The organism is Streptomyces sp. NPDC091289 (assembly GCF_044757365.1).
GTDB lineage: Bacteria > Actinomycetota > Actinomycetes > Streptomycetales > Streptomycetaceae > Streptomyces.
This window is the reverse complement of the sequence record NZ_JBIVUT010000003.1, coordinates 56053-283121: the sequence shown is the minus strand read 5'-3', so window position 1 is coordinate 283121 and position 227069 is coordinate 56053. Positions and strand designations below refer to the sequence as shown.

Annotated in this window: 196 protein-coding genes, 3 pseudogenes and 1 riboswitch (1 of these 200 running past the window's edge); of the genes and pseudogenes, 105 read left to right on the top strand and 94 right to left on the bottom strand. The window is 72.2% G+C overall.

The window, feature by feature from the left end; genetic code table 11:
- From ACIQPT_RS05415 to ACIQPT_RS05395, 5 genes and pseudogenes are all read right to left on the bottom strand, one after another.
- Positions 1-590 carry the 5' portion of an ABC transporter ATP-binding protein gene (locus tag ACIQPT_RS05415; RefSeq protein WP_401152931.1) on the bottom strand. The gene continues 226 nt to the left of window position 1, outside the view, so 590 of the gene's 816 nt are visible here — the first part of the coding sequence; the start codon lies at positions 588-590; its stop codon lies off the left edge, out of view.
- A gap of 85 nt (positions 591-675) precedes the next feature.
- Complete coding sequence (locus ACIQPT_RS05410; RefSeq protein ID WP_401152929.1) at positions 676-1476, bottom strand: zf-HC2 domain-containing protein; 801 nt, start codon at positions 1474-1476, stop codon at positions 676-678.
- On the bottom strand, positions 1473-2033 hold the full coding sequence (locus tag ACIQPT_RS05405) for an RNA polymerase sigma factor (RefSeq protein WP_401152928.1): 561 nt from the start codon (positions 2031-2033) through the stop codon (positions 1473-1475). Before ACIQPT_RS05405 ends, ACIQPT_RS05410 begins: the two co-directional genes overlap by 4 nt.
- Positions 2034-2117: 84 nt before the next feature.
- Positions 2118-3044 (bottom strand): AEC family transporter, encoded by a 927-nt coding sequence (locus ACIQPT_RS05400; protein WP_401152927.1) that lies wholly within the window; start codon positions 3042-3044, stop codon positions 2118-2120.
- A 142-nt stretch (positions 3045-3186) separates the two neighbouring features.
- Positions 3187-3791: pseudogene (locus tag ACIQPT_RS05395) on the bottom strand (N-acetylmannosamine-6-phosphate 2-epimerase).
- Between the two features lie 50 nt (positions 3792-3841).
- On the opposite strand from ACIQPT_RS05395, the pseudogene ACIQPT_RS05390 reads away from it, so the two are divergent.
- Positions 3842-4129, top strand: a pseudogene (locus ACIQPT_RS05390) (dihydrodipicolinate synthase family protein); the annotation flags it as partial.
- A 28-nt stretch (positions 4130-4157) separates the two neighbouring features.
- Here ACIQPT_RS05390 and ACIQPT_RS05385 read toward each other — a convergent pair.
- From ACIQPT_RS05385 to ACIQPT_RS05350, 8 genes are all read right to left on the bottom strand, one after another.
- A complete protein-coding gene (locus ACIQPT_RS05385) occupies positions 4158-4838 on the bottom strand; it encodes a ThuA domain-containing protein (RefSeq protein ID WP_401152925.1) in 681 nt (226 codons plus the stop codon).
- Between the two features lie 25 nt (positions 4839-4863).
- Positions 4864-5835: a hydroxyacid dehydrogenase gene (locus ACIQPT_RS05380; protein WP_401153062.1), complete on the bottom strand. Its 972-nt coding sequence runs from the start codon at positions 5833-5835 to the stop codon at positions 4864-4866.
- Between the two features lie 60 nt (positions 5836-5895).
- The gene (locus ACIQPT_RS05375) at positions 5896-6861 is read right to left on the bottom strand and encodes a carbohydrate ABC transporter permease (protein WP_401152923.1); all 966 of its coding nucleotides are present in this window, start codon (positions 6859-6861) and stop codon (positions 5896-5898) included.
- Positions 6858-7754, bottom strand: a complete 897-nt coding sequence (locus ACIQPT_RS05370) for a carbohydrate ABC transporter permease (RefSeq protein WP_401152921.1) — start codon at positions 7752-7754, stop codon at positions 6858-6860. The genes ACIQPT_RS05375 and ACIQPT_RS05370 overlap by 4 nt, the downstream gene beginning before the upstream one ends.
- Positions 7755-7911: 157 nt before the next feature.
- On the bottom strand, positions 7912-9216 hold the full coding sequence (locus ACIQPT_RS05365; RefSeq protein WP_401152919.1) for an ABC transporter substrate-binding protein: 1305 nt from the start codon (positions 9214-9216) through the stop codon (positions 7912-7914).
- 113 nt (positions 9217-9329) lie between these two features.
- Entirely contained in the window at positions 9330-10418 is a 1089-nt protein-coding gene (locus ACIQPT_RS05360; protein ID WP_401152918.1) for a substrate-binding domain-containing protein, read from the bottom strand.
- 113 nt (positions 10419-10531) lie between these two features.
- Positions 10532-12568 (bottom strand): PQQ-binding-like beta-propeller repeat protein, encoded by a 2037-nt coding sequence (locus ACIQPT_RS05355; RefSeq protein WP_401152916.1) that lies wholly within the window; start codon positions 12566-12568, stop codon positions 10532-10534.
- Positions 12569-12629: 61 nt separating this feature from the next.
- The gene (locus tag ACIQPT_RS05350) at positions 12630-13445 is read right to left on the bottom strand and encodes a heparin lyase I family protein (RefSeq protein ID WP_401152915.1); all 816 of its coding nucleotides are present in this window, start codon (positions 13443-13445) and stop codon (positions 12630-12632) included.
- Between the two features lie 300 nt (positions 13446-13745).
- Here ACIQPT_RS05350 and ACIQPT_RS05345 point away from each other — a divergent pair, with 300 nt between their 5' ends.
- The 3 genes from ACIQPT_RS05345 to ACIQPT_RS05335 are packed head-to-tail and all read left to right on the top strand — an operon-like array spanning position 13746 to position 16722.
- Positions 13746-14591, top strand: coding sequence for an MIP/aquaporin family protein (locus ACIQPT_RS05345; RefSeq protein WP_401152914.1), 846 nt, complete (start codon positions 13746-13748; stop codon positions 14589-14591).
- A gap of 27 nt (positions 14592-14618) precedes the next feature.
- Positions 14619-16136: a glycerol kinase GlpK gene (glpK, locus tag ACIQPT_RS05340; RefSeq protein WP_401152912.1), complete on the top strand. Its 1518-nt coding sequence runs from the start codon at positions 14619-14621 to the stop codon at positions 16134-16136.
- 55 nt (positions 16137-16191) lie between these two features.
- On the top strand, positions 16192-16722 hold the full coding sequence (locus tag ACIQPT_RS05335; protein ID WP_401152910.1) for a GNAT family N-acetyltransferase: 531 nt from the start codon (positions 16192-16194) through the stop codon (positions 16720-16722).
- A gap of 33 nt (positions 16723-16755) precedes the next feature.
- Here the strand turns inward: ACIQPT_RS05335 and ACIQPT_RS05330 are convergent, their stop codons facing one another.
- The 3 genes from ACIQPT_RS05330 to ACIQPT_RS05320 all read right to left on the bottom strand — a co-directional run bounded on the left by ACIQPT_RS05330 (position 16756) and on the right by ACIQPT_RS05320 (position 19681).
- Entirely contained in the window at positions 16756-17790 is a 1035-nt protein-coding gene (locus ACIQPT_RS05330; protein WP_401152909.1) for a FecCD family ABC transporter permease, read from the bottom strand.
- Positions 17787-18845: an iron chelate uptake ABC transporter family permease subunit gene (locus ACIQPT_RS05325; RefSeq protein ID WP_401152907.1), complete on the bottom strand. Its 1059-nt coding sequence runs from the start codon at positions 18843-18845 to the stop codon at positions 17787-17789. The genes ACIQPT_RS05330 and ACIQPT_RS05325 overlap by 4 nt, the downstream gene beginning before the upstream one ends.
- A gap of 89 nt (positions 18846-18934) precedes the next feature.
- Complete coding sequence (locus ACIQPT_RS05320) at positions 18935-19681, bottom strand: helix-turn-helix domain-containing protein (protein WP_401152905.1); 747 nt, start codon at positions 19679-19681, stop codon at positions 18935-18937.
- Positions 19682-19820: 139 nt separating this feature from the next.
- Here ACIQPT_RS05320 and ACIQPT_RS05315 point away from each other — a divergent pair, with 139 nt between their 5' ends.
- On the top strand, positions 19821-20807 hold the full coding sequence (locus tag ACIQPT_RS05315; RefSeq protein WP_401152903.1) for an ABC transporter substrate-binding protein: 987 nt from the start codon (positions 19821-19823) through the stop codon (positions 20805-20807).
- Positions 20807-22576 (top strand): siderophore-interacting protein, encoded by a 1770-nt coding sequence (locus tag ACIQPT_RS05310; protein ID WP_401152901.1) that lies wholly within the window; start codon positions 20807-20809, stop codon positions 22574-22576. The genes ACIQPT_RS05315 and ACIQPT_RS05310 overlap by 1 nt, the downstream gene beginning before the upstream one ends.
- Before the next feature lie 43 nt (positions 22577-22619).
- Here ACIQPT_RS05310 and ACIQPT_RS05305 read toward each other — a convergent pair whose 3' ends face one another.
- Together ACIQPT_RS05305 and ACIQPT_RS05300 are read right to left on the bottom strand one after the other, a co-directional pair.
- Positions 22620-24908: a PQQ-binding-like beta-propeller repeat protein gene (locus ACIQPT_RS05305; RefSeq protein ID WP_401152899.1), complete on the bottom strand. Its 2289-nt coding sequence runs from the start codon at positions 24906-24908 to the stop codon at positions 22620-22622.
- A gap of 120 nt (positions 24909-25028) precedes the next feature.
- Positions 25029-25991 carry an oxygenase MpaB family protein gene (locus ACIQPT_RS05300; protein ID WP_401152898.1) on the bottom strand — a complete coding sequence of 321 codons (963 nt, stop codon included), beginning with the start codon at positions 25989-25991 and terminating at the stop codon, positions 25029-25031.
- 143 nt (positions 25992-26134) lie between these two features.
- Here ACIQPT_RS05300 and ACIQPT_RS05295 point away from each other — a divergent pair, with 143 nt between their 5' ends.
- The 3 genes from ACIQPT_RS05295 to ACIQPT_RS05285 all read left to right on the top strand — a co-directional run bounded on the left by ACIQPT_RS05295 (position 26135) and on the right by ACIQPT_RS05285 (position 28309).
- The gene (locus tag ACIQPT_RS05295) at positions 26135-26731 is read left to right on the top strand and encodes a TetR/AcrR family transcriptional regulator (protein ID WP_401152896.1); all 597 of its coding nucleotides are present in this window, start codon (positions 26135-26137) and stop codon (positions 26729-26731) included.
- 110 nt (positions 26732-26841) lie between these two features.
- The gene (locus tag ACIQPT_RS05290; RefSeq protein WP_401152894.1) at positions 26842-28188 is read left to right on the top strand and encodes an OFA family MFS transporter; all 1347 of its coding nucleotides are present in this window, start codon (positions 26842-26844) and stop codon (positions 28186-28188) included.
- Entirely contained in the window at positions 28157-28309 is a 153-nt protein-coding gene (locus ACIQPT_RS05285) for a hypothetical protein (RefSeq protein WP_401152893.1), read from the top strand. Before ACIQPT_RS05290 ends, ACIQPT_RS05285 begins: the two co-directional genes overlap by 32 nt.
- A 68-nt stretch (positions 28310-28377) precedes the next feature.
- Here the strand turns inward: ACIQPT_RS05285 and ACIQPT_RS05280 are convergent, their stop codons facing one another.
- Positions 28378-30339: an acyl-CoA dehydrogenase family protein gene (locus tag ACIQPT_RS05280; protein WP_401152892.1), complete on the bottom strand. Its 1962-nt coding sequence runs from the start codon at positions 30337-30339 to the stop codon at positions 28378-28380.
- A 300-nt stretch (positions 30340-30639) separates the two neighbouring features.
- On the opposite strand from ACIQPT_RS05280, the gene ACIQPT_RS05275 reads away from it, so the two are divergent.
- Genes ACIQPT_RS05275 through ACIQPT_RS05260 form a run of 4 tightly spaced genes read left to right on the top strand, consistent with a single transcriptional unit; the run spans position 30640 to position 34849 of the window.
- Positions 30640-31392, top strand: a complete 753-nt coding sequence (locus tag ACIQPT_RS05275; RefSeq protein WP_401152890.1) for a (5-formylfuran-3-yl)methyl phosphate synthase — start codon at positions 30640-30642, stop codon at positions 31390-31392.
- An 8-nt stretch (positions 31393-31400) separates the two neighbouring features.
- On the top strand, positions 31401-32810 hold the full coding sequence (locus ACIQPT_RS05270; protein ID WP_401152888.1) for an aldehyde dehydrogenase family protein: 1410 nt from the start codon (positions 31401-31403) through the stop codon (positions 32808-32810).
- Positions 32807-33895: an NAD(P)-dependent alcohol dehydrogenase gene (locus ACIQPT_RS05265; protein WP_401152886.1), complete on the top strand. Its 1089-nt coding sequence runs from the start codon at positions 32807-32809 to the stop codon at positions 33893-33895. Before ACIQPT_RS05270 ends, ACIQPT_RS05265 begins: the two co-directional genes overlap by 4 nt.
- 45 nt (positions 33896-33940) lie before the next feature.
- Positions 33941-34849 carry a class I SAM-dependent methyltransferase gene (locus ACIQPT_RS05260; RefSeq protein ID WP_401152884.1) on the top strand — a complete coding sequence of 303 codons (909 nt, stop codon included), beginning with the start codon at positions 33941-33943 and terminating at the stop codon, positions 34847-34849.
- A gap of 33 nt (positions 34850-34882) precedes the next feature.
- On the opposite strand, the gene ACIQPT_RS05255 is transcribed toward ACIQPT_RS05260, so the two are convergent.
- The 6 genes from ACIQPT_RS05255 to ACIQPT_RS05230 form a co-directional block, all read right to left on the bottom strand.
- Positions 34883-35587: a HEAT repeat domain-containing protein gene (locus ACIQPT_RS05255; protein ID WP_401152882.1), complete on the bottom strand. Its 705-nt coding sequence runs from the start codon at positions 35585-35587 to the stop codon at positions 34883-34885.
- 79 nt (positions 35588-35666) lie between these two features.
- Complete coding sequence (locus ACIQPT_RS05250) at positions 35667-36293, bottom strand: TetR/AcrR family transcriptional regulator (RefSeq protein ID WP_401152880.1); 627 nt, start codon at positions 36291-36293, stop codon at positions 35667-35669.
- A 173-nt stretch (positions 36294-36466) separates the two neighbouring features.
- Positions 36467-36988, bottom strand: a complete 522-nt coding sequence (locus tag ACIQPT_RS05245; protein WP_401152879.1) for a hypothetical protein — start codon at positions 36986-36988, stop codon at positions 36467-36469.
- A gap of 58 nt (positions 36989-37046) precedes the next feature.
- Entirely contained in the window at positions 37047-37856 is an 810-nt protein-coding gene (locus ACIQPT_RS05240; RefSeq protein ID WP_401152877.1) for an ABC transporter permease, read from the bottom strand.
- Positions 37853-38470 (bottom strand): ABC transporter ATP-binding protein, encoded by a 618-nt coding sequence (locus tag ACIQPT_RS05235; RefSeq protein WP_401152876.1) that lies wholly within the window; start codon positions 38468-38470, stop codon positions 37853-37855. Before ACIQPT_RS05235 ends, ACIQPT_RS05240 begins: the two co-directional genes overlap by 4 nt.
- A gap of 81 nt (positions 38471-38551) precedes the next feature.
- The gene (locus tag ACIQPT_RS05230) at positions 38552-39931 is read right to left on the bottom strand and encodes a hypothetical protein (RefSeq protein WP_401152874.1); all 1380 of its coding nucleotides are present in this window, start codon (positions 39929-39931) and stop codon (positions 38552-38554) included.
- Between the two features lie 843 nt (positions 39932-40774).
- Here ACIQPT_RS05230 and ACIQPT_RS05225 point away from each other — a divergent pair.
- The 8 genes from ACIQPT_RS05225 (at position 40775) to ACIQPT_RS05190 (ending at position 63206) form a co-directional block, all read left to right on the top strand.
- Entirely contained in the window at positions 40775-41935 is a 1161-nt protein-coding gene (locus tag ACIQPT_RS05225; protein WP_401152872.1) for an SDR family oxidoreductase, read from the top strand.
- A 40-nt stretch (positions 41936-41975) separates the two neighbouring features.
- On the top strand, positions 41976-43559 hold the full coding sequence (locus ACIQPT_RS05220; RefSeq protein WP_401152870.1) for a PfaD family polyunsaturated fatty acid/polyketide biosynthesis protein: 1584 nt from the start codon (positions 41976-41978) through the stop codon (positions 43557-43559).
- Between the two features lie 59 nt (positions 43560-43618).
- A complete protein-coding gene (locus tag ACIQPT_RS05215) occupies positions 43619-49714 on the top strand; it encodes an SDR family NAD(P)-dependent oxidoreductase (protein ID WP_401152868.1) in 6096 nt (2031 codons plus the stop codon).
- A gap of 72 nt (positions 49715-49786) precedes the next feature.
- Positions 49787-56452 carry a beta-ketoacyl synthase N-terminal-like domain-containing protein gene (locus tag ACIQPT_RS05210; RefSeq protein ID WP_401152867.1) on the top strand — a complete coding sequence of 2222 codons (6666 nt, stop codon included), beginning with the start codon at positions 49787-49789 and terminating at the stop codon, positions 56450-56452.
- Positions 56453-56773: 321 nt separating this feature from the next.
- Positions 56774-58450, top strand: coding sequence for a hypothetical protein (locus ACIQPT_RS05205; protein WP_401152865.1), 1677 nt, complete (start codon positions 56774-56776; stop codon positions 58448-58450).
- A 12-nt stretch (positions 58451-58462) separates the two neighbouring features.
- Positions 58463-61468 carry a DEAD/DEAH box helicase gene (locus tag ACIQPT_RS05200; RefSeq protein WP_401152863.1) on the top strand — a complete coding sequence of 1002 codons (3006 nt, stop codon included), beginning with the start codon at positions 58463-58465 and terminating at the stop codon, positions 61466-61468.
- Positions 61465-62682, top strand: coding sequence for a hypothetical protein (locus ACIQPT_RS05195; protein WP_401152861.1), 1218 nt, complete (start codon positions 61465-61467; stop codon positions 62680-62682). The genes ACIQPT_RS05200 and ACIQPT_RS05195 overlap by 4 nt, the downstream gene beginning before the upstream one ends.
- A complete protein-coding gene (locus tag ACIQPT_RS05190; protein WP_401152859.1) occupies positions 62679-63206 on the top strand; it encodes a hypothetical protein in 528 nt (175 codons plus the stop codon). The genes ACIQPT_RS05195 and ACIQPT_RS05190 overlap by 4 nt, the downstream gene beginning before the upstream one ends.
- Positions 63207-63219: 13 nt before the next feature.
- On the opposite strand, the gene ACIQPT_RS05185 is transcribed toward ACIQPT_RS05190, so the two are convergent.
- Positions 63220-64497, bottom strand: a complete 1278-nt coding sequence (locus ACIQPT_RS05185) for a tetratricopeptide repeat protein (protein ID WP_401152858.1) — start codon at positions 64495-64497, stop codon at positions 63220-63222.
- 48 nt (positions 64498-64545) lie between these two features.
- On the bottom strand, positions 64546-64956 hold the full coding sequence (locus ACIQPT_RS05180; protein WP_401152857.1) for a Fur family transcriptional regulator: 411 nt from the start codon (positions 64954-64956) through the stop codon (positions 64546-64548).
- Positions 64957-65336: 380 nt separating this feature from the next.
- Between ACIQPT_RS05180 and katG the strand changes: the two genes are divergently transcribed.
- Entirely contained in the window at positions 65337-67592 is a 2256-nt protein-coding gene (gene katG / locus ACIQPT_RS05175) for a catalase/peroxidase HPI (RefSeq protein WP_401152855.1), read from the top strand.
- 114 nt (positions 67593-67706) lie between these two features.
- On the opposite strand, the gene ACIQPT_RS05170 is transcribed toward katG, so the two are convergent.
- Positions 67707-68720 (bottom strand): LuxR family transcriptional regulator, encoded by a 1014-nt coding sequence (locus tag ACIQPT_RS05170; RefSeq protein ID WP_401152854.1) that lies wholly within the window; start codon positions 68718-68720, stop codon positions 67707-67709.
- 232 nt (positions 68721-68952) lie between these two features.
- On the opposite strand from ACIQPT_RS05170, the gene ACIQPT_RS05165 reads away from it, so the two are divergent.
- On the top strand, positions 68953-71757 hold the full coding sequence (locus ACIQPT_RS05165; protein ID WP_401152853.1) for a M4 family metallopeptidase: 2805 nt from the start codon (positions 68953-68955) through the stop codon (positions 71755-71757).
- Positions 71758-71870: 113 nt separating this feature from the next.
- Here ACIQPT_RS05165 and ACIQPT_RS05160 read toward each other — a convergent pair whose 3' ends face one another.
- A complete protein-coding gene (locus ACIQPT_RS05160; RefSeq protein WP_401152852.1) occupies positions 71871-72704 on the bottom strand; it encodes a PIG-L family deacetylase in 834 nt (277 codons plus the stop codon).
- Positions 72705-72961: 257 nt separating this feature from the next.
- Here ACIQPT_RS05160 and ACIQPT_RS05155 point away from each other — a divergent pair, with 257 nt between their 5' ends.
- On the top strand, positions 72962-73399 hold the full coding sequence (locus tag ACIQPT_RS05155) for a hypothetical protein (protein ID WP_401152850.1): 438 nt from the start codon (positions 72962-72964) through the stop codon (positions 73397-73399).
- Here ACIQPT_RS05155 and ACIQPT_RS05150 read toward each other — a convergent pair.
- The 4 genes from ACIQPT_RS05150 to ACIQPT_RS05135 all read right to left on the bottom strand — a co-directional run bounded on the left by ACIQPT_RS05150 (position 73383) and on the right by ACIQPT_RS05135 (position 75959).
- Positions 73383-74006, bottom strand: coding sequence for a hypothetical protein (locus ACIQPT_RS05150; protein WP_401152849.1), 624 nt, complete (start codon positions 74004-74006; stop codon positions 73383-73385). The two genes, ACIQPT_RS05155 and ACIQPT_RS05150, sit on opposite strands and share 17 nt — an antisense overlap.
- A 479-nt stretch (positions 74007-74485) precedes the next feature.
- Positions 74486-74689: a hypothetical protein gene (locus ACIQPT_RS05145; RefSeq protein ID WP_401152848.1), complete on the bottom strand. Its 204-nt coding sequence runs from the start codon at positions 74687-74689 to the stop codon at positions 74486-74488.
- Between the two features lie 320 nt (positions 74690-75009).
- Entirely contained in the window at positions 75010-75375 is a 366-nt protein-coding gene (locus ACIQPT_RS05140) for a hypothetical protein (RefSeq protein ID WP_401152846.1), read from the bottom strand.
- A gap of 179 nt (positions 75376-75554) precedes the next feature.
- Positions 75555-75959 (bottom strand): FKBP-type peptidyl-prolyl cis-trans isomerase, encoded by a 405-nt coding sequence (locus tag ACIQPT_RS05135; protein ID WP_401152845.1) that lies wholly within the window; start codon positions 75957-75959, stop codon positions 75555-75557.
- 416 nt (positions 75960-76375) lie between these two features.
- On the opposite strand from ACIQPT_RS05135, the gene recA reads away from it, so the two are divergent.
- Entirely contained in the window at positions 76376-77452 is a 1077-nt protein-coding gene (gene recA / locus ACIQPT_RS05130) for a recombinase RecA (protein ID WP_401152843.1), read from the top strand.
- A gap of 138 nt (positions 77453-77590) precedes the next feature.
- Here the strand turns inward: recA and ACIQPT_RS05125 are convergent, their stop codons facing one another.
- From ACIQPT_RS05125 to ACIQPT_RS05115, 3 genes are read right to left on the bottom strand one after another with little or no spacing between them, the layout of a single operon-like run.
- Positions 77591-78271: a GAP family protein gene (locus ACIQPT_RS05125; RefSeq protein ID WP_401152841.1), complete on the bottom strand. Its 681-nt coding sequence runs from the start codon at positions 78269-78271 to the stop codon at positions 77591-77593.
- A 7-nt stretch (positions 78272-78278) separates the two neighbouring features.
- Entirely contained in the window at positions 78279-79646 is a 1368-nt protein-coding gene (locus ACIQPT_RS05120; protein ID WP_401152839.1) for a DUF1254 domain-containing protein, read from the bottom strand.
- 13 nt (positions 79647-79659) lie between these two features.
- Positions 79660-80973: a DUF1254 domain-containing protein gene (locus ACIQPT_RS05115; RefSeq protein WP_401152837.1), complete on the bottom strand. Its 1314-nt coding sequence runs from the start codon at positions 80971-80973 to the stop codon at positions 79660-79662.
- A gap of 139 nt (positions 80974-81112) precedes the next feature.
- On the opposite strand from ACIQPT_RS05115, the gene ACIQPT_RS05110 reads away from it, so the two are divergent.
- Positions 81113-82795, top strand: a complete 1683-nt coding sequence (locus ACIQPT_RS05110; RefSeq protein ID WP_401152836.1) for a SulP family inorganic anion transporter — start codon at positions 81113-81115, stop codon at positions 82793-82795.
- Positions 82796-82816: 21 nt separating this feature from the next.
- Here ACIQPT_RS05110 and ACIQPT_RS05105 read toward each other — a convergent pair whose 3' ends face one another.
- Both ACIQPT_RS05105 and ACIQPT_RS05100 read right to left on the bottom strand, forming a co-directional pair.
- On the bottom strand, positions 82817-82984 hold the full coding sequence (locus tag ACIQPT_RS05105) for a hypothetical protein (protein ID WP_401152834.1): 168 nt from the start codon (positions 82982-82984) through the stop codon (positions 82817-82819).
- A gap of 13 nt (positions 82985-82997) precedes the next feature.
- A complete protein-coding gene (locus ACIQPT_RS05100) occupies positions 82998-83420 on the bottom strand; it encodes a secondary thiamine-phosphate synthase enzyme YjbQ (RefSeq protein ID WP_401152833.1) in 423 nt (140 codons plus the stop codon).
- Between the two features lie 74 nt (positions 83421-83494).
- On the opposite strand from ACIQPT_RS05100, the gene ACIQPT_RS05095 reads away from it, so the two are divergent.
- The 6 genes from ACIQPT_RS05095 to ACIQPT_RS05070 all read left to right on the top strand — a co-directional run bounded on the left by ACIQPT_RS05095 (position 83495) and on the right by ACIQPT_RS05070 (position 89178).
- Positions 83495-83596 carry a putative leader peptide gene (locus ACIQPT_RS05095; protein WP_316944177.1) on the top strand — a complete coding sequence of 34 codons (102 nt, stop codon included), beginning with the start codon at positions 83495-83497 and terminating at the stop codon, positions 83594-83596.
- Positions 83597-83927: 331 nt separating this feature from the next.
- Complete coding sequence (locus ACIQPT_RS05090; RefSeq protein WP_401152831.1) at positions 83928-84818, top strand: ABC transporter permease; 891 nt, start codon at positions 83928-83930, stop codon at positions 84816-84818.
- Positions 84791-85714 (top strand): ABC transporter ATP-binding protein, encoded by a 924-nt coding sequence (locus ACIQPT_RS05085; RefSeq protein ID WP_401152829.1) that lies wholly within the window; start codon positions 84791-84793, stop codon positions 85712-85714. The genes ACIQPT_RS05090 and ACIQPT_RS05085 overlap by 28 nt, the downstream gene beginning before the upstream one ends.
- Positions 85711-86739 carry an ABC transporter substrate-binding protein gene (locus tag ACIQPT_RS05080; protein WP_401152827.1) on the top strand — a complete coding sequence of 343 codons (1029 nt, stop codon included), beginning with the start codon at positions 85711-85713 and terminating at the stop codon, positions 86737-86739. The genes ACIQPT_RS05085 and ACIQPT_RS05080 overlap by 4 nt, the downstream gene beginning before the upstream one ends.
- The gene (locus ACIQPT_RS05075; protein ID WP_401152826.1) at positions 86736-87947 is read left to right on the top strand and encodes an LLM class flavin-dependent oxidoreductase; all 1212 of its coding nucleotides are present in this window, start codon (positions 86736-86738) and stop codon (positions 87945-87947) included. The genes ACIQPT_RS05080 and ACIQPT_RS05075 overlap by 4 nt, the downstream gene beginning before the upstream one ends.
- A 100-nt stretch (positions 87948-88047) precedes the next feature.
- On the top strand, positions 88048-89178 hold the full coding sequence (locus ACIQPT_RS05070) for an NAD(P)-binding domain-containing protein (RefSeq protein ID WP_401152825.1): 1131 nt from the start codon (positions 88048-88050) through the stop codon (positions 89176-89178).
- Between the two features lie 42 nt (positions 89179-89220).
- Here ACIQPT_RS05070 and mltG read toward each other — a convergent pair whose 3' ends face one another.
- The 3 genes from mltG to ACIQPT_RS05055 form a co-directional block, all read right to left on the bottom strand.
- Entirely contained in the window at positions 89221-90084 is an 864-nt protein-coding gene (mltG, locus tag ACIQPT_RS05065) for an endolytic transglycosylase MltG (RefSeq protein WP_401152823.1), read from the bottom strand.
- 367 nt (positions 90085-90451) lie between these two features.
- The gene (locus ACIQPT_RS05060; RefSeq protein WP_401152822.1) at positions 90452-91042 is read right to left on the bottom strand and encodes a hypothetical protein; all 591 of its coding nucleotides are present in this window, start codon (positions 91040-91042) and stop codon (positions 90452-90454) included.
- Positions 91043-91081: 39 nt separating this feature from the next.
- The gene (locus tag ACIQPT_RS05055; protein ID WP_401152820.1) at positions 91082-92899 is read right to left on the bottom strand and encodes an ABC transporter ATP-binding protein; all 1818 of its coding nucleotides are present in this window, start codon (positions 92897-92899) and stop codon (positions 91082-91084) included.
- A 113-nt stretch (positions 92900-93012) separates the two neighbouring features.
- Between ACIQPT_RS05055 and ACIQPT_RS05050 the strand changes: the two genes are divergently transcribed.
- From ACIQPT_RS05050 to ACIQPT_RS05030, 5 genes are all read left to right on the top strand, one after another.
- Complete coding sequence (locus ACIQPT_RS05050; RefSeq protein ID WP_401152818.1) at positions 93013-93519, top strand: MarR family winged helix-turn-helix transcriptional regulator; 507 nt, start codon at positions 93013-93015, stop codon at positions 93517-93519.
- 49 nt (positions 93520-93568) lie between these two features.
- Complete coding sequence (locus ACIQPT_RS05045) at positions 93569-96514, top strand: FAD-binding and (Fe-S)-binding domain-containing protein (RefSeq protein WP_401152816.1); 2946 nt, start codon at positions 93569-93571, stop codon at positions 96512-96514.
- Positions 96515-96776: 262 nt separating this feature from the next.
- The gene (locus ACIQPT_RS05040; RefSeq protein WP_401152814.1) at positions 96777-98261 is read left to right on the top strand and encodes a Gfo/Idh/MocA family protein; all 1485 of its coding nucleotides are present in this window, start codon (positions 96777-96779) and stop codon (positions 98259-98261) included.
- 159 nt (positions 98262-98420) lie between these two features.
- Complete coding sequence (locus ACIQPT_RS05035; protein WP_401152812.1) at positions 98421-100256, top strand: ABC transporter transmembrane domain-containing protein; 1836 nt, start codon at positions 98421-98423, stop codon at positions 100254-100256.
- Entirely contained in the window at positions 100253-102034 is a 1782-nt protein-coding gene (locus ACIQPT_RS05030) for an ABC transporter ATP-binding protein (RefSeq protein WP_401152811.1), read from the top strand. The genes ACIQPT_RS05035 and ACIQPT_RS05030 overlap by 4 nt, the downstream gene beginning before the upstream one ends.
- 30 nt (positions 102035-102064) lie before the next feature.
- Here ACIQPT_RS05030 and ACIQPT_RS05025 read toward each other — a convergent pair whose 3' ends face one another.
- Complete coding sequence (locus ACIQPT_RS05025) at positions 102065-103630, bottom strand: fused MFS/spermidine synthase (protein ID WP_401152810.1); 1566 nt, start codon at positions 103628-103630, stop codon at positions 102065-102067.
- Positions 103631-103900: 270 nt separating this feature from the next.
- On the opposite strand from ACIQPT_RS05025, the gene ACIQPT_RS05020 reads away from it, so the two are divergent.
- Positions 103901-105262, top strand: a complete 1362-nt coding sequence (locus tag ACIQPT_RS05020) for an NAD(P)/FAD-dependent oxidoreductase (protein WP_401152809.1) — start codon at positions 103901-103903, stop codon at positions 105260-105262.
- A 48-nt stretch (positions 105263-105310) separates the two neighbouring features.
- Here ACIQPT_RS05020 and ACIQPT_RS05015 read toward each other — a convergent pair whose 3' ends face one another.
- Together ACIQPT_RS05015 and ACIQPT_RS05010 are read right to left on the bottom strand one after the other, a co-directional pair.
- The gene (locus ACIQPT_RS05015) at positions 105311-106846 is read right to left on the bottom strand and encodes an ATP-dependent DNA ligase (protein ID WP_401152808.1); all 1536 of its coding nucleotides are present in this window, start codon (positions 106844-106846) and stop codon (positions 105311-105313) included.
- Positions 106847-106902: 56 nt separating this feature from the next.
- Complete coding sequence (locus tag ACIQPT_RS05010) at positions 106903-107694, bottom strand: metal-dependent hydrolase (RefSeq protein WP_401152806.1); 792 nt, start codon at positions 107692-107694, stop codon at positions 106903-106905.
- A gap of 138 nt (positions 107695-107832) precedes the next feature.
- Between ACIQPT_RS05010 and ACIQPT_RS05005 the strand changes: the two genes are divergently transcribed.
- Together ACIQPT_RS05005 and ACIQPT_RS05000 are read left to right on the top strand one after the other, a co-directional pair.
- The gene (locus ACIQPT_RS05005) at positions 107833-110346 is read left to right on the top strand and encodes a DEAD/DEAH box helicase (protein WP_401152804.1); all 2514 of its coding nucleotides are present in this window, start codon (positions 107833-107835) and stop codon (positions 110344-110346) included.
- Positions 110347-110380: 34 nt separating this feature from the next.
- Positions 110381-111256 carry an acyl-CoA thioesterase gene (locus ACIQPT_RS05000; protein ID WP_401152802.1) on the top strand — a complete coding sequence of 292 codons (876 nt, stop codon included), beginning with the start codon at positions 110381-110383 and terminating at the stop codon, positions 111254-111256.
- Between the two features lie 6 nt (positions 111257-111262).
- Here the strand turns inward: ACIQPT_RS05000 and ACIQPT_RS04995 are convergent, their stop codons facing one another.
- Both ACIQPT_RS04995 and ACIQPT_RS04990 read right to left on the bottom strand, forming a co-directional pair.
- On the bottom strand, positions 111263-111520 hold the full coding sequence (locus ACIQPT_RS04995; protein WP_401152801.1) for a DUF6011 domain-containing protein: 258 nt from the start codon (positions 111518-111520) through the stop codon (positions 111263-111265).
- Positions 111521-111563: 43 nt separating this feature from the next.
- The gene (locus ACIQPT_RS04990; protein WP_401152800.1) at positions 111564-113399 is read right to left on the bottom strand and encodes a glycoside hydrolase family 15 protein; all 1836 of its coding nucleotides are present in this window, start codon (positions 113397-113399) and stop codon (positions 111564-111566) included.
- A gap of 218 nt (positions 113400-113617) precedes the next feature.
- Here ACIQPT_RS04990 and ACIQPT_RS04985 point away from each other — a divergent pair, with 218 nt between their 5' ends.
- The 4 genes from ACIQPT_RS04985 (at position 113618) to ACIQPT_RS04970 (ending at position 117320) form a co-directional block, all read left to right on the top strand.
- The gene (locus tag ACIQPT_RS04985; RefSeq protein WP_401152798.1) at positions 113618-114583 is read left to right on the top strand and encodes a DUF389 domain-containing protein; all 966 of its coding nucleotides are present in this window, start codon (positions 113618-113620) and stop codon (positions 114581-114583) included.
- A 22-nt stretch (positions 114584-114605) separates the two neighbouring features.
- Complete coding sequence (locus tag ACIQPT_RS04980; protein WP_401152797.1) at positions 114606-116078, top strand: DUF2252 domain-containing protein; 1473 nt, start codon at positions 114606-114608, stop codon at positions 116076-116078.
- Between the two features lie 178 nt (positions 116079-116256).
- Positions 116257-116781 carry a GNAT family N-acetyltransferase gene (locus ACIQPT_RS04975; RefSeq protein WP_401152795.1) on the top strand — a complete coding sequence of 175 codons (525 nt, stop codon included), beginning with the start codon at positions 116257-116259 and terminating at the stop codon, positions 116779-116781.
- Positions 116782-116831: 50 nt separating this feature from the next.
- Entirely contained in the window at positions 116832-117320 is a 489-nt protein-coding gene (locus ACIQPT_RS04970) for a glutathione peroxidase (RefSeq protein ID WP_401152794.1), read from the top strand.
- A 71-nt stretch (positions 117321-117391) separates the two neighbouring features.
- Here the strand turns inward: ACIQPT_RS04970 and ACIQPT_RS04965 are convergent, their stop codons facing one another.
- Positions 117392-118618 (bottom strand): acyl-CoA dehydrogenase family protein, encoded by a 1227-nt coding sequence (locus tag ACIQPT_RS04965; protein ID WP_401152793.1) that lies wholly within the window; start codon positions 118616-118618, stop codon positions 117392-117394.
- A 196-nt stretch (positions 118619-118814) separates the two neighbouring features.
- On the opposite strand from ACIQPT_RS04965, the gene ACIQPT_RS04960 reads away from it, so the two are divergent.
- A complete protein-coding gene (locus ACIQPT_RS04960) occupies positions 118815-119477 on the top strand; it encodes a TetR family transcriptional regulator (RefSeq protein WP_401152791.1) in 663 nt (220 codons plus the stop codon).
- A 35-nt stretch (positions 119478-119512) separates the two neighbouring features.
- Here the strand turns inward: ACIQPT_RS04960 and def are convergent, their stop codons facing one another.
- Positions 119513-120058: a peptide deformylase gene (gene def / locus ACIQPT_RS04955; protein WP_401152789.1), complete on the bottom strand. Its 546-nt coding sequence runs from the start codon at positions 120056-120058 to the stop codon at positions 119513-119515.
- Positions 120059-120172: 114 nt separating this feature from the next.
- Here def and ACIQPT_RS04950 point away from each other — a divergent pair, with 114 nt between their 5' ends.
- The 7 genes from ACIQPT_RS04950 (at position 120173) to ACIQPT_RS04920 (ending at position 126698) form a co-directional block, all read left to right on the top strand.
- Entirely contained in the window at positions 120173-121411 is a 1239-nt protein-coding gene (locus ACIQPT_RS04950; protein ID WP_401152788.1) for a MurT ligase domain-containing protein, read from the top strand.
- Positions 121412-121445: 34 nt separating this feature from the next.
- Positions 121446-122174 carry a type 1 glutamine amidotransferase gene (locus tag ACIQPT_RS04945; protein WP_164613497.1) on the top strand — a complete coding sequence of 243 codons (729 nt, stop codon included), beginning with the start codon at positions 121446-121448 and terminating at the stop codon, positions 122172-122174.
- 208 nt (positions 122175-122382) lie between these two features.
- Positions 122383-123408: a 6-phosphofructokinase gene (locus tag ACIQPT_RS04940; protein WP_401152787.1), complete on the top strand. Its 1026-nt coding sequence runs from the start codon at positions 122383-122385 to the stop codon at positions 123406-123408.
- Positions 123409-123530: 122 nt separating this feature from the next.
- On the top strand, positions 123531-124481 hold the full coding sequence (locus ACIQPT_RS04935; protein WP_401152786.1) for a cytochrome c oxidase assembly protein: 951 nt from the start codon (positions 123531-123533) through the stop codon (positions 124479-124481).
- A gap of 66 nt (positions 124482-124547) precedes the next feature.
- Complete coding sequence (locus ACIQPT_RS04930; protein WP_032785887.1) at positions 124548-124706, top strand: hypothetical protein; 159 nt, start codon at positions 124548-124550, stop codon at positions 124704-124706.
- Positions 124707-124864: 158 nt separating this feature from the next.
- Positions 124865-125581 (top strand): lysophospholipid acyltransferase family protein, encoded by a 717-nt coding sequence (locus ACIQPT_RS04925; protein ID WP_401152784.1) that lies wholly within the window; start codon positions 124865-124867, stop codon positions 125579-125581.
- Positions 125582-125645: 64 nt separating this feature from the next.
- Positions 125646-126698, top strand: a complete 1053-nt coding sequence (locus ACIQPT_RS04920; RefSeq protein ID WP_401152783.1) for an NAD-dependent epimerase/dehydratase family protein — start codon at positions 125646-125648, stop codon at positions 126696-126698.
- Positions 126699-126732: 34 nt separating this feature from the next.
- Here the strand turns inward: ACIQPT_RS04920 and ACIQPT_RS04915 are convergent, their stop codons facing one another.
- The 8 genes from ACIQPT_RS04915 to ACIQPT_RS04880 all read right to left on the bottom strand — a co-directional run bounded on the left by ACIQPT_RS04915 (position 126733) and on the right by ACIQPT_RS04880 (position 133761).
- Positions 126733-128316 (bottom strand): alpha/beta hydrolase, encoded by a 1584-nt coding sequence (locus ACIQPT_RS04915; protein WP_401152781.1) that lies wholly within the window; start codon positions 128314-128316, stop codon positions 126733-126735.
- Positions 128317-128467: 151 nt separating this feature from the next.
- On the bottom strand, positions 128468-129253 hold the full coding sequence (locus ACIQPT_RS04910; RefSeq protein WP_401152779.1) for an urease accessory protein UreD: 786 nt from the start codon (positions 129251-129253) through the stop codon (positions 128468-128470).
- Complete coding sequence (gene ureG / locus ACIQPT_RS04905) at positions 129250-129927, bottom strand: urease accessory protein UreG (RefSeq protein WP_401152777.1); 678 nt, start codon at positions 129925-129927, stop codon at positions 129250-129252. Before ureG ends, ACIQPT_RS04910 begins: the two co-directional genes overlap by 4 nt.
- Before the next feature lie 60 nt (positions 129928-129987).
- Positions 129988-130650, bottom strand: coding sequence for an urease accessory protein UreF (locus tag ACIQPT_RS04900; RefSeq protein ID WP_401152775.1), 663 nt, complete (start codon positions 130648-130650; stop codon positions 129988-129990).
- An 11-nt stretch (positions 130651-130661) separates the two neighbouring features.
- On the bottom strand, positions 130662-132383 hold the full coding sequence (locus ACIQPT_RS04895) for an urease subunit alpha (protein WP_401152773.1): 1722 nt from the start codon (positions 132381-132383) through the stop codon (positions 130662-130664).
- Positions 132376-132687 (bottom strand): urease subunit beta, encoded by a 312-nt coding sequence (locus ACIQPT_RS04890; RefSeq protein ID WP_044369300.1) that lies wholly within the window; start codon positions 132685-132687, stop codon positions 132376-132378. Before ACIQPT_RS04890 ends, ACIQPT_RS04895 begins: the two co-directional genes overlap by 8 nt.
- Positions 132688-132700: 13 nt before the next feature.
- Positions 132701-133003, bottom strand: a complete 303-nt coding sequence (locus ACIQPT_RS04885) for an urease subunit gamma (protein WP_084744714.1) — start codon at positions 133001-133003, stop codon at positions 132701-132703.
- Positions 133004-133140: 137 nt separating this feature from the next.
- On the bottom strand, positions 133141-133761 hold the full coding sequence (locus ACIQPT_RS04880; RefSeq protein ID WP_401152771.1) for a TetR/AcrR family transcriptional regulator: 621 nt from the start codon (positions 133759-133761) through the stop codon (positions 133141-133143).
- 127 nt (positions 133762-133888) lie between these two features.
- On the opposite strand from ACIQPT_RS04880, the gene ACIQPT_RS04875 reads away from it, so the two are divergent.
- Positions 133889-134884, top strand: a complete 996-nt coding sequence (locus ACIQPT_RS04875; protein WP_401152769.1) for an ABC transporter permease — start codon at positions 133889-133891, stop codon at positions 134882-134884.
- Between the two features lie 85 nt (positions 134885-134969).
- Here the strand turns inward: ACIQPT_RS04875 and ACIQPT_RS04870 are convergent, their stop codons facing one another.
- Complete coding sequence (locus ACIQPT_RS04870; RefSeq protein WP_401152767.1) at positions 134970-135254, bottom strand: type II toxin-antitoxin system Phd/YefM family antitoxin; 285 nt, start codon at positions 135252-135254, stop codon at positions 134970-134972.
- A gap of 96 nt (positions 135255-135350) precedes the next feature.
- Between ACIQPT_RS04870 and ACIQPT_RS04865 the strand changes: the two genes are divergently transcribed.
- The 3 genes from ACIQPT_RS04865 to ACIQPT_RS04855 all read left to right on the top strand — a co-directional run bounded on the left by ACIQPT_RS04865 (position 135351) and on the right by ACIQPT_RS04855 (position 137313).
- Positions 135351-135956: an ATP-dependent Clp protease proteolytic subunit gene (locus ACIQPT_RS04865; RefSeq protein ID WP_401152766.1), complete on the top strand. Its 606-nt coding sequence runs from the start codon at positions 135351-135353 to the stop codon at positions 135954-135956.
- Positions 135957-135995: 39 nt separating this feature from the next.
- Positions 135996-136301, top strand: coding sequence for a hypothetical protein (locus ACIQPT_RS04860; RefSeq protein WP_401152764.1), 306 nt, complete (start codon positions 135996-135998; stop codon positions 136299-136301).
- Positions 136302-136654: 353 nt separating this feature from the next.
- Positions 136655-136839, top strand: a riboswitch (cyclic di-AMP (ydaO/yuaA leader).
- Between the two features lie 3 nt (positions 136840-136842).
- Positions 136843-137313 (top strand): C40 family peptidase, encoded by a 471-nt coding sequence (locus ACIQPT_RS04855; protein WP_401152763.1) that lies wholly within the window; start codon positions 136843-136845, stop codon positions 137311-137313.
- Positions 137314-137373: 60 nt separating this feature from the next.
- On the opposite strand, the gene ACIQPT_RS04850 is transcribed toward ACIQPT_RS04855, so the two are convergent.
- Positions 137374-138021: a LysE family translocator gene (locus ACIQPT_RS04850; RefSeq protein ID WP_401152761.1), complete on the bottom strand. Its 648-nt coding sequence runs from the start codon at positions 138019-138021 to the stop codon at positions 137374-137376.
- Positions 138022-138095: 74 nt separating this feature from the next.
- Between ACIQPT_RS04850 and ACIQPT_RS04845 the strand changes: the two genes are divergently transcribed.
- Positions 138096-139037 carry a LysR family transcriptional regulator gene (locus tag ACIQPT_RS04845; RefSeq protein WP_401152760.1) on the top strand — a complete coding sequence of 314 codons (942 nt, stop codon included), beginning with the start codon at positions 138096-138098 and terminating at the stop codon, positions 139035-139037.
- Positions 139038-139091: 54 nt separating this feature from the next.
- On the opposite strand, the gene ACIQPT_RS04840 is transcribed toward ACIQPT_RS04845, so the two are convergent.
- Positions 139092-139523 carry an ATP-binding protein gene (locus ACIQPT_RS04840; protein WP_401152758.1) on the bottom strand — a complete coding sequence of 144 codons (432 nt, stop codon included), beginning with the start codon at positions 139521-139523 and terminating at the stop codon, positions 139092-139094.
- Between the two features lie 246 nt (positions 139524-139769).
- Between ACIQPT_RS04840 and ACIQPT_RS04835 the strand changes: the two genes are divergently transcribed.
- Together ACIQPT_RS04835 and ACIQPT_RS04830 are read left to right on the top strand one after the other, a co-directional pair.
- A complete protein-coding gene (locus ACIQPT_RS04835) occupies positions 139770-140624 on the top strand; it encodes a helix-turn-helix domain-containing protein (RefSeq protein ID WP_401152757.1) in 855 nt (284 codons plus the stop codon).
- A 9-nt stretch (positions 140625-140633) separates the two neighbouring features.
- Complete coding sequence (locus ACIQPT_RS04830) at positions 140634-140912, top strand: DUF397 domain-containing protein (RefSeq protein ID WP_401152755.1); 279 nt, start codon at positions 140634-140636, stop codon at positions 140910-140912.
- An 8-nt stretch (positions 140913-140920) separates the two neighbouring features.
- Here the strand turns inward: ACIQPT_RS04830 and ACIQPT_RS04825 are convergent, their stop codons facing one another.
- Positions 140921-142081: an 8-amino-7-oxononanoate synthase gene (locus ACIQPT_RS04825; protein WP_401152753.1), complete on the bottom strand. Its 1161-nt coding sequence runs from the start codon at positions 142079-142081 to the stop codon at positions 140921-140923.
- Positions 142082-142283: 202 nt separating this feature from the next.
- Between ACIQPT_RS04825 and bioB the strand changes: the two genes are divergently transcribed.
- The 4 genes from bioB to ACIQPT_RS04805 all read left to right on the top strand — a co-directional run bounded on the left by bioB (position 142284) and on the right by ACIQPT_RS04805 (position 146432).
- Complete coding sequence (gene bioB / locus ACIQPT_RS04820) at positions 142284-143615, top strand: biotin synthase BioB (RefSeq protein WP_401152752.1); 1332 nt, start codon at positions 142284-142286, stop codon at positions 143613-143615.
- Positions 143608-144951, top strand: a complete 1344-nt coding sequence (locus ACIQPT_RS04815) for an adenosylmethionine--8-amino-7-oxononanoate transaminase (protein WP_401152750.1) — start codon at positions 143608-143610, stop codon at positions 144949-144951. The genes bioB and ACIQPT_RS04815 overlap by 8 nt, the downstream gene beginning before the upstream one ends.
- Before the next feature lie 6 nt (positions 144952-144957).
- A complete protein-coding gene (gene bioD / locus ACIQPT_RS04810; RefSeq protein WP_401152748.1) occupies positions 144958-145650 on the top strand; it encodes a dethiobiotin synthase in 693 nt (230 codons plus the stop codon).
- A 104-nt stretch (positions 145651-145754) separates the two neighbouring features.
- Positions 145755-146432 carry a class I SAM-dependent methyltransferase gene (locus ACIQPT_RS04805; protein ID WP_401152746.1) on the top strand — a complete coding sequence of 226 codons (678 nt, stop codon included), beginning with the start codon at positions 145755-145757 and terminating at the stop codon, positions 146430-146432.
- 35 nt (positions 146433-146467) lie between these two features.
- Here ACIQPT_RS04805 and ACIQPT_RS04800 read toward each other — a convergent pair whose 3' ends face one another.
- Positions 146468-146839: a fic family toxin-antitoxin system, toxin component gene (locus ACIQPT_RS04800; RefSeq protein ID WP_398361448.1), complete on the bottom strand. Its 372-nt coding sequence runs from the start codon at positions 146837-146839 to the stop codon at positions 146468-146470.
- Positions 146836-147063, bottom strand: coding sequence for a hypothetical protein (locus ACIQPT_RS04795; protein ID WP_030582192.1), 228 nt, complete (start codon positions 147061-147063; stop codon positions 146836-146838). Before ACIQPT_RS04795 ends, ACIQPT_RS04800 begins: the two co-directional genes overlap by 4 nt.
- Before the next feature lie 20 nt (positions 147064-147083).
- On the opposite strand from ACIQPT_RS04795, the gene ACIQPT_RS04790 reads away from it, so the two are divergent.
- From ACIQPT_RS04790 to mug, 6 genes are all read left to right on the top strand, one after another.
- Entirely contained in the window at positions 147084-147593 is a 510-nt protein-coding gene (locus ACIQPT_RS04790; protein WP_401152745.1) for a GNAT family N-acetyltransferase, read from the top strand.
- A 117-nt stretch (positions 147594-147710) separates the two neighbouring features.
- Positions 147711-149051: a hemolysin family protein gene (locus ACIQPT_RS04785; RefSeq protein ID WP_401152743.1), complete on the top strand. Its 1341-nt coding sequence runs from the start codon at positions 147711-147713 to the stop codon at positions 149049-149051.
- On the top strand, positions 149048-150067 hold the full coding sequence (locus ACIQPT_RS04780; protein WP_401152741.1) for a hemolysin family protein: 1020 nt from the start codon (positions 149048-149050) through the stop codon (positions 150065-150067). Before ACIQPT_RS04785 ends, ACIQPT_RS04780 begins: the two co-directional genes overlap by 4 nt.
- A gap of 75 nt (positions 150068-150142) precedes the next feature.
- Complete coding sequence (locus tag ACIQPT_RS04775) at positions 150143-151012, top strand: SGNH/GDSL hydrolase family protein (RefSeq protein WP_401152739.1); 870 nt, start codon at positions 150143-150145, stop codon at positions 151010-151012.
- A gap of 89 nt (positions 151013-151101) precedes the next feature.
- On the top strand, positions 151102-152544 hold the full coding sequence (gene purB, locus ACIQPT_RS04770; protein ID WP_401152737.1) for an adenylosuccinate lyase: 1443 nt from the start codon (positions 151102-151104) through the stop codon (positions 152542-152544).
- Between the two features lie 19 nt (positions 152545-152563).
- Positions 152564-153148 carry a G/U mismatch-specific DNA glycosylase gene (gene mug / locus ACIQPT_RS04765; RefSeq protein ID WP_401152736.1) on the top strand — a complete coding sequence of 195 codons (585 nt, stop codon included), beginning with the start codon at positions 152564-152566 and terminating at the stop codon, positions 153146-153148.
- Between the two features lie 18 nt (positions 153149-153166).
- Here the strand turns inward: mug and ACIQPT_RS04760 are convergent, their stop codons facing one another.
- Complete coding sequence (locus ACIQPT_RS04760) at positions 153167-153904, bottom strand: ABC transporter permease (protein ID WP_401152734.1); 738 nt, start codon at positions 153902-153904, stop codon at positions 153167-153169.
- 2 nt (positions 153905-153906) lie between these two features.
- Complete coding sequence (locus ACIQPT_RS04755; protein ID WP_401152733.1) at positions 153907-154839, bottom strand: ABC transporter ATP-binding protein; 933 nt, start codon at positions 154837-154839, stop codon at positions 153907-153909.
- 108 nt (positions 154840-154947) lie between these two features.
- On the opposite strand from ACIQPT_RS04755, the gene ACIQPT_RS04750 reads away from it, so the two are divergent.
- The 3 genes from ACIQPT_RS04750 to ACIQPT_RS04740 all read left to right on the top strand — a co-directional run bounded on the left by ACIQPT_RS04750 (position 154948) and on the right by ACIQPT_RS04740 (position 158021).
- The gene (locus tag ACIQPT_RS04750; protein ID WP_401152731.1) at positions 154948-156141 is read left to right on the top strand and encodes a sensor histidine kinase; all 1194 of its coding nucleotides are present in this window, start codon (positions 154948-154950) and stop codon (positions 156139-156141) included.
- Positions 156113-156763, top strand: coding sequence for a response regulator transcription factor (locus ACIQPT_RS04745; RefSeq protein ID WP_103513136.1), 651 nt, complete (start codon positions 156113-156115; stop codon positions 156761-156763). The genes ACIQPT_RS04750 and ACIQPT_RS04745 overlap by 29 nt, the downstream gene beginning before the upstream one ends.
- 100 nt (positions 156764-156863) lie before the next feature.
- On the top strand, positions 156864-158021 hold the full coding sequence (locus ACIQPT_RS04740; RefSeq protein WP_401152729.1) for an ROK family transcriptional regulator: 1158 nt from the start codon (positions 156864-156866) through the stop codon (positions 158019-158021).
- A gap of 133 nt (positions 158022-158154) precedes the next feature.
- Here ACIQPT_RS04740 and ACIQPT_RS04735 read toward each other — a convergent pair whose 3' ends face one another.
- Together ACIQPT_RS04735 and sigJ are read right to left on the bottom strand one after the other, a co-directional pair.
- A complete protein-coding gene (locus tag ACIQPT_RS04735; protein WP_401152728.1) occupies positions 158155-158925 on the bottom strand; it encodes a GntR family transcriptional regulator in 771 nt (256 codons plus the stop codon).
- A 289-nt stretch (positions 158926-159214) separates the two neighbouring features.
- Entirely contained in the window at positions 159215-160099 is an 885-nt protein-coding gene (sigJ, locus tag ACIQPT_RS04730; protein WP_401152727.1) for an RNA polymerase sigma factor SigJ, read from the bottom strand.
- 122 nt (positions 160100-160221) lie between these two features.
- On the opposite strand from sigJ, the gene ACIQPT_RS04725 reads away from it, so the two are divergent.
- The gene (locus ACIQPT_RS04725) at positions 160222-161052 is read left to right on the top strand and encodes an alpha/beta fold hydrolase (RefSeq protein WP_401152726.1); all 831 of its coding nucleotides are present in this window, start codon (positions 160222-160224) and stop codon (positions 161050-161052) included.
- 93 nt (positions 161053-161145) lie between these two features.
- On the opposite strand, the pseudogene ACIQPT_RS04720 reads toward ACIQPT_RS04725, so the two are convergent.
- Positions 161146-161988: pseudogene (locus ACIQPT_RS04720) on the bottom strand (DMT family transporter); the annotation flags it as partial.
- A gap of 47 nt (positions 161989-162035) precedes the next feature.
- Here ACIQPT_RS04720 and ACIQPT_RS04715 point away from each other — a divergent pair.
- The 5 genes from ACIQPT_RS04715 to ACIQPT_RS04695 all read left to right on the top strand — a co-directional run bounded on the left by ACIQPT_RS04715 (position 162036) and on the right by ACIQPT_RS04695 (position 171068).
- Entirely contained in the window at positions 162036-163493 is a 1458-nt protein-coding gene (locus tag ACIQPT_RS04715; protein WP_401152724.1) for a PLP-dependent aminotransferase family protein, read from the top strand.
- Positions 163494-163637: 144 nt separating this feature from the next.
- Positions 163638-165230, top strand: coding sequence for an alkaline phosphatase D family protein (locus ACIQPT_RS04710; protein ID WP_401152723.1), 1593 nt, complete (start codon positions 163638-163640; stop codon positions 165228-165230).
- Positions 165231-165321: 91 nt separating this feature from the next.
- Positions 165322-166701 (top strand): SWIM zinc finger family protein, encoded by a 1380-nt coding sequence (locus ACIQPT_RS04705; protein WP_401152721.1) that lies wholly within the window; start codon positions 165322-165324, stop codon positions 166699-166701.
- Positions 166698-169484 (top strand): DUF6493 family protein, encoded by a 2787-nt coding sequence (locus ACIQPT_RS04700; protein WP_401152720.1) that lies wholly within the window; start codon positions 166698-166700, stop codon positions 169482-169484. The genes ACIQPT_RS04705 and ACIQPT_RS04700 overlap by 4 nt, the downstream gene beginning before the upstream one ends.
- 102 nt (positions 169485-169586) lie before the next feature.
- Positions 169587-171068, top strand: a complete 1482-nt coding sequence (locus ACIQPT_RS04695) for a GNAT family N-acetyltransferase (protein WP_401153060.1) — start codon at positions 169587-169589, stop codon at positions 171066-171068.
- Here ACIQPT_RS04695 and ACIQPT_RS04690 read toward each other — a convergent pair.
- On the bottom strand, positions 171004-172215 hold the full coding sequence (locus tag ACIQPT_RS04690) for a trans-sulfuration enzyme family protein (RefSeq protein ID WP_401152718.1): 1212 nt from the start codon (positions 172213-172215) through the stop codon (positions 171004-171006). The two genes, ACIQPT_RS04695 and ACIQPT_RS04690, sit on opposite strands and share 65 nt — an antisense overlap.
- Before the next feature lie 59 nt (positions 172216-172274).
- Here ACIQPT_RS04690 and ACIQPT_RS04685 point away from each other — a divergent pair, with 59 nt between their 5' ends.
- The 3 genes from ACIQPT_RS04685 (at position 172275) to ACIQPT_RS04675 (ending at position 175508) form a co-directional block, all read left to right on the top strand.
- The gene (locus ACIQPT_RS04685; protein WP_401152716.1) at positions 172275-172754 is read left to right on the top strand and encodes an Lrp/AsnC family transcriptional regulator; all 480 of its coding nucleotides are present in this window, start codon (positions 172275-172277) and stop codon (positions 172752-172754) included.
- A 104-nt stretch (positions 172755-172858) separates the two neighbouring features.
- On the top strand, positions 172859-174547 hold the full coding sequence (locus ACIQPT_RS04680; RefSeq protein WP_401152714.1) for a DUF885 domain-containing protein: 1689 nt from the start codon (positions 172859-172861) through the stop codon (positions 174545-174547).
- A gap of 79 nt (positions 174548-174626) precedes the next feature.
- Positions 174627-175508 carry an ATP-grasp domain-containing protein gene (locus ACIQPT_RS04675; protein WP_401152712.1) on the top strand — a complete coding sequence of 294 codons (882 nt, stop codon included), beginning with the start codon at positions 174627-174629 and terminating at the stop codon, positions 175506-175508.
- 57 nt (positions 175509-175565) lie between these two features.
- Here the strand turns inward: ACIQPT_RS04675 and ACIQPT_RS04670 are convergent, their stop codons facing one another.
- Positions 175566-176054, bottom strand: a complete 489-nt coding sequence (locus ACIQPT_RS04670; protein WP_401152710.1) for a rhodanese-like domain-containing protein — start codon at positions 176052-176054, stop codon at positions 175566-175568.
- A 94-nt stretch (positions 176055-176148) separates the two neighbouring features.
- On the opposite strand from ACIQPT_RS04670, the gene ACIQPT_RS04665 reads away from it, so the two are divergent.
- Entirely contained in the window at positions 176149-176595 is a 447-nt protein-coding gene (locus tag ACIQPT_RS04665) for an Lrp/AsnC family transcriptional regulator (protein WP_190007419.1), read from the top strand.
- Positions 176596-176627: 32 nt separating this feature from the next.
- On the opposite strand, the gene ACIQPT_RS04660 is transcribed toward ACIQPT_RS04665, so the two are convergent.
- The 3 genes from ACIQPT_RS04660 to ACIQPT_RS04650 all read right to left on the bottom strand — a co-directional run bounded on the left by ACIQPT_RS04660 (position 176628) and on the right by ACIQPT_RS04650 (position 181708).
- Entirely contained in the window at positions 176628-179738 is a 3111-nt protein-coding gene (locus ACIQPT_RS04660) for an AAA family ATPase (RefSeq protein ID WP_401152708.1), read from the bottom strand.
- Positions 179735-180904 (bottom strand): exonuclease SbcCD subunit D, encoded by a 1170-nt coding sequence (locus ACIQPT_RS04655; protein ID WP_401152706.1) that lies wholly within the window; start codon positions 180902-180904, stop codon positions 179735-179737. Before ACIQPT_RS04655 ends, ACIQPT_RS04660 begins: the two co-directional genes overlap by 4 nt.
- A gap of 177 nt (positions 180905-181081) precedes the next feature.
- Positions 181082-181708: a YigZ family protein gene (locus ACIQPT_RS04650; RefSeq protein ID WP_401152705.1), complete on the bottom strand. Its 627-nt coding sequence runs from the start codon at positions 181706-181708 to the stop codon at positions 181082-181084.
- Positions 181709-181783: 75 nt separating this feature from the next.
- On the opposite strand from ACIQPT_RS04650, the gene ACIQPT_RS04645 reads away from it, so the two are divergent.
- Positions 181784-182266, top strand: coding sequence for a CoA-binding protein (locus tag ACIQPT_RS04645; RefSeq protein WP_401152703.1), 483 nt, complete (start codon positions 181784-181786; stop codon positions 182264-182266).
- Positions 182267-182356: 90 nt separating this feature from the next.
- Positions 182357-183196 (top strand): aminoglycoside N(3)-acetyltransferase, encoded by an 840-nt coding sequence (locus ACIQPT_RS04640; RefSeq protein WP_401153058.1) that lies wholly within the window; start codon positions 182357-182359, stop codon positions 183194-183196.
- Between the two features lie 354 nt (positions 183197-183550).
- Here ACIQPT_RS04640 and ACIQPT_RS04635 read toward each other — a convergent pair whose 3' ends face one another.
- The 3 genes from ACIQPT_RS04635 to ACIQPT_RS04625 form a co-directional block, all read right to left on the bottom strand.
- Positions 183551-184105: a YbaK/EbsC family protein gene (locus tag ACIQPT_RS04635; protein ID WP_401152702.1), complete on the bottom strand. Its 555-nt coding sequence runs from the start codon at positions 184103-184105 to the stop codon at positions 183551-183553.
- 44 nt (positions 184106-184149) lie between these two features.
- Entirely contained in the window at positions 184150-184722 is a 573-nt protein-coding gene (locus tag ACIQPT_RS04630; protein WP_401152701.1) for a helix-turn-helix domain-containing protein, read from the bottom strand.
- Positions 184723-184897: 175 nt separating this feature from the next.
- Entirely contained in the window at positions 184898-185647 is a 750-nt protein-coding gene (locus ACIQPT_RS04625) for an acyltransferase (protein ID WP_401152700.1), read from the bottom strand.
- Between the two features lie 133 nt (positions 185648-185780).
- Between ACIQPT_RS04625 and ACIQPT_RS04620 the strand changes: the two genes are divergently transcribed.
- The gene (locus tag ACIQPT_RS04620; RefSeq protein ID WP_401152698.1) at positions 185781-186311 is read left to right on the top strand and encodes a gamma carbonic anhydrase family protein; all 531 of its coding nucleotides are present in this window, start codon (positions 185781-185783) and stop codon (positions 186309-186311) included.
- Between the two features lie 92 nt (positions 186312-186403).
- On the opposite strand, the gene ACIQPT_RS04615 is transcribed toward ACIQPT_RS04620, so the two are convergent.
- Entirely contained in the window at positions 186404-186841 is a 438-nt protein-coding gene (locus ACIQPT_RS04615; protein WP_392945343.1) for a DUF4442 domain-containing protein, read from the bottom strand.
- Positions 186842-186963: 122 nt separating this feature from the next.
- On the opposite strand from ACIQPT_RS04615, the gene ACIQPT_RS04610 reads away from it, so the two are divergent.
- Positions 186964-188085, top strand: a complete 1122-nt coding sequence (locus tag ACIQPT_RS04610; RefSeq protein WP_401152697.1) for a hypothetical protein — start codon at positions 186964-186966, stop codon at positions 188083-188085.
- A gap of 63 nt (positions 188086-188148) precedes the next feature.
- Here the strand turns inward: ACIQPT_RS04610 and ACIQPT_RS04605 are convergent, their stop codons facing one another.
- The 4 genes from ACIQPT_RS04605 to ACIQPT_RS04590 all read right to left on the bottom strand — a co-directional run bounded on the left by ACIQPT_RS04605 (position 188149) and on the right by ACIQPT_RS04590 (position 191282).
- Positions 188149-188994, bottom strand: a complete 846-nt coding sequence (locus ACIQPT_RS04605; protein ID WP_401152696.1) for a spermidine synthase — start codon at positions 188992-188994, stop codon at positions 188149-188151.
- Between the two features lie 71 nt (positions 188995-189065).
- Complete coding sequence (tuf, locus tag ACIQPT_RS04600; protein ID WP_401152694.1) at positions 189066-190241, bottom strand: elongation factor Tu; 1176 nt, start codon at positions 190239-190241, stop codon at positions 189066-189068.
- Between the two features lie 97 nt (positions 190242-190338).
- On the bottom strand, positions 190339-190500 hold the full coding sequence (locus ACIQPT_RS04595; RefSeq protein ID WP_401152693.1) for a hypothetical protein: 162 nt from the start codon (positions 190498-190500) through the stop codon (positions 190339-190341).
- 68 nt (positions 190501-190568) lie between these two features.
- The gene (locus ACIQPT_RS04590; RefSeq protein ID WP_401152691.1) at positions 190569-191282 is read right to left on the bottom strand and encodes a DNA alkylation repair protein; all 714 of its coding nucleotides are present in this window, start codon (positions 191280-191282) and stop codon (positions 190569-190571) included.
- A gap of 49 nt (positions 191283-191331) precedes the next feature.
- On the opposite strand from ACIQPT_RS04590, the gene ACIQPT_RS04585 reads away from it, so the two are divergent.
- A complete protein-coding gene (locus ACIQPT_RS04585; RefSeq protein ID WP_401152690.1) occupies positions 191332-192054 on the top strand; it encodes a TVP38/TMEM64 family protein in 723 nt (240 codons plus the stop codon).
- 211 nt (positions 192055-192265) lie between these two features.
- Positions 192266-193138, top strand: a complete 873-nt coding sequence (locus ACIQPT_RS04580) for an undecaprenyl-diphosphate phosphatase (protein WP_401152688.1) — start codon at positions 192266-192268, stop codon at positions 193136-193138.
- A 120-nt stretch (positions 193139-193258) separates the two neighbouring features.
- Here ACIQPT_RS04580 and ACIQPT_RS04575 read toward each other — a convergent pair whose 3' ends face one another.
- Together ACIQPT_RS04575 and ACIQPT_RS04570 are read right to left on the bottom strand one after the other, a co-directional pair.
- A complete protein-coding gene (locus ACIQPT_RS04575; protein WP_401152687.1) occupies positions 193259-193825 on the bottom strand; it encodes an AAA family ATPase in 567 nt (188 codons plus the stop codon).
- A 16-nt stretch (positions 193826-193841) separates the two neighbouring features.
- Positions 193842-198095, bottom strand: coding sequence for a molybdopterin-dependent oxidoreductase (locus ACIQPT_RS04570; protein ID WP_401152685.1), 4254 nt, complete (start codon positions 198093-198095; stop codon positions 193842-193844).
- A 343-nt stretch (positions 198096-198438) separates the two neighbouring features.
- On the opposite strand from ACIQPT_RS04570, the gene ACIQPT_RS04565 reads away from it, so the two are divergent.
- Genes ACIQPT_RS04565 through ACIQPT_RS04550 form a run of 4 tightly spaced genes read left to right on the top strand, consistent with a single transcriptional unit; the run spans position 198439 to position 202835 of the window.
- Positions 198439-199179, top strand: coding sequence for a class I SAM-dependent methyltransferase (locus ACIQPT_RS04565; RefSeq protein ID WP_401152683.1), 741 nt, complete (start codon positions 198439-198441; stop codon positions 199177-199179).
- On the top strand, positions 199176-200351 hold the full coding sequence (locus tag ACIQPT_RS04560) for a pyridoxal-phosphate dependent enzyme (protein WP_401152682.1): 1176 nt from the start codon (positions 199176-199178) through the stop codon (positions 200349-200351). The genes ACIQPT_RS04565 and ACIQPT_RS04560 overlap by 4 nt, the downstream gene beginning before the upstream one ends.
- Complete coding sequence (locus ACIQPT_RS04555; protein ID WP_401152680.1) at positions 200348-201574, top strand: ATP-grasp domain-containing protein; 1227 nt, start codon at positions 200348-200350, stop codon at positions 201572-201574. The genes ACIQPT_RS04560 and ACIQPT_RS04555 overlap by 4 nt, the downstream gene beginning before the upstream one ends.
- Before the next feature lie 10 nt (positions 201575-201584).
- Positions 201585-202835, top strand: a complete 1251-nt coding sequence (locus ACIQPT_RS04550; RefSeq protein WP_401152678.1) for an MFS transporter — start codon at positions 201585-201587, stop codon at positions 202833-202835.
- On the opposite strand, the gene ACIQPT_RS04545 is transcribed toward ACIQPT_RS04550, so the two are convergent.
- The gene (locus tag ACIQPT_RS04545) at positions 202832-203443 is read right to left on the bottom strand and encodes a sigma-70 family RNA polymerase sigma factor (RefSeq protein ID WP_401152676.1); all 612 of its coding nucleotides are present in this window, start codon (positions 203441-203443) and stop codon (positions 202832-202834) included. The genes ACIQPT_RS04550 and ACIQPT_RS04545 overlap by 4 nt on opposite strands.
- A 309-nt stretch (positions 203444-203752) precedes the next feature.
- Positions 203753-204427: a hypothetical protein gene (locus ACIQPT_RS04540; RefSeq protein WP_401152675.1), complete on the bottom strand. Its 675-nt coding sequence runs from the start codon at positions 204425-204427 to the stop codon at positions 203753-203755.
- Positions 204428-204664: 237 nt separating this feature from the next.
- Between ACIQPT_RS04540 and ACIQPT_RS04535 the strand changes: the two genes are divergently transcribed.
- The 4 genes from ACIQPT_RS04535 to lnt all read left to right on the top strand — a co-directional run bounded on the left by ACIQPT_RS04535 (position 204665) and on the right by lnt (position 209040).
- On the top strand, positions 204665-205687 hold the full coding sequence (locus tag ACIQPT_RS04535) for a ferric reductase-like transmembrane domain-containing protein (protein WP_401152673.1): 1023 nt from the start codon (positions 204665-204667) through the stop codon (positions 205685-205687).
- 56 nt (positions 205688-205743) lie between these two features.
- Entirely contained in the window at positions 205744-206613 is an 870-nt protein-coding gene (locus tag ACIQPT_RS04530) for a universal stress protein (RefSeq protein WP_401152672.1), read from the top strand.
- Positions 206614-206707: 94 nt separating this feature from the next.
- Complete coding sequence (locus ACIQPT_RS04525; protein WP_401152670.1) at positions 206708-207220, top strand: nuclear transport factor 2 family protein; 513 nt, start codon at positions 206708-206710, stop codon at positions 207218-207220.
- A 170-nt stretch (positions 207221-207390) separates the two neighbouring features.
- Positions 207391-209040, top strand: a complete 1650-nt coding sequence (gene lnt / locus ACIQPT_RS04520) for an apolipoprotein N-acyltransferase (protein ID WP_401152668.1) — start codon at positions 207391-207393, stop codon at positions 209038-209040.
- Here the strand turns inward: lnt and ACIQPT_RS04515 are convergent.
- A complete protein-coding gene (locus ACIQPT_RS04515; protein WP_401152666.1) occupies positions 209012-209917 on the bottom strand; it encodes a Gfo/Idh/MocA family protein in 906 nt (301 codons plus the stop codon). The two genes, lnt and ACIQPT_RS04515, sit on opposite strands and share 29 nt — an antisense overlap.
- A gap of 156 nt (positions 209918-210073) precedes the next feature.
- Between ACIQPT_RS04515 and ACIQPT_RS04510 the strand changes: the two genes are divergently transcribed.
- Positions 210074-210595: a DinB family protein gene (locus ACIQPT_RS04510; protein ID WP_401152664.1), complete on the top strand. Its 522-nt coding sequence runs from the start codon at positions 210074-210076 to the stop codon at positions 210593-210595.
- Between the two features lie 129 nt (positions 210596-210724).
- Positions 210725-211198: a hypothetical protein gene (locus ACIQPT_RS04505; protein WP_401152662.1), complete on the top strand. Its 474-nt coding sequence runs from the start codon at positions 210725-210727 to the stop codon at positions 211196-211198.
- Between the two features lie 35 nt (positions 211199-211233).
- Here ACIQPT_RS04505 and ACIQPT_RS04500 read toward each other — a convergent pair whose 3' ends face one another.
- From ACIQPT_RS04500 to ACIQPT_RS04470, 7 genes are all read right to left on the bottom strand, one after another.
- Positions 211234-211797, bottom strand: a complete 564-nt coding sequence (locus ACIQPT_RS04500; protein ID WP_401152660.1) for a hypothetical protein — start codon at positions 211795-211797, stop codon at positions 211234-211236.
- Between the two features lie 124 nt (positions 211798-211921).
- The gene (locus ACIQPT_RS04495) at positions 211922-212605 is read right to left on the bottom strand and encodes a uracil-DNA glycosylase (RefSeq protein WP_401152659.1); all 684 of its coding nucleotides are present in this window, start codon (positions 212603-212605) and stop codon (positions 211922-211924) included.
- A 93-nt stretch (positions 212606-212698) separates the two neighbouring features.
- Positions 212699-214279 carry an ABC transporter substrate-binding protein gene (locus ACIQPT_RS04490; RefSeq protein ID WP_401152657.1) on the bottom strand — a complete coding sequence of 527 codons (1581 nt, stop codon included), beginning with the start codon at positions 214277-214279 and terminating at the stop codon, positions 212699-212701.
- A gap of 118 nt (positions 214280-214397) precedes the next feature.
- The gene (locus ACIQPT_RS04485; protein ID WP_401152656.1) at positions 214398-215153 is read right to left on the bottom strand and encodes an SDR family oxidoreductase; all 756 of its coding nucleotides are present in this window, start codon (positions 215151-215153) and stop codon (positions 214398-214400) included.
- Between the two features lie 20 nt (positions 215154-215173).
- On the bottom strand, positions 215174-215935 hold the full coding sequence (gene fabG, locus ACIQPT_RS04480; RefSeq protein WP_030582031.1) for a 3-oxoacyl-ACP reductase FabG: 762 nt from the start codon (positions 215933-215935) through the stop codon (positions 215174-215176).
- A gap of 218 nt (positions 215936-216153) precedes the next feature.
- Positions 216154-216537 (bottom strand): DUF3037 domain-containing protein, encoded by a 384-nt coding sequence (locus ACIQPT_RS04475; RefSeq protein ID WP_401152654.1) that lies wholly within the window; start codon positions 216535-216537, stop codon positions 216154-216156.
- Positions 216534-217412, bottom strand: a complete 879-nt coding sequence (locus ACIQPT_RS04470; RefSeq protein WP_401152653.1) for a HipA family kinase — start codon at positions 217410-217412, stop codon at positions 216534-216536. The genes ACIQPT_RS04475 and ACIQPT_RS04470 overlap by 4 nt, the downstream gene beginning before the upstream one ends.
- Positions 217413-217947: 535 nt before the next feature.
- Between ACIQPT_RS04470 and ACIQPT_RS04465 the strand changes: the two genes are divergently transcribed.
- The 7 genes from ACIQPT_RS04465 to ACIQPT_RS04435 all read left to right on the top strand — a co-directional run bounded on the left by ACIQPT_RS04465 (position 217948) and on the right by ACIQPT_RS04435 (position 224098).
- Complete coding sequence (locus ACIQPT_RS04465; protein WP_401152651.1) at positions 217948-218295, top strand: WD40 repeat domain-containing protein; 348 nt, start codon at positions 217948-217950, stop codon at positions 218293-218295.
- Positions 218296-218520: 225 nt separating this feature from the next.
- Entirely contained in the window at positions 218521-220032 is a 1512-nt protein-coding gene (locus ACIQPT_RS04460) for an ATP-binding protein (protein WP_401152650.1), read from the top strand.
- On the top strand, positions 220029-220472 hold the full coding sequence (locus ACIQPT_RS04455; protein WP_401152648.1) for a roadblock/LC7 domain-containing protein: 444 nt from the start codon (positions 220029-220031) through the stop codon (positions 220470-220472). Before ACIQPT_RS04460 ends, ACIQPT_RS04455 begins: the two co-directional genes overlap by 4 nt.
- Entirely contained in the window at positions 220472-220831 is a 360-nt protein-coding gene (locus ACIQPT_RS04450; RefSeq protein ID WP_401152647.1) for a DUF742 domain-containing protein, read from the top strand. Before ACIQPT_RS04455 ends, ACIQPT_RS04450 begins: the two co-directional genes overlap by 1 nt.
- A 61-nt stretch (positions 220832-220892) precedes the next feature.
- Positions 220893-221444 (top strand): GTP-binding protein, encoded by a 552-nt coding sequence (locus tag ACIQPT_RS04445; RefSeq protein WP_401153056.1) that lies wholly within the window; start codon positions 220893-220895, stop codon positions 221442-221444.
- Complete coding sequence (locus tag ACIQPT_RS04440; RefSeq protein ID WP_401152645.1) at positions 221441-222790, top strand: cytochrome P450; 1350 nt, start codon at positions 221441-221443, stop codon at positions 222788-222790. Before ACIQPT_RS04445 ends, ACIQPT_RS04440 begins: the two co-directional genes overlap by 4 nt.
- A 60-nt stretch (positions 222791-222850) precedes the next feature.
- Positions 222851-224098: a cytochrome P450 gene (locus tag ACIQPT_RS04435; protein ID WP_401152643.1), complete on the top strand. Its 1248-nt coding sequence runs from the start codon at positions 222851-222853 to the stop codon at positions 224096-224098.
- A 45-nt stretch (positions 224099-224143) separates the two neighbouring features.
- Here ACIQPT_RS04435 and ACIQPT_RS04430 read toward each other — a convergent pair whose 3' ends face one another.
- Positions 224144-225838 (bottom strand): SpoIIE family protein phosphatase, encoded by a 1695-nt coding sequence (locus ACIQPT_RS04430; RefSeq protein ID WP_401153055.1) that lies wholly within the window; start codon positions 225836-225838, stop codon positions 224144-224146.
- A gap of 263 nt (positions 225839-226101) precedes the next feature.
- Positions 226102-226953: a LysR family transcriptional regulator gene (locus tag ACIQPT_RS04425; RefSeq protein WP_401152641.1), complete on the bottom strand. Its 852-nt coding sequence runs from the start codon at positions 226951-226953 to the stop codon at positions 226102-226104.
- Positions 226954-227069 lie beyond the last annotated feature (116 nt).

Genomic DNA, 227069 nt, shown 5'->3' with positions numbered 1-227069 from the left:
AGTTCCTGGAGGAGTGCACGGAACTGGAGGCGTTGTGCCGGGTCGAGGCCGACGGTCGGTTCGTCGAGGAGCAGCACCGAGGGGTCGTTGACGATGGCCTGGGCGATGCCGACGCGGCGCACCATTCCTCCGGAGAGCGCCTTCATCCGGCTCTCGGCCCGGTCCGCGAGGCCGACCCGTTCCACGGCGCGCTGCACGGCGCCGGGGATGTCCCGGGCGGGCATCTCCTTCAGCCAGGCCATGTAGGTGATGAACTCGCGGACGGTGAACCGCTTGTAGTAGCCGAACTCCTGCGGCAGATAGCCGATGCGGCGGCGCAGCTCGCGGTGGTGGCCGCGGTCGCGGACGGAGTGGCCGAAGAGTTCGAGGTCTCCCCCGGTGGGCCGCAGGACGGTGGCGAGGGTGCGGATCAGGGTGGTCTTGCCGGCGCCGTTGGGGCCGAGCAGGCCGTGGGTTCCGGTGCCCAGGGAGAGGTCGAGGCCGTCGACGGCGAGATGGTCCCGGCCGACCCTGACGGTGAGACCGGTGGTGTGGATCTCGTGGACGTAGGTGCGTGGCGCGGTGTCGAGCGCGCCGGTCGGGACGGTCATCGGTTGCTCCTTGCGGGGCTTGTCGCAGGCTTCGGGGAGGTCATCGCGGGCTAAAGGGGTGTCATCGCAGGCTCAAGGGGTGTCATCACAGGCTTCCGGGGGTGGTGTAGGCGCGGCGGCGGGCCAGGACGACGCCGACGGCGGCGGCGAGCGTCAGGGCCCAGAGCGGCAGGTGTTCGGGCCGCAGGAGGAAGAGGCGGCCCAGGGCCGCGGCCGGGACGAGGACCGCCACGGTCCACAGCGCGCCCAGGGCGGCGGTCGCACGGCCGACGCCGATGACGCTGCCGAGCGCCAGCGCCGTCGCGGTGAGGGCGAGGGAGGGCAGCAGCCACTGTGCGAGCGCGACGCCCGTCAGGAGCCCGGCGACCAGGTGCACCGGAAGGACCACGGCGAGCACGGTCAGGGTGCGCCGCAGGAGCAGGGAGAGTCCGGCGCGCGGGGTGACGGCGGTCAGTTCGAACGCCGGGTCCAGGGCGCGCGACCAGGCCGCGGCGACTCCGGCGAGCGGAAGGACCGGCGCCAGCAGCAGGACGGGCGGCGCCCCTCGGGTCCAGCCGGCGGCGCGGTCCAGCAGCACCGCGACGACGGTCACCCCGATGACCATGGCCAGCCAGGGGCCCATCACCGGGGTGGCCCAGGACATCGGGCGGCGACGGCGGGGCGGGGCGGGCGTCGCACGGTCCAGGGCCGGTTCCAGGCCGCTGCGGACGGCGGTCAGCAGGTCGGTGACGGCGGGTACGCCGGCCGCTGCCCCGGCCAGCCGGTCACGGCAGTGGGCGCACTGTTCCATATGGGCCTCCACGGCCCACAGTTCGTCGGCGGGCAGGTCGGTGTCGCCGCGCGCGTAGCTGCTGACCAGTCGGCCGGACGGATGCTCGACGCTCATGCCAGTGCCCTTCTCATGGCGATACGGGCCCGGCGGGCCCGGGTCTTGACGGTGCCTTCGGGGAGGTCGAGCAGGACGGAGGCCTCCCGGACCGAGAGTCCGTCGAGCACCAGGGCCTGAAGGACCTGCCGCAGCTCCGGGGCGAGGGTCCGCAGGGCGTCCCCGACCTCCCCGCCGACGGCGGCGGCCAGCACCTCGTCCTCGGCGGCCGGGGCGACGGCATGTCCGGCGGCGGCAGCGGGTGGTTCGGCGTGGTGGGCGCGGCGGCGGAAGGCGTCGACCAGGCGGCGGGCCGCGATCGTCCAGAGCCACCCGGCGGCGCTCCCGCCGATGGCGCTGCCGGCGAACGCACCGGCGGCACGCCACACGGCGAGATAGGTCTCCTGCATGACCTCGGCGACGATCTGCTCGTCGGCGCACCGGCGGCGCAGCCGTACCGCCAGCCAGGGCGCGGTCCGTCGGTACAGCTCGTCGAACGCGGTGCGGTCTCCCTCGGCGATCAGGCGGAGGAGATGTTCCTCGGCCGGCTCCGGGGGCCGCTTCTTACGTAGTCTCACACCGGCCAGACGCGGGACCGGGCCCGCAGGTTCTCACCCGGGAGTGGTCTGCGTCACATCTCCGCCGGGCGGTCCGGCCCGTGGCTACCGGCCGAGCAGCGCGGCGACGGCGATCAGCACCGGGACCGAGAGCAGCGTGGACAGCAGGATGGACTCCCTGGCGAACCGCTCGGCGACCCGGTAGTGCGAGGCGTACGTGAAGAGGTTCTGGGCGGCCGGGAGAGCCGCGATCACGACGACGTCCAGCAGCGCCTCGCCCCGCAGTCCGAACAGCCCCGCGCCGACGGCCCAGGCGACGACGGGCTGGGCGACCGTCTTCAGCACGGCGGACAGGTACAGCGCGCCCCGGTCCTCACCGCGGCCCGGCCGTTCGCCGCCGTGCAGGGATATCCCGAAGGCGAGGAGGACCGCGGGGACCGACATGTTGCCGATGAGGACGAGTGGTTCGAGCAGGGGTCCGGGCAGGGGGAGGCCGGACGCGGCCACGGCGACACCGGCCAGCGATCCGATCGCCATGGGGTTGCGCAGCGGGGTGGTCAGCCGCCGGAGGACCGACACCGGTTCCCCCGGGCGGCTGAGGTCGAGGACGGTCAGGGCCAGCGGGGTCACCAGGATCTGCTGGAGCAGCAGGACGGGGGCGACGAGCGAGGCGTCGCCCAGGACGTACACGGCGATGGGGATGCCCAGATTCCCGGCGTTGACGTAACTGGAGCACAGGGCACCGATCGTGACCCGTCCGGCGTCCCAGCGCAGGAACAGCCCGGCCACCACGACGAAGACTCCGGCCGTGGCGGCCACGGCCATCGCGGTGACCAGCAGGCGTGTCGACAGGACGACGGACAGATCCGCGCCCGCGAGCATCGTGAACAGCAGGGCCGGGGTCGCGACGTTGAAGGCCAGCCGGGTGAGCACGGCACGACCGTCCTGGCCCAGGTAGCCGCGGCGCCCTATGACGTACCCGACGGCGATCACGGTGGCGATCACCGTGAATCCGGTGAGGACTCCCTGCATGGCTTCCTTGCGGGTGGATCAGGTGCGATGGCCGGTCCGGCCGGGTCGGAACGCCTGGTCGGACGCCGGCACAGCGTCTCAGACCGGTGGCCGCGCCCCCGAGGCGGGGTGGAGCGCACCCGGCGAACCGCCCGCTGCCGGTTCAGCCCCGGCCCGGTCCGTCCGGTCCGGCCGGTCCGTCCACGCCGTTGTCCGCTCCCCGCGCCAGCGCGCCGACGAAGCGTGAGGTCAGGGCGGTCGGTGCGGTGATGGCCGTGCCGACCACGACGCTGTGCGCACCACGGGCGAGCGCCTCGGCGGCCTCCTCGGGGGTGTTGATACGGCCTTCGGCGACGGCGATCCCCTCGGCGAGGGTGGCGACGTCGGCCATGACGAGGGCGCCCGCCGCGTGCACGGCGGTGACGAGCCCGGCGAAGGTCGAGCCGTCCGGGCGGGGCCGGTCGGTGGCGTCGGCGGCGATGACGGCCGCACCCGCCTCGGCGACGGCCAGGGCATGCCGGACGGTGGGCGTGATGTACACCCCGGTGTCGCCGTCCTTCCACAGGCCGACGACCGGCAGGTCCACCGCGGCCACGATCGCGGCGACGACCTCCGGTTCGTTGGCGCGGATCGCGGCCCCGCCACCGGCGGCGCCCGAGCGCGCGAGGCGCACGAGGGTGGCCGTGTCCCGCATCGGGTCGCCGGGGGCGCCTGGCAGGAGACGATCAGCCGGCCCCGGAGTGCGGCGGCCAGGTCCTGTGCGTTCATCGGTGAGCTCCCGGGCGGTGGAGGGGAAGGGTGGCGGTCAGGGCCGCGGCGCCCAGCACGGCTATGTGCGGCTCCACAAGGCGGCGGTGAAGGGCGACTGGGCCACCGCCAGGGCCGAACAGGACCGGCTCGTCGGCCTGTTCGACATCGTCCGCGCGGCCCGCCCCGGCACGGCCTCGGCGACGGCCGCGGGTCTGGGCGCGTTCAAGACGGCCCTGATGCTGCGCGGCATCATCGCCACCCATGTGATGAGCCCGCCGATGCGCCGCCTGGACGCGATGCAGACGGCGGCGGTCGCGGCCTGCCTGGAGTCGGCGGGGCTCCTCCCGGCCCGGTAGCCATGGGGGCGACGGTCCGTGCTGTGCGTCAGGCGGCCGCGCCCGCCGTCCAACGCAGACCGCCCAGGAGGTGGCGACGGAAGGCCGGGGCGCTGTAGGCCTCTTCCGCGTGGCCCAGCGACGTATAGAAGGAGCGGCCCGCGCCGGACTCCTTGCACCACACCAGGGGGTGGTCCGGGCCCATGCCGCCTCCCTCGTATCCCGTCTCGTCGATGGAGGCGAGGACCTGGACGCCCGGGCGGCGCGGGGTGTCCCGGAAGTCGTACCACTCGTCGTTCCACTCCCAGCGCGCCGGCAGATGGGCCGTCGCCGGATGGCTCCGGTCCTCGACCAGCACGGTGCCGGGCTGGAACGCGGGGTGGCCCGCGAAGCGTGCGCCGAGCAGTTCGCCGTAGTACGGCCAGTCGTATTCGGTGCACGCGGCGGAGTGGACGCCCATGAAGCCGCCGCCGCCCGCGATCCAGCGCCGCAGCGCCGCCCGCCCGTCCGGGGTGAGCACCTCACCGCTCGTGGACAGGAAGACCACCGCGCTCCGCCCCGCCAGGGAGGCGTCGGTGAAGACCCCGGGGTCCTCGGAGGTTTCCACCGTGAAGCCCTCCTCCTCGCCCAGTTCGCGCAGAGCGGTGCGCGCCGCGGGGATCGAGTCGTGGCGGTAGGCCGTCGTACGGGTGTGGACGAGGACGTCCGACAGGTGGCCGGTCGGGGACATGGCGGTACTCCGTTCTCCGGCGGGATCAGGCCGAGGTGGTCAGGGCCGCGCGGCTCACGGCATGGGCGAACTCTTCCCCGGCGCAGTAGCGTTCCACCTCGTCCAGGGCGCTGCGGGTGATGCGCTGGAGCTCGCCGCCGAGCGAGCCGGCGATGTGCGGGGTCAGCAGGACGTTCGGCAGGGAGTACAGGGGCGAGGCGGCGGGCAGCACCTCGGGTTCGGTGACGTCCAGGACCGCGTGGATACGGCCCGACGACGCCTCGGCGGTGAGGGCGGCGGTGTCGATGAGCGAGCCCCGGCCGGTGTTGACGAGGGTGGCGCCGTCGGGCAGGAGCGCCAGCCTGCGGGCGTCGAGCAGGTGGTGGGTCTCGGGCAGGGCGGGGGCGTGGAGCGAGACGACGTCGCTGGCGGCGAGCAACGCGTCGAGTTCGACGAGCCGGGCGCCCATCGACCGGGCCTCGGCGGGGTCGACGTGGGGGTCGGCCAGCAGGACGTCGAAGTCGTGGGGGCGGAGTAGCTCCAGCACCCTGCGGCCGACCAGGGACGCGCCCACCAGGCCGATCGTCCTGCGGTAGTTGCCGAAGCCGGGGTGGAGCGCCGCCCAGTCCAGGTGGTCCCGGTGTTCGCGGTAGAGACCGCCGATCTCCAGTACGCGCTTGTTGGCGAAGAGGATGGCGGCGAGCGTGTACTCGGCGACGGGTACGGCGTTGGCGGCGGCCGCGGTGGAGACACGGAGGCCCCGGTCCCAGCAGGCGTCCGTCACATGGTGTTTGACGCTGCCCGCCGCGTGCACGACCGCCTTGAGGGCGGGCATCCGGGCGAGCACGGTGCCGTCGAGCGGCGGGCAGCCCCAGGACGTGATCAGGAGCTCGACGGCCGCCAGGTCCAAAGCCCCGTCGAAGGTCTCGGCGACGGACTCCGGGTCGATGTCGACGTGGCGGGTCAGCCGGTCGACGGCGGCCGGCGGGAAGAGGGCGTCGCGGTGGCGGCGGCCCATGGCGAACAGGGCACGCGGGCGGGGCGGAGTGGATGGCATGGAAATCCTCATGACGATGGCCTACTTGACGGCGCCGGCGGTCATGCCGGACTTCCAGAACCGCTGAAGCATCAGGAAGAGCACGACCAGGGGGACCACGGACACCAGCGATCCGACGATCGCCAGGAGGTAGTCCTGCGGGTGCCCCTGGGAGAGGGCGGAGGAATACCACACGTACAGACCGAGGTTGACCGGGAAGAGGTCCTCGTCGGACAGCATCACCAGGGGCAGGAAGAAGCTGTTCCAGATCTGGGTGAACTGGAAGAGGAAGATGGTCACGAAGCCGGGCGCGATCATGGGCAGGGCGATCCGGCAGAAGGTCCTGAACTCGCCGGCCCCGTCCATCCGGGCCGCTTCGAGGACCTCGCCGGGGACGTAGGACGCGCTGAAGACCCGGGCCAGATAGACCCCGAACGGGAACACCAGGCCGGGGATGAACACCCCCCAGAAGCTGTTCACCAGGCCGACCTTGGCCGCGATCAGGTACAGCGGGATCGCCATCGCGGTGCCGGGCACCATCACGCCGAGCAGGACGAGGGAGAAGATCCGCTCCTTGCCGGGGAAGCTCAGCTTGTCGAACGCGTACCCGGCGGCCACGCTGAACACGGTGGCCAGCAGCGCGCCGACCCCGGCGTACAGGATCGTGTTGAGCAGCCAGCGCAGGAAGATGCCGTCGTCGGCCTCGAACAGGTACCGGAGGTTGTCGAGGAGCGCGAAGTCGTCGCCCGGTGCGAAGCCGTTCGTGGCGAAGAGGTCCTGACGGCTCTTGGTGGAGGACAGGACCAGCCAGAGCATCGGCAGGAGGGTGTAGAGGGCGGCGAGACCCAGCATCGCGGTCACGCCGGCCTTGGACAGCAGGACCGAGGGGCGCTTCCCGGGGCCGCGCCGGGCCGGACCGCGCCCGCTCTTCTGCTCCGGGGCGGAGCCCGGGGCAAGGGCCGGGGCGGGGTCGGACGCCGGGGCGATGCGTGTCGTGGGCTGGGTCACGGCTTGCTCCTGCTGCGCGAAAAACGGGTGACGAGGAAGGACAGCACCGCGGCGAACACCGCGATGAGCAGCGAGGCGGCCGCGGCCAGACCGAAGTTGTTGTGGGTGAAGGCGGCGGTCTGGACGAACATGTTGGGTGTCCAGCTGCTGCCGATCGAGCTGGAGGCGCTGTAGATGACCTTCGGCTCCGTGAAGAGCTGGACCGAGCCGATCACGGTGAACAGCACGGCCAGGGCGATGGCCGGGCGGATCATCGGCACCTTGATGGACAGGGCGGTGCGGATGCCGCCGGCGCCGTCGATCCTCGCCGCATCGAGGGTCTCGCCGGGCACCGCCTGGAGTGCGGCGTAGAAGATGACCATGTTGTAGCCGATCCACTCCCAGACGGCGATGTTCGCCGCGGAGAACACCGCGTTGTCCGCCGACAGGAAGTCGATGTCGAGGCCGCCGGCGGCGAGGAAGTCGATCACCGGGCTCAGGCCCGGCGTGTACAGGTAGACCCAGATGAGCGCCGCGATGAGACCGGGTACCGCGTGCGGGAGGAACAGGGCCAGCTGGAAGAAGGCCCGTGCCTTGACCAGGGCCGTGTCCAGCAGCAGGGCGAGCACGAGGGCGCCGCCGATCATCACCGGGAGGTAGATCGCGACGTACGCGGCGATGGTGACGAATCCGCTGCGGAACGCGGGGTCGCCCAAGGCCTGTACGTAGTTGTCCAGTCCGGCGAAGACCTCTTCCGCGCCGCCGAAGCCGAGGCCGGAGGTGCGGGTGGTGAACAGGCTCATCCAGCCCGCGTAGACCAGCGGGGCGATGGTGACGGCGGCGAAGAGAGCGAAGAACGGTGCCAGAAGCAGCGCGGCGGTACGGCGCTGGGCGCGGGCTGACGGGCTTGTCATACCGGGCCTTTCTCGATGAGAGCTCGATGGGAGCGGGAAGGTGCGGGGAGGGAGCCGACGCCGGCCCTGTCGGGTGGGGCGGGCATCGGCTCACCTGCGGTTCGCGTCCATGACGCGCCGGGCGTCGTGGACCCGGCCCTGATCCGAACGACAGCCCTTACGGCGCGACCTTCATCCCGCGGCGTTCCATGTCCTTGACGGTGGCCCGCTGGGCGCCGGTGAGGACGTCGATGAGCTTCGTCCGGCCGTCGGCGACCTTGGGGAGCTGGTCGACGACGGCGGTGTTGGTGGTTCCCATGACGGGGCCCCACGTCCAGCCCGGCACGATGGCCTCGTAGGACGTGCCACCCACGGCGTAGATGTCCTGGCCGCCGAAGTAGTCGGTGGGAAAGGCCGCCTTGGTGACCGGCACGAGCGAGGGGTCGGCGGGGAACATGCTGCTGGTGCCGGTGGAGACCCACGCCTTCATGCCCGCGGGGTCGGTAGTGATCCACTTGATGAACTCGGCGGCGGCCGCGCTGTTCCTGGCGCCCTTGGGGATGACGAAGGAGGAGCCGCCGTACATGGCGGACGCCGGCTTGCCGTCCCAGCTGGGGACCGGGGCGACGGACCACTTGCCCTTCTGGTCGGCGACGGTGGCCTGCTGGGCTCCGGCACACCAGCTCGCGCAGATGTAGGCGACGGTCCGGTTCTGCTGGACGCTCGTCCAGAACGGGTCGAGCGAGCTGAGCGAGTGGACGAGGTCCTGGGCGGCGAGGTCGCCCCAGTAGTCGGCGACCTTCCGGGAGGGGGCGTCGGTCAGCGAGACCTTCCAGGCGTCCTTCTCGGTGTCGAACCACTGCGATCCGGCCTGCTGGGCGAGGGCGGTCAGCAGTCCCGGGTTGTCCGTGTAGAGGACTCCGCCGCGGGCCTTCGGATCGGCCTTCTTCACCTGACCGGCCATGGTCCGGTACTCGGCCCAGGTCGTGGGGACGTCGATCCCGTGGGACGTGAAGAAGTCGTTCCGGTAGAACATCATCAGCGGCGCGGCGTCGCGGGGCACGCCCCAGGTCTCGCCGCCCAGCTCCACCAACTCCCGTGTCGGCTCCGGGAACCGGTCCTTGACCAGCGGTCCGAGCTTCTCCCCCAGGCCTTCCAGTTTGCCCTGCGTGGCGAACTCGGGCAGTTGGGCGAACTCGGCCACCGCGACATCCGGTACGGTCCCGGCCTTCACGGCGTTCGTGAGCTTGGAGTAGTACTCCTGGCCCGAGGGCACCGCCTCGAAGGTCACCTCGATGTCCGGGTGGGACCGGTTGAAGGCCTCGGCCACCTTGTCGGAGCCCTTGACGAAGGACCAGAAGGTGACCTTTCCCGTGGCCTTGTCCGCCGCGGGTTTCCCGCTGTCCGCGTCTCCGCATCCCGTGGCGAGGAGGCCGAGTGCTGCGACGGAGCAGACCAGCGCCGTCAGCCGTCTACGAAACATGATGTGCCACCGATCGTTTGCTGGGGTGTCACCTCAATCATTCGTTACGTACGACAGCCAGTCAATGCATTCGCTTTCGTTTTTTGAGAAACGAAAGCGAATGCATCATATGATCAGGCGCTCGCCCGCCGCTGGGCGCCACAGGAAGCCCGCACCCGCAGTTCGGGGCGGAGCAGGATCTCCGCCTGGGGCGTGGCGGGTTCGGACAGCCGGCGTACCGCCAGGTCCAGTGCCCACGACCCCACGGCCTGCTTGGGGGGAGCCACCGCGGTGAGGGGCGTCTCGCTCAGCTCGGCGACCTCGTCGTCGTAGGTGACCAGGGCCAGATCCTCCGGCACCCGCAGCCCCCGCGCGCGCAGGATGCCGACGAGCGCGATGGCATCGATGTCGTTGTGCACCAGCGCGGCCCGGACCTCACCGGCCTCCACGGCCCGGACCACCTCGTCGAAGCGCCCGTCGGCCGCGGTCGCGTCGCCGGTGGTGACGATGGGGTACTCCGGCCCCGGCCGCAGCCCCATGGACGCCACGGCCTCGGCGTAACCGGCGCTGAGATGAGCCGTGTTGGGGCTCTCGACGCGGGCGACCAGGGCGACCCTGTCGTGGCCGAGCCCGGCGAGGTGACGGACCGCCAGCGCCGCGCCGTAGGCGTGGTCCGAGGCGACCTGCTCCAGCCTGCCCGCCTTGATCCCCGCCCTGCGCTCCACCAGGACGGCCGGCACCTCCAGGCCGCTCAGCCACTGTTCGGCCTCGTCCACCGGACGCAGCCCCGGGTGCAGCATCAACAGCAGGCCGTCGATGCCTCCGGCGATCAGTTGGCGGACCTGCTCCTGGTTCTCCGCCAGCGACTCCCCGGAGACGGCCAGCACGACCCGGACGCCGAGCGGGCGGGCCGCGTCCTGCACCCCGCGGATGACCTCCGCGTAGTAGTAGCCGCCTGGGGGGACGACCAACCCGACGGCGTACCGCTCCGTCGCGGACGGCGCGGCGGCGACGGGCGCCTCGGCCGGGGCGGGGTCCGCCGGTGCCAGGGCCCTGGCACCGCCGTGCACCCGGGTCAGCAGCCCTCGGCCGGCCAGCTCCCGTACGTCCTGGCGCAGGGTGACGGCGGAGACGCCCATCTCCTCCGCCAGCACCTTCACGGTGATCGACCCCTGGCGCTCCACAGCGCGCAGAACCGCTTCCCGCCGCTCGTCAGCCAACACCTTCAGTCCCCTCTCGGTAGCGAGTGCGTCACAGACCTTCACTCGATAACCGAAAGATATCAATCAAAGGTCAACAACGGCCGGGAACGGCGGAGCGCCTGGACGCCTGCGGTTCAGTGCGACGGCTTGTCGTCGACCGCGACGAGGTTGTGCCCGCGGAGCGTGTAGAGCAGACCGTCGTACACGTGGAGATGCGGGCCGCTGTACCAGACGCCGTCGATCCCGGCGACGACCGTCCCGACGGCGAACGTCTTCGGGTGGAAGCGGAAGAGCGTGGTGTCCGAGACGCCGTAGACCGCGCCACGATGGGTGACCATGGCGGCGAACCCCTTGCTGACCGCACTGACGTCGGCGGTGTGCACCACCTTCCGGGTCCGCACGTCGACGACGAACAGGGCACCCTTCGTCGTGAGCCCGTAGAGGTTGCGGCCCTGCACCGCCAGCGCCGCAACCCCCGCCGTCTGCTGGGTGTCGAGGCGCCACCGCTCCTCGCCCGTGACCGGATCGACGGCGACGACGGTGGCGCGGGGGCCCTCTGCCGAGGTGTTGTCACCGCCCAGGTAGGCGATGCCGTCCCGGTTGGCGACCGCCCGGACGAGCTGGACGTCGTCGATCGGATTGACGTAGGAGGCCTTCTTTCCCGTCCTGGGGCAGTACGTCCACAGGGCGCCGCCGCCCTCGGTGTCGGACTGGACCCCGACGAGAAGCAGCTCGTTCTCCGGGTCCCACGAGGTGTCGAGCGGCCGGTTCTGCTCGCTGGGGAAGCTCGCGGCCTGCTCCGGGTTCCGCCGCCGGGAAGGGTCGTAGCGCCAGATGCCCTGCGCGTTGTACTGGCCGGTGTACAGGACGCCCTCGATCACCTCGGCGTCCTTCGCCTCACCGGGCGCCGGCAGGTTGACGACCTCGCCGGTCCTCAGATCGCGCCGGGAGATGGCTCCGTTGCCGCCGAGATAGACGTATCCGCGGCCTGCGGCGATCCCCATGCCCGCCTGCGGGCCGGCCTTCGCGCCCGCTTCGTGCAGATCGGTGACGACCGACGTACGGGCCCGCACGTCGATCTCGGCGACGAATCCGTACGCCGAGACGACCACCAGCTTCCCGTCGGCGTGGTCCACACCCCATATCTCGCCCAGGTCCGGCCCGTCGAACTGCACGGGGGAGATCGTCCGGTCCGCCTTCGCGTAGGCGTGGAGACCCGTCTCGGAGGCGAAGTAGATATGGTCCGCGTCGGCGGTGAGCGTCTTGACGACCGTGCCGCGCGTGGGCGCCACGGTGTACGAGGAGAAGTCGCCCAGGTCCATCACGGCGAGCTTCGCGGGGTCGACGCCGGCCGAGGTGCCGATGACCAAGTGGTCGTCCACGACGGCGAGTTCCCGCAGGCTGGGGTCCTTCTCCATCTCCTTGGGCACGATCGAGGTGAAGGTACGGGTGCCCCGGTCGAAGGCGTACAGCGACGCCTTGCTCGCGCCGCCGCCGCCGGCGAGGACGCTGCCCGCGCCGAAGAAGACGGTGGTGTCCGAGGCGGCGACCGCCCTGGCCAGGGTCGCCTTGGGGTCGGGTACACCCCGGTCGGTGACCGCGCCGGTGGCCGGGTCGTACTCCCACAGGCACGGCGCCTTCCCCGGGACGCCGCCCACGGCGTAGACCGTGCCGTCGGGGGCCACCGCCAGATCACGGATGTCGCGGTCCTCGGTCCTGCCGATGGCCACGGCGGGCGTTTCGGGCGTCTTCAGGTCCCACCGGTAGAGGTTCGGGCCGCCCTGGTCGGCCTTGACCAGGACGCCGATGTAGAGGTAGCGGCCGGTGGGGTCCGCCGCGAGCGCCTGGACGGAGGGCTCGGGCCCCGCGTCGAGGGTGGTCGCGGACACCACCGTGCGGCTCGGCAGATGGAACCCGATCACGCTGGAGGGCCGCATGTTGCGCGACCCGATGTACACGGTGTCGCCGACCAGCAGCCCGCTCATCAGCGAGAACTGGACCAGACCCGGCCCCAGGTCGGTCACCGCCGTCGTGGCCGGCGCGGCCGGCGCCGCCCCGGCCCGGGGGGCGAGGAGGGATCCGGCGGCCGTCGCCAGCCCGAGCGCGCCACCGGCCTGGAGCAGTCGGCGCCTGCTCGGGGAAGAGAAGTCCGGGGAAGAGAAGTGGGTCATCTGAACTCCATGGGGGGATTGAGTGTGTCGGGTACGCGGGCCCGGCTCGGCTCGACTCGGCTCAGGGCAGGTCGAGGACGCGGATGTCGTCGTGCTGGACGATCCGGGTGGGCACGTCACCGTTCCCGGTCGATTGCGAGGGGCGGTAGAGCCCCCACTTGAGGTAGCCGTGATCGGCCGGATTCTCCGGCTGGTAGGTGCGCACGTTCTCGTACGCGACGACCTGTCGGTAGTCGTCCTGGCCGGGAAGCCGTACGGCGACCCGGAGGTAGCCCGTCCCGTCGGTGGTCCAGCGCGCGTCCACTCGGAAGCGCATCCACCGGTTCACCTGCGGGCGGAGGTCTTCCACGACCGTCGTCTGGCGGTTCAGGTGCGGCGACCGGAACGCGATCTCGTTGCGCTTCGCCATGAGGTAGAACGCCGGGACGTTGCCTCCCGCGTACTTGCCCTGGAAGACGATGTCACCGGACGTACTGTCTCCCGGGCCGTACGGTTCCCAGTCCTTGAGCAGCACGCTGAACTCGTAACGCTGCTCGTCGCCCACGGCGAAGCGCCCGGCGGGGAGCAGATCCGTCGCGCTCTCGCTGCGCGGCGCGTCGTTGGACTCGTAGCCCGGATCGTCGAGCGTCACCTTGTGCTGGACCGCGTACGTCCCCTGGTGGGCCGGCCGTACGACACCGGAGGCATCCCGCGCCGTCGCCTTCGTGGTGGTCAGACCCGCCACTCCGGAGTCGAGCGTTCCGCTTTCGTAGTCCACCTGAAGGCGGTCCTCGGCGGCGGCGGCGCCCACCGCCGCCGCCGTGGGATCGGACAACAGGACGGGGACGAGCAGCACCCCCGCACAGAGGGAGACCGACATCTTGCACAGCTTGATCATTGAACTCCTCGACATCTGCGGGACACCGACCCGCAAGGAAGTCACACCGGGTCGGTCATATGACATCACTTGCATGCTGGCACGCCTACGAACGAAACTGGAAGACCAAAGACACCGCTTAGTTCTCTTCAAGGTTCACCATTCGATGAGAGGTGACGGCAAGTGATGCATTCGAATGGCGGGGGGCTTGCGCCCCTGCGCGCAGATCATCCCGATATGCCCGATCCCGTGAAACGTCTTAGCCTGCTGACACTGCTCGGATAGTCGACAGCCGGCGCCGTCGGCGGAGGGCGAGCTTCCATGGCTGAACTACGTAAGAAGTCCGGACTGGTCGGCGAGTTGTCCGCCGAGTTCGCGGGCACGATGATCCTCATCCTCTTCGGATGCGGTGTCGTGGCCCAGGTGGCGGCAGGCGGAGCCCTGACGGATCCACCCGGCGGACTCGGGGACCACGACAGCATCGCCTGGGCATGGGGACTGGGCGTCACGATGGGCGTCTATGTGGCGGCGCGGCTGAGCGGGGCGCATCTCAACCCCGCGGTGACCGTCGCACTGGCCGCGTTCAAGGGATTCCCGTGGCGCAAGGTGGCTCCCTACGCGCTGGCGCAGACGGCCGGTGCGTTCGTGGCCGCACTCCTCGTCCGCTGGAACTACAGCGAGGCGCTGGCGAAGGCCGACCCCGGGCACACCATCAAGACGCAGGGCGTGTTCTCCACCCTGCCGGCCAACGGCAACCCGGCCCTGCCGGTCCACGAGTGGGGCGCGTTCCGCGACCAGATCATCGGCACCGCCATCCTGCTGCTGCTGATCATGGCCATCACGGACATGCTGAACACCCCGCCCGGCTCGAACCTGGGCCCGTTCGTCATCGGCCTCGTCGTGGTCGGGATCGGCATGGCCTGGGGCACCAACGCGGGGTACGCGATCAACCCGGCCCGTGACTTCGGCCCCCGGCTGGCGAGCTTCCTCACCGGTTACGGCGGGGCGTGGCGGGACCAGTACGGGAATCTCTACTTCTGGGTGCCCATCCTCGGCCCCCTGATCGGCGGCCTGCTGGGCGCGGGCTTCTACAAGGCCTTCGTCGGGCGCTTCCTGCCGTCGGCCGTACCCGAACCGCCGGGACGCGTCCCGGCGTCCAAGGACTGATCCCACCGGCCGGAGAGGCGACACATCATGGCGGACTTCATCGGCGCGGTGGACCAGGGGACCACCAGCACCCGATTCATGATCTTCGATCACGGCGGCAACGAGGTCGCCAAGCACCAGCTGGAGCACGAGCAGATCCTGCCCCGCTCCGGCTGGGTGGAGCACGATCCCGTGGAGATCTGGGAACGCACCAACTCGGTCATGCAGAACGCCCTGCGGCACGGCGGTCTCTCGCCGACCGACCTGGTGGCCATCGGGATCACCAACCAGCGCGAGACCACGGTGGTCTGGGACCCGCGCAACGGGCGGCCCTACTACAACGCCATCGTGTGGCAGGACACCCGTACCGACTCCATCGCGGCGAACCTCGAACGCTCGGGGCAGGGCGAGGTGATCCGCCGCAAGGCCGGGCTGCCGCCGGCGACGTACTTCTCCGGCGGCAAGATCCAGTGGATCCTGGAGAACGTCGACGGCGTACGGAAGGCGGCGGAGGCCGGTCACGCGATCTTCGGCAACACGGACGCCTGGGTCCTGTGGAACCTGACCGGCGGCCCGAACGGCGGTATCCACGCCACCGATGTCACCAACGCGAGCCGCACCATGCTGATGAACCTGGAGACCCTCGACTGGGACGAGGAACTCCTGGGCTTCTTCGGCATCCCCCGGGCGATGCTGCCGAAGATCAACCCCTCGTCGGACGCGGAGGCCTACGGGTCCACCCGTACCTCCCGGCCGCTGAGCGCCGCCATTCCCATCGGAGGCGTCCTCGGCGACCAGCAGGCGGCCACCGTCGGCCAGGTCTGCTTCGAGCCCGGGGAGGCCAAGAACACCTACGGGACCGGCAACTTCCTGGTGCTCAACACCGGCACCGAACTGGTCCGCTCGCAGAACGGCCTCCTCACCACGGTGGCCTACCAGTTCGGCGACAGCCCGGTGGTCTACGCGCTGGAGGGGTCCATCGCCGTCACCGGGTCCGCAGTGCAGTGGCTGCGCGACCAGATGAAGATCATCAAGTCGGCGCCGGAGAGCGAGGAGCTGGCCCGGAGCGTCGAGGACAACGGCGGCATGTACTTCGTGCCCGCGTTCTCCGGCCTGTTCGCGCCGTACTGGCGTTCCGACGCCCGCGGCGCGATCGTCGGCCTGGCCCGGTACAACGACAACGCCCATCTGGCGCGGGCCACGCTGGAAGCCATCTGCTACCAGAGCCGCGATGTGGTCGAGGCCATGGAGCAGGACTCCGGAGTCCATCTCGACGTGCTCAAGGTCGACGGCGGTGTCACCGCCAACGACCTCTGCATGCAGATCCAGTCCGACATCCTCGGCGTCGAGGTCAGCCGTCCCGTGGTCGCCGAGACGACCGCGCTCGGCGCCGCCTACGCGGCGGGGCTCGCCACCGGCTTCTGGCAGAACACCGACGAACTGCGCACCCAGTGGCACGAGTCGAAGCGCTGGTCGCCCCAGTGGTCCGAGAAGCAGCGCGCGGACGGCTACGCGGGCTGGAAGCGGGCGGTGGAGCGCACCCTCGACTGGGTGAAGGTCCCCTGACGCCCTCGCATAGGTTGGGCCGGTCCCATCCGACATCCCCGACGAGGACCGGCCCATGCCCAGCACCACCACCACGATCCGCCTGATCGAGCCCGCCGACGCCGCCCCGATCGCCGCGCACCGGGTGCAGGACGCCGAGGCCTTCCGGCCGTGGGAACCGGCCCAGCCGGCCGACTACTTCACCCCGGAGGGCCAGGCGGAGCGCATCGAGGGCCTGCTGGCCGGCCACCGGGCCGGCACGGTCTGGCCGGGTGTGGTGCTCGCCGACGGCCGGGTGATCGGGCAGGTCACCATCGGCGGGATCCTGCCGCAGCCGCACCTGCGCCGCGGCTCCGTCGGCTACTGGATCGCCTCCGTCGCCCAGAATCGAGGGCACGCCGGGAACGCGGTCGGGCTCGCGCTCCGGGTGATGACGGACGAACTCGGCCTGCACCGCGCCGAGGCCTCCACCAACCTGGAGAACCTGCCCTCCCAACGGGTGCTGCGCCGCAACGGGTTCACCCCGTACGGCGTCGCGCACTCCGCCATTTTCCTCGACGGCGGCTGGCGGGACGGGCTGCTGTGGGAGCGGATCCTCGGTGACTGAGCCGGTCCCGGGGGCCCGCCTTCGACGAGGGCTCTAGAACCCCCGGCGGGACTCCCGCACCAGCAGCACCAGCAGATACGCCCCGCCCACGCACACGGTGACCGCGCCGGTCGGCAGTACCACGCCCGGAATCGCGTGCTGCGCCGCGATGTCGGCGGCGAGCAGCAGGAGCGCGCCGACGAGCGCCGAACCGGCGAGGTCGACGGAGGTTCCGCGCCCGGTGAGACGGCGGGCGATCTGCGGCGCCGCCAGGGCGACGAAGACGATGGGGCCCGCCGCGGCGGTCACCGCGGCGGTCGCGGCCACACCGAGAACGACCAGCAGCAGCTTCGTGCGCTCGACGCGTACGCCCAGCATCGCCGCCGTGTCGTCGCCGAGTTCGAGCCAGCGCATCCGGCGTTGTGCCATCGGGGCCACCAGGGCGACCCCGGCGATCAGGACGGCGGCCATCGTCACGGCGGGCCAGCCGATGGCGCTCAGTGAGCCGGCGCCCCAGACCGCGGCCCTCAGCGCGGTGTCCACATCGGCCTTCACCGAGAACCAGGTGTTGACCGAGGACAGCAGCGCACCGACCGCGATGCCCACGATGATGAGCCGGAAGCCCCGCACCCCCCGCCGGAACGCCAGCAGATACACGGCGAGAGCGGTGACGAGCCCGCCGGCGAGCGCGCCCGCCGCGAGCGCCGAGTAGCTGCTCGCGCCCGCGAGCAGGGTGAGGACGACACCGGTGTAGGAGCCGGTGGTGAAGCCGATGACGTCGGGGCTGCCGAGCGGGTTGCGGGTCAGGGACTGGAAGACCGCGCCTCCCACGGCGAGGGCGGCCCCGAACAGTACGGCGGCGACGATGCGCGGTGCCCGCCACTCCAGGACGACGGTGCGGACACGGTTCCCGGCGGTGCCGGACATGACCGCGCCCAGGTCGCCGAGGCTCAGCGGATAGCTGCCGAGCGTGAAGGCCCACAGGGCCAGGGCGACCAGCGCGACCGCCAGCAGCCCGCACACCAGGACCGTGCGGCGCGTCGCCTTCAGGCTCAGCGGCCCTGCCCTGAGGACGAATGCCCCGCTCACAGCTCCCTCACCCGGCTTCCGCGGACCAGCAGGATCAGGACGGGCGCGCCGATGAGCGGCATCATGACGCCGACCTGCAGCTCGGAGGGGATCACGATCAGCCGGCCGAGGACATCGGCGATCAGCACGATCACCGGGGCGAGGACGGCGGAGTAGACGAGGATCCAGCGCCAGTCGGGCCCGGTGATCCAGCGCACGGCGTGCGGCACCATGAGACCGACGAACATCAGCGGGCCCGCCGCGGCCGTCGCCGCACCGCACAACAGGGCCACCGCGATCACCACCCCGCACCGCACCGCGCCGACCCGCAGCCCGACGGCCCGGCCCGCGTCGTCGCCGAGGGCCATCGCGTTGAGCGGGCGGGCGCAGAGGGCCGCGGCCAGCAGGCCGGCCAGGACGAAGGGCAGGATGTCACCGGCGGTGCCCGTCGGGCGGTCGGTGATGGTGCCCGCTCCCCAGAACCTCATACGGTCGAAGGTCTCCGTGTCGATCAGGGCGAGGGTCTGGGAGATGCCGACCAGGACCGCTGTGAAGGCGACCCCGACGAGGGTGAGGCGCACCGGTGTGGGCCCGCCCCGTCCGCCGCTCGCGGCGATGTAGACCACCGCCGATCCGACGACGGCGCCGACGAGGGCGAAGGGCAGATACTGCTCGATGCGGGTGACGCCGAAGACGGCGACGCCCAGGGTGACGGCGAAGCCCGCACCGGCGTTGACGCCGAGGACGCCGGGGTCGGCGAGCGGATTACGGGTGAGCGCCTGCATGAGCGCACCCGCCACGCCCAGGGACATACCGACGACGATGCCGAGCAGCGTGCGGTCCACGCGGGCGCCGCTGACCGTGGCGTGCGAGGCGGAGCCGTCGGGAGCGGTCAGCGCCTGCCACACCACGTCCGGCGGGAGCAGCGCCGAGCCGATCGCGACACTGAGCAGCACCGCCACGCAGAGCATGCCGACGGCGACGCCCAGGCCGACGAGCCGGCGTGCCCTGCGACGCGAGGACCGCGACGGTGCGGTCGGTGGGGGCGCGATCGTCGTCGCGGTCGCCTGTGCCATCTGATCTCCCTGAACAACCCGTCACCCGGACGGGCCTTGGTGCCGTGCGTCATCGACGTACGTGAACTGCTGCCGTGTGTGCTGCCGGGTCAGCGGCCGCCGAGCGCTCCCACCGCGTCCGTGGTGAGCGCGCTCACCGGCACCCCGGACTCGCGGCTCAGCGCGCGCAGCAGCCCGGCCCGGGTGGCGTAACCGGCCGCCCTGGCCGCCGCCGTCACCTCACCCCCGCCCCGGAGGTGTTCGACGGCGGCGTTCATCCTGGCCCGGTTGCGCCACCGTGTGAAGGGCAGTCCGGTCTCGTCGAGGAAGACGCGCTGCACCTGGCGGGGGCTCATCCGGTGCTGTTCGGCGAGCCGTTCCAGGGTCACGGCGGGGGTGCGCAGGGCCTCGCGGGCGAGGGCGCGCACCGCCGGATGGACGGGCAGCACGACCGGGAAGTACTGCCGGGAGATGCCCCTCAGCACCCGCCCCAGGGCCTGCCGGAACGGCTCGACCTGCTCCGGTGTGGTCGGCGCCGCGCCGAGCGTGGTGGTCATGACCTCGACGATCGCGGGTACCGCCCCGAGCGGTTGTACCCGGCATCGTGGCTGGTCAGCGGGGTCGAGGAAGGGGCCGAGTGCCATGCCGCCCGGCTCGATCCGCAGTGCGTGCGGCACGCGGGGAGCGAGCCAGAGCGCCTCGTGGCGGCCGAGCCGCCACTCCTCGCCGTCGGCCGACAGCCGGGCCTGACCGGTCACCACGTAGACGAGGTGCGGCTCGTCGTGCCGATGTGTGTCGTGTCCCAGAAAGCGGATGGCGTTCTCGGCGACCACGGTGCCGAGGGATGTCACCGGCAAGCGTGCCTCCCGTTGTGTGCGATGCGTCGTGTCCGTCACCGGCGATGTCGTACGCGGATCGACGCAGCGGAACCAGCGAGGTTAGCCTCACCTTACCAACAGCTCGAACGTTCGAGCCTGCCCAGTCTCATGAGGTCCCATGTCTGCTCCTGCCCGCCTTCTCGCCGTCGCGCTCGTCGCCGCGCTGGCCCTCACCGGCTGCTCGGCCGCCGATTCGCCGGGCGACGGGGACACGTCGTCCGCCGCGAAGACCCGTACCGTCTCGACCGACTACGGCAAGGTCGAGGTGCCGGCCGAGCCCCAGCGTGTGGTCGTCCTGAACCACGCCCTCGCCGGATATCTGTACGACCTCGACGTACCGGTGCACGCCACGATTCCCGAGGACGCCGACGGCAAGGGCGAGTTCTCCCCGTACTGGGAGAAGGAGGCGAAGGAGGACGGCACGACGTTCCTGCCGTGGAGCGTCGACGGCTTCGACCTGGAGGCGATCCTCGCCCTGGATCCCGACCTCATCGTCGGCGGCGGCATCGGCTTCCCGCTGTTCCAGGCGGAGAAGGTGTACGACGACCTCTCCGACATCGCTCCCACCGTGCTCGTCGGCAAGAAGCTCGGCGACTGGCGGGCCCAGTTCTCCTTCCTCGCCGGTGACGTGTTCGGCAAGGCCGACGTCTACCAGCAGCACGTGGCCGCCTACGACCGGCGGATCGCCGAGGTGAAGAAGGCGATCACCCCGCCGCCCGGCCCGGTGTCCTTCCTCGCCCTCACCGGCGACGGCACCGCCTACGGCCTCGTGGAGAGCGTGGGTCTGCCCACCGAGTTGAAGAAGGTCGGCATCGAACCGGCGCCGGTCTTCGCGAAGGGCGGTTTCAAGGTGTACGGGCAGGGCGGCGACATGTTCGAGCTGTCGACCGAGAAGGTGGGCCAGACGATCACCCAGCCGTCCGTGTTCGTCATGGGCTTCAACGCCGACACGACCGACGTCGCCACCCTCAAGAAGAACCCCGTCTACGGCGCGCTGCCCGCCTTCAAGACCAACCACGCCTATGACCTGCCGTACTGGGTGCTGCGCGGCGACTACGACGAGTCGATGGCCCTGCTCGACGTCATCGAGAAGAAGTTCTCCTGATGGCCGCCCAGCGCGCGTACACGACGCACCCGCTCGTCCTGCGCCGGGTCACCGTCCGCCGCGTCCACGAAGTGACCCCCCGGATGCGGCGGATCGTCCTCGGCGGCGAGGATCTCGCGGCGTTCACCCGTCACGGCACCGACCGTCCCGCCTTCGCCGCGCCCGGGTTCGACGACCACATCAAGCTGATCCTGGCCGCCGACGGCGACGTCCGGGCGGCGCTCCCGGCCCAGTTGCCGCACGGCATCGAGTGGACGCCGGCCGAACACCGGCTGACCCGCGACTACACGCCCCGGCGGGTCGACCTCCGGGAGGGCGAGCTCCACCTCGACTTCGTGGTGCACGGCGAAGGGCCGGCGGAGTCCTGGTCCGCGTCGGCGCGGGAGGGCGACGAACTGTGGTTCGTCGGCCCCAAGTCGTCGCTCCGGCTGCCGGAAGAGCTGGACTGGATCTTCCTCATCGGGGACGAGACGGCGCTGCCCGCGATCGGCCGCTTCCTCGACGAGCGCCCGATCGACGCCGCGGCGCACGTCCTGGTGACCGTCTCGGACGACGCGGCCCGCCAGGAACTGGCGCTGCGCGAAGGCGACACGGTCACGTGGGTGGTCGCGGAGCCGGGCGACGCGGCGGCCCTGGACACCGCCGTCCGCGCGCTGCCGGTGCCGGCGGGTGAGGGATACGCCTGGGCGGCGGCGGAGAGCCGGGCGCTGCTCCCCGTACGCCGGTATCTCCAGCGGGAGCGGAAGCTTCCCAAGGACCGCGTGAACATCACGGGTTACTGGCACCGCGAGGAGGCGGCCGCACCGGAGGCGGAAGGCACGGCCGACGCCTCCGCGCAGGCCCCGGCCGGGATCCCGTCGCCGCTGCCCTGGCTGGTCGCCCGGGCCGCGTTGCGGCTCGGCGTGGTCGACGCGGTGGCCGACGCACCGGGACTCTCCGCCGGGGCGCTCGCGACCCGGCTGGGTGCGCCGGGACCGGGGATCGGCGTCCTGCTTCCGCTGCTCGCCGCGTACGGCGTGGTCGTCGTCGGCGACGACGGGACCGGGCTGCGTCTCGGCCCGGCGGGCGAGGAACTCCTGGAGGACCACGAGCGCGAGGAGTACACCGGCCACGAGGCCGAACTTCTGCTCGCCCTCGCGCACCTCGCTCCCGCGCTCCGGGAGGGCACGTCCCCCTGGCGGCTCGCCTCGGGCGCCTCCCTGCTCGACACGGTGACGCACGACGCGGAGCGTTACGGCGAACTGGTCGAGGAATGCGAGCAGTTGGTGTTCCTGCTGGACGGGCTGACGGCCGACCCCCTCTGGGAGGGCGTCGGGAGCTGCCTCCTGACGGGGCCGGGCAGCGCGTCGGTGGTCGCCGCCCTCGACGACGCCGGACGGCGGCCGCTGCTGCGGATCGCGGAGGAGGCCACACCGGCCGAGGTCCTGCGTGGGCACATCACGGCGCCGGACCGGATCGCGTGGACGGCCGGCCCCGCCGATGTCGCCGTCGCCGCGAAGGCCCTCGCCCACCGCACCGACGAGGAGGCCGTACAGCTCCTCACGCGGCTGGCCGGCTGGACCCGGACGGCGGTCCTCGTCGAGGCGTCCCGCCCCGACGGTCTGAGCCCGCACGCGGCCGAGGCGGCCCTGCACGCCTACACCGCGACCGGCAGCCCGCTGCGCGACTCCGCCGCCGTCGCCGCCCTCGCGCGGCGGTCGGGCTGGGAGGTCGACCGGACCATCGCGCTCGGCTGGGGCACGGAGGCCACGGTCCTGCGCCGGAGCTGACGCCCGCCCCCACAGGGGAGGGGCGGGCGGGGGGCCGCCGGGGTCAGCCCGACCTCGGCGGCCTCTGCGCGTCGAAGGCGAAGAGGGTGTTCTCGGCGGCGGCCACGAACAGCGCCCGCCCCGCGACGGTCACGCGGGGGCTCGCGTCCTGCTCGCCCGTCAGACCGTCCGCCCGGGGATCCGTCGACCACAGTGGTGTGCCGTCGTCCGGCGACAGCGCGACCACCCGGCCGGTGGCCGAGCTGAAGTACACCGCGTCGGGTCCCGCCGCGGGACCCGACGCACCCTCCACGCCCGTCTGCCGCGACCACTTCCTGCGTCCGGTCGCGGAGTCGAGCGCCGTCACGAGACCGGTCTGCCCGCTCACGTAGACGGTGCCGTCCGCCAGGCCGGGCGTGCCCTCGTACACCCGGTCGAACCGGGCGTACGTGACCTTCCGCGTGGCCGGGTCGACCCGTGCCACCCCGTCGTAGCCGGCCGGCGACACGCCCTCGTAGTGCTCCGAGAGGAGGACGAGCCCGCCGTCGGCGTACCCCATCGGCACCACGGGGCCGTCGACCGCGATGGGCTCGCCCGGTGTCCCGGAGGCGAGGTCGAGCGTGGCCAGAGTGGGGCGGCGCACCTGTACGTCGTCCACCTCCGCGTCCGGCGCGCACATCGCGAGGAGCCGGGGCCCCGCCGGGACGGGGGCGCACTGCGTGCCCTCCGGGAACGGTGTCGTCCAGGTGATCTCACCGCTGTGGGCGTCCCGGGCCTCGAAGCGGGAGTTGGAGGCGTCGACCGTCACGACGGCGGAGCCGATCACGACGGCGTCCAGGGACCGGCCGGTGACGGCCGTCGACTGGGTGCCGGACGGCACGGACCACAGCTCACGGCCGCTGTCCGCGTCGAGGGCCACCACCTCGCTGCGCGGGTCCTGCGGGGCGTCCTGGGCGGCGAAGCGGTAACCGAGGACGGTGTCGTCGGTGGCGCCCACCAGGTGCATGCCCTGGACGGGAACGCCGGGGCTCTTCGCCGTCCACACCCGCGATCCGTCCCGGACGCCGATGCGGGCCGCGACGACACCGCCGCCCCCGCAGAACAGCGCGTCGTCCCGCGCGACGCAGCGCAGCTCGTCGGGGATGTCCTCGCGGCCGCCCAGCACGGTCGTGCGCCACGGCCCGAAGCCCTTCGGCAGGGGTCCGCCCGGCGACGCCGCAGCGCTGTGTCCGGTGTCGCCGCCACGGTCGGTGTCGTCGTCCGCCCCGAAGCCGCCCGTCGTCAGCGCGGCCACTCCCCCGCCGATCGCCGCCACCGCGACCGCCGCCGCGAGCACAGGTCGCCAGCGGCGGCGCAGCCGGCCGCCGATCGCGGTGCCGGTGCTCCCCGTGCCGGAACCGGCCGGGGCGGTCGGCTCCGGTTCGGTCCGCTCCGGAGCGGTCGGCTTCGAGGTGGCGCCCGTCGCGGCGCCCGTCGCGGAGTGATGTTGGGTGACCATGTCGCGGGTGCGGCCGGCCCCCGGCGCGCCGGTGTCGATCGCGCCGAGTTCGGCCGGCAGGTCCCGCAGCAGCACGAGGAGTTCGTCCGCCGAGGGGCGCCCCTCGGGCTCCTTGTCCAGGCACGGCTCGACGACCGCCCGCAGAGCCGTCGGCACCGCGCCCAGCGACGGCTCCTCGTGCACCACCTGGTAGGCCGTTATGTAGGGGCTGTCCGCGTCGAAGGGCCCGTGGCCCGTCGCCGCGTACACCAGGAGCGTCCCCAGCGAGAAGACATCGGACCTCGGCCCCACACCGCGTGGCGCCTGCAACTGTTCGGGCGACATGAACGGCGGTGTACCGATGACCCGCCCGGTCATCGTCAGGGTCTGCTGGTCCACGGCGCGCGAGATGCCGAAATCGATGACGCGCGGGCCCTCGGGCGAGAGCACGACGTTGGAGGGCTTCAGGTCGCGGTGGACGACGCCCACCCGGTGGATGTCGCGGAGCGCCTCCGCCAGCCCGATGGCGAGCCTCCGCAGCTCCGCCCCGTCCAGCGGGCCCTGTTCGGCGATGCGCTGGGCGAGCGTGGGCCCCTCGATATAGGTCGTCGCCATCCACGGCTGCTCGGCCTCGGGAGCGGCGTCGACCACGGCGGCGGTGAACGCGCCGCTCACCCGCCGCGCGGCCGCCACCTCCTGCCGGAAGCGGATGCGGAACTCGTCGTCGCCGGCGAACTGCTGATGGATCAGCTTGATCGCGACAGGCCGACCCGAGCTCGTACGGGCCAGGAAGACCGTGCCCATGCCACCCGAACCGAGCCGTTCCTCCAGCGGATAACCGCCGATCTCGGCTGGATCACCTCCGCGCAGCGACACGCTTCCCGACCTCCCGTCCCCCGTGCGTCTGTGCCGCCACGGGCCTGCTCATCCGTCCTGCACACAAACTAGCCGCAGGGCGGTACGGCGGAGCGAGGCGGGTGACGCACGGGGACGTCCTCACCCCGGGCGGTCGGCCTTCGGTACGTAGTGCTGGGGCAGCCCGCGCCGCTCCTCCGCCGGCAGGTTGCGGGCGGGCGTCTCCACCGGGCCCGTCACCGGTCGGCCCCGCTCGCGGTCCCACCCCGCACGGGCGCGCGGGTGGAAGCGGTGTCGCTCGGGAACGTGTTGCCAGGCGTGGTGCACCAACAGGCCCAGCCCGCGCAGCAGCCGTTCGTCGTGGGGACCCCAGCGAAGGCCGAGCCGTTCGCGTACGGCCGGCGGATACATCCCGACCGTGATCCACAGCGTCAGCCGGACGATCGGGATACGGGCGAGGGCCCACAGCGGCGACGGCAGCAGCCGCAGGAGGGGCGGTCTGGCGATCCGGCGCATGTTGAGGACGTCCCGGGTCGGCCGGTTGTCCTCCAGGACGTCGGCGCACATGTGGTCCCAGTACCGCTGGAACTCCTCCCAGGTGCGGGGAACGGGTTTCATCGAGAGGCCGTACAGCGCGTACCAGCGGACGTGTTCGTCGAAGAGCGTGTGCCGCTGCGCCTCGGTGAGACCGCCGCCGAAACGCTCGGCCACCTGCACGGTCAGCATGAAGAACGTGGCGTGCGCCCAGTAGAACGTGCCCGGGTTGAGCGCGTGGTACGGGCGGCCGTGCTCGTCGACCCCGCTGATCGATGCGTGGTAGCCGCGCACCTCGCGGGCGGTCCGGGCGGCGAGCGGGCCGTCGTAGACGACTCCGCCGATCGGATACAGCGAGCGGAAGAGGCGCTCCCAGCGCTCCTCGAAGAAGCGCGAGTGCTCGGCGACGCCCGCGCCCAGCTCGGGATGCATGTTCTGCATCGAGCCGGCCCAGGGAGCGAGGAGGAGACCTCGCCAGTCGCCGAACCACCGCCAGGTGAGCGAGTCGGGGCCGAGGGGTTCGGCGGTTCTCGGGTCGGTCGGGTCCGGTCCATGAGCTGACGCTGTCACGTGTACCTCCGCTGGTGGATTTCCGTTGCGAGGCCGTCGAGAGCAATCTGATGACACCTGTCCTCAGGTTAGAATGTGCGGACACCTGTCGTCAATTGGGTCGACAGGAAAAGCAGCGTCAACGAAGAACGGGAGCACCGGAGTTGACGGAACGGAGCTGGGGCGGGACCAAGCTCGCCGATCGTCGCGCGGCTCGTCGGCAGACCCTCCTGGACGTCGCCGAGCGCCTGGCGGGCGAGGAGGGGTGCGCGGCGGTCACGGTCCGGTCCGTCTGCAGGGAGGCGCGCCTGACCGACCGCTATTTCTACGAGAGTTTCACCGGCCGCGACGATCTGCTCCTCGCCGCCTTCGAGCGGGTCGCCGACGAGGCCAGAAGCGCCCTGGAGGAAGCCGTGGCGCTCAGCGACCCCCAGCGCGAGGTCCGGGCCCGGGCCGCCGTCTCCGCTTTCGTCGCCCTGGTCCTGGACGCGCCCCACAAGGGCCGCCTGCTGCTCCTGGAGCCCTTCGCCGACCCGGCTATCGGGGCCCACAGCCACCGGCTCATGCCGGTGTTCACCGACCTGGTCGGCGGCCAGCTCTCCGGGGCGGGGGACGACATCGACCGCCGTATGGCCGCGCACGCCCTGGTCGGCGGCCTGGCGAACCTCTTCGCGGGGTGGCTGCACGGCACGCTCGATGTGCCGCGCGAGCGGCTGGAGTCGCACTGCGTGGAACTGGTGCTCGCGGCGACGCGGGAGTAGCCCGGCGGGGCGGCGCGCCCATTCGCAGCGCCCTCACGCGAAACGAACACGGTGAAAGATTATTCAACTACCTTCTCAACCAGTTTCCCCCTCACTACGGTGATGGACCCATGAGTCCCCCCATCGCCCCCGTGGGCTGGAGTCGCTGGCTGGTGCCGCCCGCCGCCCTCTCGATCCACCTCTCCATCGGCCAGGCCTACGCCTGGTCCGTGTTCAAACCGCCGCTGGAGGACGCGCTCGGTCTGAGCGGTACGCAGAGCGCGCTGCCCTTCCAGCTCGGCATCGTCATGCTCGGCCTCTCCGCGGCCTTCGGCGGCACGCTCGTGGAGCGCCGAGGACCGCGCTGGGCCATGACGGTCGCCCTCGTCTGCTTCTCCTCCGGCTTCCTGATCTCCGCACTCGGCGCGGCGACCGGGCAGTTCTGGCTGATCGTCCTCGGGTACGGCTTCGTCGGCGGCATCGGTCTCGGCATCGGCTACATCTCGCCCGTGTCGACGCTGATCAAGTGGTTCCCCGACCGTCCGGGCATGGCCACCGGTATCGCCATCATGGGCTTCGGCGGCGGCGCGCTGATCGCCTCGCCCTGGTCGGCGCAGATGCTGGAGTCGTTCGGCAGCGACAAGTCCGGCATCGCGCTGGCCTTCCTCGTCCACGGACTGTCCTACGCCGTCTTCATGCTGCTCGGCGTCCTGCTGGTACGGGTGCCGCGCCCGCGGGGCGAGGAGCGGAAGGCCGGTCGCGCCACGGCGCCGGCCGGGCCCCAGGTGTCGGCGCGTCAGGCGCTGCGCACCCCGCAGTTCTGGCTGTTGTGGGTCGTGCTCTGTATGAACGTCACCGCCGGCATCGGCATCCTGGAGAAGGCCGCGCCGATGATCACGGACTTCTTCGCGGACACCTCCACACCCGTGTCGGCGGCGGCCGCCGCCGGGTTCGTCGCCCTGCTGTCCGCGGCCAACATGGCCGGCCGGATCGGCTGGTCCTCCACCTCCGACCTGATCGGACGCAAGAACATCTACCGCGTCTACCTCGGTGCGGGCACACTCATGTATGCGCTCATCGCCCTGGTGGGAAGCTCCTCCAAGCCCCTGTTCGTCCTGTGCGCGCTGGTCATCCTCTCCTTCTACGGCGGCGGCTTCGCGACGATCCCCGCCTATCTCAAGGACCTCTTCGGCACCCATCAGGTCGGCGCGATCCACGGCCGGCTGCTCACCGCCTGGTCCACCGCCGGTGTTCTGGGGCCGCTGATCGTGAACTGGATCGCCGACCGGCAGGAGGCGGCCGGGAAGCACGGCGCGGACCTGTACGGGACATCGCTCTTCATCATGATGGGCCTGCTCGTCGTCGGCTTCGTGGCCAATGAGCTGGTCCGCCCGGTTCACCCGTCCCACCACCTCGACGCCGTGCCGGCGCAGAAGGGAGCGCCCGATGTCCGACGAGAGCAGTCAGAGCCCGCCTGACGCCTCCGCGGGGAAGGACCGGCGGCCGCTGATCGCCTTCACCTGGCTGTGGGTGGGCGCCCCGCTCGCCTACGGGCTGTACGAACTGTTTCGCAAGGCCACCCAGCTGTTCACCGGCTGATCCGGGGCGGGCTCCGGGCCCGGTCCGCCGGACCCGGAGCCCGGAGGCCGGGGTGGATGCCGCCGGGGTCAGCCCACCAGGTCCGGGGCGCGCAGCAGTTCGGACGGGATGCCCCAGGCGTCGACGAGGTCGGCCGCGAGGGGCCGGACCTTGCGGCAGAGGTCGTTCACCTCACGGGTGATCGCCTTGGAACGCTGGACGGTCAGCCGTCCGTGCTCCATGAACCACGCCCGGTCCGCCTCGATCGTCGACAGGGCGAACAGGTCGCACAGCAGACCCAGCGCGACCTTGTTGCCGCCCTCCGGCAGCGTACGCATCTTCTCGACGAACGCCTCCAGCACCAGCCGCTCCACATGGGCACGGGCGACGGCGATGACGTGGTCCTGCACCTGGGAGAAGACGACGCCGGGGTCGCGCTTCTGGTCGATCCCGCGCTTGAGCCTGCGGGCCACCCCGGCGAGCAGATGCTCCTCTCGGTAGCGGACCATGGCGAGCTGGTAGTCCGAGTCGAGCAGGCCGGCCTCCTGGTCCCACTCGTCACCGCCGGGCAGCAGATCACGTACGCGTTCGAGCAGTTTGTGGGCCGACGTCTTCTCGATGACCGTCTCGACGGCGAGGTTGGTGACGTAGCGGACCATGCCGAGCTGGTCCAGGTCCTCGAACTCGCTCGCGTAGTCGGTGAGCAGACCCTTGGCGACGAGCTGGAGCAGGACGTGGTTGTCGCCCTCGAAGGTGGTGAAGATGTCGCTGTCGGCCTTGAGTGCGGCGAACCGGTTGACGGCGAGATACCCGGCGCCGCCGCAGGCCTCCCGGCACTCCTGGATCACCCGGGTGGCGTGCCAGGTGCCGAGCGCCTTGGTTCCGGCGGCCCGTGACTCCAGCCGACGCCGTGCCTGCGGGTCGTCCTCGACGCCGGAGAAGACGTCGTGGAGTTGCGTGCGCACGACGTCCTGCGCGAAGTGCAGGGCGTACGTACGGGCGATGAGCGGCAGCAGGCGGCGCTGATGCAGACCGTAGTCGAGGAGCAGCTGCTCCTCCCCCTGCGATCCTGCCGCGAACTGCCGTCGCCGCAGCGCGTACTTCGTGGCGACCGCGAGGGCGACCTTGGCGGCGTTGATCCCGGCGCCGCCGACGCTGACCCGGCCCTGCACCAGGGTGCCGAGCATGGTGAAGAAGCGGCGGTCGGGGTTGTCGATCGGGCTCTCGTAGACGCCTTCCGGGGTGACGTCGGCGAAGCGGTTCAGCAGCGCTTCGCGCGGCACCCGCACCCCGTCGAACCGGATACGCCCGTTGTCCACTCCGTTGAGGCCCATCTTGCGGCCGTCGTCCTCGATGTCGACGCCGGGCGCCACCGCGCCGTCGACCCGGATCGGCACGACGAACGCGTGCACGCCCTCGGCTTTCCCGCCCACCTCCAACTGGGCGAAGACGACGGCAAGTTCGCCGTGCCGGGCCGCGTTGCCGATGTAGTCCTTGCGCGCCTGCTCGCCCTCGGTGGTGATGACGAACTCCTGCGCGGCGGCGTCGTACCGCGCGACCGTGCCGAGTGCCTGCACATTCGAGCCGTGTCCGGTCTCGGTCATCGCGAAGCAGCCCATCAGCTTCCCGGTGACCAGGTCCGGCAGATGGGCGTCGTGGTGGCGTTCGGTGCCCAGGTGCAGGATCGCGCCGCCGAAGAGCCCGAACTGCACGCCGACCTTCACCAGCACGGACAGATCGCCGAAGGCGAGCGTCTCGAACGCGGCGATCGAGGCCCCGACGTCGCCGCCACCGCCGTACCGCTTCGGGAACCCCATGCCGGTCTGGCCCGTCGCCGCCATCTCGACCACGAGGTCGCGCACCCGCTCGCGGAACGCCTCCATGTCGAGCTCGTCGGCCTCGTCGAGAACCGAGGCGTACGTCACCAGGTTGGCCCGGACCAGGTCGCGGACCTCGGCGTACTCGCCGTCGAGCAGCTCGGTCAGCGCCCGGACGTCGACCTCCGGCTGTACGTATCCGGCGGAAGCGGTAGCTGTCTTGTCAGTGGTCATACCGCTTCGCTACCCCGCCTGGGAACGATCACCTCGCGCCACTGCGTGGATTTCACCGAGTCGGGGAAAGCGCCGGCGCGAAAGGCCCCGGCCCCTCTCCCGGCGGGCCCGGTCAAGGGGAACACAAGGTGAACGGCGCGGCGCAGGGGCGTGAGCGTGTCAGGGCTGTGCCCCGTTCGCCATCCCTCGCGCCCTGCCGGCGGCCACCCGGCGCGGCGAGGATGAGCCGACCGCACAAGATCCCTGCGAATCCGCGCACCCGCCGTTCGGCGGGTGGACCCGCGGTGGAAGGAATCCACGTTGCTGCTTCTCATCTCCCCGGACGGTGTCGAAGAGGCCCTCGCGTGCGCGAAGGCGGCGGAACACCTCGACATCGTCGACGTCAAGAAGCCCGACGAGGGCTCGCTCGGCGCGAACTACCCCTGGGTCATCAGGGAGATCCGCGGAGCGGTCCCGGCGGACACCCCGGTGTCCGCCACGGTGGGAGACGTGCCGTACAAGCCCGGCACGGTGGCCCAGGCGGCGCTCGGCGCGGCCGTCTCCGGGGCCACCTACATCAAGGTCGGCCTCTACGGGTGCACGACGCCCGACCAGGCCATCGAGGTCATGCGCGGAGTCGTGCGGGCCGTGAAGGACTTCCGGCCGGACGCGTTCGTCGTCGCCTCGGGCTACGCCGACGCCCACCGGATCGGCTGCGTCAGCCCGCTCGCGCTGCCCGACATCGCCCACCGCTCCGGGTCCGACGCGGCCATGCTCGACACCGCGATCAAGGACGGCACCCGGCTGTTCGACCATGTGCCGCCCGATGCCTGCGCGGAGTTCGTCCGGCTGGCCCACGAGGCCGGTCTGCTCGCCGCCCTCGCGGGCAGCGTGAAGTCGGAGGATCTCGCCACACTGACCCGGATCGGGACGGACATCGTGGGCGTGCGCGGGGCGGTCTGCGAGGGCGGCGACCGCAACACCGGGCGGATCCAGCCCCGGTTGGTGGCCGCCTTCCGGGCGGAGATGGACCGGCACGCCCGGGAGCACGCGGCCGCCCCGGCCGCGAGCTGACCGCCGGCATGGACCCGCAGCGGCTCCGCCCCGGACCGGTGTCCCGCGGTGGGCACTTCACCGTCCTCGATCCAGCGACGGGCGAGGACTTCGACGAGGCTCCCGACCAGCGGGCGGAGGAGCTGGACGCGGTGGTCGGCCGGGCTCACGAGGCCTGGCCGAGCTGGCGGGCCGACCCCGCCGCCCGCGCCACCGCGCTGCTGGCGGCGGCCGACGCCGTGGAGGCGGCCGGGGCGGAGCTCGCTCCCCTGCTCACCCGCGAGCAGGGGAAACCGCTGGCCGAGTCGTACGCGGAGGTCGCCCGTACGGCGGCCCGCCTGCGTCACTTCGCCGCGTCGGCCCCCGAGACCCGTACGATCACCGACGGTCGGCCCGGGCACAGCGAGATCCGCTGGCGGCCGCTCGGGCCCGTCGCCGCCATCGTCCCGTGGAACTTTCCGCTCCAGCTGGCGTCGGCGAAGTTCGCGCCCGCGCTCGCCGCGGGCAACACGGTGGTGCTCAAGCCCTCGCCCTGCACGCCGCTGGCCACCCGGCTGCTGGGCTCCGTCCTGTCGGCCGCTCTCCCCGAGGGCGTGCTGAGCATCGTCACCGGCCGGGAGCCCCTCGGCGCCCGCCTCGCGTCGCACCCGGGGATCCGCCATGTGACCTTCACCGGTTCGGTCCCCACCGGGCGGGCCGTCGCGGCCGGTGCGGCGCCCGGCCTGGCCCGGGTCACCCTGGAGCTGGGCGGCAACGACGCCGCGATCCTGCTGGACGACGTGGATGTGGAGCGGATCGCGGACCGGCTGTTCTGGGCGGCGTTCCGTAACTGCGGTCAGGTCTGCATGGCGGTCAAGCGCGTCTACGCCCCGGCCCGGCTCCACTCCCGGGTGGTCGAGGCGCTCGCGGAACGCGCGAAGACCGTGGTCGTCGGAGCCGGTCTCGACCCGGGTACGGAGCTGGGGCCGCTCAACAACGCCGCCCAACTGGCCCGGGTGGAGGGGTACACGGCCCGCGCGCTGGCGGACGGGGCCCGGGCCGTGGCCGGCGGTCACCGGCTGGACCGGCCGGGCTACTTCCACGCCCCGACCGTGCTCGCCGATGTGGAGCCCGACAGCCCGGTGGTGACGGAGGAGCAGTTCGGTCCGGTCCTGCCGGTGCTGCCGTACGGGAGCATCGACGAGGCCGTCGAGGCGGCCAACGCCACCCGTTTCGGTCTCGGCGGCTCGGTCTGGGGGACCGACCTGGACCGGGCGGAGGCGGTGGCCGACCGGCTGGAGTGCGGGACGGCGTGGATCAACCACCACGCCGAGCTCTCCCTCGCCCAGCCCTTCGCCGGGGTCAAGGAGAGCGGCGTCGGCGTCGCGGGCGGGCCGTGGGGGCTGTACGGGAACCTCCGGCCGTTCGTCGTGCACCGTGCGAGGGAGGTCGGAGGATGAGATTCGGCGCGGCGGTACTGCGCTCGTACGAGGACCCGTTCAGCGTCGAGGAGGTGATGCTGAACGCGGGGCCGGCCGCCGGGGAGATCCTGGTCCGGATCGCGGGTTGCGGCATGTGCCGGACCGATCTCGCCGTCCGCCGTTCGGCGGGCCGCTCACCGCTGCCGGCGGTGCTGGGCCACGAGGGGGCCGGGGTGGTGGTGGAGACGGGCGGCCCGGACACCGGTCTGAGCCCCGGCGACCATGTGGTGCTGAGCTTCGACTCCTGCGGGCACTGCCGAAGCTGCCTGGGTGCGGCCCCCGCCTACTGCGACCGGTTCGCCGCGCTCAACCTCTTCGGGGGACGTACGGAGAACGCCGCCCGGTTCACCGACGCGGCCGGGGGCGCGTTGGCCCCCCGGTGGTTCGGCCAGTCCTCGTTCGCGGAGTACGCGATGGTCCCGGCCCGGAACGCCGTACGGGTCGACCCCGCACTCCCCCTCGAACTGCTCGGGCCGCTCGGCTGCGGTTTCCTCACCGGCGCCGGGGCGGTCCTGAACTCCTTCGGCGCGGGCCCCGGCGACACCGTCGTGGTCCTCGGCACCGGAGCGGTGGGGCTGGCCGCGGTCATGGCGGCCGGCGCCGCCGGGGCCGTAGCGATCGCGGTCGACCGGCACCCCGAACGCCTCGCTCTCGCCGAGAAGTTGAGCGCGACCCCGGTGCACTCCGACTCCGCCGGGCTGCCGGACCGCATCCGGCGGCTGACGGACGGCGGCGCGCGGTACGCCCTCGACACCACGGGGTCCGCCCGGTTGATCAACGACGCGCTCCGGGCGCTGCGCCCGACCGGCCACCTCGGGCTGGTGGCCCGGCTGCACACCGCGCTGCCGCTGGAGCCGGGGACGCTGGACCGGGGCCGGAAGATCTCCCACATCTGCGAGGGCGACGCGGTGCCGGCCCTGCTGATCCCCCGGCTGACCGGGCTGTGGGAGGCCGGGCTGTTCCCCTTCGACCAGCTGATCCGTACGTACCCGCTCGCCGACATCGACGAGGCCGAACGCGACTGCGAGCTGGGCCGCGTGGTGAAACCGGTCCTCGTTCCGTGACACCGCCGGGAAACACGTGAATTCACCGACACCATGGGAGTGCATATGGTCGACACGGCGCACCGGAACACCGGTGTGGAGGGTGTGGCGGGAGGGGTCGGTGTGACCGCTCTGCTGGTCGCCGCGGCGCGGGCGATCGAGACGCATCGCCCCGACAGCCTGGCGCGGGACGTCTACGCGGAGCACTTCGTGCGCGCGGCACCGGCGTCCACGGGCTGGCCGGTCCACCCCCGGGAGGTCCCGGACGGGGACACGAACCCGCTGTGGGGGCGGTTCGCGCGGTACTTCGGGCTGCGGACGCGGGTCCTCGACGACTTCCTTCTGCGGTCGGCGCACGCGGGGAACGCGCGCCAGGTGGTCCTGCTCGGTGCGGGGCTGGACTCCCGTGCGTTCCGGCTGGACTGGCCTCCCGGCTGTGTGGTCTTCGAGATCGACCGGGAGGGGGTCCTGGCGTTCAAGCACCGGGTGCTCGGCGGTCTTTCGGCCACCCCGAAGGCGGCACGCGTACCGGTCCCGATGGATCTGCGCGACGACTGGGCCGGCGCCCTGCCCGGCGCCGGCTTCGATCCGGCCGCGCCGAGCGTCTGGCTGGTCGAGGGGCTGCTGTTCTATCTGCCGCCCGCCGCCGAGACGTATCTCATCGACACGGTGGACCGGCTCAGTGCCGGGGGCAGCGCACTGGCCTTCGAGGTCAAGCTCGACAAGGACCTGTTGGAGTACCGCGACAGCCCGCTCTACACCGCCACGAAACACCAGATCGGCATCGACCTGCTGAACCTGTTCGACCGGGAGCCGCGGCCCGACTCGGCCGGGCGGCTGACGGACCACGGCTGGTCCACCTCGGTCCGCACCCCTTTCGACTTCACCCGCCTGCACGGGCGCGGCCCGCTGCCCGAGCCGAACGACGCGCTGGCGGGCAACCGTTGGGTGTTCGCGGACCGGCCCCGGCGGTAGCCCCCGGGGCGTACGCGGCGGGCCGAGCGCCGGTCAGCGCTCCCTGGCTCCTTCGCCGGCGGTGGCGGCGTCCGCCCGTTCCGGGGCGGACGCCGCTACGCGCTTCGCCCGCTCGGCGGCCGCGTCGAGGTCGGCCCGCCTGCTCCTCAAGAGCTGTTCGGTGGCGGCGGCGTGCTCGGCCACCGCCGGGTCGGGGCCGGCCGCGGCCTTCGCCAGGGCGGGCTCGGCCACGTCGCCGAGGTCGACCAGGGCGCGGCTCAGACTCAGCCGCAGACTGCGGTTGCCGCGACCGAGCTCCCTGACCAGTTCGTCGGTCAGGTCCTGCTCCTCGCCTTCGGGTACGAGGGAGACCGCGACGCGCCACGCGGTCCGGGCGGTCTCGTCGTCGGCGTCGTGCAGCATGTCGCGCGTGATCCAGTCCCACGCGGCCCTGTCGCCGATCTTGGAGAGGGTGTGCATCGCCTGGCTGCGGGCCTGGGCGCGCTCGGAGCCGAGTTCCTGACGGATCCGGGGCAGGGTGATCTCCGGCGCGTAACGCATCAGCGCCCAGGACAGCGTGTCCCGCACGAAGAGGTCCGGCTCGACCCCGCACCGCTCGACGAGCGTCTCCAGGAGTGCGGGATCGGGGGCCGAGCCGACCGACATGGCGGCCTGGAGCCGGACCGACGGATCCTGGGCGCTCAGGGCGTTGACCAGGCGTATGTGGCGCGGGGTTCCGTTCGTGTCGATCGGGACCACCTCCTGCGTGTAGGGAGGGAACTTGTCGTTGTGACAGGGCTGCTGCCCGCCCCGGTCGGAGGCGGGACGGACACGGATGTCAGGAGGAAGCGGGCGTCCGCAACATCGACGACAGCGTGCTGTCGAGGATGTCGGGGACGTCCTTGACCTTGAGGTGCCGTGCGTCGGCCTCGGCCGCCGCGGCGTGCAGCAAGCTGTAGAAGGTGGTCACCAGCCAGGACAGCGGCAGGTCGGTGCGGAACACGCCCTGCTCCTGTCCACGGACCAGGACCCGCTCCACCCGTGCGAGCACCTTCTCGTGGTGCCTGCGGTGCCGGGCCGGGGCGATGACGCCCTGGGACGCGGCGAGCAGGAACGCATGGCGTTCGAGGATCCGCCAGCCGGATCGGACGAGCAGGGAGAAGGCCTCGTCGGCCGGCCCCTCGTCGAGCACCTGGGCCCCCAGCGCCGCGTCCGCCTGCTCGACGGAGTGCTCGAGCACCGCGTCGAGCAGGTCCTCGCGGGACGGGAAGTGCGCATACAGCGTGACCCGGCTCACCCCGGCCGCGCCGGCGACCGCGGACAGGCTGACGTTGGGGTCCTTGCGGAAGCAGTCGAGGGCGGCGGCGACGATGGACGCGATACTGCGCTCCGCGTCCGCGCGGCGGCGCGGCTCCGCCGCCCCCGGCGGGGTGCCGGTCGGAAGCGGGGGCGACGCTGCGGTCACGGCACACTCCTTAAATTGAACACCACTGTTCGGGTTGAGGATAGCGCGGAGCATGGCACAAGTCGAACAGATCTGTAAAGGTTGCCGACCGCCACGACAGGCCCCGCCCCTCCGCACCCGCACGGGGTGTTCACCCGCCCTCCGGCAAGGTGGCCTCTTGGCGAGCTCCCCCGCTACCAGCCCGCCTTCACCGCGTTGTAGGCCGTGCGGCAGTCGGCGTTGGTGGCTTCCGCGGCCAGCTTCTCCATGGAGTTGCGCCAGACCTTCTTGGCCAGCTTCTCCAGCTCGCGGGTCTCGGCGGGGACGTTCGGGGCGTACTTCTTGAGCGTCTGCAGCGAGGACCTGGCGAACTTGTTGCACACGGGTCCGGCGGCGTTCCGGTAGCGGGTGTCCAGGTCCGTGGCGACGGCCTGCCCGTTCTGGGTCGCCCAGGTGTTCCAGGCCGCGCACGCCACCTCGGTGAGCGCCTCCTGGTCGGCCTCACTCAGCCCCAGCACCTGGCCCAGCATGGCGTTCTTGGCCTTGTCGGGGACCGTGAAGTCCACGACGGGGAACTTGTCGAGGGTTTCGAGCAGCGCCTCCTGACACGCGGGGGGCATCGGGGCCGCCTGCGCGGTGGAGGGAGCGGCCAGTGCGGAGGCGGAGACCAGAACCGCGGTGAGGACCGTGCGCCGGACAGTACGCGAAAGGGTCATGGGGCAGTGCTCCTTGCGGGGAAACAGGAAGGGAGGGGGTGTCGGTCCGGGCGCCGCTTCAGCGCCCGACGGCTACAGAACGATCACCGCCTTCCCAGGTCACGGGCCGGTCGAGGGCGTTGCGGGTACGCCGGCGGAAGACCAGGAATCCGGCCGCCGCGGCGCCGATGAGCCACAGGCACTGGATCACGATGCCCCGGACGGCCGACGCGTCGGAGAAGGCGGCGGACATGCTGGCCTGCACGGCTCCGTACGTCGGCAGGAAACGCACGACCGCGCTGTCCGACCCGGAGCTGGAGAGGGGATTCTGCAGGGCGACGTCGAGGATGCTGATCATCAGGATGGCGAACATGCCCTCGACCTCGCGGCGGAGTACCGACCCGAGGACGACGCCGAGCGCACCGTAGGTCAGAGCGGCGCAGAACAGCGCGGCGGCGAGCAGGAGGGGCTGTTCCGGCGGCCAGGAGACCCCGACGGCGACCGTGGCGTACACCGCGATGGCGACACACACCAGGGTGAGCGCGGTGAGCTTGGCGAGGACGAGGTGATACCGGGGGTAGCCCGCCATCGCGAGGCGGCGGTCGAAGGCGCCTCCCGTGAAGGTGGCCGCGAACATCATGAACCCGGCGATCAGGGTGACCGCGTTCAGCGCACCGGTGATCTGGGTGAGGTGGTTGCCGGGCGGGGACAGGATCTCACCGGTGGCCCGCAGCCGGAACGGGGCCGGCTGGTCGGGGATGGTCACATAGGCGAGGGCGATCCACACGGGGATGTACACGACCACCAGGAGCATCGCGAACCGGTTGCGGGCGTGGCCGATCAACGCGTACTTGGACGCCGTGGTGAACAGCTGCCGGTGCCGCCTCATACCGCCGCCGCCTCCGTGCGTCGTTCCTGGCGCTCCAGGCGCCCGTTCTCCAGCCGCCAGAGCTGGTCCAGCCGGTCGATGTCGTAGGCCAGGTGGGAGATGACCAGCACCGAGTGCCCGGCGTCGCGCAGTCGCTCCGCCAGCTCCCAGAAGCGCAGATACGTCTCCCAGTCGAAGCCCTGGTAGGGCTCGTCGAGCAGGAGTACGTCCGGGTCGTGCATGAGCGCCAGGGTCAGGTTGAGCTTCTGCCGGGAGCCCCCGCTGAGCAGGCCGGCCCGCTGGTCGAGGTACTCGGTGAAGGCCAGGGTCTCCATCACCTCTTCGGCCCGTCGCAGGTTCGCCAGACCGAACGCGCTCCTGAAGAAGTCGAGGTGCTGGCGGACGGTGAAGGAGTCGTCCAGGACCACGGACTGCGGGCAGTAGCCGAATCTGCCGCTGTGCCGCACCGAGCCGCGGTCCGGCCTCAGTTCACCGGCGAGGATCTTCAGCAGCGTGGTCTTGCCCGCGCCGTTCTCCCCGACGATCCCGGCGAGGGTGCCGGGCCGCAGCCGTAGGTCGATGCCCCGGAGAACGGCATGCTGCCGGTAGGAGTGGTGCACATCGGTGACGTCCATCGCGTTGCTCCGTCGTCCCAGGTGTTCCTGATGGCCCGCGGAAATCCGTCCGCGTCGCGTGGTGGGCGGCCCCCGCCCGGCTCATACCGGCGTCGAGCTCTCCGCCAGCTCGCCCACGGCCTGCTCCCACAGCTCCGGCAGCTCCTCCCCCAGCGGCAGGGCGCGGTCGGCGACGAAGGACACCTCGGCCCAGTCGCCGAAGAACGACAACCCCACGGCGAAGAGGTGCCCCGGCACGAGCAGGGGCAGCAGGGCGGTGCCCGTCACCTGCGTCTCCCCCAGACTCCCCCGGTCGGCGAGGGGCATGGAGGTGGCCATGACGTTGGTGACGCGAGGGGAGAGCATCCTGCGCAGGTACCACTCGGTGGGGCGGTCCGGCATGAAGCGGACCAGGTCCTGAATGGCCTGCCGCCAGGTCTCGCCCCGCAGCTTCCGGGTCGTCGCCATGACGTGATCCAGCCGTCGCAGGGGTGCCTGTGGGTTCCGGGAACCGTCCGGGAGTTCCCGGGCGGTGCGCACGGACAGCTCGATGGGCAGGGCGAAGCAGCGGTTTCCCCAGGTCTGTTCCTCGTCCGCGCGGCGTGCGTCGACGGGCAGCACGGCCGTCACCCGGGGCAGGGTCACGCCGGCGCGCGCCGACCAGACCGACAACGCCCCGGCGAGGGCGGCCAGATGCACATCGTGGGCGGAGCCGCCCCGTCCGGCGCCGATCCGGCGCAGGGTGTCCGACGGTACGCGGCCGCGCCACAGCCGCCGTTCCCCGGAAGGCGTGAAGGCCGCGTCCGGGCGGTGACCGCGTACGGCGAGGGAGCCTGCCAGGAACCTGGCGGCGAGACCGACGGCCGCGCCGACCCGTCGGGGCGCCCCGGACAGACCGCTTCGGCCCGGTACCGGGCGCGCCGACGGCTCGCCACCGCCCAGCATGGTCCGGAAGGTCACGGCGGCGGCCGCGCCGTCCTGGCAGGCGTGGTGGAAGCGGTAGCAGACGGCGTACGCGTCGGGTTCATGGCCGTGGATCAGCCAGACCCCCCAGTAGGCGCCGGGCGCGAACGGGGCGTTGAGCGCGGTGTGCAGGGCGGAGTCCCAGCCGGCGGGTCCGTCGGCGACCACCTCGTGCACCTGCCGGTCGACGGCGAAATCCCCGTCCGGCTGCCACCGTGACCGCCGGCCGCCCATCACCCGGCTCGTGAGCAGGGGCAGTTCGCCGAGGCGGAAGCCCACGTACGCGCGCAGGTCCGCCAGGGACGGCGGCGGTCCGCCGAGGTAGGCGACGCCGCCGGCGTCCCAGCGGACGTGCGGCCGACGGCGCTCCAGGTTGAGGAACGCCCGGTCGACCGAGTGGGTGGGGTGGCGGGGCGCGGGAACGGACGGCTCGGGCGGAGCGGACGAGGTGGATGACGTGGATGAGGTCGCCGGGGTGAGCGGCGGAGCGGACGGGGTGCACTGCTCGGAATCAGGCATGAGGCTTCGGGGCTCCCATTCGGGCCGGGGGCGGTCGTGCTGACGGCCGGAGGGCAGTGGGACGTGAGCGGCAGGAGGCCACCGGTATCCGGGCGCGGCCCACCCGTCCGGACCGGCCCCGCGCACTGCCCGGACCGGCCGACCATCAGGATGACCATCGCCCGGAGCTGTTCCGTCCGGCGTCCGCACGCCGCCCCGGCCCCGGCCGCCGGATTCCGGCCGGCCCCGCGGCCGTCGGCCGCATCCGCCATCGGACCTCTCGGCCCCCGGTTTCCCTGTCCTGACGGGCTCGGCTGCCCCACGCGCCCGCGATCGCCGTCGACAGGGCGACCCTCGAGGGAATGGTTCGGCCCGCTGCGGCGGGTTCCCCCGAAAGGAGGACAGGGCTCCGATCACCGCCGTACGGCTCCGCCCGTGCACGGCTGCCGCGCAGGTGAGGGGCCGCCCGGCCCGCACCGGACCGGCGGCTCTTCACCGGTCTCGGGGTGACGTACTTCGTTCGGGTGAGCAGCAGAGATCGAGGCGCGTTCTCCGTCCCTCTTCTGCCATTGTGTGCCGTGCGCCGGAGATCACCGGGTCCGAAGGGCCCGAGAACCCCCGTCCGGACGGGTGGTCGGAGAACCGGCGAACAAGCACCAGCCGCAACCGGACCGGCCGGACGAGCCGGACCGTGCGCGGTGCGATCGCCGGTGACGATCCGCGACGCAGGACGGCCGGTGCCGTCGTCCTCCTCTCGCGCCCGGTCTCCGCAACGGCAGCACCGCCCCCCCCCTGTCTCCTCATCTCCTCTCTCCGCACACGGCCGGCGATCCGCCCCCTCTCACCGCCCTTGGAGCCACGCTCGTGCACGTCGCACTCACCGGCGCCACCGGATTCCTCGGACTGCGTCTGTTACGTCGCCTGCTCGGCACCCATCGGTCGGTGACGATCCTGGCCCACGCCGGGTCGGGGGACGCGCTGCACCGCATCACCCGGTTCTTCGAAGTGACGGGCGCGCCGAGGGCGTTCGTCTCCCGGCTCCCCCATCGGCTGCGGGTGGTGGAGAGCGATCTGGCGCTGCCCCGGCTGGGGCTGCCCGCACGGACGTTCCAGGAGCTGGCCGACAGCCTCGGCACGATCTGGCACAGTGCGGGCAGCATCAATCTGGAGGGGGACCTTCCCGAGCTGCGCCGGATCAACGTGGACGGGACCCGGCATGTTCTGGAGCTCGCGGCCTCGGGCCGTGGGTCACCCGTGGTCCATCACGTGAGCACCGCGTTCGTGGCCGGGGCGCGACGGGACGGTGTGGCGTACGAGGACGAGCTGGACGACGCCGGTGGCTTCGAGAACGCCTACGAACGGTCCAAGTACGAGGCGGAGCTGCTGGTTCGCGCCTGGTCCCGGGAGCACGGCCGGCCGGTCCTGGTGCTGCGGCCGAGCATCCTGGTCACGGACCTGCCGCCGCACCCCGAGCTGCCCTCGCACCCGCTGCAGGTCGTCGAGCGGATCCTGCACGACGCGCAGAGTGCCGCCGCCGCGAGCCCGGGCCCGCACGGCGGCCCGGGCACGTCGGGCGACGCCTCCGGGCCCCGGCCCCGCGTCCGCACCGTGGGGCATCCGCACGGCCGGCTGAACCTGTTGCAGGTGGAGCACGCGGCCGAGGTCATGGTGCGGCTGGCCGGTCTGCCGCCCTCGGGCGGGGTCGACACGTACCACGTCGTCCATGACCGCGATGTGCCCGTGCCGGTGGTCGTGGCCCTGCTGGAACGACTGGTCCCGATCGCGATCGACCTGGTGGCCGCCAAGCCGGACAACCCGTCGGCGCTGGAGGCGCTGATGGACTTCTACCCGGGGCTGACGGCCTACCTCGCCCACCGGCGGCGGTTCGACGACACCCGGGTCAGGGCCCGGCTGGGTCCGTCGGCGGTCTCGGCCCCGGTGGGTCTCGACTACCTCTGGTCCGGTCTGGCCCCGCGGGACAGGCCCCTCCCCCTGCCGCCGGAGACACCCGCGGCCCTCCGCTGACCTGCCGACCTCCTCTCCCGTTTCCCGTTGGAGCCTTCGCGTGTCCGTCCTCACTGTTCCCGGCGCCACCGCCGCGTCCCCGCCGGTCTTCTCGCCCGAGGGGATCGCGGCCCATGCCCGGCGGATCCGGGAACCCGTCCACGTCGTCAGTGGGCCGGACGGCCGGGAGCTGGGGCTCGCGACCGGCCCGCTGCCCGGCGGCCCGGTGCTCGGCACGCTGCCACCGCTCTACCCCGAGTGGCTCGGCGGCCGTACCTTCTGCGAGGCGCACGGCGTCCGCTTCCCCTATGTCGCCGGTGAGATGGCGAACGGCATCGCGACCACCCGCATGGTCGCGGCGACGGCCCGGGCGGAGATGCTCGGCTTCTTCGGGGCGGGGGGTCTGGCGTACGCCGAGGTGGAGCGGGCCGTGCACACGCTCGCGCACGAGCTGGGGTCCCGCCCGAACTGGGGTGTCAACCTCATCCATTCACCGGCCGAACCGGCGCTGGAGTTCCGCGTCGCCGAGTTGCTGCTGCGCTGCGGTGTCCCCCGGATCTCCGCCTCGGCGTTCATGGAGCTGACTCCGGCGGTCGTGCTGTGCGCGGCCCACGGGCTGCGCCGGGGCGCGGACGGCGACGTCGTCCGGCGTACGCGCCTGTTCGCCAAGGTCTCCCGCCCCGAGGTGGCCGAGAGGTTCCTCTCCCACGCCCCGCCCGCCCTGCTGGAGCATCTCGTCGCCCGGGGGAAGCTCACCCGCGCGGAGGCGGAGCTGGCGGCCCTGGTGCCGGTGGCCGAGGACATCACCGTGGAGGCGGACAGCGGTGGGCACACCGACAACCGGCCGTTGTCGGTCCTGCTGCCGAGGATCACCGCCCTGCGCGACGCGTTGTGCCGGCGGTTCGGATACCGCCGGCCGGTCCGGCTCGGCGCGGCCGGCGGTCTCGGCACACCGGACGCGGTGGCCGGCGCCTTCGCCCTCGGCGCGTCCTATGTCGTCGTCGGGTCGGTGAACCAGACGGCGGTCGAGGCCGGCCTGTCCGACGAGGCCAAGGCGATGCTCTGCGAGGCGGACGTCGCCGATGTGGCCATGGCGCCCTCGGCCGACATGTTCGAGCTCGGCGTGAAGGTGCAGGTGCTGTCCCGGGGAACGATGTTCGCGCAGCGGGCCGGCCGGCTGTTCGCGGCGTACCGGGCCCACGGCTCACTGGAGGAGATCCCGTCCGCGCTGCGCGCCTCGATCGAACGCGATGTGCTGCGCGCCCCGTTCGAGGAGACCTGGCTGCGAACGCGCGCGTTCTGGGAGCAGCGCGATCCCACGGAGATCGCCCGTGCGGAGGCCGACCCGAAGCACCTCATGGCCCTGGTCTTCCGGGGGTATCTGGGGCAGTCCAGCCGGTGGGCGATCTCCGGGGAGGGGGCGCGGCGGGCCGACTACCAGATCTGGTGCGGGCCCGCGATGGGCGCGTTCAACCGGTGGGTGGCGGGCACGTTCCTCGCCGATCCGGCGCACCGGTCCGTGGTGCAGATCGCGCTGAATCTCCTCGAAGGGGCCGCCGTGCTCACCCGCGCCCATCAACTGCGCACCTACGGCGTCCCGTTGCCCACCGAAGCGTTCGCCTACACGCCGTGCGAGCTGGCGTGAGCGGCCCCGGAGCCACCGAGGATCCGGAAGCAACGACCGTTCGACCCCGAGGAGAGACCGTGCCCGGCTCCACCCCACGCCAGGTCCCCGTCGCAGTGGTCGGCGTGGGCGCCCTGGTGCCCGGCGCGACGGACGCGGCCGGCTACTGGCGGATCGTGACCGACGGCCGCGACCTGCTCACCGAGGTGCCCGCATCCCGCTGGCGGGTGGAGGACCACTACGACCCGGATCCGGCCGCCCCCGACAAGACGTACGCCCGTCGGGGCGCCTTCCTTCCCGAGGTGGACTTCGACCCGATGGCCTACGGGGTGCCCCCCGCCAACCTGCCGGCGACGGACACCTCCCAGCTGCTCGCCCTGATGGTCGCCGACCAGGTGCTGAAGGATGCCGGCGGCCTGGCCGGGGTGGACCGGGACCGGACCGGTGTCGTTCTCGGCGCGGCCGCCCTCGAACTGCTTCCGCACATGTACGGGCGTGCCCAGCGCCCGCTGTGGCTCGCGGGTCTGCGGGAGAGCGGGCTCGGCGAGGCCGAGGCGGAAGCGGTGTGCGACCGCATCGCGGCCCGCTTCGAGCCGTGGCGGGAGTCGTCCTTCCCCGGGCTGCTCGGCAATGTCGTGGCGGGCCGGATCGCCAACCGGTTCGATCTGCACGGCATCAACCACACCACCGACGCGGCCTGTGCCAGTTCGCTGGCGGCCCTGTCGACGGCGGTCGGTGAGCTGTCGCTCGGCCGGGCCGACCTGGTGATCAGCGGTGGCGTGGACACCGGGAACGACATCGGCATGTTCCTGTGCTTCTCCAAGACGCCCGCGCTCTCCCCCACCGGCGACTGCCGGCCGTTCTCGGCCGCGGCCGACGGCACCATGCTCGGCGAAGCGGTCGTCATGTACGCGCTGAAGCGGTTGTCCGACGCGGAGCGTGACGGTGATCGGATCCACGCGGTGATCCGGGGCATCGGCACCTCCTCCGACGGCAGGAGTACGGCGATCTACGCCCCGCTGCCCGACGGTCAGGCGCGGGCCCTGCGACGCGCCTACGAGGAGGCCGGCTACGGGCCGGAGACCGTGGAGCTGGTCGAGGCGCACGGGACCGGCACGAAGGCCGGGGACACCGCCGAACTGGCCGCGCTCACCGAGGTGTTCGCCGCTTCGGGGCGTCCGGACGGGCAGTGGTGTGCGATCGGCTCGGTCAAGTCGCAGATCGGCCACACCAAGTGCGCGGCGGGTGCGGCGGGGCTGCTCAAGGCGGTGCTGGCCCTGCACCACAAGGTGCTGCCGCCGACGGTCAAGGTGGAGCGGCCGAACCCGGCGGCCGCCGACCCCGACGGCCCGTTCTACGTCAACACCGAGGCCCGCCCCTGGGTGCGGCCGGCCGGTCATCCGCGCCGGGCGGCGGTGTCGAGTTTCGGCTTCGGCGGCAGCAACTTCCATGTCACGCTGGAGGAGTACACGCCCTCGGCGGCCCCGGGGCGTACGGCTCCGCGCCATCGCACCGCCCCGAGCGAACTCGTCCTGTTCAGCGGCGACTCCCGGTCCGACCTGGTGCCGCCCGTGCCGGACGACGGGCGTCCGCTGGCCGCGCTGGCCCGGAAAAGCCACACCTCCTTCTCCTCCGCCGCCCGGGTGCGGCTGGCCGTCGTCGCCACCGACGCCGAGGACCTGCGGAAGAAGTACGCACAGGCGGCCGAGTTGATCCGGCAGCGGCCCGACGCGGCGTTCTCGACACCGTCCGGCATCCGGTACGCGTACGGGAAGAGCTCGCCCGGCCGTATCGGCTTCCTGTTCCCTGGACAGGGGTCCCAGTACGTCGGGATGGGGGCCGGCCTCGCGATGCTGGCACCGGCCGCCCAGGCCGTGTGGGACCGGCTGGGGCCGACCCGCTTCGACGGGCGGGCCCTGCACCGGGTCGTGTTCCCGCCGCCTTCCTTCATCGACGAGGAACGCACCGCGCGGGCGGCCCTGTTGGACGCCACCGAGTGGGCGCAGCCGGCGCTGGCGGTGCACGCGCTGGCGCTGCTGGAGGTGGTGCGGGGGCTGGGGCTGCGGCCGGACTGCGTGGCGGGCCACAGCTTCGGGGAGCTGGTGGCGCTGCACTGCGCGGGGGTGCTGGACGCCGATGCGCTGGTGGGTCTGGCCCGTCGCCGCGGTGAGCTGATGCGGGACGCGGCGACCACGTCCGGCGCGATGCTGGCGGTGGCGGCGGATCACGCACTGGTGGCCGAGGTGCTGGCCGGTGGAGGCTTCGGTGACCTCTGGCCGGCCAACCACAACTCCCCGCTCCAGACGGTCCTTTCGGGCTCGGTGGAGGCGGTCGGGCGCGCCGAGAAGGCGTTCTCGGCGGCGGGGGTCGGCACCCGCAGGCTGGCCACGTCGACCGCCTTCCACAGTCCGCTGGTCGCCCCGGCCGTCGAACCGCTCGCCGCGTACCTGCGCACGGTGCCGCTCACGAAGCCGGGGATCGAGGTCTACGGCAACGCGGACGCGGAGCCGTATCCGTCCTCGCCCGACGAGGTGCGCGACCGGATCGCCGGCCATCTCGCCTCACCGGTGCTCTTCCAGGACCAGATCGAGGCGATGTACGCGGCGGGGGTACGCACCTTCGTCGAGGTCGGCGCGGGCGCGGCGCTGACCGGCCTGGTCGGGCAGATCCTCGGCGACCGCGAGCACGCGGCGGTGCCCCTGGACCGGCCGGCCCGGCCCGGGGCCGACACCCTGCACGCCGCGCTCGGCGAACTCGCCGTACGCGGTGTCCCCCTCGACCTCGACGCCCTCTGGGCCCCGTACGCCCCGCACGAAGCCTCAGCGAAGGAGCCCGAGCCCCGAATGACCGTAAAGATCAGCGGAGCCAACTACGGTCAGTCGCCGCCGCTCCCCGCCGCGTCCACCGGGCTGCCGCCGCGGGCCACGTCCGTCGAACCGATGCCGCGTGCCGCATCCGTCGAGCCGTCGCCGCCCGCACCGGAGGAGGCGCGGCGACACCTGCCTCGACCCGCTCCCGAACCGGCTCCCGTACCCGTACCCGCATCCGTATCCGTACCTGTTCCCATCCCCGTGTCCGCGTCCCACACCCCGGCGGTTCCCATGCCCGCGCACGTCCCCTTCCCGGTCCACACCCCGCAGCCGTCGGCGTACGGGACGGCTGTCGCCGACGGCGACCGGCTCGCCGCCGTCGAGGGTGTCCATCGGCAGACGGCGGAGGCTCATGCGGCCTGCCAACACCTGCTGACGGAAAGCCACATGGCGTTCCTGCGCATGACCGAGACGACGCTGACCGCCATGCTCGGGGTGCCGGACGCGGGCGGGGCCGTGGAGGTGACGGCCGCTGCGCCACCGCTGCCGCTGCCCCGCGGCTCGTCGTCACCGCGCCCCGCACCGGCGCCCGTGACTCCACCGGCTCAGCCGATCCCGTCGGCTCAGTCGATTCCGTCGGCTCCACCGGCTTCTGTCGCGACCGATGCCCCGGCACCCGCGCCCGTACCCACCTCTTCCGCTCTCACCCCCACGCCCGCTCCCACTCCCGTCGACGACTCGGTGTCCCTGTCACCGTCGGAGCTGGAGGAGTTGCTTCTGTCGGTGGTGGCCCGGCTCACCGGCTATCCCACCGCCATGCTCAACATGGACATGGAGCTGGAGGCGGATCTCGGCGTCGACTCCATCAAGCGCGTCGAGATCCTCTCGGCCGTACGCCGGCAGGTGGGTGACGTGGCGGCGGGAGACGTCGGGCAGCTCGGCAAGCTGCGTACGCTGCGCGAGATCGTCGAGGCGCTCACCGGCGACGCCCGGCCCGCCCGGTCCGCCGGGCCCTCCGTGGTCGCCGAAGCTCCCGCCCCGGTGGAAACGGTCCGCGAGGCTGCCGGACAAACGCCGCTGACACCGCTGACACCGTTGACTCCGCTGACGCGGCTGGTGTCGCGCATGGTGGAGGCACCGGCGTCCGGCCTGGCCACGGCGGGACTGCTGGACGGGCCCGTCGTGGTGACCGGCGAGGGCGGGGACGGGTGCTCGATCGCCTTTCTCGTGGCCCGGAAGCTCACGGAGCACGGCGTGGACGCGACCGCCGCGGCCGAGGTGCCCGAGGGCGCCCGTGGTGTCATCCACCTCGGCGGGCTCACCGCGAGCGACGCTCCGGACGCGGCGCGGGAGGTCCACCGGTCGGCGCTGCGCGCGGCGCGTGCGGTGGCGTCACGCGCGGCGGCGGACGGCGGGGTGTTCGTGAGCGTCCAGGACACCGGGGGCGACTTCGGGCTCGGCGGCCATGCGCCCGGCCGGGCATGGCTGGGCGGGGTCGCCGGGCTGGCCAGGACCGCGGCGAAGGAGTGGCCGGACGCCTCGGTCAAGGTCGTCGACTGCGAGCGGGGCGGCCGGGACGACGAGGAGGTCGCCGAGGCCCTCGTACGGGAACTGCTCCGGGGTGGGGCCGACCAGGAGGTCGGTCTCCGCGCGGACGGCGCTCGCGCTCTGCTGCGGATGGCGCCCGAGGCAGTGACGCCCGGCGGCGCGGGACGGATCACCGCCGACTCGGTGATCGTGGCCACCGGAGGCGCGCGCGGGGTGACCGCCGCCGCCCTGCTCGACCTGGCCAGGACCCACCGTCCGAGGATCGTGCTGCTGGGCAGGACCGATCCGGCCGCCGAGCCGGCCGGACTGGCGTCGGCGACCGACGAGGCGGCGCTCACCCGCCTGCTCGCGGACCGCTCGGCGGAGGTCCCGGCGGACTCCTCGCCCGCCCGGATCGCGGAGCGCGCCCGGGAGGTCCTGGCCGCGCGCGAAGTACGGTCGACCGTGGCGGAGTTGGAGGCTTCGGGGTCAGCCGTCCGATACGTTCGGGTGGACGTCCGCGACGCCGACGCCCTCGCCGCAGCTCTGCGCGAGGTGCGCGAGACGTGGGGGCCGGTCACCGGCATCGTGCACGGTGCGGGAGTGCTGGCCGACAAGCTGATCGCCGACAAGACCGACGAGCAGGCCGAGCTGGTGATGTCCACCAAGGTGGACGCGCTGCGGGCGCTGCTGGCGGCGACGGCGGACGATCCGCTGGACATGATCTGCCTGTTCTCCTCGGTGGCCGCCGTGTTCGGCAACCCGGGGCAGAGCGACTACGCCATGGCCAATGAGGTCATGCGCCAGGTCGCGTCGGCCGAGCAGGCCCGCCGCCCCGGCTGCCTGGTGCGGTGTGTGGCCTGGGGGCCCTGGCAGGGCGGCATGGTCACCCCGGCCCTGGCCGCGCATTTCGGCAGGTCCGGGGTGCCGCTGATCCCCCTGGCGCAGGGTGCGGCCGCCTTCACGGCCGAGCTGGACGGGGCCGTCGGCGAGGTCTGTGTCGTCCTGGCGGCCGGGGACGATCCGGCCGCCCTGTCCCCCGCCGGAGATCCGCGTCGCGCCCAGTTGCTGGTGCGTGCGGACACGCTGCCGCAGTTGGCGGACCACGCGCCCGCCGGGACTCCCGTGCTGCCCGTGGCCCTGGTCCTGGACTGGTTCGCGGGTGCGGCCACGGCCTGGCTGCCGCAGGCCGGGCGGCTGGTCCTGCGCGATCTGCGGGTGTACCAGAAGTACGCCCTGCCGGAGCTGTCCGGGGCGGGCCACCGGATCACCGTGCTCGGCGGCGGGGGCGCGCCCGGTTCGCCGTCGGGTCTGGAGGCGGAACTGCGGGGCGAGGACGGCCCGGCGCACTTCCGGGCCGTGCTGGAGACCGGGGCCGAGGAGCCCGATGCGGCCGCCTGGGGCACCCCGGAGGGCTTGAAGCCGCTCGACCGGACGGATCCGTACGACGGGGACGTCCTCTTCCACGGCCCCCGCTTCCATGCCCTGCGCACGGTGCGCGGTGTCTCGGAGCACGGGGCCGAGGCGACCGTCGCAGGCCTGCGGGCCCTGGGCTGGGAAGCGGATGAGCACGGGCCGCTCGATCCGGCCGCCGTGGACGGCGCGCTCCAACTCGCGCTGCTCTGGGGCGAGAAGGTGCTCGGTGCGGCGTCGCTGCCGATGGCCGTCGCCGAGTGCCGGGTGCACCGGCGGGGACCGGTGGACGGCACCGTGCGCTGTGTGGTGCGGGGACGGAAGACGCACGACACGGGGGCACGCTGCGACGCGGCCCTGATCGACGCCGACGGCTCCGTCCGGCTGGAACTGCTCGGCGTGGAACTCGTCCGCCGCCCCTCCTGAATCCTGGCCCCACTGCCGCCCCTCCTGGCCCCGCCGCCCGGGCCTCGGCCCCGCCGTGAAGCGAGAATCCCCATGCATGTCGAACCGATCGCCGTCGTCGGACGGGGCTGTGTGCTGCCCGGTGCGCTGGACCCGGACACGTTCTGGGAGAACATCGCCGCCGGCCGCGTCAGTCTGTCCGCCGCCCCGGCGGACCGGTGGCGGCTGCCGCGCCGCTGGGCGATGGGCTCGGTGGACGACCACCTCGACCGCACCTGGACCGATGTCGGCGGTTACGTCCACGGGTTCGACTCCGTCTTCGATCCGGGCGGCTTCGACCTCGCCCCGGAGCGGATCGCCTCGCTGGACCCGCTCTTCCACTGGGTCCTGTACGGGGTGCGGCAGGCGCTCACCGAGGCGGGCCGGACAGGCCGCCTGCCGCGCGGGGGGCTGGTGCTGGGGAACCTGTCGTACCCCACACCCGCCGGCGCGGCCTTCGCCGAACACGTCTGGCTGTCCGCACAGCGGCCCGCGCTCCGCGACGCCCTGCTGAAGGATGAGCGTCTTGGCCGCCCGGACGCCCGCAACCGCTTCTCCTCCGGGCTGCCCGCCCGGCTCGCGGCCCGTGCGCTCGGGCTCGGCGCGGGGGCGTGGTCCCTCGACGCCGCCTGCGCGTCCTCGTTGTACGCGATCAAGCTGGCGTGCGACCGGCTGCACGACGGCACGGCCGACCTGATGGTGGCCGGTGCGGTCAGCCGCCCCGATCCCCTCTACCTCCACGTGGGGTTCTGCGGGCTGTCCGCGACGAGCCGCACGGGACGCAGCCGCCCCTTCCACCGGGACGCGGACGGGCTGGTGCACGGCGAGGGCGCCGGGTTCGTCGCCCTGATGCGGCTGTCCGACGCCCGCGCCGCGGAGCTGCCCGTGCTCGGCGTGATCCGTGGCGTGGGGCTGTCCAACGACGGGCGTGGCTCCGGGCTGATCAGCCCCTCGGAGGAGGGTCAGGTGCGGGCCATGCGCCTGGCGTACGAGGTGGCGGGCGTCGCTCCGGAGTCGGTGTCGCTCGTCGAGTGCCATGCGACGGGGACGCCGGTCGGGGACGCGGTGGAGGCGCGCGGCATGGCCCGGGTGTTCGGGGCGGCCGAGGACGTGCCCATCGGTTCGGCGAAGTCGAACGTCGGGCATCTGCTGGCCTCGGCGGGTGTGGCGGGGCTGCTGAAGGTGCTCGGTGCGATGCGTGCGGGGGTGCGCCCGGCGACGCTCGGCGCACCACAGCCCCTGGACGTGCTGGCGGGTACGCCGTTGCGGGTGCTGGCCGCGCCGGAGGAGTGGGTGGGGCCGCGCAGGGCGGCGGTCAGCGCCTTCGGTTTCGGCGGGACCAACGCGCACCTGGTCGTCGACGCCCCGGACAGCGCGGCCCCGCCTGCCGGCCCCCGGCCGGCGCGCGCCCCACTGTCCGCCGCACGGCGTCACGGTCCGGCCGACCGGGCGCCGGAACCGGCTCCGGGGGCCGACGCGCCCCGCACCCGTACACCGGTGGCGATCGTGGCCATCGGCGCCCGGGTCGGCGAGGGAACGTCCACCGAGGATCTGCGCCGGGCGGTGCTGGGCGGTGAACGGCGGGGCCCCGTTGCGGAGATCGCGGTGGAGCTGACGGACCTGTGCTTCCCGCCGCTGGCGCTGGAGCGGGTCGTACGTCATCAACTCCTGGTGCTGGAGGCCGCGCGGGAGGCCGTACGGACGGTGCGGCTGCCCCGCGAGCGGACGATGGTGGTCATCGGTACGGGGGTGGACCCGGAGGTGGCCCGCGCGGGCGCCCGCTGGCGGATTCCGTACTGGCTGGAGCAGTCGGGCGTGCCGGTCACGGACGAGGCGGCGGACCTCGCCCGGGAGGCGTTCACTCCGGCGATGACGGCGGAGGGCGTGGTGGGCAGCATGCCGAACCTCGCGGCGAACCGCATCAGCACCCAACTGGACCTGGCGGGCCCCGGGTTCACGGTGTCGGCGGAGGAGGCGTCCGGGCTGGTGGCGCTGGAGATCGCGGCTCGCGCCATCCGGTCGGGCGAGGCCGACGCCGCTCTCGTCGGCGCCACCGATCTGTCCTGCGAAGCCGTCCACCGGGCCGCCCTGCGGGAGCTCGGCCGTACGGGCGAGGCCGGGGACGCGGCCGTCGTCCTGGTCCTCAAGCCCCTGGACGCGGCCCGCAGGGACGGCGACACGGTCGTCGCGCTGCTGGACGAAGACGAAGAGGCCGCCGGCACACCCGACATGGTCATCGGCGACAGCCCCGACGCGGTGTTCGACCCGGCGTCCGCGTTCGGGCGGGCCCATGCCGCGTGCGGGCTGGTCTCCGTCGCGGTCGCGGCGCTCTCGCTCCAGCACCGCGCGGTCCCCCGCCCGGGCGGCCCTGCGGACACCGCGGCCGTCGCCCACACCGCGCGGGCCGTGGTCACACCGCTGGAGGGGCCGGCCGCGAGCGTACGGCTGCGCGCGGGGGACGCCCGGCCCTGGCTGCGGGGCCCGGCCCCGCGCCTGGAGGTGTTCTCCGGGGCCGACCGCGCGGGAGTACTGGCCGCGTTGGAAGCCGGTACGGAGTCCTCGGCAGGTCCGGCCCGGCTGGCGCTCGTGGTCGACGGCGGCGCCCCGTCGGCGGACCGCAGGGAAGCGGCCCGCCGCTGGCTGACGGAGGGCGGGGTCCGCCCGGCCGACGTCCTGTACCGGGACGGTCCCGTCACCGGGCAGACCGCCTTCGTGTACACGAACGGCTCGGCCGCGTACCCGGGGATGGGCCATGAACTGACCCTCGCCCTCCCCTCCCTGGGCGAGACCGTCCGGGAGAAGCATCGGGCGATGGGGGCCCGGCTGCGGTCGCGGACGGAGCCCGGAGTGCTCGGCCAGATCTGGGCCGTCGCCGAACTGGCCGTCTTCCACACGGTGTTCAGCCGTGAGGTCCTCGGCCTGCGGCCGGACGCCGCGATCGGGTACTCCTCGGGCGAGTCGACGGCCTTGGTCGCGCTGGGCGCCTGGCCGGACGCTCCGGGGCTGTACGAAGCCACCCGGGACAGCGGTCTGTTCACCACCGAACTCACCGGTGAGCTGCGGGCGGTGCGGCGCTACTGGCGGCAGCGGGGCATCCGGGGAGAGAGGTGGTCGAGCTATCTGATCGCCGCACCCGTGGAGGCCGTCCGCGCGGAGCTCACCGGGGAGGCGGCGGTCCATCTGATGGCGGTGAACGCGCCCGGGGTCTGTGTCATCGGGGGCGAGTCCCGGGCGTGCTCGGCCGTCGTGGCCAGGATCGGCGCCGACCTGGCGATCGAGCTGGACTACGACATGGCGGCCCACGCCCCGGAGTTGGCGGAGGTCCGCGAGGTGTGGCGCGCGGCCCACCGCCGTCCCACGGTCGAGGTGCCCGGGGTCCGGTTCTACAGCGGGGCCACCGGACGGGCGTACCGGCCGACGACCGAGCGGGCCGCCGAGGCGCTCACCGCCCAGGGCCTCGGCACGATCGACTTCGCGGCCACGATCGAGCAGGCCTGGGCGGACGGGGTCCGGATCTTCGTGGAGCACGGGCCGCGGAAGCTGTGCACCGGCTGGATCGAGCGGGTGCTCGGCGACCGGGAGCATGTGGCCGTCGCGCTGGACGCCCCGGGCGACACCGGGCTGCGGCAGCTGTGTCTCGCGGTCGGCGAACTCGTCGTCGCCGGAGTGCCGGTGGAGGCCGACGCGCTGCTCGCCCGGCTCGCCGGGGCCGCGACGGAACTCCCGCGCCCCGGCCCCACCGTCACCGTTCCCGTACCCCCTTCTCCGCGCCTGCCGCCCCTGGAGCCCGCCGTGACCGTACTGCCCCGGGCCCCCGAGCTGGCCCCGGTTCCTGACCGGAACCCCGGCCCGCCGCCCACCGACGTGGCCGTCACCGTCGCCGCGCCGCCCTCCGCCCCGGCACAGCGGTCCCGGCCGCCTGCCGGAGCCGACCGGGAGCCGAGGACGGCAGGGGTCGGCGGCATGATCGCCCGGCAGCACCTGCGGGTCGCCGCGCTGCACCAGGAGGTCATGGCCGCGCACGCCGAGGCACACCAGCGGTTCCTGCGCATGTCCGCGCTCGCGGTCACGGCGCTGGCCACAGCAGGAGGCACACCAGGACCCGTACCTGTACCCGACCCCGGCCCCGTGCCTGTAAGCCTGCCCGACCCCGCCCCCACCCCCGTACCCGTACACCAGCCCGGTCCCGGTCCCGGCCCCCGCCCACTGTCCGTTACCCCAGCAGCAGCCACCGGGCCGACGTTCGACCGCGCCCAACTGGAGCATCTGGCCTCCCGCGAGATCTCCACCCTGTTCGGTCCGCGCTTCGCCGAGCAGGACGGATACGCGGTGCAGACCCGGATGCCCGGGCCGCCCATGCTGTTCGCCGACCGGGTCACCGGCATCGACGCGGTGCCCGCGGCGCTCGTGCTGCCGGGTCCGGTCCGTACCGACGGGAGGATCTGGACGGAGACCGACGTCCTGCCCGACAGCTGGTACCTGGATTCCACCGGGCGGATGCCGGCCGGTGTGCTGATCGAGGCGGGCCAGGCCGACCTGCTGCTGCTCAGCTGGCTGGGTGTCGACCTCCTCAACCGGGGTGAGCGCGCCTACCGGCTGCTCGGCTGCGAGGTGACGTTCCACGGCGGCCCGCCCCGACCCGGCGACACCCTGTGCTTCGAGATCCATGTCGACGGCCACGCGGAGGCGGACGGGGTCCGGCTGGCCTTCTTCCACTACGACTGTTACGTGGACGGCGCGTTGCGGCTCAGCGTCCGCGAGGGCCAGGCCGGCTTCTTCACCCCCGCGGAGCTGGCCGGCAGCGGTGGCGTCCGCTGGGATCCGGCCGAGCACGCGCCCGGGGACGACCTGCCGGTCGATCCGCCGGCCGTGCGCTGTGAACGGACCCGGTTCGGCACGGACCGGCTGCGAGCCCTGGCGCAGGGTCGTCCGGCGGACTGCTTCGGGCCCGGCTGGGAGGCGACGGCGGCCCATGTCCGCTCACCCCGGCTGGACGAGGAGCGGCTGCGGCTGCTGGACGAGGTCACGGCGTTCGACCCGTCCGGAGGGCCGTGGGGCCGTGGATATCTGCGCGCGGAGACCGCGTTGTCGCCGGACGACTGGTTCTTCACCGGCCACTTCGAGAACGACCCCTGCATGCCGGGCACGCTGATGCTGCAGGGCGGTCTCCAGGCGATGGCGTTCTACCTGACAGCCATGGGCTTCACCCTCGACCGGGACGGCTGGCGCTTCGAGCCGGTCGACGAGCATCCCGCCAGGGCGATGTGCCGGGGCCAGGCGACCCCGGAGTCCCGACGGGTCGTCTACGAGGTGTTCGTACGCGGCGTCTCGGCCGGTCCGCAACCGACTCTCCACGCCGACGTCCTCGGCTCGGTGGACGGGGCGAAGGCGTTCCTGGGCCGTGGCATGGCGCTCCGGCTGCTCCCCGACTGGCCGCTGTCGCACTGGCGGCACCTGGGCCCACCCGCCGTGCAGGCCGACGGTGTGCCGGTGCCGCTGCCGGTCCTCGCCGGGCTGGCGGGACACCGGGAGGAGAAGCCGGTGGCCGTGGCGGCCGACGGATTCCCCTTCGACCACGCGTCGCTGCTGGCGTGCGCCTGGGGCCGGCCGAGCGAGGCGTTCGGCGCGATGTACGAACCCTTCGACGGCACCCGCCGGGTCGCCAGGCTGCCCGGCCCTCCGTACCACTTCATGAGCCGGATCGTGTCGGTGGACGGTCCGCAGGGCGGGATGCGGGAGGGCAGCGTCGTCGTCGCCGAGTACGACGTACCGGACCGGGCCTGGTATTTCGAGGAGAACCCCGGCCGCACCATGCCGTTCGCCGTCCTCTTGGAGGTCGCGCTGCAGCCCTGCGGGTGGCTGGCCTCGTACGTGGGCAGCGCGACGACCAGCGAGGCGGACCTGCTGTTCCGCAACCTCGACGGGACGGGAACGGTCACCGGCGAGGTCACCCCGGCGACGCGAACGGTCCGCACCAGGGCCGAGCTGACACGCCTCTCGCACAGCGGAGACATGATCATCGAGTCGTTCCGGGTGACGTGCACGGCCGACGACGTAGCCGTGTTCGAACTGTCCACGGTCTTCGGCTACTTCCCCCCGTCGGCCTTCGACGACCAGCAGGGCCTGGCGACTTCGGCGGATGACCGGGCCCGGCTGGACGAGCCCTGCGGCCGTACGGTCGACCTGACCACCCACCCCGCCCGGTACTGCTCCGGGGAGCCGCGCCTGCCGGGGCCGATGCTGCTGATGCTGGACCGGATCACGGGTTACTGGCCGGACGGCGGACGCGCGGGACTCGGCCGGCTGAGGTCGGAGAAGGACGTCCGCCCGGACGCGTGGTTCTTCCGGGCCCACTTCTTCCAGGACCCGGTGCAGCCCGGCTCGCTGGGAATCGAGGCCATGTGCCAGCTGCTCCAGTACCACCTGCTCGAACGCGGCGCGGCCGACGGGATCGTCGCCCCGAGGTTCGAACCGGTGCTGCCCGGCCGCGAGGCGGCCTGGACGTACCGCGGCCAGATCACCCCGGCCAACCGGCTGATCCGGGTGGACATGGACATCGTGGAGAGCGGCACGGATGCGCGGGGGCCCTTTGCCGTGGCGGACGCGTCACTGTGGGGCGACGACACGTGCATCTACCGGGTGCGGGGGCTGGGGATGCGCGTGGTGCCGGGGGCCGTGTACGTACCCGTGCCCGTTCCCGTGACCGTTCCCGTGCCGTGAGCGGGAGCACGCGTCGCTACAGCTCCATGCGCGCGATTCGCTGCCGAGAACTGCTCCTACACGGCCCGATGACCGAAAGCGGCCCTTGAGCCGGCCGTCGACGAGGTGTCGAATTGGCTCGTTCCCTACTGTTCCGGCAGCGGGCGTCATGGGGCGGGACCGGCTCATGAATCCGCTGCGCAAGGCCAGGCTAGAGTGCACGTTCTTGCTGTTTCCGCCACCGGGCGGGACTGCAGCCGGAAGTGACGGGGTTCGGTCTCAGACCTGCGAAGGCGAGGGTTTCCATTGACGGGGGCGAGCGGTCGACGACCCACGGCGGTTGTGCTCACTGCTTTGCAGGTGGAATACGAGGCGGTGCACCGGCACATGGTGAACCACCGCACGGTGGAGCTGCCGGAGGGCACCCTTCTCGACGTCGGCCGGATACCCGGCCTCAATTGGGAGGTGGCGCTGGCGGAGACGGGGCCCACCAATACCCGTGCGGCCCTCGTCACGCAGTCGGCGATCAAGCATTTCGACGCCGATGCCGTGTTCTTCGTCGGCGTCGCCGGTGCGCTCAAGGACGACATCCGTCTCGGTGACGTCGTCGTCGCCAGCAAGGTTCACAGCTATCACGGTGGACGCGAGAGCGTGGACGGGTTCTCCGCCCGCCCGGACACCTGGTCGCCGGAGTACGCCGTGGACCAGCTGGTGCGCTCCGCCTGTCGTAACGAACCCTGGGCTCTTCTCCTCCCGGGCCCCCGTCCGGCCACACCGCCCAAGGTGCATTTCGCGCCGATCGCGTCGGGTGACGTGCTCCTCGGCAACCGCGACTCCGAGACGGCTCGACGGATCCGCCGGCACTACAACGACGCGGTGGCCATCGATATGGAGAGCCACGGCGTCACCCAGGCGACCAGGATGAATCGCGCGGTGCGGGCCCTCACCATCCGTGGCATCAGCGACTTCGCCGACCCGGACAAATCGACACGGGACGCCGCCGGTTCCCAGGAGACGGCGTCGCGGCACGCCGCCGCGTTCGCCATGCGGGTGCTGCGCGACCTGCGCCCGCAACGTCAGGTCGTCCCGGAGCCCCGCAGCGCACCCGCCATGGTCGTGGTCTCCGCCCCCGACCGCTCCCCCCGGCCGGCCGCCTGGGGCAGTCGGCCCGTCCTCGACGTCGCAGGTCAGCAGTACCTCCTGTACGAAGGCCCCGGCGACCTCGTTCACGAGTCGCGGGACGGTGACGTGCTGCGACGTCAGGCAGTGGCTCGTGTGGTGCCCGACGGAGCCGGTCGCGGCGCTTATGCCTGGCTGCGCCAGGTCGAACGGACAGGACCACCTCCCGGCCCGAACCAATTCGACCCCCTGGCCGCACTCGAACGGGAAGCGGAACTGTGCCGCAGGCTCCATGGCCCCGCTGTCGTCCAGCTGACCCGCACCGGGAAGACCTCCACACTCGCCCTGGCCTGGCCGGACGACCCCAAGCTCGGCAGCCCCCTGGGGACCGTCCATGAACTGCTGCCCGAGTCGCCGACGCCGACGGATCCGCACCACCTCTGGTCCATCGTGAGAGGGCTCGCCGACGTCGCCCAGACCATCGAACGGTTGAGCGACGCCGGCTACTCGCACCGTGCGCTCCGACCGACCGCGGTCGTCATGCGCCGGCCTCAGATGGCGGTTCGCGACTTCGGCCTGGCCACCGTGCCGCCACGCCGGGGCGAGAACGCCGGGCCCTACCAGGCGCCCGAGCAGCGACACGGCTCCCGTGTCCGCCCCGGGCCCGCCACCGACGTCTACCAGCTGGGCGCGCTGCTCCACCACGCACTGACCGGCCGCATCCCCGATCCCGGGCTGCCCGCCTACCGCGGCTCGGACTCCGTACCGGACAGCCTCGTCCACGCGGTCGCCGGCGCGCTGCGGGAGGATCCGGCGGCCCGCCCCGGGGCACGTACGCTCCGCCTCGCTCTGATCTCCGCCGCACGCGAGCTGGCGTCCGTCCCGCCGTCCCAGCGCTGAGGAGCGCCGCCGATGTCCGTCACCACCGTCGCCCTGCGCGCTCCGCTGGTCCTCGTCCCCGGTCTCCGTCTCGACGAGCAGCTTCGCGCGAAGGCCGAGACGAGCGCCGGCCTGCCGTCGGACGTCTCACAGATCGTTCACGACCTGAACCGGCTGCAAGCCGGCGTGGCCGTGATCGTCAACCCGGCCGGCGGCAAGTACAAGCCGTCCCTGCTGGTTCACACCCGTACGTACCGGATACGCCTCGAAGCCACGAACCGGGGGACCGGCTACTTCGTCAAGCACATCGATCCCCTGCGCCTCGCCGACCACACGCGCCTCGCCAGGTCCTGCCTCGTGGTGCGCCCGCCGGCCTGGCACATGGTGTTCGAGTTGAAGGCCGTACCCACGGACTCGGACGCCCAGTGGCAGGTCCTCGAACAGGCCTGGCAGCGTCTCGGTGAGGCACAGCCGGATCGGTCGGACGCCCCTTCCGGCGACGACGCCCAAACGGAGTTCCTCGACTCGGTGGACCGGCTCATCGACGCCACCGAGGAGATCACCACCCGGGAGGAACGCCAAGCCGCCCCCTTCCCGTATCAGAACTTCACGGCCACCGGCGGCAAGCGCGGCAGAGCCCCTCAGTCCGTCTACGAGTTCCAGCTCGTCGGTTCGGAACTGCCACCGCCCGGCGCTTTCGTCCGCATTCAGGGCGACACGGACACCCGTGGCAAAGTGGGCCGGGCATCGGACCGGTACGTCACCGTCCGCTTCGATCAGCCCGTGTCATGGGACCGGCTGCCGCCGTGCGGCGCTCTGGAGCTCATCCCCAACAGCGTGATCTTCAACAAGCAGCGACAGGCCGTGGCGAGCCTCCGCTCGCACGACTCGAAGAACCCTGGCCTCCTCCCTGCGGTGGTCGAACACCGGGTGCGCCCGATTCCGGCGACCGACGCACAACCGCACCAGCCACTCGACCCCGAACAACTTCGCGCATTCCGTGCGGCGTTGACCACCCAGGACCTGCTGGTGGTGCTCGGCCCGCCCGGCACCGGCAAGACCCGGACGATCACGGAGATCGCCCACACCGCCGCGACCACGTCCGCCGCGGACAGCGGGCGGGTTCTTGTCACCTCCCACACCAACCGTGCCGTGGACAACGTGCTGGCCCGGCTCCCGCAAGACCTCGTGGTGATCCGGGTCGGGGACGAGAGCAAGGTGCACGCCGACGTGAAGCCGCTGCTCCTGGAAGAGCAGTCGGAAGGCCTCTCCGAGGAGATCCGACACGCCATGGCCCAGCGTACGCAGGCCTACCAGGAGGCGACGGCCGTGGAGCCCTGGACCACCGAGCTCGCCACGCGCGTTCAGCAGGTCGACAGCCACGCCGAAGAGGCACGGACCGCGGACCTGCGCCTGCACGCGGCGATCCGGGCCGCGGCCGCGCCGGCCCAGGAGCGGTTGACGGCGCTCCGGTCGGAGGATCAGAAGCTGCGGACGCTCCTGGAGGAACGGACCGAGCGTGCCGACCGGCTCCGGGCGAAGGCCCACTCCGCCCGGCAGCGTTCCGACGCCCTGTTCACCGGTCGCCTGCACCGCTCCCGCGCTCGCCGCCGGGAAGAGGAACTCGCCACCGAGAACGCCGGGATCGAGCAGCTGAACGCCTCCCTCCACGACATCCTCCGGCAGACCGAAGCAGCGAGCACCGAGGCAGAGCGCGCGGCCCGCGAGCACCCCACCGTCATCGCGGCCCGAGCCATGTGCCAGACGGCGGGAGACCACCTCGCCAAGAGCGTCCAGTCCGCCTACGAGGCGGCCGACACGGCTGTCCAGGCGCTGCGCGCGGTCGTGCCGACGGCGGCACCGCCTGCGCGCCTGCTGGATCCGGCCGACGCGGCGACCGCGCTGCGTGACCTGCACCGGCGACTGACCGACTGGATCCCGGTGCTGTCACGACGCCAGGAACTGACCGGCCAGTGGCGGGCCGCCATCGCCCAGGACCCGGGACAGCTGGTGCCCGAACTCGTCCGCTACGCCCATGTGGTCGGCGCCACCTGCATCGGCGCCGCGTCACGTCCCGAACTGTCGGGCGTGGAATTCGACCTGGGAATCATCGACGAGGCCGGCCAGATCGGCATCGCGGACACGCTGGTGCCGCTGACCCGGGTTCGCCGTGGTGTGCTGGTCGGGGACGACCGGCAGCTGCCGCCCTTCCGCGATGCCGACGTGGACGAGTGGGCGCAGAGCATCGGTGATCCCGAACTGGTCCGGCTGATGTCGCAGAGCGCCTTGGAACGCTTGCGTGCCGGACTGCCCTCTTCACATGTCGTGCAACTGGCCCGCCAGCGCCGCATGCCCGCCGAGATCGCCGATTTCATCTCGGCCGCCTTCTACCGGGGAGAACTGCTCACGGAGAAGGAGCACCGTCACCGCGATCCCCTGTTCACGAGCCCGATGGCCTTCATCGACACGGCCGCACTGCCCAACCGCGTACGTCGTGAGTCAGGGCGTGGCCGCAAGGAAGGCCGCGGGCAGAAGGGGCCCTTCAACCCGTGCGAAGCGCGCCTCCTGGCCCAGCTCGCCGCCTTCTATCACCGCCGCGGAGCCGAGTGGATGGTGATCGTCCCCTACGTCGCTCAGCGGCTTGAGGTCGTCCGTCAGCTGACCCCGCTGATCGGTGATTCCCAGCTCGCGAACGCCTCGGTCGGCAGCGTCGACTCCTACCAGGGTGGCGAGTGCGACATCGTCCTGTACGGCTTCACCCGCAGCAACCCGGAGGGACGGATCGGATTCCTGAAGGAGCTGCGCCGTGCCAACGTCGCCTTCACCCGGGCCAAGAGTCAGCTCGTCATGACCGGCGATCTGAGCACGCTGATGCGTGCGGACGACCCGGCTTTCCGCACCCTCATCGATGACCTGCATCAGCATCTGCTCGATCGTGGCGACCTGCGGGGCTACCAGGAGGTCATGGCCGCCCTCGACGAAACGGTCCCGGACCTGGGGGATGCAGCTGGTCCGGCCCGGGAAGGATTCCGGCCATGACGACCGCACCTCGTCTGATGAACTTCCCTGAAGAGCGGGTTCTGGAGGACGCCGCCTTCGGGCAGGGCATCGTGCCGTCCCGGCTCTACGCACTGCTGCTGCCGGTGTGGAAGGTGGAGATCCGCGCCGATATCACCGAGGGCGAGGCCTTCTCCCTGATCGACCGCTTCCTGGAGCGCGGGCTGCGCCACGGTTCCCTGGACACCGTGGACGAGCTCGCGGCCTTCTTCGCACTGGACCGTGCCTTGGTCGCGCAGGCCGTGCGCTTCCTGACCGCGATCGGCCACACGCAGGAGGGGCCCGGCGGCCTGCTGCACCTGACGCCGCTGGGACAGCGCTCCGTGGACGACGACATCCGTTACGTGGTCACCCGCCAGGACCGCCGCCATCTGTACTTCGAGGCGCTGAGCTGCGGGCCTCTGTCCCGGGCCCACTACGACGACGAGGTCGTGACGCTGCTCTCCGCCGAGGAGATGGACCGGGCTCAGCGCAGCAGGCAGTATCCGCGCTTCACACCGTTCGCTGTGGCATCCGGCTTCGACCGCTCGGCTCTCGACCGCCTCAAGAACCGCACCGACCGCGCCCGGTTCAACCTCCCCGTCGCCCTGGACGCCGTGGAGTGTCTCAGCGAGACACTCGTCTTCCTGCCCGTCTATCTGGTACGCGGCCGGGAAGGGCTTCTGGTCTACGGCCAGGCCGAGGCGGGTACGGCACACGACCCGGAGCTCAGTGCGCTCTGTGCCGATACGCCGGAACTGATCAGCGTGCTCGACAACGAGGAGCTGGACACCGAGGCGGACGAGCGCCTCCTGCGGTCCGCCCGGAAGTGGCTCGACGAGCAGGGCCTCGACGAGGTGGCCCCGGAACAGGACGACGACGGCACCTGGTCGGTCTCGCTGCCCTCCGCCGCCTTCGGCGAGAAGGGCATCCCGTACCCCCGTGTCGGAAGCTATCGCATGGCGGGCAGCCGCTTCTTCCGCGTCTGGTGCCCGGAGGAAACACCACGGAAGCTCAGCCTTCTCCACCGCCTGGACCAGAGGATGGGCTCGCGCCGACAGGTCACCCGACCGGAAGCGGAAGAGATCATCACTCGCCTGGCCCGCCAACTACGCTTGGACGTACCCGAGGTGTCCCGCCTCCGCAGCGGCGCGGAGAAGATCGGACTCAGCGGTCTGGAAGCCCAACTGGCTCGTCTGGAGAATGAACGCCTGTGATCGGTATCGACCAACTCCTGCTTGCCGAGTACGAGCAGCTCAAGCAGGAGCAGCGAGCGAGGATCGGCTTCCGCGACAACCTGATCTACGCCACCCTCGGCGTCATGGCGGCGGTCGTCGGCTCCACTCTCGCCCGGGGCGGACACCTCGAAATGCTTCTGCTGCTTCCCCCGCTGTCCGTGGTCCTGGGATGGACCTATCTGGCCAACGACGAGAAGATCTCCGCCGCCGGCCGGTACATACGCGACCATCTGTCCCCTCGCCTCAAGGAGTTGACATCGCCCCAGGCCGACATCTTCGGCTGGGAGTCCGCGCACCGTCGCGATGTGCACCGCCGCTCCCGGAAGCGGTTCCAGCTCGCCGTGGACCTCATGACGTTCTGCGGAGCACCGATCGTGGCATTGACCGTCTACTGGCTGCTCGGCCCGACGCCCTGGCCCCTGCTGGTGATTTCGCTGGCCGAGGCGGCCATGGTCATCGGCCTGGCCGTCCAGGTCGTCCGCTACGCCGAACTCGGACACTGATCGCGAGGGCCTGTCAGAAGTCCTCGGCGTACAGCCTCCTCGTCCCGTCCAGGCGGACGCGGAGGTGAGCGATCGCCTTCTCCGGCTCCCCCGCGCGCACCAGGCGCTCCGCCTCCGCGATCGTGCGGCCCACGGTGCCGTACGGAATCAGCTCCGCGGCGGGCGCGCTCCAGGAGGAGAGTCCGGCTTCCGGCTGTCCGGAGCGGTCGCGCGGTTCGAGGATCCGGGCACGGGCGAGGGCCAGTTCGTCCGGGTGGCCGCCGTGCTGGGCGTAGTAGTCGTCCACGTACGCGAGGGCGTCCGCTGCTCGGCCGGCCTCGACGAAGAGGCGGCAGAGCACGTGGATGGTCCAGTCGGTGTGTCCGCCGGGTGCCTCCGCGACGCGGCGCAGTGTCTCTGTCGCCTCGTCGTGGCGGCCGTGCCGTGCGAGGAGTTCGGCGAGTTCGCAGGCCGCGTGGGGGTTTCCCTCGTCGGTGTACCCCCTCAGCAGGGCGACGGCTTCCTCGGTTCGGTCCTGTTCCTCCAGGAGGCGGGCGAGCGCTGCGCGGGCGTATTCGTCCACTTCCTCGGCGAGACACGCGCGCAGCTCCGCTTCGCGTCCGTGCCGGGCCAGGAGAGCGGCGAGTTGCTCGGCGTGGTCGGCGAACACGATGCCGTCGACACTGACGTGGTTCCTGAGCAGTGCGGCGGCCTCGTCGACACGGCCCTGTCGTTCCAGGAGTGTGGCGTGCAGGGGGACGGTGTCCCAGTCGTCGGTCGTCCTCGGCTCGAACGGGGTCGTCGCGCCCACGCCGACGGGTGGGAGCAGGGCTGCGATCTCCTCGTCCCTGCCGTGGTCCGCGGTGAGTTCCACCAGCACCTCGGCGAGGGAACTGTCGGCGGCCCGGGGGCCGAGCAGTGCGACGACCTGGTCGATGTGGCCCTGCCGGGCGAGCAGGGGCGCGAACTCGCGCACGGCCTCCCGATGACCGGATGCGGCGTGCGGGCGCAGCAGATCGGCGGCTTCGTCGACCCGGTCCCGGGCGGCGAGCAGTCGGGCGACGGCGCGGACGGCCGTCCACCATCCGGTGGAGGCGAACGGCTCCAGGAGCGCCAGTGCCTCGGCCTGCCCGTCGGGGTCGCTGCCGTCGACGGCGGCTTCGGCGAGTACCCGGGCGCAGAACCAGTCTCCGCGTGCCGCGGCTTCGCGGAGCATGCCGTCATGGCCGTGCTCGTGGAGGGCCGTGGCCACGGCGGGCGGTATCCATCCGTCGTACGTGCGGTGGCGGTGGTCCAGGTCGGCTGCGTCCATGATCATGGATCCTAGGCGGCCGGGAACCCGCCCGGGGCGCCGTCGCGCTCAGGCGCAGGCCGGGCACAGACCGCGGTAGGTGATCTCCACCGAGCCGACGGAGAACCCGAACCGCTCGGCCTCGGGCAGGTCGCCGACGGCATCGCCGGCCGGGTGGACGTCACGGACCGTGCCGCAGCCGGAGCACACCAGGTGCTGGTGGGGGCGGCGCGCGTTCGGGTCGTAGCGCTTGGCCCGGCCCACGGTGGAGACCTCCAGCACCTCGCCGAGCGTGACGAGTTCCCCCAGGGTGTTGTAGACGGTCGCGCGGGAGATCTCGGGCAGTCGCGCGGCGGCCCGCAGATGCACCTCGTCCGCCGTCAGGTGCACGTGGTCGCCGTCGAGGACCTCCGCGACGACACGCCGCTGCGAGGTCAGCCGCCAGCCACGGTCCCGCAGCCGCTCAAGGAGGTCGCTCATCCCGTCTCACCTGCTCCGCTTCGCCGGGGACGCGCGGCCCCGGAAGGATCCGACGACGCCACGCCTTGACCATTATCGTTTTAGCGCACTTCTTGACTTGGACGAAGTCCATCGTAGGATCGATCCCGGCGACATCCAAGAGACAGGAAGACTCCGGTACGGCAGCAGAGACACGTGACGGGACACCGCAGGTCGACCGCGCTGCGCCGGCCGAGCACCGTCCTCGTCGCACCGCCCGGGACCGTCCGGCCCGGTGGACCGTAAGAGATCCGGGCCACCCGCGGCGAGACCCCGGCAAGACAGGTGCCCCTTCTGCACGGCCCGAATCCTCCTCCCCCGTACAGCGCCCCCACGACCCGCCGGGGCCGGAAGGATCACCCATGACCGAGAACAACGAGTCACACGTCTTCGACCCCGTCGTCCCGGATTCGCCTGAGACGGCCATCCCCGAGGTGCCCGAGGCGCAGGCGGGCGGCTGCCCCGTGGCCCACGGCCGCGCGCCGCACCCCACGCAGGGCGGCGGGAACCGCCAGTGGTGGCCGGACCGCCTCAACCTGAAGATCCTTGCCAAGAACCCCGCCGTGGCGAACCCGCTCGGCACGGACTTCGACTACGCGGCCGCGTTCGAGGCGCTCGACCTGCCCGCCGTGAAACGGGACATCGCCGAGGTGCTCACCACCTCGCAGGACTGGTGGCCGGCCGACTTCGGCAACTACGGACCGCTGATGATCCGGATGGCCTGGCACAGCGCCGGCACGTACCGCATCAGCGACGGCCGCGGTGGTGCGGGCGCCGGTCAGCAGCGCTTCGCCCCGCTGAACAGCTGGCCGGACAACGGCAACCTGGACAAGGCGCGCCGGCTGCTGTGGCCGGTCAAGAAGAAGTACGGCCAGGCGCTGTCCTGGGCCGACCTGCTGATCCTCACCGGCAACGTCGCCCTGGAGACCATGGGCTTCAAGACCTTCGGCTTCGCCGGTGGCCGCGAGGACGTCTGGGAGTCGGAGGAGGACGTCTACTGGGGCCCGGAGACCACCTGGCTCGACGACGAGCGCTACTCCGGCGACCGTGAGCTGGAGAACCCGCTCGGCGCGGTCCAGATGGGCCTGATCTACGTCAATCCCGAGGGCCCCAACGGCAACCCGGACCCGGTCGCGGCAGCCCGCGACATCCGCGAGACCTTCCGCCGGATGGCGATGAACGACGAGGAGACCGTCGCCCTCATCGCCGGTGGCCACACCTTCGGCAAGACCCACGGCGCGGGCCCGGCCGAGAGCGTCGGCGCGGACCCCGAGGGCGCTCCGCTGGAGGAGCAGGGCCTCGGCTGGCGCAGCTCGTACAAGTCGGGCAAGGGCGGCGACGCCATCACCAGCGGTCTGGAGGTGACCTGGACCAGCACGCCGACGCAGTGGGGCAACGAGTTCTTCCACAACCTCTTCGCCTACGAGTACGAGCTGACCAAGTCCCCGGCCGGGGCGCACCAGTGGGTCGCCAAGGACGCGGAGGCGACCATCCCGGACGCCCACGACGCGTCGAAGAAGCACAAGCCGCAGATGCTCACCACCGACCTGTCGCTGCGCTTCGACCCGGCGTACGAGCAGATCTCGCGCCGCTTCCAGCAGGACCCGGACGCGTTCGCGGACGCGTTCGCCCGCGCCTGGTACAAGCTGACGCACCGCGACATGGGCCCGATCCAGCGCTACCTGGGCGCCGAGGTGCCCTCCGAGGTGCTGCTGTGGCAGGACCCGCTGCCCGCGCGCACCGGTGAGCTGCTGGACGCCGCGGAGATCGCCGCGCTCAAGGAGCAGGTGCTCGCCACGGACCTGACGGTGGCGCAGCTCGTCTCGGCCGCCTGGGCCTCGGCCGCGTCCTTCCGCGGCAGCGACAAGCGTGGCGGCGCCAACGGCGCCCGGGTCCGTCTGGAGCCGCAGCGCGGCTGGGAGGCGAACAACCCGGACGACCTGGCCCAGGTGCTGCGCGCCCTGGAAGGCATCCAGGGGTCCTTCAACGCCAAGGGCGGCAAGCAGGTCTCGCTGGCCGACCTGATCGTCCTCGCGGGCAGCGCGGCCGTCGAGCAGGCGGCCAAGGACGCCGGCGTCGAGGTGGAGGTGCCGTTCACCCCGGGCCGGGTCGACGCCACGCAGGACCAGACGGACATCGAGTCCTTCGCCGCCCTGGAGCCCGCGTACGACGGCTTCCGCAACTACGCCGGCAAGAGCAGCCGTCTGCCCGCCGAGTACCTGCTCCTGGACCGGGCCAACCTGCTGACGCTGAGCGCACCGGAGACCACCGTCCTGGTCGGCGGTCTGCGGGTGCTGGGCGCCAACACCGGCGGCTCGAAGCACGGCGTGCTCACCGACCGTCCGGGCACGCTGACCAACGACTTCTTCGTGAACCTGCTCGACCTGGGCATCACCTGGAAGTCGACGTCGTCGGCGCAGGACGAGTTCGAGGCCCGGGACGTGTCCGGCAAGGTCAAGTGGACCGGTACCCGCGCCGATCTGGTCTTCGGCTCCAACTCCGAGCTGCGTGCCCTCGCCGAGGTCTACGCGAGCGACGACGCGCGGCAGAAGTTCGTGACGGACTTCGTCGCCGCCTGGACCAAGGTCATGGACCTCGACCGCTTCGACCTGAGCTGACCGCGCCCACCCGTTGACCGGCACCATCGGTCGTGGGGCCGGTGCGCTCACGCACCGGCCCCGAACCGGCCCCGAACCGGCCCTGCGCCGAACCGGCCCTGAAACGGCCCGCCCTCACACGGTCAGCCAGCCCCGCAGCGCCGCCCGCACCCCGGCCTGGAACCGGGTCTCCGCATTCAGGGCCTGCATCAGGCGGGTGATGCGACGGCGGACCGTGTGCACGTGGATGTCGAGGCGCCGGGCCATCGCCTCGTCCTTCAGGCCGGAGGCGAGCATGGTCAGCAGTTCCCGGTCCTCGTCCGTGATCCGGTCGTGCGTGACGGACCCGATGGGGACGGCCCGCTCCCAGACCGACTCGAACAGCGGCACCAGCGCGTTGCTCAGCAGCGAGTCGCTCACCACCAGGGCGGAGGCCGTCGGGTCCGCCGCGTCGGTCGGCGGCAGCAGGGTCACCCGCCGGTCCACCGTGATCAGTTTCGTCGGCAGATCCGTGCCCACCCGTATCTGCACGCCCTGCACGGCCAGATCGCCCAGGCCGCGGGCGCGCCCCTGGAAGCTCAGCCCCTCCCGGTCCACCGCGACGCGCACCCGCACTCCCCGCCGGACCGGCTCTGCCACATCGAGCGGCGCGGGCATCCCGTCCGGCCGGCTGGCCGCGTAGGGCGGCCGGTCCAGAAGCGCCACCTCCTCGCTCGCCGACACCAACAGCGACGCCACGCGCGCGGCGATCGCCGCGCCACCCCGTACCGTCTCGATGCCGGTGGCGCGAGGCGTGTTCACGGAGCTCAGCAACTGGGCGGCGATCCGGTCGACGGATCCGGTCAGCTCCTCCAACTCCGCTGATCTGTGCAGAAGTTCGGCCTGCCGCAGATGGATCAGATTACGCAGCGCGGTGGAGGGAGGGACGGCGACGGGCAGCCCTCTCGCCTCCCGGGCCGGGTGGGTGAAGCCGTGCTCGGCCAGATCGTCCAGCGCGCTCGTGACCCGGCGCACGGTCAGCCCCAAGGACTGGGCGAGGGCGTTACGGGAGGGGACTTCGGGTACGTCGAGCAGCGCTTCGTACACCCGGCGTTCGTCCGTTCCGAGCCCGAGCGCCTGCCATTGCGTGTCCCACCCAGTCAGCCCCACCGGCGGAATTGTCACCTGTCAATGCAGGCCACACAAGTGTGGACGTCCACAAGTGCGCACCCGGAACGCATTGTTCACACCCCTGTGCCGGTACTTGCATGTCCGCATCCGATATCCGTTCATGCAGCAATGGCACCGGAGGGGCACCGTGCGGAGTTCAGCACGCAGGAGATCAGCCAGAGCACGAGCACGGGCTGGAGCAGGAACAGGAACAGGGCAGGGATCCGGCAGCATGGCCCTCGGCCGGGGCGCGGCCGCGGTGCTGGCCGCCGCAGGCCTGTTGGTGACGGCGATACCCGCCGCCCAGGCGGGCACCGCCACCACGGCCGCCACGTCCGAGGTGACGCCGGGTTCGGAGACCGAGACCCCGTCGCTCGTCACCGGGCTGAACGAGGATGCCACCGCCACCGGCACCGCGGCCGACGCCGCCCGGGGCCACCTCAAGGCGAAGAAGGGCCGCTACCACATCTCGGACACCTCGGCGAAGGACCTGGCCTCGGCGGGGACCACGACCGAGAAGGGCGGCAAGGAGACGGTCCGCCTCCAGCAGAAGTACCGGGGGGTCGAGGTCCTGGGCGGCCAGTACCTGGTCCGGATGACCAAGAAGGACGGCAGGCGCACCGTCACCGGTACGTCCGGCAACTACTTCACCCGGCTGAAGCTCGGCACGGTGACGCCGGAGATCTCCGAGAAGACCGCGATCGAGCGGGCGATCGGCGCCGTCGCCACGCAGTTGGGCGGCGGGCTGCTGCGCGCCCCGGCCAAGGACGGAACGCGGGGTGGGCAGAGCCTCGTCGGCACGGCGGAAGGCGTGACGATCCTGCCGCAGGGCACCGGCGTACTGACCCGGCAGATCATCGTCACCGGCATCAGCCCGGCCGACGGGCAGCCGGTGAAGCAGCGGGTGTACATCGACGCGCACGCCGGCTTCCCGGTCCTGCAGTACAGCGACATCAAGACGTTCGCCGCGACGGGTACCTCCGCCGTCGGCACCGGTGGGACGGGCACGGCTCCGGAGACGCCGACGGCAGCCGCCGATCAGCTCGTGGTGAAGGGCTCCGGCACTCGCTACGACGGTGAGCAGGTCGAACTCAACCTGTACAAGGACATCCACGGCGAACTCCAGACGATCGACTACAGCCATCGGGCCGACGACTCCCCGTACGACGGCCCCATGCTGTCGACCTACGACGCCCGCGGCCGCGAGGTCGCCTCGGCGTCCGGCAACTGGCCGGCCGGAATCAAGACGTTCCGCCCGGCCTCGCCCGACCTCGGCGAGGAGTACACCGACGCCGGCGCGGTGGACGCCCACTGGGCGGCCGGCAAGGTCTACGAGTACTACAAGAACCACTTCGGCAGGGCCGGCCTCGACGGCAACGACGGTTACATCAACTCCCTGGTCGGCGTGGTCGCCAACGGGCAGCCGTACAACAACGCCTTCTGGGACGGCACCAAGATGGTGTACGGCCAGGGCGGCGGCGACTACCGCACCTTCTCCGCGGACACCGACGTCGTCGGCCACGAAATGACCCACGGCGTCATCGAGCACACCGCGAACCTGGTCTACGCGGGCCAGTCCGGCGCCATGAACGAGGCCATCGCCGACTACTTCGGCAACGCCATCGACCTGGAGGCCAACCACCAGTCGATGGACGACCCGGACGCCGGGCTGCTCGGCGAGGGCCTGTGCACCACGCTCGGCCCGCGCGAGTGCGCCCTGCGCGACCTCGACGACGGCGCCACCACATCGAAGAACTTCATCGGTACCACGTACCGCGGTGACAACGGTGGTGTGCACCTCAACTCCACGATCTTCTCCGGCGCGCTGTGGGACATGCGCCAGGACCTCGGCAGCGACCTCGCCGACAAGATCGTCTACCGTGCTCTGTCCGCGTACATGACGCCCCTGGACGGCTTCACCGAGGGCCGCGCAGCCGTCATCGCCGCCGCGCGGGAGCTGGGTGCCACCAAGGCCCAGCTGAACACCGTGAAGAAGTCGTTCGACGCGCACGGCATCGTGCCGGGCTGGGAGAAGGCGCTCGGCGTCGACAGCGACACCCTCCGGACCAAGGTCAACATCGCGGGAACCGGCGTCGGCGCGGGCGGCGGCAAGTACGCCGTCTCCCACTCGAACGAGGACGGCAGCGAGCCGTACTCGGTGTGGCTGGGCAACACCTCCGGCAAGGGTGCGCCCCAGCTGATGAGCGCCAACAACGGCAACTACAACGTGTACCCGGACACGGACGGGAAGACCGTCGTGTGGACCGAGTTCGGCTCGTCCATCGTGTTCAGGGCACGCCCCGTCGGCGGGGGCCCGGCGAAGACGATCGGTGGTCCCGGCGGCAACACCTCGGGCCTCTCGGTCGACGGTGACCTCGCGGTCTACACCGTGACCGACCCCACCACCGGGGTCCAGCACGTCGGCTACATCAACATGAGGACCGGCGTGCAGAGTCTGGTCGACCCGGGCCTCCCGTACATCTCCACGGCCCTGCCGTCGGTCAAGGACGGGAAGATCGCCTACGCCAAGCTGTGGTACGAGGACGACGGCCCCAAGCTCGGCGTCGAGGTCTTCGACACGGTCGAGGGCACCAAGACCCTGATGCCGATGGACAAGAACTCCACACTCGGCGTCGGCCAGACCGCGATCACGGCCGACGGTGTCTTCTGGATCGAGGACGCCGACCGCACCGACACCGGCCAGGCGGCGGTGCGCCGCGCGGACTTCGACGGCGCGAACGCGGTCACCCTCACCCCGGAGGCGGGAGACGGCTCCCTCCACGCCTACTCGGTGACCGCCTCGGACGACGCGATCACCATCTCCACGCTGCCCCCGGCCACCACGTGGGCCAACGACACGCTCCCGAAGCTGTTCCAGGTCTCCCCGGACGGCAAGGGAGACACACAGCGTGTGTCCTGCAACCGCGGTGAACAGGCGTACGCCGCTGCCGACGAGGGCAACCGGGTCCTGTGGCTGGACGGCACGACCGGCTACACGAACCTCGTGAAGCGGGACCGCCCGGCGGGCCGGTGCTGATCCGACCCGCCCCATGACGGGGAGGCGGCCGGGCTGCGGGGAGCCCGGCCGCCTCCCCCGGCGGGCCGGTACATCAACTCCGGGCCGCCCGCGGGCGGTCTGCCGGACGCGGATCAGCGAAGGCCGGCGAAGAGATCGTTCTCGGGCACGGCCGCGCCGGTGGTGTCCCTGACCCGTAGGAAGGTCTCCGTGCCCATCAGCTCGCCGAACCTCTCCTTGCCCATCCTGAGGAAGAAGATGCTCTCGCCCTGACTGGCATGCGCGGCCAGTGCGTCGAACTTCTGACCGCTGAACGCGGTGGTGTCCACCCACGTGGTGACGTCGTCGTCGGGGAGGCCGATCTCGGCCATCGCGGCGATCTCGGCAGGATCCGGCTCCGGCATGTCCTCCTGGAACTCGCGCATGGTCTCCCCGAGCCGCCGCATCATCGAGTGGGGCATCGTCGTCCAGTACACCTTCGGTGTCAGCGTGGTCATCTCCAGCGCCGCCATCGTGATGCGGTGGGCCTGGATGTGGTCGGGGTGACCGTAGAAGCCGTTCTCGTCGTAGGTGACGACCACATCGGGCCGATAGTGCCCCATGAGTTCCGCGAGCCGGGCGGCTCCCTTCTCCACCGGGGTCTGCCAGAAGGATCCGGGAGCATCGTTGCTGGGCCAGCCGATCATCCCGGAGTCCGCGTAGTCCAGCGTCTCCAGATCGCTCACCTTCAGAACGTCGCAGCTCGCCCGGAGTTCCTGACGGCGCATCGAGGCGACGGCCGCCGGATCGTGCCCGGGGTCGCCCGGCTTGACACCCCCCGGCCCATCCCCGCAACCGCCGTCGGTACACGTCACGAGAACCGTGCGAATGCCTTCCGCCGCGTACCGCGCGAGGACCCCGCCGGTTCCGGTGGCCTCGTCGTCGGGGTGGGCGTGCACGGCCATGAGGGTCAGGGGCCTGTCGGTCATCAAGGGTTCCTCCCGCAGAGATACGTCGTGGTCCGGCTTCGCGGCGGACATACCGCGACTCCGGGGGCCCGGACCATGACGGGGCGGGCGGCCTCGCGGTCTCCGTGTACCCCGCCCGTGCGGCGCCGGTCCCTCGGTCGATGCAACCGTTCCGACCGGGCCGCCTGTTCCCGACGCGGACGGTCGGTGCGAGACCTGACGGTCGGGGCGGGGGTGCCGGCGTTCACGCAGCGCCCGATCGATGGCGTCGGCTCAGGATGTCAGCCCGCTGGGAGCAGACGTACGGTCAGAATCTGGAACGGGCGCAAGGCCAGCTCCACGCGGTCGGCGGTGACGGCGGGTTCAGGTGTGCCGGCGAGGGGCCGTTCGAGCAGGTCGGCCACGGTGGCGGCGGACAGGGGGAATCCCGCGCGCAGGGTCGTCGTCGCGCACCCGATGCCCGCGCGTTCCGGGCCGACTTCGGCACCGACACCGGGCAGGGCTCGTCCCTCGATGCCGCACTCGGCGCCGCGGGCGCGGTGTTCCCGTCGATGCCCGAGGCCGGTGAGACCGAAGTCGTCGCGTACTTCGAGGAGCATGGTGAGCGCCTGCCCGAACGGGTATTCACCACCGTGGGCGACTACACGGGCGTGACCATCGACCGGGACGACGTGCGGGCCGGTGGCTTTCCCGGTGTACTCATCGCCCCGGCCTGACCGCCTGCCGCCTGCCACGTACATGTGACCGGCCCCCACCCTGACCACAGGGTGGGGGCCGATACCGTTCAGGCCAGGGGTGTCGCTCCGCGGCCAGCTCGCAGATCACCGGTTGACCGCCGCCGATGCCGTACGTGCAGGTGCCGCCGTCGTCCATACGCGTGTCCAGCCAGTATGCGTCCCTGTCCATGATCCGCATGTCCCGCATGAACGTCGCGAAGTGGTTGCCCATGGATTCCTGGTTGTGCATACCGGAGATGGCCGACCGGCCGCACACCTCGCTGAACGTGGGGTCGGTGTCGTTCAGGGAGAACAGGTGGACCATGCTGCCGTGCTTCTTGGCGTAGGTGCCGATACACGCCGCACCCGTCGGCGTGGTCCCGCCCGGGAGCAGTGCGGGGTTCAGGCCGCCCTCATCGGACGACATGCCTCCGCTGTTGTACGAGGAGGCGCACGCGAACTCGTCACAGTTCAGCGTGTCGGCCGCGTCCACCAGGGCGGAGGCGTCCCCGTCCGCCGCGGCCCATCCGGTGGGGCCGGTCCGGTTGCGGCTACGGGAGTTCTGCGCACTGTCGCCCATGTAGTACAGGGGCTTTCGGTCGGCCATCGAACCCGGGTGCTCGGAAGTGGCCTTCTGGATCAGCCACGCGTGCGCCGCGGTCGAGTTCCTCCGTGCCGCTCTCGTAGTCCATGGACCATTGATAGCCGGTCAGAAACGGGCGGATCTTCCCGTCGGCAGGCAGGACGTTCGCGTCGATCTTCACATCCGGCTTGTACAGGTACGTCTTCCCGGCAGCTGAGGCGTCCCAGGTGTACGGGGTGGTCAGCGACGCGGAATGCATCTCGCCCGGCACTCACCACGTCTTGCCCTTCCACGCGCTGTGATCGGGCTCCTGCGGCGTGCACGACTCCTGGCACAGGTGCTCCCCACCCACGAAGTTGATCTCACGGAACGCGGGGGGAATCTGCTGCGCGGGCTCGATCGTCAGGTGCTCGGTGGAGCTGTTCTGGGCTTCGCCGAGCGCGCGGACAGGGGCGCACCGGCCGAGCCCAGCGGCGGCGTCTGACAGTAGTTCGGCGGAGTGTTCAGCGATGTCGGATCGGGCGCGCTGTAGTCGGGTTCTTCAGCGGCTTTCCTGCCGCATCCGCGGTCCACACCTCGAACGTCAGCGTCGACGTGTCCCCGTCCGCGTCGGTCACCGTGTTCTTGAGCTGGACCTTCTGCGACGTCACCCGCTGGAACCCGCCGGGGGCGGCGTTGGGGTCGGGGTTGGCGGCCGGAGCCGTCATCTGGCCCTGCCCTCCCCAGAACCGTGGGGAGGGCAGGACGTTGCAGGTGTCTGTCGCGCCGCCCCCTTTCCTACGCGGTGTGATCATCGCGGGGCAACGCACCGAACCTGGGCGGTTCGGCTTCATCCGGAGCTAACGGAAGTGATCTGACGCGCGGTTGTCCGGGGCAGCGTGAGAACCTTGCGAAGGTGTCTGTGCACCGGCAACTGCCTTCGGGTGTCGCTGCGTTGGCGGACCACCTGGTGCCTCACGAGGCGGACAGAACACCAAACATCCAGTCCCGGTCCGGCTCAGCTCCCGTCCGTGAACTGCCCGAGGGGTCAAATCTGCGGGATCAGACAGGCTTCCGTGGCCGGGGCGAGATCTACGACCAGACGCTCCCCCACGCCGGAGGCCGTGGTGGCGTCCGGAGAGAGGTAGCGGAGGCTGCGCAGCTCAGCGACCGCTTTGCGGAACGCCTCGCGGCCCTCGGCAGCCAGACGCTCGTCGCGGGTGAGGGAGACCAGATCACTGATGGTGGGTTCCTGCCCAGGGGTGTAGCCGACGGCGAGTTCAGCCAGAACCCCGCGGGCACGCCACGTCAGGCGCATGTCCCGCATCGCCCGCGCGAACAGGACGGGGTCATGGGCGGGCGGGGCGGGAGGCACAGGCCACCGCGGGGGGAAAGTGCCGGGGGTGGTGCTCATTGCGGATCGGGGTCCTTCGGTGAGGCTCATTACCTGTATGGGCCTGAGCGGCGGGGTGATGCCGGCAGGTGTGGATGTGCGGCTTTGCTCTCCTTCCTCTTCCTCGACGCCATCCGTCCTGACGTGCGAGCGAACAAGGCTCCCAACCTTCAAGGAGCGCCGAGTTCAGGCCGAGCCCGTCAAGCCGGGCCTCGCCCCGGCGGGCCGCCCACAACCGTGAGCAGGTCCACGACGAAGATCAGCGTCGAGCCTGCCGGGATCAGCGGCGAGGGCGACTGCTTGCCGTAGCCGAGACGCGGGGGAACGATGATCTCGCGCCGGCCACCGACCTTCATCCCCCGCACGCCCCGGTCCCAGCCCTTGATGACCTTGCCACCGCCCACGGCGAACTTGAACGGCCGGTCCCCCTCCCAGGAGGAGTCGAACTCCCTCCCGGAGGCGAACGTCACCCCTACGTAGTGCACCTGGACGACCCTGCCCGGCCGCGCCTCGGGTCCATCCCCGACCACGAGGTCCCGGATCGTCAGTTCGGTGGGCGCGTCCCCCTCCGGAAACTCGATCACGGGCTTCGCCAGTTCACTCATCACGGTCCCATCGCTCGCCACCGGAATCCCCCGCAGGACCTGACGGTCGGCATTACCCCTGGCGGTATCCCCAACCTCCGTCAGGACAACCGTCAAGGTACCCGATCGCACCCTCCGCGCGACGTGCCGTCGCGATCGCGCAAGCCGCACCCGGTTCATGAAAACAGCAGGTCAGACCTGGTCACCCAAACGTCCGGCCGCCTGCCCGGATCGCAGGCGCCCGCATCCACGCCGACACCCGCGAGCAGCGGGAGAAAGCGGCAACCCGTCCCGCTTCTTTCGGTTTGATACCTTTCACTGGACACGCAATTCGATCGGATGTTCGTTTTTGGATCTCCGAAACGTCCGTTGTCGGCAGTAGACGCCCACGTTCTCCGATGTGCGGCGTGCCACTCAATCGGACCGGGTGACAGCTCATGGCAGGAACCGACCACGAGAAGGCGCTGGACACCGCACTCGCACAGATCGAGCGAAAGTTCGGCAAGGGTGCGGTGATGCGCCTCGGCGAGCGGCCGAACGAGCCCATCGAGGTGATCCCCACGGGATCGACCGCGCTCGACGTGGCCCTCGGCGTCGGCGGTCTGCCGCGTGGCCGTGTGGTGGAGGTGTACGGGCCGGAGTCCTCCGGCAAGACGACGCTGACGCTGCACGCCGTGGCGAACGCGCAGAGGGCCGGTGGCTCGGTGGCGTTCATCGACGCCGAGCACGCGCTGGACCCGGAGTACGCGAAGAAGCTCGGCGTCGACATCGACAACCTCATCCTGTCCCAGCCGGACAACGGTGAGCAGGCGCTGGAGATCGTCGACATCCTGATCCGCTCCGGAGCGATCGACCTGATCGTCATCGACTCCGTCGCGGCCCTGGTGCCCCGCGCCGAGATCGAGGGCGAGATGGGCGACTCGCACATGGGTCTGCAGGCCCGCCTGATGAGCCAGGCCCTCCGCAAGATCACCAGCGCGCTCAGCCAGACGAGGACGACGGCGATCTTCATCAACCAGCTGCGCGAGAAGATCGGCGTGATGTTCGGTTCGCCGGAGACCACGACCGGTGGCCGGGCGCTGAAGTTCTACGCCTCGGTGCGTCTGGACATCCGGCGGATCGAGACGCTGAAGGACGGGACCGACGCGGTCGGCAACCGTACGCGCGTCAAGGTCGTCAAGAACAAGGTCGCGCCGCCGTTCAAGCAGGCGGAGTTCGACATCCTCTACGGCCAGGGCATCAGCCGCGAGGGCGGACTGATCGACATGGGCGTGGAGCACGGCTTCGTCCGCAAGGCCGGCGCCTGGTACACGTACGAGGGCGACCAGCTCGGCCAGGGCAAGGAGAACGCCCGCAACTTCCTCAAGGACAACCCCGACCTCGCCAACGAGATCGAGAGGAAGATCCTGGAGAAGCTGGGCATCGGGGTGTCGGTGAAGGACGCGGTCACCGAGGGCACGGGCACCGGCCAGGTTCCTGACGCCGCCCGGGCCCCGGCGGGAAACGCCGCCTGACGCCCGTGGAGCGAGCGCCCCACGGGCGTCCGCGGACCGCGAAGGCCGAACTGCTCATAAGGCAAGGGTGACCGTCAGCGGAGCCGGCGGGGCAGCGGGGCGGCGGGGCGGCGGGGCGGCGGGGCGGCGGGCAAAGGCTCAGCCCGTCAGCCCGCTGATCGCGTCTCCGATGTACTTGGCGCCGAGGACGACCAGCACGGTGGTCATGATGGCCGCGTTGTGGGCGGCCATCCACGCCTTCCACTCGCCGAGCACCTTGGCCGACTTCTGACCGCCGAGGAGGTAGACGCCGAGCGGCAGGAGAGTGCAGAGCGACGCGATCAGCACCATCAGCACGGCGGCGACCGTCCTGCCGCCGGCCGAGGCCGTGCTGGAGGCGATGGAGACCGCGCCGCCGACCGCGAGGACGAGGTTCTTGGGGTTGGCCACGGCGAGGGCTGCGGCCAGACCGGCCGCCTTGGCCGGTGTGAAGCTGTCGATCGCCTTCATCCAGCGGGGTGGCTCCGTCTCGTGCCCTTCTCTTGGCCGGCCCTGCCACTGCTTGATGCCCATGAGAAGGAACAGCACGCCGAGCCCCGACTTCAGCCACAGTGTCCAGGAGGCCGGCCCGTCGTCGCCCCCCGAGGCGTCTCCGCCGGAACCGGCGAGGACGACCACCGTGACGAGTGCCGCGAGCGAGATCACCCAGCCCGCCGTGAAGGCGATGCCGTTGCCCCGGCCCTTGGGGGTGGCCAGCATGAGGATCACGGCGATCAGCGGCAGCGGGCTGATGGCGATACCGACCGCCGAGGCGAGCATCTGCCCGATGGCGTCTCCCACGGTGGCCTCAGCCCTTCGCCACGATGGGCGGCAGTTGGTAGGTGCCGTCGAGGACGGACTGCCCGGGGGTGTAGAGGCGGATCATGGGCCGGAAGTCGCCCGACGGGGCGGGCAGCCAGTTCGCCGCCTCGGCCGGGTCGTCGGGCCGCTCCCGCTGGATGAGGACGGTCAGCGAGCCGTCCTCGCCGTACACCAGGCCGGGGGTGCGGTCGCCGAGGGAGTAGCGGTCTGCCGGGTTGGCTACGAGGTAGTAGTCGGGGGTGTCGTACATGGTCACCGACCAGAACGACTCGACGGGCGGCGGCTGTTCGAAACGCAGGGTGTAGGAACGGGAGCCGTTCAGCTGCCCGCCCTCGGTGTCGGTGAAGGTGTACGCGTACACCGCCTCGTAGCCGTGGTTGCCCCACAGTCCCGTGCGCGCCGCGGCGGCCCGTACGAGGTAGGACGCCTGCCGGTCGGCGATCTTCCACCGAGGGGAGTCGATCGTGCCGGTGCCGAGGTGGTCGAGGTTGTAGTCGAACAGATGGGGGTTCGTCTCCCAGGATCCTGGCGGACGGTTGCCGTCGGCGGGCGGCTTCGACGCTGCCTCCACCCGCGCCTTTCCGGCCGCGAGCCCCTCGGTGAGGGCCTCGGCGAGGGCGGGGTCGGGGTTCACGTACGGCGAGAGGCCCTCTTCGAGGAGGCCCAGCGGCTGGAAGCGTTCCTGGTAGTCCTGGTCGGGGCGGGCGGGCGGGAAGTCCGCCATCCAGACGCGCAGTTGCTCGTAGAAGCGCAGCTGCTCGGGTACGTCGGGGTCCGGCGTCGGCAGACCCGTCCGGTGGGGGGCCGTGTCGAGCGGGGCCAGTGTGAACCGCTGTTGCAGGGCCTGGACCCGCGGCAGGTCGTCGGGTCCGTCGCAGGCGTTGCGGCCGATGACGGAGATCACGGCGGTGGGTGCTTCGATCACGCCGCGCACCCGCTCCGGGGCACTGCCGGCCCAGCCGGGCGGGACGACGAGCCAGTCGCCTTCCTCCGTGCCCGTGGGGCGCTTTCCGACGTACGCGAAGTTGTTGCTCCACGCGTCCACGAACTGTAGGACGTAGTACGCGCCGGAGGTGTCCGGGACGTGGAGCAGGACCGGGCCGCCGGACAGATCGACCTGGGCGATGGAGTAGACGGTGTCGTTGTTCACGGACACGAAGTGTGTGTCGGGGGTCGCCAGTTCGGTGGCGTGCCCGAACCGGTTGAAGGGGGTGGGCGGCAGCGCTCCGAAGCCCTGGTACAGGGACGCGGAGATCATCGACACGTCGAAGACGAGGGGGTAGCCGTAGACGTACGCGTCGGCGGCCAGATCTGCGAGGCTGTCGGTGCTGCTCGGGCTGGTCCGGCTGGTCACGGCGGGGCTCCTGTCAGGCGTCGACGCTCAGGGCGGGCAGGGTCCAGGTGCCGTCGAGGACCGAGGGCTCGGGGCCGTACACGCGGATCGCGATGGTGAAGGGCCCGTCGGGGGCGGGCAGCCAGTTCGCGACCTGCTTCGGGTCCGAGGGGCGGTCCTTGCGTACGTAGAGGGTGAGGCCGCCGTCGTCGTCGTGGACCAGCCCGGGGGTACGGTCGCCGATCGAGTAGCGGTCGATCTCGTTGGCGACGAGGAGCCGTTCGGGCAGCCGGTACATCGTGGCCGACCAGAAGGAGCGGGCCGGCGGCAGCTCCCCGGGAGCGAAGCGGATGACGTGGTCGTGTGCGGAGGCGTCGGGCGGCCGGTCGCCCCGGTCGTCCTGAGCCCATCCGGCGTACCACGCCTCCGCCGCCGGAAGACCGCACAGGCCCTTGTCCACGCCGACCGCCCGGGTCAGGTAGTCGGTGCCGTGCTCGGCGCGGGTGCCGAACCAGTGGGTGGAGTCGACCGCGTCCTTCTTCGCCTCGTCCAGGCGTTCACGGGCGTCCGCGATGCCCTGCTCGATCGCGGCGCGGATCTCCGGCTTCAGGGCGGCGGGCTCGAACTCGCCGCTGCCCGTGACACCGAGCGCGGCAAGCCGGTCCCGCAGCTCCCGCTCGCCGTCGAGGACGGGGAAGAACTGGAGCAGGAAGTCCAGCAGGGTGAAGAACTCGACCGTGCCGAGGTCCTCCTCCCGCCAGACCGGCCACACCGGTTCGTCGACCGGGGGCGGGGCGGCGGTTCCGGTGAACTCCGACAGCGGGCGCAGGAGGTACTGCTCCTGAATCGCCCGCAGGGCCGGTACGTCGTCGGCCCCGGCCAGATACGTACGGCCCAGGACGCCGACGAGAAACGTATCGGCGCGCAGCACCCCCGCGATCCCCTCGGGGACGACGCCGTCCCAGCCCGGCCCCGCGACCAGGTGGTCGCCCGCCGCCGGGCCGGTCGTGCGGGAGCCGATGTAACCGACGTACGAGGTGTCCAGGTCGTGCGGCGGCAGGACGTAGTAGCGGTCGACGGCCGGCACGGAGATCACGTACGGCTCGGCCCGCAGATCGAGCCAGGCCCAGGAGTACGGGGTGTCGTTGTTCGGCGTCACCACATCGGTGTTGGCCGGGGTGAACGGCTCCGGGTAGTGCCGGAAGCGGCCGAAGCCTCCTACGTACCGGGGGTCGGCCGGGTCGATGGCCTGGGGGTACATCGTCCGGTAGTTCCGCAGGAGCGCGAAGCCCCAGATCCAGCCCTCGGCCGCGGTCCTCCGCGCTTCCTCGTCGGTCAGCTCCGGCACGTCAGCCCTCCCTGCCCATAGCGCATGTTTCGCCTCAAAATGTCACGCTGCTTCGTGGAGCGCATCCGCAGCCCGGTCCTGTCGGGCACGGAAACGGGCAGAGCAGCCGAGCAAGGGAGCCGGGCGTGGGGATTTCCGGGTGAGCGCCGGGCAGGGACGCGGGAGCCGGCCGGTCGCCGGATGGCTGGTGGGCTACCGCAGGGGCATGCTGCGGGGTGACGTGCTGGGAGCGCTCACGGCGTGGGCGCTCATCGTCCCCGAGAGCGTGGCGTACGCGCAGATCGCCGGGGTGCCTCCGCAGAACGCGTTCTACGCGGCCCCCGTGGCCCTTCTGGTGTACGCGCTGTTCGGGCGGTCCAACTTCCTGGTCATCGGGGCGACGTCGGCCGCGGCGGTCCTGTCGGCGGCGGCCGTGTCCGAGATCAGCGGCGACCCGAAGGACGCCGTCGGCCTTTCGGCCGCTCTCGCGGTCATCGTCGGGGCGGTGCTGCTGGTCGCCGGCATCGCCCGCCTGGGGTTCATCACCAACTTCCTCGCCGAGCCCGCGCTGGTGGGCTTCCTGTTCGGGATGGCACTGACCATCGTCGTCCGGCAGGGCGCCAAACTCGTCGGCGTCCCCAGCGGGGACGGCGACTTCTTCGAGCGCCTGTGGACCCTTCTGAGCAAGGCCCCCGACTGGTCGCTCGCCACGCTCGCCGTCGGAGCGTCCGCGCTGGCGCTGCTGCTCCTGCTGGAGCGGCTCGTGCCCCGCCTGCCCGCCGCGCTGATCGTGCTCGCCCTGGCACTGGCCCTCTCCCCCGTCCTGGGCCTGAAGGACCATGGCGTCGACATCGTCGGCAGCATTCCGTCCGCCGTCCCCGTGCCGCGTCTGCCGGGCATCCCGGCCGAGGACTGGATCGCCCTGTCCGCGGGTGCGCTGGGCGTCGCCCTGGTGGTCTTCGCCGAGGCGTTCAGCATCGCCGGCCGGTTCGCTCGCGAGCACGGCCAGGAGGTCGACGCGGACCGGGAGATGGCAGCGGTCGGTCTCAGCAACATCGCCGTCGGTCTCGTGCGCGGTTTCGTCGTCTCGGGCAGCGCTTCGCGCAGCGCCGCGGCGATCGGCGCGGGCGGCCGTACCCCGATGGTGTCCCTGATCGCCGCGGGCCTGATCCTGCTGACCGGAGCCTTCCTCACCCCGCTCTTCACCGACCTGCCCGAGCCGGTCCTGGGCGCCATCGTGATCGTCGCCGTACGCGGCTTCATGAGGGTGGGCGAGCTGCGCCGGTACGCCGCCCTGGACCGGCGGAGCCTGTGGGTGGCGCTCACCGCGCTGATCGGCGTCCTGCTCTTCGACCTGCTGCCCGGGCTGCTGCTCGCCGTGACCCTGTCCCTCGTGCTCTTCATCAGCGCCGCCGGCCGCCGCGACGTCGCCGTCCTCGGACGGCTTCCCGGCACCCGCCTGTACGCCGACATCGCCCAGCATCCGGACGCGGCCACCACCGCCGGCGTGCTCGCCGTGCGGCCCGACGGCAGCCTGTTCTTCGGCAACGTCAACCGCGTCCGCCTCGCCGTCCGCGACCGGGTCGCACACACCGCCCCACCACCCCGAGCCGTCGTCCTGGACCTGACCAGCAGCTACCGGCTCGGCATCCCGGTCCTCGACACACTGGACGAGCTGCGGGAGGAACTGGCGGGGAAGGACATCACCCTGCACCTGGCCCACGTACGGGCACGGGCCGAACAGGACCTGACCCGGCACGCCCTGACGGACCGCGTCGGACCGTACGGTCTCCATCGCACCGTCGACGACGCGGTCTCGGCGGCGACGGGCGGACCGGTCTGACCAGCGGGCCGGGCCACCCTCTCAGTGGCTGACAGGAACCCCGGAGGCCGGGGATTCCGGGACGCCGAGCCGCTGGGCATCCTTTTCCGGGCGCATGAAGAGGGCCGCCAGGAGGCCGGTGCCCAGGAGCAGCGCCGCCGTGACGAACCAGCCGTCGCAGTTGGTGCGGATCCTTCTCTGCAATCCCACCGAAGGGACCGAACTAACCCAGGAAACTCAACCGCACCTGACGCTCCGGATTGTCCCTGTTCGTGTCGACCAGGCAGACCGACTGCCAGGTCCCCAGCTCCAGCCGGCCCCCGATCACCGGCAGCGTGGCGTGGGGCGGGACCAGGGCGGGGAGTACGTGGTCGCGGCCGTGGCCGGGGCTGCCGTGGCGGTGTTGCCAGCGGTCGTCGGCGGGGAGCAGGTGGTGGAGGGCGGCCAGGAGGTCGTCGTCGCTGCCCGCGCCGGTCTCCAGTACGGCGATGCCGGCCGTGGCGTGGGGGACGAAGACGTTGAGCAGGCCGTCGCGGCCGGGCGCGGTGCGGGTGAGGAACTCCTCGCAGGCGCGTGTCAGGTCCGTGACGCTCTCGGCCGTACCCGTGGTGATGTTCAGGACCGTGGTGGTGAAGGAATCGGACATGCCTCCATCTTCACCCCGCAGGGGTGAGATGAGCCGTCCACGCTCCGAGACGCCATTGACCGTGTCCCAACCGGATGGCTACGTTCAGCGCCATGTTCCGATCAGCTCTGCTCACTTCGCGCGGTCACATCGACCTGCTGCGTGTGGCATCCGCCGCGTGTTGTCGCGGCTGCTGACGTACTCTCAGCGACCTTTCTCCCAGCGGCTTCCGGGCTGTCTCCGGCCGCACGGCCGCGCCTGCGGTATTCCTTCGCTCGCCCTGCCGTAGTCGCGTCCGGCTCCGTGCCGCCCAGCGATCGCTGAGCGCGCCGCCCTCTCCTGCATTTCGCCGTCCCGGCTGCCCTTCCTCCGGTCGGGCATGGCGTGGGGTGCGGGGTACGGGGTGCCCCGGCGTGTCCGCGATCGTCCCGTCCTCTCCTTGCTTCGCCCTCTCCTCCCCTTCCCCTCTCCTCCCCTCGCCTCTTCGCCCCTTCGCCCCGCATCCGTGCGGCCTTCCGTGGAGCCCCCATGACCGTCAGCCATGCGCCACCACCACCCGCGCTGTCCGAAGCCCCGGAGAAGGACTCCGCGCCGACACGCACCCCGCCCGATCTCGAGGCGGTCGTTCCGGCGTCCGTCCGCCGGTCGCGGCTGCGGGCCGCCCCGCGGTGGGTGCGGCGAGCCGTGGGGCCGTTGGTGTTGCTCGCGTTGTGGCAGGTGTTCAGCGCCACCGGGGTGCTGCATCCCGATGTGCTCGCCTCTCCCGGGACCATCGCCCGCGCGGGCGCCGACCTGGTGGCCGACGGGACGTTGCCCGCCGCCATGGGGGTCTCGCTCCAACGGGTGGTCGTGGGGCTCCTGCTCGGCGGGGTCGTCGGGACCGTGCTCGCGCTCGTGTCGGGGCTGTCGCGGCTCGGGGAGGACCTGGTCGACGCGACCGTGCAGATGCTGCGTACCGTGCCCTGGGTGGGGCTGATCCCGCTGTTCATCATCTGGCTCGGGATCGGCGAGGCGCCGAAGGTGGCGCTCATCGCGCTCGGGGTCGCCTTTCATCTGTATCTCAATGTCTATGCGGGGATTCGGGGCGTTGACGCCCAACTCATCGAAGCAGGCGAGTCGTTGGGGCTCGGGCGGTGGGGGCTCGTACGTCATGTGGTGCTGCCGGGGGCGTTGCCCGGGGCCATGACCGGGCTGCGCTACTCGCTGGCGACGGCCTGGCTCGCGCTCGTCTTCGGTGAGTCCATCAACGCCGACGCCGGTATCGGCTTCCTGATGAACCAGGCCCGCGAGTTCTTCCGGACCGATGTGATCGTCGTCTGTCTCGTCGTGTACGCCTTCCTCGGCCTCACCGCCGACGTCATCGTCCGGATCCTCGAAAGGCTGCTGCTGCAATGGCGACCGACCTTCACCGGCCAGTGAAAACCACTCCTGCCGCTGGCCCCGCGCTGTTGGCCGATGACCCGGAAGCCGCCGTACGGGTCGAAGGGCTCACCCGCGCCTTCGACGGGCGTGCGGTCATCGACGACCTCGATCTCACCCTGAGAGCAGGCGAGTTCACCGCGCTGCTCGGGCGCAGCGGCTGCGGCAAGTCGACGCTGCTGCGGGTGCTGGCCGGGCTCGACCGTGAGATCTCGGGCACCGTCCTGGTGCCCCGCCGGCGCGCGGTGGCGTTCCAGGCCCCGCGCCTGATGCCCTGGAAGCGGGTCTGGCGCAACGTACTGCTCGGGCTACCGGGCAAGCCCGAACGCGCCGTCGCCGAGCAGGCGTTGGCGGAGGTCGGGCTGGCGGAGCGAGCGGGTGCGTGGCCCAAGACGCTGTCCGGCGGAGAGGCGCAGCGCGCCTCGCTGGCCAGGGCGCTGGTGCGGGAGCCCGATCTGCTGCTGCTCGACGAGCCCTTCGGCGCGCTGGACGCGCTGACCCGGATCAAGGCCCAGCAGCTGGTGGCCGAACTCTGGCAGCGGCGCGGTTGCGCGGTCCTCCTGGTCACCCATGACGTGGACGAGGCCCTGCTGCTGGCCGACCGGGCGCTGGTGATGCGGGACGGGCGGATCGCGTACGACACGCCCGTCACGCTCGACCGGCCGCGCGGGGTCGGCTCCCCCGGGTTCGCCGACCTGCGCTCCCGGCTGCTGACCGAACTCGGCGTCGAGGGCGAGGGCGGCCCTGAGAGCGAGGGCCGTGCCCACGGCGAGCCGGGCGCCGATGAGCCGGGCGCCGGCGAGGCACGGTCCGAGGTCGCCGCCCCGTCCGGCCCGGGCCTGACGAAGAACCCCGACGCATCACCCGCACACCCCCGTCACGGAGACGTCTCATGAAACGCCGTACCCTGCCCGCCCTGCTCCTTCCCCTCGCCCTGCTCCTCTCCGCGTGCGGCGGCGCCTCGTCCGCGAACTCGGGTGGCAGCACGGACGGGAAGGGCAGCCTGACCCTCAACGTCGGTGACCAGAAGGGTGGTTACGAGGCGATCCTGCGGGCCTCCGGCGAGCTCGACGACCTCGACTACCGCATCAAGTGGTCCACGTTCACCTCGGGGCCGCCCCTGCTGGAGGCCGTGAGCGCCGGGGCCGTGGACATCGGGGGCGTCGGCAACACCCCGCCCGTCTTCGCCGCCGGGGCCGACTCGAACATCGCCGTCGTCGGCGCCACCCACGGCTCATCGGCCGGTGAGGCCATCGTCGTACCCAAGGACTCGCCGCTGAAGAAGCCCGCCCAGCTCAAGGGCAAGTCGATCGCCGTGGCGCAGGGCAGTTCGGCCCACTTCCAGCTGGTCGCCTCGCTCAAGGAGGCCGGGCTCGGGATCACGGACGTGAAGCTGAACTACCTCCAGCCCGCCGACGCGCTCGCCGCGTTCAGCCGGGGCAAGGTGGACGCCTGGGCGATCTGGGACCCGTACACCTCGCAGGTCCTGCGCACGGCGGACGCCCGGGTGCTCACGACCGGCGAAGGGGTCGTCAACGGCCTCGGGTTCCAGGTCGCCTCACCCGCCTCGCTCAAGGACGGGAAGAAGTCGAAGGCCATCGGCGACCTGCTCGTCCGGCTGGAGCGCGCCCAGAAGTGGGTCTTCGAGCACCCGGAGGAGTGGGCGAAGGTCTGGGCGAAGGAGACCGGGCTTCCCTACGAGGTGGCGCTGGACGCCGTGAAGCTCACCTACGGCACCCGCGTCCCCGTCGCGATCGACGCCGCGGCCATCGCCTCCGAACAGGAGATCGCCGACACCTTCGCCGAACTGAAGTTGATCCCGCGGAAGTTCGACTTCGAGGACTACGTCGACAACCGCTTCAACCGCGATCTTCCCCCTTCCTCCACCGCACCGCGCTCCTACGGAAAGGCCTCCTCGTGAACGTCCATCTGCACTGGTTCCTGCCCACCGGGGGCGACGGCCGGACGCTCGTCGACCGGCACGCCTACACCGACGGCGGCATCAAGCGCGACCGGATCACCCCGGTGAGCGGCGTGCGGGCCCCGGACATCGAGTATCTGGCCCAGATCGCGAAGGCCGCCGAACAGCTCGGCTTCGAGGCCGTGTTGACGCCCACGGGTACGTGGTGCGAGGACGCCTGGCTGACCACGGTGGCGCTCGCCCAGCACACCGAGCGGCTCAAGTTCCTGGTGGCGTTCCGGCCGGGGGTCATCTCGCCCGTGCTGGCCGCGCAGATGGCCGCCACCTATCAGCGGATCACCCGGGGGCGGCTGCTGCTCAACGTGGTGACCGGGGGTGACTCCACGGAGCAGCGGCGGTTCGGGGACCATCTGGACCACGACCGGCGTTACGCCCGCACCGCGGAGTTCCTGTCGGTGGTGCGGGGCGCCTGGAGCGGGCAGCCGTACGACTTCGACGGGGAGCACTACCAGGTGGAGGGCGGGCTGACCGCGCTGCCGCCGGACCCGCTGCCGGAGATCTTCTTCGGCGGGTCCTCGGCTGCCGCCGGTCCGGTGGCGGCCGCCCACGCCGATGTCTATCTGACCTGGGGCGAGCCGCCGGCCGCCGTGAAGGAGAAGATCGACTGGATTCGCGGCCTGGCGGAGGAGCAGGGGCGCACGGTCCGGTTCGGTATCCGGCTGCACACCATTTCGCGGGACTCCTCGCGGGAGGCGTGGGCCACCGCCGACCGACTGCTGGGCGACCTCGATCCGGACACGATCGCGGCGGCGCAGCAGGCGCTGGGGAAGAGCGAGTCGGTCGGGCAGCAGCGGATGCTGGCGCTGCACGGCGGTTCGCGGGACAAGCTGGAGATCGCGCCGAACCTCTGGGCGGGTGTGGGTCTGGTGCGCGGCGGGGCCGGGACCGCGCTGGTGGGCAGCCACGCGGAGGTCGCGGACCGGATCGAGGAGTACCACGCGCTGGGCGTGGAGCACTTCGTGCTCTCCGGGTATCCGCATCTGGAGGAGGCGTACTGGTTCGGCGAGGGGGTCACGCCCGAGCTGGCCCGGCGCGGGCTGCTGTCGACCGTGCCCGCGTCGCCGCTGCTGGGCGGGACCGGCGCCGAGAGCCGGACCACCGCCCCGGCTCCGGGCGGGGCGCCGCTGCTGCTGGCCGGGGGCCGCTGAGACCGCCGCCGGGACCTGATCACCGGCGGTGAACGAGGTCGGGGCTCCGGGGTCTCCCCCGTACGGGAAGATCCCGGAGCCCCGAACAGTTAGTAGAAGCGTGAACATTTCTGGGGTGCGCGAGCTGGACGTGGTCGTGATCGGCGCGGGGCAGGCGGGGCTGTCCGCCGCCCACCACCTGCGCCGCGTCGGGCTGGAGCCGGACGTCGGCTTCGTCGTGCTGGACCATGCGCCCCGGCCGGGCGGGGCATGGCAGTTCCGCTGGCCCTCGCTGACGTACGGCAAGGTCCACGGGATGCACGCGCTGCCGGGCATGGAGCTGACCGGCGCCGACCCCGACCGGCCCTCGTCCGAGGTGATCGGCGCGTATTTCGCCGCGTACGAGGAGCGCTTCGACCTGCGGGTCCACCGCCCGGTGGAGGTGAGCGCCGTACGGGAGGGAAGCGGCGGGCGGCTGCTCGTGGAGACGTCCGAGGGGACGTATGCGCCGCGGGCCCTGATCAACGCGACCGGCACCTGGGACCGGCCGTTCTGGCCGCGCTATCCGGGCCAGGAGACATTCCGGGGGCGGCAGTTGCACACGGCGAACTACCCGGGGCCCGAGGAGTTCGCGGGGCAGCGCGTCCTGGTGGTCGGGGGCGGTGCCTCCGGTACGCAGCATCTGATGGAGATCGCCGAGTACGCGGCCGACACCTTCTGGGTGACCCGCAGCGAACCGATCTTCCACGAAGGGCCGTTCACCGAGGAGTGGGGGCGGGCGGCCGTGGCGATGGTGGAGGAGCGGGTACGCAACGGGCTGCCGCCGCGCAGTGTGGTCAGCGTGACCGGGCTGCCGATGACCGATGCGGTGCGGCGGGCCCGGGAGGAGAGGGTGCTGGACCGGCTGCCGATGTTCGACCGGATCACGCCGACCGGTGTGGCCTGGGACGACGGTCGCGTGGTCGAGGCCGATGTGATCCTCTGGGCCACCGGGTTCCGGCCCGCCGTGGAGCATCTGGCGCCGCTGAAACTCCGCGAGCCCGGTGGCGGCATCCGGGCCGAGGACACCCGTGCCGTCCGCGACGGGCGCGTGCATCTTGTCGGGTACGGCCCGTCCGCCAGCACCATCGGCGCCAACCGCGCGGGCCGTGCGGCGGTCCGGTCGGTCATGCGGCTGCTGAAGGAGTCCGGCGGCGAGCGGACGGAGCGGGAAGCGGGGGCGGCCGTCGCCGCGCCTGTGCCCGGGGCCTGATTCCCTCCGCCCTCGTCCGCCCTCCTCCGTCGGTGGACGCGGTCAGCTCGTGGTGGCGGAGCCGCGGGTGCGGTTGAACGCCTCGACGTTCTTCTGCTGCTCGTCGTAGCTTTCGGTGAACCGGGTGTCGCCGGGGCCGACCGTGACGAAGTACAGCCAGGGTCCGGGCGTGGGGCTGACGGCCGCGCGCAGCGCCTCCTCCCCCGGGTTGCCGATGGGCGTCGGCGGCAGGCCCTTGATCCGGTAGCTGTTGTACGGGCTGTCCAACTGGGTGTCGGCGGTCGTCGTGTCCAGGGTGGAGCGTTTGAGGGCGTAGTTGATGGTGGAGTCCATCTGCAGCGGCATGTCCTTGAGCAGCCGGTTGTAGACGACCCGGGCCACCTTGCCCATGTCGGACGCGGTGTCGGCCTCGGCCTGGACGATGCTGGCGATCGTGATCGTGTCGTAGACGGAGACGTTGTTGCGCTGGGCGCCCGCCGTGACGTGGTCCGCGCCGAAGTGCTTGCGGGCGGTGTCGGCCATGTAGCGCAGCAGACCGGCGGGCTCGGTCCCGGCGTCGATGGGATACGTGGCCGGGAAGAGGTATCCCTCGGGGTTGCCGGCGGCCTGGTCGGGCAGGGCCAGATCCACCGTCGACGCGGCCTTCCGCGTGCTGCCGGACTTCAGGCCGAGCGCCTTGTCGACGGCCTCGTACACCTGCGAGGCGCGACGGCCCTCGGGAATCATCAGGGTGCTCTGCGGGCTCTCCTCCTCCTGCTTCTGCCGCTCGTCCGATCCGGTCAGGGACAGCGGGATCAGGACGGCGGCCGACACGACGAGCAGTGCGCCGACGACCAGGACGATCTTCCCCCGGCGGGTCGGGCGGAGTCTGCGGCGGGGGCGGGCGTCCGGGGACTCGTTCACCATGCGGGCACGTTAACCCGGGGTACGGGCCGTGGCCGGTAGCTCCGCCACGGCGTCGGCTCCGGCGACACGAACGCCGTACCGCACGAACAAGGGATCGGGCGTTCGGGTGTTCGCTGGAACGTGTGATCGTCAGGGGATTCGTTGCTGTTCACTCGTCGGGGGCGTGATGATTGCAGAGCGCAGTCAACGGGCTGCAGACCGCTACTGCGCAGTCCCAGAGATGCACCATGTACAAGGAGAAAGACCAGATGAACTTCCTGACCAACCTGCTTGCCGGCGTCGTCCACTTCGTGGGTTGGCTCGTCTGACCATTGCTCCACCCGGCGCCGTCGCTCCCCGTCCCACGGGAGCGGCGGCGCCGCTGCGTTTACGTGAAGGGCGGCAGTGCGGTGAACTCGGGTGCGACCGTCACCGTCGTCGCGAGCACGTCGAGCGTCCGGCGGACCCGGGTGAGCGGGTGGTCCGGGAACTCCGTGTCCCACTGGGCGTGGTCCGCCGCGTGGAAGGGCAGCCCGCCCTGGACCTCGGGGGCGTAGGGGTGCGGCCGGAAGTACTGGTCGGGGCCGAGCTTGGCCAGCACCACGGCTTCCCGCATGCCCGTCATGCCGCGCTCCGCCGCCTGGATCTTCACCACGGTGCTGCATCCGGCGCGCGGCACGGTGAAGCTGCCGATGAACGCCTGGCCGCTGGGCTGTCCCGGCAGCGGCAGTTTGAGTATCTGGCGCAGGGCGGGCAGCTCGCCCAGTCGCTTCACCGACGCCTCGATGAGCCCGCCGCCCGCTTGTGCGGTGAAGTGGGTGAGGCCGTGGCGCAGGGCCGGGCCGTCGTCCAGGGCCGCCGGCAGATCCGGCGGCAGGTCGAAGAAGTGCAACGACAGCACATCGCCGTGGTCGTTCAGCCAGGTGCCGGTGTCCACGGTCCGGTAGCCGGGGAGTTCCACCCCGAGAAGAGCTCTCATGCGCGGCGATCATGCCGTACGCGCTCCGCGCCGGTCGCGTCAGGGGGCCGGCACCGGGGCCGGGTGGGTGTCGCGGCGGATCAGGGCGGCGTAGCGGCCGTCGCGGTCGAGCAGCTCCTCGTGCGTACCGCGCTCGGCGGCCAGGCCGTCCTCCAGGACGACGATCTGGTCAGCGTCGCGGACGGTGGAGAGGCGGTGCGCGATGGTGAGCGTGGTCCGTCCGGCGGACAGGGCGTCGATCGCTTCCTGCACGGCCTGTTCGGTACGGGTGTCGAGCGCGCTGGTCGCCTCGTCGAGGATGAGCACCGGCGGGTCGCGCAGGATGGTCCGGGCGATGGCGAGGCGCTGCTTCTCGCCGCCCGAGAAGCGGTAGCCGCGCTCGCCGACGAGGGTGTCGTAGCCGTCGGGCAGGGAGGCGATGTGGTCGTGGATCTGCGCGGCGCGGGCCGCGGCCTCGATCTCCTCGTCGGTGGCGTCCGGCTTGGCGAAGCGCAGATTGTCGGCGACCGAGGCATGGAAGAGGTAGGTCTCCTGGGAGACGACGCCGACCGCTCGGGCGAGGGTGTCGAAGTCCAGGTCGCGGACGTCGACCCCGTCGAGCGTGACCCGGCCGCCGGTGACGTCGTACAGCCGGGGGACGAGGTAGCTCAGGGTGGACTTGCCGGAACCGGTGGAGCCGACGACCGCGAGGCTGCCGCCCGCGGGGACGGTGACGTCGATGCCGGTCAGCGTCGGGCCGTTCTTCTCGTCGTAGCTGAAGTCGACGTCCTCGAAGGCGATCTCGCCGCGGATCTTCTCCAGGCGGACCGGCTTCTCCGGTTCGGTGATGTCCACCGTGAGGTCGAGGTATTCGAAGATGCGCTGGAAGAGGGCGAGGGAGGTCTGCATCTGCACGCCGGTGGAGAGCAGGCTGACCGCCGGGCGGAACAGTCCCTGCTGGAGCGTGACGAAGGCGACCAGGGTGCCGAGGGAGACGGCGGTGGCACCGGACTGGAGGGTGAGTCCCGCCGCCCAGTAGATGACGGCGGGCATGGCGGCCATCACGATGCCGATCGTGGACATCCGCCAGCGGCCGGCCATGTTGGAGCGCACTTCGAGGTCGACCAGGCGCTCGGACTCCTCGGCGAAGCCCTGGGTGAGGGAGTCGGAGCGGCCCATCGTGCGGCCGAGGAGGATGCCGCTGACCGAGAGGGACTCGGTGACCGTGGCGGCCATCGCGGCCATCTGCTTCTGGCGCTGGGTGGTGATCCTCTTGCGCTCGCGGCCGACGCGGCGGCTGATCGCGACGAAGACCGGCAGCAGGAGCAGCGAGACGACGGTGAGCCGCCAGTCGAGGGCGAGCATGGCGACGACGGTCGCGATGACGGCCGTGAGGTTGGAGACCAGCGAGGTCGCGGTGGAGGTGACCGTCGCCTGCATGCCGCCGATGTCGTTGGCGATGCGGGACTGGACCTCGCCCGTGCGGGTGCGGGTGAAGAAGGCGAGCGGCATCCGCTGGAGCTGGGCGTAGACGGCGGTGCGCAGGTCGTGCATGACGCGCTGACCGACAGTGGTCGAGATCAGGGTCTGGAGCACGCCGAAGACACTGGTCATCACGGCGGTGAGGATCATGCCGAGCGCCAGCAGCGTCAGCAGGCCCGTGCGTCCCTGCGGGATGGCGGTGTCCAGAATCTCGCGCAGCAGGAACGGGGAGGCGACCGACACCAGGGAGGAAGCGCCGACCAGCAGGCCGACGGCGGCGAGGCGGCCGCGGTAGGGGTGGAAGAGGCGGAGGATGCGGCGCACCTCGGCGGGCGGCCGGTCGGCGGCGGAGTGGGCATCGGGCGGGGGCGTCCACGTGGGTTCGTCGGGTTTCATGGGCTCCTTCGTCGGGCGTGAGGCGCGGCCGGGCAGTCCCGGCCTCGCACATAGAGAGCCTAGCTCATTGTTACCTATACTCACAATGAACAAGGTCCTGATATTGTTCCCGTATGGACGCCCCAGATTCCCCCGGCTCGCTCGACTCCCCCAGTCCGCCCGGTCCGCCCGGTTCCGCCGGCTCCCCCGACACCGACGGCATGCTCGCCGAGCAGCTGCTGCGGCTGACCCGCCGGCTGCACCGCATCCAGAGCCGCCAGCTGGAGCCGATCGACATCACTCCGGCCCAGTTCCGGCTGCTGCGGACGGTCGCGAGTTACGACGCGGCCCCCCGGATGGCCGATCTCGCCCGCCGCCTGGACGTCGTTCCGCGCGCCGTGACGACGCTGGTCGACGCGCTGGAGGCGAGCGGCCGGGTCCGCCGCGCCCCGGACCCCGACAGCCGCCGCGTGGTCCGCATCGAGATCACGGACGAGGGACGCGCCACGCTGCGGTCCCTGCGCAGCGCGCGCCGGGCGGCCGCAGAGGAGATCCTGGCTCCATTGACCACTGATCAGCGCGAGGTGCTCGGAGGGCTGCTGTCCGCTCTGGTCGACGGGATGCCGGAACGCCACTGCTGAGCACCCGCGCCGAGCCACCGAGCCGCAGAGCCGCGGAGGAGAGGCCGATATGCCGCTGCTGGAGCCCGACCCGGAAGCCCTGCGCCCCGGAACGGCACGGGAGCCCGCCCCCGACCGGGTCACCGACCGCAGCGCCGAGGGCACCCCGGAGCCGCTGCGCGGCGAGCTGACGGCCCTGCTCGGTGCGGACAAGGTGCTGTGGAAGATCTCCGATCTCGTGCGGTACGCCTCCGACGCCAGCCCCTACCGCTTCCTCCCCCGGGTCGTGCTGGTCCCCGAGGATCTCGACGACGTCTCCGCGATCCTGTCGTACGCCCACGGCAAGGGCCGTGACGTGGTCTTCCGGGCCGCCGGCACCAGCCTCAACGGCCAGGCGCAGGGCGAGGACATCCTCGTCGACGTACGCCGCCACTGGACCGGCGTCGAGGTGCTGGACGACGGGGCGCGGGCCAGGATCGGGCCGGGGACGACGGTCATGCGGGCCAACGCCACCCTCGCCCGGTACGGCAGGCTGCTGGGCCCCGACCCGGCCAGCGCCATCGCCTGCACGGTCGGCGGGGTCGTCGCCAACAACGCCTCGGGCATGACGGCGGGCACCACCCGTAACTCCTACCGGACGCTCGCCTCGCTCACCTTCGTCCTGCCGAGCGGCACCGTCGTCGACACCGCCGACCCGGCCGCCGACGAGGAACTGGCCCACGCCGAGCCGGAGCTGTGCGCGGGGCTGATGGAGCTGAAGGCGGAGATCGAGGCGGACGAGGAGCTGGCCGCCCGGATCCGCGCGAAGTACACGATCAAGAACACCAACGGCTATCGCCTGGACGCCTTCCTCGACGGGTCGACGCCGGTGGAGATCCTGCGGGGGCTGATGGTGGGCTCCGAGGGGACGTTCGGCTTCATCTCGGAGGTCGTCTTCGACACCCTGCCGCTGGACCGGCGGATCTCCAGCGCCCTGCTGTTCTTCCCGTCCCTCACCGCCGCCGCGGCCGCCGTGCCCCGGTTCAACGAGGCGGGGGCCATCGCCGTGGAGCTGATGGACGGCAACACCCTGCGCGCCTCGGTCAGCGTGCCGGGCGTTCCGGCCGACTGGGCGGCCCTGCCCCGGACCACGACCGCACTCCTGGTGGAGTTCCGGGCGGCCGACGAGGCGGGCCTGGAGGCGTTCGAGCGGGCGGCCGACGCCGTCGTCGCCGATCTGGACCTCGTCGTCCCGGCCGCTTCGGTGACCAACACGTTCACCCGCGACGCCGGAACGATCGCCGGGTACTGGAAGGCCCGCAAGGCGTTCGTCACGGCGGTCGGCGGGTCCCGGCCCTCGGGCACCACGCTGATCACGGAGGACTTCGCGGTGCCGCCCGCCCGGCTGGCGGACGCCTGCGAGGCGCTGCTCGAGCTCCAGCCGCGCCACGGCTTCGACGCCGCCGTGGCCGGTCACGCCGCGCACGGCAATCTGCACTTCCTCCTCGCGTTCGACGCGGGGAAGCCGGCCGATGTCGAGCGGTACGACGCGTTCATGCAGGAGTTCTGCGCGCTGGTCGTGGACCGTTTCGACGGGTCGCTCAAGGCGGAGCACGCCACCGGACGCAATATCGCGCCGTTCCTGGAGCGGGAGTGGGGGCCGCGCGCCACCGAGCTGATGTGGCGGACGAAGCAGGTCATCGACCCCGCCGGGGTGCTCGCCCCGCGCATCGTCCTGGACCGGGATCCGCGGGCCCATCTGCGGGGCCTGAAGACCATTCCGAAGGTGGAAGCGGTCGCCGACCCGTGCATCGAGTGCGGCTTCTGCGAACCGACCTGCCCCAGCGAGGATCTGACGACCACTCCGCGCCAGCGGATCGTGCTGCGCCGGGAGATGATGCGCCAGGCGGACGGTTCACCGGTGGAGGCCGGACTCCTGGACGCCTATGGCTACGACGCCGTGGACACCTGCGCCGGGGACTCCACCTGCAAGCTCGCCTGCCCGGTCGGCATCGACACCGGGGCGATGATGAAGGGCTTCCGGCACCGCCGGCACACCCCGCGCGAGGAGCGGATCGCCGCGCTCACCGCGAAGAACTTCCGGGTGGTGGAGGCCTCGGCGCGGCTCGCCGTGGCGGCGGCCGACACGGTCGGGACGCGGGTGGGCGACGGTCCGCTCCAGGCCGTGACACGGCTCGCCCGCAAGGCCGTGCGCCCCGACCTCGTACCGGAGTGGCTGCCGCAGATCCCCGGCGCGGCGGCCCGGCGGCTGCCGCGCACCACCCGTGTCGGGGCGAGCGCGGTCTACTACCCGGCCTGCGTCAACCGCATCTTCGCCGGGCCCGACGGCCACCCCGGCCTGCCCCTGGCCGAGGCGGTCGTCGCGGTGTCCGGGCGAGCCGGGAAGCCGGTGTGGATCCCCGAAGACGTCGCGGGGACGTGCTGCGCGACGATCTGGCACTCCAAGGGGTACGACGCGGGCAACAGGATCATGGCGAACCGGATCGTGGAGGCCGCGTGGGCCTGGACGGCGGGCGGCACGCTGCCCCTGGTCGTGGACGCGTCCTCGTGCACGCTCGGCATCGCCGATGAGGTGGTGCCCTACCTCACCGAGGACAACCGGGCGCTGCACCGCGAACTGACCGTCGTGGACTCGCTGGTGTGGGCGGCCGAGGAGCTGCTGCCGGAACTGACGGTGTTCCGCACCGTCGGGTCGGCCGTCGTGCATCCGACCTGTTCGATGGAGCACCTGGGCGATGTGGGGCAGTTGCGCGCGCTGGCGGAGGCCTGCGCGGAGGAGGTCGTGGTGCCGGACGACGCGGGGTGCTGCGCGTTCGCGGGCGATCGGGGCATGCTGCACAAGGAGTTGACCGACTCGGCGACGGCCAAGGAGGCAGCCGAGGTCGGCCGCCGCCCCTACGACGCCTACCTGTCGGCGAACCGGATGTGCGAGATCGGCATGGAACGCGCCACCGGACACCCCTACCGCTCGGCGCTGATCGAGCTGGAGCACGCCACCCGGCCGACCGTGCGCTGAGCCTCCGACGGCAGGCGCGAACACCCCCACCGGCCTGCACAACTGAGCGTTCCGAGGCCCCAATTGGTTCAACCAGTTGGGGCTTCGGCGTGCCGTGACGAAAGTCCAAGGTTTGCGGACGAGAGTCCAAATACTTCCCTTGCGCACCATCAGCCTCACCCTCCAGGGTCCTTACCGAGACCCGGTCCCCGCGCTCGTCATCCGTACGGGGACCGGACGCGCTCGCGCACCGTCTGAACCCCCAACCCCACCTGGAGGCTCGATGAACGACGACGCCCGGCCCGCACCGGACCCGCAGGACATACCCCCGCACAGCGGCGCGGCCGACGAGACGGCCCGGCAGGACCCCAGTCGCCGTTCGGTGCTGTGGACCACGGCGGGCGTGGCGGGGGCCGGACTCGGCCTCGGCGCACTGGGCGGGGGCACCGCGTCGGCGGCCGGGGCGACCGCCCCGGAGGCGGTCTCCGCCGCGGAAGCGGTCGCCGCCGCTCCCGCCCGGCAGGGCCGCACGATGGCGGGCGTCCGCTTCGAGGGACGCTCCACGGTCCGGGTCGGCATCGTGGGCCTGGGCAACCGGGGCGGCAGCATGATCGACCTCTTCCTCGCCGTCCCGGGCGTCCAGGTGAAGGCGGTCTGCGACCCGGTCCGGGACAAGGCGGAGAAGGCCGCCGCAAAGGTGACGGCCGCCGGTCAGCCCGCCCCCACGGTCTACGCCAAGGGCGAGGACGACTACGAGAACCTCTGCAAGCGCGGCGACATCGACTTCGTCTATGTGGCGACGCCCTGGGAACTGCACTTCCCGATGGCGAAGGCGGCGATGCTGAACGGGAAGCACGTCGGCGTGGAGTGCCCGATCGCCATGCGGCTGGAAGAGCTCTGGCAGCTGGTGGACCTCTCCGAGCGGACCCGGCGGCACTGCATGCAGCTGGAGAACTGTTGTTACGGCAAGAACGAGATGCGGGTGCTGCGCATGGCGCACGCGGGTCTCTTCGGCGATCTGCTGCACGGGGCGGGGGCCTACAACCACGATCTGCGCGGGCTGATGTTCGACCCCGACTACTACGAGGGCCCGTGGCGGCGGCTGTGGCACACCCGGCTGCGCGGTGACCTCTACCCCAACCACGGGTTCGGGCCGGTCGCCAACTACATGGACGTCAACCGGGGCGACCGGGCCGTGAGCATCACGAGCATCGGCACACCGGCCCTGGGGCTCGCCGAGTACCGCAAGGAGCACATGCCGCCCGGCGACCCCAGCTGGAAGGAGTCGTACATCGGGGCCGACCGGACGATCAGCCTCGTACAGACGGCCAAGGGGCGGGTGATCCGGCTGGAGCACGATGTGTCGACGCCGCACCCGTACTCCCGTATCAACAGCCTCGGCGGAACCCGGGGCGTGTTCGAGGACTACCCGGAGCGGATCTACCTCGAGCCCGACGACACGGACGACCAGTGGGCGGACTTCTCGAAGTACGCCGAGTGGGACCACTGGCTGTGGAAGGAGCACGCCAACCCGCCGGGCGGCCACGGCGGCATGGACTACATGATGGTCTTCCGGCTGATGCAGTGCATGCGGCTCGGCCTGGTCCCCGACTTCGACGTGTACGACGCGGCGACCTGGACGGCCCCCGTACCGCTGAGCCATCTCTCCATCAAGGCCAAGGGCGCGCCGCTGCCGATCCCGGACTTCACCCGGGGCGAGTGGAAGAAGGCCCGGTCCGGCATGGACTCCGAGAAGCCGGTGGAGTGACGCCTCCGGGGTCCCGCGCCGACCGGGCACGGGACCCCGCAGAGCATCCCGGGGCCGGAGAAAACCGGTTGCCGCGGAACGGGACGAACAGGGAACCTTGCGCGTCACCCCGTTCTTCGAGATCCACCCGGATCTCCGTTTCACAAGCCCTGGGACGTCATGCAGATTCGCGACCTTCCGTATTCGGATCCCGGCGACCCCGATGTCCGTTCAGGCCCCCGATTCCTGTACTGGCTCGGGCGCAACCAGCTCGCGGGGCAGCTGAAGTCCCTCTCCTGGGGGCTGCTGCACCAGTTGGGCATCGCCGGTCTCCCGGTCACCGTGGGGCTCGCCGTCCAGGCCGTGATCGACCGCTCCGGGGGGCGGCTCGCCCTGGCCGGTGGCCTCATCGTGGCGCTCGGCGTCCTGATCGCCGTCGGCGACACCATGCTCCACCGGACGGCGGTGACCAACTGGATCACCGCCGCCGCCCGGGTCCAGCAGCTGCTCGCCCGCAAGACCGCCGAGCTGGGCTCGGCGCTGACGCGGCGGGTCGCGGCCGGCGAGGTCGTCGCCGTCTCGACCGGCGACGTGGAGAAGATCGGCTGGTTCGTCGAGGCGCTCTCCCGCTTCGCGGCGGCCGCCACCGCCCTCGTGGTGATCTGCGTGGGGCTGGCCTTCTACCTCCCGTCCCTCGGCGTCATGGTGGCGCTCGCCATGCCGGTACTCGCCCTGGCCGTGCTGCCGCTGCTGCCACGTGCCACCCGGCGCGCCGACGAGCAGCGCGAGAAGGCCGGGAAGGCCACCGAGCTGGCCTCGGACACGGTCGCCGGGCTGCGCGTGCTGCGCGGCATCGGCGGCGAGGAGCTGTTCCTCGGCCGCTACCGCCGCGCCTCGCAGGAGGTCCGCAGGGCGGCCGTGCGCAGCGCCAGGATGTGGGCGCTGATCTCGGCGGTGCAGGTGCTGCTGCCGGGGATCCTGCTGATCTCCCTGGTCTGGTACGGGGCGACGCTGGCCCGGGACGGCCGCATCGACGTCGGCCAGCTGGTCACGGTCTACAGCGCGGCCACCTTGATGCTGTTCCCTCTCCGTCACTTCGAGGAGATCGCGATGGCCTACTCCTTCTCGCGGCCCTCCGCCCAGCGGGCGGTGCGGGTGCTGTCGCTGCGCCGCAGTGAGCGGGAGGCCACCGTCGAGGGCGTGACGCCCTCCGGTGATCTGTACGACCCGGCGACCGGTCTGATGGTCCCGCGAGGGCGGTTCACCGCCGTCGTCTGCGGCGACCCGGACGAGGCGGGCCGGCTGGCCGAACGGCTCGGCGGGCACGCGGAGACCGAGGACCCGGAGGCGGAGGCTCCGTCCGTGCTGCTCGGCGCGGTCGCCCTGGACGAGATCCCGCTGGACGCCGCACGGGCCGCGGTGCTGGTCCAGGACAAGGACCCGGTGCTGCTGTCCGGCACGCTCCAGGAGCTGCTGGACGTCCCGTCCTCGGGCCTGGTCACGGCGGAGGCGGCGTTGGAGGCGGCCCAGTGCGGTGATGTGCTGAGCGCCCTGGCGCAGGCCTCCCCCGACAACGACGGGGACCCGATGCGGACCCGGATCACCGAGCGCGGCCGGTCCCTGTCCGGCGGCCAGCGCCAGCGCCTCGCGCTGGCCCGGTCGCTGGTCACCGACCCGGAGGCGCTGGTGCTGGACGAGCCGACCTCGGCGGTCGACTCGCACACCGAGGCGCGGGTCGCCGCCGGGATCGCGAAGCTGCGCCGGGGGCGTACGACGGTGGCGTTCGCCTCGTCGCCGCTGCTGCTCGACGTCGCCGACCGGGTGGTCCTCGTCCACGAGGGCACCGTGGTCGCGGTGGGGGACCACCGTGATCTGCTGCGCACCGAACCGCGCTACCGGGCGGTCGTCACCCGGGAGACCGACGACGAGGCGGCGGCGTCCGCACCGGACACCGGGACGGGCATCGGGTCCGTCCCCGCCATGAAGAGCACCCAGGAAATCGAGGAGAGGGCATGATCGGCGTCGCACCCCCGGCGTACGACCCCGCGGCCCCGGAGTCGACGACGACGCTGCCCGTGGGCACGCCGACGACCGTGCGGAGTTACGTACGGAGTCTGCTCCGCCGGCACCGCGGGGCGTTCGCCGTCCTGATCACGGTCAACGCGGTGGCGGTGATCGCCTCGATCACCGGTCCGTATCTGCTGGGCGGGCTGGTCGAGGACCTGTCCAACGGCGTCACCGACCTGCACCTGGAGCGCACCGCCGCGATCTTCGCCCTCGCGCTGGTCGTCCAGACCGTGTTCACCCGCTCCATGCGGCTGCGCGGCGCGATGCTGGGCGAGGAGATGCTCGCGGACCTGCGTGAGGACTTCCTCGTACGGTCCGTCGGACTGCCGCCCGGTGTTCTGGAGCGGGCCGGGACGGGTGATCTGCTGTCCCGGATCACCACGGACATCGACCGGCTGGCGAACGCGATGCGTGAGGCCGTGCCGCAGCTGGCGATCGGCGTCGTGTGGGCCGGGCTGCTGCTCGGCGCGATGACGGTGACCGCTCCCCCGCTGGCGCTGGCCGTGCTGGTCGCGCTGCCGGTGCTGATCGTGGGCTGCCGCTGGTACTTCCGCCGGGCCCCTTCGGCGTACCGCTCGGAGGCCGCCGGTTACGCCGCCGTCGCCGCGATGCTCGCGGAGACCGTGGACGCCGGGCGGACCGTGGAGGCGCACCGCCTCGGCGGCCGCCGGGTGGCGCTGTCGGACCGGCGGATCGAGCAGTGGACCGCGTGGGAAAGGTACACACTCTTCCTGCGCTCGGTGCTGTTCCCCGTCGTCAACGCGACGTACGTGACGATCCTCGGCGCGGTCCTGCTGCTCGGCGGCTGGTTCGTGCTGGAGGACTGGATCACGGTCGGGCAACTGACGACCGGCGCGCTGCTGGCCCAGATGATGGTCGACCCGATCGGTATGATCCTGCGCTGGTACGACGAGCTCCAGGTGGCCCAGGTGTCGCTGGCCAGGCTGGTCGGCGTCCGGGAGATCGAGCCGGACGCGGGCGACGCCGGGGTCGGTCCGGACGGCCGGGACGTCCGGGCGGACGAGGTCCGCTTCGGGTACCGGGAGGGCGTCGACGTCCTGCACCGGGTGTCGCTCGACGTGGCTCCGGGCACCCGGCTCGCCCTGGTCGGCCCCTCCGGCGCGGGCAAGTCGACGCTGGGCCGGCTGCTGGCGGGGATCTACGCGCCGCGCACCGGTGAGGTGACGCTCGGCGGGGCGGAGCTGTCGCGGATGACGGCGGAACGGGTCCGTGAGCATGTGGCCCTGGTCAACCAGGAGCACCACGTCTTCGTCGGTTCGCTCCGGGACAATCTGCTGCTGGCCCGCGACGGGGCGAAGGACGCCGAGCTGTGGGCGTCGCTGGCCGCGGTCGACGCGGACGGCTGGGCGAAGGCCCTGGAGAAGGGGCTGGACACGGAGGTCGGCTCGGGCGGGTTCGCGCTGACTCCGGCGCAGGCCCAGCAGATCGCGCTGGCCCGGCTGGTGCTGGCCGATCCGCACACGCTGGTGCTGGACGAGGCGACCTCGCTGCTGGACCCGCGGGCCGCCCGCCACCTGGAGCGTTCACTGGCCCGGGTGCTGGAGGGCCGTACGGTCGTGGCGATCGCGCACCGGCTGCACACCGCGCACGACGCGGATGTGATCGCGGTCGTGGAGGACGGCCGGATCAGCGAGCTGGGCAGCCATGACGAACTGGTGGCGGCGGACGGCGCGTACGCGTCGCTGTGGCGGTCCTGGCACGGATGAGACACCCGACGGGCGGCCCGGGGGTCAAATTCACCGGGCCGCCGTCCGGGTGCGATGGGGCTGGAGGAGCTGGTCGACGGGCGCGTGGTCGTCGGTGAGCACCCGGGCGTCCCCGGTCCAGGAGGCGAGGTCGTCGCCGGTGGTGATCCTCCAGCCGACGTCCCGGGCGTCCAGGGCCTGCTGGATCGCGGGGGCGTCGACCGGCCGGCCGGAGGCGACCACCACCAGGTTGCCGCCCACGGTGGACGCGGTCGGGTCCAGGCCGACGTCCGCCGGCTTCCCGAGGAGGGCGACGTGCGGGAACACCGAGGCGAGGGTGGCGACCTCGGCGCGGGCGAAGGCCAGCTTCCCGTGGTCGATGAGGTTGGCGACGTACAGGCCGTCCTCGTCGAGCGCCCGGCGTACGTCGCCCAGCGCCTGTGACGTCGTGAGGTGCCAGGGCACGCTGACGCCCCCGAAGGCGTCGCCGACGACCAGGTCGTGTCTGCCCGCCGCCAGCCTCCGCAGGCCCAGCCGGCCGTCCTCCACCCGTACGTCGATACCGGTCGCGGCCACCGGGCCCAGGCCGAACCGGTCGCGGTCGATGGCGACGACTCCGCCGTCGATCTCGGAGACGAGGCTGCGGGTCCCGGGGCGGGCGGCCGCGAGGTAGCGGGGGAAGGTGAGGCCGCCGCCCCCGATGTGGTGGGCGGTCAGCGGCTCGCCCTCGGGGAAGGCGGTGTCGACCACCGAGGCGATGGCGCGGACGTACGCGAACTTCAGATGCGCCGGGTCCTCGATGTCGACGTAGGAGTGGCTGAGGCCGTCCAGGACGAGCGTGCGGCCGGTTTCCCGGTCGGGGTCCGCGACGACCTGGGCGCAGTGGTAGCGGGTCTCCGCGTCGCAGCCGCCGGGGGCGAACGCGGTGGCGAGGGAGGCCGCCACGACGGTGGCGAGCGCCACGGCCGAGGCGCGCCGCCAGCGCCGGGCCCGCCACCCGACCAGCACCGCCCCGATCACCAGCAGCGTTCCGAGGCCGATCAGGATGGTGCTGACGGGCAGGCGCGAGACCAGGACGAATCCGGTGAGGACGGTGCCGACGATGGCCCCGAAGGTGCCCACGCCCGACAGCCGCCCGACGACCGTTCCGGTCTCGGCGAGGCTGGTGAGCCGCAGCTTCGTCACGAACGGGGTCACCGCGGAGAGCAGCGCGCCGGGGACCAGGAGCGTCGCCGAAGCGACCAGCAGGAGCAGTGCCGGTGACCACTCGGCGGTGGTGCGGAGCAGCAGCGGGGTGAGCGCGACGACCACGCCCGACACTCCGAGCGCCGGGCCGATGAGCCGGTGCGGATCGACCTGGTCCGCGATGCGGCCGCCCAGCCAGGAGCCCAGCGCGATGGCGGTGAGGGCGATGCCGATCACCATCGTGCTGGTCTCCAGAGTGAGACCGAGGTAGGGGGCCAGCAGCCGCAGGGCGACGATCTCGACCACCAGGACCGCGGCCGACGATCCGAACACCAAAACCGCCGCGGTCCGGGGGCCCAGGCCCCGGTCGCGGGGCGGGTCGCCGCCCCGGGGAGAGTCGTCGGCCACGGGCGAGGAGGGCGGTGGGGTCACCGCAGCATCCTCGCACGGCGGGCGGCGGCCGAACTCCCGCTGTTCCGAGGGGTGGTAGGGGGCGTGGACCGGCGGGCGCCGCGCCCCGGGCGGCCGTTCCGCGCCGTGCGGGGAGCCCGGCGCGGCGGCTCGCGCCGCTGTGCGCGGGGCCCCGTTCACCCCTGCCAGGAGGCGGATGCCGGGGCGTCCGGTTAAGGATGAGGGGTGAATCACCCGGTAGACGGGGCAGGCGAGCGCAGAACCACGCAAGCCCGAGAAGGGACGCAGACCGTGGCACCACCCAGGATTCTCGTCGTCGGCGCAGGCTTCGCAGGCGTCGAGTGCGTACGCCGCCTGGAGCGCAGGCTCGCTCCGGGAGAGGCCCGGATCACGCTCGTCACACCGTTCTCCTACCAGCTGTATCTGCCGCTGCTCCCCCAGGTGGCCTCCGGGGTGCTCACCCCTCAGTCCGTCGCGGTGTCGCTGCGCCGCAGCCGCCGCCACCGGACCAGGATCGTGCCGGGCGGGGCGATCGGCGTGGACACGCAGGCGAAGGTCTGTGTGATCCGGAAGATCACGGACGAGATCGTCAACGAGCCGTACGACTACATCGTGCTGGCGGCGGGCAGCGTCACCCGGACCTTCGACATCCCCGGGCTGCTGGACCATGCCCGCGGGATGAAGACGCTGGCCGAGGCCGCCTACGTCCGCGACCACGTCATCGCCCAGCTGGATCTGGCGGACGCCAGTCACGACGAGGCGGAGCGGGCCTCCCGGCTCCAGTTCGTGGTGGTCGGCGGCGGCTACGCGGGCACCGAGACGGCCGCGTGTCTCCAGCGCCTCACCACCAACGCGGTCCGGCACTATCCGCGGCTGGACCCGAGGCTGATCAAGTGGCATCTGATCGACATCGCGCCCAAGCTGATGCCGGAGCTGGGCGACAAGCTGGGGCAGGCCGCCCTGGAGGTGCTCCGCAAGCGGAACATCGAGGTGTCGCTCGGGGTCTCCATCGCCAAGGCCGGGGCGGAGGAGGTCACGTTCACCGACGGCCGGGTGCTGCCCTGCCGGACGCTGATCTGGACCGCCGGAGTGGCCGCCAGCCCGCTGATCGCCACCCTCGGCGCGGAGACGGTACGCGGCAGGCTCGCCGTGACCCCGCAGCTGCGGCTGCCGGGCGCGGACGGGGTGTTCTCGCTCGGGGACGCGGCCGCGGTGCCCGACCTGGCGAAGGGCGACGGGGCGGTCTGCCCGCCCACCGCGCAGCACGCGATGCGCCAGGGCCGGGTCCTTGCCGACAACCTGATCGCCTCGCTGCGGCACCAGCCGCTCAAGGACTATGTGCACAAGGACCTGGGGCTCGTCGTGGACCTCGGCGGCAAGGACGCCGTGTCCAAGCCGCTGGGCATCGAGCTGCGCGGGCTGCCCGCGCAGGCGGTGGCGCGCGGCTACCACTGGTCGGCGCTGCGGACGAACGTCGCCAAGACCCGCGTCATGACGAACTGGATGCTGAACGCGGTCGCCGGTGACGACTTCGTACGGACCGGGTTCCAGTCCCGCAAACCGGCGACGCTGCGGGACTTCGAGTACACCGACGCCTATCTGACGCCCGAGCAGATCAAGGAGCACACGGCGGCGACGGTCATCAAGCACTGAGCGGCCGAACACCGCGGTGAGCGCGCCCTCCGAAGGACGGGGGCGCGCTCACCGCTGTCGGGACAGGACCGTCTCCACGGTGTCCGCCTCCTGCGCGGTCTTGTCCTCCCGGTAGCGCAGGACGCGGGCGAACCGGAGGGTGACGCCCGCCGGGTAGCGGGTGGAGCGCTGGAGTCCGTCGTAGGCGATCTCGACGACCAGTTCCGGGCGTACGGTGACGACATGGCCGTCGTCGTCGGTCGCCAGCTCCCCCAGCCGCTCGGTCTGCCACTCCAGCAGGGCGTCCGTGAGCCCCTTGAAGGTCTTGCCGAGCATCGCGAACGTACCGTCGGGCCGCCGTGCGCCCAGGTGCAGGTTGGAGAGTTTGCCGGTGCGCCGGCCGCTGCCCCGCTCGACGGCCAGCACCACCAGGTCCAGGGTGTGCACCGGCTTCACCTTCAGCCAGGACGCGCCCCGGCGGCCCGCGCTGTAGGCGGCGGCCAGGTCCTTGACGACGACGCCCTCGTGGCCGCGCTCCAGGGCGTCGGCGAGGAACGCGTCGGCGGCCGCGCGGGCCCGGGGATCCTCCGGGTCGGCGACGAGCGTACGGCGGACCCGCAGGTGCTCCGGGAGGAGCCGGGCGAGGGCCGCGTGGCGGTCGGTGCAGGGCAGGTCGAGGAGGTCCTCGTCGTCGACGAGGAGCGCGTCGAAGAAGACCGGGACGACGGGCACGTGGGCCGCCGCGCCGGCCACGTCCCGCCGTGAGCCCACCCGGGAGGCGGTCTCCTGGAAGGGCCGGGGTCTGCCGTCCTCGCCCAGGGCGATCACCTCGCCGTCGAGGACGAAGCGGCCCGCCGGGAGGGCGGCGACGGCGGCGGTGAGCTCGGGCAGCCGGTCGGTGATGTCGTCGAGGGTCCGGGTGTAGGCGCGGATCCGGTCGCCGTCGCGGTGGACCTGCACCCGGATCCCGTCGAGCTTCTCCTCGACGGCGCACGGGCCCAGCTTGTCGAGGGCTTCGCCGACCGAGGCGGCGGTGTGCGCGAGCATCGGCTGGACGGGCCGCCCGACGGTGAGGCGGAAGGCGGCGAGGGCTCCGGGGCCTTCCGCGAGGAGGGCCCCGGCGACCTCCTGGAGCGATCCGGCGAGCATCACGGCCCGCCGGACGTCGGCGGGCGGTGCTTCGGCGGCGTGGGCCAGGGCGTCGGCGGCGACGGCGTCCAGGGCCCCCTGGCGTACCTCGCCGGTGAGCAGGGCCCGCAGGAAGCGCTGTTCGTCGGCGGTCGCGGCGGCGAACAGGGCGCGCAGGTGCTCCTTGCGCCGGGCCTGGGAGCCGGGGCCGGAGATGGCGGCGAGGGCGGTCAGCTCGGCGTCGACGCCGGTGACGGTGAGGGTGGGCTCCGACGCGGGTTCCACCGGGTCGCCGAGGGACCGCCATCCCACCCCGATCCGGCCCTGGGGCAGCCGTCCGGCGAGGTAGGGGATGACGACGGGGACGTTCTCGGGTCCGGTGTCCCGGAAGAGTCCGGCGAGCAGCGCCACCTTCCGGGACCGGGCGGAGGTGGCGGCGACCTCCAGCGACACCTGGGCGAGCTCGGCGAGCAGCATGCTGCCATGGTGCTACGGGGTGGAGCGCGCCGCCCGCCGATGGCCCCGGCAGGGCGTCATATGTAGTTGAGGGCGGCGGCCCCGCCCACTCCCCCGAGCACCATGAAGGCGGGCATGAGCACCTTCATCTCCACCCAGCTGCCGGCCCGGAAGCGCATGGCCTTCGGCGGGCCGAGCGGATACCAGCGCTTGCGGCCGATCGGGATGGGCCACAGGATCGGGCAACCCGAGACCGTGAGCGCGTCGCCGATGTCGTGGACCAGCGCGCCGAGCACGATGGGCAGGCCGAGCCACAGGTATTCCTGGCCGGGGGCGTCGAAGAGCCAGCCGGCGCCGTTGCCCGGCTGGTCCAGGACGCCGGCGAGAATCCAGGCGCTGGTGGCGCCGAGCAGCCAGACGAGGATGTCGCTGGAGACCCGGGCGGCCCGCCACAGCAGGCCCTCGACCGCGAGCACCAGATGGACGAAGAGGATCGCGAGGACGGCCCAGCGGCCGCCGAAGATCGCCGCGGCGGAGGCGCCGCCGCCGATGAGGACGGCCCAGAGCCAGGTGTGGGTCAGCGTCCGGTGGCCACCGGTGCGGCGGGGGTCGCCGGCGCTCCTGGTCGCCTTGTAGACGGCGAAGGAGAGCTTGTCGACGATCTCGCAGAGGGTTTTGGAGACGGGGCCGAAGGCGCGCGAGATGGTCGCGGACTTGTGGTCGAGGTCGGGGGCGAGCGCGGCTCCCGCGCAGATCAGCGCCCCGACGACGAGGACGGGCCAGGGCATCGTGTGGCCCGCGGCGGCGGCCGCCGCACCCACCCCCAGCCAGGCCGCTGCCCCTGACAGAGAGTGTGCCGGTCCCATCATGGTCTTTTCCCGCCCCAGTGCTTCGTACGCCCATCACCGGTGCGGCGCGGGCAGATTGAGACCGCAGCGTATCGTCCGTGATCTTCGTGCCGTCCGCCGGTTCCCTCATCCGGGCGGAAGACAGGCAAGATGGGGGGTGTGACCCTCATCGACCAGCTGCCTAAGACCCCCGACCCGGACGCCCTCTTCGAGGCCTTCTCGTCATGGACCGAGACCCAGGGCATCACCCTTTATCCGGCTCAGGAGGAGGCGCTGATCGAGGTGGTCTCCGGGGCGAACGTGATCCTTTCCACTCCGACCGGCTCCGGGAAGAGCCTGGTGGCGGCGGCCGCGCACTTCACGGCGCTGGCACAGGACAAGGTCACCTTCTACACGGCGCCGATCAAGGCGCTGGTGTCGGAGAAGTTCTTCGACCTGTGCAAGCTCTTCGGGACCGAGAACGTCGGCATGCTCACCGGCGACGCCTCGGTCAACGCGGACGCCCCGGTGATCTGCTGTACGGCCGAGGTGCTGGCCTCCATCGCGCTGCGCGACGGCAAGTACGCCGACATCGGCCAGGTCGTGATGGACGAGTTCCACTTCTACGCCGAGCCGGACCGCGGCTGGGCCTGGCAGATCCCGCTGCTGGAGCTGCCGCAGGCCCAGTTCGTGCTGATGTCGGCGACGCTCGGCGACGTCGCGATGTTCGAGAAGGACCTGACCCGGCGTACCGGCCGCCCCACCTCCGTGGTGCGCTCCGCGACCCGTCCGGTGCCGCTGAGCTACGAGTACCGCTTCACGCCGATCACCGAGACGCTGACCGAGCTGCTGGACACCCGGCAGTCGCCGGTCTACATCGTGCACTTCACCCAGGCCGCGGCCGTCGAGCGGGCGCAGTCGCTGATGAGCATCAACATGTGCACGAAGGAGGAGAAGGAGAAGATCGCCGATATGATCGGCGGCTTCCGCTTCACCACCAAGTTCGGCCAGAACCTCTCCCGTTACGTACGCCACGGCATCGGCGTGCACCACGCGGGCATGCTGCCCAAGTACCGCCGTCTGGTGGAGAAGCTGGCCCAGGCGGGTCTGCTGAAGGTGATCTGCGGTACGGACACGCTCGGCGTCGGCGTCAACGTACCCATCCGTACGGTGCTGTTCACGGCGCTCACCAAGTACGACGGGACCCGGGTGCGGACCCTGCGCGCGCGGGAGTTCCACCAGATCGCGGGCCGGGCCGGGCGGGCCGGGTTCGACACGGCCGGCTTCGTCGTGGCGCAGGCCCCCGAGCACGTCATCGAGAACGAGAAGGCCGTCAAGAAGGCGGGCGACGACCCGAAGAAGAAGCGCAAGGTCGTCCGCAAGAAGGCCCCGGAGGGCTTCGTCGCCTGGTCGGAGACCACCTTCGACAAGCTGATCACCTCCGAGCCCGAGCCGCTGAACTCCCGTTTCCGGGTCACGCACACGATGCTGCTGGCGGTCATCGCCCGCCCGGGCAACGCCTTCGAGGCGATGCGGCATCTGCTGGAGGACAACCACGAGCCGCGCCGGGCGCAGCTGCGGCACATCCGGCGGGCCATCGCCATCTACCGCTCGCTGCTGGACGGCGGGGTGGTGGAGCGGTTGGAGACGCCGGACGCCGAGGGCCGGATCGTGCGGCTGACGGTCGACCTCCAGCAGGACTTCGCGCTGAACCAGCCTCTTTCGACGTTCGCGCTGGCCGCGTTCGACCTGCTGGACGCCGAATCCCCGTCGTACGCGCTGGACATGGTCTCGGTCGTCGAGTCGACGCTGGACGATCCCCGGCAGATCCTGGCCGCCCAGCAGAACAAGGCGCGCGGCGAGGCCGTGGGCCAGATGAAGGCGGACGGGGTCGAGTACGAGGAGCGGATGGAGCGGCTCCAGGACGTCACGTACCCGAAGCCGCTGAGCGAGCTGCTGTGGCACGCGTACGACGTGTACCGCACGAGCCACCCGTGGGTGAACGACCACCCGGTGTCGCCGAAGTCGGTGATCCGGGACATGTTCGAACGGGCCATGACGTTCACGGAGTTCACCTCGCACTACGAGCTGGCCCGGACCGAGGGCATCGTGCTGCGGTATCTGGCGAGCGCGTACAAGGCGCTGGAGCACACGATCCCGGACGACGTGAAGTCGGAGGATCTCCAGGACCTGATCTCCTGGCTCGGCGAGATGGTGCGTCAGGTGGACTCCAGTCTGCTGGACGAGTGGGAGCAGTTGGCCAACCCCGAGGTGGAGACCGCCGAGCAGGCCCAGGAGAAGGCGGACGAGGTCAAGCCGGTCACGGCGAACACGCGTGCCTTCCGGGTGCTGGTGCGCAACGCGATGTTCCGCCGGGTGGAGCTGGCCGCGCTGGACCGCGTCCGGGACCTGGGCGCGCTGGACGGCGAATCCGGGTGGGACGAGGACGCGTGGGGCGAGGCGATGGACGCGTACTGGGACGCGCACGAGGAGATCGGCACCGGCCCGGACGCGCGCGGTCCGAAGCTGCTGAAGATCGAGGAGGACCCGGAGCACGGGCTGTGGCGGGTCTGGCAGGCGTTCGCCGACCCGGCGGGCGATCACGACTGGGGCATCAAGGCCGAGGTGGACCTCGCGGCGTCCGACGAGGAGGGCCGGGCGATCGTCCGGGTCACCGAGGTCGGTCAGCTGTGAACCGGCCGCCGACGGGGAAGTGGAGAGGTACGGCATGACGAATCCGGCCGAGCGCCTGGTCGACCTGCTCGACCTGGAGCGGATCGAGGTCAACATCTTCCGCGGCCGCAGCCCGGAGGAGTCCCTGCAACGGGTCTTCGGCGGGCAGGTCGCGGGGCAGGCGCTGGTGGCGGCGGGCCGGACGACCGACGGGGAGCGGCCGGTGCACTCGCTGCACGCCTACTTCCTGCGCCCGGGGCGCCCCGGGGTGCCGATCGTCTATCAGGTGGAGCGGGTGCGGGACGGCCGGTCCTTCACCACCCGCCGGGTGACGGCCGTCCAGGAGGGCCGGACGATCTTCAACCTGACGGCGTCCTTCCACCGCCCCGAGGAGGCGGGCTTCGAGCACCAGCTGCCGCCGGCCCGGATCGTCCCGGACCCGGAGGAGCTGCCGACGGTCGCCGAGGAGGTGCGCGAGCACCTGGGCGCGCTGCCGGAGGCGCTGGAGCGGATGGCCCGGCGGCAGCCCTTCGACATCCGTTACGTCGACCGGCTGCGCTGGACGCACGACGAGATCAAGGACGCCGATCCGCGCAGCGCGGTGTGGATGCGGGCGGTGGGCCCGCTGGGCGACGACCCGCTGGTGCACACCTGCGCGCTGACGTACGCGAGCGACATGACGCTGCTGGACGCGGTGCGTATCCCGGTGGAACCGCTGTGGGGCCCGCGCGGCTTCGACATGGCGTCCTTGGACCACGCCATGTGGTTCCACCGGCCGTTCCGGGCGGACGAGTGGTTCCTGTACGACCAGGAGTCGCCGATCGCCACGGGCGGCCGGGGCCTGGCGCGGGGCCGGATCTACGACCGGTCGGGGCACCTGCTGGTGTCGGTGGTGCAGGAGGGGCTGTTCCGGCGGCTGACGAGCGACTAGAGCGCTTTACGTGCCGGGCAGCGGGTCCTGGTCGACCTCGTGGCGGCGCGTGCGGATGTCCGGCGGCGCGGGGTGCAGCTTGGCGTCGCAGGACGGGCCGAGGCCGGCCCGGCGGGAGTCGGTGCCCGTGAGGGGGCGGCCGCAGAGGCGGCAGCGGACGAGGCGGCGGCCCTGCGGCTGCCCGCCGTCGGCCGCCGCGTCCCGGGCGGGGGCTCCGTCGGCCCCGGGCAGCAGCGGTTCCGGGAAGGTATCGGCGATCTCCACGCCCTGATCCTTCCAGACCCGCCCTGATCCAGACGAAAGGCCCTTAGCTCCGGCCCCGCTCCCGCTCCCGGTCGAGCGCCTCGTCCAGGGTGCGGGCCGCCATGATGAGCGAGAGATGGGTGAACGCCTGGGGGAAGTTGCCCAGTTGTTCGCCGCTGGGGCCGATCTCCTCGGCGAACAGGCCCACGTGGTTGGCGTAGGTGAGCATCTTCTCGAAGGTGTAGCGCGCCTGTCGCAGCCGTCCGGCCCGGGCGAGCGCATCGACGTACAGGAAGGTGCAGAGGCTGAACGTGCCCTCCGAGCCGCGCAGCCCGTCCGGTGAGGCCGCCGGATCGTAGCGGTAGACCAGGCTGTCCGAGACCAGGGTGCGGTCCATGGCGTCCAGGGTGGACAGCCAGCCGGGATCCCTCGGGGCGAGGAATCCCACGCGCGGCATCAGCAGCAGGGACGCGTCGAGCACCTCGCTCCCGTAACTCTGTACGTAGGCCTGGAGGTTGTCGCTCCAGCCGCGCTCCACCACCTGTTCCAGTACGGCGTCCCGCGCCCCGGTCCAGCGGGCGGTGTCGGCGGGGCGGCTGAACTGTGCGGCGAGTTTGAGGCCCCGGTCGAAGGCGGCCCAGCACATCACCCGGCTGTAGGTGAAGTCCTTGCGCCCGCCGCGGGTCTCCCAGATGCCTTCGTCGGGGCGGTCCCAGGAGTCCGCGAGCCGGTCCAGGGTGCGGGAGAGGATCTTCCATCCCCGGTAGCCCGCCTGGATGCCGACCTCACGGCCCTCGGACAGCGCGTAGAGGGCTTCGCCGTAGATGTCGAGCTGGAGCTGGTCGTCGGCGGCGTTGCCGAGCCGGACCGGGTGGGAGCCCCGGTAGCCCTCCAGGTGCCCGAGGATCTGCTCCGCTTCCAGGGGCTGTCCGTCGACCCGGTACATGATGCGGAGCGGCTCTCCGCCGGCGTCCTCCCGGTCCCGCAGCCGGTCGCCGAGCCAGTGGGTGAACGCGGTCGCCTCGTCGACGAAGCCCAGGTCCAGCAGGGCCCGCACCGACAGGGAGCCGTCCCGTACCCAGGTGTACCGGTAGTCCCAGTTGCGTTCCCCGCCGACCTGTTCGGGGAGTCCCAGGGTCGCGGCGGCGACGGGTGCGCCGCTGGGTGCGTACGTGAGCAGCTTCAGGGTGATCGCGGAGCGGTTGACCATGTCGAGCCAGCGGCCGTGGTAGCGGGATCCGCGCACCCACGTCTGCCAGAAGTCGACGACGTCCCAGAGCTGGTCGGTGATCTCCGCGGTGGTGGGGTGCGGCGGCTCGGGCCCGTCGGGGTCGCAGAGGGTCAGGACGGCCCCCGACGACTCCCCGGCGCGCAGGGTGATGCCGCCGACGGCGTCCTGGCCGTCGCGGGTGAGGGGGAAGCCCGTCCGGAGGTGGGCCGTGACGGCCAGCGCGCGGAAGGCCGCCGTGTGTCCCGTCGGGCCCAGGTCGAGGTCGTGGGCGGCGCGGCCGTAGTCGAACCGGGGCCGGCACTCCAGGCCGAAGCGCACGGTGCCCCGTACCGAGCGCACGGTGCGGACGAGGGTGTGCCGGTCGGTCGGCCCGCCGGAGCGGATCGGGGTCATCCAGTCGAGGACCTCTCCGACGCCGTCGGGTGCCATGAACCGGGTGACGACGACCGCCGTGTCGGGATAGTAGAGCTGCTTGCACGTGTGCGTGCCGCCTTCGGGCGCCAGCCGGAAGTAGCCGCCGCGCTCATGGTCGAGGAGGGCGGCGAAGACGCTGGGCGAGTCGAATCGGGGGGCGGCGAACCAGTCGACGACGCCCTGTGAGGAGATCAGCGCGGCCGTCTGGAGGTCGCCCACGAGCCCGTGGTCGGCGATCGGCGGATACGGGTCCATGCGCCTTCCCTCCTCCCGTCTGCCCCCGTCCCCTCACTCCCCCACTCACTATCCGGCACTCCCGCCCGGGGTGCGCGGCACGCCTCCGTGCCGCCGGGTCCGGGGCCGGGCGTCCGGTTTGCCGAACGGGGCCGGGGCCGCGTTACTGGAGTGAGCCCCGGGCCCGCCGGCCGGGCGGAGCTCCGTCCGACCGAGCAGGAAGCCGCGGAGGTACCGGGATGGACATGATCCACATCCGCGCGGTGAGCCCGCCGGACCTGACCGACGAGGTCGTCGGCCGGCTCTCGGGCGACCCCTGCGTGCTCAACCTCATCGTCCAGCGCGACGCCGCGCGCAATCCGGACGGCGACTCCATCGCGTGCGACGTGCTGACGGGGGCGGCGAACGACGTGCTGCGCCGCCTGCGCGCCGTCCAGCTCGACCAGCGGGGGTCCCTCGTCATCGAGCCGGTCGACATGGCGTTCTCCGGCAGGGCCACCGAAGGGGGGCGGCGGGAGCTCGGCCGGCTGAGCCGGGCGCCGGTCTGGGAGCAGGTCGAGGCACGCATCAGGTCCGGGGGGCGGTATCCGCCGAGCTTCTTCCTCTACCTGGTGGTCGCCGGCATGATCGGTTCGGTCGGCATCGTCACCAACTCGCAGATCCTGATCGTGGCGGCGATGGTCGTCGGGCCGGAGTACGGCGCCATCGTCAGCGTGGCGCTGGGGATCGACCGGCGCCACCCGGCCATGGTGCGCAGCGGGCTGGCCGCCCTGGGCACCGGCTTTCTCCTCACCATGGTCGTCACGTTCCTCTTCGCCCTGCTCATCCGCGGTTTCGGGCTGCAGTCGGAGGCCTTCGACCGGGGATTGCGCCCCGTCTCCAACCTCATCAACACACCGAACTTCTTCTCGGTCGCCGTCGCCACCCTGGCCGGGATCGTCGGGATCGTGTCGCTCACCGAGGCCAGGACGAGCGCCCTGCTCGGGGTGTTCATCTCGGTGACGACGATCCCGGCCGCCGCGGACATCGCCGTCTCCACCGCGTTCACCAGCTGGTCCGATGTGCGGGGCTCGGCCATCCAGCTCGTGGTGAACATCGTGGTGCTGGTCGTGGTGGGCACCGCCACGCTCAAGGCCCAGCGGGCGATCTGGCAACGGGTCGGCCTCCGGCGCGACCGTGACCGCCGGCTCGCCGAAGAGGCCTGACGCACTCCGGAAGGGGCACCTCATGGACCGGGAAGCCGTGGCGCCGCCGCGCGCCGCACCGCACGCGACACCGGCCGAACGGGCGGCGCTCGGCAAGGCCGCCCGCCGGAACGCTCCCCGGTCGAGCCATGCGGAGTTCACGCCGTCGCCGGGGCGGCCCGACCCGCTGACCGTCCTCGAAGCGCAGTCCGCGGAGCGGGTTCCCGAGCTGGTCCCGATCCGCTACGGCCGGATGACGGAGTCCCCGTTCCGCTTCTACCGGGGCGCGGCCGCCCTGATGGCCGGCGACCTGGCCGGCACCCCGGACTCGGGGATCCGGGCGCAGTTGTGCGGCGACGCCCATCTGCTGAACTTCAGGCTGCTGGCCTCGCCCGAGCGGCACCTGCTCTTCGACATCAACGACTTCGACGAGACGCTGCCGGGGCCCTGGGAGTGGGACGTCAAACGGCTGGCGGCCAGCCTCGTCATCGCGGGCCGGGCGAACGGCTTCACGCACCGGGAGCGGGCCGGGATCGTACGGGCCTCGGTCCGTTCGTACCGGGAGTCGATGGCCCGGTTCGCCGGGATGCGCAATCTGGAGGTGTGGTACGCGAGGACCGACGCCGAGCGGCTGCGTACGGTGGCCGCGGAGCAGTTGAGCGGGCGGGGGCGCAGAAATGTCGACCGGGCCCTGGGCAGGGCCCGTTCCCGGGACAGTCTGCAGGCCTTCGGGAAGCTCGCCGAGGTGGTCGACGGGCGGCTCCGGATCGCCCCGGACCCGCCGATGGTCGTCCCGCTCACCGATCTGATGCCCGGGGTGGAGCGGGAGGCGGCTTTCCGGGAGTTCGGCGCCATGGTGGCGGGCTACGCCGACAGCCTGCCGTCCGACCGGCGCCGTCTGCTGGAGGACTTCGCGCTGGTGGACGTGGCCCGGAAGGTCGTCGGTGTGGGCAGTGTCGGCACCCGGTGCTGGATCATCCTGCTGCTCGGCCGGGACGGCGGGGACCCGCTGTTCCTCCAGGCCAAGGAGGCCGGTCCCTCGGTGCTGGCCGAGCACATCGGTCCGAGCCGGTACGCGAACCAGGGCGAGCGGGTCGTGGCGGGCCAGCGGCTGATGCAGGCCTCCAGCGACATCTTCCTCGGCTGGGAGCGGGCCGACGGCATCGACGGCCGGCGCCGGGACTTCTACGTACGCCAGTTGCGCGACTGGAAGGGCGTCGCCGAGCCGGAGTCGATGGTGCCGAAGGGGATGCGGGCGTTCGGCGAGGTGTGCGGCGCCACGCTGGCCCGCGCCCACGCCAGGTCCGGGGACCGGATCGCCATCGCCGGCTATCTGGGGCGGGGGGACGTCTTCGACCGGGCGCTCGCCACGTTCGCGGAGTCGTACGCGGACCGCAACGAGCTCGATCACCGGGCTTTGGTGGACGCGGTGGCCTCGGGCCGGCTGCCGGCGGACGGCTCGGCGGAGCACGGGGGACGGGCCGGGCGGGCGGTGTCGGGCGGCACATCCGGGTAGGGGAAGGCACGGTGGAGGTGACGGCCGGCGTCGTGACGTGATGACGTGGTGACGCACACCTCGCGCGCCCCGGAGACCGCCTCCGCCCGGGTCCCGCACGGCCCTCCCGACTCCCGCCCCGTCAACCCGGCTCCTGCCCCCGCAAAGCGACTCCTGCCCCGTGAAAGGACCTCCGCGCATGACCGAGATCGTCCATGTGTCCGCCCCCGAGCTGGTCACCTACGCCGACGACCTGGCCGGCCTCCTCGTCGAGACCGTCGACGAGGGGTCCTCGGTGGGCTTCCTGGCCCCGCTGGACCGGGAGGCTGCCGCCATCTGGTGGCGGGAGCGGGCCGCCGCCGTGGAGGCGGGGACCATCGGGATCTGGATCGCGCGGGAGGGCGGGCGGGTCTCCGGGACGATCGCCCTGGTCCGCGCCCCGCTGCCGAACGCCCGGCACCGCGCGGAGGTCGCCAAGCTGATGGTCCGTCCCTCCGCCCGCGGCCAGGGGCTCGGCGGGGCGCTGCTGGCCGCCGTCGAGGCGTACGCGGCGACCGAGGGCATCACGCTGCTGATCCTGGACACCGAGAGCGGCAGCCTGGCGGAGCAGGTCTACTGCGGGGCGGGGTGGACGAAGGTCGGGAGCGTGCCGGGATACGCGGCGGATCCCGCGGGCAGCCTCAAGCCGACGACCTTCTACTACAAGGAGCTCGCCGCTCCGTGAGCGGCGGGCGGCACAATGAGCACCACCACGCAATGATCAGGGAGAGTTTCATGACGCTGCACGACATTCCGCTGCGCACCCTCACGGGCGAGCCGACCACGCTGGGCGCGTACAGCGGCCGGGCCGTCCTGCTGGTGAACGTGGCCTCCAAGTGCGGGCTCACCCCGCAGTACGAGGGCCTGGAGCGGCTGCAGCAGACCTACGGGGACCGGGGCCTGACCGTGCTCGGCGTCCCGTGCAACCAGTTCGCCGGGCAGGAGCCGGGCAGCGCGGAGGAGATCCAGACCTTCTGCTCGACGACGTACGGGGTCACCTTCCCGCTGCTGGAGAAGATCGACGTCAACGGCGCGGACCGGCACCCGCTGTACGGGGAGCTGACGAAGCTGGCCGACGCGGACGGGGAGGCCGGGGACGTCCAGTGGAACTTCGAGAAGTTCCTCATCTCGCCGGCCGGTGAGCCGGTGGCCCGGATCCGGCCGCGCTCCGAGCCCGAGGCCACCGAGGTCGTGGCGGCGATCGAGGCGCACCTGCCGGCCTGAGTACGCGGAAGGGGGCGGCCGGGGCACGTGTCCCCGGCCGCCCCCTTCCCGTCGCCTGTCGTCTGTCTCCGCTAGCGGATCGGCATGCCCGAGAGCGTGCGGGCGATCACCAGGCGCTGGATCTCGCTGGTGCCCTCGAAGATGGTGTAGATGGCCGCGTCGCGGTGCATGCGCTCGACCGGGTACTCCCGGGTGAAGCCGTTGCCGCCGAGGATCTGGATGGCCTGTGCGGTGACGTCCCGGGCGGTCTCGCTGGCGTACAGCTTCGACATGGAGCCCTCGGCCGAGGTGAACGGCTTTCCGGTGGTGGCCATCCAGGAGGCGCGCCAGACCAGCAGCCGGGCCGCGTCGATGCGGGTGCGCATGTCGGCGAGCTGGAAGGCGATGCCCTGGTTGTCGATGATCGGACGGCCGAACTGGGTGCGGGTCTTCGCGTAGTCGAGGGCGACCTCGTAGGCGGCGCGGGCGGTGCCGACGGCCATCGCGCCGACGGCCGGGCGGGAGGCCTCGAAGGTGGCCATCGCCGCGTTCTTGACCCTCTCGCCGCCGGACTTGGCGCGCTCGTGGGCGCGGGCGAGGCGCTCGTCGAGCTTCTCCTTGCCGCCGAGCAGGCAGTGTCCGGGGACGCGGACGTCCTCCAGGACCACCTCGGCGGTGTGGGAGGCGCGGATGCCGTGCTTCTTGAACTTCTGGCCCTGGGAGAGGCCGGGGGTGTTCGGCGGCACGATGAAGGAGGCGTGGCCCTTGGAGCCGATGTCGGGGTCGACGACGGCGACGACGACGTGGACGTTGGCTATGCCGCCGTTGGTCGCCCAGGTCTTGGTGCCGTTGAGGACCCACTCGTCCTTGGCCTCGTCGTAGACGGCCCGGGTGCGCATCGAGGCGACGTCGGATCCGGCGTCGGGCTCGGAGGAGCAGAAGGCGGCGACCTTCACGTCGTCGGCGTCGCCGTACATCTGCGGGATCCAGGTGCCGACCTGCTCCTCGGTGCCGTTGGCGAGGACGCCGACGGCCGCCAGGCCCGTACCGACGATCGACAGGGCGATGCCCGCGTCGCCCCAGAAGAGCTCTTCCATGGCCATGGGGATGCCGAGCCCCGTAGGGTCGAAGAACTGCTGGGCGTAGAAGTCGAGCGAGTAGATGCCGACCTTGGCCGCTTCCTGGATGACGGGCCAGGGCGTTTCCTCACGCTCGTCCCACTCCGAGGCGGCGGGGCGGATGACATCCGCCGCGAAGCCGTGGAGCCACTCCTTGACCTGCTTCTGGTCGTCGTTGAGATCGAGCGTGAACTCGGCCATGTTCCCCTCCAGGCACTGCGGCGAAAATGCATGCGTTACTTGCGGTAACCACAGTCTGTTACTGGCAAGTAGGTACTGTCAACCGCCTCGGAGCCGATCAGCAGCCGATCAAGCGCCCGCCCCGCGGAGTGTTACGTTGCGCGGGCGTGCAGAAGCGATGCGACGGCATCGCGTGGCCAGGGGTGGGAGAGACGACATGGAGACCGCACGAAGCGCCGAGCGACAGCGGACCGCGGCCGAGCGCCGTCGCCGCGAGTTGCTGGAAGCGGCGGACCGGGTGGTGCTCAGGGACGGACCGCAGGCCTCGATGAACGCCATCGCCGCCGAGGCCGGGATCACCAAACCCATCCTCTACCGCCACTTCGGGGACAAGGGCGGCCTCTACCGCGCCCTCGCCAAGCGCCACACCGACGCGCTGCTCAGCGCCCTGCGGGCCGCCCTGGACGCGCCAGCCGACCGGCGCGAGCGGGTGGAGTCCACCCTCGACACCTATCTCGCCGCGATCGAGGCCCGCCCCCAGGTCTACCGCTTCCTGATGCATCCCGCCGACGGCGCGGCCGCCGACACCGCCCCCTCCCCCGAGCAGGGCTTCGACGTCGGCCGGCACTCCGCCCCGCTGCTGCGCCGCCTCGGCGAGGAGCTGGGCCAGGTGATCGTCGAGCGCGTGGACCTCGGCCCGGACAGCGAGCAGATGGCCCGCATCTGGGGCCACGGAATCGTCGGCATGATGCACGCGGCGGGCGACTGGTGGCTCGCCGACCGGCCCTGCTCCCGCGAACGGCTGGTGAGCAGCCTCGCCGATCTGCTGTGGGGCAGGCTCGCGGAGGCGGGTGACCTCCAGGGCGGCCCGGGGTTCTGACCGGCTGTTCCGTCGGCTGTTCCGACCGCGGACGCTCAGCCCTTGCGTGCCCAGGGTGCGCGCCGTGCCGCGCGCAGTGCCCGGGCGCGCCGCAGCCCGGTCAGCCGGTCGGTGTAGACGGTGCCCTCCAGGTGGTCGCACTCGTGCTGGAGGCACCGGGCGAACCACCCCGTCCCGGCGATCCGGACCGGCTCACCGGTCATCGTCAGGCCCTCGACGACCGCGTGGTCGAAGCGTTCCGTGCCCGCTTCCAGACCGGGAAGTGACAGACAGCCCTCCGGTCCGCGTACGGTAAGCCCGTCCGCCTCGACCAGTTCGGGATTGACCACATGTCCCAGATGGCGGACATCGTCGTCGTCCGGGCAGTCGTAGACGAACACCCTGAGCGGGACGCCGATCTGGTTGGCGGCGAGCCCGACACCCTGTGCGGCGTACATCGTGGCGAACATGTCCTCGACCAGCCCCGCGAGCGACGGGCCGAAATCGGTGACGTCCTCGCAGGCGCGGTGGAGCAACGGGTCGCCGAGCAGACTCATCTCACGGACGAGTCCGGAACTGCCGGGGATCGGGCGGTTTCGCATGGCGGCAAGCGTACGTTCCGCCGGGGCCGGGGAGTTCCCGTGGTGCCGCGGTGCGGTCGCCACGCCGGACATCGATAGGCTGGGCGCGGACCGATGCAAGGAGGATCTAGGACGATGGCAGGCAACACGGAGCCGTTGTCGCCGCGGGCCAAACTGGCCGTGACGGCGGGCAAGGCCGCGGCGGCGGTGTCACGCGCCGCGGGGCGGGGCAGCGGATCGGTGATCGGCGGCCGGGTGGCGCTCAAACTCGACCCCGACCTGCTGGGGCGACTGGCGCAGCACCTGGACGTGATCCTCGTGTCGGCGACGAACGGCAAGACGACCACCACACGGCTGATCGCCGAGGCACTGGGGGCCGCCGGGCCCGTCGTGTCGAACGCGCTCGGCGCGAACATGCCCGCGGGCATCACCTCGGCGCTGGCCGGCGGCTCGGACGCGAAGTTCGGCGTGATCGAGGTCGACGAGAAGTATCTGGCGGGGGTGGCCCGGGACACCACGCCCAAGGCCATCGCGCTGCTCAACCTCTCCCGCGACCAGCTGGACCGCGCGGCGGAGACCCGGATGATGGCCGAGCACTGGCGCGAGGGCCTCTCCGGCTCGAAGGCCGTGATCATCGCCAACGCGGACGACCCGCTGGTCGTCTGGGCGGCCTCCTCCTCGGCCAATGTGGTGTGGGTGGCGGCCGGTCAGGCGTGGAAGGACGACGCCTGGTCCTGCCCTTCCTGCGGCGGTGTGATGCAGCGCCCGGGCGACGACTGGTTCTGCGGGCAGTGCGGTTTCCGCCGCCCCGCCCCGAGCTGGGCGCTCAACGGCGACTACGTCCTCGACCCGCACGGTTCGGCCTGGCCGATCCACCTCCAGCTGCCGGGCCGCGCGAACAAGGCGAACGCCACCAGCTCCGCTGCCGTGGCCGCCGTCTTCGGCGTGCCGCCGCAGGTCGCGCTGGAGCGGATGTACCAGGTGCAGGCGGTGGCCGGACGGTACGACGTCGTCACCTTCCAGAACCGTGAGCTGCGCCTGCTGCTGGCGAAGAACCCGGCCGGCTGGCTGGAGACGTTCTCGCTGATCGACCCGCCGCCGACGCCGGTGATCCTCTCGGTGAACGCGCGCGGCGCGGACGGCACGGACACCTCCTGGCTCTGGGACGTGGACTACACCCAGCTGGCGGGCCACCCGATCTTCGTGCTCGGCGACCGGAAGCTGGACCTCGCGGTCCGTCTCGAAGTGGCCGGTCTCGACTTCCGGGTCTGCGAGACGCTCGACGAGGCCGTGCAGTACGCCCCGCCCGGCCGCATCGAGGTCATCGCCAACTACACCGCCTTCCAGGATCTGCGCCGTCGTGTCGGCAACTGACCCCGGCCCCGGCCACCTCCGGAGAGGACGAAGCATGAGCAACAACGGTCTGCGTCTGGTCTGGGTCTACCCCGACCTGCTCAGCACCTACGGCGACCAGGGCAACGCCCTGGTCGTGGAGCGGCGGGCCCGGCAGCGCGGTCTGGACGTGCAGCGCGTGGACGTGCGCAGCGACCAGCCGGTGCCGACGTCCGGCGACATCTATCTGATCGGCGGCGGTGAGGACCGGCCGCAGCGCCTGGCGGCCGAGCGGCTGCGCCGCGACGGCGGGCTGAGCCGGGCCGCGTCCAACGGCGCGATCATCTTCTCGGTCTGCGCGGGCTACCAGATCCTCGGGCACGAGTTCGTCAACGACCTCGGCGAGCGCGAGCAGGGTCTCGGTCTCCTCGACGTGGTCTCCACCCGGGGCGAGGGCGCGCGGTGCGTCGGCGACGTACTGGCGGACATCGACCCGCAGCTCGCGTTGCCGCAGCTGACCGGGTTCGAGAACCACCAGGGCGTCACCCATCTCGGCCCGACGGCACGGCCGTTCGCGCGGGTGCAGTTCGGCCGGGGCAACGGCACCGGGGACGGCACGGAGGGCGCGTACAACGACACGGTCTTCGGGACGTACATGCACGGTCCGGTGATGGCCCGCAATCCGCAGATCGCCGATCTGCTGCTCAAGCTGGCCCTCGACGTGAACGCGCTGCCGCCCACCGACGACCGCTGGTACGACGCGCTGCGCGCCGAGCGGGTCGCCTCGGCGACACAGCCCGCCTGAGGCGCTTCCCGCTCGCTTGAGCAGCGCCTTCCGAGGTGCTCTCCGCTCGGTTGAGCGGTCTTCGCCTGAGGCGTTTTCCGCTCGGTTGAGCGGAGTCCAGCAGGCGGACTGCCGGTTCGGTCCCGCCACCCTGCGCCGGTAGGGTGGCGGGGATCCAACCGGACGACGTGGTCCGGTCGTCGACCCACGTTGCAAAGGTTCCCGGGCCATGCGCATTGGCGTACTCACCTCCGGCGGCGACTGCCCCGGCCTCAACGCCGTCATCCGTTCCGTCGTGCACCGCGCGGTGGTGGACCACGGCGACGAGGTCATCGGCTTCCACGACGGCTGGAAGGGCCTGCTGGAGTGCGACTACCGCAAGCTCGACCTTGACGCGGTGGGCGGCATCCTGGCTCGCGGCGGCACGATCCTCGGCTCCTCCCGCGTCCAGCCCGCGCATCTGCGCGACGGCGTGGAGCGCGCCCGCGGCCATGTCGCGGACCTCGGCCTCGACGCCATCATCCCGATCGGCGGCGAGGGCACCCTCAAGGCCGCGAACCTCCTCTCCGAGGCCGGTCTCCCGATCGTCGGCGTCCCCAAGACCATCGACAACGACATCGCCTCCACCGACGTCACCTTCGGCTTCGACACCGCCGTCGGCGTCGCCACCGAGGCGCTGGACCGGCTGAAGACGACCGCCGAGTCGCACCAGCGGGTGCTGATCGTCGAGGTCATGGGCCGGCACACCGGCTGGATCGCCCTGCACTCCGGGATGGCCGCCGGCGCCCACGCCATCGTGGTGCCCGAGCGCCCCTTCGACATCGACGAGCTGACCGAGCTGGTCGGCAAGCGCTTCTCGGCGGGCAAGAAGTTCGCCATCGTGGTGGTCGCCGAGGGCGCCAAGCCGCGTGAGGGCTCCATGCAGTTCGAGCAGGGCGTCAAGGACATCTACGGCCACGAGCGGTTCGCCGGGGTGGCCACGCAGCTCTCCGGGGAGCTGGAGCAGCGGCTCGGCAAGGAGGCCCGCCCGGTCATCCTCGGCCACGTCCAGCGCGGCGGCACGCCGACCGCGTACGACCGGGTCCTGGCGACCCGGTTCGGCTGGCACGCGGTGGAGGCGGCGCACCGGAGCGAGTTCGGGATGCTGACCGCGCTGCGCGGCACCGACATCGTGATGGTCCCTCTGAGCGAAGCCGTCGAGACGCTGAAGACGGTCCCCGCCGAGCGGTACGCCGAGGCGGAGTGCGTGCTCTAGAACACCTCGTCAGGACACGTCGTCCAGAACTGCCCCCGGCCGCAACCGCGGCCGGGGGCAGTTCTACGCTGTACCGGACAACCGGCACGAAACGGGGACGTGTCCCCATCGGGAGTGAACAGATGGATCACAGCGGGCACGGCATGAACATGGATCTGCCGCCGTTCACGCTGGAGCGGGGGCTGGAGCTCTCCGTCGACCCGTTCTTCCTGACCGGCTGCGTCCTGGCGCTCGCCCTGTACGGGTACGGCGTGATGCGGCTGCGTCGGCGCGGGGACGGCTGGCCGGTGAACCGGATCGTGTTCTTCACCGTGGGCGTGCTGAGCATCGCGCTGGTGATGTGCACCAAGCTCAACGACTACGGCATGGTCATGTTCAGCGTGCACATGGTGCAGCACATGGTGATCAGCATGCTGTCGCCGATCCTGCTGCTGCTCGGTGCCCCGGTGACGCTGGCGCTGCGCGCGCTGCCGCCGGCCGCCCGGGGGCGGATCGGGCCGCGTGAACTGCTGCTGAAGCTGCTGCACAGCCGGTACATGAAGATCATCACGCATCCGGTGTTCACGATCCCGCTGTTCATCGCGAGCCTGTACGCGCTGTACTTCACGCCGATCTTCGACTTCCTGATGGGCTCCAAGCCGGGCCACATCGGGATGATGGTGCACTTCCTCGCGGTCGGCCTGGTCTTCTTCTGGCCGATCATGGGGGTGGACCCGGGTCCGCACCGGCCCGGCTATCTGATGCGGATGCTGGAGCTGTTCGCCGGGATGCCGTTCCACGCGTTCTTCGGGATCGCCCTGATGATGGGGTCGACCCCGATGGTGAAGACGTACCAGAACCCGCCCGCCTCGCTCGGCATCGACGCCCTGAGCGACCAGAACTGGGCGGGCGGCATCGCGTGGGCGTTCAGCGAGATCCCCTCCGTGCTGGTGCTGATCGCGCTGGTCTTCCAGTGGTACCGCTCCGAGCAGCGCACCGCCCGGCGCTCGGACCGGGCGGCGGACCGCGACGGTGACAAGGAGCTGGCGGCGTACAACGCCTATCTCGCGTCTTTGCAGGCGCGCGGACAGTAGCGCGGAGGGCGCATCCGGGGTGACCATGGGGACAACGGCCGCGCGGCCGACGAGGAGCGTGCGCGCATGTCCGGATCGACGAAAACCATGGGATACATGACCGTCGGGGCGCTGGTCGCGGTGACCGCGTACACCGTGGCGCTGGGAAGCAGCGGCTGGCTCTGGTTCGGCTGGGTGGTGCTGGGCCTGTGCACCCTCGGCATGCTGGCCACACAGGACACCTGACCCTCGCGGCGCAACAACCACCCGGACACGTGACCGTCGTGTCCGGGTGATCACGCCTGACGGGCCCGGAGGCGGGTAGGAGCCGGGAGGCCGGTTCGCTACGGTCGTACGCAGTCGCAGTCCTGTAGTCGGCCGGTAGAGCGAGGTGCACCCGCAAGGTGTTCTATTACGTCCTGAAGTATGTCGTGCTGGGGCCCCTGCTGCGGCTGCTGTTCCGGCCCCGTATCGAGGGTCTGGAGAACATTCCGGAGGACGGCGCGGCGATCGTCGCGGGCAATCACCTCTCCTTCTCCGACCATTTCCTGATGCCGGCCATCATCAAGCGCCGGATCACCTTCCTGGCGAAGGCCGAGTACTTCACGGGCCCGGGGATCAAGGGCCGGCTGACCGCGGCCTTCTTCCGCAGCGCGGGCCAGATCCCGGTGGACCGGTCCGGCAAGGACGCGGGGCAGGCGGCCATCCGCGAGGGGCTCGGCGTACTGGGCAAGGGCGAGCTGCTGGGGATCTACCCGGAGGGCACCCGCTCGCACGACGGCCGGCTCTACAAGGGCAAGGTCGGGGTCGCGGTGATGGCGATCACCGCGCAGGTGCCGGTGATCCCCTGTGCCATGGTCGGCACCTTCGAGATCCAGCCGCCCGGCCAGGTCGTGCCGAGGATCAAGCGGGTCGCGATCCGCTTCGGCGAGCCGCTGGACTTCTCCCGCTACGCGGGCATGGAGAACCAGAAGGCCGCGATCCGGGCGGTGACGGACGAGATCATGTACGCGATCCTCGGACTCTCCGGCCAGGAGTACGTGGACGAGTACGCGGCCAAGGTGAAGGCCGCCGAGCAGGAGGCCGCGCCGCCGAGGAAGTTCCCGAAGCTGCGACGCTGAGCGCGAATACGCCACCGGCAGAGCGCCCTCGTCCGGGCGGGCCCGCTCCCCTAGCGTCGGATCCATGAGCAAGGGACACGCATGGGTGCTGGGAGCGACGGGCCAGATCGGGCGGGCCGCGGTGCGGGCGCTGGCCGCGGACGGCTGGGAGGTCACCGCGGCCTCGCGCGGCAGCGGCCGGGACGAGGGGTGGGATGCCGGGGTCCGGGCGGTGGCGCTGGACCGGGACGAGGAGGGGGCGCTGGAGAAGGCGCTGGGCGACGGCTGTGACGTCCTGGTCGACATGGTGGCGTTCGGCGGCGCGCACGCCCGGCAGCTGACGGGGCTGGCCGGCCGGATCGGCTCGGCCGTCGTGATCTCCAGCGGGGCGGTGTACGAGGACGACCGGGGCCGCAGTTTCGATACCCAGGCGGAGCCGGACGGTTTTCCGCGCTATCCCGTGCCGCTCCCGGAGACCCAAGCCACGGTGGCCCCGGGGGACGCCACGTACGGGACGCGGAAGGTCCTGCTGGAGCGGGAGCTGCTGGCGGCGGGAGAGGCGCTGCCGGTGACGCTGCTGCGCGCGGGCGCGGTGCACGGCCCGTACTGCCGGACACCGCGCGAGTTGTACGTGGTGAAGCGGCTGCTCGACGGGCGCCGCCGCCGGGTCCTCACGTACGGCGGGGAGAGCCGCTTCCACCCGGTGCATGTGTCCAACGCGGCGGAGCTGATCCGGCTGGCCGCCGGGAAGCCGGGATCGCGCGTGCTGAACGCGGCCGACCCCGAGGCGCCCACGGTCGCGGAGATCGCGTCGGCGATCGACGCTGTGCTCGGGCGGGAGACGGAGACGGTGCTGATCGACGGCGCTTCCCCGGAGGGGCAGGTCGGGGTGACCCCGTGGAGCGGCGCCCACCCCGTGGTCTACGACATGACGGCCGCCGAGGAGCAGCTCGGGTACCGCCCGGTGACCGGATACGTGGAGTCGCTGCCGGAGACGGTCGCGTGGCTCGCCGGGGAGCTGGCGGAGCGCGACTGGCGGGAGGCGTTCCCGAAGATGGTGGCCAACTACGGCGCGTGGCTCTTCGACTATGCGGCGGAGGACGCCTGGCTGGAGGCGTACGACCGGGGCCGCCGTTGAGCGGGCCCCGGTCGTACGCCTCCTGCGTGTTCTACTACGGCTTCGGCGTAGCGTGCGGGGAGCACGTCACGTCGCGCCGGTCGGTCTTCCCGGTGAGCAGGTAGGTGTCCACCCGCTCGTTGACGCAGGGGTTGACCAGTCCGGTGACGCCGTGGGATCCGGCGTCCTTCTCGGTGATGAGCCGTGAGCCCTTGAACCGCTTGTGCAGCTCGACCGCGCCCGCGTACGGGGTGGCGGCGTCGCGGGTCGCCTGCACGATGAGGACCGGCGGCAGGCCCTTGCCGGTCTTCACGTCCAGCGGGGTCCGCTGCTTGGCGGGCCAGGTGGCGCAGGGCAGGTTCATCCAGGCGTTGGCCCACGTCATGAACGGGTACTTCTCGTGCAGCCGGGTGTTGTCCCGGTCCCAGGTGCGCCAGTCGGTGGGCCACGGGGCGTCGGCGCACTCGACGGCGTTGTAGACCGCGTTGCCGTTCTCGGAGGCGGCGTTGCCCGCGAGGTCGCTCATGTCGGGGGCGGCGGCGTCGATCAGCGCCTGGGTGTCACCGGCCCGGTAGTCGCTCCAGGTCTGGGCGGTGGGGGCCCAGGCGGAGTCGTAGTACGGCGCGCCCTGGAAGAAGCCGATGAGCTCGGCGGGTCCGACGACGCCCCCGATGGGATTCTTCTTGGCGGCCGCCCGCAGCTCCAGCCAGGCCTTCTCGACCTTCTGCGGGGTGTCGCCGATGCCGTAGACGGAGTCGTGCTGCGCGACCCACGCCTTCCAGTCGTCCCAGCGCATCTGGAAAGCGATGTCCTGGTTGAGGTTCGCCCGGTACCAGATGTTCTTCCGCGAGGGGTCGACCACGCTGTCGACGACCATGCGCCGGACATGGGTCGGGAAGAGCGTGCCGTAGACGGCGCCCAGGTAGGTGCCGTAGGAGACGCCGATGAAGTTGAGCTTCTTCTCCCCGAGCGCGGCCCGGATGACGTCCAGGTCGCGCGCCGAGTTCGGGGTCGTCATGTGCGGCAGCATCGCGCCGCTGCGCTCACCGCACCCTTCGGCGTACTCACGCGCCAGCTTGCGCTGGGCACGCTTGTCGGCCTCGCTGTCGGGGACCGGGTCGGCCTTCGGAGCCTTGACGAACTCCTGCGGGTCGACGCAGGAGATGGGGGCCGAGTGGCCGACGCCGCGCGGGTCGAAGCCGACGAAGTCGTAGGCCTTCGCGGTCTTCGTCCAGAGCGGGTTCTCCGTGGTGATCCGGGTAGGGAAGCGCAGTCCGGATCCGCCGGGGCCGCCCGGGTTGTAGAGCAGGGCGCCCTGCCGCTCGCGCTTCGTGCCCGTGCTGGTGTGCCGGTCGACGGCGATCTTGATCTTCTTGCCGTTCGGCTTGGCGTAGTCGAGCGGGACGCTCACCCAGCCGCACTGGATGGGGGCGGTCAGGCCCCAGTCCTCCGGGCAGTCCTTCCAGTCGATCCCGGCCTTCGCCGCCCGGTGTGCCGCGACGGCGACCCCGCGCGCCTCCGCGTCGCCCCGGCCGTGATGGCGGCCGTCGGCACTGGCGGCGGGTGCGGCCATCGCCCCCGCTATGAGCGTGCCCGCGACGAGAGCCCCGGCCGAGCCGAGCACTGTCGTACGTCTCACGTGAATCCCCCTTCATCCGATCCGCCGCCGAGGGCGGCGTGGTCATCGGTACGTCGCGGGGATCCTTTCGTCTGTGGGGCACCCGGGGCCAGGGCGTACACCTGTTTCTTTACCGAACCCATAACCGGTGAAGGAAGTTCGCTGAGCGGACTCAGCCGCCGGATCCTTCCTTGAGCCCGTCCAGCAGTTCGCGCATCGCGTCGTCCAGGGTCCCGCGCAGCAGACGGGCGTCGGCGGCCACGGCGGTCACCAGGACGGCGGGTCCGGCGAGCGGGGTGAGGGCGGCGGTGGGGCCGAGGAGGCCGGCGGGGAGCGGGGCATTCTCGAAGGCCGGGTCGGCGAGGAGCAGTTGGCCGACGGCCCGGTGGCCGCCGAGGACGGCGGGGCCGTCCCAGCCGCCGGGGGCGCCGGGTCCGTAGGCCAGTTGCTGGTCCAGGAGCGGGCGGCCCGCGCGGTGGACGGTGAGCCGGGTGGTGAGCGCGCCGGCGGGCTCGCCGTGCCGGCCGAGGATCTGCTCCTCGCGCAGCAGCAGACGGGCGGTGGCGGCGAGTTGGACCCGGGTGGTCTGGTGGAGGTCGCTGCCGTGGGCGGAGACGAGCTGTTCGGGCAGCCAGTGCAGGACCGCCCCCTCCCCCACGGTCAGATCCACGGTGTACGTGGAGGGCCCGTCGTCCGCCCGCGCCCCGGGCAGGGCGACCGTGGCCGCCGCCGCGTCCACGGTGAGGCGTGCGCCGTCGGCGACCTCCGCCTCGATCGCCAGGCGGTCGCCGTTCAGCGGGGCGCTCATCGCGCCGACCACGGTGACCCGGGCGTACGTGGCCCGAGGCGAGCGGGTGCGGCGCAGGGCGAGCGGCCCGTCGCTCTCCAGGACGGGCAGGGCGGTGCCGCCCCGCCCGTCGGGCTCGGCGCGGAGCCGGGCCGTCGCGCGGACGCTCATGCGGTCCAGGCGGCGAGCTGTGCCCGCACCCAGTCGGCGACGGGGCCGACGCCCTCGGCGGAGGTCAGGGAGGTGAAGGCGACGGGGAGTTCGCCACGCTGCTTCTTGGCGTCCAGAGCCATCTGCTCCAGGTCGGATCCGACGTAGGGGGCGAGGTCGGTCTTGTTGATGACCAGGAGGTCGGCGGTGGTGACGCCGGGTCCGCCCTTGCGCGGGATGTCGTCGCCGCCCGCGACGTCGATGACGAAGATCTGCGCGTCGACCAGGCCCTTGGAGAAGGTGGCGGTGAGGTTGTCGCCGCCGGACTCGACGAGGATCAGGTCGAGCGGCCCGACCGCGTCCTCCAGGTCCTCGACCGCTTCGAGGTTGGCGGAGATGTCGTCGCGGATCGCGGTGTGCGGGCAGGCGCCGGTCTCGACGGCCTGGATCCGCTCGGGCGGCAGGACCGCGTTGCGCAGCAGGAAGGCGGCGTCCTCCTGGGTGTAGATGTCGTTGGTGACGACGGCGATGGAGAGCCGGTCGCGCAGCTCGCGGCAGAGGGCGGCGACGGTGGCCGTCTTACCGGAGCCGACGGGGCCGCCGAGGCCGATGCGCAGGGCGCGCCGGGTGCCGTCGGGGCGGGCGGCGTCGGCGCTGACGGCGGCGGGGCCGTCGTGGGTGTGGCCGAGGTGCATGGGAACTCCCTGTGGTGGTCGAGCGGGTGGCTACGAGGCTCTGGTGGCCGAGCGGGTCCGTTACGAGGCGAAGAGGCGGACCGGCCAGGCGGCGTGCGCCTCGGCGGTGATGTCGAGGAGCGGGGCGGAGGCGGCGGGCAGGGCGTCGATGCCCTGCCGGGCGGCCTCGGCGGCCTGTTCGGCGACCCGGTCCAGCTCGGGGGCGAGCCGGGCCAGGACGGCGGTGGCGTGGAAGGGGTCGAGGGAGAGGAGGCGGACGACGGCGGTGGCGGGGCCGCTGACGGTCTCGTACGCGACACAGTGCGCGGCGTCCTCGGGTCCGAGGCCCGCCGCCCGTGCGGTGAGCCCGAGGACGACGGGCTGGTGGGCGCCGCGCGGCCGGGCCGCCGCGAGCGCGTCCAGTTCGGGGCTCGGCCAGGTGGCGCGGGCGGCCCGCATCATCTGGCGGCCCAGCTTGCGGGCGGTGGTCCGCAGGGCGGGTGAGGGCGTCCGGGCGTCGGCGGCCTCGTCGAGGGCGAGCGGGTCCAGGCCGTGGGCGGCCGCCGCGGCGAGGGCGGCGGCGGTGAGGCCCGCGGTGTGCAGACGGCCCCGGCAGAAGTCGGCGAGGGAGTCGGCGTCGCGGATCCGGCCCTCGGCGACGGCCGGTTCGGCGCCACCGGAGTGGGCGTGCCCTCCGGCGGGGAACCGGCCGTCGGCGAGGACGAGCAGTGCTGCGCGTGACATGACCGGCCCGCTCAGAAGAGGAAGTAGCGCTGGGCCATGGGCAGTTCCGCCGCCGGTGCGGGCTCGACCGGGTCGCCGTCGATGGTGACGGCGAAGCTGTCGGGGTCGACGTGGACCTGCGGCACGGCGTCGTTCTCCCGCATGTCCGCCTTGGTGACTCCTCGGGTGCTGGTGATCGGCACGAACCGTTTGTTCAGGGCGAGCCGTTCGGGCAGCCCGTCCTCGATGGCGGCGGTGGAGACGAAGTTGAACGAGCCCTGGGCGGCCGCCCGACCGAGCGCGCCGAACATCGGCCGGGGCAGGACCGGCTGGGGCGTCGGGATGGAGGCGTTGGCGTCGCCCATCTGCGCGTACGCGATCTGGCCGCCCTTGATGACGGTCTGCGGCTTGACGCCGAAGAACGCCGGGTCCCAGAGGACGAGGTCGGCGAGCTTGCCGGTCTCCACGGAGCCGATCTCCCGGTACAGGCCCTGTGCGACGGCCGGGTTGATGGTGTATTTGGCGACATAGCGACGGACCCGGTGGTTGTCGGCCCGGCCGTCCCCGGGCAGGGCCCCGCGCCGCTTCTTCATCACATGGGCGGTCTGCCAGGTCCGCAGGATCACCTCGCCGATGCGGCCCATCGCCTGGGAGTCGGAGGAGATGATCGAGATGGCGCCGAGGTCGTGCAGGATGTCCTCGGCCGCGATGGTGGAGGGCCGGATCCGGGACTCCGCGAACGCCAGGTCCTCGGGGACGGCGGGGTTGAGGTGGTGGCAGACCATCAGCATGTCGAGGTGTTCCTCGATGGTGTTGACGGTGTGCGGCCGGGTGGGGTTGGTCGAGCTGGGCAGGACGTACGGCTCGGAGACCACGCTGATGATGTCCGGCGCGTGCCCGCCGCCCGCGCCCTCGGTGTGGTACGCGTGGATCGTCCGGCCGGCGATGGCGGCAAGGGTGTCGGCGACGAACCCGGCCTCGTTGAGGGTGTCCGTGTGGATGGCGAGCTGGGCGCCGGTCCGCTCGCAGACGGTGAGGCAGGCGTCGATGACGGCGGGGGTCGCGCCCCAGTCCTCGTGGATCTTGAAGCCCAGCGCACCGCCGCGCAGTTGGGAGTGCATCGCCTCCTGCGACATCGTGTTGCCCTTGCCGAGCAGCCCGATGTTGACGGGGAAGGTCTCCAGCGCCTCGAACATCCGGGCGAGGTGCCAGGGGCCGGGGGTGATGGTGGTGGCCTTGGTGCCCTCGGCAGGGCCGGTGCCGCCGCCGACGAGGGTGGTGATGCCGCTGGAGAGCGCCTGGTCGACGAGGGTCGGTGAGATGAAGTGGACGTGGGCGTCGACTGCTCCGGCGGTGAGCAGCTTTCCGTTGCCCGCGATGATCTCGGTCTCGGGGCCGATCACCAGGTCGGGGTGGACGCCGTCCATGGTGTCCGGGTTGCCGGCCTTGCCGATGCCGGTGATCCGGCCGTCCCGGATGCCGATGTCGGCCTTGATGATGCCCCAGTGGTCGATGACGACGGCCCCGGTGATGACGGTGTCGGGTGCGCCCTCGGCACGGGTGGTGCGGGCCTGGCCCATCGACTCGCGGATCACCTTGCCGCCGCCGAACACCGCCTCGTCGCCCGCGTGTCCGGGGCCGCCCGAGCGGTCCTCCTCGATCTCGACGAGCAGATCGGTGTCGGCGAGCCGGATCCGGTCGCCGGTGGTGGGGCCGAACAGGTCGGCGTACACGGCTCTGCTGAGGTCAGGCATCGAGGGCACCTCCGGTTTCGCCGCGCAGGCCGGGGACGACGCGGCGGCCGGCGAGGGGGACGAGTTCGACGTCGGCGGGGATGCCGGGTTCGAAGCGGACCGCCGTGCCGGCGGCGATGTTCAGCCGCAGGCCGTGGGCGGCGGCGCGGTCGAAGCGCAGTCCGGGGTTGGCCTCGGCGAAGTGGTAGTGGGAGCCGACCTGGACGGGGCGGTCGGCGGCGTTGAGGACGGTGAGGCGGGTGACCGCCCGCCCCTCGTTGAGGGGGATGTCCCCGTCCCCGTACAGGATCTCTCCGGGAATCATCGGCGCTCCCCCGTCAGACGATCGGGTCGTGGACGGTGACGAGCTTCGTGCCGTCGGGGAAGGTGGCCTCGACCTGGACGTCGTGGAGCATCTCGGGGATGCCGTCCATGACCTCGTCCCGGGTGAGCAACTTACGGCCGGACGCCATGAGTTCGGCGACGGTGCGGCCGTCCCGGGCGCCTTCGAGCAGATGGGCGGTGATCAGGGCGACGGCCTCGGGGTGATTGAGCCGCAGCCCGCGTGCCCGGCGCTTCTCGGCCACGTCGGCGGCCACATGGATGAGCAGACGTTCCTGCTCGTGCGGGGTCAGTTGCACGCTTCCACCTCATCGTCTTCCGTCCGGCTCCGGGTCCGGACGCAGCGGGACCCTATCCGCGTTCAACAGTTCGTTGAACGCGAAAGGAGGCCTCGCGACCAGGCATTGCACGTTAGGGCGGAAGTTTTTCCGTTGCGTTAACTGATCTTTGGGGGGTTCATGGACATCAGCCCGCGCAACCCGTTCTCCAGCACTTCGGGGCGTACGTCACCGAAGAGCGCCTCCTGGAGGATGAAGCCCTGCGCCGTGGCGACCATCGTGCGGGCCACATGGTCGCCGGGCACATCGCTCGCCAGGATCCCGGCGGAGCGGTAGGCCTCGACGAGCCCCGTCCAGGCGACGCGCATGATGGTGTATCCCTCGTCGAGCAGCTCGGCGAGCCGTTCGTCGCGCAGCGTCTCGGACCAGAGCTGGACGACGAGCGCGGCGAAGGTGCGGCGCTCCAGTCCGTGCACCTGACCGGCGAGCACCCCGCCGAGCACGCGACTGAGCAGCTCGTCCGGGGTGGGCGGCGGCGTCGCTCGGGCCGCCTCCTCGAAGGCGCCGCGAATGACGGCGAAGGTCTCCTGGGTGATGGCCGCGATGATGTCCTCCTTGCCGGGGAAGTAGCGGTAGACCGCTCCGGCGGACAGGCCCACCTCCTTGAGGACGTCCTGCATGGACGTGCCGTGGAATCCGTTGCGGGCGAAGCAGCGCGCCGCCCCGTCGAGGATCTGACGGCGGCGGGCGTCGAGGTGTTCCTGGGATACGCGAGCCATGCCCTCAACCTAAAACGAACATTCCTTCTTGACAATCGGGCGCAACCTGCCGACAGTGGAACCAGGTCGTAAAATGAACGATCCTTCTCTTTGAATTTCGCCACTGCCGCACGAATCGAGGCCCCTCATGCCCACCGCACCCAACCGCCGCGCGGTGGCGGTAGTCCTGCTGATCCCGCTGGTGGTGACGCTCGCCCTGTGGGCCTTCGCCTGGCCCGCCGCCCGGATCGCGCCGCGCGACCTCCCGGTCGGGGTGGCGGGCGCGGCGCCGGCCGCCCAGCAACTGGAGCAGGGACTCCAGCAGCGCGACGGCGCCTTCGAGGTGCACCGCTTCGACGACGAGGCGGCCGCCCGCACCGCGATCGAGGACCGGGTCGTATACGGAGCCGTCGTCGCCACCCCGCAGGGGCCGCACCTGCTCACCGCGTCGGCGGCGAGTCCCGTCGTCTCCCAGCTGCTGCGCGAGGCCGTGACGGCGTCCGTTCCCGAGGGCACGCAGGTCCAGGTCACCGATGTGGTCGCCGCGCCGCCCGGCGACCCCCGCGGCAGCGCGCTCGGCGCGAGCGTCCTGCCGCTGGCCCTGGCGGGCATGGCCACCGGAGCCGTCGTCACCCTGATGGGGCTGCGCGGGACGCGGGCCGCGTTGACCCTGGTCGCGTCGGCCGGACTGGTGGGCCTCGCCGCCACGGCCGTGGCGCACAGCTGGCTCGGTGTGATCACGGGCGCCTGGTGGACGGAGGCGGGCGTGCTCGCGCTCACCGTACTGGCCATCGGTTCGGCGGTGGCGGGGCTCGCCGCCCTGCTCGGGACGCGCGGCATCGGCATCGGCGCGCTGCTGATGGTCCTGCTGGGCAACTCCTTCTCCGGCGTCACCAGCGCACCGCAGCTGCTCCCCGAACCGGTCGGCATGATCGGCCAGTGGCTCCCGCCGGGCGCGGGCGGCTCCCTGCTCCGCTCGGTCGCCTTCTTCGACGGCAGCGCGGCGGGTGGCGCCGTGCTGACGCTCTCGCTGTGGTCGCTGTTCGGCCTGGCGGCGGTGCTGCTCGCCCGCCGCACACCGACACCGATCCCGGCACCGGCCGAGCCGGCCGAGCCCGCCCGGGAGCCGGCCCTGACCGGCTGAGCTCCGGATCCGCACGAGCCGCGCCGGGTGCCCCTCTCCTACGGGAGGGGCACCCGGCTTCGCGCTGTCGCCGTGCGGTCGGGCTTCAGGCGTCCCGGCCGTCGTGGGGGCGGTGCTCGGCGGCGATGCCGAACCTGCGCCGTTCGCCCTGAGCGGATGACGCGGAGCCGATCGAGGAGACCGAGCTGATCACCTGCTCCTCGGCAGCCGCTTCCTCCGCTTCAAGTCGTTGCAGGTCAGCGGCGGAAACCAGCGCGATGAGCGGCTTGCCGTGCCGCGTCACGACGACGCGTTCACCGCCGTAGACAACGCGGTTGATCAGTTCGGCTAGCTCCGCCCGTGCTTGCGTCACCGGAATCTCGTAGGCCATAGTCCCCATCATAACCTTCTGTACGTCCTGTACATTTTTTACGCATGGCCGGACGGACGGACAGATGGATGGTCAGTTCCAGCAGAGAGGCACGCCATGATCCGCCCCGCCGCCCGCTACGTACTGCCCGAGTTCACCGAGCGCACCGCGACCGGAACCCGGACCATGGACCCGTACTCCAAGCTGCTGTCCGAGCGGATCGTCTTCCTCGGGACCCCGATCGACGACATCGCCGCGAGCGACCTCATCGCCCAGTTCATGTATCTGGAGCACGCCGATCCGGACCGGCCGCTGTCGCTCTACATCAACTCCCCCGGCGGCACGTTCCAGGCGATGGCGGCGGTCTACGACACGATGCAGTTCCTGACCTGTGAGGTGGAGACCTTCTGTCTGGGGCAGGCGGGTTCGTATGCGGCCGCCCTGCTGGCGGCCGGGGCGAAGGGGCGTCGACATGCGCTGCCCGGCGCGCGGGTAGTCATTCAGCAGCCCGCACTGGAGGAGCCGATGCGGGGCCAGCCGTCCGACCTGGAGATCCACGCGCGCGAACTGGTGCGTACCCGCGAGATGTTCGCGGCCATGCTGGTCCGGCACACGGGCCGGACCGCGGAGCGCATCACCGCCGACATCGAGCGCGACACCATCCTCGACGCGAAGGCCGCCGCCGCCTACGGGCTGGTCGACCACGTCGTGGGAAACCGCTGACTCTCCCGGCCGCCCGTACGACGCGAGGTGAACCCGCCGATGAAGCCACCCGAGTTCCCGCCCCTGCCCGCACTGACCCGCGCCGAGGCCGAGTTCGTCGACTGCTATCTGGCCGTGCTCGACCAGGTGGGCCGGATCAACCCGGCCCACGGCAGCGACACCTACAGCGCACTGCGGGCCGCCCAGGCCCTGGCGTCCGGGGCGGCGGCCCTGCGCGACGCCCTGGCCCTGATGCACGAGCGCGGCGAGTCACGGATCCACGCCGCCACCCTGGCGCGGGCCCTGCGCGTCCTGGACGGGGAGCGCAGGGCGGGCCGGGTCGCGATGCCGCCGACCGCGAACTGACCGGCTCGGCGCGCGAGGAGCGCCTTACGGGAGCGGGCCGGTCGGTCCCGCGCACGACACGCCCGGTCCCGCGATCGATTTGCCTCGCTCGTTCGGCGTAGGCGATCACCCGCGCGAGCGACGGCTCAACTTGCGTTCGACGCGCGGTTCGTACTCGAAATGTGCGCTTTCGTCGCTGGTACGAGGGTGCGCGCCCAGCTCGTGGGCGAGCGCGAATCCGACCTGTCCACCCGAATGGATCAGTGGTGAGGAGACTCACAAACCACCGTTTCAGCTCGGAAATCCGGCAGCGAGTGAGTCAAGATCCCTGGGACGACAAGCCCCCGCCACCGCGGCGGGGCGGTCCGGGCGGACGCCGAGTCCTGCCGCCTCCCGGATGACTGGTCGACAGAAGTGGATCGGCAGGAGTGGAGGACCCGAGCACAACGGGCCGACCGGGAGACCGGGAAGCCCTCGGGGTGAAGCCGCGATGCGGCCGGGCAACTTCGCCAGCCCGAACCCGACAGGTCATCCTTCACAGGCGGCTGACGAAGGGTTGCGCATGTCTGCGCAGGTTCATGTCCCGTCTCTGTTCGCCCGGGTCGGCACGGCCTCGGTACTCACCCTGGCCGTGACGTCCACGATGCTGACGCCCGGTCTGGTGAGCGACGCCGAGGCCGCCACCCACTCGACGAAGGCCCTGAAGGTGGCCGCGTCGAAGAAGGGGTCTCCTTACAAGTACGGAGCATCCGGCCCCAGTCGCTTCGACTGTTCGGGGCTGACGCTGTATTCGTTCAAGAAGGTCGGGAAGAAACTTCCCCGCACGGCACAACAGCAGTACAACAAGACCCGCCATATCGCGAAGTCCCAGCGCAAACGCGGCGACCTCGTCTTCTTCCATTCGGGGCGCAGCGTCTACCACGTGGGCATCTACGCCGGGTCCGGGAAGATCTGGCACTCCCCCAAATCGGGGGACGTGGTGCGACTGGCGAAAATCTGGTCCAAGAGCGTCTGGTACGGACGGGTCCGCTGACCCACCGGCCGGACGCTCTTTCCGTGCGGGCGCTCTTCCTCGCGGAAGGAGCACCCGGTCTCAGCGCAGCAGCGGGCCGGTGACCAGCGCGAGTCCCAGACCGGTGAGCGCCACGCCGCTGCCGCCCTCGATGGCGCGGGCGGTACGCGGGCGGCGCAGCCACCGGCCCAGCCGGTCCACGAGCAGGGCCACGGCCGGGAACCAGATCAGCGCCAGCACCACCACGATGGCCGCGAGCAACAGCGTCCGGGGCAGCGGCGACTGCCCGTGGGGCACGAACTGCGGCAGCAGGCTGAGGAAGAGGACCGGGGCCTTCGGGTTGAGCGCGTTGGTCAGGAACCCCTGCCGCAGCGCCCGTCCGAACTGCCTGGGCACGGGCCGCCCCGGCGCGCCCTCGGGTGTTCCGTCGCCGCTCGCCCGGCCGCGACGCCGGATCGCGTACAGCGCGCTGATCCCGAGGTAGAGCACGTACGCGCCGCCGAGCAGCTGGACGGTGCGGAAGAGCACCGGCATCGTCACCAGCACCGCGGCGAGTCCGGCGACCGCGAGCGCGGTGTGCACCAGCAGCCCTCCGGCGACGCCGAGCGCGGTCGCCAGGCCGGCGGTGCGCGAGGCCAGGGCGTTCCGTACGACGACGGTGAAGTCGGCGCCGGGCAGCGCGACCATACCGGCGGCGACCCCCGTGAAGGCGATCAGTTGTGCGTCCATGAGGTCCACCTTGGACCGGCGGAGCCTTTAGCGTGTACTTGCAATCTTCTGGGTCTGCCTAAAGGAACGCTTTCATGTACGACCCGACACGGCTCGCGGCCCTCGTGGCGGTCGCGGAGGCGGGATCGATCACCCGGGCCGCCGCCCGCCTGGGCTACACCGCGCCCGCGCTCTCCCAGCAGCTGGCCAAGCTGGAGCGGGAGGCCGGGGCGACACTCCTGGTGCGCCACCATCGCGGGGCACGGCTGACGGCGGCGGGCGAGCTGCTGGCGGGCCGGGCCCGGCGGGTCCTGGACGAACTGGACCAGGCACGCCACGAGCTGGCGCAACTGGCCGGGCTCTCGGGCGGCCGGCTGCGGGTGGGCACGTTCACGACGGCCGGGATCCATCTGCTGCCGCCGGTCCTGAGCGCGTTCCGGCGGGCGCATCCGGAGGTCGAGCTGGCCGTCGCCGACCACGAACCGCCCGGCGGGGTCGCCGCGGTGGTCGCGGGCGAGGTGGACCTCGCCCTGACCCACGCCTACGAGCCGGCGACGGCGGCCCCTCCGCCGGTGGGCGTGCTCGTCGAACCCCTGCTGGTCGAGGAACTGGTGCTGGTCACCTCGGTGGGCCACCGGCTCTCCGAGGGCACCGGCCGGCTGCCGGTCACCGAGCTGGCCGGGCGGCCGCTGATCAGCAGCGCGCCCACGCATCCGCCCCGGCGCGGGGTCGAGAACGCGCTCGCCGAGGCCGGGGCGACGCCCGCGGTGGTCTGCGAGTCGCCGGGGTACGCGCTGGTGTGCGCGCTGGTCAGCGCGGGGCTCGGCGTGGCGGTGGTGCCGGAGATGGTCGCCTCGATGGCGCCGGCCCCGCTGGCGGTCCGGCGGCTGGAGCCCGCGTCGTTCCGCCGGACCATCTCGGTCGTGCACCGGGGCGACCGGTCGACCGCCGCGGCCGCGACGCTGCTGGCGCTGCTCCGCAGCGGATTCGGCCGAGGGAGCACGGCCGCGGCGGCGAACCGGCCCCCGGCAGGCTGACGCCCCACGTTCCTTCCGGACCGGCCGCCCCGCACCTACGCGGCCGGCCCGTGGTCATCCTTGGACCGGAACGACCCACGGCAGAGCGATCCAGACCGTCTTGCCGCCCTCGGCGGTCGGGGTGACCTGGAGCCGTCCGCCGCACTCCTTGGCCAGCGCCCGGATGATGACCATGCCCCGGCCGTTGTCCTGCCGTACGGCGGCGGGCAGTCGCTGGGGCCAGCGGGGGTGACTGTCCGTGACGCCGAGATACAGCTCCTCGTCGCGTTCGAGGCGCAGGTCCACGGTGAAGGTGGGCGACTGACCGAACGTGTGCTGGACGGCGTTGGTGGCCAGCTCCGAGATGATCAGCCTGATGGTGTCGGCGAACTCGGTGTCGTCGGGCAGGCCCCATTGGGCCAGGGTCCTGGCGACATGTCTGCGGGCCGAGGAGACCGAGACCGGATCGCTCGGCAGAGTGACGGTTGCTTCCTGATGGTCTGCCATGGCGACGCCGTCCCTTTCCCGCCCCGGACGACCGGCGGTCGGCCAGGATTGTGCTTCGCGCCAGATTGCCATTGATGCAGCTCCCTGTAACGACGTTCGGCCAAGATATGCATATATCTGTCGCTCGAAGCGGTGAATTCGGGACCCGTACGGCGTGGACGGACGGCACACTGGCCCCTCTGCGGCCGGCTCCGGTGACGGACCGGCCCTCCCCGACAGCACAAGCGGAAGCAGAAGGAGACCGGCATGCTGCACGGCCCCGTCGTCCGGCGGCGCAAGCTCGGTGAGGAGCTGCGGAGCCTGCGCCACGCCTCCGGGCTGACCAGCCGCGACGCGGCGCGGCTGCTCGGCTGGCACCAGTCGAAGGTGAGCCGTATCGAAACGGGCGCGAGCGGGGTGACGCCCGCCGACGTATCGCGGCTGCTGGACGTCTACGCGGTGCGCGACACCCAGTTGCGCTCCCTGCTCGAAGTCCTCGCGGGGTCGGCGGGCGGCGGCGGTTCGGGCTGGTGGCACGCCTACCGGGGGCTGATCCCCCCGCAGTACCGCGACTTCATCAGCCTGGAGTCGCAGGCCAGTACGGTCCGGACACTGGAGACCTCGGTGGTGCCGGGGCTGCTCCAGACCGCCGGATACGCACGGGCCGTGACCCGCGCCTCGTTGGACGGCTTACCGGACGGCCGGCTCGACTCCCTGGTCGAGGTCCGGCTGACCCGCCAGCGGGTACTGCGCGCGCGTCCGCCGCTGCGCTTCACCGCCGTGCTGGACGAGGCGGTGCTCCATCGCCAGGTGGGCGGGCCTGAGGTGATGAGGGATCAGTTGCAGCATCTGCGACAGGTGGCCCAACTGCCGCATGTGCAACTGCAGTTACTGCCGTTCTCGGTCGGTGGATACGTCGGACTCACCTCCCCTTTCGTTATTTTCTCCTTTCCGAACATTTCCGATCTGGATGTGGTCGTTCTTGACCACTTGACGAGTAGCCTCTATCTGGAACGGAAAGAAGACCTCGAGGCATACAGCTCGGCCTTCCGTACCTTGCAGGCGCACGCGCTGTCGCCCGAGCGTTCGATGGACCTCATCACCGCGATCAGCCGCAGCTAGGGGGCCGCCATGACCGACCGTCTCGCACCGCCCGTCGCACCGCCGTCACCGTCCGTAGCTCCGTCCGTGCATCCGTCCGTGCATCCGTCCGCTCCGCGTTGGCGGCGCAGCAGCCGCTCGACCGGAATGAACAACTGCGTGGAGACCGCGCCGCTCGGCAGCGCGCTGCTCGCCGTACGCGACTCGAAGGACGTGGACCGGCCGCCGCTGCGCTTCACGGCGGCGGCCTGGAGCACGTTCGTGACGGGACTCGCCCCGCACGGAGCCGGTTCTCACCGGATCGGCTGATCGGCCGATCAGCCGACCGGGGCTTCCGCCTGCCGGGGAGCGGTGGCGACGATCGTGGCCACCGCGGTCGTGATCTGCTCCTCGGTCAGGTCCGCCCGTGCCGTCAGCCGCAGCCGGGAGATGCCGTCCGGCACCGACGGCGGGCGGAAGCAGCCCACCGCCATCCCGGCCGCGCGGCAGTCGGCCGCCCAGCGCACCGCCGCGTCCGCCGAGGGCGCGCGGACGGAGACGACGGCCGCTTCGGGCCGGACCGCGGTCAGCCCGGCGGCGGTGAGCTTTCCGTACAGCGAGGCGGCGACCTCGCGTGCGCGGGCCGCCCGTTCGGGCTCCCGGCGCAGCACACCGAGGGCGCCGAGCGCGCCGCCGGCCGCCGCCGGGGCGAGTCCGGTGTCGAAGATGAACGTACGGGCGGTGTTGACGAGGTGCTCGATGACCCGGGCGGGCCCCAGGACCGCTCCGCCCTGGCTGCCCAGGGACTTGGACAGGGTGAGCGTCGCCACGATCCCGTCGCCGCCCGCCAGCCCGGCGGCGGCGAGCGCTCCGCGGCCACCGTCGCCCAGGACGCCGAGGCCATGGGCGTCGTCGACCAGCAGGGCCGCGTTCGCGGAGCGGCAGACCTCGGCCAGCGCGGGCAGCGGGGCGGCGTCGCCGTCGACGGAGAAGACCGAGTCGGTGACGGCGAGCGCCCGTCCCTCGTGTGCCCCCAGCGCCTTGGCGACCGCGTCCGGGTCGGCATGGGGCACGACGGCGGTCTCGGCGCGGGAGAGCCGGCAACCGTCCACGATCGAGGCGTGGTTACCCGCGTCGGAGACGATGAGCGAGCCGCGCCCGGACAGGGCGGTCAGCGCGGCGAGATTGGCCGCGTACCCGGAGGAGAGCACGAGGGCCGCCTCGAAACCGCAGAAGGCGGCGAGGTCCCGTTCGAGTTCGGCGTGCAGGGCGGTGGTACCGGTGACCAGGCGCGACCCGGTCGCTCCGGCGCCCCACCGCTGTGCGGCGCCGGCCGCGGCGGCGGTGACCTCCGGGTGCCGGGTGAGGCCCAGGTAGTCGTTGCTCGCGAGGTCCAGCAGCTCCGGCTCGGCGCCGCGCGGGCGCAGGGTGCGTACGAGTCCGGCGGCGGCCCGGCGGCGGGCCTCGGCGTCGATCCAGTCGAACGGGGCGAAGGACATGGGGCGGTCCCTTGGGTAGGCGGGCCCTGGGCGGGCGGCTCCGCGCGGACGGTCCGGTGCGGACGGCCCCTTTGTAGGCAGCCAACAGACCCTAGCCGGGTGCGCAGCAGGTCAGGGTGTGGCAATACACACACCCTCGCCCGGGTCTCCTGTCTGGTTCCTCCTTGGCTGGAGGCGGTGCGGTAAGCAAGGATCATCTTCCATGGACCTGCTGAACACGCTGGTGGACAAGGGGCTGCGGCGCGAACTGCCGACCCGCGAAGAAGCGCTCGCCGTTCTGGCGACCTCCGACGACGAGCTGCTCGACGTGGTGGCCGCCGCGGGGAAGGTGCGCCGTCAGTGGTTCGGGCGGCGCGTCAAGCTCAACTATCTGGTCAACCTGAAGTCGGGGCTCTGCCCCGAGGACTGCTCCTACTGCTCGCAGCGGCTCGGTTCGAAGGCCGGGATCCTCAAGTACACCTGGCTGAAGCCGGACGAGGCGTCCAAGGCCGCCGCCGCCGGGGTGGCGGGCGGCGCCAAGCGGGTCTGCCTGGTGGCGAGCGGGCGCGGCCCGACGGACCGGGACGTCGACCGGGTCTCGAAGACCATCGAGGCGATCAAGGACGAGAACGAGGGCATCGAGGTCTGTGCCTGCCTCGGTCTGCTCACCGACGGGCAGGCCGACCGGCTGCGTTCGGCGGGCGCCGACGCGTACAACCACAACCTCAACACGTCCGAGGAGACGTACGGGGCGATCACCACCACGCACACGTACGCGGACCGGGTGGAGACCGTGCAGCAGGCCCAGGCGGCCGGGCTCTCGGCGTGTTCCGGGCTGATCGCCGGGATGGGCGAGAGCGACAAGGACCTGGTCGACGTCGTCTTCGCGCTGCGGGACCTGGACCCGGACTCGGTGCCGGTGAACTTCCTGATCCCGTTCGAGGGAACGCCGCTCGCCAAGGAGTGGAACCTCACCCCGCAGCGCTGCCTGCGCATTCTGGCGATGGTCCGCTTCGTCTGCCCCGATGTCGAGGTGCGGCTCGCGGGCGGCCGTGAGGTGCATCTGCGTTCGATGCAGCCGCTGGCACTCCACCTGGTCAACTCCATCTTCCTGGGCGACTACCTCACGAGTGAGGGCCAGGCGGGCCAGACCGACCTGGACATGATCGCGGACGCCGGTTTCGAGGTGGAGGGCGCGGGCACGACGACGCTGCCGCGCCACCGGGCCGACGCCCTGGCCGGCGGCTGCGGAACGCAGGACGCCACGGCGGGGACCGGCTGCGGATCGCACGAGGCTTCCGGAGCCGGGGGCTGCGGTTCCCACGGTGGGGGCGGGGGCTGCGGGCCGTGCGGTGGCCACGGCCAGCAGGAGCCGGCGGCCGTCGCGGACGTCGGCACCGACACCGACACCGGCTCCGGCTCCGGCTCCGGCTCCGGCTCCGGCTCCGGTGAGAGCGTCCCGGTCGCGCGTACGGACGCCAACGGTGTGGCGCGTACGGATCTGGTGGCGGTCCGCCGTCGCGGCGCGGGAACGGACCTGGCGCCCAATGCCTGAGCTCGCCCCCGCCGCACTCGCCCGGCCCGCCGCGCCGAAGCCGTACACGCCCGACGAGCTGCGGGCGCTGGACCGCGCGCACGTCTGGCACCCGTACGGTCCGATGCCGGGCCGTCAGGAGCCGCTGATCGTGGAGTCGGCCTCCGGTGTACGGCTCCGGCTCGCCGAACCCGTCGAGGGACAGCGCGAGTTGGTGGACGGCATGTCCTCGTGGTGGTCGGCGGTGCACGGCTACAACCACCCGGTCCTCAACGAGGCGGCGCGCGGCCAGCTGGACCGGATGAGCCATGTGATGTTCGGCGGGCTCACCCATGAGCCCGCCGTCCGGCTGGCGACCCGGCTGGTGGAGATCACCCCCGGACCGCTCCAGCACGTCTTCCTCGCCGACTCGGGGTCCGTCTCCGTGGAGGTCGCGGTCAAGATGTGCCTCCAGTTCTGGCGTTCGGCCGGGCGGCCGGAGAAGCGCCGGCTGCTGACCTGGCGCGGCGGCTACCACGGGGACACCTGGCAGCCGATGTCCGTGTGCGACCCGAAGGGCGGGATGCACGAGCTGTGGTCGGGCTCCCTGCCCCGCCAGGTCTTCGCCGACCCCCCGCCGGACGGCTTCGACGCCGAGCCGGACACCGCCTACGTGACGCATCTGCGGGAGCTGATCGCCGCGCACGCCGACGAGCTCGCGGCGGTCATCGTGGAGCCGGTGGTGCAGGGGGCCGGTGGCATGCGGTTCCACTCCCCCGCCTATCTGCGCGTGCTGCGCGAGGCGTGCGACGAGCACGACGTCCTGCTGGTCCTCGACGAGATCGCGACCGGTTTCGGGCGTACGGGATCGCTGTTCGCGGCCGGGCACGCCGGGATCTCGCCGGACGTCATGTGCCTCGGCAAGGCGCTGACCGGCGGCTATCTCACGCTGGCGGCGACGCTGTGCACCACGCGGGTGGCCGAGGGCATCTCCAGCGGCGAGGTGCCGGTGCTGGCACACGGGCCGACATTCATGGGCAATCCGCTGGCCGCCTCGGTGGCCTCGGCCTCCGTGGACCTGCTGCTCGGGCAGGACTGGGAGGGCGAGGTGGCCCGGATCGGCGCGGGCCTGCGCGCCGGGCTCGCTCCCGCGTCCGACATCGCCGGAGTGGTGGACGTACGCGTCCTGGGCGCGATCGGGGTGGTCCAGCTCGACCACGAGGTGGACATGGCTGCCGCGACGCGTGCGGCCGTGCGCGAGGGCGTGTGGCTGCGGCCGTTCCGCGACCTCGTCTACACGATGCCGCCGTACGTCACGGGCGACGAGGACGTGGCACGGATCTGCCGGGCCGTGTGCGCCGCGGTACGGGAGGGCTGAGCCGACATGTCGACGATTCTGGTGGTGTCCGGCACGGGCACGGAGATCGGCAAGACCGTGGTGACCGCCGCGGTGGCGGCCGCCGCGCGGGGCCGCCGGGTCGCGGTGCTCAAGCCCGCGCAGACCGGGCTCGCCCCCGGGGAGCCGGGCGACGCGGCCGAGGTGGCGCGGCTGGCGGGCAGTCAGGTCACCGCCGTCGAACTGGCCCGGTTCCCCGAGCCGTTGGCCCCGGCCACGGCCGCCCGGCGGGCGGGGCTCGCTCCCGTACGGCCGTTCGAGGTGGCCGAGGCGGCGGAGAAGCTGGCCACCGAGCACGACCTTGTGCTGGTGGAGGGCGCGGGCGGGCTGCTCGTGCGGTTCGACGACGAGGGCGGCACGCTCGCGGACGCGGCCCGGCTGCTGTCCGCGCCGGTGCTGGTGGTGGCCCCCGCGGGCCTGGGCACGCTGAACGCGACCACGCTGACCGCCGAAGCGCTGCGGAGCCGGGGGCTGAGCTGCCGGGGCGTCGTGATCGGCAGCATGCCCGCGGAGCCGGACCTCGCGGCCCGCTGCAACATCGAGGACCTGCCGGTGGCGGCCGGTGCACCGCTGCTGGGCGCGGTACCGGCCGGCGCGGGTTCCCTGTCGGGCGCCGAGTTCGCGGCTCGCGCGTCGAGCTGGCTCGCCCCGGGGCTCGGAGGGACCTGGACCACGCACTGACGGGCGCACGGGCCGCCGGACAGCTCCTTCGAGGATTCCCGCCGGGGCGATCCGGGGGAGAATCGTGGAGGAGCGTCACGCCCACTCCTCAGCGGAGGTCCGTCATGCAGCTGCGCAGCAGGAAGCTCCCCCGGGACGCCGTGCACCACCCGGTCTTCGCCCGCTTCTACGCACGCGTGAGCGTGACCGCCGATCTGAAGGGCGGCATCGCCGCGTACCGCGAGGAGCTGCTGGCGGGGCTCTCGGGCCGGGTCATCGAGATCGGTGCGGGAAACGGGCTGAACTTCGCCCACTACCCGGGCGCCGTCTCGGAGGTCGTGGCGCTGGAGCCGGAACGCTCGCTCCGGCAGCTCGCCGCCCGCGCCGCCCTGCGCGCCGAGGTGCCGGTGGACGTGGTGCCGGGGGCGGCCGAAGCGCTGCCGGTCAAGAGCGAGGCCTTCGACGGGGCGGTGGCGTCCCTGGTCCTGTGCACCGTACGGGATCTGCCCCGGGCGCTCGCCGAGATCAAGCGGGTCCTGCGCCCCGGCGGCGAACTGCGGTTCTTCGAGCACGGGCTCGCGCCCGGCGGGGCACTGGCCACGGCGCAGCGGGCGGCCGACCGGACCGTGTGGCCGCTGCTCTTCGGCGGCTGTCACACCGCCCGGAACCCGCTGGCCGCGATCGAGGCCGCGGGCTTCGAGCTGGGCACCTACCGCAGGCTGCGGATTCCGGAGACGGGCATCCAGATGCCGTCCTCCCCCTGCGTCCTGGGCGTGGCCCGCAAGCCGTTCACGGAGGACTGAGCCGGCAGCCGGGAGGGTTCAGTCCCGGCGCGCGCTCACACGCTCCACTGCCGCAGCTCGTCGGCGATGGCCCGCACGTCCGCCTTGCCCTGCTTCACCAGCAGCGCCAGATCGCGGACCTGCTCGGGCGAGGTGATGACCTTGAGCCCGGAGGCGACGAGATAGCCGTACGCGACGGCCGAGGCGAACATCGCGTTGGAACGTTCGAGTGCGGGCACGTGCAGCAGCAACTGCAACAGGGCGGCCGCGCGGGTGTGCGGGTCGCTGTAGACGGCGCTGCCGAAGATCTCCGCGTCGTGCCGTGCGACGGCGGCGACGAGCGCACCCCAGTCGACGACCTGCGGGTCTCCGGGCGTCTTGTGCTCGGCGACCATCAGCAGCCAGGAGAGGTCGATCCGAAGGTTCAACGGGTGCCTTCGCGCTCCGGGCCGAACTCCTCGGCGAACACCGACTCGTACTGCTTCATGAAATCGGCCGCGGCCTCCACGAAGGTGTGTCCCACCTCGCCCGCGTCCTGCTGGACGAGTTCCTCTATGTAGCGGTTCACACTCATCCCCCTCTGCAGCGCGCGCTGCCGCGCGGCCTCGGCGGTGGCCTCTTCCACTCGAACGTTCAGCTGAGTCTTGGGCACGCAACCACGCTAGCGCGACCGTGCTAGCACCGGCAAGAGGAGCGGGTGTCCGCACTGCGAAACGCGATCGACGCACCGGCGCGACGGATGGTGGGGTGGCCGTCATGAACGATCTTTCGATACGGTCCGCGACCCCGGCCGACCTGGACGAGGTCCTCGCCTTCTGGAAGGTGGCCGCCGAGGGCACCAGCATCAGCGACGACGGGGACGGGGTCGCACGTCTGGTGGAACGGGACCCCGACGCATTGCTCCTCGCGGAGCATGAGGGGTCGCTGGCGGGCACGGTCATCGTGGGCTTCGACGGCTGGCGCTGCCATCTCTACCGGCTCGCGGTCCACCCGGACCAGCGGCGCCGGGGCGTGGGCAGTGCCCTCCTCGCGGCGGCGGAAGAACGGTTCATCGCGCTGGGCGGGCGGCGCGCCGACGCCATGGTGCTCGACCGCAATACGCAAGCCCAGCACGCCTGGCGCGCGGCGGGCTACGCGCCCGAGCCGCAGTGGAGCCGCTGGGTGAAGCACCTGACGGACTGACGCGGTAGGACGGGGCGCGGCCGGGCAGACGCCTACGATGGCCAGTCGATTCCGCCGATTCCGCCGATACCGCGCGGTCCCCCCGTCCCTGCCTGATCATGGGACGGAGGTGAACCGATGATCGAAGTACTTCTGCTGCTCGTCGCCCTGCTGCTCTGCGTCGCCTGCGGCGCGTTCGTCGCGGCGGAGTTCTCCCTGACCACGGTGGAGCGCGGCGAGCTCGAACGAGCCGTCGAGCGGGGCGAACGGGGCGCCGCGAGCGCGCTGAAGGCCGTTCGAAGCCTCACCTTCCAGCTCTCGGGGGCCCAGCTCGGCATCACCGTCACCAACCTGGTGATCGGCATGCTCTCCGAACCGTCCATCGCCAAGCTGATCCGGAGCCCCGTCGAGGCGGCGGGGCTGCCTCCCGCCGCCGCTTCCACCCTGGCGCTCGTCATCGGCACGGCGCTGTCCACGGTGGTTCTGATGGTGGTCGGCGAACTCGTCCCGAAGAACTGGGCGATCTCCTCCCCGCTGGCCGTGGCCAAGGCGGTGGCCACACCGCAGCGCGCGTTCACGGCGGTGTTCCGGCCCTTCATCAGCCATCTCAACAACACGGCCAACCGGATCCTGCGCCGCTTCGGTCTGGAACCGACCGAGGAGCTGGCCTCCGCGCGCAGCCCGCAGGAGCTGGTGGCATTGGCCCGGCACTCCGCGAAGGCGGGGGCGCTGGAGGCGGACACGGCCGAGCTCTTCGTCCGCACCCTGAACCTCTCGGAGCTGACCGCGGAGAACGTGATGACGCCGCGGGTCCAGGTGACCGCGCTGGACCTGCACGCGACGGCCGAGGACGTCGCCAACGCCACGCGGGCGACCGGTCTGTCCCGCTTCCCCGTCTACCGGGGCAGCCTGGACACCGTGGTCGGCGTGGCCCACATCAAGGACGTACTGGCGATCCCCGCCGACCGGCGGCCCCGCACCCGTATCTCGGACCTGCTGCGCGAGCCCCTTCTCGTACCGGAGACACTCACCGTGGACAAGCTGCTGGACCGGTTGTCCGGCCGGCTCGCCATGGCCGTGATCATCGACGAGTACGGCGGAACGGCCGGGGTCGCGACGCTGGAGGACATCGTGGAGGAAGTCGTCGGCGAGGTCCGGGACGAGCACGATCCGCACGAGACGCCCGACCTCGCCGCCGCCGGTGAGGACGCCGACGGGCGGACCCTGTGGTCGGCCGACGGGGCGGCGCGCACCGACCAGCTCAGCAGGATCGGTCTGCGGGTACCGGACGGGCCCTACGAGACGCTCGCGGGGCTGATCGCCGCCGAGATCGGACGGATCCCGACGGTGGACGACAGCGTCGAGCTGGCGGGGTGGCGGATCGACGTGGTGGACGCCTCGGGCCGCCGTGCCGCGCGGGCCCTGCTGCACGCCCCGCTGCCCGGATCCGGGGACGACCGTACGGAGGACGAACGGTGATCGTTCTCCAGCTCTTCATCGGCCTGCTGACGCTGGTGGCCAACGCCTTCTTCGTCGGCGCCGAATTCGCCCTGATCTCCGTGCGCCGCAGCCAGATCGAGCCGGAGGCGGAGTCCGGCAACCGGCGGGCGCGGAGCGTCATCTGGGGCCTGGAGCACGTGTCCGCGCTGCTCGCCGCCGCTCAGCTCGGCATCACGCTCTGCACGCTGGTGCTGGGCATCGTCGCCGAACCGGCCATCGCCCATCTGCTGGAGCCGGTCTTCGACGCGGTGGGGGTGCCGCACGGGCTGGTCCACCCGCTGTCGTTCGTCATCGCGCTGGGTGTGGCGACCTATCTGCACATGCTGCTGGGCGAGATGGTCCCGAAGAACATCGCGCTGGCCGAACCGGCGCGGAGCGCCCTGCTGCTGGGCCCGCCGCTGGTCGCGATGGCCCGCGGCCTGCGCCCGGTGATCTTCACGATCAACGCGTTCGCCAACGCCCTGCTCAAGCTGTTGCGGGTGGAGACGAAGGACGAGGTCTCCGCGACGTTCTCGGACGACGAACTGGCCCGGCTGGTGCAGGACGCTGGGGATGCCGGACTGGTCGACGACCGCTCGGCGCAACGGCTCCACCACGCTCTGGAGCTGGGCCGCCGGCCGGTACGGGACGTGGTGATGCCGGTCGACCGGGTGCTGTACGCCAGGGTCGGCACCACTCCGGAGGAGCTGGAGCGGCTCTCGTCCGAGTCCGGGTTCTCCCGCTTCCCGGTGATGGACAGCGAGCAGCGCATCCTCGGCTACCTCCATGTGAAGGACGCTCTGGACGCGATGCCCCGCGACGTCCCCTTCCCGGTGACGGCGATGCGGCCGATCGCCCGCGTCCGGGCGGCGACTCCGTTGGACGACGTGCTCACCGCTCTGCGGCGCAGCCGGACCCACCTGGCGGCCGTCCTCGACGAGGACGACCGGCTGGCGGGCATGGTCACGATGGAGGACGTGCTCCGCGAACTCGTCGGACGCCCGCAGTCCCGCTGACCTACCGGCCTACCGGCCTGCTGGTCCACTGGTTTGCTGGCCCACTGGCCTACCGACCGGTAAGATTGCGGGGCCATGGAATTGAATGCCTCATACACCAGTCTCGTCGCGGTCGGCGACTCGTTCACCGAGGGCATGTCGGACCTGCTCGCCGACGGCACGTACCGGGGCTGGGCCGACGTCCTCGCCTCCCGGCTGGCGAGCCGCTCCCCCAGCTTCCGGTACGCCAATCTCGCCGTACGCGGAAAGCTCATCGGCCAGATCGTCGACGAGCAGGTGGGGGCGGCGGCCGCGCTCCAGGCCGATGTGGTCACGCTCGTCGGCGGGCTCAACGACACCCTGCGCCCGAAGTGCGACATGGGACTGGTCAAGGGGCGGCTGGAAGAAGCCGTGGAACGCCTGGCCCCGTCCTGCAAGCAACTCATCCTGATGCGCAGCCCCGCCCGCAACGGACCGGTGCTGGAGCGGTTCCGCCCCCGCATGGAGGAGCTGTTCACCCTGATCGACGACCTGGCCGGCCGGCACGGGGCCTCGGTGGTCGATCTCTACGGGGCTCCGTCGCTCGCGGACCCCCGGATGTGGGACGTCGACCGGTTGCACCTCACCGCCGAAGGACACCGGCGCGTCGCCGAGGCCGTCTGGCAGACGCTGGGGCTTCCGGCCGAGCTCGACTGGCGGACGCCCGTCCCCCCGACGGCGCCGCCGCGCTGGGCGTCCCGGCGGTCCGAGGACATCCGCTTCGCCCGTCAGCATCTGGCCCCCTGGATCGGGCGACGGCTCACCGGCCGATCCTCCGGCGACGGCCGCTCGGGCGCACAGTTCGACGCCGCGACGGGCAGGGCCTTCTGGATCACGCCCGCGGACGCCGAGACCCCCGGCCCGGTGACGGGGTGGAGCCGCGCCGTCTCCCCGGACGCCACGGCGAGCACCCCCGAAGCCGACTGAGCCGCCGACCGAGCAACCTGGCCTTCGTAGCAAGCCACAAACCAGGGCGCGTCGCTGGCCTGCATAAATCGCCAGTAGAATCTGTCTACGTGACTGCTGTGTCTGCGAAGCCTCGCATCCCCAATGTCCTGGCCGGCCGCTACGCCTCTGCGGAGCTGGCCGTCCTCTGGTCCCCCGAGCAGAAGGTGAAGCTGGAGCGTCAGCTGTGGCTGGCGGTGCTGCGCGCTCAGAAGGACCTCGGGATCGAGGTGCCCGACGCCGCGTTGGCCGACTACGAGCGTGTGCTGGACCAGGTCGACCTGGTCTCGATCGCCGAGCGCGAGAAGATCACCCGGCATGACGTGAAGGCCCGGATCGAGGAGTTCAACGCCCTCGCCGGTCATGAGCAGGTCCACAAGGGCATGACCTCCCGGGACCTGACGGAGAACGTCGAGCAGCTTCAGATCCGCCTTTCGCTGGAGCTGATGCGCGACCGCACCGTGGCCGTGCTGGCCCGGCTCGGCAAGCTCGCGGCGGAGTACCGCGAGCTGGTCATCGCCGGACGCTCGCACAATGTCGCCGCGCAGGCGACGACCCTGGGCAAGCGCTTCGCGACCGCGGCCGACGAGTTGCTGGTCGCTTACGGCCGCCTGGAGGACCTGCTCTCCCGCTATCCGCTGCGGGGGATCAAGGGCCCGGTCGGCACGGCGCAGGACATGCTGGACCTGCTCGGCGGCGACGCGGGCAAGCTCGCCGACCTGGAACAGCGCATCGCCGGACACCTCGGCTTCGCCGAGGCCTTCACCTCGGTCGGTCAGGTCTACCCCCGATCGCTCGACTACGACGTGGTCACCGCTCTGGTCCAGCTCGCCGCTGCTCCTTCCTCGGTGGCGAAGACCATCCGGCTGATGGCCGGCCACGAGCTGGTGACCGAGGGCTTCAAGCCCGGCCAGGTCGGCTCGTCGGCGATGCCGCACAAGATGAACACGCGCTCCTGCGAGCGGGTGAACGGTCTGATGGTGATCCTGCGCGGCTATGCCTCGATGACGGGTGAGCTGGCGGGCGACCAGTGGAACGAGGGCGACGTGTCCTGTTCCGTGGTCCGCCGGGTGGCGCTCCCGGACGCGTTCTTCGCGTTCGACGGCCTCCTGGAGACCTTCCTGACGGTGCTGGACGAGTTCGGTGCGTTCCCCGCGGTCGTGGCGCGCGAGCTGGACCGCTACCTTCCCTTCCTGGCCACCACCAAGGTCCTGATGGGCGCCGTACGGGCCGGGGTGGGCCGCGAGGTGGCCCACGAGGCGATCAAGGAGAACGCGGTCGCCTCCGCCCTCGCGATGCGGGAGCAGGGCGCCGAGCGCAACGAGCTGCTCGACAAGCTCGCCGCGGACGAGCGGATCCCGCTGGACCGCGCGCAGTTGGACGAGCTGATGGCCGACAAGCTCTCGTTCACGGGTGCCGCCGGCGACCAGGTCTCGTCGCTGGTCGCCCGGATCGAGGAGATCACCAAGCAGCACCCCGAGGCTGCGAACTACGCCCCCGGCTCGATCCTCTGACCGGCACCGCCCTCACCGCATGACACCCGAAGAGCTGAGCGCCGCCCGTGACCGCATCGTCCCCGATGTGGCCGCGGGCGGTCTGCGTGTGCTCTTCTGCGGTATCAATCCGAGCCTGACGACCGCGGCGACGGGCCACCATTTCGCCCACCCCGGCAACCGGTTCTGGCCGGTCCTGCACCGCTCGGGTTTCACGCCCCGTCAGCTGCACCCCTCGGAACAGGCCGAGCTGCTCGGCCTCGGGCTCGGCATCACCAACGTGGTGGCGCGGGCCACCGCACGGGCCGACGAGCTTGGCGCCGAAGAGTTCCGGGAGGGCGGGGCCGCTCTGACGGCGAAGGTCGAGCGGCTCGCGCCCCAGTGGCTCGCGGTGGTCGGCATCACCGCCTACCGCACGGCCTTCGGGGAGCCCAGGGCCCGCATCGGCCCCCAGGACCGCACGGTCGGCGCCGCCCGTGTGTGGGCTCTCCCCAACCCCAGCGGCCTCAACGCCCACTGGACGGTCCAGAGCATGGCCGAGGAGTACGCCCGCCTCCGGGACGCCGTACTCACCCGCCCCCCGGCCGACCGGCGGCCCCCGGCCGGTCCCGCCCCGACCGGCTGAACCGCTCCTCCCCCAGCCTCACGCGTCCCGGTTGCGGACCGCCCACCAGCCCGCCAGAAGCGCTGCCGCCGCCCACACGGCTGCCACCGCCAGGCCGGTCCACGGCCCCAGTCCGCCCTCCGGATTCTGGTGAAGCACCGCCTGCCCCGCACGGTCGGGCAGATACCGCACCACCGCGCCGGCGACGTCCACGAACACGAAGGGGACGATCAGAAGAAGGGGTATGAGCAGGCTGAGCACCGCGACCGCGCTGCGCAGAAGCGCCGTGAGACCCGCCGCGAGCAGCGCCATCAGCGCGAGATAGATCCCCCCTCCGAAGGCGGCACGCAGCGCACCGGGGTGCCCCAGGCCGATCGCGTGCTCCCCCAGGAAGAGCTGACCGACCAGGAACGCCGCGAAGCTGGTCACCAGTCCGACGACGAGCACCGACCCGCCGATCGCCGTCATCTTCGCCGTATAGAAGAGGGAGCGGCGGGGAACCGCGGCAAGTGATATCCGCAGGGCTCCGTCGATGAACTCCGAGGACATCGCGGTCGCGCCGAACGCGATGGCCGCGATCTGCCCGAAGTTCAGCGCGAAGAAGGCGTTGAGCAGCGCATCGGACCCGGCCCGCTCCGCCTGGTCCTGGCCGACGCTCCCGAGGACGAGCACCGTGATGGCGAGCGTGGTGGCGAGGACGGCCATCAGGGAGCCGTAGATCGACCGTATCGACCTGATCTTGATCCACTCGGAGTGGAGTACTGCCGTCAGGGTCATGGTCACGCCTCCTGGCGGTTGCTGGCGGTCGATGCGGCGAAAGGTGTGTCGTCCGCCGTGAGGTCGAGGTAGGCCTGCTCCAACGTGGCGCGTTCATCGCGGAGTTCGAGCAGGGGAATGGCTTCGTCGACGGCGATCGCACCGATCTCTTCCGCCGTGACGCCGTCGATCGCCCAGCCTCCGTCCTCGGCCTGTACCCCGGTCAGGCCCCGGGAGGTCAGCGCCGAGTGGAGCCTGCCTGGTTCGGTCGTTCGCAGACGTACGCGGGGTTGACTGCGTGAGTCGAGAAACTCCTTCATCGACATATCAGCGAGCAGGCGGCCCCGGCCGAGCACCACCAGGTGGTCGGCGAAGGAGGCGGTCTCGTTCATGAGGTGGCTGGAGACCAGCACCGTCCGGCCCTCGCGGGCGAGCCTCTTCATAAGTTCGCGGATCCAGATGATGCCTTCGGGGTCCAGCCCGTTCGACGGCTCGTCGAGCATGATCACCCGCGGGTCTCCGAGCAGGGCGGCCGCGATGCCGAGCCGCTGGCGCATCCCGAGGGAGAAGGACTTGATTCGCCGTGTGCTCACGTCGCCGAGCCCGGTCTCCTCCAGCACGGCCTTCACCCGCGACATGGATATCCCGTTGCTCGCGGCCAGCGCCGACAAGTGGCTGCGCGGTGTGCGTGCGCCGTGGGCGGCCCGGGCGTCGAGCAGGGCACCGACGGTGCACAGCGGATCGGGGAGCTCTGCGTAGGGCCGCCCGGCGATGGTGGCCGAACCGCCGGTCGGCCGGTCCAGGCCGAGAACCAGGCGCATGGTCGTGGACTTGCCGGCGCCGTTGGGGCCGAGGAATCCGGTGACCCTGCCCGGTTGCACGCGAAAGCTGAGGCGGTCCACCGCACGGGTGGTTCCGTACTCCTTGGTGAGCTCGTGGACGTCGATGCTGGTCATGTCGTCCAGCCTGGCCGGTGCGCCGGGCGGCCCGCTTCCCCCGCCGGCGGGGTTCGTCTCCCTCTCATGGGGGAGCCGGTGCGCCAGGCCCGCTGGGACGATGAGGACATGCACCGCATCCTCGCCCCGCTGACCAGCGCGGTCACGTACAGCCGCTGGTTGCACATGTTCATTCCGGCTGCCGCGGCCAGCGTGTGGTTCTTCATCTCCGACGAGCTCTGGGCGCCCCTGCTCTTCGCGGTGCCGGTCGGCCTCATACCCGCGATGCGGCTCGAGGAGGGCCTGCAGGCGCAGTTGCTGCTGACTCCGTCCGAGCGTGGGCAGCCCGATGCCTCGATCGCGGTGGCGTCCTCGGCGAGTTGGGCGGAGCGGTGGCGGACCGTGCTCTGGCTGGAGGTGCGGCTCCTGATATCGGGCGCCGCGATCCTGGCCCTCTGGCTGCCCGTCGCCTCGATCGAGCTCGTCCTGTCGGCGGCGGGCAGGCCTCCGGGCGGGCTGGTCGAGGGGATGAGCCCGCACTGGTGGAACGCGCTGCTCGCACCGCTGCCGATCGTTCCGCTGCTCGTTCTGGTGGTGCTCGGGGGCCGGCTCAGCACGGCGGCCGCCCGGTGGCTGCTGGGCCCTTCGCCGACGGACCGGCTGAGTGTGCTGGAGGAGCTGACCGAGCAGTTGTTGGAGCGCAATCGGATGGCCCGGGAGCTGCACGATTCCATCGGCCATGCGCTGACGGTGGCGGTGGTGCAGGCCGGTGCGGCGCGGGCGGCGAACGATCCGGCGTTCACGGAGCGGGCACTGGCCGCCATCGAGGAGACCGGGCGCGACGCGCTGGAGGATCTGGAGCGGGTGCTGAAGGTGCTGCGGGAATCCGGCACCCCCGTGAGCCGACGGCCGACGCTGGGAGAGGCGGAGCGGCTGCTGGACTCGGCGAGGAGTTCCGGGGCGGAGGTGGATGCGCGGGTGTCCGGGGATCTCGGCCTGGTCCCTGCGCCGGTTTCGCGGGAGGGGTATCGGATTCTTCAGGAGAGCCTGACCAACGTGCTCCGTCATGCGGGGCCGGTCCCCGTCCGGGTGAGCATCAGGGTGGCCGGCGGGCGGCTGGAGCTGGAAGTGGTCAACCCGCTGTCCGGGGTGGCCGGTCCGCAGGGAAGCGGCAGCGGGCTGCGCGGGATGCGGGAGCGGGCGGCGCTGCTGGGCGGGAAGGCGCGGATGGAGTCGCGGGAGGGTGAGTGGCGGGTACGTGTGAGCCTTCCTCTGGACGGCATACGCTGGTCGGATGCCCTTCACCGTTCTTCTGGTCGATGACGAGCCCTTGGTGCGCGCCGGTCTGCGTGCCGTGCTGGAAGCCCAGCCCGATATCGAGGTGGTGGGCGAGGCGGCGGACGGCGCCGCGGTCATCCCCCTGGTGAACCGGTTGCGGCCCGACGTGGTGGCGATGGATGTGCGGATGCCGCTGATGGACGGGATCGAGGCGACCCGGCTGGTGCTGCGTACGGTGCCGGATCCCCCGAAGATCCTGGTGGTGACGACGTTCGAGAACGACGAGTACGTGTACGAGGCGTTGAGGGCGGGGGCCGACGGTTTTCTGCTCAAGCGAGCCAGGCCCGCGGAAATCGTGCACGCCGTGCGTCTGGTGGCCGAGGGGGAATCGCTGTTGTTCCCGGCGGCGGTCCGGCAGCTCGCCGCCGAGTACGGGACGGACAAGGCGCGGGCCGCCCTCGACCGGGCGGCGCTCACCGACCGGGAGGCGGCGGTGCTCCGGTTGATGGCCCGAGGGCTGTCGAACGCGGAGATCGCGGCCGACCTCGTCGTCGGGATCCAGACGGTGAAGTCCCATGTCAGCTCGGTCCTGGCGAAGTTGGGAGCGCGGGACCGTACGCAGGCGGTCATCGCCGCCTACGAGTCCGGATTCGTCGCTCCGGGGTGACTCAGGTTGCGGCTCGATACCGGCTTTCCTCGCTGGTCGCAGGGGTCGCGGCCAACGAGTACGATCCGGCAGACATGCGCACGAGCTGGGAGGACATACCGTGGGCCGGCTGACCGGTGGGGACCCGTCGCTGTTGCGGCGGATCAATTCCGCGGTAGTGCTGCACGCCCTGAGGGGCGCCGGCGCGCCGACGCTGACGGACCTGACACGGATCACGGGGCTGTCCCGGCCGACGGTCGAAGGGGTCGTCGAGGGGCTGTTCGAAGCGGGCCTCGTGGTCGAGGCCGTGCCCGACGAGAGTGAGGCCCGACGCCAGGGGCGTCCTGCCCGCAGGTTCCGTTTCCGGGCCGAGGCGGGGCACCTCCTCGGGGTGGAGATTGGTCCGCACCGGGTGTCGGCGCTCATCTCCGGGCTCGACGGCCGGATCGTCGGGGCGGGCTCCCGCGCGGTGTCGGAGACCGCCGGCGCGGACGACCGGCTCGACCAGGTCCGGGCCGTCATCGCGGACGTGCTGCGGCGCACCGGGGTGGCCCGGAGCAGTCTGCGTGCCGTGGGTGTGGGCAGTCCCGGGATCGTGGAGGCCGACGGCACCGTGCGGCTGGGTACGGCGTTGCCGGACTGGACCGGCCTCGCGCTCGGGGAGCGGCTCCGCCGTTCGTTCCGCTGCCCCGTGCTCGTCGAGAACGACGCCAACGCCGCGGCGGTGGCCGAGCACTGGAAGGGCGCGGCCACCGATTCCGACGACGTGGTCTTCGTGCTGGCGGGGCTGAGCCCCGGAGCGGGGTCCTTGATCGGCGGGCGTCTGCACCGGGGGTTCGGCGGGGCCGCCGGGGAGATCGGCGCCCTGCACCTGCTGGGCAGGGACGTGACGCCGGAGCATCTGCTGTCGACGACGGACACACCGCTGGACCCGCTGGACGAGCATGCGGTGGCCGCGGTGTTCGCCAAGGCCCGGGAGGGCGATGCGGGGGCCCAGGCCGCGGTCGAGCGGTTCCTCCAGCGGCTGGTGCACGATGTGGCGGCGCTGGTGCTGGCGCTCGATCCGGAGCTGGTCGTGGTCGGGGGCTGGGCCGCCGGACTGGACGGGGTGCTGGAGCCTCTCCGCGAGGAGCTGGCCCGCTACTGTCTGCGCCCGCCCCGGGTGACCCTGTCGCTGCTCGGGGAGGCCGCCGTCGCGACAGGGGCTCTGCGGCTCGCCCTGGACCACGTCGAGGAGCAGCTGTTCGCCGTCGAGGGGGCCGTGACCGCCCGCCGCTGACCGCCGGCCGCCGGCCGCCCGCCGCGGTGAGAGCGTCGGGTCGCGGACCACGGCCCCGGAAAGCACGCACCCGCCGCTTCCCGAGGACCGGAGTCCTCGGAGAACGGCGGGCGGGGGCCGAGCGGGCCGGGCGTCAGGAGGCCTGGCGCTCCGGCTGATCGTCGTGGCTGATCTCCAGCGCGCCGGAGTCCCCGAAGGTGAGCCGGCAGGTGTCCGCGCGGTAGGTGGCGACGGACACGGCAGCCGTGCCGTCCACGGTGAAGTAGCGGGTGGTGACGACGAGGACGGGGGCGCCGGGGAGCCGGTCCAGTTCCTTGGCGTCGTCCGCCCGCGCGGAGCCGAGCTCCACCGAGCGGTCCTGGCCCTGCAGTCCGAGCCGGTGCAGCTCGCGCAGCACACTGCGGGCGCGGACGGTACCGGACGGGGCCTCGATGGCCGAGAGGTCGGGCACCGAGGAGGCGGGGATGTAGAGGAGCTCCGCCGCTACGGCCTGTCCCTGGGTGTCACGGATACGGCGCACCACGTGCACCGGTTCGGCAGGGTCCGTTCCGAGCATGACGGCCACCGCCGCCGGGGCCTTGTCCATGGTGCTCTCGACCGGCTGCCAGGCCTCGCCGCTGACGCCGCCCGTCCATTCGTGCTGCGCGGTGGAGACGGCGATGCCCACGCGCGGCGGGGCGACGGTCGTCCCGACACCACGACGGCGCTGCAGCCTGCCTTCGAGTTCGAGCTGCTCCAGAGCCTGCCGGAGCGTGGCTCGCGCGACACCGAACCGCGCCGCGAGGTCCCGCTCGTTGGGCAGGATCTCCCCCACCGCAAAGTCCGAGTCGAGTGCCTCACTGAGCACGGTCTTGAGGTGCCAGTACTTCGGCTCCTGAACCGATTCCAGCTGCGTGGTCCCCACCCTGTCCTCCGCAATCGCCCAAGCGTCTTGTTTTCCGCGACGTTATTTATTAAAGGTTCCTGCCTTAAGTGGAGACCCTAGGACGGCATACCCCCTTGGTCAAGACCAATACTTATTCCGTAACGGAGCGAAACGGGACTCTGGCGCAGAGCGTTCACACGACGTTCGCGGTGCTGTGAGGCGCGCGCAGCACAGAGCCCCGCCATCACGGGGGACGGCAGGGCTCTGACCAGGCCTGCGGCGAACCCGCGGGGCCACGAGGGCCGGGGCGGGCCGGTGGTGCGTATGGCTATGCGACGGGCAGTCCGGAGAGCTTGTCCGGATTACGAATGATATAGGCGCATTGAATGACACCTTGGCTGACTTCGATCTGAAAAACGGCGTCGGGCTTACCGCCGACGAAGTAGACGACGGCGGGTCCGCCGTTGAGCTCCACGATGCGGATCTCCCCGTCCGGGCCGAGGTCCGGGGCCACGGCGAAGAGGAAGCGGCCGACCTTGTCGGCGGTCTCGATGATCCGCCGCGGCGCCTTCGCCTTCCCCCCGCTGTCGCTGACGAGCCGGACGTCCGGGGCCAGCAGCGCGAGCAGCTGCTCGATACCACCCCCGGAGGCGGCGGCCAGGAAGCGTTCGGTGAGGTCGCGCCGCTCGGCCGGGTCCACGTCGTAGCGCGGCTTGCGTTCCTCCACATGGCGCCTGGCACGGCCTGCGAGCTGCCGGACGGCCGCCTCGGTGCGGTCCAGGGCGGTGGCGATCTCGGCGTACGGGAATCCGAAGGCCTCACGGAGCACGAACACCGCGCGCTCCAGCGGCGAGAGCGATTCGAGGACGACCAGCACGGCGAGCGAGACGGTATCGGCGAGGACGGCGCGTTCCGCGGTGTCGGGCAGGGCGGGGCCGAAGTCCGTGACCACCGGCTCCGGCAGCCAGGGCCCCAGGTACGCCTCCCGGCGCGACCGCAGATGCCGGAGCCGGTCGATGGCCAGCCGGGTGGTGATCCGCACCAGGAAGGCCCGTGGCTCCCGGATGTCCTCGCGCGCCGCCGCCGACCACCTCAGCCACGCTTCCTGGACCACGTCCTCGGCGTCGGCGACGCGTCCGAGCATCCGATAGGCGACACCGGTGAGAACGGGCCGGTGTTCTTCGAAGAGCTCGGTCGCGGCGTCGGCGGTCATCGGTCCATCCCAGCCCACGGGTCACTCGCTGTCCAGCGGGAATCGCCGGGCCCCTTGAACTCCAAGCTACCCGACGGTAATTGTTGTTGACGAGATGTCTACCCAATGCAGGGAGCGGCAGCATGACCACCACGGCCTCCTTCACCGTCGCGACGGCCGACGGCCCCCGTCCGGTCTCGGTCGCGTACGAACGGACCGGCTCGGGCGAACCGTTGCTGCTCCTGCACGGCATCGGGCACCACCTGAGGGCCTGGGACCCGGTGACACGGATCCTGGCCGCCGAGCGTGAGGTGATCGCCGTGGACCTGCCCGGCTTCGGCACCTCGCCCGCGCTGCCGGACGGAGTTCCGTACGATCTCGCGACCTTCGGCCCGGTGCTCGGAGCCTTCTGCGCCGAACTCGGCCTGGACCGCCCCCATGTGGCCGGGAACTCGCTGGGCGGGCTGCTCGCACTGGAGCTGGGCCGCACCGGGCTGGTGCGGTCGGTGACCGCGCTGTCCCCGGCGGGCTTCTGGACCGAGGCGGAACGGCGCTACGCCTTCGGCACCCTGCGGACGATGCGCCGGAGCGCGCTCGCCCTGCCCGTGCCGCTGATAGAGCGTCTGTCGCACAGCGCGGCCGGCCGGACTGCTCTCACCAGCACCATCTACGCCCGGCCCGGGAGGCGTTCACCGGAGGCCGTCGTCGCCGAGACGCTCGCCCTGCGCGGGGCGACCGGCTTTCACCAGACGCTGGAGGTCGGCCGGGGCGCCTCCTTCGGCGAGGACGTCAAGGGCATACCCGTGACCGTCGCCTGGGGCACCCGCGACCGGATCCTGCTGCGCAGGCAGGGAGTCCGCGCCAAGCGGGTGATCCCCGACGCCCGGCTCGTGCGGCTGCCCGGCTGCGGGCACGTCCCGATGAACGACGACCCGGCGCTCGTGGCCCGCGTCATCCTGGACACCAGCCGCTGAGCCGTCCGGTCGGGCCGCCGGCGCCCGGCCGGAGTGCCGCGCGCCGGCGGTCCCGCGCCGCCCGACGACACCGGAGCCGTACGCCACACCGGCGCCGACCAGGAGGCTTCCCGCACCCTGGGCGAGACCGTACGTCCCGGCTCCGACCAGCGGTGCGGTCAGGGCGGCGGAGACCGGGATCAGGCCGGAGAAGAGCGTGGCGCGTTCGGCGCCGATGCGCTGCATCCCGCTGTACCAGCAGACGAATCCGATCACGGTGACGACGACGGCCTGCCACAGCAGGGCCGTCGCCTCGCCGCCCGTCGGGAGCCGCAGGAACGAGCCGCCGTCCATCAGCAGACCGAGTAGCGCCGACTCGACGGCGGCGAGGCCGCATGCCGTCGCGGAGAGCAGCTTCGGGCCGAGCGGCCGCAGCACGGGAACGGCGAGGACCGCGAAGCCGACCTCGCCCGCGAGCGCGCCCACCGAGAACAGCACCCCCGCCAGGTCGGTGCGCCCCCAGCCCTGGACGGCGAACGCCCCGACGGCGACGAGCCCGGCCGCGTACAGCGTGACGCGGGACGGACGACGGCCGTCCAGCAGCGGAACGAGCACGCCGACCACGATCGGCGCACAGCCCACGAAGACGCCCGGAACAGCCGGTTCCGCCGACTGTTCGGCCGCCAGGACCGCCAGGTTGAACCCGACCATGCCCACGGCGGCGAGCAGCGCGATCCGCCCCCACTGACGGCGGGTGAGGCGCCGGAGCCGGGCCGTCGCCGATTCGGGGTCGCGCCGCAGGAACGGGACGAGCAGGAGCGCGGCGAGACCGTAGCGGAGGGCCTGGCCACCTGCGAACGGGTAGTCGCCGAGGACGCTGTTGGCCGTGAAGGATGCCCCCACCAGCACGCACGCGAGGGCCGCGAGGAGGGCCCCGCGCAGAGAGGTTGCGTTCATGGGGCCGACGCTAGGGTCGGCGACGGACCGGTTTAAGGTCCACTTCCATGACGTCTTCGGGGACCAATCCGCATCGCCCGCCGGTGGAATCCCTCTCTCCGGCCTGGGAGTTGCTGCTGCCCGCCGCTGCCGCGCCGGCGCGCGGGCGGGGACGCGCACTGCGGTCCGCGCTCCGGGAGGCGGTTCGCTCCGGCCGTCTCGCGGCCGGCACGAGGCTGCCCTCCAGCCGTGAACTCGCGGCCGATCTGGGGGTGTCGCGCGGGCTGGTCACCGAGGCGTACGAGCAGCTCACCGCGGAGAGCTATCTGCGCAGCGGGCGGGGCGCGGGCACCTGGGTGAGCGAGGGCGTACGCGCGGCGGAGCGGCCCGTACGCGACCATGCGCCGCGCGCGCCGGGCGCGCGGGTGGACTTCCGGCCCGGCACCCCCGATCTGTCCCTCTTCCCGCGCGGCGCGTGGAGTGCCGCCCAGCGGACGGTGTTCGGCCGGCTGCCGCACGGCGCGCTGGGCTACCCCGATCCGCGCGGTCTGCCGGAGCTGCGCGAGGCCCTGGCCGGGCTGCTCGCCCGGCGTCGGGGCGTGGTGGCCGATCCGGAGCGTCTGGTGGTCTGTTCGGGGGTCGCCCAGGCGACGACGCTGCTCGGTTTCGTGCTCCGGGACGAGGGCGTGATCTCGGTCGGGGTGGAGGATCCGGGCAGTCCGGAACACGCGTCGCTGTTCGCGGCGACCGGTCTGGGCACGGTACCGCTGCCCCTCGACGGCGACGGGCTCGCCCTCGCGCCCCTGAAACGCTCCGGCGTACGCGCGGTGGTGACCACGCCCGCGCACCAGTTCCCCACCGGAATCGGATACTCCGCGCAGCGCCGCGGTGAGCTGCTCGCATGGGCGCGGGACGTGGACGGCGTGATCATGGAGGACGACTACGACGGGGACTTCCGGTATGACAGAGCTCCGGTGGGAGCCTTGCAGGGGCTGGATCCCGAGCGGGTCGTGTACACCGGATCCGTGAGCAAGTCGCTCGCTCCCGGTCTGCGGCTCGGCTGGCTGATCGCCCCCGCCGCGCTCACCGAGCGGATCGTCGCCCGCAAACGGACCATGGATCTGGGCAACCCGGTGATCGATCAGGCCGTACTGGCCGACTTCGTCGTACGCGGCGGCTACGACCGGCAGTTGCGGCGCTGCCAACGGGCCTACCGGGAACGCCGGGACGTCCTGGTGTCCGCGCTCGCCGAGCACTTCCCCGGCACGGAGGTCAGCGGCATCGCGGCGGGCCTGCACATCATCGCCCGGCTGCCCGCGCGGTACGGCCCCGAGGACGTCTTCCTGGACCGGGCGGCCGCGGCGGGCATCGCGCTGCGGCCGCTGCGCGACTGCGGAACGGCCGGCTCCGACGACGGCAGCGTGCCCCTCGTGCTGGGCTACGCCCATCTCGCCCCCGGCGACATCGCCCGGGGGGTCGCCGCGCTGGCGGGCGCGTGGCGTTCCTGCCGGGCCGGACCCGGCTGACCGTGCGGCCCGGCTGACGGGCGCCGTTCACCCGGGGTTGGGGCTCCGGCCGCCGCAGGGCACTAGTCATGGGCACAGACCGGCGCCGGTCCACGATTTCTCGCGAACGGCGCACCGCCCGCACACCTCCCCGGAGGCGCTTCGATGCCCTACCGTCCGCACCGTCCGCGTGTTCCCTCGCCCGGCCGCCGGGCCGTCCTGCGCGGCTCGCTGATCGCCCCGGCGGCGGTCGCCCTCTCGCCCGCCACCGCCTCGTCGGCGCCCGCGCTGCACCTGGCGGGGCGGCCCGAAGCGTCCTGGGGTGTGCAGGTGGGCAGTGTCACCGCCTCGTCGGCTCTCCTGTGGGTGCGCTCGGACCGGCCGGCCCGGATGCTGGTGGAGACCTCGGCGACCGAGTCGTTCCGGCGGGTCCGCAGGTGGCACGGGCCGTCGATCGGCCCCGGAACGGACTTCACCGGCACCACACCGCTGTACGGCCTGCCCGCGGGCGAGCAGGTGCACTACCGCGTGACCCTCGCCGACCCGGTCGATCCGCGCCGTACAGGCACACCGGTGTACGGGACGTTCCGCACCGCTCCGGCCCGGCGCCGGGCCGGGGTGCGGTTCCTGTGGTCGGGCGACATCGCGGGGCAGGGCTGGGGCATCAATCCGGACATCGGCGGCTACCGGGTGTACGAGGAGATGCGCCGTCTGGACCCGGACTTCTTCCTGTGCAGCGGCGACAGCATCTACGCGGACGGTCCGCTGGAGCCGAGCGTGACGCTGCCGGACGGCCGGGTCTGGCGCAATGTCATGACCGAGGAGAAGGCGAAGGTCGCCGAGACGCTGGACGAGTACCGGGGCAACTTCCGCTACAACCTGCTCGACCGGAACGTCCGCCGCTTCAACGCACAGGTGCCCTCCGTCGTGCAGTGGGACGACCACGAGGTGCGCAACAACTGGTATCCCGGCCAGATCCTGGACGACGCGCGCTACACCGAGAAGAACGTGGACGTCCTCGCGGCGCGCTCCGTGCGGGCCTTCCACGAGTACGTGCCGCTCGCGCCCTCGTACGGTGCCGGGCGCCGTTCCCGTATGTACCGGGTCGTCCACCACGGGCCGCTGCTGGATGTGTTCGTGCTCGACATGCGTTCGTACCGCAACGCCAACTCCCCGAACCGGCAGGCCGACGACACGACGGGGATCCTGGGCGCGGAGCAGTTGCGGTGGCTGAAGCGCTCGCTCGCCGCCTCCCGGGCGGAGTGGAAGGTGATCGCCGCCGACATGCCGCTCGGCCTGGTGGTCCCGGACGGTGCGACGGACTTCGAGGCGGTGGCGCAGGGCGATCCCGGGGCGCCGCTCGGGCGGGAGCTCCAGATCGCCGAACTGCTGCGGTTCATCAAGCACCGCGGGATCACCGGCACCGTGTGGCTGACGGCCGATGTGCACTACACATCGGCCCAGCACTACGCGCCGGAGCGGGCGGCGTTCAAGGACTTCGCCCCGTTCTGGGAGTTCGTGTCGGGCCCGCTGGCGGCGGGCGGCTTCCCGGCCAACGCACTGGACGGCACGTTCGGCCCGGACCGGGTCTTCGTACGGGCCCCCGAGCGGGCCAATGTCTCGCCGATGGAGACCCCGCAGTATTTCGGCGAGGTGGAGATCGACGGCGACAGTGCGGAGCTGACGGTGCGTCTGCGGGCCGAGGGCGGATCGGTGCTGTTCACCAAGGTGCTCCGGCCCGGTCGCACCGGCCAGTGAACGGCGGTCCCCGGGCGGCGGGCGGCTGTGCCGAGGGCCGTTGTCGCTGTCCCGAGGGCCGTTGTCAGTGGTGGGTCCTACGCTTTTTTTCATGACCCGATCCGTTCAGGCCTTGGCCTACGCACGCCCGTCATCCCTGGAGTCCTCGCAGGTGGGGCCCTCCCTCGGTCTGGAGACCGCGGGAGGGCTCACGCCGCGCGGGGCGGAGGCGCACCCGCGGTTCTTCGCGGGTTTCCTCTCCGCTCCGCGCATAGCGGCGCGCGGGCTGCTGGCGGTCGCGGACGTGGCCGCCGCCCGCTATTACCAGCGCACGCTGCCCGCCTCGCTGGACCCGGTGGTGACGGGGAACGGCGACCGGCTGCGCTTCGAGTCGTTCTCCGGCTGCTGCGGGGTGTACGCACGTCTCGATGTGCTCCAGGAGGGGCTGGACGGCCGGGAGACCGGCCACGGAACGACGAACGTGGACGTGAACCCTCCGCTGCGGGAGGCGCTTTCGCGGATCACGGCGGATGATCCGCTGCATCTGCGGGTGGGCCCGGAGGAGTTGGCGGTGACCACGCTCGACGGTCCGGTGGTGGAGAAGAAGGTGCCGTTGCCCGACCGGTGGCTGCGCGGTTTCGCCGAGGCACAGGTCGCGTCGGCCGGTTTCGATCTGCGGGCCGAGCTGACGGCGGCGCAGGCGGTGGCGTTCCTGCGTTCACTGCCCCGCTCCCCGGCCTCGGGCCGTGCGACACGGGGCGCCCGGTGGGTGGTGGCGGCGGGCGGGTCCCTGCGGCCGACGACCCGGCCGGTGCCGGGCGCGGTGTGTCTGCCGGGCCCGGAGCGGCTGGTGGCGTTGCAGCGGGTGCTGCGCGACGCGACGGCCCTGCGGGTGTACGGGCCGGTGGCCGACGGTGCGGCGGCGGCGAGCGCCTGGGAGGTGGTCCTGCCGGGGATGCGGCTCACGCTGACGCTCTCCCCCGACTCCTCGCGGGGGTTCTCGGGCGAGGGCGGCGTCCTGGAGGCGCTGGCCACGGATGACGCGGCGGCCGACGCCGAGCTGGTGTCCGTGCTGCTCGCCTGGGAGCCCCGGATCGAACCGGCGTCGCTGGCCGAGCAGTCGGGGCTGAGCGTGGAGCGGGTGCGGGCCGCGCTCACCCGGCTCGGCACGGCGGGGCGCGTCGGTTACGACCTGGCGGACGCGGCGTACTTCCACCGGGAGCTGCCGTACGACGCGGACCGGGCGGAGCGGCACAATCCGCGTCTCGTGGCCGCCCGCGGGCTGGCCCGTGCGGGCGCGGTGTCCCTCGACGGTGCGCGGGCGACGGTCGCTTCCGGTGACCGCCGCTACCAGGTGCGCGAGAGCGGTTCGGCGTTCACCTGCACCTGTCAGTGGTGGGCGGACTACCGGGGGCGTCGAGGGCCCTGCAAACACGCGCTCGCCGTACGCATGGTCCGCCGGGGTGCGACGGTCGCGGGAGGCGTGCGATGAACGAGCTGCTCACCGCTGTACGGGCGGGGCGCCACCACGAGGTGCCTCCACTGGTGCTCGCCCTGGACCGGCCCGGACGCCGGGCCGCGCTCGCCGAGTTGAAGGAGCTGCGCAAGGAGGTGCGGGGCTGGGACTGGCAGCGCCGGGACAGGATCCGCAAGGCGCTGCTGGTGGCCGGCGCGGGCTGTCACACCGGTGCGGCGGGGTGCGCCTCCTGGATCGGGGGCCGGGATCTGCGCGACTGGACCCGTTCTCCGTATCCGTTGATCCTCGCTTCGCTCAAGGACCGTGATCCGGAGTGGCTCGGCGATCTCGCCCACCGGTTCGCGGGGCGCGCGGCCCTCTCCGACGCGGAGTACACCTTCGTCGGCGAGCTGACGCGGATCGCCCGGGTTCCGCTCCCCGTCACGGACAACCTGGTGGTGGGCTGGACGGAGCTGGTGGGCGCGGCGCGTTGGCGCGGCCGGACCCGGCGTCCGCTGACCGACATCCTGCGGGACGACCCGCACACCGCCGTGCTGGCGCCCCGGTTGTTCGAGATGCCGGAGCTGCCGCCGCAGATCGACTTCCACGACGCGGCGGACTCGCGGGACCACTGGCCCGGGGCGCTGTGCGCACTGGCCGACGACGGGCTGCTGGACCGGCCGCATCTGGTGGAGCGGTGCGTGAGCCGTCTGATGCGCGGCGGGAAATCTGTCGACCAGCGGTTCTTCCTCGCCGTCCTCCAGCGGCTGGAGGCGACGGAGGAAGAGGAGAGCAGGCATCTGCGGGACTGGACAGTGATGGCGGCGGACGGGATCGGTCCGGTCGCCGCGCATGCCCAGCAGGTGCTCGGGCGCCTGGACGCTCGGGGCGAGCTTTCCACCCGGGAGCTGGCGGAGGTGTCGGGGGCGGTGCTCTTCCGCCAGGAGAAGAAGCTGGTGCGCGCCCAGTTGAGCCTGCTGGGCACGGCGCTGCGCCGGGACCCATCGACGGCGGACGCGCTTCTTCCGGCGGTGGCCGAGGCGTTCGGCCACGAGGGCATCGACGTCCAGGAGCGGGCCCTGAAGCTGGTCGCGCGGTATCTCCCCGGTGTCTCCGGCACGCAGGTGCGGGAGCGGTTGGCCTCCAGCGCCGCACAGTTGGGCCCTCTGCACCGGGAGACGGTCGCCGCTCTGTTCGGCGGTCCGGTGGAGGAGGAGCCGCAGGAGGCGTACGAGGAGTTCCTGCCGCCCGTGCCGGTGCTGCGGCGTCACGATCCCGCGCCGGAGACCGTGGCGGAGCTCGTCGAGGAGGTGGCCGCCCGGGTGAAGTCGCACGCGTCGGAGCGCTGGGCCCCCTCGTCGGGCGGCACGGATCTCTCGTCCGGGGTCACCGGCTTCGAGCGCACCCTCGACGGGCTCGTCCGGCTGGCCCGGACCCACCGGGAGGAGCTGTCGGAGTCCCTGCGGGAAGCGCTGGCCGGTGTGTATTTCGTCGAGCACGGCCTGGGCCCGTACATGGTCGACCCGCGGTACATCTCGACCTCGCACGGGATCTCCGTCGTGGTGGCCTCGCTGTTGGGTCTGGTGTCCGAGCGGGACAGGTCCGCGTGGCGGGCGAAGACGGTCGTCCCGGGTGCGGACGCCTGTGCCCACGCCGCGCTGAACGGGGTGCTGCTCGACCGGGTGTGGGAGGCGGCGGAGGCGATGGCGGCCGGACGGGTGCCGTTCCTGCTGGCCACGCCGACCTGGCACACCGGGGCGATCGAGGCGGCCGAGCTCGTGGAGCGGCTGCGGACCTACCGGGAGCTGGGGGTCCGTCCCGGTCCGACCGACTTCGCCCAGGCCCTGCTGCGGGTCCACCGGAGCAACGGGCCCGAGGGGGCGGACGCGGCGGCTGCGGCCGAGGCGCTGGGCACCGGCGAGGGCGACCGGCTGGCCGCCTGGATCCGCGCCGACGAGCCGGTGGCCCCGGTGCTGCGGCATCCGGCGACCGCCGTCTCCCGCCCGTCGGCGGGCAATTGGTGGCAGCGGACGACGACCGGGGTCCGTCAAGTGCTGTTGGCGACCCGGGAGCGGCCGGTGATCCAGCGCGAGTTCCCGCAAGCCTTCCACTGGCTGGGCCAGGCGCAGCTTCCCCATGCCCGGGAGTGCTACCACTGGGGGCCCGATCGGTCGTCGCACTGGACGGCCACGCTGCCCGGGGATCCGGAGACGCTGGCCGCCTGGCTGATGCCGGATCTGCTGTTCGCCGCCGACCAGGGGCAGCGGGGGGCCGTCGGGTTCCTGCCGGCGCTGGCGGAGAGCGCGGGCGAGGTGGGTGGGGCGATGCATCTCGCGCTGGCCTACGGGCTCGGCGCCCGGCATCCCGAGGACCGGACGGCGGCGGTGGACGCCCTGCTCGTGCTGGCCACGCGGGGCCTGCTGGACGGTGCGTCGCTCGGGCGGGAGCTGGCGATCCTGGTCGACCGCGACCTGGTGAAGGTGAACCGCACGGCCGACGCGCTCGGCACGGCGGCCGCCACCGGCGCGTACCGGACGGTGCTGACCGTGCTGGCGGCGATGCTGCCCGGCCTCCTGGCGTACGAGAAGACGCCCCGGGGGCTCGGCGACCTGCTGTCCGTGGCGGCCGGGTGCGCCGAGCGCTGCGGTACGGGCGGGATCCCGCCGATAGCGGGGCTGGCGGCGACAGCCGGGCGCAAGGGCGCTTCCCAGACGGTCCGCCAGGCCGCCCGGCTGCTCGCCGCGTTCCCTGCCGGGGTGGAGGAGTCCACACCGGACGCCCTCGGTCCGGATCAAGGAGCGGCCGGTCTCAAAATCTGACCGAAAGACGACGATAGGCGACCAGATCAACACGTAACCCATCAGTCACAAGGCGTTCGTGATCAGGCAACACCGTTCGTTCACAGTGAGGATATGACTGATGTGACCTCCGCGAAGAGCGCCCGCCGTCCGCACCACTGGCGACGGGACCTGATCGAACTGGCCGCCCTGTTCACCGCCGTGGCCGTGGCCGACGCCATCGCCAACCTGATCGGACACCAGCCGGACGGGCCCTATCTGCTCATGGCCTCGGCGGTGGCGCTGGTGGCCACCGCGGCGTTCCACACCTGGTGGGCACGACGGCACAGTCATGCTCCCCCGTCCGGAGAGGCGGGCGGTGCGGCGGGTGAAGCGGGCGAGGCCGGGACCGGCGGTGCGGCCGTGAGCAGCGGTGCGGGCGGGATCTCCGGGGCCGAGGAGACCGTGCTGTGGCGGATGCGGACGACGGTGCGCGACGCCCCGGGCAGTCTGGCCGCGCTGTGCGTGACCCTCTCCGGGCTGCGGGTGGACATCCTCACCCTGCAGACCCACCCGCTCGCGCAGGGGACCGTCGACGAGTTCCTGCTGCGGGCCCCGGCCTCGCTCCAGGCGCAGGAGCTGTCCCGGGAGGTCTCGGCCGCCGGCGGCGCGTCCACCTGGATCGAGCGGGCGGACGCCCACGATCTGGTCGACACCCCGACCCGGGTGCTGTCGCTGGCCACCCGGACGGCGCTCGACGCGGCCGAGCTGCCGCTCGCCCTGCGCCAGCTGCTCGGCCGGTGCACCATCCACTCGCTGCCCGCCGTCACCGTCACCGGCCGCGCGACCGGGGAGAGCGCCCCGGTCGAGGGCGTGCTGGAGGAGACGGTGATGCGGCTGCGGGACCCGTCCGGCGGGGTGATCTCCATCGAGCGGCCCTATCTGCCGTTCACGCCGACGGAGTTCGCGCGGGCCCGTGCGCTGGTCGAGCTCGACGCCCGGCTCGGCCCGCGGGTGCCGCGCAGCGAGGACGTCCTCACCCTGCCCGAGGGCAACGAGATCACCGTGCGCCGCGCGGACCGCGCCGATCTCGTCGCCGCCCGCGCCATGCACGACCGCTGCTCGCAGCGCACCCTGGGGCTGCGCTACCACGGTCCCGTCCAGGACGCGGACCGCTACCTCGACCATCTGCTGAGCCCCCGCTTCGGCCGCACCCTGGCGGTGCAGACGGCCTCCGGCAAGCTGGTGGCGCTGGGCCACCTCCTCTGGGACGGCGACGAGACCGAGGTCGCCCTTCTCGTCGAGGACGACTGGCAGCGCCGGGGCATCGGCTCCGAGCTGCTCGGCCGTCTGGTGGCCCTCGCCGTGGAAGCGGGCTGCGACAGCGTGTACGCGGTGACGCAGTCCCACAACACCGGCATGGTGGCGGCGATGCGCGCGCTCGAGCTGCCCCTCGACTACCAGATCGAGGAGGGCACGCTCGTCATCACCGCCCGGCTGACGACCGAGCCGACAACCGAGCTGACATCCGGGTTGACCACTGGGCTGACGACCGAGCTGACTACTGGACTGACGACTGAAGGGGCCGCTCGGCCTTCCGCGCCGGCGGAACGGGCCCGTCGCTGAGCGCCTGGCACAGATCCGCCCACAGGTCCTCGACGTCTTCCAGGCCGACCGACATCCGCAGCAGCCGGTCGCCGACACCGGACGCCCGCCGGTCTCCCTCCTCCACAATGCGGTGGCTGATGGAGGCCGGGTGCTGGATCAGCGAGTCCACGCTGCCAAGGCTGACGGCGGGCGTGATGAGCCGCACCCCGGCGATCACCCGGTGCGGGTCCCCGTACACCTCGAAGGAGATCATCGCGCCGCCGATCCGCGGGTAGTGCACCCGGGCGATCCGCGGGTCGGCGGTGAGCCTGCGGACGAGCTCGACGGCGCTCGCCGAGGCCGCCCGTACGCGTACCGGCAGCGTGGACAGGCCGCGCAGCAGCAGGTAGCCGGCCAGCGGGTGCAGCACTCCGCCGGTGGCGAACCGCACCTGGCGCAGAGTGGCGGCGAACTCCTCGTCGCAGGCGACGACGCCACCCATGACGTCCCCGTGGCCGCCGAGGTACTTGGTGGCGCTGTGCAGGACGATCCGCGCGCCGTGCTCGACGGGGCGCTGCAGGACGGGGGTGGCGAAGGTGTTGTCGACCAGCAGCGGTACGGATCCGCAGGCATGGGCGACGGCCCGGATGTCGATCTCGGCCAGCGTCGGGTTGGCCGGCGTCTCGACCATCACGAGCCCGGTGTCCGGGCGGATGGCGTCGGCGATGCCCGCCGGATCGGTCCAGGTCACCTCGGTGCCCAGCAGCCCGGCGCCGAGCAGATGGTCGCTGCACCCGTAGAGCGGGCGGACCGCGACGACATGGCGCAGCCCCTGGCTCGCGCGGGCCAGTAGCACCGCCGTGAGCGCCGCCATCCCGCTGGCGAAGGCGACCGCGCTCTCCGTGCCCTCCAGCCGGGCGAGCGCCGTCTCGAAGCGGCCGGTGGTCGGGTTGTCCAGCCGGGCGTAGACGGGCGGCCCGTCGGGCCGGGCCCCGGTGGTGGCGAAGGCGTCGATCCGCATCGCCTCGCCGCGCGAGTCGTAGGAGGGGTAGGTGGTGGACAGATCGATCGGCGGGGCGTGCACGCCGAGGGAGGCGAGGTCGTCGCGTCCGGCGTGCACGGCTTCGGTGGCGAGAGCCCTGGACGGGGTGGGAGCAGGGGGCGTCATCGAGACTTCGTTGTCCATGCCGTCACTCTGAACAGTTACCGGTTCGTAGCGAGAAAACCCCGTGCTACGTTCGCCGCATGGCTGATTCTGTCGCTCTCGATCCGGTGGATCTGCAGATTCTGCGGCTGCTGCAGAACGATGCGCGGACCACGTACCGCGAGCTGGCGGCCGAGGTCGGTGTGGCCGCTTCGACCTGTCTGGACCGGGTGGCCCGGCTGCGCCGTTCCGGGGTGATCCTCGGGGATCAGCTGCGCCTCGATCCGGCGAAGCTCGGCCGGGGACTCCAGGCGCTGCTCCTGGTGCAGGTCAGACCGCACCGCCGGGAGCTCATCGGGCCGTTCGTCGACCGGATCCGGTCCCTGCCGGAGTCACGGGCGCTGTTCCACCTCACCGGCCCCGACGACTATCTCGTGCAGGTCGCGGTGGCCGACGCGGCGGATCTGCAGCGGCTGGTCCTGGACGAGTTCACCTCGCGCCGGGAGGTGGCCCGGGTGGACACCCGGCTGATCTTCCAGCAGTGGGACTGCGGGCCGCTGCTGCCTCCCGCCGGAGGCTGACGCACCGAACATGTTCCCGCGGGCGTACCGGATGTGATCGTTTTTCGGGCGCCGGCAGGACAAGGATGGTGACGGAACGCGTGCCGCCGTACGAGGATGTCCGCATGTCAGACACTTCCAGCAGCGCACTGCCCCGTCAGGTCGCCGACGCCTACGTCGACGCACTCATCGAACTCGACCCCATCACGGGCACCTATCTGGGTGTGTCCGAAAGCTCGCGCAGGCTGCCCGACTTCTCACCGGCCGGTCAGGCCGCGGCCGCCGACCTCATCCGCGCGACGTTGCGGGAGCTGGACGCGGCGGAGGGGCGGCCCGGTGCGGACAGCGACGCCGAGCGGCGCTGCGGACGGCTCCTGCGGGAGCGTCTGACGGCGGAACTCGCCGTGCACGAGGCCGAGGAGGGCCTGCGGACCGTCTCCAACCTGCAGTCGCCCGCCCACAGCATCACCGAGGTCTTCACCCTCACGCCGACCGCGACGGACGAGGACTGGGCGGCGGTCGTGGAACGGCTGCGCGCCGTGCCCGCCGCGCACGAGGGGTACCGCGCCTCGCTCGCGCTCGGTCTGGAGCGCAAGCTGTACGGCGGCCCCCGTGCGACCGCCACGTTCATCGGACAGCTCACCGAGTGGGGCGGGGAGGGTGAGGGCGCGGCGTTCTTCGCGGAGTTCGTCGCCCCCGGCCCCGCGTCCCTGCGGGCGGAGCTGGACGAGGCCGCCCGGCTGGCGACGGCCTCGGTGCTCGCGCTCCGGGACTGGGTGCGCGACGTGTACGCCCCGGCCATCGAGGGCGCCCCGGACCCGGTCGGCCGGGAGCGCTACGCCCGCTGGTCACGGCTGTACAACGGCACCGACCTGGATCTCGACGAGGCGTACGCGTACGGCTGGTCGGAGTACCACCGGCTGCTCACCGAGATGAAGACCGAGGCCGAGAAGATCCTGCCCGGCGCGGGGCCCTGGGAGGCGCTCGCCCACCTCGATGTGCACGGCAAGCACATCGAGGGCGTCGACGAGGTCCGTGCGTGGCTGCAGGGTCTGATGGACGAGGCGATCGAGGCGCTGGACGGCACCCACTTCGACCTCGCCGAGCGGGTACGGAAGGTGGAGTCCCGCATCGCGCCGCCCGGCGGGGCCGCCGCGCCGTACTACACCGGTCCCTCCGAGGACTTCTCCCGCCCCGGTCGCACCTGGCTGCCGACGATGGGCGAGACGCGTTTCCCGGTGTACGACCTGGTCTCCACCTGGTACCACGAGGGCGTTCCCGGCCACCATCTGCAGATCGCCCAGTGGACGCACGTCGCCGACAGCCTCTCCCGCTACCAGGCGTCGGTCGGCATGGTCAGCGCCAACGCCGAGGGCTGGGCGCTGTACGCGGAACGGCTGATGGACGAGCTGGGCTTCCTGCCCGACGCGGAACGGCGGCTCGGCTACCTGGACGCACAGATGATGCGCGCCTGCCGGGTGATCGTCGACATCGGCATGCACCTGGAGCTGGAGATTCCGGCGGACTCCCCGTTCCACCCGGGCGAGCGCTGGACGCCCGCACTGGCCCAGGAGTTCTTCGGCAACCACAGCGGCCGTCCCGCCGACTTCGTGGAGAGCGAGCTGACCCGCTATCTGTCGATGCCGGGGCAGGCCATCGGCTACAAGCTCGGGGAGCGCGCCTGGCTGCTCGGCCGGGAGAACGCGCGGGCCGCGCACGGCGACGCGTTCGATCTGAAGACCTGGCACATGGCGGCGCTCTCCCAGGGGTCGCTGGGCCTGGACGATCTGGTGGACGAGCTGTCCCGGCTCTGATCCGGACCGTGGTGTGTACGGTCCGAAGTCCCCGTCCTACGGTCCGAAGTCCCCGTCCGTGGAAGTGAGGCGGCCTGTCATGAGCGAGCGGAACGGCTTTCTGTTCTGTGCCGACCCGTTGCGGATCTCCCGGCCCGATCCGCAGTTCGGCGGCGAGGTGGCGGCAGTACGCGCGGCCGGCGGGCGGACCGCGCTGCTCGACCATGACGCGCTGCTCGCGGGCGACGCGGCCGGGTCGGTGGCCCGGGTCGCGCGGGACTCCGGACCGTACTGGTACCGCGGCTGGATGATCCCCTCCGGCCGGTACGCGGAGCTGGAGGCGGCGCTCGCCGAACGGGGCTGCGCCCTGCTCACCGGTGCCGTCGGATACCGGCGGGCGCATGAACTCCCCGGCTGGTACGAGGTGTTCGACGGGCTCACGCCACGCAGCGTCTGGTGCGCCCTGACTGCGGGGGCGCCGCCGCCCGGCGGCGATGAGCTGGCCGGACTCGCGGCGCCGCTGGGGCCGGGGCCCGGCATCGTGAAGGACTTCGTGAAGTCCCGCAAGCACGAGTGGCACGAGGCCTGTTACGTCCCGGAGCTCGCGGACCGGGAGCAACTGGCCGCCGTGGCAGGACGGTTCATGGAGCTGCAGGGCCCGTTCCTCGCGGGCGGCCTGGTGCTGCGGTCCTTCGAACCGTTCGTCGCGGGTGGCGAGGCGCGGGTGTGGTGGGTGGACGGGGAGGCGGTGCTCGTCACCGCCCACCCGGACACCCCCGACTCGACGCCCGTGCCCGAACTCCCTTCCCTGCGGGCGGCGGTGGGCCGTCTCGGGCTGCGCTGGGTCACCACCGACCTGGCGTTGCGCGAGGACGGGGTGTGGCGGGTGGTGGAGGTCGGCGACGGCCAGGTCAGCGGGCTGCCCGCCGGGGCGGAGGCCGGAGAGCTGTTCGCCGCGCTCGCCGCCGCCGGGGCGCGGTGACCTCCGCCCGGGCCGGCCGCCGCCGGACCGTTCCGGCCTGCGCCCGGAACCGCCGTCTCAGCAGCCGCAGTCGGCCGCGTCGACCGGTGCGGTGAGCGGGTCGGCTCCGCGCCGGTCGGGTCCCTCCCAGGTCTCGAAGGCGAATCCCTCGCGTGCCCAGTACTCGAATCCGCCGAGCATCTCCTTGACCCGGTAACCCCGTTGGGCGAGGGCCAGGGCCGCGCGGGTCGCGCCGTCGCAGCCAGGACCCCAGCAGTACGTGACCACGGGGACGGCCGGGTCCAGCAGCGCCGCCGCCTGCTCGGGGATCAGCGCGGTGGGCAGGTGCACCGCCCCGGGGATGTGCCCCTGGTCCCAGGAAGCGGTGGAGCGGCTGTCCAGGAGGACGAACCCGGGATCGCCGTCGGCGGCGAGCGCGGAGGCGACGTCGGAGACGTCCGCGTGGAAGGCGAGCGAAGCGCCGAAGTAGGCCGCCGCGACAGCGGGAGAAGCGGGCGCGACGCGCAGGACGGGGTGGTCGGCCATGGCCGTGGTGTGCGAGGTCATGACCCTGAATCTATGGCGGCGGAACGGGACCGAGAAGTGGCGTTCCCCGGCTCTCCCGTTGATTCGCCGGGGATTTCCCTGTTGTCTCTGTGGGGTGACCGACTATTCCCCGGACGCCACCGACTGGCGCATCCTCGATGTCCTCCAGCGCGACGGCCGCGCCACCTTCGCCGAGCTCGCGCGCGCTGTCGCCATGTCCCCGAGCGCGGTGACGGAGCGGGTTCGGCGGCTGGAGGAGCTGGGCGTGATCAGCGGATATGCGGCGGTGGTGGACGCCGAGCGGCTCGGGCTGCCCCTCCTCGCCCTGGTGCGCCTGCGCTACCCGAACGGGAACTACAAACCCTTCCACGATCTTCTGGAGACCACCCCGGAGATCATCGAGGCCCACCACGTGACCGGCGACGACTGCTTCGTCCTCAAGGTCACGGCCCGTTCGATGAGGCATCTGGAGGAGACCACCGGCCGGATCGGCGCGCTGGGCTCCGTCACCACGAGCATCGTGTACTCCTCACCGCTCCCCCGCCGCGCGATCGGCCGCTGACCGGCGGGGCTGCCGCGCGGCCGGGCCGGTGGTCACAGGCGGTGGTGGACCGATGATCCCTGGCGCTCCTTCACCACTTCGAGCCGTACGGGGATCCGGCGGCGCAGGTCGGCGACATGGCTGACGATGCCGACGCTGCGGTCCCGCTCCCGCAGGGAGTCCAGTACGTCGAGCACCTCGTCCAGGGTCTGGTCGTCGAGGCTGCCGAAGCCCTCGTCGATGAAGAGGGTGTCCAGGCGTACGCCACCGGCCTCCTCGGTCACGACGTCGGCGAGGCCCAGCGCGAGGGCCAGTGAGGCGAAGAACGTCTCCCCGCCGGAAAGCGTCGCGGTGTCCCGTTCGCTGCCGGTCCAGGCGTCGACGACATGCAGCCCGAGCCCGGCCCGGCGGCCGCCGGTGCGGGCGTCGGAGTGGACCAGGGTGTAGCGGCCCGATGACATCCGCTGCAGCCGTGCGGTGGCGGCCGCCGCGACCTGTTCGAGGCGGGCGGCCAGGACGTATGCCTCCAGGCGCATCTTGCGTTCGTTGTCGGCGGAGGTGCCGGCCGCCAGACCCGCGAGCCGGGCGATCCGCTCGTACTCCTGGCGCACCGGGCCCAGCCGGCGCACCTCGTCGGCGGCCTGCCGGGACAGCCGGGTCAGCTCCCCGCAGCGCTCATCGGCGGCGGCGCGTGCGGAGGTCGCCTCGCGCAGCAGCCGTTCCGCCGCGTCGAACGCGGCCTGGGCGGCGGCCGGTCGGGCAGGGGGCTGTTCGGCGGCCTCGCGGGCGTCGCGTTCCGCGCGGCGGTCGGCGACCGCCGCGGCCTCGGCCTGCCAGGCGTCGACCCGGTGCTGGAGGTCGCGTTGGGCGGCGGCGTCGAGGAGGGTCGCCGCGGCGGCCTCCGGGGTGTCGAAGCCGGCCCGGAACGCCGCGTCGGAGAGCCGGTCGTCGGCCTCCTTGCGCCGGTGGGCCGCGTCCTGTTCGGCGCGTACGGCATCGGCGGCCTCCGCGAGCAGCGCGACCCGGCGGGTGAGACGTTCGGCGTACGCGGCGACGGACCCGGACTCGCCCCGGACGACGGCGAGTTCGTCCCGCAGGACGGTCTGCTCACGGTCGAGCGCCTCCCGCCGGGAGGTGCGGGCGGCGGCCCGGCGCTCGGCCTCCTGCCGGAGTTCGAGACGCCCGAGGTGTTCGCGCTCGGCGGCGTCGAGGGCCTCGCGGGCGGCGTGCGTCCCGGCGGCGAGGCGGTGCGCCCCGGCGTGCTCGGCGGTCAACCGCTCGACGGTGTCACGGAGTTCACCGACGGACGGGCCGGGGTCCGGCCCCGCGGTGCCCATCTCTGACCCGGTCCCTGTCCCGGCCCCGGTTCCTGTCCCGGCTTCTGCCCCTGCCCCTGTCCCTGCCCCGACGATGAGGTCTTCGGGATCAGCGTCGCGGGCCTCCGCCTGTGCGGCGGCGTGGCGTTCGTGGACGAGCCCGAGGGCCTGCTCCGCGCGGGTGCGGATCTCCTCCGCGCGGCGGTGGGCGGTGAGCGCGGCCTCCTCGGTGGCCCGGTCGACGTGGCCGTCGCCCTCGGCTGCGGGAGCCGGGTGCTCGGCGGAGCCGCAGACGGTGCAGGGCGCGCCGTCGACGAGTCCGGCGGCCAGCTCCGCCGCGATGTCGCGCAGCCGCCGCTCCCGCAGCCCGAGCCAGGTCTCGTGGGCGTCGAGGGCGCGTTCACGGGCCCCGGCGAGCGTCTCCCGGGCGGTTTCGGCCTCGGCGGCCAGTGCGTCGCGACGGCGGGCGGCCTCCAGTCTGCGGCGGGCCGGGGCGAGGAGTCCGGCGAGCTGTTCGGCGCGGGTCGCGGCCTCCTGCGCCGTCGCGATGCGTTCCCGGAGTGCGGTGTGGACGGTGTCCCAGCCCGCCAGCCAGGCGTCCGCGTCCCGGACGGTCGCGTCGTCGGCGCGGGACTCCCGCTCCAGCCGGTCCCGTTCCTCGTCGATCTCCGCGCTGCGCGTCTCGGCCCGGCGGGCCGACTCCAGGCCGCCCAGCTCCTGCCTGAACCGGCGCTCCAGATCGGCGAGTTGGCCGGGTCCGGCGTCGGCGAGGTCGGGCGGCAGTTGCGCCCTGGCCCGGTCGAGGGCGTCGGCCGCCCGGCGGTGGGCGCGCTCCGCCTCCTCGCGCAGGTCCAGTGCGGGGGCGACCCGGTCCGCCTTGCGGGCGCGCTCCAACTGCTCCTGGCACCGGTCGTGTTCGGGGCGCCGCTCCTCCAGCGCCGCCGAGCGTCGCCGGGTCTCCTCGTACCGCTGCTGAAGGCGGTCCCGTTCGCGTTCGGCGTCCAGGGCCTGGCGGGCCGTGCGCTGCCGGCCCTCGGCGGCGGTGACGACTCCGTGGGCGATGTCGAGCCGTTCGCGGGCCGTGGACCGGGCGATCGCGGCCCACTCCAGCACGGCTTCGGCGAGGCCCGGTTCGCCGGGCCGGGCGGCGACCGGCGTGGCCTCGGCCCCGACAGGTCCGGCCGCCTGCGCGATGCGCTGGGCGAGGGCGAGGATCCGTTCGTCGGCGGCGGTGACCTTGGCCTCCGCGCCCCGGCGCAGTTCGGCGAGGCGGTCCTCGACGGCGGCGAAGCGGCGGGTGTCGAAGAGCCGGCCGAGGAGCTTGCCGCGGGCTTCGGCGTCCGAGCGCAGGAAGCGGGCGAAGTCACCCTGCGGCAACAGCACGACCTGGCAGAACTGGTCCCGGCTCATGCCGATGAGCTGGGTCAGCTCCTCGCCGATCTCCTGGTGCGACTTGCTGAGGGCCTGCCAGCCGCGCTCGGGGTCGTAACCGCGCAGCCGGCTCTGGGCCTTCTCCTGGGTGAAGCCGTCGCCCCGCTTCTTGGGGCGGGGCTGGGCGGGGCTGCGGGTGACTTCGAGGCGTCGGCCGCCGACGGTCAGTTCCAGCTGGACCTCGGTGGGCAGACCGGCGGGGGCGTGGTCGCTGCGGAGGGAGGCCCCGGGGCTCTGGCGGGCGCCGGGGACGGCTCCGTACAGGGCGAAGCAGACCGCGTCCAGGACGGAGGTCTTCCCCGCGCCGGTGGGTCCGTGGAGCAGGAAGAGCCCGGCGGAGGAGAGGGCGTCGAAGTCGACTTCCTGGGTGGCGCCGAACGGGCCGAAGGCGGTGATGCTGAGGCGGTGCAGTCTCACCGGGGCACCTCGCGCACGGTGTCGTCCACCCGTACGTCGTCGAACGCGGCGCGCAGCACGGTGCGTTCGAGGTCGCTGGGGCCGCTGCCGCCGCGGACGTGGGCGACGAAGTCCTCGGCGATCTGGTGGTCGTCGCGGCCCTTGAGACGCTGGGCGTAGGACGCCGCCGGGTCGTCGGGCGGCCGCTCGGGGTCGAAGACGAGGCTGAGGGTGTGCGGGAAGCGCCGGGCGAGGCGGGCCATGGGTTCGGCGGGGCGCACCGGGTCGGTGAGGGTGGCCTCGACCCAGGCGTGCTCGTGGCGGTCCAGGGCGGGGTCCTCCAGGAGGGTGTCGAGCCGGCCGCGGAGCCGGGCGAGGGGGCGCTCCACGGGGCAGTCGATCCGTTCCTCGGCGGCGATGTCCCCTTCGGCGTCGAGGTCGATGAGCCACATGGTCTTGCGGTGGTCGGACTCGGAGAAGGAGTAGGCGAGCGGCGAGCCGGAGTAGCGGACCCGGCCGGTGACCCGCTGGGAGCCGTGGAGATGGCCGAGGGCCACGTAGTCGACGCCGTCGAAGACCCCGGCGGGGACGGCGGCGACCCCGCCGACGGTGATGTCGCGTTCGCTGTCGCTGGGCTCGCCGCCCGCCACGAAGGCGTGCGCGAGGACGACGGAGCGGGTGGCGGCGGGGCGGCCGGCGAGGTCGGCGCGGACCCGGTCCATGGCGGCGGTGAGCACCGCCTCGTGGCCGGCCTTGGCGGCCCGGAGGGTGTCCTTGACCAGGGCCGGTTCCAGATAGGGCAGCCCGTAGAACACCACGTCGCCGTGGGCGTCGGCGAGCACGACGGGGGTGGCGCAGCCCTCGGGGTCGGTCCGCAGATGGATCCCGGCCCGGTCGAGGAGCCCGGCGCCGACGCCGAGCCGGCGGGCCGAGTCGTGGTTGCCGGAGATCATGACGGTCGGGACGCCGGCGTCGGCGAGCCGGTGCAGCGCGCGGTCGAACAGCTCGACGGCGGTGAGCGGCGGGACGGCCCGGTCGTAGACGTCGCCCGCGACGAGGACGACGTCCACCTCGCGTTCCCGGACGGTCGCCACGAGATGGTCGAGGTAGGCGGCCTGGGCCTCCAGCAGGGAGACGCGGTGGAAGGACCGGCCCAGGTGCCAGTCCGAGGTGTGCAGGATCCTCACGCCATCACTCCGCCGGTTCCGGCCTGCATCGTCGTCGTCCTCCACCCCGTGGGCCGCGCACCGGCGGTCCGTGATCCCGCTCGGCACCGACCACGCTAACGCCGCCGGGCCGCCGAACCCGCATCGATCATGATTTTGGCCCCCGTGGGATTGCCCTCACGCCACTTTCACACCCGGTCACACGTCGCCGTACGCCTCGCCGCCCAGTTCCAGTGTGGCGGTCCCGGCGGTGGCGTCGGCCAGCCAGGCGGTGAACGCCTCTACGTCGGCGTCCGGCAGCCCGATGTCGATGGTGACGGCCTCGGCGTACCGCACCTCGCGGACGTCCCGCCCGGTGGCCCGCAGGTCGTTCTCCAGCTTTCCGGCCCGCTGGTGGTCGACGTGGACCGTGGCGAGCCGGAAGCGCTGCCGGGTGAGGGTGCCGAGCGCGTCGAGGGCTTCGCCGACCACTCCCCCGTACGCCCGGATCAGCCCGCCCGCCCCGAGTTTGACCCCGCCGTAGTAGCGGGTGACGACCGCCACGGCGTACCGCACCTCACGCCGCATGAGCATCTGGAGCATCGGGACGCCCGCGGTGCCGCCGGGTTCGCCGTCGTCGCTCGCCTTCTGCACGGAGGCGTCGGCGCCGATCACGTACGCGAAGCAGTTGTGGGAGGCGGTCGGGTGTTCCTTGCGGACGCGGGCGACGAAGTCCTGCGCCTCCTGTTCGGTGGCGGCGGGGGCGAGGGAGCAGAGGAAACGGGATCGGTTGATCTCGCTCTCGTGCACACCCGCGCGGGCGACGGTCCGGTACTGCTCCTGCATCCGTCCACCCTATGCGCCGCCGGGGACAGCGCGTTCCGGCGGGAATGGCGAGGTGGGGCCGTCGGTTGTCCCGGCATGAGCGCAGACGGCACGTACACGGACGGCACGCACCCGGACGACACGCACACGGGCAGCGGCCCCACCTACGCGGACGCCGCGACGATCCGGCGGATTCTTCGGGACTCGGGCGACACCTGGGCGGTGGTGGGCCTGTCCGGCAACCGTTCCCGGGCGGCCTACGGGGTGGCGCAGGTCCTCCAGCGGTTCGGCAAGCGGGTGGTGCCGGTGCACCCGAAGGCCGAGACGGTGCACGGGGAGCAGGGGTACGCCTCGCTCGCGGACATCCCCTTCCCGGTCGATGTGGTGGACGTGTTCGTCAACAGCGAGCTGGCGGGCGGGGTCGCGGACGAGGCGGTGGCGGTGGGCGCGAAGGCGGTGTGGTTCCAGCTCGGCGTCGTGGACCCGGACGCTTTCGAGCGGACGCGCGCGGCGGGACTGGACATGATCATGGACCGGTGCCCCGCGATCGAGATCCCGGGACTGCCGCCTCAGAGCTGAGGCCGCGGGTCCCTGCGCTGAGGAGGCCGCGGGTGTGGGGCCCCTCCCCGGACGGGAAGGATCCCCGCCGTGAACGATCCTTTCGACGACGTGGGAACGGCCGGGACATCGACGCCGAGGGCTGTGCGGGCGGACGGCGAAGGGGTGGCCGCCGCACTGTCCGCGCTGGGCGTGCGGCCTGGCGCCGTGCTGCTGGTGCATGCCTCGATGCGTTCGGTGGGGCCCGCCGTCGGCGGTCCCGATGCCGTGCTGGCGGCCCTGCGTCGGGCGGTGGGTCGGGACGGGACCGTCGTGGTCCCCTCATTCACGCCGGAGAACTCGGACACCTCGCCGCACTATCGCGCCCGTGTGCGGGGCCTGGACGCCGAGGCGCGCGAGGCCGTCCGCTCGTCGATGGAACCGTTCGACCCGGCGCACACCCCCGCACCGTCGATGGGCGCTCTGGCCGAGACCGTACGGACGGCGGCGGGGGCAAAGCGCAGCGGCCATCCGCAGACCTCCTTCGCCGCGATCGGGCCCGCTGCCGGAAAGCTCCTCGCCGGGCACCGGCCGGACTGTCACCTCGGCGAGGACTCCCCGCTCGCCCGGCTGTACGAAGCCGACGCCAGGATCCTCCTGCTCGGCACCGGCTACAGCACCTGCACCGCCTTCCACCTCGGCGAGTACCGCAGACCCGGCCCGCCGCTCCGCCACTACCGCTGTGTGGTGGCCCCACGGGGCGTGCGGCAGTGGTGGGAGTACGAGGATGTCGCACTGGACGACAGCGACTTCGCGGCTCTGGGCGTCGCGTTCGAGGAGACCGCCGCCCCCGGTGACGTACGTACGGCCCTGCTCGGATCCGCACCGTGCCGACTCGTCCGGCTGCGGGCGGCCGTCGACTTCGCCACCGGCTGGCTCACGGACCACCGGCCGCCCGGCGACGGCGGCTGAGAGAGGGAGCGGGCGCTCGAACACGCGCTCTGTCGCGCGCTCTTCGGAGTCCCTGGAGTGACGCTGTTCGAGCAGCGGCCGGCTGGGGGGTCCCGAGCGCGAACACGTCGCAGCGGGTGGTGCGGAGAAATCGTGTCCTCTCCGGCCTGCTGACCTGCCTCGTCCATGTGTCGCTGCTGCTGCTCGCCTACGGCGTATGGCGCGAGAACGCTCCGGACACGCTCACGGAATCCTGGCCCTGGAAGCTCCGGCCGCTGGATGTCCAGAGCGCCACCACCGCGACGGTCGGCAGGCCCCTTCCCGCCCAGGGGATGATGCTGATCGGCTGGTTCACCGAGGCGGCGATGGCGGAGGTCAGACGCCGAGACCCTCGACGAGAACGGCGCCGGGAAGGGCGGCGAGCGCCTTGCCGGGGACGATGAGCTTGCCGCGCCGGCTGCCGCTGCCGATCAGGACCCATTCCTGGTCCACCACGGCGGGGTCCAGCAGGAGGGGCCAGGCGGCGGGCAGGCCGATCGGGGTGATGCCGCCGTACTCCATGCCGCTCTCGCCGACCGCCGTGTCCATCGGCGCGAAGGAGGCCTTGCGGGCGCCGAGGTGCTTGCGGACCGCGCCGTTGACGTCGACCCGGGTGCGGGAGAGCACCACGCAGGCGGCGAGGGTGACGTCCTGGCCGCGCTTGCCCGCCACGACGACGCAGTTGGCGGAGGTGTCCAGCAGGTCGGCGCCGTAGTGCTCGACGAAGACCGCGGTGTCGGCGACGGCCGGGTCGCTGTCGACGTGGACGACCTGTCCGGCGGGGAACTCGCCCCAGCCGGCGGTCAGGGCCGCGACGACGGGGGCGGGGAGCAGGCCGAGCCGTTCCGCAGCGGGAGCGGCGTCCTCGAAGGTGCCGATGGGTGCGCGCATGGCGGTCACGCTAACAGCGGCCGGTGCGGGTGCGTCCGGACGTCTCAGCGGACGGGCGGGATGGCGACGGCCATGGTGAACACGGTCGGCTCGCCGCCCTCGTTGTGGTAGCCGTGCGGTACGTGCGCCTCGAAGGCGGCGGAGGTTCCGGCCGGGACGGAGTGGGTGCTGCCGTCGACGAGGAGGGTCAGTTCGCCCTCGGTGATGTGGAGGAGTTCGACCGTGCCCTCGGGGTGCGGGTCGGATGTGGTGCCCTCCCCGGGCATCAGCCGGCAGGTCCACAGTTCGAGCGGGCCGCGGGCCTCCGCACCGACGAGCAGGGTGGTGGAGCTGCCCGCTTCGGTGGACCACATGCGGACGGCCCGGCTCTCCGGGATCAGCCGGACCTGAGTGCCCTGCTCGTGGTCGAGCAGGGCGGTGATGCTGACGCCGAGCGCGTCGGCCAGTTTGACCGTGGTGCCGACGCTCGGGTTCGTCCGCGCCTGCTCGATCTGGATGATCATCCCCCGGCTGACTCCGGAGCGGGCCGCGAGGGCGTCGAGGGTGAAGCCGCGCTCCCCCCGCCGGCGCTTGAGGTTGCGGGCCAGCGACTGGGTGAGCTGGTCGAGGTCGGACACGTACCGTCCCTGCGGTGGATGGCGGTGCGGGTGGCCAGGTATGGAGTGGCTGGGTGCGGGTGGCTGAGTCGTGTACGGCGGATGCCGTGGTCAAGAATATTGCACTGCCGTACGGTGCACTCCCGCGTTCAGCCGGTTGTACCGCGCGGTACCTCGTTGTACCGCCGCCACCGCGCTACGAGGTCTCGTGCGCCTCGTCCAGGTCGGCGAGGGCCAGCAGCTGGTCGGGGGTGACGCCCTCGGGGATCGGCACGGGCGCGGGCGTGCGCAGGGGCGGCTGCCAGCCCTTCTCCGGGTCCCAGCTGCGTACGACACGGGCGGGGGCGCCCGCGACCACCGCGTGGTCGGGGACCTCGCCCCGGACGACCGCGCCCGCCGCGACCACCACGTTCCGGCCGAGCCGGGCCCCGGGCAGGATCACCGCACCGGTGCCTATCCAGCAGCCGGGGCCGATCGCCACCGGTTCCATCCGGGGCCACTGCTTGCCCACGGGCTCGTGCGGGTCGTCGTAGCTGTGGTTGGTGGAGGTGATGTAGACGTACGGGCCGCAGTACGTGTCCGAGCCGATCGTCACCGTCGTGTCCGCGATCACATGGCTGCCGCGCCCCAGCACCACGCCGTCGCCCAGGGTGAGGACGGTGTCGGGCCCCAGGTCCAGGTCCGGCATCATTCCGGCGGTGAGCGTGACCTGCTCGCCGATGACGCAGTGCGCGCCGAGCTCGATCCACGGCTCCCCGAACACGGTCCCCTGCGGGAAGGCGAGCCGGGTGCCCGTGCCGATCGCGCCGAACCGCAGCCGCCCGGGGTGCTCGGCGGTGACCGCGCCCGCCCGCTGCGCCCAGGACCAGCCGCGGTGGACCGCGCGGGAGGCGGCGCGGCGCGGCCAGCGGGCGAGGAAGGAGAACGTGTTTCGGTTCTTCGGCACGCGCTCACGGTAGTCGGCGGCGCGGTGGGCGATCCGTGCGGTGACCTGTGATGTTCGCCCCACTGCGCGGTGTGCGCCGGGAGCCGTCGCCTACCGTGGGGCGGAGTACCACACCGGCGCGAAGGAGCAGGCGATGGCGGAGCAGGCGTTGATCACGGGCATGGGCGGCAAGGAGCCGGACATCGACGTGGACGCGTTCGTGGCCCCCACCTCCGTGGTGATCGGCGAGGTGACACTCGCCCCGGGCTCCAGCGTCTGGTACCAGGCCGTGCTGCGCGCCGACTGCGGTCCCATCGCGATCGGCCCCGACAGCAACATCCAGGACAACTGCAGTGTGCACACCGACCCCGGGTTCCCCCTCACCGTGGGGTCGCGGGTCTCGGTCGGCCACAACGCGGTGCTGCACGGCTGTGTGATCGAGGACGACGTGCTGGTCGGGATGGGCGCCACGGTGCTCAACGGCGCGCACATCGGGGCGGGTTCGCTGGTCGCGGCGCAGGCCCTCGTCCCGCAGGGGATGCGGGTGCCGCCGGGCTCGCTCGTCGCCGGGGTGCCCGCGAAGGTGAAGCGGCCGCTGACCGCCGAGGAGCTGGAGGGCATCCGCTTCAACGCCGCCGGTTACGTGGAGCTGGCGAAGGCCCACCGCGAGGCGCACGGGGGCTGACGGACGCGCTCGGCGAGTAACGCGACCGGGCCGCCGCCCCTCCCCCTCCGGGAGGCGCGGCGGCCCGGTCCTCGTTTTGCGTACGGCGGTGGTCAGCCGTTGGGGCGCAGGGTCCACACGACGGTCATCTCGCCGGTGACCGCGCCGTCGGCGCGCCGGATCTCGATGGCGACGGGGAATTCCGGCCGCTGTCCGGCGTCCAGCTCGGCGACGACGTCGGCGATGGGGCGGCCGAGGGTCGCGGTCGCCGTGACCTCGCCCATGGCGAGCTTCTTGTAGCCGATCTCGGCCTTCACCGCGAGCGGCACGGCGCGCGACATCTGGTCGCCGAAGGCGGCGATGACGATCGCGCCGCTGGCGGACTCGGCGAGCGTGAACATCGCTCCGGCGTGGGGTCCGCCGACGTGATTGTGGTACTCCGCCTGGTCGGGCAGCCGGACGACGGCGCGCTCCGGGGTGGTCTCCAGGAAATCGAGGTTGAGGGTCCGGGCCATCGGGACCGTCGCGACGAGCATCTCGCCGACGGTCATCTGTTCAGCGCTCATACCCGAAGGTTACTCACCAGTAGAACTGTTTGGCCATCCCCTTGTGACGGCTCTGGGACAGGGCGGCCGTAGAAGTGGGTGCACGGCCCCGTCTATGGTTACTGGCCATGTGGCCAGGAACGCAGCCGCCCGGGGGCGAGCAGAACCCGCAGGACCAGAACCAGAACCCGTACCAGCAGCCGGGGTACCAGCAGCCGAATCCCTATCAGCAACCGGGATATCCGCCGCAGGGTCAGCCGGGGCAGCCCGCTGAGCCGGGGTACGGATACCCGCAGGGCCCGCCGCCCGGTGGGCAGCAGAGCCCACCGCCCGGCGGTCAGCCGGGCTATCAGCAGCCCAATCCCTACCAGCAGCCGACAGTGCCGCAGTACGCCGTCCAGGGGCCCGTCGGGCCGAAGCCCGGCGACGACAAGAAGAAGACGACGATCGTGGCGATCGTCGCGGCGACCGCGGTCGTGATCGCGGCGGGCGTCACCGGTTTCCTCGTGCTCGGCAAGGACGACGACGAGGGCGGCAAGACCGTCGCCGACGACAAGAAGTCCGCGTCGCCGAGCGCCAAGCCCAGCGAATCGGCCGGCGAACCCGCACCGCCCGCGGAGAACCCGCGGGGTTCCGACAGCGACCCCAAGCCGGTCATTCCGGGCTGGAAGGTCGTCACCAACCCCAAGTGGGGCACGCAGTTCGACGTTCCCGGTGACTGGGAGGTCGCGAGCTCGGGAATGTTCTCCGGCTTCGAGGACGCCAAGGATCCCACCGGCAAGCCGGCCGCCGGCTTCTCCGCGCCCGCGTACTACAAGAGCAAGTGGTGTGTGGACGACTCCGACGGAGACGGCTCCAAGGAGGACACCGGGCTCGCCGGCGTCGGGACGAAGGGCGCCCAGGGCGCCAAGAACACCGACGAGGCCGCGACGAACGAGGCCGCCAACTGGGTGTGGGCCGCCTACGCCCAGCTCGACCCGAAGTCCAAGGTCAAGATCGGCAAGGCCAAGCCCTTCACCACCGAGTCGGGTCTCTCCGGCAGTGTTGTCCAGGCCACCGCCCTGGAGTTGGCCAACAAGGACAAGTGCGACAGCGACGGGAAGTCGATCGCCTTCTCCTTCAAGAACAGCAAGGGCGATTTCTCGACCTGGGTGCTCTACGCCGCCACGGGCGTCAAGGACGAGCTTCCGGACACGACCATCCAGAAGATCCTGAGCACGGTCCGCCTCGCGGGTGACCCCACCGGCTGACCCCCGCTCCGCATCGCGTTCCCGCCCTGCCCCCGCACCGACCCGCCCGGCCGCCGGGAGCCCTCAGCCGACGCTGAAGGCCCCGTCGGGCGGTTCGGGCGAGGCGACCGCGTCCGCGTCGGCCACCGGGCCGGCCCCGCCCAGGAAGCGGGTCAGCGCGCCGCCGTGCGTGACCCGGGCCGGAAACGCGTCGGCGGCGCACCTGCGGACGAGCGGGGCCACGTCGATCGGCGCGTGCGAGGCGAGGAGCACCACGTTGCCGAAGCGCCGCCCGCGCAGCACCGCCGGTTCCCCGATGAGCGCGAGTTCCGGGAAGACCGCGGCGAAGTTCGCCAGCTGGGAGCGGAGGAAGACGAACGGCGCGCTGTCGGCCAGGTTGGCCGCGTAGATCCCGTCCCCGCGCAGCGCCCGGCCCGCGGCCCGCGCGTACTCGACGGAGGTGAGGTGCGCCGGAACGCGGGAGCCGCCGAAGACATCCGCGATCAGCAGGTCGACGGAGGCGGGGGCCCTTGCTTCGAGCCGTTCCCGGGCGTCGGCCGCGTGCAGGGAGATGCCGCTCCCGTCGGGCAGCGGCAGATGCTCCCGGACCAGCCGCAGCAGCTCGCGGTCCGCCTCCACGACGTCCTGCCGGGAGCCGGGTCGGGTCACCGCCACATAGCGGGGCAGGGTCAGCGCCCCGCCGCCCAGGTGCAGGACGTCCAGGGGCGCGCCGGGCTCCGCCGCGCCGTCCACGGCGTGGGCGAGCCGGCGTACGTACTCGAACTCCAGGTGGGCCGGGTCGTCGAGGTCCACGTAGGACTGGGGCGCGTCGTCGACCGTGAGCAGCCAGGCCCGGTCGCGGTCCACGTCGGGCAGCAGCCGGGCGGTGCCGTGATCGACCTCGCGGATGACGGGTATCGGCTCGTTCACCTCTCCATTGTCGCCTCCCCCGCACGACGGCCCGCCACCCCGGGAGCAGGGGTGGCGGGCCGTCGTGGTGCTCAGAGCAGCGCGGTGACCGTGCCCGCGCCGACCGTGCGGCCGCCCTCGCGGATCGCGAAGCCGAGACCGGACTCCAGCGGCACGTCACGGCCCAGCTCCACGGTCATCGTGACCGTGTCGCCGGGGCGCGCGACGGCCGCCTCGCCGAGGTCGACATCGCCGACGACGTCCGCCGTACGGATGTAGAACTGCGGCCGGTAGCCGGTGGTGACCGGGGTCGACCGGCCGCCCTCCTTCGTCGACAGGACGTACACCTGCGCGGTGAACCGGCGGCTCGGCACCACACTGCCCGGCGCTGCCACGACATGGCCGCGGCGGACCCGGTCGCGCTCCACCCCGCGCAGCAGCAGCGCCACGTTGTCCCCGGCCTCGGCGGACTCCATCGGCTTGCCGAAGGTCTCCAGGCCGGTGACGACCGTCTCGATGTCCGCGCCCAGCACCGCGACCCGGTCACCGACGCGGACGGTGCCGCGCTCGACGGCGCCGGTGACGACGGTGCCCCGGCCGGTGATGGTCAGGACGTTCTCGACGGACAGCAGGAACGGCGCGTCGGTGTAGCGCACCGGCATCGGTACGTACGTGTCGACGGCGTCCAGCAGTCCCTCGATCGCCGCCGTCCAGCGCGGGTCGCCCTCCAGCGCCTTGAGCCCGGAGACCCGGACCACGGGGACGGTGTCACCGCCGTACCCGTGCGCGGAGAGCAGCTCGCGGACCTCCAGCTCGACCAGGTCGGTCAGCTCGGGGTCGCCCGCGTCGGCCTTGTTGAGGGCGACGACGATGTGGTCGACGCCCACTTGACGGGCCAGCAGGACGTGCTCGGCGGTCTGCGGCATGATCCCGTCGAGGGCGGAGACGACGAGGATCGCCCCGTCGAGCTGCGCCGCTCCCGTGACCATGTTCTTGATGTAGTCGGCGTGGCCCGGCATGTCGACGTGCGCGTAGTGGCGGGTGTCGGTCTCGTACTCGACGTGCGCGATGTTGATGGTGATGCCGCGCTGGGCCTCCTCGGGGGCCCGGTCGATCCGGTCGAAGGACACGTAGGAGGTGGAGCCGGAGCCGCGCTCGCTGAGGACCTTGGTGATGGCGGCGGTGAGGGTGGTCTTGCCGTGGTCGACGTGGCCCATGGTGCCGATGTTGAGGTGCGGCTTGGTGCGCACGTAAGCCGTCTTGGACATGATGTGTTCCTCGGAAAGCTCGAAGCTGAGAAGAAAGAAGACCCCAGGGCCCCGCCGACCCTCCCCTTACGGGGTCCGCCGGACTGTCGGGGGAGGGTCAGCTTCGGGCGCCGCCGATGGGCGCTGCGGCAGCGGTGAACACTGCTGCGAGAGCTGCTGCTGCGGTCGGGGCGACTGCCTCGGCGACCGCGTCGTTCATGGCAGCCTTCGGCGCGTCCGCGACTGCGGACCGCGCTGCGAGGAAGGCGTACCGGAACATGCCCCTGATCATGGCCGGGCCGGGCCGCCGCGTCGAATGGTTTTCCCGACCGGTTTTCTGGACGCCTCTCAGAGGTTCTTGAGCGCCTCGCGCACGGAGAGCGGCGACAGACGGGCCCCGGCTCCCTCGACGAAGTCGCGTACGGCGGTGGGATCGGTCTTGGCGTACTCGCGCAGCGCCCAGCCGATCGCCTTGCGGATGAAGAAGTCGGGGTGGTCCGCGCGGCGCAGGCAGTAGCCGAAGAGCCGGTCGGTGTCGGTGGCTTCCTTGTAGCGCAATTGGTGGAGCAGGGCGGTCCGGGCGGCCCAGAGGCTGGGGTCGTCGATCCACCGGTCCATGTCCCGGGCGAGCGCCGGGTCGGCGGCGACCAGAGGTCCCGCGACATGCGCGGCGAGCAGGTCGACCGTGTCCCACCAGGGGACGGTGGTCACCAGGTGATGCAGGACGGGCAGGAAGCCGGAGGTGCAGCGGCCCGCGTGCCGGCGCAGGTAGTCGACGGCGAAGTACTGGTACTCCCGCTCCGGCAGCCGCCAGCAGCGCAGCGCGATCGCCGCGCAGTCCCGCTCGTCCGGCCGCCCGGTGCCCGCCTGCACGGTCCGCGACAGGGCCCGGCGCTCGGGGGTGGGGATCCCGAGGAAGGGGGCGACGTGCTTCATGTACGCGGCGGCCGCCTCCGCCCGTACGGGGTCGGCGGCCGGGGCATAGGCGTCGACGAGCCGCTCCAGAACGGTGTCGGCGAGGGCACTGTCCGGCGGGACGGAGGCGTCGGCGGCAGGGTTCACGCGACGCACATTACGGCGATCACATGGCGTTTTCGGTTACTCTCCCCGAATGTTCGACCCCGTCCCCACCGCCCGGCCCGCCACCGGTCCGGCTCTGCGCCTCTCCCGGGCGCTGCTGTCTCCGTGGTCCCGGTTCTCGCTGCTCGTGGTGGTCCTGCTCGGGGCCGCGTCGACGATGCTGCTGTTCGAACCACAGCGGCTGGTGGCGTCGGGCTGGCCGCCCCAGCTGACCGGGGGCACGGCCGCGATGCTCTTCGGGCTCGCGTACGGGGCGCTGACGGTGGCGTTCGTGCCGCGACCGCTGCTCAACATCACCGCGGGCGCGCTGTTCGGCGCGCAGACGGGTCTGGCGGCGGCGCTGGCGGGCACGGTGCTGGGCGCGGGCGTGTCGTTCATGCTGGGCCGGGTGTTGGGTCAGGACGCGCTGCGGACCCTGCTGCGCGGGAGGCTGCTCACCGCCGCGGACGGGGTGCTGAGCCGGCACGGCTTCCGGTCCGTCCTGGCGCTGCGGCTCTTCCCCGGGATCCCGTTCGCCGCCGCCAACTACTGCGCGGCGACCTCCCGCATGGGCTACCCGCCCTTCCTCCTGGCCACCGGACTCGGCTCCATCCCGAACACGGCGGCGTACGTCATAGCCGGCAGCGAGGCCGCCTCGCCGACCTCGCCCCTGTTCCTGGCGGCGATGGGGTTCATCGTGGTGTCCGGTCTCGGCGGCGCGCTGGTGGCCTGGCGCAAGCGCCACCGGCTCGGCCGGGACACGCCGAAGAGCTGAGCGTACGGCGGCACGTGGATGACCGGTGGGGTCGGCCTGGCGTTCACTTTCAGGCGATACGCTGCCCGCGACCTCGATGTCCTTGACCGCACACCGCACACCGCACACCGCACACCGCACACCGCACACCGCACACCGCACACCGCACGCAGCCGACGGGCCCAGTCGTCCGTGGCCGATGCACGATCACCTCCGGGATGGCCAAAGCCCCATGAGCTGGTTCGAATCATTCGTCCTGGGACTCGTTCAGGGACTGACCGAGTTCCTGCCGATCTCCTCCAGCGCCCATCTGCGGCTGACCGCCGCGTTCGCCGGCTGGCACGACCCGGGGGCCGCCTTCACCGCCATCAGCCAGATCGGCACGGAGGCGGCGGTGCTCATCTACTTCCGGAAGGACATCGCGCGGATCCTGTCGTCCTGGTTCCGCTCGCTGACGGACCGTTCGATGCGCGGCGACCACGACGCGCAGATGGGCTGGTTGGTCATCGTCGGCTCGATCCCCATCGGCGTGCTGGGCCTCACGCTCAAGGACCAGATCGAGGGGCCGTTCCGCGATCTGCGACTGATCGCGACAACGCTGATCGTCATGGGCATCGTGCTGGGCATCGCCGACCGGCTGGCCGCGCGCGACGAGACGGGCGGCAAGCACCGCGCGGTGAAGGAGCGCAAGACGCTGAAGGATCTGGGCGTCCGGGACGGCCTGATCTTCGGTTTCTGCCAGGCGATGGCGCTGATCCCCGGGGTCTCCCGATCGGGCGCGACGATCAGCGGTGGTCTACTGATGGGCTACACCCGCGAGTCGGCCGCCCGCTACTCCTTCCTCCTGGCGATCCCCGCGGTGCTCGCCTCGGGTGCCTACGAGCTCAAGGACGTGGGCGAGGGACATGTCTCCTGGGGCCCGACGATCTTCGCGACGCTGGTGGCGTTCTTCGTCGGATACGCCGTCATCGCGTGGTTCATGAAGTTCATCACCACCAAGAGCTTCATGCCCTTCGTCATCTACCGCATCGCGCTCGGCATCGTCATCTTCGCGCTGATCTGGTCCGGGGCGCTGAGCCCGCACGCGGGTGAGTCGGCGGGCTAGCCCCGGTGTGTGCGCCCCGCCCGGGAGCAGCCGGGCGGGGCGATCCAGCAGCGCAGCAGCCAGCAGCGCGGATAGATGTCCTCACCGTACGGCGGGGGTCTGACAACGCCGGGCGCGTGGTCAGGGCTGCCGGGGCGTCAGACCGGTGGCGGACAGCACCTCGTCGACCGTTTCGTCCACGGTCAGCTCCGCGCTGTCGATCCAGATCTTCTCGTCGGCCAGTTCGACGCGCATCGCCGCGTCCAGCGGGGACCAGTCCGTCGTCAACGTCTTGTCCCGGGCGAGGTTGCGCTCCTGGGCCTTCGCCGCGCCCGGGGCCAGGACCACGCAGTGCAGCGGTCCGCCGGTGAGCGTGGCGCGGTAGAAGTCGAGGTGGGCGCGGCGTACGACGACGTCGTCGATGACCGGGAGGAAGCCCGCGGCGAGGAAACTGTCCGCCAGCAGGCAGGCGTTGCGGGCCCGGAGGAAGATCTGCCGGTCCGCCTCCTCGTCCCGCTCGGGCGAGGGCCACCGGCCGCCGGAGACGATGAGTTCCTGGAGGGCGTCCACCTCGATGTGCGCGGAGGCCGCGAACCGGGCCGCGAGCGCCGCGGCCACCGTGCTCTTGCCGCTGCCGGGAATGCCGATCAGCAGGACCGCGCCCGCCGCCGGTGATCCAGTGTCCACCGGTACTTCCGCCCAGGCCATCCCCGTACTCCCTCGTTCAGTACACGTCACGTACGTATCTGCGGTCCGAGGTTAGTTGTTTCACCTGGGCGGCCGCGGTGTCGGGGTCGAGGCCCCCGTGGGCGACGGCGATGTCGCGCAGGGCGCGGTCGACGTCCTTGGCCATCCGGGAGGCGTCGCCGCAGACATAGAGGTGGGCGCCGTCCCGGAGCCAGGACCAGAGCTGGGCTCCGTGTTCGCGCATCCGGTCCTGGACGTAGACCTTGGCGCGCTGGTCGCGGGAGAAGGCGGTGTCGAGCCGGGTGAGGGTGCCCGAGCGGCTCAGGGTGTCGAGTTCCTCGCGGTAGTAGAAGTCCGTGGCACGGTGCTGCTCGCCGAAGAACAGCCAGTTCGCGCCGGAGTGTCCGAGCGCCCGGCGTTCCTCCAGGAAGCCCAGGAACGGGGCGACTCCCGTACCGGGCCCGACCATGATCATCGGGGTGGCCGGGTCGGCCGGCGGGCGGAAGCGGTCGTTGCGCTGGACGAACACCGGGACGGGGCTGTCCGGTTCGGCGTCGGCGAGGAACGTGGAGGCGACGCCCTTGCGCATCCGGCCGCGGTGGCTCTCGTAACGGATCACGGAGACGGTCAGCCGCATCCGGTGCGGGTCCGCGAGCGGGCTGGAGGCGATGGAGTAGAGGCGGGGGCGGAGCGGTCCCAGTACGTCGGCCCACGCGGCGGCCGTGGCCCGCACCGGGTGTTCGGCGAGGACGTCGACGGCCTGCCGCCCCCAGGTCCACCGGTCGCGCTCGCCCTTGTTGTCGGGGCGCAGCAGCTTCTTCAGGGTCCGGTCCCCCGTGTGGTCGGCGACCAGGCGCAGCAGGTCCGGGGTGATGCGGGTGATGTCGAGGTGGCGGTGCAGGGCTTCGTCCAGGGCGACCGGTCCATGTCCGGGGACGTCCACTTCGGCGGCGGCGTCGAGTCCGGTGACGGCGAGCCATTCGGCCACCAGGTCCGGGGAGTTGAGGGGCTGTACGCCGAGGGCGTCGCCGGCCGTGTACGTCAGGGGGGTGTCGGCGCCCCGCGTGTCGATCGTGAAGGCGCGTACCTCCTTCGTCGCGCCGGGCAGGCTCAGGAGGCGGTTCCCGGTGAGGAGGGCGGTGACGGGCGCGGCCCTGGAGGGGCGCGCGGCCGTCTTCTCTCCCGGTGTCCCCGTGGTCCCCGTGGTCCCCGTGGTTGACACGGTCGGCGTGGCCGCTGCCCCCGGCAGCCCTTCCGGTGTCGTCGTCTCCAGTGCCGCCCGGACCTCCTTGAGCCACTGGCCGAAGGGCTGTTCGTACTCCGGTTCGCAGTCGGTGCGCGGGACCAGCCGCTCCGCGCCCAGTTCGCCGAACCGTTCGTCCAGCCGGCGGCCGTGGCCGCAGAAGTCGTCGTACGTGGAGTCGCCGAGCGCGAGGACGGCGTAGCGGACGCCCTCCAGGCGCGGGGTTCCGGGGGCGTTCAGCGACTCCCAGAAGCCGGAGCCGTTGTCGGGGGCGTCGCCGTCGCCGAAGGTGCTGGTGACGACGAGGAGGTCGGCCGGGCTCGGCAGGGCGTCCGGCGTCCCGTCGTCCATGCCGAGGAGCGTGGTGCGGTACCCCTCGGCGGTCAGTGTCCGGGCGGCCTCCGCGGCGACCTCCTCGGCGTTGCCGGTCTGCGAGGCCCACAGCACGACGACCGGCCGGCCGCCCTGTTCCGCCGGGGTGCTCTCCGGTGGGGCGGGCGCGGCCCCGGGGCCCTGGGCCGCCGGGAGCCGGGAGTAGGCGCCGGCCAGCACTCCGTTGACCCACAGGGCGTGGTCCGGGGCGAACGGGGCGCCCGCCGGAAGCACCGGGGTGCCGTCCGGGCGGGTGCCGAGGCCCGCCAGGAATCCGGCCAGATAGCGGCGCTCCGCGTCGGTGAGGACGGGCGGGGCGGTATCGCCGAGACCCAAGGTGTCGGCGAGACCCAAGGTGTCGGCGTGCCCCAAGGTGTCGCCGAGACCCAAGGTGCCCGCGAGGCCCGAGGTGCCCACCAGGTCCGAGGGGTCCGCGAGGCCGAGGCCGTCCGGGGGATCCCGGCGCACCGCGGGTGCGGCGACCTTCGCCAGCCGGACCGCGCACACCTTGAACTCGGGCTGGAACGAGACCGGGTCGACCGCGTCGTTGGTCACGGCGTTCACGCCGAGGTACTCGCCGAACAGGTCGTTCCAGTGGAACGGGGCGAAGCACTCCCCCGCCCGGACCCGGTCCGTGATCCGGGCCGGGAGCACCGCCCGGCCGCGCCGCGAGGCGACCTCGACGCCGTCGTCCTCGGCGACGCCCAGGGCCGCCGCGTCGTCGGGGTGGATCTCCACGAACGGGCCGGGGTCCAGCCGGTTCAGCTTGGTGATCTTCGCGGTCTTGGTGAGCGTGTGCCACTGGTGCTGGAGCCGCCCGGTGTTGAGGAGATGCGGGAAGTCCTCGTCGGGCATCTCGGCCGGCGGCAGGTGCGAGCGGGCGTGGAAGACGGCCCGGCCGTCGGGCAGGGGGAAGGCGAGCCTCGGGACCGTTCCATCGGGTCGTACGGTCAGCTCCTGGCTGACGCCGTCGTTGAGGTAGCGCACGGGGTTGCGGGCCGGGCCTTCGACGTCCGCGCTCGGCCACTGGACCGGCGTTTCGCGCAGCCGCTCGTACGTCACGCCGCGCAGGTCGTAACCGGTGCGGGGGTTCCAGGCCCGGGTGATCTCCGCGAAGATCTCCTCGGCGCTCGTGTAGCCGAAGGCGTCCTCGTACCCCATGGCGCAGGCGACCGCCGCGATAATCCGCCAGTCCGGCCAGGCCTCCCCCGGCGGGTCGGTGGCGCGGCGGGAGAGGGTGAGGGTGCGCTCGGAGTTGATCATCACGCCCTCGGACTCGGCCCAGAGCGCGGCGGGCAGGACGACATCGGCGTACGCGTTGGTCTCGGTGTCGGCGAACACGTCCTGGGTGACGACGAATTCGGCGGCCTCCAGGCCCTCGATGACGGTCCGGCGGTTGGCGACCGAGGCGACCGGGTTGGTGCAGATGATCCAGCAGGCCTTGATCTCGCCCTCGGCCATCCGCCGGAACATGTCGACGGTGCCGCTGCCCGAGCCGTCCGCGCGCAGGGTGCCGGGCTCGATGCCCCACAACTCCTCGGTGAAGGCACGCTCCTCGTCGACGAGGACCGATCGCTGGCCGGGCAGTCCGGGGCCCATGTAGCCCATCTCGCGTCCGCCCATGGCGTTGGGCTGACCGGTGAGCGAGAACGGGCCGCTGCCGGGGCGGCAGATCGCTCCGGTCGCCAGGTGCAGGTTGACGATCGCGTTGGTGTTCCAGGTGCCGTGGGTGGACTGGTTGAGGCCCATGGTCCAGCAGCTCGTCCACTCGCCCGCCTCGCCGATCCAGCGGGCCGCCTGCCGGATGTCGTCCTCCGGGATGCCGGTGATCTCCGCGACCGCGGCGGGCGGGTAGTCGCGGAGGAAGGCGGGCATCGCCTCCCAGCCGTCCGTGTGCTCCGCGATGAACTCCGGGTCGGTGTGCCCGTTCTCGACGAGGAGGTGCAGCAGGCCGTTGAGGAGCGCCAGGTCGGTGCCGGGCCGGATCCGGAGGTACAGGTCGGCCTTGGCGGCGGTGGCGTTGCGCCGCGGGTCGACGACGATCAGCTTCGCGCCCGCCTTGACCCGCTCCATCATCCGCAGGAAGAGGATCGGGTGGCAGTCGGCCATGTTGGCGCCGGTGACGAGGAAGACGTCGGCGTGGGCGAAGTCCTCGTAGGAGCCGGGCGGCCCGTCCGCGCCGAGGGACAGCTTGTAGCCGCTGCCCGCGCTCGCCATACAGAGCCGGGAGTTGGACTCGATGGTGTTGGTCCCGATGAAGCCCTTGGCCAGCTTGTTGGCGAGGTACTGCGCCTCCAGCGTCATCTGGCCGGAGACGTAGAGGGCGACCGCGTCCGGGCCATGGGTGTCCAGCACGGCCCGCAGCCGGCGCGCGGTCTCCGCGATGGCGGCGTCCCGGGCGAGCGGGGCGGGCTGCTCGCTGCGGTCGGGCCGGGCCAGGGCGGTGGTCAGCCGGCCGGGCGCGGCGAGGAGGTCCGCGCCGGTCGCGCCCTTGGTGCACAGCCGGCCGGCGTTCGACGGGTGCTCCTTGTCCCCCGAGGCCTTCACGACGGTGCGGCGGCCGTCGGGGCCGGTGGCGATGTCCAGGACGATCCCGCAGCCGACACCGCAGTACGAGCAGACCGTGCGCACCCGGTCGGTGGCGGGTGCGTCCGGCGGCGGGGTCGGCACGGTCATGGGAACCCTTCGGGGGCGGGCGTACCTGGAAGGACGCGGGGGGGGCGGTCACCCCCGAATCTAGGAAGGGCCCGTTACCCGGGGATGACACCGGGCGAACAACGCCGGTTACGTCGCCTGCACACCGCCCGGAGGCCGCCGGTGAGGCTTCCGCGCCGACCGTCCGTGATCGTTCGGGAACTTCCCGGCCGGGGCGGCCGACTACTGGAGAGACGCCGGGGGCGGGAGGCCCGCCCGGTGGCGGAAGCGGCGGCCGGTGACGCGACACGGCCGCCGGGGCGACGGCAAGCAGGACGTCAGCAGGACACCCATGGGCCCCGGGCCCGGGAGGAGGCCGCGAGACATGCACTGGTACGAGGACGATGCGCTCTGGTCCGATTTCGCCCCGACGATGTTCCCGCCGGCGCGGGCCGAGTCCGCCGCCGCCCTGGTCGCGTCCTCCCCGCTGCTCGACTTCCCACCGGGCGCGAGAGTCCTGGACCTGTGCTGCGGGCCGGGTCTCTTCGTGGTGCCGCTGGCGGGGCGCGGACACGAGGTGACAGGCGTCGATCTGTCGCCCTCGATGCTGGAGAGCGCCCGTGCCGCCTGCGAAGCGGCGGGCGCCGAGGTCCGGCTGGAGCGCGCCGACATGCTCACGTACCGGGAACCGGGCGCCTTCGACGTGGTGCTGAACGTCTTCACCTCCTTCGGCTACTTCGACGAGGCCGAGGACAACCTCCGGGTGCTGCGCAACGCGTACGAGAGCCTCGCGCCGGGCGGGCAGCTCCTGGTGGACGTGATGGGCAAGGAGGTGCTGGCCGGCTGGATCGGGCGGCCGAAGGCGGTCGACCTGCCCGACGGCGCCTATGTCGTCCAGCGCGACACCGTCCTGGACAGCTGGCGGCGGCTGCGCACGGACTGGACGCTGGTGCGCGGCACGACGGCGCGCACCGCCTCCATCACCTCCTGGCTCTATTCGGCGGCCGAGCTGCACGCCCTCTTCGAAGCCGCGGGCTTCACCGAGGTGGAGTGCTTCGGCGGGTTCGACGCGTCCGGCTACGACCAGCGCTCGGACCGGCTGATCGTGCGCGGGCGGCGCACGTGAGGGCCGGGGCGGACGCCCGTCCGCGCACCACGGCCGGGCCCGGGAACCGCCCGCTCCAGGCCGTCGCGACGGTCCACGAGCACATCACGGACGCGGTGAAGACCCCGGACCTGATCCGGCTGACCGGCGACGTCGTCCTCGCCCGCTTCGAGACGATGAAGGTGTACGCGGCGCTCGGCGCGGTCCGCTCGCTGCTGCGCCGGGGCCGGGTGGTCCCCGGGCAGACCCTGGTCGACAGCTCCAGCGGGATCTACGCGCTGGCGCTCGCCATGGCCTGCCACCGCTACGGGCTGCGCTGCCACATCGTCGCCTCCACCACCGTGGACGCCACCATGCGGGCCCAGTTGGAGATCCTCGGCGCGACGGTCGACGCGATGCCGCCCTCCCAGAGCCTGCGCCTGGACCAGGAGCTGCGGGTGCGCCATGTGCGCCGGCTGCTGGCCGAGCGACCGGACTTCCACTGGATGCGGCAGTACCACGACGGCATCCACCACGAGGGCTACCGGGAGTTCGCGGAGCTGCTGGCCGGGGCGCTGCCCCAGGGGCCGCTGACCGTGGTGGGCGCGGTGGGCACGGGCGCGTCGACCGGTGGACTGGCCAGCGCGCTGCGGGAGTCGGGGCGGTCGGTGCGGCTGGTGGGCATCCAGCCGTTCGGCAGTGTGACCTTCGGCAGCGAGCGGTTCGAGGACCCGGAGGCGATCATCGCGGGCATCGGCAGCTCGATCCCGTTCGGGAACGTCCGCCACGAGCTGTACGACACCGTCCACTGGCTGGACTTCCGCCATGCGATGGCCGGGGCGGTCGGGCTGCTGCGGGAGCACGCGGTGTTCGCGGGCCTGTCCACCGGGGCGGCGCATCTGACGGCGGCCTGGGAGGCGGCCCGCGCCCCCGGGCGGCTGCATCTGGTGCTGGGCGCCGACACCGGACACCGGTACGCGGAGCGGGTGTTCGCCCGGCATGCCGAGGCCCTGGACCCGGCCGGGCTGCGGCCCCGGACCATCGCATCGCCGGCCGAGCTGCGGCCGCCGTGGTCGGTGATGGAGTGGGCCGGGCGCGCCGCTCCGGAGGCCGCCAGGACCACCGAGGGCGATGTCCCCTCCCCCTCCCCCTCCCCCTCCCCCTCCCCCTCCCCCTCAGATTCCCCCGTACCGAGCGTGGAGCTGCTGCCATGACGATCGTCGCACTGGAGTCCCTGTCCTTCGGTCTGGGGCGGATGGCGGAGGCCGCCGCCGACGCAGGGCACCGGCTGTGCCTGCTGACCGGCGACCGCTCGGTCTACCGGCACGAACTGGCGGTCCTGCCGCCGGACGCGCTGGACGTCGTCGATGTCGACACCGGGGACCAGGAGGCCGTCCGCCGGGCGCTGGCCGCCGTGCCGGACCTGGCCGGGCTGATCAACACGACGGACACCTGGAGCCTGCCGGCCGCCGAGCTGGCCGCCGGACTCGGCCTCCCGGGGCCGGACCCGGAGGCCGTACGGCTGCTGCGGGACAAGCGCCGGGTCCGGGAGACGCTGCACGCGCACGGGCTGAGCCGCAGTACGGCCGTAACCGTCCCGCCGGGTCCCGAAGGCGCCGGGGAGGTGCTGCGGGCAGTGGGGCTGCCCGCGGTCCTGAAGGACTCGGCGGGCACCTCTTCCCGTCATGTGTGGATCGTGCACGACGAGGAGGCCCTGCACGGGGCGCTGGCGGAGGCGGGTCGGCAGCGCCTGACCGGCGCCCTGTTCGCCGAGGCGTTCCTGGCCGGTCCGCTGTACAGCGCGGAGACCCTCGGCTGGGACGGGACGACCCGGCTGCTCGGGGTGCTGAGCCGGCAGACGTCCCGGGCGGCGGTCGTACGGGAGGAGGCGGCGGCGTTCCCGGTGGCGCTGCCCGAGGAGGAGCGGGCCGGGATCGAGGCGTGGGTGGGCCGGGTCCTGGCGGCGGCCGGACACACCCGCGGCTTCGCCCATGTGGAGTTCGTCCTGACGGCCGACGGGCCCGAGCTGGTGGAGATCAACCGCAGGATCGGCGGCGCGCTGGTCGGCGAGGTGCTGTGCCGGACGCTGCGGACCAATGTCTACACGGCGATGATGGACGAGGCGCTCGGCCGCCGCCCGGCGCTGCTGGACACCCCACCCGACGCCTCAGGACCCGCGTACGGCTTCGTCCTGGTGTACGCGGAACGGCCCGGGGTGCTGAAGGGCTGGCTCGGCCTCGACGAACTCGGGGCGTTCCCGGGGGCGGTGGAGTGGTTCCCCGTCCGCGAGCCCGGCGAGAGCGTGGTCCACGTCGGCGATCAGCGGGGCTGTACGGGCATGGTGCTGGCCGAGGGGCCGACGGCGGAGCTGGCCCAGCACCGGGCGTGGAGCGCGGCCGTCCGGGTCCGCCCGGTCGTCGCCGTCGGTACGGCGTGAGCCCGGCGGGGTGACCGTCGGGCGGACGGCCCGTGCGCGCGCGGCCCGGCCGCCGCTGCCGCTCACCGGCCCCCAACGGTTCCTGCTGGCGGGCTCGTTCCTGATCACGCTGGGCAGCTTCGCCGTGCTGCCCTACATGTCCGTTCTGCTACACCAGCGGCTCGGACTCGGACTCGGCACGGTCGGCCTCGTACTGGCCGTCGCCTCGCTGATCCAGTTCGCCGGGGGCGTGGTCGCGGGGCCCGTGACCGGGCGGATCGGGCTGCGGCGCGCGATGCTGCTGGCGCTGGCGCTGCGTACGGCGGGCTTCGCCGCGTTCGTCCCCGGGCTGACCAGTCCGGTCCTCGCGGTCGGGGCGCTGCTGCTGGTGTCGGCGGGCGCGGCGCTGTATCTGCCCGCGAACAAGGCGTATCTGGTGGACGGGGCGTCCGAGGAGCAGCGGCCCCGGCTGCTGGCGGCGAGCGGTTCGGCGTTCAACGCGGGGATGGCGCTGGGCCCGCCGGCCGCCGCGCCGCTCGTCATGGGCTCCCCCGGCGTGCTGTTCTCCTGCGTCACCGTGCTGTTCGCGCTCGTCGGGGCCGGGCACGCGCTGTTGCCGCCGGGCGCGGCGGACCGGGGCGACGACACACCCGCCGCCGCCCCGGTCCGGGCTTCCGACGCGGCGCGCCCGGGGCCTTCGCCGTTCGTGGTGACCGTGCTGAGCGTGTACGCGTTCATGTTCTTCCAGCACTATCTGGCCCTGTACGCGGTCCCCCGTACGTCGGCGGCCTTCTACGGGGCCGTCCTGACGGGGTACGCGGCCCTCCTCGTCGTCGCCCAGCCGCTGCTGGCGGAACGGGTCGCCGCGCTGAGCTACCCGGCCGCGCTGCGGTGGGGCTTCGGTGCGATGGCGGTGGGCATGGCGGCGATCGGCGCCGGGGGGCACGCGGGGATCGCGGTGGGCGGGGCGCTGCTGTGTCTCGGGGAGATCGTGCTCTTCCTCAAGAACGACCTGGAGGCGCTGGCCCGTTCGGCGGCCGCCCCGGCGAGCGTGTTCGGGCGGCAGCGGCTGGCGGCGGGCATCGGCGCGTTCGCCAGCGGGGTGGTGGGCGGTCAGCTGTACGGGGCGGCGGAGTCGGCGGGCTCGGCGCGGTGGTTCTGGGCGGCGGTCTGCCTCCAGTGCCTGCTGCTGCCGGTGTTCCTGCTCCACCGGCGTACGAGGGCGCGGGCCCGCCGGCGTACCGCCCGGGACCCCGAAGGATCCCGGGCGGCCGCCGACTAGGCGGCGTCGGGTGCGGGTTCGGCCGGTTCCGTGCGCCACTGACCGGCGAGCTCGCGGCGGGCGCGCGCCACGCGGGAGCGCACCGTGCCGATCGGGCAGCCGGCGGCGGCCGCGGCCTCCTCGTAGGACGCGCCCAGCAGTTGGGTGAGGACGAAGGCCTGGCGGCGCGCCGGGTCCAGCCTCCGCAGGGCGTCCAGCACCGCGGCGGACTCGTCGAATCCGGGCAGGTCGCGGGGCTGGGCGCGTTCCGCGGCGGTCTGCCAGTCCGCGAGGTCGGCGGTCCGGGGGCGTACGGCCGCGGCCCGGTGCCGGTCGATGACGACGCGCCGCGCGATCGACATCAGCCAGGTCCGGGCGCAGGAACGCCCCGCGAACCGGGCCAGCCCGCTCATCGCCCGGAGGTAGGTCTCCTGGGCCAGGTCGTCGGCCCCCGGGACATCGGCGCTGAGGTAGGCGACGAATCTGCGGACGTCCTCGTAGGTCGCCCGGACGAAGCGGTCGGCGGCCTCCCGGTCGCCGCCGCCCGCGGCCAGCGCCCAGTCGGTGATCTGCCCGTCGTTCTGCCGGGCCCCCGGGACCCGGTGCCGGGACGGACGGGTGGCGGACACCCGGAGGACGGGCGGCCGGGTGGCCGGTGGCGCGGTGACCGGCCGTACGGCGGCCGGTCGCACGGGGCCCGGCAGCGCGGGGCCCCGTAGTGCGGGAGCAGGAAGTACGGGAGCAGGAAGTGCGGTAGCAGGAAGTGTCACAGCGGTCCTTCGCGTCCTGGCGGAGCCGTGGCAGCGGTCACCCGGCTCCGGTGACCGGTCCCGGGCGCCGCTGGGGCGGCCCGGAGAACCGGCATGCCTGTCACGGGTGTGCGCGGGGCGCACACCCGTACCGCCTCCGGCGCACAGAGGCCGGAGGGCGGATGGAGGTCAGAGGAAGCGGAGGGAGAGCGGTGGCCCGCGCCGCGAGATGCCGTGCAGGGCCAGCAGGTCCTGGGGGCGCCGTCCGGGCCGGCGGCGGGTGCGCCGCCGGGCGGGCGGCGCCGGGGCGGGCGGCGCAGCGGACCACAGACGCCAGGCCGTCCGCAGCGGGGCACGGACGAACAGCACCAGGCAGCGGCCCAGCCGGGCGAGGGCGACCTCGCCGCGCCACAGCCACCAGCCGCAGATCATCCCGGCCACCGTGTGGGCGGCGGCCATACCGATCGTGAACACCGTGCCGTCGAAGGCGGCCAGAAGCCCCATCAGATCCGACGAACCGCCGATCGGGACCTCGTGCGCGGAGTGGTTCATCGCGCCCGACGCACCGTGCCCGCCGCCCGCACGGTGCCCGCCGGGACCGGACGGGAGCCAGGATCCGGCGACGGAGAAGAAGGCGTGCAGCCCCGACTGGCCCAGCACATGGGCCGCGACGGTCACCGAGGCGCCGCGCTCCCGCGCGGCGAGCCACCACCCCGCCGCGCCTACCGGAAGCAGCGCGGCGGCCTGGACCAGAAGGGGCAGGGGCGCGCCGGACATCAGCGCGTGACCCAGTCCGGACACGGCGACGCACACCACCGCGAACAGCGCGGTGCGCACGGGTCGGAGTGCGGTTCCGGCTCCCATGGCAGCCATGGTGCCAGCCGCACCCACCCCGGAGTGAAGAGCACCAGATGCCGAAACAACGGGAGTTCACCTCGTTTGCCCCACCAGCATCACCGTGTGATCCATGTCACAGAGACGTGTCGGGAACTTTCCCCTCCTCACGTCCGACTGCTCCAACAACGCGTCTGCGTACGCCTCGTGGCCCGGGGCCGTCGCGTCCGCCCCCGCCACCCGATGCCCCCGCCCCGAAGAGGCCGCATGACGAACCAGCCCCCCACCCCCGAACCGGCAGCGGCCACCGAGACGCCCACCGACAGCGCGGCCGCGTCCGGCGACGACGGCCGGGTCCCCGCCCCCCGTTCGCCGGGCGAGGCGAGACGGCCGACGCTCCGGTCCGACCTGCGGGCCTCGTGGCCCGACGGTCTGGTGGCACTCCTCATCACCGCTGCGATCTTCGTCCTGCTCTATATACGCATCCGCAACAAGACCTCCTCCACGGTCACCGTGATGCCGTTCATGGCCGACGCGGGCGGCTTCTGGATGTACTTCCTCAGCCAGGCGTTCGGCTGGTCCGCACTGCTCTGGGCCTGGGGGACCGTCATCCTCGGGCTGATGCTGTCGGGGCCACGGCCGGGCCGCCTGCCGCTGTCGGGCCCCCGGCTGGAACGCCTCCACCGCACCACGAGCCTCAACACCATCTCGCTGATCGCGGCCCACGCCCTGCTGTTCGGGGCCGAACTGGTCCGGCACGACACGGCGTCCTGGAACTCCGCGGTGGCCACCGCCTTCGTCGAGGCCCTCGTCCCCGGCGGCTACGACTCGGGGACCGGGCGGATCGCCCTGCCCATCGGCCAGGCCGCCCTGTACCTCGCGATCCCGCTCGGCCTGCTCTTCTACGTACGCCACCGCATCGGGCCCAAGACCTGGCGGGTCCTGCACCGTTGCGTGATCGTCGTCTACATCCTCAGCGTCTGGCACACCCTGCTGTACGGGACCAACGTCTGGTACGACGGCTGGTTCCGCACCAGCGTGTGGCTGCTCCAGCTCCCGATCGCCGCGCTGCTGCTCCTGCGTCTGCTGCGGCCCGCCCGCCGCTCCGAGAAGCTGCCCGGCCGGCCCGGAGCGAGCGCCGGGGCCCGCACGGGATGGGCCCTGCGGCTGGGTGGCCGGCTCGCGGTGGTGGCGGTCCTGGCAGCCCTGATCGCCGTCGTGGCGAGCGGCAGCGACGGCGGGCGCAGCGCACCCCCGGAGGACACCTCCTCCACCCACAACCACGACTGAGAGGTGGCCGCCACCACGACCGGAGGCCGTCCGTCCGGCGACGTACGCTCGGAGGCATGACCACCAACGATCTTCCCGTGATCGCCGCCGTCGACGGCTCCACGCACAGTCGGCAGGCGCTCGACTGGGCCACCCACGAGGCCGTGCGGCGCGGGCTGCCTCTGCTGATCGTCCATGTCCGCCCGCTCACCCGGCAGGTCGACGAGGAGACCGGGCGGCGCGAGGCGGAGACACTCCTGGCCGAGTGCGTACGCCGGAGCGCCCTCATCGCTCCGGAGCTGCGGCCCTCGACGCTCGCCCCGCTGGACTTCCCATCGGCGGCCCTGGTCTCGCTCGGCCGGGACGCGTCCATGATCGTGATCGGATCGCGCGGGCTCGGGGGCTTCCGCTCGCTGATGATCGGCTCCAACAGCCTCGCCACCGCGTCGATGGCGAGCTGTCCCGTCGTCGTCGTGCAGGAAGACCGCCCGGAGGGGGACGAGGACCGGGCCGGAGACGCGGGGGCCTTCACCGACATCGTGGCAGGGGTGGCCGCCGACGAGAGCAGCGAGGGAGTCCTGGAGTTCGCCTTCGCCACCGCCGCCTCCCGGCCGGGCGCCCGGCTGCGGATCGTGCACGGCTGGACGATGTTCTCCTCCATGCTCGCGGGCGGCCCCGTCCTGGACCGGCAGGAGGCGGCGGGCTCGGCCGCCCGGACCCTGGCCGAGCTGACCTCGGGCCGGCACGAGAAGTATCCGCAGGTGGAGATCGTCCGGGAGCCGGTCAACGGATCCGCCGCGCGCACCCTGGTGACCGCGTCGGCGACGGCGGCCCTGACCGTGATCGGCCGTCGCAGGGGCGGCGAGTCGCTCGGGCTCGGCCTCTCCCCGGTGGCGCAGACGACGGTCACGCACGCGCTGGGGCCGGTCGCCGTCGTGCCCTGCTGAGCCCTCCTCCCGCGCCCTGCCGGGTCGCCCCACGCCCGCGTCCCGTTGACGCAGGCCCCTTGGCCTGGCGGGCGGCTTGACCGAGACTTGACCAATGACACAGCGTGTGGCGCTCGCGACCGTGATGGACCGGCTTGCCATCGATGCGGTGATCACCGGGTACGCGGTGGCCGTCGACGACGGGGCCTGGTCGGACTACGGCGCCCTGTTCACCCCCGACGGCCGCGCGGACTACCGGGGCGCGGGCGGCGTGGAGGGCCCGGCCGACGAGATCGCCCGGTGGCTCGAGGAGACGATGCGCCTCTTCCCCGTACGCCAGCACCTGATCGTCAACCGCCGGATCGACCTGGAGGACCTGGGCGGCTACACGGGCGACCGGGCCGAGGTGCGGGCCGACTACCTCAATCCGATGTGCCTGGACCGGCAGGCGGCGAGCGGCCCGGACGCGGACCCGCCGGGCTCGGCGGATTCCGGGCGGGCCCGGGGCGCCACGCCCGATTTCGTGACCGGCGGCCGCTACACCTTCGAGCTGCACCGCGCCGAACCGGGCTGGCTGATCCGTACGGTCACCGTCCACGAGAAGTGGCGCAGGACGCCGGGCGCGTAGGGCCTGCCGCCCCACTGCCGTCGCCGCCCGATCGGCGGCCGGGCGGTCCGCCGCGCCCCCGCTCGGCCGCGTCCTGTGTCCGGCGGGGATCACCTCCCCCACACTGGGTATCCAGGGGTTGACGCGGTGACGGCGACCAGCTGCCCGCGCACGACCGAGGAGGGCACGGCATGCGAATCCGGGGCGGGCGTCTCCCGGTCGGCCGGAACGCGGCCGACGCCTCCGGGGGCGGCTCCTCCGGTGACGGCTCATCCGGGGACGGTCCTGCGGCCGACGGCCCGGGCTCCGTCGGGGCGGGGCCGCTCGCGTCCCCCTGGGCGCGGGGCGCGGCCGCGCTGCTCGCCGGGGCGCTGCCCGCGCTCGCCTTTCCCGCGCCCGGTCTCTGGTGGTTCGCCTATGGGGCACTGATCCCCTGGCTGTTGCTGATCCGCACGGCGCGCTCGCCGCGCCGGGCGGCGCTGGACGGGTGGATCGGCGGGACCGGGTTCGTCATCGCCGTGCACCACTGGCTGATGCCGAGCCTCCACATCTTCATCCTGCTGCTGGCCGCCCTGCTCGGACTGCTCTGGGCGCCCTGGGGACTGCTGGTGTCCCGGCTGCTCGGCGGGTCCCCTTCCGCGCCGCGTGCCGTGGCCGCCGTGGTCATCGTGCCCTCCGGGTGGCTGATGATCGAGCTGGTCCGGTCCTGGGAGGGGCTCGGCGGGCCCTGGGGGCTTCTCGGCGCGAGTCAGTGGGAGGTCGCCCCCGCCCTGCGGGTCGCCTCGGTCGGCGGGGTGTGGCTGGTGAGCCTGCTGGTGCTCGCGGTGAACACCGGCGCGGCCCTGCTGATCGCCGACCGTGCGGCCCGTACGACCGCCGGGGTCCTGCTGGTGGTGTGCGCCCTGTCCGTCACGGCGATGTGGGCCTGGGCGCCCCGGCCCGCGAACGCCGGGACGGTCAGGATCGCCGTCGTGCAGCCGGGCGTCGTGGAAGGGCCGGGAAGTGTCGCGCGCCGCTTCGACCGGGGCGAGGAACTGACCCGTTCGCTGGCCGGCCGGGGCGTGGACCTGGTGGTGTGGGGCGAGAGCAGCATCGGGGCGGGTGCGTGGCAGAACCCGGAGACCGCGCGGCGGCTGGCGGAGCTGTCCCGCCGGGTCGGCGCGGATCTGCTGGTCAATGTGGACGCCCGGCAGACGGACGGCTCGGGGCGGTCGGGGATCTTCAAGTCGGCGGTGCTCGTGGGTCCTGACGGGCCGACCGGGGACCGCTACGACAAGATGCGGCTGGTCCCGTTCGGCGAGTACGTCCCGGCCCGCTCCCTGCTGGGGTGGGCGACCTCCGTGGGCCGGGCGGCGGGCGAGGACCGGCTGCGCGGCGACCGCCAGGTGGTGATGACCCTGCCGGACGGGGCGCCGGGGCTGCGGGTCGGTCCGCTGGTCTGCTTCGAGTCGGCGTTCCCCGACATGAGCCGCACGCTGGTGCGCGACGGTGCGCAGGTGCTCGTCGCCCAGTCGGCCACCTCGACGTTCCAGGACAGCTGGGCCCCGGCCCAGCACGCGTCGCTGGGGGCGCTGCGGGCGGCCGAGAACGGCCGCCCGATGGTCCACGCGACGCTCACCGGGATCAGTGCGGCGTACGGGCCCCGGGGCGAGCGGGTGGGCCGCCCGCTCGGCACGGACGCGAGCGCGGCGGAGGTGTTCGACCTGCCGCTGGCACGCGGGCAGACGCTCTACGGCCGGCTCGGCGACTGGCCGGTGTACGGGGCGCTGGCGGCGCTCGCCGCGCTGTGCGCCGTGGAGGGACTGCGGGCCCTCAGGAGGCCTGCTCCAGGGCCTCCCTGACCACGCGCTCGCACAGCTCATGGGTGGCCAGGGCATCCCGGGCGCTGAGCGTCTCGCCCCGGCGTACGGCGTCGAGGAAGGCGTGCACACAGGCTTCGATGCCGCGCTGGCGGGCCACGGGGACCCAGTCGCCGCGCCGCCGCACACTGGGCTGGCCCTTGTGGTCGATGACGTCCGCGAGGTTGAGGACCTGTCGCTTGGAGTCCTGGCCGGAGACTTCGAGGATCTCCTCGGTCGACCCGTTCAGCCGGTTCATCACGCCGATCGCGGTGAATCCGTCACCGGAGAGCTGGAGGACGACGTGGTGCATCAGGCCGTCCACGATCCGCGCCCGGACGGTGGTGTGGTCGACGGTGCCCGGGGCCAGGAAGCGCAGCGTGTCGACGACGTGGATGAAGTCGTCGAGGATCATGGACCGGGGGTCCTCGGGCAGTCCGACCCGGTTCTTCTGCATGAGGATCAGCTCGCGCGGGTGCTCCGCGCACTGCGAGTAGCCCGGGGCGAAACGGCGGTTGAAGCCGACGGCGAGACTGACGCCACGCTCCTCGGCGAGGTTCACCAGCCTTTCGGACTCGGCGAACTCGTAGGCGATCGGCTTGTCGACATAGGTGGCGACACCGGCGTCGAGGAGGCGTTCCACGATCTGCGGGTGCACGGCCGTCGGGGCGTGCACGAAGGCCGCGTCCAGCCCTTCGGCGATGAGGGAGTCGAGGGTCGTGTGGCGGTTTTCGGCCGGGATGCGATGGGCGTCGCCGACCGTGTGGAGCGTGGCGGGGGTGCGGGTCTGCAGATGCGGTTCGACCCCCGGTACGGCGGTGAGCACCGGCAGGTACGCCTTCTGCGCGATATCGCCGAGCCCGATGCAACCGATCTTCACGAGGTCTCCCTGTCGCCGTGCCGCGCCGCGCCGCTGTGCGCTGCTGATCGCGGCTGTTCACACCCCCGGCAGCATACGTCGCCGCCGTCGGCCGGATCTCGATTCCGCCCGCAAAACCCCTGGCCAGAGACATGATCATGAGTGAGGATGGCCGCCATGACTTCTTCCGGAACCTCTGAACGCTCCGAGCCCGCCTTCGACGCGGCCGAACGCCCCATGCTGGAGGGCTGGCTCGACTACCACCGCGAGACGCTCGCCATGAAGTGCGCCGGTCTCACGGACGCGCAGCTGCGCGAGGCGTCCGTCCCGCCCTCCGCGCTGACCCTGCTCGGCCTCGTACAGCACCTGGCCGAAGTTGAGCGCTTCTGGTTCCGCGAGATCCTGGCGGGCGCGGAGCTGCCGGACCTCTACTCCACCGAGGAGGACCCGGACGCGGACTTCACGGTGACGGAGTCCACCACCTGGGCCGGGACGGAGTCCGTCTGGCGGGCGGAGATCGCGGCGGCCCGCGAGAGCGCCGCCGCGTTCGGCCTGGACGACTTCTCCAAGGGCCTCAGCTCGTCGGGCAAGCCGTTCAGCCTCCGCTGGATCTATCTGCACATGATCGAGGAGTACGCCCAGCACAACGGCCACGCCGACCTGGTGCGCGAGCGCGTCGACGGCGCCACCGGCAAGTGACGTCGGGCACCCGGCGCGGCGTCCGATTCGGCGTCCGGTTCGGTGCGCGCCGCTGACCGGGTCACTCGTGCGGGCCAATCCCCGCCCACCGGGCCCCCCGGGGGCCGGGCCGCACCGCAGAGTTGCCGGGTGCAGAGAACCAGAATCACCGCGAAACTCCTGGTCGGGTTAGCGGTCACGGCCGTCTCCGGCTGCGTCTCGGTGGAGCCCGGAGCCGTTCCTTCCCCGCGTCCCGGGGCCGCCGGGCCGGGCCAGGACGTGGCCCCGCAGATCGTGCAGCCGCCCGCCCGTGAGGCGCTGGAGGTCGTGCCGGATCCGAGCCCGCCGGCCGCCCGCCCGCCCTCCCCCGCGCCCCCGGCCGCCGACGCTCCCGCGGAGGCCCGGCGCACCGGACCGGCGGGGGCCGCCCGCCCCCGGGAGCGCGCGGATCCGCCGAGGCCCCGGACGCCTCACCGGATCCCGGACGTCCCGTCCGCGACCGTGCCCGCCGTGCCGCGCGCCCCCGGCGGCGGTGCGGACATCTGCGCCCTCGGCCGGGGGTACGGCGGCTGGCCCGCCGGCAGCCAGGAGGCCCGCATCTGCGAGGAGGCGTACGGCCGCTGACGCGGAAACCCCGCCGGAGCCGTCCCCCCGGAGGGTCACTGCTCCCGCATGCGGAGCTCCAGCCGGTCGATCGCGGCCCGCACCCCACCCCCGTATCCGTCGTCCGCGAGCGATTCGGCCGCGGCACGGGCCCGCTGGAGATGGATGCGGGCCGAGTCGGGGCGCTGGAGCTTGAGGTAGTCCGCCGCGAGGTTGAGGTGCAGCGAGGGGTAGAACGCCCGGACGGCCGGGGTGTCCCGGTGTTCCGCCGCCCGCACCCCACCCGGCCGCTCGTCGGCACCGGGCCCTTCGCGGTCCCCCGCCCCCTCGGCATCGCCCGGTCCCCCGGCGTCCTCCGGCCCCTCGGCGGCTCTCAGTCCCTCGGCAGCCGTCAGGGCCCGCAGATCCCAGGCCAGCTCGTCGCCGGGGTCGTCCTGGGTGTCGGCCATGTAGTGCGCCAGGGTGCAGCGGTGCAGGGCGTCGCCGTCCGCCCCGAGCTCCGACCAGAGCGCACCGAAGCGGTTACGGGCCTCCTCCCGGTCACCTCCGTGGAGCAGCATGATCGCCTGGCCGATCCTGGTCATGACGGCGTCGTCGGACGCCTCCTGCTGCTCCACCACTGCGGTCTCCTCGTCGCCCGTCCAGCCGGTTGCCCGTCCGTCCGACGCTAACGCCGGACTTCCGCATAACCGGTCAGACACGGGCTCGGAGGTCTCAGGGGTCGTCCCACCGACCGGGCAGGGGTCAGCCGAGGACGGGGATCCGCCAGTCGATCGGCTGGTGCCCCTGGGCGGCCACGGCCTCGTTGATCTGCGTGAAGGGGCGGGAGCCGAAGAACTTCTTGGCGGACAGCGGCGAGGGGTGGGCGCCCTTCACCACCACATGGCGCCCCTCGTCGATCAGCGGCAGCTTCTTCTGCGCGTAGTTGCCCCAGAGCACGAAGACCGCCGGGTCGGGCCGGTCGGCGACGGCACGGATCACGGCGTCGGTGATCTTCTCCCAGCCCTTGTTCTTGTGGGAGTTGGCCTCGCCGCCCCGCACGGTGAGCACGGCGTTGAGCAGGAGGACGCCCTGCTCGGCCCAGGGCATCAGATAGCCGTTGTCCGGGATCGGCAGGCCGAGCTCCTGCTGCATCTCCTTGTAGATGTTGCGCAGGGACGGGGGCGTCTTCACGCCCGGGCGCACGGAGAAGCACAGCCCGTGTCCCTGGCCCTCGCCGTGATACGGGTCCTGGCCGAGGACGAGGACCTTCACCTTGTCGTAGGGCGTGGCGTCCAGGGCGGCGAAGACCTGCTCGCGCGGCGGATACACCGGGCCCTTCGCCCGCTCCTCCTCGACGAAGTCCGCCAGTTCCTTGACGTACGGCTTCTGGAGTTCTTCGCCGAGAACGGCGCGCCAGGAATCGGGCAGCAGGTCGATATCGGTCACGTCCACAACCTCCGGTGAGCAACAGGTTCTTGATCCCAGAACCTACCGGTCACCACTGACAACGGGCCTCCGAGGAGGCCCGTCGTCACGTTCCTACCAGCTGGCCTTGCGGTACAGCTCCCACATCTGCATGACGGTCTGCGGGTCGAGTGCGCGCTCGCCGCCGCCGATGTCCTCGCCCGCGGCGACGTACAGCTTGCCCTGCCACAACGGCAGCAGCCGGACGTCGTCGACGAGGATCTCCTGGGCCCGCTCGAACTGCTTGCTCACCGCACCCCGGTCGCTCTCCTGGCGCGAGGCGGGGATCAGCTGCTGGGTGATCTCCTTGTTGATGTACGGGGTACCCGTGACGCTCTCCTTGCCCACGAACGGGGCGATGAAGTTGTCGGGGTCCGGGAAGTCCGGGAACCAGCCACGGCCGAAGACCGGGTACTCGCCCTTGTTGAAGCCTTCCTGGAACTTCTGCCAGGGCTCGCCCTGCAGCTTGATCTCGAACAGTCCGGAGCCTTCCAGCTGCCGCTTGAGCTCTTCGAACTCGGGCTCCGTGGAGGAGCCGTACCGGTCGGTGGTGTACCAGAAGCTCATCTTCACGGGCTCGGTGATACCGGCCCCCGTGAGGATGTCCTTCGCCTTCTTCACGTCCGGGTCGCCGAAGGTGTCGAAGAAGCTCGTGGTGTGTCCGGCGATGCCCTTGGGGATCATGGAGTAGAGGGGCTCGGCGGTTCCCCGGTAGACCTTGGCGACCAGGGCGTCACGGTCCACGACATGGGCGATGGCCTTGCGGACGGCGGGGTTCGCGGAGGCCGGGTCCTTCGGGTTGAAGACCAGGAAGCGGATGTCCGCGCCGGTGCTCTCGACGATCTGGAGGCCGGCGTTGTCGGCCTTGTTGTCCTCCAGGCTGACGACCTCCTCGGCGGTCAGACCCCGGTAGGTGGCGTCGATCTCGTTCGCCTTGAGCGCGCTCACCATGTCGCCGGACTTCTCGAAGTAGCGGATGGTGACCGCGTTGTTCTTCCGGTTGGCGAAGCCCTTGTAGTCCGGGTTCTTCTTCAGCTCGGCCGTGGCCCCGTCCTCGTAGGACTCCAGGAGGTACGGGCCGGAGCCGGTGACCTTGCCGTCCTCGCGGATCTTGTCCTTGCGGTAGTCGCCGGGGGCGACGAGCGACATGGCGGGCGTGGCCAGGATGAACGGGAACGTGGCGTCGGACTTGTTCAGGTGGAAGACGACCGTGTCGTCGCCCTTGGTCTCGATCCGGTCCAGGGAGTCGAGCATCCCGGCCGGACCGCCCTTGAAGTGAATGTCCACGATGCGGTCGATGGAGTACTTCACGGCCTCGGCGTCGAGCTTCTCGCCGTTGGAGAACTTGAGGTTCTTCTTGAGCGTGCACCGGTAGGCCATGCTGGTGGCGTCGGTGAACTTGCAGGATTCCGCCGCGTCCGGCTCCGGGCTCGTGCTGCCGGTGGGGAAGCTCACCAGGGTCTGGTAAACGTTCCGCATCAATTCCCAGGAACCGTCCCAGGCCGCCGCCGGATCGAGTGTGGACGGGGAGCTGGTCGTCCCGACGGTTATCTTCTGGTCCTTTTCCGATCCGCTGTCGGAAAGGAGACCGCAGCCGGCCAGCAGAGAAAGGGAAGCTAGGGCTGCAGCAGCCTGCAGACTGGCCCGGTAGAACACGTGCACGCTCCTCGATCAGCCATGGGTCGGCAGACCATACCGCAGCGCCCCACCAGGTCAATCCGCTGACCCGGCGGGGCACTTGACTCAATCAGGGCCAAATCGGTTCAGGCTGCTCTCAGCCCACACCCGCGTTGAGGAAGATTCCTCCGTCGACCACGAGGGTCTGCCCGGTGATCCAGTCGGACTGCGCGGAGGTCAGGAAGGCCGCCGCACCCCCGATGTCCTCGGGCACACCGAGCCGGCCCAGCGGGTAGGCGGCGGCAGCCTCCGCTTCGCGGCCCTCGTAGAGCGCCTCGGCGAACTTCGTCTTGACCACGGCCGGGGCGATGGCGTTGACCCGGACGACCGGGGCGAACTCGTGCGCCAGCTGGGCGGTCAGATTGATCATGGCCGCCTTCGACATCCCGTACGCGCCGATGAACGGCGAGGGGGCGACGCCGGCGACGGAGGCGATGTTGACGATCGCCCCGCCGTTCTCCTTCTGCCAGGCCTTCCAGGTCTGCTGGGCGAAGCCGAGCGCCGAGATCACATTGGTCTCGTAGACCTTGCGGGCCACGTTGAGGTCGAGCTCCGCCATGGGGCCGAAGACCGGGTTGGTCCCGGCGTTGTTCACCAGGTAGTCGACCCGGCCGAACGCCTCCATCGTGCGCTCGACCGCCGCGGCCTGGTGCGCCTCGTCGTGCGCCTTGCCCGCGATGCCGATCACCCGGTCGGAGCCGAGCCGCTCGACTGCCTCCTTCAGGGCGTCCTCGCCCCGGCCGGTGATGACGACCCGGTCGCCGCGGGCGACGAACGCCTCGGCGATCCCGTAGCCGATGCCCCGGCTCGCGCCCGTGATGAGGGCGACTTTCCCGCTGTCCTGCACCGTCATGTTGTCCGCTGCCCTTCGGATCAGTTGAGGGGTCCGCCGGCCACGTACATGACCTGGCCGGAGACGAAGCCCGCGTCGTCGCCCGCGAAGAAGGCGATGGCGTTCGCGACGTCCTCGGGACGGCCGACGCGCTGGACGGGGATCTGGGTGGCGGCCGCCGCCTGGAACTCCTCGAAGCCCATGCCGACACGGGCGGCCGTCTGCGCGGTCATCTCCGTGACGATGAAGCCGGGCGCGACGGCGTTGGCCGTGACGCCGAACTTACCGAGCTCCTTGGCGAGCGTCTTGGTGAGGCCCTGGAGCCCCGCCTTGACCGCGGAGTAGTTGGCCTGGCCCCGGTTGCCGAGGGCCGAGGAGGAGGACAGCGAGACGATCCGGCCGAACTTGGCCTCGACCATGTGGGCCTGGACGGCCTTCGCCATCAGGAACGCGCCCTTGAGGTGCACGTTCATCACGAGGTCCCAGTCGGACTCGCTCATCTTGAACAGCAGGTTGTCGCGGAGCACGCCCGCGTTGTTCACGAGGATCGTCGGCGCGCCCAGCTCGGCGGCGACCCGCGCGACGGCGGCTTCCACCTGGCCGGCGTCCGACACGTCGCAGCCGACGGCGAGCGCGGTGCCCCCGGCGGCGGTGATCTTCTCGACCGTGTCCTTGCAGGCCGCCTCGTCGAGATCGAGTACGGCGACGGAGCGGCCCTCGGCCGCGAGGCGTACGGCGGTGGCGGCGCCGATGCCCCGCGCCGCTCCCGTCACGATGGCGACGCGCTGCTCGGTGGTGGACATGCTTGGTTCTCCTCGCCCTTGGATCGCGGCTCAGCGGACGTCGGGGCGTTTCCCTGACAGAAAGACTCCCGATCGCTGAGCAACCGCTTAGTACCTTCAGCAGACGAGACGCTAGAAGCCCTGGCACCCGGTGTCAACGGCGCACGCCCCGGCGGGCCGCACGTCACACCGGGCGGGAGCTCCCGCCGCTGTGCCGTCGCGGCCGTCCGGGGCGTGGATCAGCGCACGAGGAGGTCGAGCAGCCGCTCCACCTCGCCGGCCGGGTCGGTGGTCAGCCCGCTGTGCACGGCGCCGGGCTGGACGACCGTGGAGCGCGGGGCGATCAGCCAGCGGAACCGCCGTCCGGCGTCGTCGCCCGCCGCCTGGCCGGCCCCCTCACCGCCGCCGCAGACCCCCTCGACGGCGCGCAGGGCGGCCCGCACGCCGACGACGTCGGCCCCGGGGTCCAGTGCCCGCAGCTTCGCCTCGTCCAGGTGCGTACGGGCGGCGACGAACGAGTGCGCCCGGCAGTAGACGAGCACCCCGGCGTTGAAGCACTCCCCGCGCTCGACCCGGGGCACGACGCGCAGGAGCGCGTACTCGAAGACATCGCGCCGCGTCATCGGCCGCCCTCCTCACCGGTACGGACGGCTGCCGCGGCGCGGTCGTCACCGGCCGGCTTCGGCCGCGGTGGAAGCCGCTCGGTGAGCCAGCCCGGGGCCCGGGAGGGCCGGGTCGCGGCCGGCTCGTCCAGCGTGATCCGCTCATGGATGTCGGCGGCGCGCGCGAGCAGCGGTGCGATGTAGGCCCGGCGCACCTCGTCGGCGGATCCGAAGCCGGGCTCGTCGGCCAGCCAGACGTCCGGCACGTCGGCGGCCACCTCGGTGAGCAGTTCCTCGGTGACCAGCGGGGAGAGCTCGGCGGCGGCGGTCGCGATGTCCGGCCCGAAGGGGGCCAGAACGTGGTCCGAGGCGTTGTACGGCTTGGCGGCGGAGGCCTGGGCGCCCGGCCAGTTGTGGTGCCAGATCATGGTCGCGCCGTGGTCGATGAGCCAGAGGTCGCCGTGCCAGACGAGCAGATTGGGGTTGCGCCAGGAGCGGTCCACGTTGTTGATCAGCGCGTCGAACCAGACGATCCGCCCGGCCTCGGCGGCCCCGACCTCGTAGGCCAGCGGATCGAACCCGAGCGAGCCCGGCAGATAGTCCATCCCGAGGTTCAGTCCGCCGCTCGCGCGGAGCAGCTCCTGCACCTCCTCGTCGGGCTCGGCGAGTCCGATGACCGGGTCGAGCTCGATGGTCACCAGCTCGGGCACCCGCAGCCCCAGCCGGCGGCCGAGCTCCCCGCAGATGATCTCGGCGACGAGCGTCTTGCGGCCCTGTCCCGCCCCGGTGAACTTCATGACGTACGTGCCGAGATCATCGGCCTCGACGATCCCGGGGAGCGAGCCGCCCTCACGCAGGGGCGTGACGTAGCGAGTCGCGGTGACTTCAGAAAGCATTCCGCCAGGTTATACGGGGACGCGACCTTTGAATCAACGGCGAGCCGAACGGCGCCGTCCGGCCGCGCCGCGTGAGCGGTCTGTCTCCGGCCGCCTCCGGAACCTCCGTTGCCGACCTGCTGGAGAAGCAAGGGCAAGGGGCCTGCGTGCGGCGGGGGCAGAAGCCCCGAACCAGGTTTCGCGCACGGCGAATTGGCTTCGGTCGGGACCTTGCCACCCGGTACACCTGACCATGGCTCAATGCCGAGCGTGATCTCACCTCTGTCCCGCGGATTCGAGTAGCACATGGTGGAGTCCCTGCGCCCCGACGATCCCCGGCGCATCGGCCCTTACCCACTGCACGGCCGGCTCGGTGCGGGAGGCATGGGGCAGGTCTACCTCGGTAGGTCACCGGCCGGCCGCAAGGTCGCGGTGAAGGTCATCCGGCCGGAGCTCGCGGCCGCCCCGCGGTTCCGGGAGCGCTTCGCCCTCGAGGTCGACGCGGCACGACGCGTCGGAGGGTTCCACACCGAAGGGCGAGCTGCAGGAGGGCTTCGTGCACGCCCTCGCCATCAGCCCCGACGGCAGGACCCTGGCCGGATCCCTGGCCGGATCCCTGGCCGAAGACCTGTACGTGTGGGACGTTCCTTCCGGCCGGCGACTCGACGTGCGCAAGGACGGGCACTCCGGGCCGTTGGCCTTCACCCCGGACGGCAAGCAACTGGTCACCGCACGCCCCTTGGTACTGCGGGAGCTGCCGTCCCTTCGCCGCGTGGTGACCATCGACGAGGAGCAGACCAACCGGGAGACCGCGGTGTTCAGCCCGGACGGCAGGACCGTGGCCGCGGGCTTCACCAGCTACACCTCCTCCGAGGACACCGCGCTCCTCCGGCCGGTCCCCTGAACCTGCCCTCCGCGTCCTGAACCACGAACGGCGCATAGGTGTCAACACGCCATTCCCAGCCACCTGATGTGACTGAAACAGATCAATGCCTCAATAATTCCGGCCGGTTGGCCTACGCTTTGCATTCCCCTCAACCCCCGAACGGGGGTTCGACGTGTCGTGAAAGGTTTCGCTTCTCGTGGCTGGCACCGGTGTCTGCAGGGTCGTCAGGTCGGGGCCGCTGCGGTGAGCCGACCGTCGAGGGAGCCGAGGCGCGCCACCGGTGCGAGCGCCGTCGTCGCCGGATGCGCCATCGCCCTGTCGGCCGCCGCCGGTGTGGGGTGGATCGCCGTCGGCGTGGACGCCGAGTGGCACCGGGCCCTCGCGGGAGTGTGTGCCGCGGCTGTCGTCCTGCTGACCGCCTGCGTACTGATCCTTGCCCGGCGGCTGTCCACCGAACGCGCGCACCGTGCCCGGGAGGCCCGAGTGGCCACCGCCCGGGGCGCCGAGGTGGCGCATCTGGCCGCCCTACGCGTACCGGCCATCGCCGAGCGACTGCACACCGGGCAGCGACTGGACGGTGTGCCGGGGCCGATGACGTCGCCGGAGGAGACCGGTGAGGAGTTCGCCCGGGCGCTGGACTCGGTCGTCGTCGCGCTCGGCTCGGACACGGCCGTGCACCGCGAGCGCACCCTGCGCGACTCGGTGCAGGCCGCCTTCGAATCCGTGGCGCGCACCATGCACGTGATGGCCACCGTGCAGCAGCAGGTCCTGGACGAGGTCGAGCGCTCCATCGAAGACCCTCATCTGATGGCGAACGTGATGAAGGCCGACCACGCGGCCTCGCAGATGACCCGCAAGGCGCAGACGCTTCTGGTGATGTGCGGAATCTGGCCCACCCGTCGGGAGACCCGACCGGTCTCGCTCTACGACTGCGTACGGGGCGCCCAGTCCCGGATCGTGGAGTTCGGGCGGATCGAGGTGCACGGCGGACAGACCCTGTACGCGGTGCCCCCGGCCGCGGAGGGGCTGATGCACTCCATCGCCGAACTGCTGGAGAATGCCACGGTGTTCTCACCGTCCAGTTCCCCCGTGGTCGTCAGCGTGCGGGAGGTGGGCTCCGGTGCGGTCATCGAGATCGACGACGCCGGGCTCGGGATGCCGCCGGACGTCCTGCACCAGGCCCTCGGCCATCTCCGCGACGACCTGGACCTGACCCGCCTGGGCGCGGTGCCCCGGCTCGGCCTGGCGTGTGTCGGGCGCTGGAGCCAGGAGCTGGGCTTCAACGTGGAGTTGAGCGGGTCTTCGGCGTACGGCGGCACACGGGCGGTGATGTTCGTACCGTTCCGGCTGCTGACCGACCCGCTGCCGAGGCCCGCCGCGCACCGCCGCCCGGCGGTCGAACCGGCCGAGCCCGTCGAGCCCGCCGTCCCCCCAGCGGGCGTACGCGACGACGCCCCCGAGCCGGCCGGCGTACCCGCCCCGACGGCGGCCGCCCTGCCCCGGCGGCGCAGCCGGCGCGGTGCCGCCCGGGCCGCGACCGCCGCACGGCACTCGGTGCCCGATCCGCTGCCCGACGCGCCCGTCGAACCCTGGACGCCGGAGGCGGCACGCGCCTCGATCGCCAGTGTGGTGTCCGGGACGCTGCGTGGCCGGGCGGCCGTCGACGCGGACGGCGACACCGAACCGGCGTCGCCCCCGCACGGCCGACAGTCCCCGCCCAGTACCCCGCACGACCACGCCGGAGGCCGACCGTGACCGGAACCATCACTCGACTCCCCGACCTGGGATGGATGCTCCGCCCGCTGACCGAGATTCCCGGCGTCCGGCACGCCGTGGTGGTGTCCGAGGACGGGTTGCGTCTCGGGCACGCCTCCGCCGAGAACCTCTCGGGTCCGGTGGCCGGCCTGAGCGTCGCCGACGCGGAGTCGCTCTCGGCGGCCTGCGCGGCGATGGTCATGACGGGCCGGTCCACCAGTGCGCTGTTGTTCGGACGGGGTGCCGCGACACGCCAGTTGATGCTGGAGACCGACCAGGGATTCGTGCTGTTCACCCATGCCGGGGTGGGCGCGCACCTGGGGGTCGCCACCGATCTGGACGCCGACGTGGGCCTGGTGGCCCAGCAGATGCAGTTGCTGGTGGCGAAGATCGGCGCACACCTGAGCAGCCTGCCCCGGGACGAGGCCGCCGCGACGTGATGACAGAGCGGCCCGAGGTGCCGAGGGCCTCGGCGATCCGCCCCTATGTCATCACACGGGGCCGCACGGAGTCCGAGGGCGAGCCGCTGTCCTGGGAATCCCTGGTGATGACGGCGGAGGCGGCGTTCCCCGCCAGCCTCCAGCCGGAGCACCTCGCCATCCTGACGCACTGCGAGGGGCTCATCTCGGTCGCGGAGGTGGCCGCTCACCTCGGCCAGCCGCCGTCGGTCGCGCAGGTGCTGCTCTCCGATCTCCTCCGCTGGGGGCTGATCGTGACCCGGCCGCCCATCCCGACGGCCGAACACGCCGATGTGACCATGCTCAGAAAGGTCCTCCATGGTCTCGAAAGCTGCCTCTGAAACCCTGGCAGAGGCCGACCCACCGCCCGCCGCGGCCGACGGAAAGTACCTCGACTCGCGTGTGTCGGGCGCGGCGAAGATCCTGGTCGTCGGCCCGCTGGGAGTGGGCAAGACGACGCTGATCGGTACGGTGTCGGAGATCGAGCCGCTCTCCACCGAGGCGTCCATGACCCAGGCGGGCGTCCGGGTGGACCCGTACACCGGGGACAGCGGCAAGAAGACCACCACGGTCGCCCTCGACTTCGGCCGGCTGACGATCGACGGCGACCTGGTCCTGTATCTGTTCGGCACGCCGGGCCAGCAGCGGTTCCTGCCGGCCTGGCAGGACCTGGCCAAGGGGGCGCTCGGCGCGCTCGCACTGGTGGACAGCCGGGACCTGGCGGCTTCCTTCGACGCGCTGGACAATCTGGAGGATCTGGACCTGCCCTTCGCGGTCGCCGTCAACGTCTTCCCGTCCGGCCCCCGGTACGACGCCGACGACATCCGTACGGCTCTCGATCTGCTGCCCGACACCCAACTGGTGACCTGCGACGCACGGGACCGAACCTCATCGATCCGGGCGCTGATCGCCCTGGTCCGTCACCTCATCCACGTCGCCACGGAGTCTTCATGAGCACGCCGCACCCCACAGCCGGGCCGGCCGTCAGCTGCCCCGTGACCGGCGCCCCCGCCACGGCGACGGCGCTGTACGGGCCCGGCTTCGACGGCAACACGATGCCCACGCTGTACGAGGAACTGCGCGGCACGCACGGCCCGGTGGCGCCGGTGTCCGTCGCCCCCGGCATCGACGCCTGGCTGGTCCTGGGACACCGCGAACTGCTCCGGCTCACCCGCGAGGAGCAGGACTTCTCGCACGACCCGCGCCGGTGGAGCCTGCTGCGCGAAGGCCGGGTGCCGGCCGACTCACCGATCCTGCCGATGGTCGGCTGGCGCCCCGCGCTGCTCTTCGCGGACGGGCAGCAGCACCGCAGGATGCGCGTCGCCGTCTCCGACGCGCTGGCCGGGATCAACGGGCACGAGCTGCGCCGCAGCGTCCGGGCCACGGCCGAGGCCCTGATCGCCGGATTCGCGGCGCACGGCGAGGCCGATCTCGTCGCCGCGTACGCGCGCATGCTGCCGATGCGGGTGATCGCCGGGCTGCTCGGGGTGGACGACCGGACCGGCCGGGAGCTGGTGGAGGCGGTGGGGGGTCTCGTGTCCGCCACCAGCGGGGCGGGGGACGCCAGCCGCAGGATGGGCGCCATCCTGCAGGGACTGATCGAGGAGAAGCGGCGGGCGAGGGGCGACGACATCGTCTCGGCGCTGCTGCACCACCCGGCGCGGCTCACCGACGAGGAGGTGCTGCACAACCTGGTGGTCATGTTCGTCGCGGGCAACCAGACCACGGTGAACTGGATCGCCACCTCGCTGCGCATCCTGCTCTGCGACCCCGCGCTGCGCTCCTCGCTGAGCGGCGGCCACCTCAGCGTGGACGACGCACTCGACCTGGTCCTGTGGCGCTTCCCGCCCACCCAGAACTTCCCGGCCCGCTACGCCACCCGCGACATGAGGTTCGGCGGCCAGGACATCCGGGCGGGCGACATGCTGATCCTGGGCCTGGCAGCGGCCAACGCGGACCCGGAGGTCCTGCCGGCCGACGGCGCCCCCGTGGTCGGCAACCGCTCCCATCTGGCCTTCGGCGCGGGCCCGCACACCTGCCCCGCCCAGGACCCGGCCCGCCTGATCACCCGGACCGCGGTCGACACGATCCGGCACCGCCTGCCCGACCTGGAACTGTCAGTCCCGGAAGGCGAGTTGAAGTGGGTCAACTCTCCTTGGAGCAAGGGACTGGGCACGCTGCCCGTGCGCTTCACCTCGCCGCAGTTGCCGCAGGGCCCGGTGACCTCCGGGGCGACCGGCGCCCCCGCCCCGGCGTGGCCGCACCGGAACGCGGGGCGGCCACCGGCCCGGCCGCGCTGACGCGTCCGGAACCCGTCCTTCCTCGGCTTGTCCCTGTCCCTCCGTAGACCTGGAGTCCTGTTGAACACCTCACCGCTGAACTCCGCGGCCGACCGTCCGCACCGCCTGGACCCGGCGGGGGGCTGCCCGCACGCGGCCAACGCCCGGCTGCTGGCCCGGGGGGCGGTCACCCCGGTGGTCCTCCCCGGCGAGGTGCGGGGGATGGCCGTGCTGGGCCACGACGCGCTCAAGGAATTCCTCGCGCACCCCGACGTCGCCAAGAACGCACAGCACTTCACAGCGCTCCAGGCCGGGGAGATCGCCGACGGCTGGCCGCTGAAGACGTTCGCCACGGTGCAGGGGATGACGACCGCGGACGGCGCCGACCACCGGCGGCTGCGGTCGCTGATGAGCAAGGCGTTCACGACCCGCCGGGTCGAGGAACTCCGCCCGTACGTAGTGGAGCTGACCTCCCGCCTGTTGAACGGCCTGGAGACGGCCGCGGCCGAGGACGGCGTCGTCGATCTGCGCACCCACTTCGCGCTGCCGCTGCCGATGGGCGTCATCTGCGAACTGCTGGGCGTGGACGAGGCCCACCACGACCGGCTGCACGACCTCTCCAACAAGATCGTGGCCACGGACATCGGGCCGGCCGAGGCGATGGCGGCCAACCGGGAGATGGTGGAGGTTCTGAGCGCGGTCGCGGCCGCCCGGGCGGCCGACCCGGGGGACGACCTCACCAGCGCGATGATCGCGGCCCGTGAGGAGGGCGGCGACCGGTTCAGCCCGCACGAGCTGATCGGCACGCTGATGCTGACCATCATCGCGGGGCACGAGACGACGCTGAATCTGATCACGAACGCCGTACGCGCCCTGTGTACCCATCGGGACCAGCTCGACCTGGTCCTGACCGGCGGGGCGAGCTGGGCGGACGTGGTGGAGGAGACGCTGCGCTGGGACAGCCCGGTCAGCTACTTCCCCTTCCGCTACCCGACCCGCGATCTGACCCTGGACGGCACCGTGATCCCCCAGGGCACCCCGGTCCTCGCGGGGTACTCGGCGGCCGGCCGCGACACGCGGGCCCACGGCCCGGACGCGGCACGCTTCGACATCACCCGCGCCGGCGAGTCCCGCCATCTCTCCCTGGGGCACGGCGCGCACTACTGCATGGGCGCGCCTCTGGCCCGTCTGGAGAGCACCACGGCCCTGGAACAGCTCTTCACCCGCTTCCCGGCCCTGGACCTCGCGGTTCCGGAGCCGGAACTGCCGCGCCACGCCTCGTTCGTGGGGAACAGTGTGCGGAAGCTGCCGGTGCGGCTGAAGGGGTGAGAGCGCGCCGCTCACGCGTTCACCGCGCCCAGGTCACGACAGACGTCAGTCGAGGTCGAAAACAGCGGAAGCGGCGGGAGCGGCGGGAGCAGAAGTGGTGACGTCCTGTTCGGCCCAGACCAGTTTGCCGCTGGGCGTCCGGCAGGAACCCCAGCTTCGGCACAGCATGTTGATGAGCTGCAGGCCCCGGCCGCCTTCATCGCTGAGAGTCTGGGGCTGAATATGCGGAAGGTCCGCTCCGGTATCGGTGACTTCGACGGTCACCCGGTCGTGTCGCAGCAGCCGCAGCTGGCCGGGGCCGCCTCCGTAACGCAGGGCGTTGCCGACCAGCTCGCTGACGACGAGCTCGGTGGTGTCGGCCAGCCCGGCCAGGTTCCACCGGTCCAGTTGCTCCCTGACCAGCCGGCGGGCGGCGGAGGCCGCGGTGGCGTCGGACGGCAGCTCCCAGACGACGACGTCGCCCCCGCCGGAAGCGGAGCGGCTGGTGGCCATCAGCATGACGGCCTCGTCGAAGCGGGTGCCGGGACCCGTCCCGGACGTCACCAGAGTGCCCAGGAGGGCGGGATCCATCCGCGACACGGTGTCGCGGAGCCGCTCCAGCTGGGTGTCCACATCATCCGTGCGGGTCTTGAACAGTCCGTCGGTGTAGAGCACGAGCCGGCTTCCCGCGGGCGCCGGCAGCCGGACCGAGGTGTACGGGATGACGCCGGCGCCGAGCGGTGCGCCCGGCGGCACGTCGACGTGCGTGGCGTGCCCCGTGGCGTCGACCAGCAGCGGTGGCGGATGTCCCGCACTCGCAAGGGTGTATTCCCTGGTGGCAGGGTCGTAGACCGCGCACAGGCAGGTGGCGACCTGGTCGTCGTCCAGGTCGCGGGCGGCCAGGTCCATGCGGGCGAGGGTGTGCTCGGGTGCGATGTCCAGGGCCATGAGCGTGCGCGCCACCGTACGCAGCCGCCCCATGGTCGCCGCGGCCGACAGGCCGTGGTTCATGACGTCACCGACGATCAGGGCGCTCCGGCCGCCCGGCAGAGCCACCACGTCGTACCAGTCCCCGCCGACGCCGCTCGTGTCCGTCGGCGGGGCGTAGCGGGCGGTGACGTCCAGGCCCGGTGTGCCCGGCATGGCACGCGGGAGCATGCTGCGCTGCAGGGCGACGAGGCGCTCCCGCTCCTGCCCGTACAGGCGCGCGTTGTCCACGAAGACAGCGGCCCGTGAGGCGAGCTGCATCGCGAGCGCGAGATCGGTGTCGGTGAAGGGGGGCCTGTTGCCCGCCCGGATGAAATCGGCCGCCCCCAGCAGTACGCCCCGGGAGACCAGCGGCACAGCCATGTAGCTGTGCACCCCCGCGTCGCGCAGGAGGGCCGCCGCTCCGGGTGACGGGGCCACCCGGCCGTAGTCGTCGGCGCTCAACCGGGCGATCAGCACCGGCTCCCGCTCGGTCAGGCAGCGGTCCACCGCTCTCTCCTGATAGACGGAGATCTCCCCGATCTCGTCCGGCTCCAGATGCGCCAGCGCGTCGATGACGGCCACGGCGATGGCCCGGGTGACGGTCGGCTGTGCGGCGTCCGCCCGCGCACCCTCCTCGCCGCGCAGCACCGACTCCAGCAGATCGATGGCCCCGCCGTCCGCCAGCCGGGGCACGGCGAACTCGACCAACTCCTGTGCGGTGCGCTCCAGATCGAGCGTGGTCCCGATCCTCGTACTCGCCTCGTTGAGCCACTCCAGGTGGTCGCGGAACACGGAACGGTCGGCCGATGTCGCGCTTCGACGGCGCCGGGAGAGCGTTGCGGCGGCCCCGCTCCGCGCGCGCAGCGGGGTCCGCCTGCGGTCGCCTTTTCGCACGAACGAGCCTCCCGTCCCGCGTCTGCCTGGCCGGATAGAACGATACTCCGGCGCGTACCCGACGGCTCCCGTTCAGAGGCGGGCGGATCACCGCATCGGCCCATCCACGTGCTCGACGGAAAAACTCGACAGAAAGAACGGAGAGATCAGTGTGCCGCGGCTCAGTGGCGGTACGCGGCCGTGGCGATCTCGACGAAGGAACGGATCAACGGGTTGGTGTCGCCCGCGTTCCACACCGCCACCACGCGGCTCGGTGCCATGTCGGCCAGGGGCACCACGGCCAGCTCCGCGGGCAGGTCGTGCCCGAGCGGGACCAGGCCGACCGTGCCGTTCCACAGCACCGCCTGCACGCATTCCTGGACGGCGCGCACCACCGGGCCCTCGCGCGGCCTGCCGCCGTTCCAGTACGACTGCCAGACGGGGTCGGTGCCCGGGGGGAACCGGAACCAGCGGCGGTCGCTCAGATCGGCCAGTCGCAGCCGGTCGCGGCGGGCCAGCGGATCGTCGGAGCGCAGGACCACCCCGACCTGATCGGTCCGCAGCACGCGGGTCGTCAGGGCGGTCCCGTCGAACGGCGCCCGGGTCAGGGCGACGTCCACCAGTCCGGCGCGCAGCCCGCACGTCGGGTCGGTCAGATCGGCGTCGCGGACGCGGATGTCGACGCCGGGGTGGCTTCGGCGGTAGGCGGCGGCCAGCCTGGACACGCCCGGGTCGGTGCCGTCGCCCAGGATGCCGACGGTGATGTGCGCGGTACCGGCCGCCGCGCTCACGCGCGCACCGACGCGGTCGGCGTGTTCGAGCAGGGCCCGCGCCTCGTCGAGCAGCACCGTGCCCACGTGCGTGAGCGTGACGCCGGCGGGAGAACGGACGAACAGCACGGCCCCGACATCGGCCTCCAACCGCTTGATCGCCCGGCTCAGCGGCGGCTGGCTCATGTGCAGCCGGGCGGCGGCCCTGCCGAAGTGCAGTTCCTCGGCGACCGCCACGAAGTAGCGCAAGGTCCGTAGCTCCACGCTGCAACGATACCGATCAGGTATCGGTGGCGCGGAATGGGTCTTGGACACCGGCGGAGCCCCGGCGGTGCACTGGTGAGCACGACGGGGAAGCAAGGCCCGGCGGTCGGCCGCCG

What these genes read in the sequence shown, in the direction of transcription:
- ACIQPT_RS04580 (WP_401152688.1), top strand. Translation starts at nt 192,266, where the DNA reads ATGAGCTGGTTCGAATCATTCGTCCTGGGACTCGTTCAGGGACTGACC.
- ACIQPT_RS05050 (WP_401152818.1), top strand. Translation starts at nt 93,013, where the DNA reads ATGGACGCCCCAGATTCCCCCGGCTCGCTCGACTCCCCCAGTCCGCCC.
- ACIQPT_RS04750 (WP_401152731.1), top strand. Translation starts at nt 154,948, where the DNA reads ATGCACCGCATCCTCGCCCCGCTGACCAGCGCGGTCACGTACAGCCGC.
- ACIQPT_RS04645 (WP_401152703.1), top strand. Translation starts at nt 181,784, where the DNA reads ATGAGCGCAGACGGCACGTACACGGACGGCACGCACCCGGACGACACG.
- ACIQPT_RS04650 (WP_401152705.1), bottom strand. Translation starts at nt 181,708, where the DNA reads ATGCAGGAGCAGTACCGGACCGTCGCCCGCGCGGGTGTGCACGAGAGC.
- ACIQPT_RS05260 (WP_401152884.1), top strand. Translation starts at nt 33,941, where the DNA reads ATGGTCGACACGGCGCACCGGAACACCGGTGTGGAGGGTGTGGCGGGA.
- ACIQPT_RS04575 (WP_401152687.1), bottom strand. Translation starts at nt 193,825, where the DNA reads ATGGCCTGGGCGGAAGTACCGGTGGACACTGGATCACCGGCGGCGGGC.
- ACIQPT_RS04475 (WP_401152654.1), bottom strand. Translation starts at nt 216,537, where the DNA reads ATGACGCGGCGCGATGTCTTCGAGTACGCGCTCCTGCGCGTCGTGCCC.
- ACIQPT_RS04890 (WP_044369300.1), bottom strand. Translation starts at nt 132,687, where the DNA reads ATGATTCCCGGAGAGATCCTGTACGGGGACGGGGACATCCCCCTCAAC.
- ACIQPT_RS04525 (WP_401152670.1), top strand. Translation starts at nt 206,708, where the DNA reads ATGACACAGCGTGTGGCGCTCGCGACCGTGATGGACCGGCTTGCCATC.
- ACIQPT_RS05350 (WP_401152915.1), bottom strand. Translation starts at nt 13,445, where the DNA reads ATGATCAAGCTGTGCAAGATGTCGGTCTCCCTCTGTGCGGGGGTGCTG.
- ACIQPT_RS04670 (WP_401152710.1), bottom strand. Translation starts at nt 176,054, where the DNA reads ATGACCTCGCACACCACGGCCATGGCCGACCACCCCGTCCTGCGCGTC.
- ACIQPT_RS04845 (WP_401152760.1), top strand. Translation starts at nt 138,096, where the DNA reads ATGTACGACCCGACACGGCTCGCGGCCCTCGTGGCGGTCGCGGAGGCG.
- ACIQPT_RS05410 (WP_401152929.1), bottom strand. Translation starts at nt 1,476, where the DNA reads ATGAGCGTCGAGCATCCGTCCGGCCGACTGGTCAGCAGCTACGCGCGC.
- fabG (WP_030582031.1), bottom strand. Translation starts at nt 215,935, where the DNA reads ATGTCCACCACCGAGCAGCGCGTCGCCATCGTGACGGGAGCGGCGCGG.
- ACIQPT_RS05010 (WP_401152806.1), bottom strand. Translation starts at nt 107,694, where the DNA reads ATGATGGGACCGGCACACTCTCTGTCAGGGGCAGCGGCCTGGCTGGGG.
- ACIQPT_RS04825 (WP_401152753.1), bottom strand. Translation starts at nt 142,081, where the DNA reads ATGTCCTTCGCCCCGTTCGACTGGATCGACGCCGAGGCCCGCCGCCGG.
- ACIQPT_RS04990 (WP_401152800.1), bottom strand. Translation starts at nt 113,399, where the DNA reads ATGGACCCGTATCCGCCGATCGCCGACCACGGGCTCGTGGGCGACCTC.
- ACIQPT_RS04960 (WP_401152791.1), top strand. Translation starts at nt 118,815, where the DNA reads ATGGAGACCGCACGAAGCGCCGAGCGACAGCGGACCGCGGCCGAGCGC.
- ACIQPT_RS04950 (WP_401152788.1), top strand. Translation starts at nt 120,173, where the DNA reads ATGGCAGGCAACACGGAGCCGTTGTCGCCGCGGGCCAAACTGGCCGTG.
- ACIQPT_RS05285 (WP_401152893.1), top strand. Translation starts at nt 28,157, where the DNA reads ATGTCCGACGAGAGCAGTCAGAGCCCGCCTGACGCCTCCGCGGGGAAG.
- ACIQPT_RS05325 (WP_401152907.1), bottom strand. Translation starts at nt 18,845, where the DNA reads ATGGCACAGGCGACCGCGACGACGATCGCGCCCCCACCGACCGCACCG.
- ACIQPT_RS04875 (WP_401152769.1), top strand. Translation starts at nt 133,889, where the DNA reads ATGCCCACCGCACCCAACCGCCGCGCGGTGGCGGTAGTCCTGCTGATC.
- tuf (WP_401152694.1), bottom strand. Translation starts at nt 190,241, where the DNA reads ATGTCCAAGACGGCTTACGTGCGCACCAAGCCGCACCTCAACATCGGC.
- ACIQPT_RS04815 (WP_401152750.1), top strand. Translation starts at nt 143,608, where the DNA reads ATGCCTGAGCTCGCCCCCGCCGCACTCGCCCGGCCCGCCGCGCCGAAG.
- glpK (WP_401152912.1), top strand. Translation starts at nt 14,619, where the DNA reads ATGGCGGACTTCATCGGCGCGGTGGACCAGGGGACCACCAGCACCCGA.
- ACIQPT_RS05365 (WP_401152919.1), bottom strand. Translation starts at nt 9,216, where the DNA reads ATGTTTCGTAGACGGCTGACGGCGCTGGTCTGCTCCGTCGCAGCACTC.
- ACIQPT_RS05200 (WP_401152863.1), top strand. Translation starts at nt 58,463, where the DNA reads ATGTCCGTCACCACCGTCGCCCTGCGCGCTCCGCTGGTCCTCGTCCCC.
- ACIQPT_RS04760 (WP_401152734.1), bottom strand. Translation starts at nt 153,904, where the DNA reads ATGACCCTGACGGCAGTACTCCACTCCGAGTGGATCAAGATCAGGTCG.
- bioD (WP_401152748.1), top strand. Translation starts at nt 144,958, where the DNA reads ATGTCGACGATTCTGGTGGTGTCCGGCACGGGCACGGAGATCGGCAAG.
- ACIQPT_RS04705 (WP_401152721.1), top strand. Translation starts at nt 165,322, where the DNA reads ATGACCCGATCCGTTCAGGCCTTGGCCTACGCACGCCCGTCATCCCTG.
- ACIQPT_RS04535 (WP_401152673.1), top strand. Translation starts at nt 204,665, where the DNA reads ATGACGAACCAGCCCCCCACCCCCGAACCGGCAGCGGCCACCGAGACG.
- ACIQPT_RS05000 (WP_401152802.1), top strand. Translation starts at nt 110,381, where the DNA reads ATGACGAATCCGGCCGAGCGCCTGGTCGACCTGCTCGACCTGGAGCGG.
- ACIQPT_RS05335 (WP_401152910.1), top strand. Translation starts at nt 16,192, where the DNA reads ATGCCCAGCACCACCACCACGATCCGCCTGATCGAGCCCGCCGACGCC.
- def (WP_401152789.1), bottom strand. Translation starts at nt 120,058, where the DNA reads ATGCGAAACCGCCCGATCCCCGGCAGTTCCGGACTCGTCCGTGAGATG.
- ACIQPT_RS04860 (WP_401152764.1), top strand. Translation starts at nt 135,996, where the DNA reads ATGAAGCCACCCGAGTTCCCGCCCCTGCCCGCACTGACCCGCGCCGAG.
- ACIQPT_RS04485 (WP_401152656.1), bottom strand. Translation starts at nt 215,153, where the DNA reads ATGACGGTGCAGGACAGCGGGAAAGTCGCCCTCATCACGGGCGCGAGC.
- ACIQPT_RS04840 (WP_401152758.1), bottom strand. Translation starts at nt 139,523, where the DNA reads ATGGCAGACCATCAGGAAGCAACCGTCACTCTGCCGAGCGATCCGGTC.
- ACIQPT_RS05150 (WP_401152849.1), bottom strand. Translation starts at nt 74,006, where the DNA reads ATGGCCGACCGAAAGCCCCTGTACTACATGGGCGACAGTGCGCAGAAC.
- ACIQPT_RS04470 (WP_401152653.1), bottom strand. Translation starts at nt 217,412, where the DNA reads ATGCTTTCTGAAGTCACCGCGACTCGCTACGTCACGCCCCTGCGTGAG.
- ACIQPT_RS04920 (WP_401152783.1), top strand. Translation starts at nt 125,646, where the DNA reads ATGAGCAAGGGACACGCATGGGTGCTGGGAGCGACGGGCCAGATCGGG.
- ACIQPT_RS04555 (WP_401152680.1), top strand. Translation starts at nt 200,348, where the DNA reads ATGACGATCGTCGCACTGGAGTCCCTGTCCTTCGGTCTGGGGCGGATG.
- ACIQPT_RS05140 (WP_401152846.1), bottom strand. Translation starts at nt 75,375, where the DNA reads ATGAGCACCACCCCCGGCACTTTCCCCCCGCGGTGGCCTGTGCCTCCC.
- ACIQPT_RS05040 (WP_401152814.1), top strand. Translation starts at nt 96,777, where the DNA reads ATGAACGACGACGCCCGGCCCGCACCGGACCCGCAGGACATACCCCCG.
- ACIQPT_RS04975 (WP_401152795.1), top strand. Translation starts at nt 116,257, where the DNA reads ATGACCGAGATCGTCCATGTGTCCGCCCCCGAGCTGGTCACCTACGCC.
- mltG (WP_401152823.1), bottom strand. Translation starts at nt 90,084, where the DNA reads ATGGTGAACGAGTCCCCGGACGCCCGCCCCCGCCGCAGACTCCGCCCG.
- ACIQPT_RS04570 (WP_401152685.1), bottom strand. Translation starts at nt 198,095, where the DNA reads ATGACCGTGCCGACCCCGCCGCCGGACGCACCCGCCACCGACCGGGTG.
- ACIQPT_RS04805 (WP_401152746.1), top strand. Translation starts at nt 145,755, where the DNA reads ATGCAGCTGCGCAGCAGGAAGCTCCCCCGGGACGCCGTGCACCACCCG.
- ACIQPT_RS05370 (WP_401152921.1), bottom strand. Translation starts at nt 7,754, where the DNA reads ATGACAAGCCCGTCAGCCCGCGCCCAGCGCCGTACCGCCGCGCTGCTT.
- katG (WP_401152855.1), top strand. Translation starts at nt 65,337, where the DNA reads ATGACCGAGAACAACGAGTCACACGTCTTCGACCCCGTCGTCCCGGAT.
- ACIQPT_RS04710 (WP_401152723.1), top strand. Translation starts at nt 163,638, where the DNA reads ATGCCCTACCGTCCGCACCGTCCGCGTGTTCCCTCGCCCGGCCGCCGG.
- sigJ (WP_401152727.1), bottom strand. Translation starts at nt 160,099, where the DNA reads ATGACCGCCGACGCCGCGACCGAGCTCTTCGAAGAACACCGGCCCGTT.
- recA (WP_401152843.1), top strand. Translation starts at nt 76,376, where the DNA reads ATGGCAGGAACCGACCACGAGAAGGCGCTGGACACCGCACTCGCACAG.
- ACIQPT_RS04945 (WP_164613497.1), top strand. Translation starts at nt 121,446, where the DNA reads ATGAGCAACAACGGTCTGCGTCTGGTCTGGGTCTACCCCGACCTGCTC.
- ACIQPT_RS05035 (WP_401152812.1), top strand. Translation starts at nt 98,421, where the DNA reads ATGCAGATTCGCGACCTTCCGTATTCGGATCCCGGCGACCCCGATGTC.
- ACIQPT_RS04775 (WP_401152739.1), top strand. Translation starts at nt 150,143, where the DNA reads ATGGAATTGAATGCCTCATACACCAGTCTCGTCGCGGTCGGCGACTCG.
- ACIQPT_RS05210 (WP_401152867.1), top strand. Translation starts at nt 49,787, where the DNA reads ATGCATGTCGAACCGATCGCCGTCGTCGGACGGGGCTGTGTGCTGCCC.
- ACIQPT_RS05180 (WP_401152857.1), bottom strand. Translation starts at nt 64,956, where the DNA reads ATGAGCGACCTCCTTGAGCGGCTGCGGGACCGTGGCTGGCGGCTGACC.
- ACIQPT_RS05090 (WP_401152831.1), top strand. Translation starts at nt 83,928, where the DNA reads ATGACCGTCAGCCATGCGCCACCACCACCCGCGCTGTCCGAAGCCCCG.
- ACIQPT_RS04755 (WP_401152733.1), bottom strand. Translation starts at nt 154,839, where the DNA reads ATGACCAGCATCGACGTCCACGAGCTCACCAAGGAGTACGGAACCACC.
- ACIQPT_RS05310 (WP_401152901.1), top strand. Translation starts at nt 20,807, where the DNA reads ATGGCCGCCCAGCGCGCGTACACGACGCACCCGCTCGTCCTGCGCCGG.
- ACIQPT_RS05100 (WP_401152833.1), bottom strand. Translation starts at nt 83,420, where the DNA reads ATGTCCGATTCCTTCACCACCACGGTCCTGAACATCACCACGGGTACG.
- ACIQPT_RS04965 (WP_401152793.1), bottom strand. Translation starts at nt 118,618, where the DNA reads ATGGCCGAGTTCACGCTCGATCTCAACGACGACCAGAAGCAGGTCAAG.
- ACIQPT_RS05045 (WP_401152816.1), top strand. Translation starts at nt 93,569, where the DNA reads ATGCCGCTGCTGGAGCCCGACCCGGAAGCCCTGCGCCCCGGAACGGCA.
- ACIQPT_RS05015 (WP_401152808.1), bottom strand. Translation starts at nt 106,846, where the DNA reads ATGCTGCTCGCCGAGCTCGCCCAGGTGTCGCTGGAGGTCGCCGCCACC.
- bioB (WP_401152752.1), top strand. Translation starts at nt 142,284, where the DNA reads ATGGACCTGCTGAACACGCTGGTGGACAAGGGGCTGCGGCGCGAACTG.
- ACIQPT_RS04680 (WP_401152714.1), top strand. Translation starts at nt 172,859, where the DNA reads ATGTCAGACACTTCCAGCAGCGCACTGCCCCGTCAGGTCGCCGACGCC.
- ACIQPT_RS04530 (WP_401152672.1), top strand. Translation starts at nt 205,744, where the DNA reads ATGACCACCAACGATCTTCCCGTGATCGCCGCCGTCGACGGCTCCACG.
- ACIQPT_RS04615 (WP_392945343.1), bottom strand. Translation starts at nt 186,841, where the DNA reads ATGACCGTCGGCGAGATGCTCGTCGCGACGGTCCCGATGGCCCGGACC.
- ACIQPT_RS04690 (WP_401152718.1), bottom strand. Translation starts at nt 172,215, where the DNA reads ATGGACAACGAAGTCTCGATGACGCCCCCTGCTCCCACCCCGTCCAGG.
- ACIQPT_RS04725 (WP_401152726.1), top strand. Translation starts at nt 160,222, where the DNA reads ATGACCACCACGGCCTCCTTCACCGTCGCGACGGCCGACGGCCCCCGT.
- ureG (WP_401152777.1), bottom strand. Translation starts at nt 129,927, where the DNA reads ATGCACCTCGGCCACACCCACGACGGCCCCGCCGCCGTCAGCGCCGAC.
- ACIQPT_RS04895 (WP_401152773.1), bottom strand. Translation starts at nt 132,383, where the DNA reads ATGCCTGACCTCAGCAGAGCCGTGTACGCCGACCTGTTCGGCCCCACC.
- ACIQPT_RS04985 (WP_401152798.1), top strand. Translation starts at nt 113,618, where the DNA reads ATGGACATGATCCACATCCGCGCGGTGAGCCCGCCGGACCTGACCGAC.
- ACIQPT_RS04540 (WP_401152675.1), bottom strand. Translation starts at nt 204,427, where the DNA reads ATGGGAGCCGGAACCGCACTCCGACCCGTGCGCACCGCGCTGTTCGCG.
- ACIQPT_RS05135 (WP_401152845.1), bottom strand. Translation starts at nt 75,959, where the DNA reads ATGAGTGAACTGGCGAAGCCCGTGATCGAGTTTCCGGAGGGGGACGCG.
- ACIQPT_RS05230 (WP_401152874.1), bottom strand. Translation starts at nt 39,931, where the DNA reads ATGCCTGATTCCGAGCAGTGCACCCCGTCCGCTCCGCCGCTCACCCCG.
- mug (WP_401152736.1), top strand. Translation starts at nt 152,564, where the DNA reads ATGACACCCGAAGAGCTGAGCGCCGCCCGTGACCGCATCGTCCCCGAT.
- ACIQPT_RS05145 (WP_401152848.1), bottom strand. Translation starts at nt 74,689, where the DNA reads ATGACGGCTCCGGCCGCCAACCCCGACCCCAACGCCGCCCCCGGCGGG.
- ACIQPT_RS04900 (WP_401152775.1), bottom strand. Translation starts at nt 130,650, where the DNA reads ATGTCACGCGCAGCACTGCTCGTCCTCGCCGACGGCCGGTTCCCCGCC.
- ACIQPT_RS05290 (WP_401152894.1), top strand. Translation starts at nt 26,842, where the DNA reads ATGAGTCCCCCCATCGCCCCCGTGGGCTGGAGTCGCTGGCTGGTGCCG.
- ACIQPT_RS04450 (WP_401152647.1), top strand. Translation starts at nt 220,472, where the DNA reads ATGACAGAGCGGCCCGAGGTGCCGAGGGCCTCGGCGATCCGCCCCTAT.
- ACIQPT_RS04865 (WP_401152766.1), top strand. Translation starts at nt 135,351, where the DNA reads ATGATCCGCCCCGCCGCCCGCTACGTACTGCCCGAGTTCACCGAGCGC.
- ACIQPT_RS05160 (WP_401152852.1), bottom strand. Translation starts at nt 72,704, where the DNA reads ATGACCGACAGGCCCCTGACCCTCATGGCCGTGCACGCCCACCCCGAC.
- ACIQPT_RS04980 (WP_401152797.1), top strand. Translation starts at nt 114,606, where the DNA reads ATGGACCGGGAAGCCGTGGCGCCGCCGCGCGCCGCACCGCACGCGACA.
- ACIQPT_RS05265 (WP_401152886.1), top strand. Translation starts at nt 32,807, where the DNA reads ATGAGATTCGGCGCGGCGGTACTGCGCTCGTACGAGGACCCGTTCAGC.
- lnt (WP_401152668.1), top strand. Translation starts at nt 207,391, where the DNA reads ATGCGAATCCGGGGCGGGCGTCTCCCGGTCGGCCGGAACGCGGCCGAC.
- ACIQPT_RS05055 (WP_401152820.1), bottom strand. Translation starts at nt 92,899, where the DNA reads ATGAAACCCGACGAACCCACGTGGACGCCCCCGCCCGATGCCCACTCC.
- ACIQPT_RS05400 (WP_401152927.1), bottom strand. Translation starts at nt 3,044, where the DNA reads ATGCAGGGAGTCCTCACCGGATTCACGGTGATCGCCACCGTGATCGCC.
- ACIQPT_RS04850 (WP_401152761.1), bottom strand. Translation starts at nt 138,021, where the DNA reads ATGGACGCACAACTGATCGCCTTCACGGGGGTCGCCGCCGGTATGGTC.
- ACIQPT_RS05380 (WP_401153062.1), bottom strand. Translation starts at nt 5,835, where the DNA reads ATGGGCCGCCGCCACCGCGACGCCCTCTTCCCGCCGGCCGCCGTCGAC.
- ACIQPT_RS04715 (WP_401152724.1), top strand. Translation starts at nt 162,036, where the DNA reads ATGACGTCTTCGGGGACCAATCCGCATCGCCCGCCGGTGGAATCCCTC.
- ACIQPT_RS05280 (WP_401152892.1), bottom strand. Translation starts at nt 30,339, where the DNA reads ATGACCACTGACAAGACAGCTACCGCTTCCGCCGGATACGTACAGCCG.
- ACIQPT_RS04935 (WP_401152786.1), top strand. Translation starts at nt 123,531, where the DNA reads ATGGATCACAGCGGGCACGGCATGAACATGGATCTGCCGCCGTTCACG.
- ACIQPT_RS05315 (WP_401152903.1), top strand. Translation starts at nt 19,821, where the DNA reads ATGTCTGCTCCTGCCCGCCTTCTCGCCGTCGCGCTCGTCGCCGCGCTG.
- ACIQPT_RS05195 (WP_401152861.1), top strand. Translation starts at nt 61,465, where the DNA reads ATGACGACCGCACCTCGTCTGATGAACTTCCCTGAAGAGCGGGTTCTG.
- ACIQPT_RS04595 (WP_401152693.1), bottom strand. Translation starts at nt 190,500, where the DNA reads ATGTTCCGGTACGCCTTCCTCGCAGCGCGGTCCGCAGTCGCGGACGCG.
- ACIQPT_RS04440 (WP_401152645.1), top strand. Translation starts at nt 221,441, where the DNA reads ATGAGCACGCCGCACCCCACAGCCGGGCCGGCCGTCAGCTGCCCCGTG.
- ACIQPT_RS04610 (WP_401152697.1), top strand. Translation starts at nt 186,964, where the DNA reads ATGTGGCCAGGAACGCAGCCGCCCGGGGGCGAGCAGAACCCGCAGGAC.
- ACIQPT_RS05355 (WP_401152916.1), bottom strand. Translation starts at nt 12,568, where the DNA reads ATGACCCACTTCTCTTCCCCGGACTTCTCTTCCCCGAGCAGGCGCCGA.
- ACIQPT_RS05095 (WP_316944177.1), top strand. Translation starts at nt 83,495, where the DNA reads ATGGCTACGTTCAGCGCCATGTTCCGATCAGCTCTGCTCACTTCGCGC.
- ACIQPT_RS05345 (WP_401152914.1), top strand. Translation starts at nt 13,746, where the DNA reads ATGGCTGAACTACGTAAGAAGTCCGGACTGGTCGGCGAGTTGTCCGCC.
- ACIQPT_RS04970 (WP_401152794.1), top strand. Translation starts at nt 116,832, where the DNA reads ATGACGCTGCACGACATTCCGCTGCGCACCCTCACGGGCGAGCCGACC.
- ACIQPT_RS04870 (WP_401152767.1), bottom strand. Translation starts at nt 135,254, where the DNA reads ATGGCCTACGAGATTCCGGTGACGCAAGCACGGGCGGAGCTAGCCGAA.
- ACIQPT_RS04745 (WP_103513136.1), top strand. Translation starts at nt 156,113, where the DNA reads ATGCCCTTCACCGTTCTTCTGGTCGATGACGAGCCCTTGGTGCGCGCC.
- ACIQPT_RS04675 (WP_401152712.1), top strand. Translation starts at nt 174,627, where the DNA reads ATGAGCGAGCGGAACGGCTTTCTGTTCTGTGCCGACCCGTTGCGGATC.
- ACIQPT_RS05085 (WP_401152829.1), top strand. Translation starts at nt 84,791, where the DNA reads ATGGCGACCGACCTTCACCGGCCAGTGAAAACCACTCCTGCCGCTGGC.
- ACIQPT_RS04855 (WP_401152763.1), top strand. Translation starts at nt 136,843, where the DNA reads ATGTCTGCGCAGGTTCATGTCCCGTCTCTGTTCGCCCGGGTCGGCACG.
- ACIQPT_RS05165 (WP_401152853.1), top strand. Translation starts at nt 68,953, where the DNA reads ATGGCCCTCGGCCGGGGCGCGGCCGCGGTGCTGGCCGCCGCAGGCCTG.
- ACIQPT_RS04910 (WP_401152779.1), bottom strand. Translation starts at nt 129,253, where the DNA reads ATGAGCGTCCGCGCGACGGCCCGGCTCCGCGCCGAGCCCGACGGGCGG.
- ACIQPT_RS04940 (WP_401152787.1), top strand. Translation starts at nt 122,383, where the DNA reads ATGCGCATTGGCGTACTCACCTCCGGCGGCGACTGCCCCGGCCTCAAC.
- ACIQPT_RS04685 (WP_401152716.1), top strand. Translation starts at nt 172,275, where the DNA reads ATGGCTGATTCTGTCGCTCTCGATCCGGTGGATCTGCAGATTCTGCGG.
- ACIQPT_RS04830 (WP_401152755.1), top strand. Translation starts at nt 140,634, where the DNA reads ATGACCGACCGTCTCGCACCGCCCGTCGCACCGCCGTCACCGTCCGTA.
- ACIQPT_RS05240 (WP_401152877.1), bottom strand. Translation starts at nt 37,856, where the DNA reads ATGAGGCGGCACCGGCAGCTGTTCACCACGGCGTCCAAGTACGCGTTG.
- ACIQPT_RS04700 (WP_401152720.1), top strand. Translation starts at nt 166,698, where the DNA reads ATGAACGAGCTGCTCACCGCTGTACGGGCGGGGCGCCACCACGAGGTG.
- ACIQPT_RS04585 (WP_401152690.1), top strand. Translation starts at nt 191,332, where the DNA reads ATGTTCGACCCCGTCCCCACCGCCCGGCCCGCCACCGGTCCGGCTCTG.
- ACIQPT_RS04620 (WP_401152698.1), top strand. Translation starts at nt 185,781, where the DNA reads ATGGCGGAGCAGGCGTTGATCACGGGCATGGGCGGCAAGGAGCCGGAC.
- ACIQPT_RS05270 (WP_401152888.1), top strand. Translation starts at nt 31,401, where the DNA reads ATGGACCCGCAGCGGCTCCGCCCCGGACCGGTGTCCCGCGGTGGGCAC.
- ACIQPT_RS04930 (WP_032785887.1), top strand. Translation starts at nt 124,548, where the DNA reads ATGTCCGGATCGACGAAAACCATGGGATACATGACCGTCGGGGCGCTG.
- ACIQPT_RS04785 (WP_401152743.1), top strand. Translation starts at nt 147,711, where the DNA reads ATGATCGAAGTACTTCTGCTGCTCGTCGCCCTGCTGCTCTGCGTCGCC.
- ACIQPT_RS05235 (WP_401152876.1), bottom strand. Translation starts at nt 38,470, where the DNA reads ATGGACGTCACCGATGTGCACCACTCCTACCGGCAGCATGCCGTTCTC.
- ACIQPT_RS04635 (WP_401152702.1), bottom strand. Translation starts at nt 184,105, where the DNA reads ATGCGCGCACCCATCGGCACCTTCGAGGACGCCGCTCCCGCTGCGGAA.
- ACIQPT_RS04565 (WP_401152683.1), top strand. Translation starts at nt 198,439, where the DNA reads ATGCACTGGTACGAGGACGATGCGCTCTGGTCCGATTTCGCCCCGACG.
- ACIQPT_RS05385 (WP_401152925.1), bottom strand. Translation starts at nt 4,838, where the DNA reads ATGTCCCCGACCGGCCACCTGTCGGACGTCCTCGTCCACACCCGTACG.
- ACIQPT_RS05185 (WP_401152858.1), bottom strand. Translation starts at nt 64,497, where the DNA reads ATGGACGCAGCCGACCTGGACCACCGCCACCGCACGTACGACGGATGG.
- ACIQPT_RS05155 (WP_401152850.1), top strand. Translation starts at nt 72,962, where the DNA reads ATGTCAGCCCGCTGGGAGCAGACGTACGGTCAGAATCTGGAACGGGCG.
- ACIQPT_RS05060 (WP_401152822.1), bottom strand. Translation starts at nt 91,042, where the DNA reads ATGAGAGCTCTTCTCGGGGTGGAACTCCCCGGCTACCGGACCGTGGAC.
- ACIQPT_RS05030 (WP_401152811.1), top strand. Translation starts at nt 100,253, where the DNA reads ATGATCGGCGTCGCACCCCCGGCGTACGACCCCGCGGCCCCGGAGTCG.
- ACIQPT_RS04835 (WP_401152757.1), top strand. Translation starts at nt 139,770, where the DNA reads ATGCTGCACGGCCCCGTCGTCCGGCGGCGCAAGCTCGGTGAGGAGCTG.
- ACIQPT_RS05080 (WP_401152827.1), top strand. Translation starts at nt 85,711, where the DNA reads ATGAAACGCCGTACCCTGCCCGCCCTGCTCCTTCCCCTCGCCCTGCTC.
- ACIQPT_RS05245 (WP_401152879.1), bottom strand. Translation starts at nt 36,988, where the DNA reads ATGACCCTTTCGCGTACTGTCCGGCGCACGGTCCTCACCGCGGTTCTG.
- ACIQPT_RS04510 (WP_401152664.1), top strand. Translation starts at nt 210,074, where the DNA reads ATGACTTCTTCCGGAACCTCTGAACGCTCCGAGCCCGCCTTCGACGCG.
- ACIQPT_RS04880 (WP_401152771.1), bottom strand. Translation starts at nt 133,761, where the DNA reads ATGGCTCGCGTATCCCAGGAACACCTCGACGCCCGCCGCCGTCAGATC.